The organism is Natronomonas gomsonensis (assembly GCF_024300825.1).
GTDB lineage: Archaea > Halobacteriota > Halobacteria > Halobacteriales > Haloarculaceae > Natronomonas > Natronomonas gomsonensis.
In genome coordinates, this window is sequence record NZ_CP101323.1 from 391,605 (window position 1) to 611,060 (window position 219,456).

Genomic DNA, 219,456 nt, shown 5'->3' on the forward strand with positions numbered 1-219,456 from the left:
TCGCTGAGAGGAAAGACCCAATTCCATCTACTGCAGAACCGAAGGCCTCCCCGATTGTGCTGGTAACCGACCTGGCAACGTTAGAGGCGTTTACCGGGAGATCAGGCATTTCAGGCGGGCTAATCGTTACTGGCAGAGTCTCGTTGTTGAGACCGGGAATCTTGGACAGGGGGCCTTGGCCTGTTTTGTTGGAGATGTTTTCCGGTGCCTGTTCACTGGGGTTCTCAGGTATGGTGTCTTCAGGAGCTTGGTCTACTGGTTGGCCGGCTGCTGAAGTTATCGAGAACAAGAGTAGAAGGATGCTTGTCGCTACGGCGTAATGCTTCCCGCAAGTCATAGATACTGTAATACCAAACACTTCTTATAAAATAACGGGCAGAGAAAATGCTGAGGTCTTCAGTTGGCACAATCCAAGACACACTTCGCGGCTTCTTGCTCCGAATCATGTTCATCACCGCAGATCTCGCAGACGAACTTTTTCGAGACAAGGCCTAAGGCCACAGCTACTTCCTTTCCACTGCCTCCAATCCTCTCATCACTGCTTGTCATGGTTAGGAGAACAGGCCTGTGAACCAGTTCCAGAAACTGGTCAATGGGTTAGCTGGCTCAGGGTCAGTCACAGCGGTTTCGTCTTCTACTTTGACACGGACGGTTGAAGTCACGGTATTCTCTCCGTCAGAGACCTCCACGTCTAATTCCTTTACACCGGTCTCACCGTAGTTCAGGATGATGCTCTTCCCTTCTTTTCCGTTACTCCAGCTGTAGGTTAGATCTGTACTGTCCGGATCTGAAGCCTCGACACTGACTGTGAACGGCTCAGAAGCGTTGACTACGAGAGGAGCGTCTATCGACTCAATCTCCGGAGGCTGATTCGTCTCCTCCTCGTCCGATCCACCACTGCTTTCGTCGCTTCCGTCTTCTTCGTCACTGCCGTCGTCTCCACCTGAGTCACCATCTCCAGTATCAACGTCTCCAACCGTAAACTTGTATTGAGGCGTATCAGTCAATACACCACCGCTACCATCGCTTATGTAGCTTGTAGCAGCGTACCAACCTGTCTCCGACGGAACACTATAAGTTGTTGTCCACGTAAAACCAGATCCCTGTTGAAGCGTGAAATCCCAAGAATTGAACTCTTTAGCTGCCTCAACAAACTCTCCGTTCTCACAGCTTGAGTCCTGACAACGGTAGATCTCAACGATGTTCACAGTCCCATCCATATCGAACGACTCCTTGGCATCTACATCAGATCTAAACTCAATCTGCTCCCCCGGTTCTACACTTTCAGGCCCTGAAACACTGGATAGGTAAGGGATAGAGAAATCCAGAAACGAGAGAAAGCCCTGTTTTTCGCCTTGGCTCATGTTGATATCATTGTTTTGACTGGAAGCTTTGTCGGGGTAGGGGATGAAATCGTCAGTATTATTTAGAGAATTTGCGGAGATGAAAACTGCCGACACCAAGAACAGAAGTGCTGCACCGCCTGCTGCCGTTTTCCAGTTCAGTTTATCGAGCATCGAAAATCAAGGCCTCCTATCCACGAATTGAAATTTACTACTTATAAAACAAGTGCCAGCTATTCCCAGTATTCCAGTAAGGCCTCGTAGCTGTCGTCGAGAAGCTCTACTGCCTTGTCTTTGTGCCAAGGCGCTCGGTACGGTTCCTCGATCTGGAACTGAGGTCCGCCATCTTCGTACGTTACATGGATGCCGAACGGGAGGTCATCATCGCCGTCCTGCAGGTAATCGTCAGAAACGTAGTTTTCGTGGATCCTGTGCTGATCGCGGTCAAGCCAGTGACCCCAGACGATGTTGTCCTGCAGCTGCTCTTCCAGTGTCCTGCCGAAGTCGTCCTCCAGAGAATACTTTTCATCGATTTCTTGGATAGCAGTATCACCTTATTCGAGGACGGTGTCAACGCCGTACTCGCGGAACCGTACAGCGTCCATTACTTCCTCGTACTGTTCACCGCTGTCAACCGCCTCACGGATACCACTCTGGAACACGAAGTGAGGGAAATAATCCACAGTATCCTGCTCAGAGGGTGTATGAGGATCGACGTAGCGAGGAGGATGACGGCGTTCGAACTCCTTCAAGTTCTTCCAGTACTCATGGCTAACTTGCTTCCAGTCAACGCCGCCGTCAGGAAACAGATCTTCGTCATCAACGGCACTACCTCCAGGGATTAGAGAGCTATCCTCCATGCCGAGATCCTCTGCAGCATCCTGAACCAAATCCTCGTAAAAACCGAGCGTGTGCTTCGCAGGATCTTCCTTGTAGAATCCTGTCTCGTCGTTCCAAGGATTCCGCCAGTTCAGGACGTAAGGATGCATCTGCGCCCATTCCTCTGCCTCACTGTACCGTTCCCTCGCTTCTAGGACCTGTTCAAAACCGTCTTCCGAAATCAGTTACCACCCATTTCAAGCCTCGATTCCGTAGGTTTCCATCAGTTCACCCAGCTGTTCTTCCTCGCCTTCCCAGTACTCTTCGGCGTCATCGTAGTTCGTCAGTTCGTAGGCCCTGTCCTCTATCGTGGCACGGGCCATCTCCTCATAATCCGGAAGCTCCCCGTGGAAATCAACAAGGTCAGCAGCTTTCTCTTGGGCAGTGTTGATTACGTGCTGCGGAAGATCATCACGAGCGTTGTGGGTCAACTGGTTTGTGGCAACCTGGAGAGTTTCATAGACGGTCGGGTTGCTCGGATCCTCGACAACCTCGTCATAGGTCTGGGCGATGTCGGCGTGGTCGCCTTCGATATAGAACGGTAGATCCAGCTCGTGTTCAAGGAACTCGAAGGCCATCCACTCACTGTCAAGTTCGATCTCCTTCATTTGTGTGTACCTGTCCTCGACCATTTCGGCGTTTTCAGCAACAGATCGAGCAGCCTGATGGAACATCGTAGGATCCAATTCATCGTGATGGGTCTGCCGGACGCTCATCACGTCAACCGGCAGCGTCAACCCGTTACTGCATACTTCTCTTTCCTCGAAATACTGGGCCTCAGTAGCTTTCCTCCCGTCGTTCCCTGACGTAATTTTCAAACCGATATTGATCGGGTCATCTGATTCCCCAGGGTTGATTTCGAGACCTTCGAACGTTCCTTCGTTAGTATAACGGTGTAATGTCGGGCTGGTCTTGATCTCGCCTTGGAAGTTGAAATCATGTCCCTCTTTTAGGGCTTCTACAGCGTCAGCTGTGTACTCGGTGATGTCTCCGAAGTCGTGGAGAACGAACCTGTTATCGTTAGAGGAGACGATTCCCGTTAGTGTGTCTTCGTCGCCGTCGTTGAACCACAGCGATCTTTTGTACCCTGCCTGCTGCCACTCATCACCGTTTTCATCTTCGAGGAGTGCAAGGACCTTCCCATCCCTCGTTTCTGGGAACTGTTCTCCGATTTCGCGGAGTTCGTCGACGTCGTCGTACTGAAGTCTTTCTCCTACTACGATACTTGGATCACCACGGGAACGGATTGAGGAAACAGTATTTATAAAATAAGGCTATAGACCGTTGCCTCGTTACCGTACCGTTCCTCAGTATCTGACTCAACCACTCCCTTCTCCTCCAACTGGTCAAGGAGATCGTTGGTCTTGCTTGAACCAAACGGACCCTCGCGCCAACATTTCGAGGTAGAGGGCCTCTTATCCTCCCTTTCTGTATAGCTGCGGATGTGCTGAGCCAGTTGCTCTTCCTCCTCCGATAAATTATGGGATGTGTTGTCGTTAGTTGCACTGGAAACAGAGGGGTCCTGTTCTCCTGTCCCACGATCAGCTCCCACAACATCCGAGCCAAAGCCCGGAAGTTGACCTGAATACATGTCATCAACCTCCTGAATTTCCTCATCACTCGGCGTACCCTCCCAGAACCGGGTCAAAACATCCCGGATCTCAACATCCATACGAGGAAGCTCACGGCTCTCCGGGAACACAGCCTCACCTGTATCCAAGGAGCGGATAACTTCCTCATCGTCGAGAAAACGGGAGGCGTACTCGAAATACTCGCCAGCCATGAACACGTTGTACGTGTTCTCCCGGACATGCTTCTGATTGTAGGCGTAGTCCTTCGGTGACTGGCTGATCAAGACAAGATGGACACCGAACTTCCTGCTCTCCCTGACGATATCTTGGATAGCGTTCGCAGCCTTGCCAGAGTTGAAGTTATGGGCCTCATCCAAGAAGACGAACAACGGCTTGTTGGTCGAATCAACATCAGCCAGTTTTCCGAAGAGATCGTTGATGAAGTCCTGCTTCTCAGAATCAGTGAGGCCTCTGAGAGAGACAGCGTTCCGCCCCGTAAACAACTTGGTGAGGTCGTCAGGAACGTCAAGAAGCTGGTCACTGCTTTTCCAGTACTGGTCGAATCCTATACTCCTACCATTGCCGTTTTCCTCGTTGGAAAGGTTCAGGCCTACGTTCTGCAGGTCGGAAGGATTGATAGACAGGACATGGTAGTCCAAGGAGGCTGTGTTCTCAATGAATGTGCGTTTGAGATGTGATTTTCCTGAACCGGTCTCCCCCACTATGTAGAAGTGCTCGTACTCTCCAGGGTCAAGTCCGACGACTACGTCTGTACCGGTGACAGTTCCGATCATCGGCCCATCTTGAGGAACGTCCTGAACCTCTCCGACACGCTCGGTCTCCAACCTTTTCAGGATAGAGTCTACAGCTTTCGCTGGGGTCGCGTTCGACCTTTCAACAACAGACTCCTCGAGTTCCAGGTCTTCTACCGCGTACTCCTCAAACTGCTTCACAGCCTGCTGACGTGCTTCTACCAGGTCGTCATCGACACCGGTGTTTTCGTACCTTTTTTCGAGGTCTTCGATAACAGCAGGGTTCAGCAGCATCCCGTATTCCCCTCGCATCAACACAGATGGCTCCTCTAACTCCTCGACCACAAACCGGAAGTTCTCACCACGGAGCGTCTGCAATACCTTTCGCCGATGATAGTTGAAAGCCTGCTCCAAATGATCCTCTATAACCGAGTTAACTGCATCACCAGATGCGACTTCAGCCTCTGTAGAAAACTGGAACAGGATAGCAGATAGAACACCGTTCTCCTCCCACTCTTGAAGTATATCTTTCCGTCTCTCCAAGTCCTGCGTGACGTGATCAAGCTCGTCGAGAACCCGTTGCCGTTCCTGTTTCTTCCCCTCTAACTTCCTCTTCACCTGTGTCTCCATCGACTCCAGAGAGATCTCGAGAGACTCCTGCAGATCATCGATTTCCTTGTTGAGGCGTTCAACCTTGGTCAACAACTCTTTCGCCTGACCGGCAACCTCCCGTGCCTCATCCTTAACTCGAAGTGTTTCACCGGAAACACGGTCTACATAGTCCACTGAGAGACGGAAATTGGAGAACGTGGACTCCAAGTACTCGTTCAGCTTGTTGATGTTCCTGCTCCAGGATTCCCGGCCTTCCGGATCCTGCTTCAATAACCGGTAGGCCTTCGTCGCACGGACCAAGTACGTATCTTCACCGAGAACAGTTGCTTCGACTAAGCTGGACGAGTCGGTGTCCCAGAGAAAGACTGTGGGCGGCGAGATTTCGGTCTTACCTATTCGTTCCAGCTCCATCCTTACTTAACGGGGAATAACCCGATCTCCTTAATCTTCATCCAACGATCTTTCCTCGGTATCTGTATTTCAGGGTCGTGACCGAGTCCTCAGTGTCATTTACGGTGTAGAATGAGACACGATCCTCTGTGGCTATTCCGTGGATCCTCTGGAACATCGAGGTAGCTTTGAACCAGTTCTCATCGGCAACACTCATTTCTGTAGTGCCGCCAGAAGTGCTGCTTGGATGAGTGTGAACTGCCCCGATGAAACTGTAGTTATGGGCCGCCAGTTCCGGTAGTCTTCCGGTGATCTCCGGTATACAGGTAAAATCGATTCTACTGCCCGAGTTCGTCCAAGGAATAGGGTACTTGGTGTGAACTACTTCCTTCACGACAGCTGTATCGTCTTCTATCTCTCCGAACAGGCAGTACCCCTGCTCCAAATCCGTTTCATAGTGTACTGGTATTTGCCGAAGCTCCTCCCCTTGAACAGCTACAGATTCAGGAGTTCCAAAAGGGTGGAAAAGGAGTAGGTAAAGAGCTATCAAGTCCTGTATCAGTCCAGGTCACCTCCATCATAAGCCGGTTCAAGTACCTCACCTTCCTCTTTCAATGTGGTCGGGAAAATCATCTTGTCCGGGTTCTGCTCTAAGGCCTCATCAATCGCTTCTTCGTGTTCGTTGATGTAGTCCGGTACACCGACAGAGACGTACTTGATGTCCGGATCTTCCAGATCTGTTCCGTCGTAAGCCTCAGCGATGTAGTATCCATCAACTTCTCTACCGTCGACAATTATCCTTGATTCTCACCTCTCTGTAGGTCGTTGTTCCATACGTCGTAGACCGATCCGCAGCCTCCGCACTGAATCGTGACGCACTGCTTCTGAACAGGATACAGATACACCGCTTCTTCAACCGGTTCACCGCACTCATTACATTCCCTCAACCGGTCTACGTCGACGAGCGTTTCCTCCTGTATCTCAGAAAGATCCTGCTCCATCTCCCTGAATGCCTCAGCAAAACTCACTCCAGATCGTCACCTCGCCAGGGAATCCAATATGGCTCGTTGTTGTCGAATTTCTCCACTCGTTCGAGCTCGACGTCTTCCAGGTACTCGTCAACAGCTTCCTCCGCACGATCCACGGTGACTGCTCCGGTACCGGTGCTGTTGAACCGGACATCCATCACGGGACCGTAGCCGCGTTTGTTAACTACTCCTGCACGGCTGCTCCAAGGCCCCTTCAACGTGATTTCCTCGCCGTCGACCGTCGTTATATCGTAGTGGCGGCCACCGTAGCCGTCCTGCTGCCCTCCATCCCAGGCAAAGTAAGAAGCAAAGCCGTCGTCACTCTCAGCGTACCACAGGCCTTCCTCCACAGAACCCTCGTACTCAAGCTCATCTATAGTAGGGATATCATCAGCCCTGAGATGGAGACGCGGATCGTTCGCCACATCCTCTTTCCAGTCAACGTCAGCGTCGTAGATATCGATTCAGGCACCACCCTTCGCCGCCATTTCCTTAGCCGCTTTACTCGGTTTTTCATGTACCCCAGAGATATGCGATATCAGCCCTGAACGAGTGGAAATCCCTTTACCGCACAGGGGGCAAGAAAACTGCTTTTCTCCAGTAATGTCCTCCAAGGCCTTTCTCCGGCACTTTCCTGCCCAACTGCCGAGGCCTGGAGACTCATTTTTTCTAAGCAGGTCAACCAGCTTTTCCTGTTTCACTTTCTTCTTCGGCGTGTTACGGGGTAACTGCACGATTGAATGGCCCTTACAGATGCAGTCCTCCTCGCCTTCTCTAAAGATGTGCCAGGTAGAACCGCTTGAACCAGCGTTCGTCACCAAGAGAAACTTATTCAAAGACCTTCACCTCTTTGAGGCTGGTCTTCCGAGGCATCAAGCTCCTCGTACTCAGTGACTTTCAGCTTCTCCGTATACTGCATCAAGCCCTCAAAGTTGCCGAAGGACAGGAAACCTGTATGCTTCTCTGCATGGCCATGAAGAGCCGGAAGACTCTGGCAGATCTTCCCGCACCCGGTACACCTGAACACGACAAAGTCCTCGCCGTGTCTGACTTCCCGGTGTCTACGAAGGCCTTCAAAGGTCAAGAAAGATTGTTCGCAGTCACTACATTTTCTGGTTCCGTTCTTAATCAATCTGGACAACTTGACGAACCATGCCTGAATATTCACTCCGTGTCCTCACCTCCGTCTTCTTCGAGCTCATCCTGAAGCAGTTGCCTGCCGTGCGTACCAAGTTCAAAGCCAGCCTGCTCCACTAACTTCCGAGCACCCTCAGCCTCCTCCCAAGAATCGAAGTCCATCTCTTTCTTCAGGTCGGCAAGCCAGAGATGGATCTTGTCCTTCCGGGCAAGCTCCACTTCCCTGACCCGGGTAGACTCGTAGTTGATTAAATCAAGTTGTTTCGATTCGAGAGAGACAGCTTCAGGCACGCCGTGAAGTAGGGCAAGATACGCTGCCGATTCAAGGCCTTCAACACTGACTTCCTCGGCTTGGAAGAACTGTTCCGGTATTCTGTCTGTGGCCCAGATCTCGACGGACACCAAGTTTCCGTCCTCGTCGAAATCCAAGTTGACTCCTGTATCCGTATCCACGGTCTCCGCAATTTCAGCATCCTCTACGAAGTCAAGAGCGGCAGTTCCGTTCTCTGGATCATGTACCAGCCTCACTCGCTATCACCTGCCTCCTTGACCTTCTGGAGAATCCGCTTCTTCACATCCCCAACGTCGCCGTCATCAGGATCATAAGGACTCAACTCGTCTCTGACCTTCCGCTCCGTAGCAGGCTTGACGTTCCCGGCTGCATTCTTCTCGACGAATCCTCGCTCTTGTAAATCGTTCATATCGTTGTAGACGTCTCCGTTGACGAATCCGAGAGCTCCGTTGGCCCACTCCTTCTTCGAGGGCAGATTCTTACCCTTCGCTTCTATGAACAACAGTAGCTTCCTCTGTCGCTCGGACAGGTCCTCTACTTCCTCCATCAGGCTATTGACTGCATCTTCCTGGAAGTCTGAAAGCACAAGATCCTCTATATCTGAGACAGATTCGCCGGTCGAACCAGCGTCGAAATCACTGAGCTTGTCCTCGACGATGTTCTCGACGTCGTCCTCGGAGACTCCGCCGTCTACCGTGACTTCGCCTTCAGAGGCGAGGCCCAATTGCTGGAACGCGGAACGCAGAGAGTTCAAACCCTGAAGCCGGGACTCGAATTTCTCTTCCAAGGCCTCGTATTCTTCTTGAAGGTGGTCACGTTCCTCACGGAGCTCCTGAAGCTTGTTTTCCTTCACTTCCAACCGGTTCCTGAGTTCCTCATTTTCTTCCTCCAACTCCTCAGCTCTCTCAGAGATCTCCTGAACGTCCTCACTTGAGGAAGAATCTGTCTCGTTCAGGCCCTTCAATGCCTTTCGCAACTCCTCACGGTTCTCCAAAGAATCCTGCATCTCCTCTTTCTCATCCTGGAGCTGTTCGACCTTTTCTTCAAGTTCTTCAACACGGCTCTTCTCCTCTTCACGTTCCTCTTTCCGTTCCTCGATCGATTCCTGAATTTCATTCAGAACTTCTTGCTTCTCCGCACTGGTCTCAGGGATCTCAAACTCCTCCTCACGAGGATCAGGACTGCTACGCTTCCGGACCTTCGTAGGCCCAACTAATTCGCCACTGGTCAGGTTATCTCCACGGGCCAAGATCTCTCCGACACCGAGCTCGTCAATCAGATCTCTGTCGATATTCAGCTTCTTCGCTACCTTCGCTGCATCTTCATTCGCTAAGCCGTGGACAATCCAGTCCTTACATAGAGAGATGACGCCGTTGTGGAGGAAGGCCCTCCTTTGGTAGGAGACAATGGTGCTGATTCCTTTGTTCCCTCCCTCGGTGCAGGCCTTGATAATCTGGCCTCTGCACATCTTCACGTTGTCATCCAGCTCCGGCTCCGGAGCGTTGTCCTTGGGAGCCATATAATGCGCCTCGTCGATGACGAGAAGTGACTTGGTCCTGCTCCCGGCCTTGTATTTTTCCTGAGCACGGTCGTTCAAGGAGCGGACAGCTTTTCCAGCTGCCAGGTGGACCCTGCTTTCCTCCTGACTGTAGTCCGAATAGGTGGAGACATCGAGAAGGACCTTCATTCCCTTGTCGAGAACCCAGTTCCCGATCTGGTCAAGCTCTTGGAGAGGAACAACAAGATCGACCGCTTCCTCTTCCTTCCCACCGACAACAACGATATCGTCGTCCTCGTGCCTGACCGTAGAGAGAGCGCCGACACGCTCCACAATCAACGTCGGGATACTGACCTCAGCCAAGTCCTCAAGGATAACGGCTAACGAATTAGTCTTTCCAGTGTCACTCGTTCCCTCCACAGAGAGTCTAAAGTCCTGTATTTCGGTAGGATCGAAAGAGACTTCGCCAAGTTCGATTCTGCCATCACTCACTCCATATCACCTTCTTCAAGGACAAGCCTGGATTCAGGGAAGCAGTACCACTTGAGACTCTTATCCATCATACCGTGATAGAGATCTTCAGGGTCGTCGACGTCTTTCCACTCAGGCCACTGTTCATCCAGATAGTCTTTGAAGCCTACGAGAACTGTCTCCTCGTCCTCATCGTATTCTGGATTAGTGTCGAAGACTGTCGTGCCGGATTCAACCTCCCAGTCCTTGATCCGCATATCGGTCTTCCGGACCACGACCGCTTTATCAGGATTTTCGTCTTCTTTATCTACAACGATATCGCCAACTGCGTAATCAGATTCGTCGTCAGTCATAGCATCTATACACCTTGTTCTGCCGGACTGCGGCTCCGGCGTTCCGCTTTCTCCAGGTTTTCTCTGGCCGTCTCGATCTGGTTCTCAGCCTTTTCCAAGGATTCCAGCACTTCCTGAAGATATTCGGTTCCTCCAGCACTGCCGTTGATGAAACTGTTAGCGATTTCTTGGATCTGGAAGGCGCACTCCTCACAGAGGTCTCCGAATTGCTGCATCCGGTCGTCTTCATTGCTAAAGGAGATTCCGTGTGTGTCTCCTGGCCGAATCTCTTCACCACATGAACGGCACTCCTCTCGTTCGTCGGCCTCACTCATTGCTGGCTCTCACCTCCTTCGTCCTCACCACTATCGTGTGACATCGTTTGGAGGATTTGTTCTGCCTCTTTCAGGCCGTCGAAAGTTCCGTACAGGTCGTCTTCCGAGACGTCCTCGCTCTTCGCTAATTCCTCGAGATTCAGTTCGATCTCTCCTTCAACCCAGGCCTGACCAGTTTCGGACAGGTACCAGGTTTGTTCTCCATCCTCCGGTTCACCGTTCTTCAGAACACCGGTCTCACGGAGGTCATACATCGAGGCCAAGGTAACTACTCCATCGGAGGCCTCCTCTTGGTCATACTCGTCCTTCGGAGGAAGCTTTTCAGAAATATCCTCTACCTCACTCACTGAGAACTTTCACCTCCGATTGTCTGCCTAAGTTCTTCCCGCTTATCCGTGTCAGTCAAGGCCCGGAAGTCAACAGGCATGGATCCGCTCCAGTCCTTCCTGAAGTCGAAATCGTGCTCCTTTCCAAGTTTTTCAGCGTTTTCGAGGACTTCTTGGTAGGAGCCAAGATGGAAGAAGACCTTGTCTTCACCTGAATCGGGCGTTGGCAGGCCTTCGTTTTCCCGTATGGTTTCCTCGTCAGGGCCTCGCCTGTATGCCCACTCGTCTTTGTACCTGCCGTCGTCCCTGTGCTTCACGAAGATGTGAACTTCCTGCAGAGGGTTTTCCTTCAGCATCCACTTTTTCAGCCTAGACTTCACATCGTCGTCTTCTATATCGCTGACGTCGATGACCTCTGCTTCGTACTGGTGCTTCATTGTGTCGTGAAGCGCCTGTTCCGACCAGAAACCCTCTTTATTGAAGATTTTCCCTGTGGCGTAGGTCATGAACATCTCCCCGTCTTTCTCAGGAAGGTCGTACAGCTTTGTGGCGTAGACATCCTGAAACTCGGAGTCATTGTGTTTAGGGGCGTCAACCTTGATTTTGAGAAGTTTATTTTCCTCTCGACACTCGTCGATGAGCTCTAAGATTTCATCATACGTCTTGTCTTCTGCTCCTGGTAATTCCATAGCATCTATTCTCCTTGTTCAGCGTGCTCCAGCCGTGGCTCCAAGTGGTAGACCTCTTCTCCGTCGACCACGAGCTGCGCTCTCTCGATTTTACCTTCCAGATCTTGCCTATCCTCGGCGTCGATCTCCGGGATCGTGATCCCGACCTCAACTTCTTCAAATGTCGTCTCTTCCTCGTCCTCACTCACTGCTGGATTTCACCTCTCTCTGCGTCCTTGTAGAGGGCCTCGTCAGGGACTTGGCCCTTGTAGAAGTGAACCCGGATGGCTGTCCGTAGTTTCTTGAGGTCTACATCTCGTTCAGAGAACATCTTCGGTAGTATCTGTTTCTTCAACTTGTAGTACTCCGGACCGGTAAGCCGAGGCTTTTCAGCCATCTCCTGCTCTGAGTAGCTGGCAAGTTTGCTGATGTACTTCTCAAGAATCTCTCGGCCTTCCTCATCCAGATCTTCCTTGGCCTCCACGATCTCCTCTTTGTACAGGAGGCTGTCTCGATCCAGCGTTGCCTCACTCACTGCTGGTCTCACCCTGTCGCTTCTCCTCTACAAACTCGAGGACATCATCACGGTTCTCACCGTCTCTCTCGGCGCTTTCAACGGCGTCAAGGAAGTCCTCTGCACCGCCAAACTCGTCCAGGCGATCATCGGAAAGGGTTCTCTCAACATAGTTCTGAACTTCCTCAACATCAAGGCCTACAAGGTGTTCCTGCATCCTGCTTTTCTCTCCAACTCGAAGGTCGTAGAGAAGTGACCCAAGATTATCCGCGATCGAAGAATCGGAGTTGAGCCGCCAGTGGTCAGTTTCCGACTCTACCTCTGCTTCTTCGATGAGGCCTGTATCTTTGAAAGAGTCCCACCTCCGGTAAAGTGCGTCTCTGGAGACTCCTGCTGCTTCTGCAAGAGAGGACCGGTTGTACGCAATTTTCGGATTTTCCAGTAAGACTTCCGTTATCTCCTTCGTGACTGAGTCAAGGAAGTGCTGCGGATTTACTTCGTATTCCTTTGTCGCCTCTGACATAATAACTGTCTGTGTGAACGACTTTTTTATACCTAATCCCAGCTGGTCCGATGCCTTCAGGTTACCAACCACTATACAACCGCTTATGTCTCAAAACCCTATGGAAGCTCTCATCGGCCAGTTCTCCCGGTTCGCCGTTCAGAAAGACTTGGAGACAGATGACTGGGTGATGGCTGCTACAGAGTTCGGCGTCAACGACACCCTGAGAGATATCGATCGTTTCCACGCCAGCTGGGACCACAGCGACAACGACAAGCAGGCCAATACGACCCAGTTCCTCAGAGAGGTAGCCGAGGAGGACGAGGAGAAAGCAGTCGGGGTCATGAACCGGATTTACACCTTGGCCGACACCAACTCAGATACACTGGAAAAGTACCCGGCTTTGGAGATCTTGGAGAACGAGAATCCTGGTACGGGTGTACTGCACTCTACGTTCCGCTCCGCACAGTTCATCGACATCGACAACATACCCGGAACGTTCTATCCTGACCTTGTCGAGAACATCAACCAGTGCTACAGTATCGGGGTCAACGACGCCACCCTCGTCTTGACACGGAAGCTTCTGGAGAATCTGCTTATCGACATCCTTAGAGAACAGTACGGGAAACAGGAGATAAATCTGTTCTACCTTCCGGAGAACCGGCGGTTCAGAAAGTTCAGCGATCTCATCGACAACTTCGAGAAAAATATTGATGACTTTCAGCATCTGTCCGGAAGCCTTGACAGCGACTTTATCGATGAATTGAACGCTTTCCGGCAGAACGCGAACGCAGAGGCTCACTCTATTGAGACCAATATCACCGAAGAAGAGATGCAGGACTACCGAGAACAGGCAAGACACGCTTCTCGAGTTCTGTTCCGGGTCAAGGAGAATATCTGAATAGTCCAGATTTACACTATCCAGCCTCGCCACTGAGCTACGAGGAACAGAGAAACCCCTATCAGAAAACCAACACCGCTGTTATCCAAGAAGTACGCCCAGAGAACGCCAGAAGCCGCTGATAAAGCCAGTGTGTAAGCCAGATCAGGTGCCACAAATCAAATCCCTCTTTTTCTCTTCTTTGTAGGTTAGAACGGCAGCCAGCCTTTCATCCCGGCAAAACTCAGGAAGAAGGTAGCCCCAAACACTGTCAGCCCTGCCGGCGCAACAGAAGCCGCCCCAAGAGACTCAACGCCTCCGAAAAAGTACTTCGCACCAGCGTAAGACGCCGTAACCAAACCAGATGTAATCGTACTTGAGATCAGCGCTGTCTTCGTAGAAACCATAATCACCATACCGGAAATACTGTTTTTAAAACACAGTCCTGGAAAGGGAAAACAACGTCATCCCACCACACAACTTCAATAGAAGTGCCGGTTACAGCTTTGTTCGTGGTGAGGACCGGCTACAAACGGCTTCGCACCACACTCCTTACACTCGTACTTGTGCGCCAGCTTTGTGGAGTACGCAGTGTAACTCCAGTTGCGCTTACAGCCCAGTTCGTGGTGAGGGCCTTGAGAAAACGGCATCGCACCACAGTGCTTGCACTCCGTTGAATACCCGTATATTCCTGAAGCATCTTTTTCAACATGTTTCTTAACACGGCGAGGACAGTCCCGACGATGGTGAGCGCCGGCTACATAGGGCTGAGCACCGCAGTGCTTACACTCACGCCGATGCGCCAAGGAAGAACTGATTGCCAGTGCTCCCTGATTTTTGGAACAGCTGTTATCGTGGTGAGGCCCTGCTACCGACGGCTTGACTCCACAGCTCTTGCATTTGTACTTGTAAGCACTGGAGGACACCTTGCTCAGAGCTAAGTCTGTGTGCTTAGCGGCTGTGGAAAGGATCTGATCCTTCAACCCATCAGACCAGTTATCGGAGGACGAGTCCTCCTGTACTGGGACAGGATCTTCAGGAGGATATGCTCTTTCGGCGTGTATCTGATGCTCTAATTCACTCAGTTTCTCAACTTTCCCCCATTGACCGTGTAGCTGTGCTTGTTCCTTGGCACGCTTGATTTGACTAAGGGATGGTCTACCCATAGATGACAGCGGAAAGTTACTGTCGCATTCGACATAATAGTTGGGAGCGTGGGGGAAATTAGAAGATATTTAGGGATCTCCCTAAATTAGAAGTATCCACGAACACTACAGGCATGTAGCAGGTCCAACTCATGACTGATACACCGCCCGTCCCCGAAGAGTTCGAAACAGAGGGAGAGCTCAAAGCCTACATCGACCAATTACACGACCAGATCGAGTTCCTTGAAGAAGAATTGGAAGATGCTGAAATGCAGAATCTTGAGGAACAGGTCAACGAAGTCCGGGACAACGTAGAAGAATTAGAGACAATAGAGGACTACCTCGATTACAACGCAGAAAACGATCTCGGACAAATTGACGCGATTATCAACAGATTCCAAGACAGACTCGACGAAGTAGACACCAGCAACAGAGGAGGTATCAGCGACAGCAATCCTGTCGCAGAAACCGTAAGCGACATCACAGGAAACGACTACGGAAAATGACTGAAGCACCCAACGTCCCTGACGAGTTCGACAGCGAGGAAGAACTGAAGGCCTACATCGACCAACTACACGACCATATTGAGTTTCTGGAGGAAGAACTGACGGAGTCTGAGAAGGAGAAGCTGGAACTGAAACAGGAGCTGAACGACATCGAAAACCAGGCCTCACAGATCCAAGCCGGAGGCAAAGGTTTCGCCTCGATTATGGGGCCGTTGGAGTCGATGCGGCAACGCCTGGAAGAGTTCGAAGAAGGATACCTGGACGACGACAGCGACTACGGTCTTCCAGACGATTCCGAAGGAACCGAGGCGCTATCCGAAGCATTGGGCGCGGACATCACTCAGGACCCAGAAGACTTCAAAAAAGAACTCGAAGACAACTGACCGCAACACCAACAGAGAGGAACTTCTTATGGATCCTATGCCAGGACAGACCTGTGGCTGCGGAAAAGAACCAGAAGAACAATCCAACTGCTGTAGCGAATGCGGCACGGAAAAACAGTGGATCAGCCAAGGCCCCCACAGCGAAATATACGCCTGCCCCAACTGCAGTTGAAACAGCATGAATGAGAAGCCTTCCTGGACGCCCAAAGTCTCTGTCGCAGGACTTGGAAAAACCGGCAGGAAAACCATACAGCACATCCAGACAGAATCCTCCGCCCAACTCCTCGAAAACCCCTCACCCTCGGACATACCCGAGGACACCGACTTCCTCTTCCTAACCGCTGAAGTCACCGACTTGGAGATTCATCCACGCCTAAACCAGTTGCTCGAAGAAACGGAAGCGGTCAAAATACTGTTCGCTGAAGGCCTAACCAGTACACCGGAGAACCTGATGGAACAGGTGAACCTTCTCGTCCCCATCAAACTCAAAGCTCTTTCTCGAGGCCTGTTGCCTTCGTTCATCGCAGACATGTTCGAGGCCATGCTTCCCATGACCGTCCAAGACCTGGGGAATGGAGAGATCGCAGCGGTAGCCGGAAACAACAGGATGGGGAAGCTGTATATCGATACGCCGAACAACGAATACAGTGCTGTAGGCCTTACACCAGGAGTCAGATACGAGACCCCTGAACACCTCTTGTTCTTCCACTGCAGCGGAGAAAAGCAACCGCCGGGCAAGGTCCAGAGGAAGATCGACGAATACCAGTTCTCCAACGACCTGCCTGTGCTCTGGGATCAAAGAGTTCATCCCCGGTACATCGGCAAACCCCACGTCAAATACTTGATCACGTTCGACGCCGGCGACGACAACGTACACTGGGACAGAGAAAAACAAGAGAGAAAAGGAGAGACGGACTGGAGCGTGGAAGACAACCGGTTCATCGAAAGGAAAGAAGACGGTTAGATGGACAGTTTGTTCGTGGCCTCACCTTCTGTCATCTTCTCACGGATCTTTCCGATCTTCCCACTGACGTTGCCCTCAGAGATACCCATCTCCTCAGCCGCCTCCGCCGCAGTAAGTTCCTCATGTTCTTCGCTGACCAGGAGATAGGCCTCTGCCTGCCTCTCACTGAGAAACGTCAGCTTTTGCAGGCCTTCCACAGTATCCATCCTGTACATCGTACCGCTACACTTTACACGGTCACAGAACCTGGTATCCCTGTCCGGGTCTTCCTCGTGGATCTCAAGGCCACACTTCTTACAGCGAAACACTGTCACTGCTGGCTCTCACCCTTCTCTTCTTTTTTAGGCAGGTGAGGGAATCTCGCTCCACAGTGCATACAATGCCACACCTTGTCAAAAGCACTGACATCATCAAACTCCTCTGCGTCTTCTCCAGTAGCGTCCATCTGGGCGAAAGCTGTCTCCTCTTCCTCTTCAGGACACCAATTATATCTCAAGGCCTCTCACCTCTGATTTCGTCGCCGGGTGTGTGGTAGAACGGTTCCAACAAGTCGTGGACCTGAGAGAGGTCCTCAGGCTCGACGATGAAACTGCCCCACGCCACCGAGTGACTGCCGAGATCTTCCTCCTGCAACTTCTCGCCGACCAGCTGGTCAGCGTGACTGTGGAACAACCGAGGTACACCGTAGAACCCCTGTGGGAACTGATCGACCTCGAACATCCGAGGCCTCCGAGTCCCGGTAGCATACTCGGCTAAACTATCGTTGTCCCACGCCGATTTCAGTGCGCCGTACAGGGCCTCGTACTCCCTGACCGTCTCACTGTTACTCTGGAGCTCCTCGAAGGAGTCGTACTGGTCGATCTCTTCCTCGAGGCCTGGAAGCCTACGTAGCTCGGAAAGCAGTTCTTCGATCCGTTCAGCGTCCTCAGGATAGTCTTCCCGATCAACTTGGATGTCGAAGATCTTGTACTCCGACCGGCTTCTCCCATCGTAGTAACCGGTGAACTTGGAGACGTCGTAGTGGTCCCGGTCTCTTGGGTACTCTACCTCTGGGGCACCGATCTTTGACGATGTCTCCTGCAGATCTAGATGCGAATCCTCGCCGGGGAGCTCATCGATGACCTGACGATGACCCCCATCCCAATACTTCTCAACAATCAGTTCCTCGTCAAGAACCGGAGAGTCACCCACAATGGTTTGCTGATATCCTCCATCACTCAACTATGGTTCTCACCTCTCAGGTTGATGGTGTTCTCCACGTCAAACCTGTTCTCTAACCTGAAACACTCATTGTGTGTCTCCAGATCATCTTCAGGGAAGAGACGTCGATGGATTTCTTCGCTGTATTTCTCACTACTTGTTCCGTGGAACTCGATTTTGGCTTTCTCGGCGTCTTCTCTTTCGTAGATCTCTATCTTCACAAAATCCTTGTAGCCGTCTTCCTCTCGATCTATCCAGCCATAGATTCCGATGGCTTTGAGGCCGTCTCCGTAGGTCCATTCTGTTCCTCTATCCCACTCTACAAACGGCAAATCAGTCATAACGTCTTTCACTATAGAGTTGAACTGTTCCTCACTCAGGGTCACTTAGAGTTCTCACCTTCCTTGTTTTCGTACTTTTTTCTTGCTTCAGAGCGTGCTTTTTTGATCTTCCGCAGATCGTCAGCGGATAGCATTTCTCCACAGTGAGGGCAGCATTGATTCTGTCTCATCTTCTCTCGTTTCCGAGCCTCTCTACTACAGTTTCTACACTTAGTTACAGTCCTGTGGTCGTCCGATATATCCTTACCACACCAAGTGCATGGATAACCATCGGCCTCTCTCTTCATCAACTGCCAGTCAGGGGTGTAGCCGCACTCCTTACAGCTCCACTCAGGTAATTCAATACCTTCCGTGTTGATACGGTTCTCTGCACCGCATTCAGGACACTCTATATCTGCAAGCTCTGTAGCATACTTCCCAACAACATCATTCACTGAACAGCCACCTCATCCGGACTCTCATCTTCTATAAAGAATCCTTCCTCGATCTCAGGGTCTTCGAGCTTCCCCAAGATCTCTTCCAGGGCGATCACGTCATACCCGTTCTCGCATTTCCTGATCTTGACCTTGTTCGACCCCTTCTCAGCCGCAACGAACCAGGCCTCCATCTCTCTTCCCCGTTTCCTGTAACGGATGACATCACCCTGCTCAAGCTCCACTATGTTCTGATCCGCAGGATCACCGATATACGTAAACAAGGACTCCTGAGAAAATCCGGCGTCACTCATTTTACAGTTACACCTCTGAATTGCTCGTTCTGATCCTTGTTCTCCCATTCGGCTACAACCCTGCCTAACTGATCCTGTGCATAGTGGTTGCCATCATGTCCTTTCTCACGGCTACAGAAAGCAGTTGCCGGGGATCCGCTACCAGCCGTCTCACCCTTCCTATGAGAATCACAATGATTTTTTATCAGAGGGGTAACCTCGACCGTGCCAACAGGACGTTCGTAAACAATCATATCCCCGGTCTCATACAAGACAGGCCCACTGTCCCTATGATCAGGCTCAAAACTCACTGAGATTTCACCTCTTCCGGTTTCTCAATAGTGCCTTTGATCTCTTCTTCAAGCTTTTCTACAGAGTCTTCTCCTTTTGTGCCCAAGAGCTCAAGGACGAACTGGTCGATGGCATCATTCCACCCATCTCCATACTCTGCCCCTCGCTTATCCGCATATCCTTCGTAGCCGATTAAAGCCTCTCCAGTATCTCTAATCTCTTCGGCAACTTCTTCCAGCAATTCTTCATCACTCATTGGAAGCGTTCACCTCGCCCAGGAAATGGAAGATCATCGCCGGCATACCGGCCGAGATAAGCAGGCTTGCGATGAGAGAACCCAGATGCGGCAAATCCATAAACGCCGCAAATGCGAAAAAGAGGAATCCTGTCCCAGCAGATGCCAGAACGGCTACTACACTGCCAAGAGCTTCATAAACAGAGTTTTCATCAATAGCTTTCACTGAGGATTCTCACCTCTGACTTCGATTTCCTCGAACCCGGCGTTCTGAGCCTGGTAGTAGCTGCCGTCGATCTCGATCACATCACCGACCGACATGGAACGCTCCTCGGCTTCGTAGAACTCTTGACTTTCTTGCCTGCTGCCGGCATTCCACTCCTTCCAGAGCTGCCCCAGATTTTCCTCACTGTATCCTTCCAGCTCCGTGACTTCTCTGTACAGCTCGTCAAACTCTTCCTCAGAATACTCCATGGACGGTTTCTCGTCCTCATCGAGAACCTCCATAACGGTGAGTTTGTGGTGAAGCTCTCCAGCAGGCCCCATTCCAGGATGGCCGTCGTAGTCATCATCCTCTCTTAGTTCTTTAGCTTCCTCATCCCAGTTCAAGTAGTAAATCGTCGCATCCCCCACTACTGATTCTCACCTTGGAAACCTATCTCTTCGAGATCAGAGATTTTGTGGCAAGTGTACATCGTGCCAACTACCTTGTCTTTCTCAAAGGCCTCCTTCTTCATCCTCCTCTTTGAACCCGCCATCACTATCTTTCCCTCTCTAACGTGTTCAACCGGTGAACTACGTACTACTGCGAACTCGTCACTGTCGTAGGGTAGTTCGGTTTCAGGATGTTCAGCAGATAGGCTGCCAGCCTCAGTGTTCTGTCCTTTGTCGGCGGTTGGGCCGCCACCCTCCTCAGATTCGGTTTGCGTTGACATCTTTTACTATCTAAACAACAACTATCTCCCAAATCTTTTATACTAATCCCCTGTCAGGGGATGAACTCAATACCTTTTTCTCAAAAACCGTCCGGCGAAACTCAGGAAGTACTGAGACCTTCAGGAAACTCCTCCATCAAAAAGCCGCCCAAGCCTTGATCCGAGACCACTTCAACAGCCAGCTGCGAATCATGCTGCCCGATCTCCACGAGGGCTTTCACCGAGCAACGGACCACATCTTCCACAGAACCAGTTTCAACGTCTTCCCCGGCCAGGACTTGTAGACCATCGTCCAGAACACGTCCCAACAAAACTGCCACATCCTCCGCTACACCAGGGTTCAGTTCCACGGCTTTCCGCAACCCCTGCACCACTCCCAAACGTACAAACCAAGAATCAGAACTCGCTCCCTTTCCGTAGATCTCTAAGGCCTTCTCCCAGTCCTCTTCGCTGCTGACCGCTGTATACGCCAAAGACACGCCCGCACAAACCCGGGCCTCACCGTTCTCCTCCAGTAAGGCGTGTTCCAGGGAGTTCCACGCTGCCTCGCTGACAGCTGAGTCAGTCGCTGCTACCGCCTGCAAACCTAACGCATCATCCAAGCCACCGCCTTCACCGACTAAGCGGTTTCCGAGTTCCTCGACTACTAGATCCAAGGTCATCTTCCACTTTCCAAACGAGTCCCGATCTCGCTCGGAAGGCCTTGCTCCTCAACCATATCTTGCACCTTTCCGATATCATACTCCACACGACGCAACTCGGCACTCCAATCCTCGGTTTCGACTACTGCATAAGCTGCTCTCGGATCACCATCTCTTGGTTGACCAACGCTTCCCGGGTTCAGGATGAGGCGGTCGTCGATCACCGCTTTATGCTGGATATGAGTATGACCGAGGAAACAGGCCTTGTAATCGTCGAGGAAAGCCCTGATCTTCGGAAAGTCACGGGGAACCACGTAGTAGTCGATCTTCTCTGGATGGCTGTGGACCAGGAAGATGTCTTCATTGTAGCTGGTCTTCTCCGGAAGGTTTTGCAGCCACTCACGATAACTGCCCTTCACTTCCTTCTTGGCGTATCGGAGGCCTTCCATCGCCTGCCCGTTATCAGTATACCCTTCCGGATCCACGAACTCCCGGTCATGATTCCCCTGGACAACCACATCACAATGCTGCCACACTTTCCGGAGACACTCCAACGGCCACGGCCCGTAGCCGACTACATCTCCGAGGCAGACTATGTCGTCGACGTCCTCCGGGATATCCCTGAGGACAGCTTCCAAGGCAGGTAGATTGCCGTGGATATCTGAGATCACACCCAACTTCATACAGATACATATTTAGGAGAAGACCTAAAGAACTTGCGAGAAGAAGAGAAAGAGAAGTCAGGGAAGAGCGTTTTCCCATCCTGATCAAAAGAAGTCGAACTTTCCCTCAAGGAAGGCCTCCGCCGATGTGTCGTCCACCCATTCAACCTCTATCTGCTCGTACTGACTTTTCTCAAATACGTGAGGATTCTTCAACTCTTCCTCAGTCAGAACGTCGTTCCGGGCATTCCAAAGATCCTGAAGCGTGCCTTCGTTTGTGGCCTCAACATTGACTTGGATGTCTCTTTCTGAAACTTCATCTTCTGTTTTTGACGTTGCATCAACAACATCGTTGACCACATCTTGTTTCGATAAATGGTAGTTCCTACCTCTAAGCGAGACAGAAGACAGGTTTTCGTAGCCTAAGGTCGCAACAGGACCCTTTCCAGAGTAGTACTCTCCACTACTCTTCCATTTCTCCTTGACTGCTTCCTTGTGATCCCAGACCTCCAGAACGAAGCTCTCACTTCTACCGGTAGCACGAGAAAGCATCGCCTGATGGAAGTCCTCGAATAGCTGGCTCTTCTTAATTTTGACTTCCTTGGTCTGCGAGATCTCTGTCGCGTTTCCTTTCTGGATCGTGCCGTAGCTTTGTAGCCTGTTGTATCCCTGTCCGCTGCCAGAATCTTCTACGGCGTAGTCGGCTCCGGAGAGACGTGCTCCTTTGACCGTGAACAGGTCTCCGCCGACTTTAAATGCGATTCCCTTCCCCGTGTCTTCAAATCTGGATGGACTGTAGGTGTCATAGAACCACTCGCCATTGATCTTCAGGCCTATCGCGTTTGATGTTCCCATCGACCTTGGAGCGTCACGTTTTACGTCCGTAATCTCGCCTGAGACCTGTTGTATCTGTGAGCCTCCTTTCTCGACCTGTTTCTGCGAGGTTGAGTGACTGGTTTGTGAGGACGTGCTGCGGTTTTTGTCCGGTAGTTCGCCTTTCTCGTTCAAGCGCTGGGCCTTACTTTCTACTGCTTCCTCGGTACGCCCAGGAAGCATATTCGAGATTTCTTCCGCCGTGTTGTCCGGCCATTTGTTTTTGAGTTTTTGTGTTTCGCGTTTTGACCATCGATCTCCTTTATGAGCCATTAGTAAAGTATCACCAATACTAAATAACCACCGATGGTCTTTTTTATACTTTGTTGACTCTTATTCGCAGATTTTTGCGAATACAGGCCCTGTATTCTCACTTTTCTGAGAAAATTACCCGACCCTTTATAAATAAATCACAAAACTTTAACAAGAGCATCTGCCACTGCCTCAGGCAAACTGTGGAACTTCTTGTGAGCTACACGGCGCGGCATCTCAATCTGGATCCCTTGGTAGTCCTCCGCGAAATGGTTCATCGACATCGACGTTCCCTTCCCGGTCAGCTTCATCTCCTCGTAATCCGTCCTGACATCGTACTTCGACGGCACAGGACCTCGAATACTGTCCGCTATTCTTTCCCGGATCTCACGATCCGCCATGCCACCGACGCCGACATGATCCGCCTTCTGAATATGGAAACCGATACCGTACCGAAAACTTCTGTCCTCCTCCTTCAGCTGTTTCAGGCCTGGGTACGCATCGTAGCCCTTGACCGGCTTGCTGACGTGCCAACGCTTCGTCGCATCCTTCCCCTCCGGAGAATAGTACCCGTGTAGGCCCCAGAACGTGCTCGGGATTCCCTGACCAAGCAACTGCTTGAACAGGTACATCCCCATCTCATCAGTGTTATACTCGACATCGCCGCCGTGAGGACAGGAGATGAAGACTTCTGCCGCGGTTTGATGCCAGAACGTCTCCGCAATATCACCACGGGGAAAGGCCTCGTCCTTATCCTCGAGCGGGACAGTGGAACGCAGCTGGACCTCGTCGCCTGGTTCCATCCCGACTCTTTCACGGCCTCTCTTACTGGTACGGAAATCTACAGAACTGTCGCTGTGAACTTCTTCTACGACGTAGTACGCATTCAAAGTATCCGATTCAAGCCGGACATGGCCTTTCCGACTCTTCCCCAGCTGGTGCGCCAGTTTCTCAGAGAGACTGCAGCGGTACCGCTTCTCTTTGACCGCGTCCTGATCAGTACGGGCCTTGGAAACAGTTGCACGGACCATGGATACCCTTAGATATCGGGCAGTTTCTGAGCACTCCGCCCGATCTGGGAATCCACCTCGACCACTCCGGAGTCTTCATCCTTGTACTCATCCTGCAGCTCGATCATGCCCTCAACCATCTCCATCATCTTATCCGCCTTCTCCCAGCGATGCTCGTCACGTTCAAACTCGAGCTGGCTGCGCGCCTTCTCGATCTCCCAGTCCTGCTGCTCCCACTCCTTCTCCAAACGTTGTTCATCTAGATCCATCCTCCGCATATCCTCCTCATGATCCAGCTTCCGTTGCATCCGCTTCCGGCCATCCTCCTTCCGGATCTTCTCCTTCTTCGTCTCCTCCTGAATACGGGTCTGCTCTAACTGCCGTTCCTGCTTCATCTCAACCTTCTCCCTCTCCAACCGATTCTTCATCCTCTCTTTTTTCATCTCGAACTCCTTCTGCAGCTCAGCCTCCTCTAACTGCCGAACTTGTTGAACCTGTTCCTGCCACGCTTTGAACTGCATCTCCCAGGCCTGAAGCCTGCGGTTGAACTCGACTTCCTCGTACACGTCCTGGAGACAGTCCCAGCAGTAGGCCTCCTGGTGAGGCCCGTAACCATACCTGTGCTCCTGGCACAGGACTGTATCACAGGCCGCACAACGCCCTGCACAGATTTCACACGTCCTCGTCTTGCACTCCACACACCGGCCGTGAAGCTTGTTAGAAAACTCCTGGCCACCGGTAACAGTCTTACAGGAAGGGCAGATAGGCCTTTTCCGGATCTTTATCTCGAACTGATCTCCATTCTTCATTCCCCGCAGAACTATGTTCGAGGCCTTCCCGTTCCCTGCCTCGACCGGTTGCAGAATATTCATCTCTGCCGAGAGCTTGTCGGTACCGTCATCCAGCTCTTCGATTTCCGGAGGATCAACGGCTACATCTTCGACAGAGGAGACATCGATGTCTAATCCGAGATCGTCGACAGCTGACTCAAGCCGCTTCTGCAATTGGTTTACGGACATAGATATCTACATCCCTCCGCTGTCTCCCATGCCGCCGACGTCTCCATCTGCTACGCCCCCACTATCTCCCATGCCTGCTACATCACCACTGTCCCCTGCGTCTCCAGATCCGCTGTCTCCTGAGGAAGCGTTTGCAGCTTCTGCATAGGCGTCTACGTCCGTCGAAGGCCCGAGGTTGTCTGCTACACTCACCTCGCCGCTGTCACCGGCTTCTCCACTGTCTCCTGAGTCTCCTTCCGCTGCTACATCGCTGTAACTGGTGCTGGTGTTGCCTGGCTGGGCGGCGTCGATCATCGCCTTGGCCTCGACCCTGCTGTCCGCATCAATAATAGACGGGTCGTTCATCACGTCGCTCATGATGAACCGGTTGTTCCCTGCTTTCCGAGCAGTCTGGGAAGGAAGCTCCTGACTGTAGCTGTACTGCCGGGCCTCAGATATCATCTGCTTTCCGTAATCCAAGTGTGTAGATCTTCTCGGATTATCGGCTTGATCCATCAGCTTCTTTTCGTCTTCATCGTCGAGATCGTCGTCGGGTTCGACTTCAGGCCTTTCCTCGATTTCATCTTCTTCCATCTGTCGGTGCTTCCCCCGGAGCTGATCTTCGGGGACTTCGCTGCGGTGGACCAGATCGACCTTGGACTCGCCCCGGATCCTGGTGTAGTAGTAGGAATCGTACTTGTCGTATAGGACATCCCGGTCTTTCAGCAGATCTAGAATCTTCCTCTTGACCTTCCGAGCAGCAGAACCCAGCATGACTGTTTCTTACTTCTAAAGTAGAGTCTCACTCCGTGTTAAAAATTTGCAGTGTAAAGGTTTCGCGTTCCCTATGATTAATCGTGATAGAAATAGGATGAGAAAGCTGGAGGCACTGAGGCTTCTGAACTATGGAAACCACTCACCGACAAAGACGGTGTGATACAAGGCCTCACTCCATGGGCACGCCGTGAGTGAAGTCAGAATCTAAGTGGTGATTCCAACCGCCAATAACCTCCAGACTGTATCATCAACTTTCTTACTTATGTTTAAAAATCTATTCTGGGGGTCGGAACCGAGATTTCAGTATAATCATTCTGAGGTGTACAAGTAGACCCTGGACTGATTTACTGCATCAGCTGCACACTCTCATGACGGGTAGGCCTGTGGACGTCGTCGATCAACCTCCATCGGACATATTGCGTTCTGCGCTGAAGGTACACCCGTGTACTACACCCCTGTACTATTGACGGAACACCCCGTGTACTGGATGAAAACGGTATAGGCCTTAGAACAGGGTTTCACACAGTGTAGAACAGGAAAATCGGGTGGAACAGGGGTAGGCCTTTACGGGGAATACCCCGGTATAGAGAGGTAGGCTGGTATAGAGAACACCGGGGATTCAATCGGTGCTGAAATTCTGGGCGGTATCTGTTTTTCGGGACGGGTATGGAAGTGTGATGAGAGGAAGATAGAAACGGGAGAGAGGATGTGGAGAGAGGGAGAGGTTCCCGGTTTCAGTTCTCTGAATTGTTGAGTGCTTCGAGGTTTTCGTTCAGCCTCTCCAATTCCTCTGTCAGTTTGTCGAGTCGATTACGGTCGTGCTTGTTGAGATTGAGTTGTTCCATAGTGGTTCAAGGCCTCGCTGGTTCGGGGTTTTCTTCCATCCATTCGAAGGCCTTTGTCCGGGCTTTTTCGAGGTCGCTGATTCCGGTGTCTTCGACTAATCCTTCTTCGTGTCCTATAATGAGGAAAAGGTCGAATCCCTCTGTATCTGATTGTCCGGTATGCCTGATTTCGAGGGTTCCTGTTTTCTGGTTTCTCCATGCTTCTACTGCTGTGCCCGGTTCCTCTACGGGTTTCCAGTTTTCTGGTAAGTCCACTTTGTATCAGGCCCTTTCAGTCTACGAATTTCTCTGCTATTTTTTCGGCTTTTTCGTGCATCTGGTCGGTGTGGTCGATGTTGCTTCTCTTGATTACACCTACTCTTCCGAAGTCCCGGCCACAACCGCCGTCATCCTCTTCGCATTTGACGTAGACTTTCCAGATTGAGCTATTTTCTTCTGTGCTTGAGTATACTGCTTTTTCGCCGCAGTTGGGGCATTTTCCATCTTTTATTTTGTGTGCTAACATATTCTAACCAACTATTCTTTAGATATGTTTAAACTTTTTTAAATATTTAGATATATGTAAACTATAGGTGGTTAGGATTACACAACAAGACAATTTACCACAAGAATACGAAAAAGCAGAAAATCAGCTTGAAGAAATATACGAACTGTTCAAGTCAGGAGAGATTGAGGAAAAGGCCTCAAAAGCGTTAATCACTCCTAAAGAAGGAGATGAAAGGCCTCTACACGACTGGAGCTTCAGAAACCGGTTGATGGTTATGATAACCGGTACAAGAGACGCCAGAGGCTACAACCAGTGGCAGGAAGTAGGGCGGCAAGTAAAGGAAGGAGCAGAATCAGTTAGAATCCTCGCACCCAGCACCTACACCAAAACTGTAGAAACAGATTCAGAGATTGAAAGACTCCGTGACAAAGGCTATGCGTCTAAGATAGAGGAAACCGAGGACGGAGTACAGTTCGAGATTATGAACGGTTACAGGGCTGTTCCTGTTTTCCCTGTAGAAGACACGAAGGAGATGGAAGACTTCGATGGAGAACCGTACAGGCCTGAACACCTCGATTACACACCGGACAGCGACGATCTCCCGGAACTGCTTCCGCTCGCTGAAAAACTCGGTGTAGAAGTGGAATACGACGCCGTCAGAACCCGGAAGGCCTACGGCAGTTACGGTAACGACAAAATCCGACTTCACACTGAGGAACAGCAGACGTTTTACCACGAACTTGCCCACAAAGTAGATGAAGAGATTCAAGGCGGCTTGAAGGCCGGACAAGACCGGGAACAAGAGGCCTGTGCGGAACTCGCCGCCGCCGTTCTCACAAGACTGTATGAGGGAGAGGAAGTGGCACAAGAGGCTTACAGCTACGAATATCTCCAGAACTACAGTGAGAAAAACGAAGAGGCCTATGATTTGGCTCTGAAAGTTCTCGGAAGAGTCGAGAAAATCCTGAAGTACGTGATAGAGAAAGCCGGGGAAGAGGAGCAGATTAACTCGGGAACACGGGCGGTCGTCCGGGAAACAGTAGAAGGGTGAAACCGTTGGGAAAGGAACACGAGATAACGGTACACCGAACGAAGGTGCAGAAGGCCACGGTAAGGCCTGATCCTTCCTCTTCCTCTTTCCTCACCGAAACAGGAGAAACTGAAACCGTGGACTACAGCAGTGACAGTGGCGGGAAGCGGTACACCTGTAGTTGCGGGGAAGAGTTCCAAACCGAGGGAGAGGCCTACGACCACCTGAACAGTAATCAAGAAAGATACGTGGTTTTACGGACTGAGGCCTCCGACGCCGACTGTTTAGACTTCAGAGCAAATGACTTCCCGTTCAAGGCCCGGAGTAAGGAACACGCCATCAAGAAGTACATCGACGAACACGTTGAGGACCTGGATCCCGAGGAGATCGAGCAGGCCAGCTGCATGGAGATGCAGCACTACTTCGCCGTCAAGTGGGACGACATCAAGGCCTTCGGACACCCTGAAGAAGTACCGGTACACGGAGTTCTCGGGAAGTAAGGCCTACCAGATTTTTTCTCTTTCTTTTTCTCTGCCTGTCTTACCAGACAATGACTGATATAACACCGTTATACGCAAGGGTTTGTCTGTTAAGGACTGCAGACGCCTCGTATTATGCTACATTTTCCATAGATATTAAAAATATCTTTACATATATTCAAATAAAGAAGCAGGTGAACCACAGAATGACCAAAGACATCAACGAAATCCTATCAGAATTTCCAACACCACGCAACGGCAAAACACAGATAGAAAACCTCGCAGACTACTTCCACGCCAAGAAAACTAGTCACAAACACGAGGCCTCCAAAGAAGTTCAGATCGCCCACCAGACAGGAACACAGTTCGAAGAAACCTACGAAAAACTCACCCAAGAAGAACAGAAACTATTCGACCTCCACCTTATGAGCAAAAGACTTGGACAATCGGAAAACACTACAATCGAGACATTAGCCGCCAGCCACCAATCATTAACGATTAATAATTAAGGAAATTGCTAAGACGTTCATTCTACCTTTCTTGTACTTCCACCAAGTTAGTCCACTCCCAACCCCCGCCAGACAGATCCCGTGCATAACCATCCATCTTCAAATCCTGTAGATCTCCTACATAGTAGCTGAACTCCGGATCAGCAACCAACCAAAAACCAGTCTCAGCACTCTCCTCCTCAAAGAAGATCTCATCCGCATCCCTACCCAATTCTTGACGATAGAATTTTCGCAAAACACTACACACCAGCTCAGTGTCCGGAACAGGACAATACACCTCCGGAAACACATGCTGATTCTCACCCAAAGGATCCCTGACAACAACAAACCGGACATCAAGGCCTACACTCTGATACAGACTTCCCAACAACACAGATTGATCCTGACAGTCACCATCCAAACGATCCATCATCTCCCCAGGAGACGGAACATCAGGGCCTGAAAGAGAATAGCTCGAACCACTTTCCACGAAAAAATGCAGAGCACAGGCCTCAACCATCCAATCGGGGAACTCACTGCCAGCAAAAACACGTCTAAGCTCACTAGGAACGTGAGGAAACGCCTCCGGCTCCAACTCCGAAAAATACGCTACAGAATCAACAACCATAACCCTTCAATCCCTGAACCGGTTCAACATCTCATCTAACTTCTCAACCTCCGGATCACTACTTTCACCGCCCTGATCAGGGAACTTCCCAGTCATCTCACCGTAACTATCCTCAGTAGAGGCAAGGCCTCCACTTCCTTTACTCTCTTTCACCTTCATCAACAAACTCTCAGCCTCCATCTTTGAGACCTTACCTTCCTCCACCATTTGCCCCAAGAGAGACAGCAACTCCTCAGAACTCAACTCACCGTAATCAAATCCCTGCCCTCCGGAACTTCCATCAATTTCACTGCCGCTTTCATAGTAACTGATAGGCCTCCGACGAATATCTGCCATTATTTCTCCGTCAAGAATCTCCTTGCACTTCTCATAAACGAACTTGTACATCCTATCCTCCGAGCGGTGAGACCGAAGTTCTGAACGATCCAAGTACTCATGCCGATCAAGCCACCTAACCCACTGATCCCGGCCGTTGACGTTTATAATATCTCTCTCATACATCGTCTCGAAATCAGCTCTAGAAACACCGTCCTTAGGCCTGAAATTCATATCCACGCCAGTACCGCCAGTATCATCCCTCACCTGCTCTCCCTGGCCTCGACCAGGTCCGACGTCAACATCAATATCATCCAGTGACGGAGGATCAGGGATCTCACGGCCACCACCTCCCAATCCAGCTGGTTCAACGTCCTGATTCACTTGATCATTTCCTTGCCCAAACTTACGATCTAGCTCATCACGAGCAACCTCCTCACGATCCTCAGGACGAGTATAGTCTACACCCTCGTAACTATCTAAGAAACCCTGCGTGAACTCGATCAGCGGATGCTTGTCTCCCATAGCTATCTGAAAGCCTCGTTCCTTACCATGTAACTACCATTCTCCAACACTATAAGACATCAGGAAAGATGGGGCTTCCAAACCCCTGAGTACAGAATCGGTTCGAAACGGTAGGGCAAAACAGCATATACAGGCCTCAACAATCCGTAATGTAGGAGTGCGTTTCGATTTAAACACGGAGGATTTCTAACCGGTAAAAACCACTCATCAACCAGTACAGGAACTCTGAGGCCATACCATCTCAGCGTTCACCCTGCTCTTTGGTGTGGTACTCGTTCTATGACACCCTCGAACTCTAGTAAAGACGATTCAGAGAGAAACATCCCTTGGAAATTTTTTTTTGGGGATGATACACCCCACTGATGACAAAATCTTAGAATTATTCAAGTTTTTAGGAAATGGTGGCAGAAATAGAGTGTTATAGGCCTTAACGGCTTGAAATATAGGAGCAGATTTTCAGGCTGACTCAATTAATTTCCGAAAAATTTGCTACCGGCATGTGATGAATAGAGGGGTAAATCAAAGGTAAAAGAGCTAAAGATGTCGATATTGCTTCTCAGCAGTTTTTTTAAAGACGTCAAGTATGTGTGTGTGACCATTTCCGAAAAAACTACTTTCCCAAAGAAATTTGATATAACACTGTTATATTATATAACGCTGTTATATTCTATATCACTCCTCACCTCATTTAAAAAGGTCCGATATTTTCCAGGTCTCACACCTCTCTTCTCTTGGATATTTAGGAAATGGTCACACACAGGCAAATCTCTCACACACAGTTGAGTACAGATTTGGAGAATTGGATTGTCGAGCTAAGATCCATGAGATCTTTTCCGAACTTACAGAACAAATTGAACCAAAGGAATAAAAAAGGAAATTGTCCAGAAATAAATATGTCTCAAAGCGACAATACAACTAACCTCTTCGATGACTATTCAGAAAATAAGATCTTCGAATCAACACGGCCACTCGGATACGAGTTTTTTCCTTCACTCGAAAACATAGTAGCCAGAGAAGAAGAGATCAAACAGATAAGAAAGAAACTGAAAGGAATACTCAAAACAGGATATGGAGAAAACTTCGTAGTAACAGGGAATACAGGGCTTGGAAAGACAACCTGTGTCAAAGCTGTCCTCAACCAACTTGACGAAAAGATGCAGGAGGAAGACCAAGATCTCACTGTATCTTACATTGAGGCCTGTACCAACGAGCGGCAAGTACTCAGAAAGTTAGCTCACGACATAGAAATCGATTACAGAGGAAGTGATCTCAGCAAGTACTACCACGAACTGAAGAACAAGATAGTCGAAGAGGACGCTTCATACATCCTTGTTCTTGACGATATCGATCACCTGTTCAGCGATAAAAGCCAGAACGACCATGGAAATTCACTTCTCAAGAAACTATATGAAGTAAGAGAATACGCCTTGAACAATAGCGATGGAGGCCTTGTAGTTGGAGGAGTCACCAACAATTCAGACATCTATGATCAGTTTAACCCGAAAAATCGCAGCCGCTATGCCGATGATACTATAGATTTTTCAGAATATGACTCTCACCAGCTTAGGAAGATCCTGGGGAACAGAGCTGAGAAGGCCTTCAAACAGACTGCACTGCAGAACGGTGTTCTCAACAAGATAGCTGCCTACGTGGCGAAAAATAGCGGGGACGCCCGGAAGGCTATCCGCGTACTAAAGAAAGCTGGGCAAATAGCTGAGGAGACTCACGAGCAGGTCAAAATGGATCACGTCGATGAGGCTATTGACGAGGTGGAAACCAATCAGATTCTCAAATCCGTCAAACAGCTTGCTCTCACGAAAAAGTACGTTCTCTACTCGGTGATGGAGGAAAGAAGAAAAAAGCCCAGCTTCAAACAGGTCTACGACAAGTACGAGAAAGTCTGCAGTGAGTGGAATAACGAACCGGTCAGCGAAAGACAGGTCCGGTATGCTATTGATGATCTCGATATGTTTGGGCTTGTAGAAACAGGCTCAAAGAGCGGTAGAGGAGGGAAAAAGTACGCAAAGGCCAGGATCAAGGATGATGTGGAAGATGACATCTTGGGTTATATGGAGGAGGAGGTATTTGATAGCTGAGAAGCACTCCTGCAGAACTTGCAAAGAATTTATAAATAAATGTAAACAATTAGTTTACACAATGACAGAACGTAGTCGGACTATGGTCCGGGTTCAACCCGAGCCTAGAATCAGTACCGTTCCAGAAGCGGTTCAAAACCACAGACAGCAGCGAAAAGCAGACAAAGAGGACGACGAGCTGGGCATAGTGAAGCGGGCCAAGGATTCGGATTTCACGGCAGTCAGTATGCAGAACAGTGCCTCCACAGATTCCTCATCAAAACCGGACTCATCACTGGAGGATTACCTCTGAGGTGCCGGCAGTGAAGAAGGAGCGTTTGAAGGGATTTTTCGTAGCAAAGCTCAACAACTCGCTTTTCCACGATAGAGATAGCTTCGTCCAGAAGACTGAGGATCATCTGGAAGCAGTGAAGGTTGAAGCTGATATCGAGGAGTGTGTTGAGGAGCTTATCGAGGAAGGCTGGATAGAGTACATTGAGGAAGGTGATAATCTGAAGCAGGTTGTTCCTGAGTCAGAGAGAAAACAGAAAACACTGCCTGCAGGTGGATCTCAGCAGTGAGTCAGGGTCTTCTTCCGCGTGCAAGCTTGGAAGCATTGGTCGGAGGTTTTCAGGATCCGGCGGTGGAACAGCCATGAACTTTGTTTTGTGGCTTGCGTTTGATGTGCAGGAAACTCTTCTTATGAGCACGGAGAAATGGGAGATTCAGCCTCACAGCACTGAGAAAATACTGTATCCGCGGGTGGTGCCCTGATTACGGACTATGTCGAACCACGCTATAATCCGGAGTTGAACGAAGGCCTCGGAGGGACGATCGAGTTCGGAGAAGACTACCTATTTCCTCGTGACTTGCCAGCTGGGAAAGTCCGGCAGATCCTGGAGGAAGATCAAGGGGCGGAGGTCTATGGTTCTCAGTTCCCACAATTTGGAGTTGAGACAGGTGATGGAGTCCGTTATGACCTTATCCGGTTAGACGAGAACGAACCTGTTGACGCAATCGGGGTCTACGATGTCGACGATAGTGAGGTCTTGGACTTCTATGAAGTGGATGAGCTCGTCGACGGGGTGGTAGAGTGACCGATATCGGTGATTCTTCTGTTGTGAGAGGTGGACGCGCTGAAATACTGTCTGCGGTGGCGGAGGAAGATCGGCAGTCCGTCTCGAGTGTATTAGATAGAGTTTCGCTCTCCCGGCAGTACGTAAGCAGTACGCTTCAACGCTTAGAAGACGAGGGCCTTGTAGAAAAGGAGAGGTCAGACGATGATAAGCGGGAAAAGCTCTATTCAATCACGAGTGAAGGCCAAGCCTTGATTGATGTACTGGACGGGATCTACGCTGAGGCCTGATCATGCTTTTTTCTCTATGTTATAAAAGCATAATTTCAGTAAACTGTTGATGTGTCTCTTCACGATCGGCTTCTGCAGGAGGCTAAGGATGCGAACATCGATGATGACCCTGAGGTTCAAAAGTATCTGAAATTGGTCAACCTCGCTCCAAATGACCACGTCAAGAAACTGTATGCGAAGAAACTGAAGGCCTTGATAAGGCAACACCGCAGTCATCCTTTCCCCGGTGAGCAGTCACCTGTAGTACCGCGGTCCTCGATTAATGTTGGGAGGGGTTGGAAAGGGGGGTTGGTCTCACTGCCTGTCGACGACCTTACGAAGCACTTTCTGGCAGTCGGTCAATCCGGTTCGGGAAAGACCACATTGTTCTATAACTTGATGTCGGAGCTGGACGATCTGGATATCCCTTTCTGGGCGTTTGACTTGAAGCAGGACTACCGGCACCTGGTGAAGTCAGAGGAGCTTGATGATATCTTGGTGCTGCCGGTGGAGAAACTCAGGTTCAATCCATTAGAGGCTCCGCCAGGTGTCGAACAAGGGGACTGGCTTTCCGCTTTCATGGAAGTGTTTTGTGAGACTCAGGAGTTGCTGGGAGGGTCTGACCGCTTCCTCGATGAGCACCTACACCAGTTTCAGAATAAGAAGGAAGGCCAGCCAACGCTGCTTAACTTGAGGAACTATATTCAGGGTCTTTCTGTTCATCCTCAACGGCAAGGTTTCCAGAACAGGATAAGGACGAGTATCGGACGACTGCTGAGAGATGCACCTCACACTTTCAACGTAGAGCAGGGTTATGAATTGGAAGATCTACTGCAAAGGAACGTCGTCTTCGAGTTCGGGGGTCTGAAGAAGTGGACTCAGAACTTCCTGATGGAGATCCTGATAGCATGGATATACGAGTATAGGAAAGCGCAGAATCATAGGGGAGACGGGTTGCGCCACGTTACGTTCCTGGATGAGGCCAAGACCATATTTTCAGTTTACAAGGAGAAACAGGTGGCTTCTGGACTGCCTGAGAGTGATAAGAAGATAGCGAAGGTACGGGAGTTTCAGGAGTCATTCATCGTGGCAGATCAGGAGGCGAACAAATTGACTGACTCGATCAAGGCAAACACGTATTTCAAGGTACTATTGGCTACAGGTGATGCCAAGGAGTTCAGGTCAATCGCAGAGTCGCTGAAGATGGATGGCCTGCAGAAGCGGTGGGCGAAGAAGCTGGCAGTGGGTGATGCCGTTATTCAGAAAGGGGAGAATGAACCGGTCCCGGTGAAGCTTCCTGATTTTGATTTGGAGAAGGACGTGACTGATGATGACCTGGTTTCCTACATGAGTGAGGAGTGGAGGGATCTGTCTTTCCAGCCTATAGATTCCTCTATTTCAGGTCATGTAGAAGACTCCGAACAAGTGGATAGATCGGAGCAAAATAGCTCTAAGCCTGCCGAAGAACCCGAACTGGACGTTTCTGAGAGAGCGGAGCGCTTAGTGAGAGATATAGTGGAAAACCCGTTCAGATCTGTTACTGAAAGATACGAGGATTTCTCCAGTAGATACCAGGGGGACAAGGCGAAGAAGGAACTACTGGATAAGGAACTGGTTGAGGAGAAAAGTGCGAAGGTGAAGCAGGGCAGGGTCAAGCTGTTCGAGCTCACTGATCGAGGGGAAGACGTCGTCGAGGATCTTGATGTAGAGTTTGAGAGATCTGGCAGAGGTGGCGTGGTCCACAGGTACTGGCAACACCGTGTTTCCGATAGTCTTGAGGAAGAGGGCCTGAACACGGTTATTGAGAAAAGCCATGCTGATGTCTACGTTAACGTTGATGGGGAAGCTGTAGCAGTCGAAGTCGCAATGGGCAGGAACGATAGAGAGGTTGAGCACATCTCTGATCGCCTGGATAAAAAGTTTGACAGAGTGGTGACCCTATGTAGAAACGAATCGATCAAGGGATTCATTGAGAACAGGATCTCTGATATCGACGTATCTACTGAACAAGTAGAGATCCGTCTTCTTCGTCAGTTCTTAAACAGGGATAGCTTGTTGTGACTATTGTTCAACTTTCCCAGTGTTTGAGGCTTGGCTCGGTATCCTGGACTGTTTCCCGTAGATGACGTTGACTGACTGGCTGTAGCTCATCTTGCTCCACGGATTCGATGTGTGCCGTTTGAGCAGCCTCCTCCACTATTTTCTCGAGGTCGGAAGCTGAGAACTCCTCGGTTAATTCGGCTAACCGGTGAGTGTCGACATCTTCTGCAGTGGTCCGGTTTCCTAAATGGATCTGTAGTATTTCTTCGCGGGCATCCGGTTCTGGTGGTGGGACTTCTATCTTCTGGTCGAATCTGCCGCTCCGGCGGATAGCGCCGTCGACGTTGTCCAAAAGGTTGGTTGCCGCGATCACGACGATATCCTCGCCCTGGACTTCCTGAATGCTTTGAATCATTTCGCTGACAGCGTTGCTGTAGGCCTGTCCGTCTCGCTCCAGACTCTGCCGGTTGGAAGCGATAGAGTCGATCTCGTCAATAAAGATGACGCAGGGCTGCATCTGCAGGGCCTCATCGAACAAGTCGGCTACGTTCTTCCCGGTCTCTCCGACGTAGCTGGAGATAAGATCGGAACCTCGGATTTTTGCGTAGCTGTAGCCAAGTTCGCCGGCGAGGGCTTTGGAGATATACGTCTTTCCGGTTCCTGGTGGGCCGTGGAGAAGAATGCCGTTCGTAGGGCTGACTCCAAGCATTTCACGGTACTCAGAGTCCTCGAACTGGTGGATGACGTTGTGCTGAAGCAGTTTTTTCAAGTCTGTCATCCCGCCAACGTCGTCCAGGTCCAGATCTGGAGGCTCCTGGAAAAACTCAGAGCCATCCATCTGACCGTTCATCTCCTTCTTCCCTCGACGCTCTTTCCGACCGTTACCGTTGTTCACTTCATTTTTAGCGATGTCGTCGAACGAGTCACTCATATACTCAAGTTCACTTGCTCGTTCGTCCTCGATCTCCTCGGAGACCTTCTGCAGGTACTTCTTCGCCTTCAAGAGTTTCTTCACTCGTTCTTCTGAGGAATCGGCTTCATGAGCTTCGTCGACGGCCTGCTTGAACTGCTTCGTGTAATGAGACTCACTGGACAAGCTCATGATCCTTGCTTCATCTCCTCGATTTTCTCGTACTCTTCCTCTATCGCCCGGTCAATCTCTTCCTCAGTCTCCAAGCTGCGGTCAGACAGATTGATTCCATTATCCTCTTCTTTGACCTCTGATTTGATGTCAGAGATATCTACTCCAGAGAGTTCCTCGTCTGCTAAATCCATCGCTTGATCCAAGTCATCCATGTTTTCAGAGGCATCAATCAGCTGGTCTTCCCCTTCCTCAATTGCAGATTCGATATCTCTGGTTGAGAGTTCGGACAGGTCAATGTCGAGGCCTTCGATAGCTCCGGACCTGATGTTGTTCTGCAGGTGCTGTAGCTTCAGCTGAGTCAGAGTCAGCTTCTCGCTGCGGAGGTGATCCAGGATTTTCTCCTTTTTTTCTCCGGCGACTTTGTGCTCTTTCGCTTCCACCATGTAATCATTCTTGTCAGACTCTGTGGAAGCTCCCCGCGCCTTGTCGAAGGCTTTCTCCTTTTTCTTTTGATGCCGGGAAACTTCGCGTTCCAGTTGGTCTATGGTTTCTTCCCGGCTTTCGATATCTTGCTCGAACTGTTGGATATCGTGTCCTGATTCGAGGACTTCGCCGTCGCCGTCGAGTTCGAGGCCAGCCACTTCTACTGGTTCATCGGCCTGTTCTTCTTTGTCGCTGGTCAGCCAACTTCGTAGTTTCATGTTTCTGTCTCACCTTTGTTTTCTGAGTCGACGAAGAGCACAGTTAGTCCGGATCCAAGACCTGTTACGGTGACAGCGAAGATCACTGTTAATACGTTTTCCGGCGTCTGAATCCCTGTTCCAAGAGAGATTACGAAGAAACCTGCTGCAGTGCCGATCAGCAGGAATAGAATGCCTCTGTATATGTTTTCTGTTTCTATGCCTTTGAGGCCGCTCATAGTTGTCAGCATTCCTGTTGCCAGGCATGCTGCGTATAGTGGAGTGTTCATGACTGGTTTGTGTCCTACCTCTATCTGGTTGTTAATGGGTCCTCAAATTTATGTGTTTCCCTAAATTAAGAATATCCAGATCAATGGATAGTGCAGAATTATCCCAACGCCTTTTTACGCAGTACCTTGTAGCGTTAGAAGTAATGGAGCCTGATCGTTGGCAGAAAACTGATTTGGAGGCTGTGTCAGCCCTGTTTCAAGGCCTTGCTCATGAGGCTCGGTTGGCTCTTTTACTGGGGATTTATCAGGATAAGTCTTTGAACGATATCGCCGAGTTTCTGGACATCACCCGTGGAGGGATGCAAGATCACTTGGAGAAATTGATAGACTGCGAGTTGCTCTACAGGCCTGAGGATTCTGGGAAGACATATGATCTAACGCCATTCGGAGTGTTCTTTGTCGAGTTTCTACTGAGTAATGAGAACATGTTTTCGGATGCGGTCGGCCAGTTGAGGTCGGAGGAGATGAAGGTGGAGAAAGCTGTGCGAGAGGTCCGAGATAAGGTTGATGAGGCGGATGTCCCTGTGTCGGAGAAAGATTGGGAGAGGAAAATCCATTCTAAGAAGTGGGAACAGGCCTGGGATGATATCGAAGAGATCCTCGAAGATGACACGTAGCCTCTAGATCCCGGTGAGATTTTCGCGGTACTCGATAAATTTCTTCTCGACTTCGCTTCGAAAAGCCATCTTACCCCTGTCTTCGTAATGCCCGACATAGGCCTCCTCGAGATCTTTGATACTACCGATAGGGTCTCCGCCCTCATCCATCCAGATCAGTTCTTCCGGTTCTTCAGTTGGTTCACCGTACAACTCAACTGGCTCGGTCTCCGGCCACAGATCTTTCTTTTGCCAGAACTCCTTGATCTCCTGGTATGAGCGACGGGCAGTCTCTCGAGGCGTCAAGTGTCCGTTGTCGATCCACCCGTCGGGTGTCCAGTATTCCCAGTGCGCCATCCGCAGCGGTAGATTACAATCGTAACCGACGACGTTAGCAGGAGGCCTTCGGTCTACAGTCGGTTGAGTCAGTTTTTCTATGGCGTCATAGGCTTCGTGAGGGTTGCCACCTAAGATATGCACGTCCCAGGCACGGAACTTCGCAGGCCCCAAATCCTCTGCCTGAATCTGACTGTTCCCGTTTGCGTATCCGAGGGTCGTCGTTTCTGGATCAAGGAGATCAAACGTTTCCTCAGATTTTGGAACGACGATAAATCGGCGTCGTGGATAGTCTTCGAGAAGATCCTCGACTACTTTCTGGTATTCTCTGGCCTGTTCTGCGTTGTAGGCGTCTCCGATCACAGCGACTTGCGGCTCCCGTTCCTGAAATTTGTCGAGAAACCGTTCCAGATCCGGGTCTTCGTATTCATTGTCCATGAAGCCTTCAGGAAGATCGACATTGACGTGCTCATCCGACAACTGGTAGGTGCTGTCTTCACGGTTTCCCGGAAGATATCCAAGCTTCATTCCCTCAGTCACTATTGGGTGCCGACCGGTGGTTGCGACGTATTCCAACTGCTGAGATTCTTCGATTTCTTTTCTGTCGACCGATTGAATCCGCTATCTACCCTTGCAAGCTGAAGATATGACAGAACATTTTTGACGTTACTCCTCAGCCAACTTGATCTCGACAGATCCTGTCTCTCGGAGTTCCTCTACTTCCTCTGGGGAAAGCCAGATAGGTGCTCCTACAATCTGTCCAGTTTGGTCTGTCGAAGCTTCGATTTCGTGTTCACCGATTCGTGATTCTCACCTCCGCCGTCAGTTCTAGCGTACAGATTCAAGGGTTTGATGTGCTTCAGATACTCTTCTCGGACCTCGTCACGCGGAATCTTCGTATACAGGTCCATGACCTCTTGGTCGCCGTCTCCACGCAGGTACCGGGTGTAGTGGTCGGGCATTCCGTTGTTCCTCATTAAGCTCGTGAAGATCGTCCTGTAGTAGTGAGGAACGAATTTGTGGTGCCATCGTTTCTCGTCTTCTTCTTCCATGACTTCTGCCTGGACAGCTGCACGGCGAACGGAACGGCGGATTCTCTCCCGATCGATTCGGCCACCTCTGATCGACGTGAAAAGATAATCTGAGTCGTCAGATGAGATCGCCATCAACCGGGTCAGGGCCTGCACAGTCTCTTCATCGATCGGATTGACTGTGTTCGATCCTCCCTTCCGGTCTCTGAAACGGACAAATCCATCCTCCAGCATCAAGTCGTCTTCCTTCAATGAGAGAACTTCATCGGTGCGAGCACCAGTCTTTGCCATCAGTACGGCTGCTGTCTTATCCCGTGGATCCGAGATATTCTGGATAATACTCCTACCCTTCTCCCAGGTTGCCGTATCAGGCCTTTCTCTACGTACACGGCCCAGCTCTTCTAAGACGACGCCAGCAGGATTGCCGGTGATATCATCGAATCTTGGACGTTTCATCGCCCAGTCATAGAAGCTGGAGAGGGACTCGACGTATCTCCTCTTCGTGTTATCCGCTACGTCTCGCTTGTCGATGATCAGGACGTACTGTTCGATATCCCCCACGACCACATCTGAGGGATGAGTGTCCGGGAAGTGTTCGTGGAAGAATTTCGCAGCGGTACGGCTATAGGAGTTCAGAGTCCGTCTACTCGCTCCGGTGGAGTCCTTCCGACGAAGCCACTGATTGATGCAGTCGTGCTTGTTTTTGAAGACTTTATGATCCCAGACATCAGCGTCCAGCAATACTTCGTGTTTCTTTTCGCGTGGCATTTTCAAGCGTCACCTCCGTTGTCCGAGTCGACGAGTTTCCAGCCCCAGCCCCGTTCGTAGTCGACTTCGTCCTGAGCTGCGAGGAAGTACAGCTGGTTCTCTACTGGCTGCCGCAAGGCCTCGTCCAACACGCCGGACTCAACGATACTCCGGAGGATCTCATCCAACTCTTGGTAGTTATCGGTGAGGACGGTTCGCAGAGTAGCCGGTTCGAAGCTGATGACTGCTGAGCTTTCTGACTCCTTTTCTTCTAACCGTTGCTCCAGTTCCGCAACCTCTTCCTTGAGTTCCTGGATCCGTTTCTGGTCGCCGCCAGACCTCATCGCTCCGTGCTCTCTGTAGGCCCGGCCCTCCTGGATCAGTTTGTAGAGGTACTTTGAGCGGGAGAGGTCTGCCTCGTCTGCTTCCTCATCCCACTGTTTGATATCTTCTTCTTTGCATACGACCTGTGCGACGTCGCTGTCTTCTGCGAAGCCGCCGGTCTCTTTCCACTGCTTCTTATTTTCTTCTGACATTGTGTTCGTCGACCTCCGATATGCCAGGAGAAGAGCGGGTTCGCTCCCTCGACCTCGGACATGACACAATTACGTGTCAACTCTTTTATGTCCTAGATAGGACTGATTCTTTATGAGTGCCGAGGCCAGCTTTCTACCCGTGCATCTACGAAGGGACGTGAAGTGGACGACCGTCCGACTCGCTCGCAAACACTCAAATCCCCGACGCACCTAGAGGACACGTGAAAAGTCGCTTCTCGTCTACGACGGTAGCAACCCGCTGTTCCGCGCGGCCGTCGAGGCGGCGACCCGTCGGTCGGACGAACTCGTGGCCGCCCGCTGGGACTCCGAGCCAGTACAGGCGTTCCTCGAAGCGCAGTTCGACGCCCGACCCTTCGCGTTCATCTTCGTCGAGGATGACGACGTCCACGTCGGCGAAGAGACCGTCGGGCGGGTACTCGGTCGGATGGGCTTCGCTGACTCGCTCGTCGACGGGCTGGAACGAACCTACGCTGTCGGGGGCGCTACGTTCGGCCGGTTGGTACACGGACGAACGGTAGCGGACCTCAGCGGAACGTTCCCGCTGTCGGCGGATGCCGAAGCCCATCTCGCGGAACTCCGTCGGGTTCGAGCGATACCGGTTCAGGAGGGCCCTCCCGTGGGGCCCTGATTAGCCTTCTGCAAGCGCTTGCTGGACTGCCACCTCGACCGGCGTCTGTTCGATGGGAACGACCGACTGCAGGTCCCGCTTGGGGTCGACGGTCACGGGGTTTCGCATACTCTCGACTAACGGCCGGGCGATGTCGTACTGGACGTCCGTCGTCAGTCGGAGCCAGTGTGAAGACAGTGCCGGAGACATTATCGGAACCGGCACGATTAGGACACGCTTTCCTTTTTCTTTGGCGGTCAATTTGAGCAGTGACTCGTAGGACCACACTGTCGGCGCGCCGATGTCGTAGATACCGCCTCGAGTCTCTTCGACGTCGAGGACGCCGATTAGGTAGGCGATGGCATCGTCGATGCCAATCGGCTGACACGGCGTCCGCACCCACTTCGGGACCGTCATCACGGGCAGGCGGTCGGTGAGGTCGTCGACGATGCGGAAGCTCGCGCTGCCGGAACCGATGATAATCGCTGCTCGGAGGACGGTCAAATCGAAGCTCCCGGTTTCGAGCACCGACTCGACCTCTCGACGGGAGGCGAGGTGTGGCGAGAGGTTTCGTTCGTCGCCGCTGATGCCGCTCAGGTAAATCACTCTGTCGACGCCGGCTTCCGATGCTAGTTCTCGGAACCGGCGGGCGTAGGTCCGGTCTAACTCCGCGAAATTCTCGGCCGTCAGCGAGTGAATCAAGTAGTAGGCCGCGTCGATTCCCTCACAGAGCCCCTCCAGCGATGCCGGATTACTGAGGTCACCTTGGAATATTTCAACGTCGTCCGGGAACCTCGACTGACTCGCGCTTCTGGAGAAGGCAACGACTTCGTGGCCGGCCGAGCGCAGTGACTCGACGAGCCGCCCGCCGACGAACCCGGTCGCTCCAACGACGAGAACACGCATTGATGTCTATACGTGCCGCGATGACATGGATGTTCGGTTGGTTCACTGGTGCCGGCGCCGCTGGCGGCAGTGCCGAACCGAGTGGCTCCCTGCGGCGTGTCGGGAGCGACCATACATAGAAGACGAGTCGTGAGACCGGTGCCAGTCTCTTAGGTGATTTCTGACGTGAGGTCGTTTAACGACGTGTGGTGGCGTCCTCGCTGTCGTTCGGGGTGCTCAAAGGAGAAGCGAAATCACAGCCAACACCAAGAAGATGATGACGAACCACTTTGCGATGGTCATCGTGACTCCGGCGACCCCGCGTGCACCGAGGACTGCTGCGACGATTGCAATTACGAAAAATATCACCGCCCACTGAAGGAAATCGCCTGACAATTGTAGCGGGACCAAGCTAGCAACCCCGGCCGACAACTGGTGTTTGACCGACGCCGCGATTGTAGTGGTCTCCATATCGGTAGCAGTAGGGATACGTCATTAGTTATGGAGTCTCAAAACCGAGCGGGCGTGAGTAAGTCGAGTCCCAGCAGCGATAGAACGTGACCCCCTCGAGGTAGAACAGTCCAGTCGAATCCGCTAGTGGATTGACGACTGCGAACGGTTCTGACGCTCGGTAACCCGGTGGTCCCCGGGGCCAGTGAACAGTTCTTAGCCCACTCGGTCCGTTCGTCGGGTATGTCACCGGAACCCACTGTCGACCGGGAGATAAGCGCCCGAGACGAGAACGTCCACCGAGGTTGGAGTGCCGCTTTCGACCCCATTGCGTCGGTCGAACCGGGGTCAGTCGTGCGATTCGACTGTCGAGGGGCACCGGACGGGCACTTCGACAGCGAGTCGACGGTCGAAGCCCTCGAAACGATGTCCTTCGAGGGGCATCCGTTGACCGGCCCCGTTCGGGTCGAGGGGGCCGAACCGGGGGACGTACTCGCCGTCGAGTTCCTCGAGTTCCAGCACAAGGGGTTCGGTGTGAGTTACTTCTATCCGGGCGATGCGGGGAAGGGACTGCTTCCGGAGTCCTTCGAGGACCCCGGACTCCACGTGTGGGACCTCGACGGCGAAGTCGGACGGTTCGTCGACGGAATCGAAGTCCCGCTGCATCCGTTTCCGGGCGTCGTCGGCGTCGCGCCGTCGGAACCGGGGACCCACAGCACCGTCCCACCGAGGCGGGTGGGCGGGAACATAGACATCAAACACCTCACCACGGGGTCGACGCTGTACCTCCCGGTCGAGACCGAGGGCGCGCTGCTCAGCATCGGCGACTGCCACGCGGCACAGGGTGATGGGGAGGTGTGCGTGACCGGTATCGAGGCTCCGATGTTCGTCACTGCTCGACTCTCGGTGCGGTCGGATATGAACGTCGACGGTCCACAGTTCGAGACGACGGGACCGTTCACGGCGAATGGGGTGGACGGACCGACGTACGGAACGGCGGGTGTCGCCGACGAACTCATGGAGGCGACCAAACTGGCCGTCCGTCACATGGTCGACCACCTCGAAGCGGTGCGGGGACTCACTCGCGATGAGGCGTATCTCCTCTGTTCGGCCGCGGTCGATTTGAAAATCAACCAGGTCGTGAACCGACCGATGTGGACGGTGTCAGCGTATCTTCCGAAGAGCATCTTCCCGGGCGACGATACGGTATGATGTAGAGACACCACCGGCGAAAATCGAATTCTCGTGCCGCGTAGACGCCGGTCAGAACCGCGCCCACCCATGACAACAGTCCACAGGAAATGTCGGATGCGTTAGAATTGTGGGTTCCACCGAAGTATGCGTTGGTTGTGATGAATCGGACATTATTTCTCAGATATGGCCATTATGGTCCGTTCTGTGTTTGAAAAAGCGTCTACTTTGGATGTACGTTTACTAATATTGGATTATAGCGGACGTATACGGAACCCTTATCAGTGTGCCTCTACTTCGGTTACTTGCAATGGTAAACGGTAAGGTTGATTTCTTCAACGACACGGGCGGCTACGGTTTCATCGCGACTGAGGACTCTGACGACGACGTTTTCTTCCACATGGAGGACGTTGGCGGTGAGGATCTGACAGAAGGGACGGAAATCGAATTCGAGATCGAACAGGCCCCCAAGGGCCCGCGCGCGACGAACGTCGTCCGCGCTTAATTACGGTTACTGCATCGTCGCTACACGGCGACGCCGCGTAACTTCGCTTCTTTCGAGGACTGCTCCGATAGCGACGGCGCTACAGAAGGGGCAGGAACGGGTTTCGACCGATTCCCGACAGCCTCGTTTTAATAATCACCCCCACGAGACGGCAGTATGTTCACTCGATGCTCGAACGGACGCGTTCCCCGGAGGCGACGATGGTAGACGTCGCCTTCTCCGCGGCGCGGGTCCTCCTCGCCCTGTTCCTCGTCGTCCTGAACGGCTTTTTCGTCGCCTCGGAGTTCGCCTTCGTCCGGGTCCGGTCTACGTCGGTCGAACAACTGGCCGAGGAGGGACGCGCTGGGGCCGGCGTCCTACAGGACGTGATGGCGAACCTCGACGACTACCTCGCGGCGACGCAACTCGGCATCACCATCGCCTCGCTCGGCCTCGGTTGGATCGGCGAACCGGCCGTCGCGGCACTTATCGAGCCAATTCTCGAATCCGTACTGCCGGCGAGTCTCATCCACCTCGTGGCGTTCGCAATCGGCTTCAGTTTCATCACGTTCCTCCACGTCGTCTTCGGCGAACTCGCACCGAAGACGATTGCAATCGCTGACGCCGAGCGAGTCTCGTTGTTGCTGGCCCCGCCGATGAAGTTCTCCTATTACCTGTTCAAACCCGGCATCGTCGTGTTCAACGGCACTGCCAACGCCTTCACCCGCCTGCTGGGAGTCCCGCCGGCCTCCGAGAGCAACGAGACGCTCGAAGAGCGCGAAATCCGTCGCGTCTTGATGCGGTCGGGCGAAGAGGGCCACGTCGAGATGGCCGAAGTCGACATGATAGAGCGCGTGTTCGACCTCAACGACACCGTGGTTCGAGAGGTGATGGTGCCGCGACCGGACGTGGTGAGCGTCCCGGCCGACCTGTCGCTGTCCGACCTCCGGTCGACGGTGCTTGACGCCGAGCACACGCGTTACCCCGTCGTCGAGGCCGACGACGCCGACCGTGTGGTCGGATTCGTCGACGTGAAAGACGTGCTCCGCGCTGCCGAGACCGGCTCCGAGTCGGCGACCGCTGGCGACCTTGCACGCGAAATCATCGTCGTTCCGGAGACGATGACGGTCAACGACCTCCTCTTGCAGTTCCGGGACGAACAGCGACAGATGGCTGCCGTCATCGACGAGTGGGGCGCCCTCGAAGGCATCGCGACCGTCGAAGACGTCGTTGAGGCCATCGTCGGTGACCTCCGCGACGAGTTCGATGCCGAGCGCCGCGAACACTCGATACGCAGCGTCGACGACGACACCTACGATGCCGACGGGTCGGTTACGCTGTCGGCCATCAACGACACCCTCGACACCGACTTTGAGACCGAGGGCTTCGAGACGCTCGCCGGATTTGTGTTCGACCGCCTCGGGCGGGCACCCGAAGTCGGCGACAACATCGAGGCTGAGGGGTACGTCATCGAAGTGACGAGCGTCGACGGCGCCCGTATCTCGACGCTCCGAATCAAAAGCGCGCCCGATGACCCGGACACGTCGGCGGAGTAATCGCCCGTCACCGGTCGGAACATCCCGTAATCCAGAAGGTTTACGCCCGAAGCGCGGCCGAACGTACCCGTGCTCGAACTCGCTATCGTCCTGAAGTGGCTCGTTGCGTTCGCGGCCCTGACCGCGGTCGGCGCGCCGCTGGCGGCGGCCGCTTTCCCGCGGCTTCCCCGCCGCGGTGCGGCGCTGGCCCTCCCGGCGGCCGTCGTCCCGCTTGCGCTGTTGGTGTTCTGGCTGGGACAGGTGACCTTCGGTCTCCACACCGTCGTCGTCGGCCTGGGTCTCGTCGTCGCGGCGTCGGCGCTGGCGTATCGCCGCGGCGCTGAACCGGAGTGGCGCGCCGTCGCCGGTGGCTACGCCGTCTTCGCCGTCGGCTTCCTGTTTCTCGTCTCCTTCCGGATGTACAACGCCGGCATCACGCCGGCCGGTGGCGAACAGTTCCTCCACTTCGGATTGGTGAAGGCGCTGTTGCGAGCGGAGACGCTTCCACCCGAGGACTTCTGGTTCGCCGGCGAACCGCTCCGGTACTACTACGGCACCCAGATGCAGGTCGCCAGTTACACGCTGTTGACCGACACCGCACCGCGGTACGGGTTCAACCTCGGTATCGCAGCGTTCTACGGCTTCCTCGTCGTGTCGGCGTACGGTCTCGTCGGCGCGGCGACGGCGCTCCGCGGTCGGTCCTACCGTCTCGGCGGCGCACTCGGCGTGTTCTTCGTCGCCCTCGCGGGCGCGCTGACGACCGCCGTCCGCCTCGGCTTCGGCCTGCTTCCCCGCGAAACCGCCCTCGAGTACGGCCGGCCCGCCTTCGACGCGGTCCGGCACATGCCCTACGAGGAGGCCGTCGTTCGACTGAGCAATCCCTTCGAGTGGGGTTGGTTCTACACCCGATACGTCGTCCCCAACACCCTCCAAGAGTTCCCGCTGTACTCCTTCGTGAAGTCCGACCTCCACGGCCACGCGCTGGCCAACGGCTACATTCTCTTTGCCGCCGCCTTGGCGCTCAGTTACTATCTGACGCCGGCCGAGGAACGCGGCCGACGCCTCGCCGTCGTCTACGGCGGGATGGGACTCGTCGCGGGCGTCTTCGGGTTCATGAACACGTGGTCGCTGCCGACCGTCGTCGGATTGGCGTGGCTCGCACTCGCTGCCGCCGACGCCCACCCGGCGACGCTGCTTCCCGGCGTCGGTGACCGACTGGCCGTCGATGCCGACCCCGAATCCGGCGGTCGACTCGAATGGCTCGGCGCCGAACTGTGGCGTATCGTCCTCGCGGGCGTCCTCGCGGCGGGCGTCGGATTGGTCGGCGTCGCCTTGGCCTCTCCGTTCCTCATCTTCGGCAACGTCCCGACCAACGAGGGCGTCGGCTTCCTGCCGCCGCGAACCGATATCTGGCCCTTCCTCGTCATCTACGGCAACGTGCTGGCGCTGTTCGCCGGCTACCTGCTCTACAGCGGCCGCGAGGCGATTCGTGACGCCTCGCCGGTCGCCGTCGTCGCCGTCTCGCTGTCGGGGCTGGCCGCCGTCGCCGCCTTGCTCTGGCTCGTCGACTTCGCGGTGCTGGCGGTCACCGGCCCGCTGTTGCTCGGTGCGTGGTGGCTCCTCCGAACGGACCGCATCGGCTTCGAGGGACTGTTGCTCGTCGCCGGTGTCGGGCTGATTCTGTCGATGGAAATCGTCTACGCAAAGGTGTGGCCGCCGACCCAGATTCGCTGGAACACGACGCTGAAGGTCGCCGTCCAGGGGTGGACCCTCGCCGCGGCGGGGATGGGCGGTGCGAGCGCGCTCGTCCTCACGGACGCACGCCAGTATCTCGCGGAGCGACTGTCGAGTGAACCCACCGAGACATCGACCGACACTGCCGCTCGCGCGGACGGTGGGGCAGAAGACGTGACCGGTCGGATTCCATCGATGCCGACGCCGACGCGCTCCGCTGTGGTCGCCGGAACGTTGGTCGTCGCCGTCATCCTCTTGAGCAGTCCGTTCGCAGTCCTGACGTTCGCCGGTGAAGTCGGCTCCGACGCGGCCGCCGACCGCGAGGCGACTCTCGACGGACTGGCGACCCACGAACACTGGCACGCCGAAGAGATGGAGGCCATTCACTGGCTCGACGACCGGCAGGGGACGCCGACCATCGTCGAGGCGCCGGGTCGGGCGACGTACCGCTGGAGCAGTCCCGCCTCGACGCTGACTGGCCTGCCCGCGGTCATCGGATGGGACCACCAACAGGGGTATCGCGGCGTCGAGGCATTCGAGCGCCGCGCCGAGGAGGTCGACGCCGTCTACGCCGGGCCGTGGTCCGACGCCGCAGCGACGCTCCGAACCTACGAGGTGCAGTACGTCTACGTCGGCCCCAACGAGCGCGAACAGTACGGCGAGAACCTTCGGGCGTTCGACGAGCGACCGGAGTTATCCGTCGCCTTCGAGAACGAGGCGGTGACGATTTACGAGGTCGACCATTCCGCGCTCTCGGCGTCCGGGGGTGGTTGACGGCGTTCAGCCGGCCGTCTCGTTTCCGGGTGCCGTCTGCTCGATGACGTACCGCTGGCCCACCATCGGGTCCAGCAGGCTGTCGACCGGCGCGCGGTCGTCTCTGAGTATCGGTACGTCGTCGGTCGGTTCGTCGTTCCGATAGCTTCCGATTTCGCTTTCGAGGTCGATGCCGATGTCGCGCTGGCGGTTCCGTTCGCGCAGTTCGGCTTCGGTCACCTGTTCGGGGTTCTTCGTGGCGACGATTTCGATGTTCTGGACGACGCTCGACCCGGCGGTCGGGAAACTGTACACCTGCGGGTACACCTGCTCCATCGTTCGGTACTCGGCGCGGTAGAACTCCGAGGCCGGCCCGCTCGGCGCTGAGATGAGGTTCGCAAACAGGATGCCGTCCTCCGAGAGGCGGTCGTTGGTCAACTGCATGAACTCCACCGTCGTCAACTGGAACGGCACCTTGTCCTTCTTGTAGGCGTCGAGGACGATGAGATCGTAGGTGTGGTTGGTGTTCCGAAGGAACCGACGGCCGTCGCCGTTGTGGATGTTGAGTTGCTCCGACTCCTCGACGCGGAAGTACTGCTTGGCTACGTCGATGACTTCGGGGTCGATTTCCACCACGTCGACGGTGGCGTTGTACTCGGCGGCGAACCGTTTCGGGCCGGTGAACCCACCGCCACCGACGAACAGCACTCTGTCGATGTCGTCGGGGTCCTTCGCGAACAGATACGGCATGTGGAAGTATCGCGTGTACTCGAAGACGTGGCGGTTCGGGTCGTCGAGGTCCATCGCGCTGTGGCGTTGGCCGTCGAGATACAGCGTCCGGGTGTCGCCGAGGTCTGCCACTTCGAGTTCCTGATACGGCGTCTGGGTCTGGTAGACGACCTGTCCACCCGTCGAGACGCCGACGGCACCGCTACCGATGGCGGCGACGAGAAGCACCGTGACGCCGACCGTGGCGAACAGCGGTTCGCGGTTCATCGACGGCAGCGCAATGGACAGCGCCGTCCCGACCAACAGCAGACCAAACAGGAAACTGATAGCCTCGATGCCGAACGAGGGGATGAGGAAAAAGGTCGTACCGAACGCGCCGAGGATACTTCCGACCGTTCCGAGCGCGTACACCCGACCGGAGGCCTCGCCGATTTCTTCCGTGTTCGACAACTCGGCCGCGTAGGGACTGATGAAGCCGAGCAGATACGTCGGCGGACCGAACAGCAGCGTGATGGCCGGCAGCGAGGCGAACCGACTGGGAAGCGGGAACGACGACCCCGCCGCCAACAGCAAGTCGCCCGCGAAAATCAACAGCGCGACGTAGGCGGCCGTCCCGAGCAACAGCCACGTCAGGCGGTCGACGCTGGCGCGTTCGGCGGCGCGCTTGCCGCCGTAGTGATACCCGAGGCTCAGCGCCGCGAGGAACACGCCGATGATGCTCCCCCAGGTGTAGATGCTGCTGCCGAACTGGGGGGCGACCATGCGGCCGGCGAGGATTTCCAGCCCCATACTCGCCACGCCGGAGACGAACACCGCGAGTTCGGGTGCGGTCACCCGACCGAACGACCGACCCGGAAGCGAATCCATATGCTAGCCGTACGGTCTTCCGGGAATAAAGGTTGTCGAGGCGGAAGAGGCGGGCGATTTACTCCCCGTCCAGCAGTGCCTCGTCGCCGTACTCCTCGCGGAGTCGCTGGAGGTACTCCTGACCTTCTTGGACCCGCGGGGTCGGTTCGGCGTAGGCGTCCGCAAAGAGGTCCTCAGGGTCGGCCTCGACATCGGTCCCGCGGTCGATGATGTCGGCAACGGTCTCCTGGACCTCCTCGTCGATGGTGTCGATTCGTTCCTCGTCGAGGGACCCCCGCTCCCTGAGGAACGTCTCCATCCGGGGTATCGGGTCCCACTCCTTCCACTGTTCGACCTCGCTGTCGTCGCGGTAGGCGGTGGGGTCGTCGGCGGTCGTGTGGGCACCGAAGCGGTACTGGACCGCCTCGACGAGCGTCGGCCGCGTCTCGGCGTCGGGGTCTTTCGCCTTCGCGAGCGCCTCCGAGACCACCTCGTAGGTCGCAAGCGGGTCCATCCCGTCGACGACGACGCCGGGAAGTCCGTAGGCGGCCGCCTTCTCGGCGTAGGACTCGCTGGCGGTCTGCTCGTCGGCCGGATGGGAGATGGCCCACCCGTTGTTGTTGCAGATGAACACTGCCGGAACGTCGAAGACGCCGGCGAAGTTCAGCCCTTCGTGGAAGTCGCCTTCGCTGGTCGAACCCTCCCCGAAGTGACAGACGATGGCGTTGTCGTCGCCCTGCAGTTTCGACGCCCACGCCATCCCTGTCGCGTGGGGGATATGGCCCGCGATGGAGATGTTCAGCGGCGCGATGTTGTGGTCGGTTAGTGCGGCGTTTCCCGACTCGTGGCCCATCCAGTAGCGGACGTACTCCGCCAGCGGCCCGCGGTCGACGACGGCGGCGTGTTCCCGATACTGGTACAGTATCCAGTCGGCGTCGTCGACGGCGTACATCGACCCGAATTGTGACCCCTCCTGTCCTGCCAGCGAGGCGTAGGTGCCCACACGGCCCTGCCGCTGGAGGCTTATCATCCGCTCGTCGAAGTGCCGGGCCAGCCGCATGTCGGCGTACAACTCCACCAACTGCTCGTCGGACAGCGGCGGTTCGTAGCCGTCGTCCAGCGGCCGGCCGTCCGAATCGAGTCGGCGGTGTATCTCGTCGTCCGAGCCGAAGGTCATACGCCCCCGTTCCACCGGGAGGGTGATATCGGTTCGCCCTCCGGTGAGATGGCTGTCAGGAGCGGCCGAGTACGGCGGCGGTGACGCAACGCTTTTTCCGCCCGGCGCTCTCGGAACGCGTATGACCGACTACATCGTCGAGGAAGAACAGCAACTGTCGCCCGTCGTCGTGGCCTCCTCGGCTGTTCTCGTGGCCGCGTTCGTTCTCGGACTGCTGTATCAACTCGCGCTGTTCGTCCTCTGAATCGCTGCGAGCGTTTCATTCCCGGAACGCGAACGCCTCGTTCGGAAGGCCGGGCCTCGTCGCTGTCGAGGCACCCAGCGCATCGCCGAACAGTTCCCACATCAGGACTGAGCGGTTCCCGGTCGAGGAGGGATTTTTTTGACATCCGACCCCGACCACCATCCATGTCCGATGCCCTCCAACGGACGATTCGGCGCTGTACCGCAGTGTTGGCCATTCCGCTGTCGCTGTACCCTATCGTGTTCGTCGCCCGACTGGAGACCGATGGCTACCCGTACACGAACCTGACCCTCGAAGTAGCCGACGAAATCGCTCTCGTCGTACTGGTGGGTGCCGTCGTCTATCTCGCCGTGAGCGTCCTCCTGCAGTTCGTCCTGGCCGACCCAACTCCCAGCGGGCAGGCCGACGGTACCGAGGCGAACTGATTCTCCGGGCGGTCGGCCGTGTCGGGTTCGCGACCCGAGACGCTCACAGCGTTCCCGACAGCACCAGCAGGTTCCACGCCGTGACGAGTCCGCCGACGACCGCCAGCGCCAGCGGGACGGCCGTTCGGCCGGGCGTCCGCAACACGCGCCACGCTAGGTAAAACAGCGTGAACACGACTGCCTTGAGGCCCAACAGCGCGACCGGGCCGTAGGCGTGGATGAACGCCCCGGCGATGGGGCCGGCTTCGGCGGCCCCGCCAGCGGAAAGGCCCCAGAACGTCGTCGCGGTGTCACCGACGCCGTACAGAAGCACCGCCGCGACCCACAGCGGTCGCTCGGCGTCGGCGAGCAACTCGAAGGGGCTCCGGGCGGGCGTGTCGGCGCTCACTGGGCGACCTGTCGAGTCAGGGCGTAATAACGGCGGCGGCTGTGAGCGCGACGAGCAGTGTCGCACCGAACAACAGGAGGAAATCGGCGGTCGGCGAGATGTAAGCGGTCGACTCCGACTCGACGCCCTCCGTCTCGACGGCCGTGGCGTGGTCCGTTGCCATACCCACCGTAGCGGTTACGTCCGATTTAAACTCCGCTCGGTATCGAGCGCCGAATCGTCAGTCGAAACCGACTGCAGTGTGTCACCGAAACGCACTGACGGCGCCGATGGAAGCCCTCTTGGGCGCCAGCGAGCAACCGACAGTATGAGCTATACGGTCGGACTCGTCGGCAAGCCCTCGGTCGGCAAGTCCACGTTTTTCAACGCCGCGACGATGAACGACGTGCCGGAGGGTGCGTATCCGTTCACGACTATCGACCCCTCCATCGGCGAAGCGTACGTCCGCGTCCCCTGTGCTGCTCCCGAATTCGAAGAGACCTGTACGCCCGATTCGGGCTTTTGCCGGAAGGGCGAGCGGTTCGTCCCCGTCAAACTCGTCGACGTGGCCGGACTCATCCCCGGCGCCCACGAGGGCGCCGGCCTCGGCAATCAGTTCCTCACCGACCTCAACGAGGCTGACGTGTTGGTCCACGTCGTCGACTTCTCGGGGACGACCGACGCCGAGGGCGAACCCACCGAGGGCCACGACCCCCGCGACGACATCGAGTTCCTCGAAGACGAACTCGACATGTGGTATCTCGACATCCTCGAACGCGGCATCGAGCGCTACGAGGGCGCCTACAACACCGCCGAGACGGACATCGAAGTCGAACTCGCAGAGCAGATGACCGCCTTCCGGACCAACGAAGACGAAATCAAGCGTCTCATCCGCCGGGTTGGCTGTGGCTTCGAACCTGCCGAGTGGGACGGAGACGACCGCGAGACGTTGGCGAGAGAGATTCGGCAGGCAACCAAACCAATCGTCATCGCCGCCAACAAGATGGACACCCCCGAAGCACAGGCCAACTACGAGGAAATCACGTCGGACCCCGACTACGACCACCTCGAAATTGTCCCCGCCAGCGCCCACGCCGAGAAGGCGCTGAAGGCGGCCGACGAAAACGGCGTCGTCGAGTACGTCCCCGGCAGCACCGACTTCGAGATAGTCGGCGACATCTCTGAGGAACAAGCCGCCGGCCTCGACCGCATCGCCGAGTTCGCCGCCGAGTACGACGGCACCGGCGTCCAAGCCGCACTGGAGACCGCGCTGTTCGACACGCTCGGCCTGCTGGCGGTGTTCCCCGGCTCTTCGGGCGGCCTCGGCACTGCGGACGGCAAAATCCTCCCGGACTGCTTCCTGTTGCCGCCGGATGCGACCACCTCGGATTTCGCCTACCACATCCACTCGGACCTCGGCGACGGCCTGCTCCACGGCGTCGACTGCCGTGCCGGCCGACAAATCGGCGGCGACCACGAACTTGACCACCGGGACGTGGTCGAACTCATCACAACGAACTGACCGCTGACGAGGGCCGTTGCTGCGGAAGAGAGGTTCTTATCGGTCGAGTGCGTATGACGAACGTGCCCGAGAAACGCGACCGGAACCTGCGGCGACCCGACCACGCCATCCCGCCACAGACCGACGAGATACGCGCGGAACTGGAGGCGGGCGACCGCGAACTGCTGCACTGTCTGAACTGCGGTCGACAGTTGGTCGCGCTTCGACACGGCGAGCGGTGTCTGTTCTGTGGCTCCGGCGCCACCGTCGTCGAGGAGTGGCGCTGAGATTTTCGCCGTAAGCCTCGATTTGGCCCTTTTATCGTGAGTGTACGCCGAGCGCAAGCGAGGCGTTTCCCCGATGCCGAACGCCGAAGGCGTGAGGCGTCGGTAGCGCGCACGGACTGAGGTGGCCGCAGGCCACCGAAGGAGTACGCGCTATTTTCCCCCAAGTTTTGCCGCGGAGGCGTGTCGCGCGCCGAACGGCGCGCGACCGCCGGAGCGTACAAAAAGTGGGTGGCTAGCGATACAGCGACATGTAAATCATCGCGAAGCCGACGATAAACGGCACCGTCTCGGCGATTTGTAGGTAGAACAACTGCCGGCCGAGGTCACCGCTCACGCCGACCTGTGTCGTGAGGTTCGTCATCGCGACGCCCATGCTGATGAACGCGAACCCGATGAACGCGTACTGGAGTCGGTCCGACCCCCGCTTGGAGTACGCCTGAAAACTGATGAGCGTCAGTCCGAGCGAGAGGCCGAAGAGAACGAGTCGCATCAGAATCAACACGCCCTGCAGGATATCGACCATGTGCGGGGGATTCCTGCCGTCGTATTAAAACCACCCGCCCGGACGGCGGAGTCGACACGAACGCGTTCGTCTCACTCGGCGCCGAGGTCGTCCCACAACTGCGTGAAGCGGTCCGGGAGGTTCTCGCGTCGATAAATGCGGACCTTGTACTCGTCGTCTTCCAGTTGGATGACGGTGCTGTCGAAGTTGCACTCGTAGACGTTGTAGTGGTTGCCGTCCTCGGCGACGGCCGTCTGCTCGATGATGAGTTCGTGGTCCTGTAACAGTTCGAGCCGCCGGTAAATGGTCGGAAGCGACAAATCACACTCTTCGGCGAGTTCCTTCGCCGAACGAGGCTGGCGACTAATCGCTGCCAGTACCGTCCGTGCGTGTTGGTCGCCAATTGTATCGAGGACATCCTCGATGCTACGATCGTCTGCCACAACCCGTTTCAGGAAGGGCAGAATAAAAACGTTTCCGACGGTCGCGCCGTCCCCGAATCCGGGACAGCCCGTTTGAAGTGGGTGGCCCCCGGAGTGGATTTCATGTACGATTCCGTGCTGTTGCCGACTGACGGAAGTGACGGGGCTGCCGAGGCGCTCGAACACGCCATCGGAGTCGCAACCGCCTTCGACGCCGACCTCCACATCATCTCGATAATCGACCGGCGCGTCGTCTTGGCTGCCGACACCGACGAAAAAGAGGCCGTCCGTTCCGAACTCTCCGACGACGCGACCGAGGCCGTTGAGGGTCTCGCGAACCGGGCCGCAGAGGCGGGTATCGAGGCCACGACCGCGACGACCGAGGGCGTCCCTCACCGGGAGATTCTCGCCTACGCAGCCGACAACGACCTCAACCTTCTCGTTCTCGGAACGCACGGTCGAACGGGCCGCGAGAAACGCCTCCATCTGGGCAGTACGACCGAACGCGTCGTCAAGGAGTCCGAACGTCCCGTCACCGTCGTCAACATCGGGTAACGGCCGACTACTCGACGGTGTTTCGCAGCGTCCCGATTCCCTCGTAGTGGATTTCGATTTCGTCACCGCGCTCCAACAGCCCGGGGTTTGCGGGACTGCCGAAGGAAATCACGTCGCCGGGCTTGAACGTAAAGCGCTCCGAGAGGAACGAAATCACTTCTCGCGGCTTGATGAACATGTTCTCGGTGTTGTCCTCCTGTCGGAGTTCGCCGTTGATGTGGGTCGTCATGTCGAGACCGACGGGGTCGACGTCGGCGACGACGGGGCCGAGCGGTCCCGAGGAGTCGAACGCCTTCCGGGCGGTGCGGCGCTCCTGGTCGAGACAGTCGAGGTCGTTGAGGATGGTGTAGCCGCGCACCACGTCGTCGACCTCGCTTTCGTCGACGTTCTTGCACTCGGTGTCGATGACGGCGGCCAACTCGCCGGCGTAGGTCAACTCCTCGGTGAAGGTGGGGTACGGAATCGGCGTCCCGGGGTCGTGCAGCGAGACCGGCGGCTTGATGAAGAAGTCCGGCATCTCCGGCACCTCGTAGTCCATTTGGTCGACCTTCTCGCCGAAGTTGCGACCGACACAGTAGAACACGGATGGTTCACACGGCGCCAGCAAATCGTACTGAGCGGGTTCGTACGTCCCGTCCTCGGTGTGGACGGTGCCGTCGTCGTCGTACTCGCCTTTGAGAACGCCGTCGGGCGTCTCGATGCGTGCCTGTTTCATGTTGGGGCCGGCGGCCGCCCCGGACTTACGTGTTGTTATCGTCACCGAGGGTGTCACGTCGACGATGGGTGTGATGGCCGCCTTTCCCCCTTCGCAAACCCTTGTCTGTCGCCATCCTCTCGTTGTCTACCGTATCTACCTCTTAAAACTCGGCTTGGCTTTCCCATCAGCAGTCGTCATCACAACGGACCGATGTCGTCGACTGAGACGACGACGAGCGTTCGGTCCTCGCCGGACATCGGTGAGGCGCTGACGGTCAGCCAGAAATCCCGGCTCGGAAGCGACGCTTCGCAGTCGACGCCTCGAATCGCGGTTCCGGCGCTGGCGACGACCTCCCAGAGGTACTCACCGTCGGCAATCGGTTCTCCGTCGGCGTTCCGGAAGGTCACCGACGGCTCCGCCGGTGAGAGACCGATTAGCTCCTGTCGCTCCATGCCGAACACCTCGGCGGCCCGGTCGTTCGCCCGCCGGATGTGGCCGTCCCGCTCCATCAACAGCAACGGCGTCGGACTTACCTCAAGGATTCGGTCGGTGAGGTCCCGCTCCCGACGCAGGCGCCGTTCGGTTTCGCGACGCTCGCTTATATCGCGACTGTTGACGATGAACCCATCTATGTCCGGGTCGTCGAGTCGGTTGGCACCTCGGGATTCGATGCACCGCCAGTCGCCGCTTTTGTGTCGGAAGCGGTACTCGACGGTGGGTCGGTAGTCGGGGTTCGACAGCGATTTGGCGAACTCGCGTTCGACGCGCTCGCGGTCCTCGTCGTGGACCCTATCGAAGGCGCTCTCGCCGCGGAGTTCCCGTGGCGCGAACCCCGTCACCTCCTCCATCGAGGGGCTGACGTACTGGAAGGTGCCGGTGTCGTCGAGGACACACACCGTCGCCGGGGAGTGTTCGATGAGGGCTCGAAACCGAGCGCGTTCGGTACGGATGGCTTCGGTGGCCTGCTCTCGTGTCCGTTCGACCTGTTCGGTCGCCCGCCGTGCGTCGACGACGCTCTCGACTCGGTGTGCAAGGCGAGTAAACCGCTCTGATCCGCCCGATTTCGTGATGTAATCGGTGACGCCCAGCGAGATGGCGTCGCTCGCGACGTTCTCGGAGCCTTCGCTTGTAAAGAGGATGAAGGGAATGTCGTCGTTGAGGACGCGGACCTGTCGGAGTAACTCCAGTCCGTCGGTACTGGGCATCTCGTAATCGGAGACGATGCAGTCGAACTCATCGAGGCGGTCTGTCACCGTCTCCGGGTCGGTTATCGGTGTCGCCCGGAGCCGGCCGCTCGTCGATTCGAGGCCCTCCGCGGTGAGGTCGCACAGCTCCGCGTAGTCGTCGACGCACGCGACCGATATCGGCCGCTCGATGGCCGCCTCAGAGGCCGATGTCGAATTTATCGCCATTTGTGAACACGGATTATACACTCATGGTATAAATTCTATGGTCACTATCGCTGGACGAAATGCACCGATGCGGTCACTCGGAGGGGTACGCGACCGACAGCGCCTCCGGGACCACTTCGAGTTCGGCCGCAGTTACCGGCTCCGAGACGGGCGTTCCGTCGAGTTCGACCGGGAGTCCCGCCTCCGAACGGAGCCGTACGGTCTCACCCGTGGCGTATCGAACCGACGGGTCCTCGATTATCCGCCCCGCTCTGGCTCGCCTCGCGAGTCGAACGGCCTCACGAGGCCCGACCGATTCCACAACGAGGGTGTGGAGGAGTCCGTCGCCGCGTCTGGACTCCGGGAGCAGTTCGAAGTCGCTCCCGCGGTAGCGGCCGCCGCCGATGGCGACGATTCGTGCGGCGCCGTGATACATCGGGTCGCCGCCGACCGACAGCGACAGTTCGACGGGGTCGTCGGCCAGCGTCGCCCACCCGGTCGCGAGGAGGTACGCGAGCGGGCCGGGCAGGCGTCGCAATCGCTCGGCGTGGCCGAGTGCGCTCCGGAACAGTCCGGCAGTAAATCCGAGCACGAAATACGTCGGGCCGATTCGAGGTGTCGTGTCGGCTCGACCGACCTCCAGCGGCCGCGTCTCGATTCCGTCGGCCAACCGGGCGGCGACGCTCCGCCAGTCGGAATCGCCGTAGAGATGTCGATACGAGGAGTTCCCCCTGCCGGCCGGAACGACGAACAGCGGCGTTTCGATGTCGGCATCGACGAGCGCCGCGGCTACTTCACGGAGGGTTCCGTCGCCACCGATAGCGACCACGAGGTCGGCCCACCTCGCTTGCTCTATCGCCGCGGTGGGAACGTCGTCTGCACCGGTCGTGATGGCCGCATCGACATCGGCCTCGGGGAACTGCGCGGACAGGTCGGCGAACAACTCCGCCGCGTTCCCGCTGCCGGATTGTGGATTGACGACCGCACCGACGCGTTCGGGTTTCACGGTGACTCCTCCGGAGCGAACGCCCCAAGCGAGACGGACGGGGCGCTGTCGACGGCGAACAGTTCGTCGACGCGTTGGGTCGCATCCGACGGTCCCACACCGGCGGCTTCGAGTCCCGACCGACACTTGTTGCGGGCGACCGCCCGTATCTCTTCGAGCGGCTTGCCGGCGAACCCCGAGGGATGGTCGACGGTCGTCTCGATGGTCCGGCCGTCGGCGGTGGTCACCTCGACCCGGGCACCCATCCGCTTGTCGGCCTCGGAGAGGTCGGTCGGGAGTGGTCGCTTGCGGGCGAACCGCAGCAGCGTCGGGAGATGTCGAAGCGTCGCGCCGACGCCGACGGTTTTCGCCGCGTACCCCACGACGGGGACTCCGACCCGGCGGAGCATCGCCCCCACCGGCACTTCTGACTGCAGCGCAGCCATGGTAAACGACGCGTCGTGGTGGAGGAACACCCGGTCGGCCAACCGCCAGACGTCGGCGTCACCGACCCGTCCGGACAACTGTCGCGGCGTGTGTTCGCCGTCGATGAGCGCCGCCGCGACGTTGAACGGAATCGTAAACGAGAGCGCGGAGGCGGGGCTGTTCGGCCCGTCGAGGTACGGCGAGGCGCGGTCGTCGACCTCCGTTGCGAACAGCGACCCGTACACGTCGACGCGTTCGATGGTGGTTCGGCCGCGGTCGAATCGCCCACGAGCCTCCAATGCAGCCTCGATTGGCGCCGTCACGTACGCACAGCCGGGGACGCCCTTCACCGTCACGGCGCGGGTGTGCCAACGCTCGCCGAACCCCTTCAAGAACTCCGGCAATGGGAGGTCGGCGAAGGAATCGAGGAACCCCGCGTCGGCTTCGGTGAGGTCCGGGCGGCCCGAGAGCCCAGCGCGTGCGGAGTCGACGGCGGCGATACCACTCTTCAGCGGTTCACTCGCACTCCAGACCTTCGCATCGCTCCCGAGGAACGGTGATTCGAGCGGCCACGGCGGTTGTAATAGCGCCGTTCCGAGGGCGTCGCTCAGCGTTTCGGCATCGTCGCCCTCGATGACCGCTCGTCCCACCGCGGCAGCGACCGCGTGGATGTAGGCGGTCTGTTGTCCCCGGAAGGGACCGATTGCCGCCGCGGCGGCCAGCCGTGCGGCCACTTCGTTTGCGGCGACATGTGCGACGAGCAGTCGTTCGCCGCTTTCCCCCGTCGATTCGGCGTACGCAAGCGGGACGAAGACGCTGCTGTGGCCGGTGTGACCGCCGAGGACGGTGTCGTCGAAGTCCAGCGCCATCGACAGCGCCGCGTTGCCGGCCGCCGCACCCTCCGGCGTCAGGTCTGTGCCACCGAGGAACGTCGCGTCGCCGTCAGCGTGGCTTTCGGACGCCGTCGCGATTCGCTCGCCGAGGGGATGAGAGCACGTCCACACCGCCGCACCGACGGTGCTGACCAACTGTGCGCGTGCGGCCCACCGCACCGGACGCGGCACGTCGCGGTACTCCAACTCGGTCGCCCACCGAGCGGCGCGGTCCAGAAACGGGTCGAGTTCCGTTTCCTCCTCGCCGCCGAGCGGCAGGCGGTCGGTGACGGTCATCGTTGGCCAGTCGTCGCCCGTCGGTTTAGGCGTTCGCCCGGCACAGGCCGGTCCCACGGCACGGATTCACCCCTCGACCTCCCGAACCAACTCCGGGCCGTCGTTGGCGGGATTGTTCACGGCCGTCGAGACGGGGTACGACCGGAGGTCGTCCTCGGGGGCGGGGTCCAGCGGGACGGACTCCCCATCGAGCCACGCCCCCTCCTCGTCGGGGCTGAGGACGACGGCCATCCGGTGGTGTAGCGGCTCGACGACGCCGTTCGGCTCCGTCGTCACGACGGTGAACGTCTCGACTGGGTCGGCCTGCCCTGTCGACCCGCTCTCGCCGCCGTCGAACTCCCCGAGACCGGTCTGGAGCGTGTCTGGCGTCCATCGCTCGTAGAGGCCGGCCATCGCAAAGGGGCGGTCGTCCTCGTAGGCGACGCGATAGGGTCGTTTCCCGTCTCCGGTGTCGGCCCACTCGTAGAAGCCGTTGGCGGGAACGAGACAGCGCCGTTGCTCGTAGGCCTCGGCGAAGGCGGGCTTTTCGTCGACGGTCTCCGCACGGGCGTTGATGTGGCCGTCGCTCCGGTCGTCGGCCCAGCGCGGGACGAGCCCCCATTCGAGCCGCTGGATGGCGTCGGGTTGCGCTCCGGTGATGACCGGAAGCCGTTGGCTCGGCGCGGCGTTGTACCGCGGCTCGAATTCGAAGGCGAACGTCGCATCGAAGCGGGCTTCGAGTTCCTCCGGTGGCGTGAACAGGCTGTAACGGCCACACATAGCCGCGACTACGGGCTCCGATTCGAAATAGGTGCCGGCGGTGGACGGATGGCGAACAGGCGGGAATGCGTATCCGGCGGCGGGTCCCACGCTACGGCCTCGACCGACCGCCGGCCTCTCTCAGGTCACGGGCAGTCTGGTCGCGGTATCCGATAAAAAGGGTCGGTCGCTACAGTTTGTCGACCGTCGGCTTCGCCTTCACGACGACGGTATCGGCGACGAGGTCGCCGACGCGCTGCTTGCGGTCGGTGACGAAGATGGCGACGAGGCCGACGACGTAGAAGAACGGCAGTGCGTCGACGATTCGCAGCAGCGTCCGAATGGCCGAGTCGCGGTAGGTAATCGGGTCGCCGTCCTCGGTGACGACGACGATGTCCATCACCATCTTCCCGACGGTCTGTCCGTACTCCGCCTCGAAGTAGATGAAGTAGGCGAAAAACAGGAGCGTCCCGAGGCCGCCGACCAGCACTCCAAGGGTCTCGGAAATCACTGCCAAAACTTCGGAGACGACGCCGACTAAGAGGCCGAACCCGACCGCGTCAATGAGAAACGCGAGGATTCGTTTGACGACGACGTCGTCCTCGGTACCCAAATCGGGAAGCGGCCGTTCGAAGGTTACCATGTCCGTTCGGTGCACGTCGGTTGGGGATAAAGATACAGGAAGCCGACTGGTGGCGTGCGGTTCGTCCGCCCCGGCCGTCGAGTCGACTCCGCCCGCGAATTTAAACGACAAGCCGCCGTAGCGGCCCCGTGGCCGACGACGACGACCCGACGTTCGCCATCCCGACACCTCCCGAGCGTCGCTACCCTCGGGGCGGCGGCGTCGAGTACGAAGGCGAGACGGTGTTTTCGGTGCGGCCGACCGTCGACTTCGACGACGACGCTCTCGCTGCAGTCGTCGAGTCGGTTCTCGACGCCGGCCCGTATCGGTACGGCGACTGGTTCGATTTGCCGATGCCGCTGTATCTCGTCCACGACGACGACACCGGCGACACGTTCCGCGTCGCGGTCCGCGACGGTGCCGTCGAGTTCCACGTTCTCCCGGCGACGGACTCGGCGGGATTGCGCGGGCTGTATCGCCGACTGACCGACGCGACGGACTCGTCGTGGTCAGTCACGCGAAAAGGCGAGTGACCGGACCTTTGGACGGGTTTGTCAGAATCGGATTAAGTGTGGCTTCGAGAGTGCCTGATACAGATGAGCGACGACGGCATACACAGACGAACGTTCGTGAAGGGTATCGGCATCGCAGCCGGGACGGCGGCCTTCGCAGGCACGGCCGCGGCGAACTCGGTCGTCTCGACGGCGGTTCTCGACGAGGAGTTCGACCTCGACGGCGGGCTTCAGGAGGCGCTCGTCGTCTTCGATTCGACCGACGACGCCGAACGGCTCGACACGCTCGATCTCGAAGAGGGCTACCGCCTGTTCGAACACCTCGGCATCGCGTGGACGCACCTCCGGCCGGCCCAAATCGAGACCGTCGCCGGTTGGGACTCGGTTCGGCGGGTCAAGCGCACCGAACAACTGGAGTGGCACAACGACGACACCTCCCGGCAGTCGATGGCTGTCGAAGCCGTCCACGAGGACCTCGGCTACACCGGCGAGGACGCCCACGTCGTCGTCATCGACTCGGGGCTCAACGCTAGCCACCCCGGAATCGGCTCCGACCGCGTGGAGGCGAACTTTCGGTACGTCGACGAACCGACCGGGCCGCGGGACCCCCTGTGGGTCGACGCCGGCCCCGGCGACACCGACACCGTCGGCCACGGCCAACACTGTGCGGGCATCGTCGCCGGCAACGGCGAGGGCGGCGTCAACGGCACCTACGAGGGGATGGCACCCGACGCGACCATCACCAGCTACGCTGTCGTTCAGGGGGTCTACCTCCCGTACGTGGTCGCGGCGTGGGACCACCTCCTCGGCCGCATCCGAACCGAACCGGAGTTCGACCCCGACGTGGTGTCGAACTCCTACGGCGTCTCCCGGAACAACGTCTACAACCCGAACGACCCCGTCAACGTCGCCACGTGGGAGGCGTTCAACGAGGGCGTCCTCCCCGTGTTCTCCTACGGCAACGACGGGCCGGACCTCGGGTCGGGCAACCGCTTTGCGAAGGCACCGCACGTCCTCGGCGTCGGCGCCGCCGAGAAGACCATTTCACCCGAGGACAACGTCAACAACCGCTCGATTACGAACTTCTCCTCGCGTGGTCGTGAGGTCGACGACGAGACGTTCTACAACCGCGAACAGTTGCTCCAGAACCTCCGGGAATTCCACGCCATCCAGCGCGGCACCCACGCGACAGTCGACAGCGGCACGTTCACCGGAACCGTCGGCCCCGCAGTCAACAGCAGTCCGGGCGCGGCCGCCGTCGACGAGGACACCGGTTCCGCCTACGAGCGGCTCGAAACCTTCGGGAACGTCGACCTCGTCGATTTGACGCTGACGCTGGACCCCGAAGGCCAGTGGGTCCGGATGCGCGTCTACGAGGAACAGAACGGCAACTGGGTCGAAATCGCACAGTCCCGAGAGGAACCGTTGAAGCAACACGACACGCTCACCGTCGATGTCGACGGCGGGAACACCTACCTCGTCGAACTCGAACCCGAAGACGCCGTCGCGGCCGACTACACCATCGAGTACGAACAGTACGAGAAGGCCGACGGCGACCTCTCCGAGACTCGGCCGCTGACCCTGTTCCGCCCCGGCATCAGCGCCCACGGGAACCTCGTGTTGAGCACGCAGGACAAAGCCGACGTGCTCGGTCCGCTCGGCGAGACGGGCGACGCCGAACCGTTCTACGGCCGCCTCTCGGGTACGTCGATGTCCTGTCCCGGCGCGGCGGGCATCGCCATGCTGGTCCAGGAGGCCTACCGTGCCGAAAGCGGCGGCGAGGAACTCTCCCCCATCGACCTCATCCGCGTTTTGGAACACAGCGCGGCCGACTTCAACCCCGAATACACCGTCACGAACACGGGCGCCGGGTTCGTCGACGCCGAGGCAGCCATCGAAACGGCCGAGGCGCTGGCCGGGGGTCTCACAGTCGCCGACCTCGACACCGGACTCGACGCGCTCGTCGAGGATGTCGAATCGGTCGAACCGCCCGAGCAGTTCGGTTTGACGGCCAGTGGTAGTCGCGAGGAAGACGCGACGGTGCTTACGGGCGGACAGGCCACTCGCGTCACGGTGACGCTCCGGGACTTCGACACCGACGCGGCCGATTCCGTCCGTGTGGTCGACCAGTTCCCCCCGGAGTGGAACTTCCTCGAATACGGCGGGACCTACGAATCTGTCGACAACGACGCCGGAACGGTCGACTTCGGCACCGTCTCCGCATCCGACCTCGACGACGGTCCGGTGAAGTTCACCTACTTCATCGAGGCACCAGAGGGCGTTCAGGCCAGCGGGCCGTACACCTTCGGCGCCGCCGAGGCCACTGTCGAAACGTGGGCCGTCCCCGAGGAGAACCGTGGCTCCGAGTCGACAACGTTCGGCGGGACAACGGACGTGGTGGTCATCGGCCAGTCGACGTAAGGCCCGCGGCCGTCGCTCGTCGTTTTCGTCTGTTGGCAAAAGCGGGGACAGGGATGCCTCCGTTCCGGGTGTCGAAGTGGTCGCTCCCACTCACACCCACTGGTATCCAGTATCAACCGACGTATCAGTGTTTACCCAAATTCGACCCGAATCGCAGTTCTCACCCACAACCGACTTATCGACCCGAACCGACGCACCGATATGAGCGTCTCTCGCGTCGTCGAGTTGGAGGGCCACATCATCGACTCGGGGATGATGCAGGCCGCGTTCGGTATCGTCATGGACCACGGTGGCTCCTTCGACGTCGAGGAGTTCGACATCGGCCGCCACAAGGATAAGGAGTCCTACGCCCGCATGCTCGTCACCGCCGACACCGAGGAGGACCTCCAGCGCATCGTCCACGAACTCCACCAGAACGGGGCGAACCTCGCCGACCCCAACGACGCGAAACTGGAACCGGCTCCCGAAGACCAGGTCGTCCCGCACGGCTTCTACTCGACGACGAACCACCCCACCCAGATTCGCTACGAGGGCGAGTGGGTCGACGTCGAACACATCGAGATGGACTGTGCGGTAATCGTAGAGGAAACCGACTCGGGCGTTCGCGCGTACACGAAGGTTCTCAATGCCATCGAGGAGGGCGACCGAGTGGTCACCGGCGAGACCGGGATTCGAGTCCAACCGCCGGAACGGCCCCGGAGTCAGGAGGGCGCCTTCGGGTTCATGCAGGGCGGCATCTCCAGTGAACGCCCCTCCGAATCGACCATTGAGCAGATAGCCGAGGCCATCGAGGAGACGAAAGCCGAGGGCGGCGACGTGTTGGTCGTCGCCGGCCCCGCGCTCATCCACTCCGGCGCACGCGAGGACCTCGCCTCGCTCGTCGAAGAAGGGTACATCGACTACCTCTCTATCGGCAACGGCTTCGCCGTCCACGACATCGAGCGTGACCTCTACGGCACGTCACTCGGCGTCAACACCGAGACGCTGGACCACGCTCGACACGGTCACAAACACCACATCTACGCCATCAGCGAGGTCATCCGCGCCGGCGGCATCGAGGAAGCCGTCGAGGAGGGCCTCCTCGAATCCGGCGTCATGTATCAGTGTGTCCAAAACGACGTTCCCTACGTCATCGCGGGGTCGATTCGGGACGATGGCCCGTTGCCCGACACCATCACCGACGCCATCGAGGCACAGAACGCCATCCGCGAGCAGGCCCACGAGGCAGATATGGTGTTGATGCTGTCGACGCTGCTTCACTCCGTGGCCGTCGGCAACTGTCTACCGTCGACGACGCGGGTCGTCTGTGTCGATATCAACCCGGCGACGGTGACACAACTGCTCGACCGCGGGTCCGCACAGGCGGTCGGCATGGTCACCGACATCGGGACGTTCGTACCCATCCTCGCGGAGAATCTGCTTGAGGAAGGAGCCGTCGAGTTGGACGACTGATTTACGCGCCCGGGACGCCTTCCCGGTAGGTTATCAGCGCCGCTTTCGCGTCCGCGACGGCGTCGGCCGTCTCGCCGGTCGTCTCGTCGGTGAGTTCGTCCAGCGTCCGGTCCATCCGCGCGAGGGCACCGTGGTCGAGTTGCCGGCCGGCATCGAGTGCCTTCGATACCTTCTCGACGATTCGGTCGAGTCGCTGTTCGGCGTCGCCGTCGGCGAGGTCCCGTGCGGCTTCGAGCGTGTCGAGGGCCGACTGGAGTTCGTCCGCGCTCATGTGTCGAGGGGGATTGCGACGACCGGCACGTCCGAGGTCAGCAACACGTCCTGTGCGGTGGAACCGAAGACGATTTTCCCGGTTCTGCTCCGCTGTCGGATGCCGATGAGTACCTCGTCGACGTTGTACTGGTCGACGAACTTCTGGATGTCAGTCGAGGGGTCGTTCCCACGGACGAGTTGGTGGGTTTCGGCGTTCGGAATCGACTCCGTGAGTTCCTCGGCGGCCTCCTTTCCGTCGAGGACGTCCCGGTCGGACGTGCTGTCGCCGCCTTTCAGGGAGTTGACGACGTACACCGTGTCGTCGTCGGTGACCCGGCCCTTCAGGTACCGTCGCAGTCGTTTGCTGGTCGTCTCGTTGTCGGTCGCTGCCAAGAACGTCGTCATGTGCACCCACGACGACCGGTACCCTATTAAAACCGTCCGCTGATTCGAATATACATATTCGTGCACATATTTTTGACATCTCGAACCGGAATATGCAGTTTACTGCAGCCGAACCGGGGCTATCATTAGCCATGCGCCGAAAGACGGTGTACGCTCAGTTTCCCATGACAGCCAACGGTAGCCCCTACGCGCCCCACACGCCGGCCGAGACCGAGGCGATGCTCTCGGCGGTCGGCGTCGACCGCGAGGAGGCACTCTTCGACATTCCCGACGACGTTCGGTTCGACGGCGAGTTCGGTATCGACGCCCGCAGCGAGCGGGCGACACGCGAACTCGTCGAAGACACGCTCGCGAAAAACGACGACCTCGTCGAGTTCCTCGGTCGCGGCCACTACGACCACTACGTCCCCTCGATGGTTGACCACCTCTCGGCGCGCTCGGAGTTCCTGACGAGTTACACCCAGTATCAACCCGAAGTCGCACAGGGGTTCCTCCAAGCGCTGTTCGAGTACCAGTCGATGCTCGTGGAGTTGACCGGTCTGTCGGTCGCCAACTGCTCGATGTACGACGCGGCGACGGCACTCGGCGAGGCCGCGACGCTCGCGGTCCGCGTCCGTGAAACCTCCGGGGACCGCATCGTCGTCCCCGAGACGCTATCTGCGGGCCGCCGCGGTACGCTGGAGAACTACATCGCGGGTCACGACATCACCATCGACACCTATCCGATGGACGACGGCAACGTCGACCGCGAGGTGCTGGCCGAGTCCGTCGACGAGGAGACGCTTCTCGTCTACGCCGAGAACCCGACCGTTCGCGGCACTATCGAGGAAGGCCTCGGTGCGGTCGGCGAACTGGCCGACGACAACGACGCGCTGTTCGTTCTCGGCTCGGACCCGGTCGCACTCGCCTTACTGCAGGAACCGGCCAGCGTCGGCGCGGACGTGGTCGTCGGCGACGCCGCGACGCTCGGCCTCCCCTCGGCCTACGGGATGGGACTCGGTATCTTCGCCTGCCGAGAGGAATTCCTTCGGCAGGTCCCCGGCCGCCTCGTCGGCGCCAGCGAGGACACGACGGGCCACCGCGCCTACACGCTCACTCTCCAGACCCGCGAACAGCACATCCGCAGGGAGCGGGCCACCTCGAATATCTGTACGAATCAGGCGTGGGTCGCCCTCCGGACGGCGATGCACGTCGCGTGGCTCGGCCCCGACGGCCTACTCGACCTCGCGGAGGACTGTGTAACCCTCGCCCGAGACCTCGCCGACCGGCTCAACGACATCCGGGGGGTGAAAGCCCCGGTCCACGACCGCCACCATTTCCGGGAGTTCGTCGTTCGAACGGACCAACCGGCCTCTGCAGTCGCCGCGGACCTCGAATCCGCGGGCTACGCCGTTCACGTCGTGGGCGAACACGAACTGCAGGTCTGCGTGACCGAAACCAACGGGAGAAAAATCGACGGCTTCGTCGCCGCCTTCGAGGAGGCCGCACGATGACCGGCGAGTCGCCGCTCGGCTACAACCAGGCTCGGTGGACCGACGACGAGGACACCTACGAACCGCTGCTCTCCGAGAAGAACACCGAATCGGTCGCCGTCGACTCGGCGCTGCCCGACGACCTCACGCGGGACTCTCTGGAACTGCCGAACCTCTCGGAGCCCGAACTCGCCCGCCACTACACGCGGCTCTCGGAGATGAACTACGGCGTCGAGTCCGGGCCGTTCCCGCTTGGCTCCTGTACGATGAAGTACAACCCGAAGTTCACCGAGGACGTGGCCGCAGTCGCCGACGCGTCGGTCCACCCCGACCGCTCCGAGCAGAGCACGCAGGGAACGCTCGAACTCCAGTACGAACTCCAGCAGTACCTCGGAAAAATCGGTGGGATGGACGCGGTAACGCTACAGCCCCCCGCCGGCGCCGCCGGCGAGTTCGCCGGCATTCTCATCGCGAACGCGTATCACGAATCCCGAGACGACGACCGCAGCGAGGTCCTCATCCCCGATTCGGCTCACGGGACGAACTTCGCGTCGGCGGCGATGGCGGGCTACGACGTGGTGACGCTCCCCTCCGGCGAGGACGGCCGCGTCGACCTCGACGCCCTTGCGGCCGCTCTTTCGGAGGACACCGCCGCGTTGATGCTCACCAACCCGAACACGCTCGGCCTCTTCGAACGGGACATCACCGAAATCAGCGAGATGGTCCACGATGTCGGTGGCCTGTTGTACTACGACGGTGCGAACCTCAACGCCCTGCTCGGCCACGGCCGACCGGGCGACATGGGCTTCGACATCATGCACTACAACGTCCACAAGACGTTCGCGACGCCACACGGCGGCGGCGGCCCCGGAGCGGGACCGGTCGGCGTCGTCGAAGAGTTGGCCGAGTTCCTCCCCGACCCGCACGTCCGCGAATCAGATGACGGGTACGAACTGTACGCTCCCGAGAACTCCATCGGGAAGGTCCACGGCTATCAGGGCAACTGGCTGGTCGCGGTGAAAGCCTACGCCTACATCGCCCGCCTCGGCGACGAGGGACTGGCCGACGCCTCCGCGAAGGCCGTCCTCAACGCCAACTACCTCGCCGAGATGGTCGACTACGAGGTGCCGTTCGGGCCGTTTCATCACGAGTTCGTCGCCTCGGCCGGCGAGCAGGACGCCGCCGACGTGGCGAAACGGATGCTCGACTACGGCGTCCACCCGCCGACGACGAAGTGGCCCGAAATCGTCGGCGAGGCGCTGATGACCGAACCGACCGAAATCGAGAACAAACGGACGCTGGACCAACTCGCCGCAGCGTTCAACGCCGCCCGGGCCGACGACATCGAGACGCTGGAGGCTGCCCCCGAACGGACCGCGGCCCGCCGAATCGACCAGGTGTCGGCCGCGCGGGACCCCCGACTGTCGTGGCAGGCGCTGGACGAAGCGTAACTCATCCGTTTTTTCTCACGCGAAACCGCCGTCCACAGTCGCGACTCTGCGCGAATGAGCCGATTTGCTATCGCAGTATGTCGTTTATGGGTTGGCAGTCATCTGCGCTCAATCCGCCGTTTCGAGGGATTCGGTCCGGTTTCGGAGGTATTTGATGCGTGCTTCGGTAGCGGGGTGTGTTCGGAACGGCCCCGTCGTGATATCAGACGCTGCCGGCGGCAAGATGTCCATGACTGCGACCGAGTGCTCCCACTCGCGGAGGTCGGTTTCCGGGCGCGTTCTGGCGTCGTCGAGCCGACGGAGTGCGCTCGCGAGAGCCGCGGGGTCGCCAGTTAACTCGGCAGCGCCGGCGTCGGCACTCCACTCGCGTCCGCGCGAGAGGATAGCCGTCCCGAGTTGTCCGTACCGCTTCAACAGAAGGAAAACGCCGTTCCAGATGCGGTCCCCGAAGTCGTGGGGTTCATCCTCCATCCACTCGTCGGCCGCGAGTACTGGTCCGAGTGCGGCGCCCATCACCCGACTGTCCCCGTTGGCCAAGTGGCTGATTTCGTGGGCTAAAACTGCCTCAAGTTCGTCTCCAGTAAGCGTCTCCAGCAGTCCCGTCGACACCAAGACGATTGCGTCGTCGGCGTGTCCCACTGTCACGGATTCCGGACGGTCCGTTTCGGTGACGTGGACTGCTGGCTTGGGAACGTCGGCCTGCTGTGCGAGGCGACTGACGGTCGTGGCCACATCGGAGTGGCTCTCTTCGATAGGGCGGCTGTCTTCGGCGAGTGCTTCCCGGAGTCCTCGAACCCGGGCTCGAACGTCCGCGACCGTCACCCACAGCGCGAGAACGACGCCGAGTCCGAACACGACGACGAGACCGACGGCCGTCGACAGGGCGGCCCGTAGCGCTGCGCTCCCCTCGATAAGCGCCAGGTAGAGACACCCGAGCAATCCGACGGTAACGGTCAAGGAGATGGGGGTTGTCGGCGGAATCAGATACTCAGTGTCGGTGTAGTTCCGAACGTAGGACCACCCACGAACACCACCGACTATGGCGGCTATCGCAGCCGACGCGACGGCCCATGCCGGCACGGGGATTGCCGTCGACAGCCGCGGCAGGTCGGCGAGTGCGTCGACGCCTTCGTACACCCACCCGAAAATCGTGAATCCGAGCATCCCACCGAAAATCGAGAGTATAACGGCGAGAACGAGCGATATCGACAGGAGGATACCGAGCGAGACGGCCATTCGGCCGAGAAGCGAGAGGCGCAACCGGAGTTTCATACTATCCAACGCACACACCGAACCGACAAATACTCCGTGCCGAATCTACGCCGAGGCGGAGGTGTCGATGCCGTTGATTGTGACGAAGCCGTAGTCACACTCCGGGCAGTGCCACTTCTTTTTCGTACCGAGGTGGATGCGCATGCTCGCAGCCTTGTAGAACTCCTGGCTCGTCTCACAGACCGGACAGTCGTCTTCCAGCGAGAGGCTCATACATCGGCGTACTCGGGGCGGACAGTTGTAGTTTACTGGTTGGCGGCTCGCATCTGATTGCGGTATTTTCAGTAATAAACCGTATGTGGGGATATCGAACTATGTCGCGTGTGTTCGGGTCGATCCTGAACGAACGGCGGATATTGGCCGAAGTCGCGGCTAACATGAACACGCCTGTCATGGCCACCACAACGCACAAGGGAGACCTTTACCATTGTTAGAGAGACTCATGAGCACACCAGTCATCGTCGACGCCGTCCGAACGCCGTTCGGAAAGCGCGACGGCTCGTTCAGCGACACCCACCCACAGGACCTCGCGGCGGAACCACTACACGCCCTTCGGGAGCGAAACGACTTCGACCCCGAAACCATCGAGGACGTCATCTACGGCTGTGTGACGCCGGTCGACGAGCAGGGGCTCAACATCGCCCGACTGGCGCCGATGGTAGCCGGTTGGGGCGACGGCGTTCCCGGCGTCCAACTGAACCGGATGTGTGGCTCCGGCCAGCAGGCCATCAACTTCGCCGCTGGCCAAATCGCTGCGGGTCACCACGACGTCATCATCGCCGGTGGCGTCGAACACATGACGCGCGTGCCGATGGGGTCGGACGGCAACAGCGTCACGGACACGTACTTCGAGTACTTCGACGAACTCACCACACAGGGTGAGGGTGCCGAGCGCATCGCCGAGAACTACGGCTTCTCCCGGGAGTATCTCGACGAACTCGCCGCCGAGTCCCAATCGCGGTGGGGCGAGGCCGCCAAGGCCGGCCACTACGACGACCAGGTCGTCCCCGTCGAGACGGAACTGGACGACGACTCGGTTACGGTCAAGGAAGACGAACACCCCCGTCCCGGTACGACCGCCGAGAAACTCGCGAACCTCCCGCCGTCGTTCCGCAGCGCCGAGAACGGCTTCCACCACGCCGGCAACTCTTCGGGCATCGTCGATGGCGCGGGCGGGTTGCTCATCGCCAGCGAGGAAGCCGCCGAGGAACACGGCTGGGACCCGATGGCTCGCATCGTCGACAGCCACGTCGTCGGCGTCGACCCCATCACGATGCTCACCGGCCCGATTCCGGCGACTCAGGAGATTCTCGAGCAGAACGACATGAGCATCGACGACATCGACCGCTTCGAAGTCAACGAGGCCTTCGCGGCCGTCGTCGCCGCGTGGCTCGAAGAGACCGGCGCCGACTGGGAGAAGACGAACGTCTGGGGCGGCGCCATCGCCCACGGCCATCCGCTGGGTGCGACCGGGTCCGCGCTCGTCGGCAAACTCCCCTACCAACTCGAGGAGTGCGACGGCCAGTACGGTCTCTCGACGATGTGTATCGGCTTCGGACAGGGCATCGCGACCATCATCGAACGGCTGTAACTCGGAACCGACCCGCATTTTATTGCTGTCGTCTACGTAGTGAGTCCGATGACCACCGTCACAGCCGACGAGAACGACCTTCGGGAGCGCATCATGGCCTTTCTTCGAAAGAACTTCCCGCAGATAGAGATGCACGGCGGCAGCGCAGCGATTCAGCAACTCGACATGGAGGCCGGTAGCGTCACTATCCGTCTCGGCGGCGCGTGTTCGGGGTGTGGCGTCTCGCCGATGACGACGCAGGCGCTGAAGACGCGACTCGTCCAGGAGATACCCGAGATAACCCGGGTCGAGACCGAGACCGGCGACGGTGACGCCGGAACCCCCCGGGGATTCGACGCCGACGACGTGCCGTTCTGAGGGAGGCTTTTATCGCCGGCCATCGAGGGTCGAGTATGCAGGAAACGAGACGACAGGTCCTCGATGCCGTCGGAGACGGTCCGGTCGGCGGGCCGGAACTGGCCGAACGGCTCGAAATATCGCGGGCAGCAGTGTGGAAACACGTCGAAGCGCTCCGCGAGGAGGGGTTCGGAATCGAGAGCAGAGAGGACGGCTACGTTCTCACGTCGGTTCCGGAGTTCGGCGGTGCGGCCGTCGAGTTCGGTCTCGAGGCACCGTTCGACGTTGAGTACCACGACGCCGTCGGGAGTACGAACGACCGCGCCCGGGAGTTGGCGGCCGAGGGTGCGGCCGACATCGCCGTCCTCGCGGACGAACAGACCGGTGCCCGCGGCCGCCTCGAACGAGCGTGGTCGGCGCCGTCGGGCGGTATCTGGCTCAGCATCGTCTGCCGTCCCGACCTCACGCCGGCGCAGGTACCGGTGTACACGTTGGCGGCGGCCGTCGCCACGGCCGAAGCACTCCGCGATGTCGGCGTCGACGCCGGTATCAAGTGGCCCAACGACATCCTCGTCGGCCCCGACGAGAAGAAAATCGTCGGCATTCTCACCGAGATGGAGGGCGAGGCCGACCGCGTCTCGTGGGTCATCTCAGGCATCGGCATCAACGCCAACGTCGACGTAAGCGAGGTTCCCGAAACGGCGACGACGATTCGAAACGAGGTCGGCGACGTGGACCGCGCCGAGTTGACTCGGACGATACTGGAACGGTTCGACGAACTACGGCGGGACCCGGAGGCAATCCTGCCGGCATGGCGTGAACACTCCATCACGCTCGGCCAGCGGGTCCGAGTCGAGACGGCCACCGGAGAGGTGGTCGGGGAGGCCATCGACGTCGAGTTCCCGGGAACGCTCGTCGTCGACACCGAAGCGGGTGAGAAACGCGTGTCGGCGGGCGACTGTGAACACCTCCGGCCAGTCTGAACTCCCCGTTCCGGCGAGGTGATCCGACGCTACCTGAGGACTTCCGAGACGGCGGGGTCGGCCGCGAATGGGCGTTCGTCGGTGGTCTCTTCGGGCAGGGGTTCCTCGATATCACCGACACGGACGGTCAACACCGGCACCTCAGAGCCGCGGACGACCCGTTCGGCGACGCTGCCGAGTAGGAGTCGGTTGAGTCCGCCCCGTCCGTGGGTACCCATGACGACGAGGTCGCACCGGTTATCACGGGCGTATTTGACGATTTCTTTGCTCGGTGGTCCCTCGGCCATCGCGGTGGCGGTTTCGGCTTCCCGGAGACGTTTCTCGGCGTTGCGAAGCGCGGCCTCCCCCTCTTCGCGGAGCATCGAGGTGACGCTCTCCCAGGAAGTCTCCATCGGGAGGCTCGCGAACCCGGCGGTGTCGACGACGTAGAGGAAGTGAACCTCGGCATCGTGGGCCTCCGACAGTTCCGACGCGTGGTCGATTACTCGGTCCATGCCGCCCGACCCGTCAGTCGGAACGAGAATTCGATTGTACATTGTCACCACACCACACGAACAATGGCGGCACCCGCACAAACCCTTTTCGACCGTTCACGGACGACTCTGAATCGCTTACGCGCTGTCTCGGGGCGTGACGACGTTCTTCACGTCGTCGACGCCGGCGCGACGAACCACCGCCCGAACCGGGTCGCGGGCGCCGGTGAGGTTGTCCGAGTCACCGTCGAGAACGAACAGTCGGGCCTCCCGGCCGGGTTCGATGACGCCGCAGTTCAGCCCCGCGATGTCGGCGCCGGCGGCCGTCGCCATCCGCAGCACTTCGGGCGCGGTCACGTCACACAGTTTCGCGGTGAACTCCATCTCTCGGAACATCGACGGACTGTTGAGCATCACGTTGTCGGTGCCGAGTGCGACCGACGTACGTTCCAGGAGGTCCGAGACTGGTGGCACGCCCACGTCGGTGACGAGGTTCGACCGCGGACAGACGACGACCGGCGTCTCGCTATCTTCCAGCCGTTCGAGGTGCATCTCCCCGGCGTACACCATGTGGACGACGAAGTCGGGGTCGAGGTCCAAAGCGGGATTGATGTCGTGGGGGTCTCGCTCGCCGGCGTGGATGCCGAAGGGTTTCTCCGCGTGCAGGGTAGCGTTGCGCTCCGCGGAGAAATCCGCATCGCGGGCGCCGCTGGCACCGTAGCCGTCGGCTACCTCCAACACCTCGATTTCCTCGCGGCCGAAGACGAACGGTTCGATGTCGAGGCGTGCCGTCGCATCGAGCAGCGCGTGAACGCCGTCGACGCCGCCCTCTCGGAACTCGAGAAACGCCGTCGTTCCGCTCGATTCCATGAACGACAGCGAGCGACGCATCGCCTCAACCAACTCCTCCCGTGTTGCGTCCTCAAGCAGTCGGTGCTTGAGGCCGTCCGGCGGCGCGACGAGGTCGTCCAACGAGAGGCCGCGACCGGCCTCTTTGGCGATGGAGTCGCCGATGTGCGTGTGCGCGTTGACGAACGCCGGACAGATGATGTCCGTCGAGGCCGTCTCGACCTCCTCGATGGCCGTTATTTCGCCGTCCTCGACGACGACGCGGCCCTCGACCGGTTCGTAGTCGGCTCCGGCGAGTATCGTCCCCGACAGTTCCATGTCTCCCTCTGTGGCGGCCTCCGATAAAAACAGGCCCGTTATCCGATTACTTCTTTTCCCGGCGGGAATCGACGTCTGGGCACCGTTAGAACTCGTCTAGGGTCGTGTTGATGCTCTTCCGTACGTCGACGACCAAGGCGTCGAGGTCGAGTCCGAGGACCTCCTCGGTGGCCTGCCCGACGCGGTCGGTCGCTTCCTCGGGCGCATAGACGCCGAGACGCCACTGCTCGTGTTGGGCGCGGCGGAGCGCACTCACCAGCGTCGACTGCGTTCCGAGTTGTCGCACCTCGCCGCTGACGACGACGCGACTCGTCGATTCGCGCATCCCCGGTCGAGGGGGAACGTCGAGCACGACCCAGTCGGGGTCGACGTTCGCGTGGTCGGCGATGTCCCGCTCGAGGGCCACGATTTCCTCGTGGTCGGCGTCGACGATGTCGTCGGGAACGTCCCGCAACTCAGCCCACACCGCCCGTTTGTACAGGTCCCGGTCGTCGAGTCGTCGTGCGAACTCGGCTGATTCCGAACAGTCCCGGAGGGCGACGGTGAGGTCGCGGTCGTCCATCCGACGGACCGTCTCGGCGTCGGCGGCGCCCGACGACAGAAGCGCCTCGGTGGCCCGCCGCAGCATCGCCTTCGAGATTCGCGCGACGTGGTGGTTGTACACGACGGGATTCATCAGCGCACGGGCGAGCAGCAGCGATTCAGCGGTCTGGACGTTGCCGTCGGCGAGTACGAGTTCGCCGTCGACGAACCGCAACTCCCGGACCAGTCGCCCCGTGTCGATGGTGCCGTAGGGAACGCCGGTGTGGTGGGCATCCCGGATGAGGTAGTCCATCCGGTCGACGTCGAGTTCTCCGGAGACCAACTGGCCGAACTCGCCGTCGCCGGCGACGAGCGCGGCGACCCTCGTGGGGTCTATGTCGTGAAGCGCAAGGGTGCGAGCGACTTCGCCGCCCGTCAGGAGGTCTTCGACCTCGTCGTGGAACTTCCCGGTGTGGCGGGCGACGAGTCCCTCGATGTTGTGGCTGAAGGGGCTGTGGCCGATGTCGTGGAGGATGGCGGCGGCACGAACTCGCTCGGCCCGTTTGCCTTCGATACCGAGATGGTCGAGCGCGCGCGTGGCGAGGTGATAGACGCCGAGTGAGTGTTCGAAGCGGGTGTGGTTGGCGCTCGGGTAGACGAGTTCGACGGTGCCGAGTTGTTTGATGCGCCGGAGGCGCTGGACGGCTGGGGTGTCGAGGAGGTCCTCGGCAACCCCCTCGACGGCGATGTGGTCGTGGACGCTGTCCTTTATGGTCGCCATTACGCCCGCGTTCGGCGGCATCAGTTAAAAACCGTCGTGCGGCGTTCGGGTCCGTCGGTGGCCGTCGAACGGCGAAATTGGGTGAGAATTCGGAAAATCCTCTTGAAACGGTACGGGGTAGTTCCGATACCACCAGTGCGTGCGGGAATCACCGGAGAACGGGCGTTCGAGTGAACGGCGCTGGATTCCGACAATGAGCAACACGAACACGCGAACGGACATCGAGCGGGGAACCGAAGCAGTCGAATCACCGACCGAACGCCGCACGGCCGATTCACGGGAACGCACGGAGGCCTGTCCGGAGTGTGACGGTCGGCTCGAATCGGCGGCCGATACGGGCGAAACTGTTTGTAGCGAGTGTGGGCTGGTCGTCGAGGAGGACGAAATCGACCGCGGGCCGGAGTGGCGCGCCTTCGACTCTGCCGAGCGCGACCGGAAGTCCCGCGTCGGCGCGCCGACGACGAAGATGATGCACGACGAGGGGCTGTCGACGAACATCGGTTGGCAGGACAAAGACGCCTACGGCAACTCCCTGTCGAGTCGTCAGCGCCAGAAGATGCAACGCCTGCGGACGTGGAACGAGCGGTTCCGCACGCGGGATTCGAAGGAACGCAATCTCAAGCAGGCGCTCGGTGAAATCGACCGCATGGCCTCGGCGCTGGGCCTCCCCGAAAACGTCCGCGAAACTGCCAGCGTCATCTACCGACGGGCACTTGACGAGGACTTGCTTCCCGGCCGCTCTATCGAAGGCGTCGCCGCCTCGGCGCTGTACGCCGCCGCCCGACAGGCCAAGACGCCTCGCAGTCTCGACGAAATCGAGCGCGTCTCACGCGTCGGTCGCAGCGAAATCTCCCGCACTTACCGGTACGTCGTCCGCGAGTTGAAACTGGAAATCCAGCCCGCAGACCCCAAGAGTTACATCCCGCGGTTCGGCAGCGAACTCGGCGTCGACGAGGCAGTCGAACGCCGCGCTCGGGACCTACTCGACAGTGCCGCGGCCGCCGGCATCGTCTCGGGAAAGTCGCCGGTCGGCCTCGCTGCCGCCGCCGTGTACGCCGCGGCCTTGCTCTGCAATCAGAAGGTCACACAAAACGAGGTCAGCGAGGTTAGCGACATCTCCGAGGTCACCATTCGCAACCGGTACAAACAGATTCTGCGGGCCGCCGACGTGACCGTCGGCTAACGGTCAGATACAAACCCGTCGGCACGCAAGCCGACGTATGGTTACGTTCCTCGCGGGCGGGACGGGAACGCCGAAACTCCTTGACGGCGGTGACGGCGTCTTCGACCCCGCCGAGACGCCCGTCGTCGCCAACACCGGCGACGACGTGGAGTTGGGCGGCCTGCTGGTCTGTCCCGACGTGGACACGACGCTGTTCGCCGAGAGCGGCCGTCTCGACCGCGAGACGTGGTGGGGTATCGAAGACGACACGACGGAAACCCACGATGAGCTACAGGCCCTCGCCGACGCGGCCGGCCTCGATTCGGGGCCGCGATACCTCCCTGATTCCGCACAGACGGCCGGTCGGGACATCGCACGCTGGCGGCGCTTCTCCGGCGTCGATGAGTTCATGGAGTTGGGTGACCGCGACCGCGCACTCCACATCACTCGGACGGGACTGCTCGACGAAGGCCGGACGCTGACCGAGGCGACGCGGACGCTTGCCGAGGCCCTCGACGTCGAACGCCCCGTTTTCCCGATGAGCGACGACCCCGTCGCCACCATCGTCCACACCGACGAAGGACCGATGCACTTCCAGGAGTTCTGGGTTCACCGACGCGCCGAACCCGCAGTCGAGTCCGTCGAGTTCCGCGGCGCCGAGACGGCGAGCGCCACGTCGGCAGTCCGTGATGCACTCGACGCCCCGGTCGTCGTCGGTCCCTCGAACCCGGTGACGAGCATCGGCCCGATGCTCGCAATCGATGGGATTCGCGAGGCGCTCGAATCGACACCGGTCGTCGCCGTCTCCCCGTTCGTCGAAGACGAGGTGTTCTCCGGGCCCGCCGGCAAACTGATGGCGGCGACCGGCTCGGACCCCTCCACCGCCGGCGTCGCCGAGGCCTACCCCTTCGTCGACGCCTTCGTTCTCGACGCCGACGACGGAACCGGCCTCGACCGCCCGGTCGTCCGGACCGACACGACGCTCGACGACCCTGCCGACGGCGAACGCGTGTGCCGCGCCGTCCGTGAGGCCATCGAACGCGTCGGAGGGATTGTCTGATGTTCAGGCCCCGTCTCGCCGCCGCGTCGCTGTCCGGCCAATCCGACGCCGCGTGGGCGAAGCAGGCTGCGCCCCACGTCGGCTGTGTCTTCCTCGGCGGCGTCGCCCTCGATGAGGCGACGCGCAGCGCCGCCCGAGACCTCCGCGACCGCGACCGCGAGGAGTTCCTGCCGGCGGACCCGATTGCGTTCGTCGACGACCAACTCACCGCGCTCGATGCTGTCGGCGTGCTGCCGGGATTCAACGTCCGCAGCGCGACGCTGGACCCCATCGCCGAGGCGGCGGCAGTCTGTGCCGACCACGACGCGCTCCTCGAAATCAACGCCCACTGCCGGCAGACGGAGATGTGTGCCGCCGGCGCGGGCGAATCGCTGCTCCGAAACGGGAGCCAACTCTGCGAGCAGGTCAGCGTGGCAGCCGACGCCGGCGCGACCGTGAGCGTGAAGGTCAGAACTGAGGTTTCGGGTGTCGAACTGCCGGCCCTTTCGGCGCGACTCGTTGACGCGGGCGCGGACGTAATCCACGTCGATGCGATGGATAGCGAGTCGGTCGTCGGCGATGTCGTCGAGGCGGCCCCGGTGGCGTTCGTCGTGGCGAACAACGGCGTTCGGGACCGCGAGACGGTTTTCGAGTACCTCGAATACGGCGCGGATGCGGTGTCGGTCGGTCGCCCCTCGACGGACCCGGCAGTCCTCCGACGGGTCCGGGAGGCAGTCGAGGCGTACTTCCCCGACACACGGTCGGGAGCGGAGGTGTCGCCGGATGCGTGACGCGGCCGAGAACGGTCAACTCGCGTTGTTGTTGGAGGTCTCGGGAACGCCGAAACCGGGCAACGTCGACCGCCACCGCGACTACGACGACCTGCGGTTCGAGCAGTTCCTCGCGGGCGCCGTCGGCTCGTTTCGCGGCCTCCGGATGGCCGCCGACGGCGCGGCACTTGGCCGGTCCTTCGAGCGCGCCGTCGCGGGGATGGCCGAACAATCCGGCGGCAACACCCAGTTCGGTGCGCTCCTGATGTTGACGCCGCTCGTTCGGGCGGCCGCGACCGACCGACTCTCCCCGGTGGGGACTGCCGATATCGTCGAAGCGACCACCATCGACGACGCCTGCGATTTCTACCGGGCGTTCGACCACGTCGACGTGGCGGTCGACGACCTCCCCGAGGATGCCGACGCGCTCGACGTACGCCGCGGGAGCGACGCCACGGAGACACTCCGGGAACGCGAAACGACGCTGTACGACGTGATGGAACTCTCGGCTGGCGTCGACGGCGTCGCCGCGGAGTGGACGAACGGATTCGAGCGCAGTTTCGAGGCCGCGCAGTGGCTGCTGGACGACGATGGCCCCATCTACCGACGCGCCTCGCGGGCCTTCATCCGACTGCTCGCCGAGGAACCTGACACCTTCGTCGTCACACGAAACGGCGAAGCCGCCGCCGAAGAGGCGACCGAGCGGGCGAAGGCCGTCCTCGATGGCAGCGAAGACGGCGAAGAACTGGCCGAGGAGTTCCGGGACCGCGACATCAACCCCGGTACGACGGCCGACCTCACCGCTGCCGCGCTGTTCGTCGCGCTGGAGCGAGGCATGGAGGTGTGAGCGATGGGCGAAAACGGAGACGCCGCCGAGTGGCCGGTCGAGTTACGCGGCGTCACCGAATCGGTCGTGACGACGCTCGGGCCGAACGGCCGCTGGAACGTCGCCGCGCTCGGGCTGTTCGAACCGACCGATAGAAACGGTGTCACCGCCCGGACGTGGGGCCGAACGCGGACGTGGCGGAACTTCACCGAACGCGAAGGCGGGTACGTGCAGTTCACCCGCGACCCGGTCGATTTCGTCGACGCGGCGTGTTCGATTCGCGAGGAAGACGACCCGGTTCTCGACAGCGCCGACGCGTGGGTTCGGGTCGAGGTCGACGCCGTCGAGGAAGGAGTCGAGGGCGACACCCAATGGGTCGAGTGGGCGCTTTCCCCCGTCGAATCGGAAATCGAGCGGCGCGTCGTTCCCACGACGAACCGCGGCTACTACGCCGTCGTCGAGGCGACGGTCGCCGCCTCACGGTTGGACGTGCCGAGTTACGACGACGAGACGCTTCGGGAGCGGTTGGCGTACTTCGCCGATGTCGTCGAGCGATGCGGTGGCGAGCGAGAGCGGGCGGCGTTCGACCGCCTGCGAGCACACACCGACATCTCTGTGTGACGCCGATACACACGTGGTTCGGCCCCGCACGGTCTGGCGGCCCTTTCGAACCTTTTTTGAATCACAGTACAGTAGAGGACTCTACCAATGGCCATCAAGCCCGCCTACGTCAAGAAGACCGCAACGCTGCTCATGGAACGATACCCGAAAGCCTTCGGTGCCGACTTCGAGCACAACAAGGAACTGGTAGAGGAGCTGACCAACATCGAATCGAAGGGCGTCCGGAACCGAGTCGCCGGGTACGTCACCCGCAAGCAGCGCGCGACGCCGGCGTAGAACGGGCTTTCGTTTCTCTCACTTTCGAACGGACAGCGGCGGTACCGGCAGGAATCGCCGGACAGTTCCTGCGTCTTTCACAACCGTTTTTGGTGGGGTCGTCATACGTCCACCAATGTCTACCCGTGTAGGTGTCCTCGGCGCGACCGGCGCCGTCGGACAGCGACTCATCCAACTGCTTGCACCACACCCGGAGTTCGAAATCGCCGCACTCACCGCCTCGGAGGATTCGGCCGGTCGAACCTACCGCGACGCCGCCAAGTGGCGCGTCGGAACGCCGATTCCCGAATCCGTCGCCGACATCACCGTCGTCGAAACAGAGCCCGACGCGGTTCCCAACGACGTCGATCTGCTGTTCTCCTCGCTACCCTCCAGCGTCGGCGCGGCGGTCGAACCCGCCTTCGTCGAGGAGGGCTACGTCGTCTCCTCGAACTCCTCGAACGGCCGAATGGACGAGGACATCCCGCTGACCATCCCCGAGGTCAACGCCGACCATCTCAGCCTCATCGAAGTCCAGCGCGACGAGCGCGGCTGGGACGGCGCCCTCGTCAAGAACCCCAACTGCTCGACGATTACGTTCGTGCCGACGCTCGCCGCCCTCGACGAGTTCGGCGTCGAGCGCGTCCACGTCGCCACGCTGCAGGCCGTCTCCGGCGCCGGCTACTCCGGCGTCACCTCGATGGAAATCATTGACAATGCCCTGCCGCACATCGGCGGCGAGGCCGAGAAGATGGAGACCGAATCCCGCAAACTGCTCGGGGACTTCGACGGCGCCGAACTCCGGATGCACGACGCCGAGGTGTCGGCGTCCTGCAACCGCATCCCGACGCTCGACGGCCACCTCGAGAACGTCTGGGCCGACCTCTCCGAGGCCCCGACCGTCGAGGAAATCGCCGAGGCGATGACCGACTACCCGAGCGCCGACCTCCACTCCTCGCCCGAACAGCTCATCGAGGTGTTCGAAGACCCCGAACGACCCCAGCCCCGAATGGACCGCATGCTCGGCGACGGCATGTCCGTCGCCGCCGGCGGCATCGAGTCGACGCCACGCGGTGTTCAGTACAACTGTCTCGCCCACAACACCATCCGCGGTGCGGCCGGTGCGTCGGTCCTCAACGGCGAACTGCTGCTCGAAGAGGGCTACCTATAGACTCCCTCGAGTTTATATACAAAGACGGTACCACGGGCCGTATGCGCTGACGAACGGCCGTGGTCCGCCGTGGCGGGAGCGTGGCACGCGGGCTACGGACTGGAGTGTGCCGCCTGTTCGCCCAACCGAAACCGACGTATAGCGGCGCGTCCACGGGCCGGTATGCGCGAACACCTCCTCGGTCGGACGCCACGACTTACCGGCTACTTCTGTGGCATCGCGGTCGGGTTGGCGCTGCTCGTCGCGGGGCTGGAGGCGGCCCGAACCGTCTTCGGAAGCGAGTTCTCCGCGACGGTTTTTACAGTGTACGCCGCCGTCGGCGTCCTCGGCGGGCTCTTGCTTTCGTTCGTCGCCGGCTACCTCAACGGGAGCGTCCTCGCCAGTTGGACCGCGGGGACGGTCCCGCTCGCCGGCCGCGTCGGCCCCGTCCTCGTCGAAGGGTCGCTCCGCGAGGTCGGACTCTCGGCACTCGGGGCCGTCGGCGGAGGCGTTCTGCTCGGTAGCGTCGGCTTCGCCGTCGCCGTCGAAAAGCATCGCCGCGACGCGAAGACGGCCGACCTCCCCGACCCGCCCTCGCGGGCCGACTTACTCGGCCTCCTCGTCGTCTCCGCCGTCGTCGGGCTGTCGATGCTCGGCGTCGCGGCCGTCCTCTAAGCGGTCGACATCGTCGATGTTATGGCTCCCCGGCGCGCCGCTATCGTATGGTCATCCTGCACACCTGTCTGAACGTTTCGGATGTCGAGCAGTCCATCGAGTGGTACACCGAGAACCTCGACTTCGAGGAATCGTGGGGCTTCGAGACGCCCGACGGCGAGACCGTCAACCGCTACGTCGCCGACGACAACGGCGTCGAACTCCAGCTCTCCGATACCGAGGGACAAACTCCCAGCGAAGAGGGCGAGATCTGGGACCATCTCGCGGTGAAAGTCGACGACGTGGATGCGGCCTTCGAGGAGATTGACGACAACGGCGTCATCAAAGAGCCGGGCGACCAGCCCGCCGCTGGCGCCCGGACGGCGTTCGTCCGCGACCCTGACGGCCACGCCATCGAACTCATCGAACCGCTGGAAGATTAGGATGTTCGTGCCGGGAGCACGAACACAGGTTTGTCGACTTTGTTGAGGACCGTCCGTGTCGTCGACCCGATAGTCGAGATGCCGCCGCTTCTCGCCGGCCCGACGATGATTTCGTCGATGTCGTTGTCGCGGACGAAGTTGACGATTTCTTGTCCCGGGATGCCCTTCTGTCGGAACGTCCGAACCTCGGCCAGTTCGGTCAACTCCACCTGTGCCACGTCGAGTGCGGCCTCGCGGTCGTCGGCCTCCTCGGGCACGTCGACGGTGAGAACGTATACTTCGTCGTTGGATTCCAACTTCTCCGTGAGGTACTCGCAGGCAGCCTCCGTCGTCGGTGCGGACGCCGTCGCAACGAGGTACCGTGTCATCGTCGGAGACGTTAGACGACCCGTCGCTAATGGTTTTCGGCTGTGCCGACCTGATTGCGGAGCGGCCGGTCGTCGGCCAAGCGCCGCACGTTGTCCGCGACGATGTCGGCCAGTCGGTCGTAGTACTTCGGCGTCGCCCCGGCGGTGTGTGGCGTTATCAACACGTCGTCGAAGTTCCACAGGGGATGGTCGTCGGGGAGCGGCTCAGGGTCGGTGACGTCGAGTGCGGCGCCGCCGATACGGCCGCGACGGACCGAACGGACGAGGGCGTCGGTGTCTATGACCGCCCCGCGGGCGACGTTGACCAGCACCGACTCCGGCGACAGCGTGGTCAACTCGGCTGACCCGATTAGCCCCCGTGTCGACTCCGTAAGCGGACAGCACAACACGAGGTAATCGGTTCGGGCCAGCGCCTCGTGGAGGTTGTCGGGGCCGAACACCTCGTCGGTCGGACCACCGTTTTCGGGCGTTTGCCGGACGCCGAGGGTTGTCACGCCGAAGGAATCGAGGCGCTCGGCGACCGCGGCGCCGATAGCGCCCAGTCCGACGATGGTCACGGTCGCCCCGGCTAGTTCACCCGGGTCGAGGGCCTGCCACGTGTCGCTGCGTGCGGCCTCGTGGAGGCGTCGCGAGAAGGTGAGTATCGCCCCGAGGACGTGTTCGGCGGCGTTCGGCGCGTGGACACCGGTGGCGTTCGTCACCGTGATGCCGGCGTCGCCGAAGGCGTCCATCGGGAGGTGACCGTAGCCCGCGTAGGTGCAGGCGAACAGCCGCAGGTTCGACGCATCGTCGATTGCTTCGGCGTCGATTCGCGGCCCGGTCACCACGTCGGCCGACGCGAGCAGTCGGCGCTCTTCGGCCGGCGTTGCAGCGAACCGAACCCGGTGGTCGTCGAGTCGCTCCCGGAGTCGTTCGGCGTAGGACGCCGCCGACAGTCGGTGGACTCCTTCCCGGAGGACGAGTATCTCCATGCTGGCTTGTTCGTCGGCACACCTAATCAACGCCGGCGTCTCAGATGGACAGCGGAACGACGACGACCGGAACGTCGGCACCTTCGATGATTCGCCGTGCGGTGCTGCCCAACTCCGGGCCGGATTCGGGGTCACCGGCGTGGGGTCCGATGACGATGACGTCGACGGCAGCGTTGTTCGCCGCCGAGAGGATGCCCGAAGCGGGGTCGCCGTCGGTCAGGAACTGCTCGGTGGCGACCTCCGCGCGTCCGGCCAACCGAGCGGTCACGACGTTGAGGGCGTCTTCGGCGTCGCGCCCGTCGGTTCCGGGCACCGAGACGACGCTGACGAAGTCGTCGTCTTCGAGTCGGGGGTCGAGGTAATCACAGGCGGCCGCCGTCGTGTGTACGGAATCGGTTGCGACCAGATAGCGCATACGACGGCTTCGACGGCGGTGCCCTCGAAGCTTCGGGTCGGCGCGAATCGCGTCGCTTACCAACTACCCAATCCTCGCTCCCGACATGACGAGTCGTCGGCAGTGGGCGGCGCTGAGCCTCGCCACCTTCGCGCGGTTTGCGGGCGCCATCCTCATGGGAACGGCCCTGGCGGTGGTCGTCGAGGCACGCGCCTCCGCCTTCGCCGCCGGCGTCGTCGGCACGGCCTACTACGCCGGGCTGATGCTGTTTTCGCCGTTCTGGGGTGCCCTCGCCGACATCACCGGAAAGCGCCGACTCGTTCTCCTCGTCACCGGTATCGGTGGCGTCCTCGCCGTTCTCCCGTTGGTCGTCGCCGACACCGTCGCGGTCGCGGTCGGCTCACGAGGCGTCTACGCCGCCTTCCTCGCCGGCTTCGCGCCGGTTGCACTCGCCATCGCTAGCCACCACGGCGGCACGACGGGGCGGGGCCGCTCTATCGGCATCTTCAACAGCGCCCGCTCCGGCGGGTTCGCGCTCGGCTACGTCGTCTCCGGTGCCCTGTTGGAGTACGTCACGCCCGTCGACATCTACTGGGCCATCGCCGCGGTGACGTTCCTCTCGACGGTCGCGGTACTCGCCGTTTCGGACCCGACACCGACGCCGGAGCGGCAACCGACCGCGAAAGAAGTCGTCGCCGAGACGCGCCGCCGACTGTTCCCCGCACCGGACGAACGGGGCCACCTCACGACGAACGGGCTGTTGTGGCTCTACGCGGCGGTGGCGCTCCGAAACCTCGCCGTCCTCGGAATCATGGCAATCGTCGCGCCGTATCTCATCACCGTCGTCGGCGTCACGCAGGTCCTGATGGGCGTGTTACTCGCGTTCAATCACGGCTCGCAAGTGCTGTTCATGTATGCCCTCGGCGTCGTCGCCGACAATGTCGGCCGGAAACCGCTGGTCGTCGTCGGGATGGGCGGCAGTTCGGTCTTCGCGCTGATGGCCGCCGGGCTGACGGCCGTCCCGGCCGGTGTTCTCCGCCTCGCCTTCGGCGTCGCCACCTTCGTCGTCTTGGGCGCGTCGTTTTCGGCGATGACCATCGGCGGACTGGCGTTCATCAGCGACGTGGCGCCGGCGACCCGCGAATCGGAGCTGATGGGGATACGGGAGACAGCGAAGGGACTCGGCGGCGTCTTCGGTCCCGCACTCGTCGGTGGCGTCGCGACGCTGTACAGCTACGAGTTGGCGTTCGTCGCGGCGAGTCTCGTCGGCTTCCTCGCGACCGCGCTCGTGGCCTGGGGGCTGGTCGAAACCTACGATGCCGAGCGTCGGGCGGTCGTCGTCGTCGATGACTGAGACGCCTTACTCCCCGGTGAAATCCGGTTCCTCGTCGCTGTTGAAGGCGGCGTGGCCACGCGAGAAGTCCTCGCTGTCGGTCAGTCCGGCGATGGTGTCGCCCTCCTCGGCGAGCTGTTCGTTCAGCGAGTTGTCGAAGCTCTTCCGGAGCAGTCCCTTCGTCGCCGCGTAGCTCTTCGTCGGCCCGGCGGCGAGCCGTTCGGCCTCCTCGGTGAGGCGCGCTTCGAACTCGTCGTCGCCGACGACTTCCGTCGCGAGACCGATGTCGACGGCCTCCTCGGCGCCGATTGGCTCGTCCCGGAACGCGATTTCCTGTGCGGTTCGCATCCCGACGAGTCGCGGCAACAGGTACGTCGACCCGCCGTCACCCGAAAGCGCGATTCGGGGGTAGGCGAACTCCAGTCGCGCGGATTCGGCGATGAGCACGATGTCACCACAGATGGCCGGGCCGAGGCCGCCGCCGGCGGTGACGCCGTTGATTCCGGTGACGACCGGCTTCGGCGCCCGAATCAGTTGGGCGACGAACTCGTGAAGCAGGTTCGTCAGTCGTCGCAGGGTGGGTTCGTCGGTCTCGTCGCCCGACAGCATCGTGAGGTCTGCACCGGTGTTGAAGACGGGGCCGTTGCCGGTGAGTGTGATACACCGCACCGAATCGTCGCTGACGAGGTCGTGGGCCGCCGCCGCGAGTTCCTCGCCCATCGTCTCGTTCAGGGAGTTGTGTGCGTCCGGGCGGTCGAAGGCGACGCGACCGACCGACCCGTCGCGAGTCACCTCGATTGTGTCGTACTGTGACATACAACTGTCGACGGCGCGGTCCCTCTTAATTCTCGGTACCGTCGAAGCGTCGGTCGACGCTCTCAGCGTGGGCCTCCAGCCCCTCCGCGCGGGCGAGCGTCGTCACCGTCTCGCGGATGTCCGCGAGCGCGCCGTCGTCGAGTTTCTGGACTGTCGTCGAGCGGAGGAAGTGGTCCACGGAGAGGCCACCGGCGACTTTCGCCAGCCCGCCGGTCGGGAGGACGTGGTTCGGGCCGGAGGCGTAGTCGCCGGCGGCGACCGGCGAGGCGGCGCCCAGAAAGACGCTGCCGGCGGAGTCGATGCGGTCCAATATCGCCTCGTCGTCGGTGGTCTGAATCGAGAGGTGTTCTGCGGCGTACTCCTCGGCGAATAGCACGGCCTCGGGCATCGACCGGGCCAAGAGAACGCCCGAGGCGTCGTTGTCCAGCGCCGCCTCGATGACCTCCCGGCGCTCCCGGTCTGCGGCCTGTTCCGTGCAGGCCTCGGCGACTGCCTCGGCGGTCGCCTCGTCGTCGGTCACACAGACCACCGAGGCGTTCTCGTCGTGTTCGGCCTGTGCGACCATGTCCGCGGCGACGAGTTCGGGGTCGGCGGTGTCGTCGGCGACGACCAACACCTCGGAGGGACCGGCGAGGAAGTCGATTTCTACGTCGCCGCGCACCTCGGCTTTCGCTGCAGTCACCCACCTGTTGCCCGGCCCGACGATTTTCTCGACGGCTGACACCGTCTCGGTGCCGTAGGCAAGCGCCGCGATGGCCTGTGCGCCACCGGCCTGATACACCGCATCGGCGTCGGCGACGTGTATCGCCGCAAGCGTCGCGGGGTTCAACTCCTCGGCCGGCGGCGTCGCGACCGCGACGTGGTCGACCCCTGCGACCGTCGCCGGAATGACGCCCATCAGGACACTGGAGGGGTACGCCGCCGTGCCCCCCGGCGCGTACACACCGACGCGCTCTATGGGTCGGTAGCGTCGGCCCAACTCACGGCCCTCGAAGTCCTCCCGCCAGTCGTCGGGGACCTGTCGCTCGTGGAAGGCGCGGATGTTCTCGGCGGCCGCTTCGATTGCTTCACGGACCGCGTCGTCGACTTCCTCGTAGGCGCGTTCGGCCTCGTCGGTAATGTCGATGTTCCCGATTTCGACGCCGTCGAACTCGCTTGCGTACGACCGCAGCGCAACGTCGCCCTCCGTCCGAACCCGGTCGACGATATCCCGGGCCGCCTCGCGGGCGTCGGCGACGCCGGCGTCCCGCTCGAACAGCGCCGCACGCTCCGCCGGCGAGAGGTCGGCGACCTTCCTGACGTTCATACCTTCCGTTCGGCGGTCGGGCCGGAAAGCGGTTTCCATCGTCACAGTTGGTGTACGCCAACGACGGCCTCATTCGTCCGCGGTTCCTAGTTCAAGTATGGCCGAAACAGCGACGGAAACCGTCCGGGTCTGGCTCGTCGAGCGAACGTACGGGGACGACGAACTGAATCTCGTCATCCTCACGTATGCGACCCCCGAGGGCGAGCGATACCTGCGGAAAGAGCGCGCGTTGACGAGTTTCACCGGCGCGAAACGCGAGACGACCGCCGCCATCGACGCCGACCCCGCGAACCTCGGGGAGACGCCCCCGGAGGACCGCGAGTACTTCGCCGACGCGGCGAGTCGAACTGCCGAGAAGTACGACCCCGAAGAGACGCTGTAACGTCGTCCATTCGGACGAAAAACACTATCCCTCCCGGTCGCCAAGACTCGGACGATGCTGAGCGCCGTCATGGAGGATTACATCAAGGCGATATACACCATCGGCAACGACACTGACGAGCGCGTCAGCACGTCGGAACTCGCCGACTACCTCGACGTCACGTCGCCGACCGTCTCCAGTATGGTGAAGAAACTGGAGGAGCGCGGGCTCGTCGACCGCGAGGAGTACCGCGGCGTCACGCTCACCGAGGAGGGCGAGGTCGTTGCCCTCGAAATCCTCCGTCACCACCGGCTTCTGGAGTCCTTCCTGACGGAACACCTCGACTACGACTGGGCCGACGTCCACGAGGAGGCCGACCGCCTCGAACACCACGTCTCCGACGAGTTGACCGAACGAATCGCCGAGGCGCTGGACAATCCCGGCGTCGACCCCCACGGCGACCCGATACCCGACGCCGACCTCCGGTTGCCCGAAGTCGACGAGCAGACGCGGCGTCTCTCCTCGTCGACGGAGGGCGACCACGTCGTCGTCCGGCGTATCCGCCATCAGGGCGACGAGGAGTTGCGCTATCTCTCCGATGCCGGTATCGAACCCGGCGTCGAACTCGAAATCGTCGAAATCGCACCGTTCGGACTCGTCACGGTGCGGACACCCGAGGGCCGACAGAGCCTCCCCGAGGAAATCGCCCGACTCATCGAAACGGTGTCAGTCACCGAGGCCGAGGCCTGACGGTCAGGCCGACGCGGTCTTTCGGGCCCGGTACTCGCGGAGTCCCCACACCAAGCCGATGGCGGCGACGACGACACAGCCACCGAGGAAGAAGGCCAAAAGCGGGTCGACGGCGGTGACGCTGGACGCGGCTGTGTCGGCCGCCGACTGTGATTCGGCCATCATACCCACGTCGTCGCTACGTGGCTGTGGGACCGGTTCGGGGCGAAGCCATTCCGACACCGCCGCGAACACCAGCGTCGAGAGACTGACGACGAAGAACAGTCCGAACAGTCGCTGGAGGGTGTCTCTGAGCCGCGAACTGTCGTTGTCACGGCCCGCAAAGAGGACGACGGCTTCGCTCGCCGGCCCGTAGACGGTCATCTCGTTGCCTTTCTCGGAGTAGCCCATCCCCGCCGGTTCGATGAGGCCGGCCTCCTCAAGTCGGTCGAGGTGGTAGTGGACGTTTTGCAGCGACGTGCCGACGCTTTCGCGGACTTCAGTCGGCGTTCGTGGCTCGTCGTAAATCGTGGCCAGCACCTCCCGGGCGGTCTCCGACCCCAGCGCGTCGAACGCCGCGTCGGCGCCTTCGCCGTCGATGTCGAGCACCTTCGGTTCGTCGGGCGACGGTGACACCTCCAATCGACTCGGCAACAGACTCATTGGCGGGTCGTACTCGAGATGCGGAAATACCCCTTCCGGTAACTCAAACCGCCATTTCACTCTTCGAGCGGGCGGATTCCCGACACCGCAAGCACCGACCGAAGCGTCAGAAAGACGATAAGGGCGCCGCCGGCGAGCATGGTCGGCGCCGACAACAGCCGTGCGGTGTCGTCGGCGAGGACGAGTCGCGATGTCCCCATGAGAATGAAACTCGCGATGACCAACCCGAAGGCGAGAAGCGAGAGTCGGACGAACGTGTTCTGTCGCATTAGCAGTCGCTACCGACTCGGACGTGCGCAAATAAAAAGGGTGTTGTCGGCGTTTACAGGTGACCTTCTTCTTCGAGGCCTTCCATGATGTCGTCGACGAGGTCCTCAACGTCCTCGTACGGGAAGTCCTGGCTGCCACCGCCTTTCGTGTTGAGCTCCATGGCGGTCATGGAGAAGTCGCCGGATTCGAACGTCGTGCCGGGGCCCTGCGGCAGGGCTGGCACGAGGTCCATCGGGCTGTTGACGGGGTAGTCGGCACCTTCGAACGCGTCGATGAACTGCTGACGGAGGTCGTCTTTGTCGACCATTGCGTACGCTCATCAAACGCACATCCAATTGAATGTTGTGCTACGCATCGCCGTGTGCTTATATACCACCCCTTTTGAGGGTCGAAACCGAACCCCGTTCGGACGACGCCGGCGCGTGTTTTATCCGTACACGACGCTTCCGGATGACCGATGTCAGACCGCGAGGGGAGAACGGAGTCGGTGACGCGGGAGGAACTCGAAGACGTCCTCTCGCGACTGTTCCGCAGCGGCCGGACCAACGCCCTGCTGTCGTGGCTGCTCGTGGCCGTCCTCGTGGTCGTATTCGTCGAGAGCCTCCTCGAATTCGACTGGTTGTGGATAGCGTTCGTCGCGGCGACGGGTGCAGTTGTGCTCGTGCCACCGGTCGCCCATCGGGAGTTCCAGGTGATGCTTCCGTGGGAACTGCTCGTCCTCGCACTGTTGCCGATTCTGGTGCGCGGATTCGTCGGCGGCGAACTCGGGACGTTCTCGTTTTATCTCGCCATCGCAGCCCTCGCGCTCATCATCGCCGTGGAGATACACATGTTCACCGCCCTCCGAATGACACACTGGTTTGCCATCACGTTCGTCGTCATGACGACGATGGCCGCCGAGGCGTCGTGGACGGTGCTGCGGTGGAACGCCGACCGACACCTCGGTACCGAGTTTCTGGGCGGCGCCAGCCTCGGTCAGGACGCCGCCAACGCCGCGTTGATGACAGAATGGGCCTACGTCACGCTGGCCGGCTTCGCCGCCGGCGTCCTCTTCGATGCGTACTTCCGACGCCGCGGCCGCCGACTCAGACAGCGCATCCGGACGGTGATTCGCGGATGAGTTTCCTCCCCCGGCCATCGCACCGAAACCAGCGCCGACTCACCCGCGGCATGCAACTCCTGTTGGTCGGTATCGTCGCTTTCGGGCTTCTGTTCGGCCAGCCCAAGGCGATAACCAACGGCACCATCGCACTCGTCATCACCTTCGTCCCGGCGCTGCTCAGGCGGAACTACGACCTGCCGTTGGACCCGTGGCTCGCGCTCTGGATTACGCTGGCCGTCTTCCTGCACACGCTGGGGTCGGCTGGCCTCTACAGTCAACTCGACTGGTGGGACAGCATCACCCACGCGATGTCGGCATCGCTCGTCGCCGGCGTCGGCTACACGTTCGCCCGCGCTGTCGACCTCCACAACGACGACATCTACATTCCACGGCGTTTCTTCTTCGTCTACTTGCTCGTCGTCGTGTTGGCCTTCGGCGTCGTCTGGGAACTCTTCGAGTTCGGCCTCGACGTGGCGGCGACCGCGACCGGACTCGACATGCCGGTGTCCCAGCACGGACTCGACGACACCGTCCGGGACCTGATGTTCAACTCCCTCGGTGCAATTCTCGTGGCCGTCTTCGGACAGGCGCACCTCTCCGGCGTCGCGGAACTCCTTCGTGAACGGGTACTTCTCGGACCGTGATGCGGCGCCGCCCGGAGCGTTGATACCCGTGGAAAGCGACTGACTACCATGCCTCGGCGACGCCTGACGGCGTACCGCGACCGGGTCAGAGCGGAGTTAGAGCGTGCGTTCTCCGAGGAGCTTCCACCCCACGACGTGGCGACGAGCTTTTCGGTCGGCGTGTTCGTCTCCGCACTTCCGAACCTCGGCGTCGCCTTGCTGTTGTTCGTCGCACTCGCCTACGCGTTCGAACGGGTCAGCAAACTCGCACTGTTCGCCTCCGTCGTCGTGATGAATCCGCCGGTGAAGTGGGCCATCTACGCCGCGAGTTTCTGGCTCGGCTCACAAATCCTTGGACCGGTTGAGGGTGCCTCAATCTCGGCGTTGTCGCTTTCTCTTGGGCCGGACGTGCTGGTACGACTCCTCGTCGGGAACGTCATCATCGCGGTCGTCGTCGCCGTCGTCGGCTACGGCCTCGCGCTTCGGCTCACTCGGGAACTCCGACGCCGGGATATCGATGTTGTCGACCACATCGTCGAGCCGTTCTCAGAGTGAGCGTTACGGGAACGGATGGTGGTCTCGGTCCGGTCGGGGCTGGAATCCGAGGGACTCGGGCACCGATTCGGCGCGTTCGCCGAAGTAGGGGTCGTTCGTGAAAAGCGGCTGAGCCTCGGGAACGACCACGCGGACGGCCTCGAACCCGAGCGTCGCCACGTCCCGCGGGGTCACCCGGGCACCGTAGGCGTCGAGTCCCGACTCGGTGACGCGTTCGATTAACGCATCGAGTTCGGCTTCCCCGTCGGGTACCGTCTCCGGGCCGACGCTCGCCGCCGGTATCGTCGTCTCCGGGTCGACGAACTCCCGTGCCGTCGCCGGGAAATCGGCGTAGTGGCCGATTGCTCCCGATTCCTCGGCGGCACGGTCGGGGCCCATCCGACGCAGTTCGAGCCAGTTCTGGATGGCTTCCTCTAGGGCGTCCCGCGCGGCCGCTTCCGGGTTGAAGTCGGCGGACATCCCCGCCGCGAACCGCGGCCACTCTCCCTCGCGGTGGACGCAACTCGCGACGACCGGCACGTCCACGTCCTGTGTCAACAACAGCGCCGTCGCGGTCAGTTCCTCACTCCGTGCGCGTGCGGCGAGGGTCTCGAACCCCTCGTCGTCGACCGCCAACCCGAGTGGCTCGAACGTCGAGTACCACGACAGCATCGCGGCGTCCCGCTCTATCACTTCGTACAGTCCGGACAACAGCGCCTCGACGCTGCCGTTGCCCAACCCGAGGCCGGTCGTAATCGCGGGGCGAATCCGACGCTCCGGTGGCGGGAACACGACTAACTCCGCCGGCAGTTCGACGGCGTCGCCGGTTTCGAGATTCCTCGCCGGATGCCACCGCTGGACCGAGTCGGTGTCGGCGGCGTCGTCAGGTGCGACGAACCGAGTGCAGTCGATTGGGTTCGTCGGGTCGCGCTCGAACGCCGATTCCCGATACACGGCGGCGCTGTAGCGCTCTAAGGCCTCGCCGAGCGCCTTCATGAACGCCGGGTCCCAGTCCAATCCGACGCCAGCGGCGTGTTCGGGCACGTCGGCGTCGGAAAACGGCGTCCCGTTGAGCGTCGACAGGTAATACGGAACCGGGAACGACTCGATTTCGCCGACGCTCGCGATTGGGCCGACGCGTTCGTCGAAGGCCACCTCAGCCATCGTGAGCGCCTCCTCCAGCGGCCGTGAGTCGTGATTCCGGCGGAGGCGTCGGTCTTCGGAGCCGGCACAGTCACAGTACGGTAGCGGCAGAACGCGACGTTGGCTGTGTGGTATCTCGATGACGCCCCCGATGACAGCCGACTGCCCGCCGGCGACGAGCGTCGTCAACTCCCGTCCCGCGAGCGCGCCCGCAAACCGTGCCGTTCCGGCGTCGTAGGCCCCGTCGTCGATGTCTGGGTCGGCCGCAGCGACGCGTCCTCGGAGACAGTCGTGACACGCCGTTCCGGGAGCGAACCCCGAGACGGCGGCGTCGACGCCCTCGACGGTCTGACCGCCGACGCCGCCCAGTTCGACGGCGAGAAGCGCGGTGTCCGTCCGTCGGGCTGCTGCCGTTGCAGCGGCGAAGCCATCGTCGCCGACCGAACCGATGGCCGCGGCGACATCGGCCGCACCGAGGCTGTCGGCATCGACGGCGACGGCGTCGGTATCCGTGTCCGAAAGTGCCGAGCGAATCGCTTCGACAGCCGGTCCCCCACCGAGTAAGCCGACCTTCGTCACGCCGACGACACCGCCGTTCGGGAGCCGACTGCGGACGGCCGTTCGCGATTGAGTTCCATGACCGCCTCTACCGGTCGGCGGTCGATAAACGTGGGGGGCAACGGAGGGAAAAAGGCGGACCGTTGGGCGCTTCAGGCGGCGAGCATCGACTGCGCGACGCTGGCGAGTTGGCCGGTGTCGGCTTCCCGCAGACGGTCGTCGCCCAGTTTCAGACGGAGGCGCGGACGGCCCACGTCGATGGGCACTTTCTCGGTATCGATGAGTCCCATCTCTTCCATCCGGGTTTTCGTCCGCGAGAAGGTTGCTTTCGAGGCGATGCCGACGTCCTCGCCCCACTTCGAGATGTCGTAGAGGAGGTCCTCGTTCTTCGCCGCGACGAGCAGCGAGATGGTCACCTCGTCGAGGCCATCGCCGCCACCTCGGGCCGTCTCCAGCGACTGGAGGACGCCGTCGAAGTCGTCGGCGGTCGGTTCGCCGAGTTCGGTTGTCAGCGTCTCGCGAACCCGAGAGATGGCGGGCGTTCGGAGGTTAAACGGCTCGGCGCTCTCCCAGTCGGTCGTGAACTGCTCGTAGGCGCTCTCGATGAACGCTTCGTCGTCGGTCGCCAAGCCGGCGACTCGGTCGCCAGCGTTGACGATGGCGACGACGGAGGAGTCGGTGACGAGAAGCGTGTTGGTCCCACCCTCGTGGGTTCGAACACTGAGTTGTTCGGCCTCGATGTGGTCGGCCGCGCGACTCGCGACGATGAAGTCGTCCATCACCGATTTCAGCTCGCTCTCCGCCGCGAGCAACCGTACCGTCGGTGCCTCCTCGTCGAGTACCTCGACGAGTTCCTCGATGACGTTTGCGGAGGGGTTGACGACGAACAGTTCTTCGTCGGCGGCGCTGAGCGCCTCGTTGAGAACGTCGGCAACGGTCCGCTCGACAAGGTTTGATTGCATTATCGTATGTAAAAGTATGACTTCGAACGTATTTAATATTAGCGGGATTATCGCTGGAAAACTCTTCGCAAAGACATAAATAGCCGTACCTATACGGACTTCGTTATTTATGCAATAGCCCGACGCGCATTTAACCGTGTTGTCTCGCCGCCCCCAATCGCTCGACCAGTTCGGCCGTCCACACGAGATCATCGTCGTATCGCACCGGCCCCGAGTGTCGCGACAGCAGTTCGCGGAGGTCCTCGCAGTCGAGGGTCGCAGTCGCCGCCGTTCCCGTAAGTCGCTCCTCGCCGTCGAACGGTTCGACGTACCGCCTGCCGGCCGAATCCGGTGCAGTCACGTCGTATCTGACGGTGAACCCCTCATCGTCGGTCTGTACGTCGAGGGTCATCGGTTGTCCCGTCGGGTGGCGGAGTCGGTGGGTGCCGTCACCGACGACGACGTAATCACGCCCGACGATGATTTCGCGCCGCGCCATCGATAGCGCCCGGTCGAAGGAGTAACCGGCGGCGAGCACCCCAGCGAACGTCGTCCCGAGTCGCACCGCCTGTTCGTCAAGCACCGCCGTCAGCGTCGTTGCCCCGACGGTTGCGCCCTGTCTGACGAGGTCGTACCCTTCGTAGTAGGAGCCACAGGCGTTGAGGAAGAACGCCGCTGCCCCGCATTCATCAAGGTCGGCCGCGGCAAGCGTGCCGTCCGAACACACCAGTCCGTCGGTTTCGACGTGGCCGATGAAGTGGACGAGGTCGGTCGGTTCTTCGAACACCGACGCCAATTCCCGACTGCGGAGCCCTTCGTGGACTCGAACCGACACGTCGTGGCCCGCGAGCAGACGTCGATACACCGCAGCCACTTCCCGTTCCGACGCCATGTCCGCGTCGTTGCACACCACGTCGACCGTCAGCCCCGCCGTCGGCGGCCGCCGTTCGAACGGTGCTCCGAGGAGGGTGTAGGCGTCGACGGGCGTTCCGTCGGCGAGCCACGCGTGGAAACGACTTTCCGAGAGCGCCGGGTCGACGGCCTCGACGTTCGGGGACTCACCGCGGTAGAACTCGTCGAGACTCCGCTTCAACAGCGCCTTCGGGTCGAGCGACGACGACTCCGCGAGGTGGACGAGACTCAATCGGTCGAGCACGTACGGAAGATACCGGCCGTTTTCGACGGCGTCGTCGACGTACGTCGACAGCGGCCACTGCGGCAGCGTCGGCGAGGGCGCTTCGAGTGCGGCCTGTAACCGCGCCGTCGGCGGTTCCGACCGTAACGTCTCCGCGTCGTAGCCGTCCACGGACATCGCCCCCGACTCACCGGGGACCGAACGCAGTCTGCTATCGAGCGTACAGAGCCGTCGGAGCCACTCCGCGACGGTGTCGGCGAACGCGGGCAGCGATTCAAAGGTCCGCCACAGTTCGGAACTTTCGATGCGTGGCGGCCCGTCGGCCACGTTCAACTCGGCTCCGAGGTAGTACGTCAGCGGTGCCGCGACAAGGACGGCCCTCGTCGCCGGCGGGACGGTTACCACCGTCGGCGGCGAGCGGTCACGAAGCCCCGCCGGTATCGACTGCTCGCCGAAGGTCACGCGGGGCGTCCGGGGCCGAAAGCCCGGATGCGAACGGGCCGGGCCAGTCGTTCGATGCGTCCCGCCGGCGGCCGTGACTGCGGTCGCCAGTCCCGCCGGCGTCTTCGGCACGGTCACCGTGGGACGCGGTGCCGGAGTCTCCCGGAACCCGATGGCGACCGCCGTTCGCTTCGGAAATTCGACCTCGAAGCCGCCGCTGGCCTCCGTTACGGTCGCCGGACCGTCGAAGGCGAGGTGGCATTCCAGCGGCGCGGCCACTCGGAGGTGGTGTCGGTCGGCCGGAAGCGCGCCGGGTTCGAGCGGTCGGCCGTCCGACGAGGCGACGATGGCGGCCGCTTCCGCGGGCAAATCGAGCTTGGTGGTGGTGCCGACGACGATGGCGTCGATGGCGGCGGAAAGCGACGGCGGGGCGCCGCCGAGTCGCCATTGCTCGACGCCGATTCGCACCGACTCGTCGTCGCCGAATCCGCAGACATAGTCCTCAGCCGCGGCCCACTCGACCATCTATCGTCCTGTTGGTTCCCTGTTGTATAATACTACTCCCAGCATCGAACGGTCGTTCCGAACCGGCGATGGGTGAGCCTTCGGAGGCGTCGACACCGGACGTGCTTGCCAAGAACGGGTAGCTTCTTGTTCCGGCGTTCCCGACCTGCTGGTATGAGCTACGAGCAGGTTCGGGAGTCCGACCCCGCGGTCGCCGACGCCCTCGACGGCGAACGCGACAGACAGGAGCACACCTTGGCGATGATTGCCTCCGAGAACCACGTCTCGAAGGCGGTTCTCGAAGCCCAGAGTTCGGAGCTGACGAACAAGTACGCCGAGGGCTACCCCGGCGAGCGTTACTACGCCGGCTGTGAGTACGCCGACACCGTCGAGGAACTCGCAATCGAGCGCGCCCAAGAGTTGTGGGGCGCCGAACACGTCAACGTCCAGCCTCACTCGGGCACGCAGGCGAACATGGGCGTCTACCTCGCCATGCTCGACCCCGGCGACAAAATCCTCTCGCTGGAACTCGAACACGGCGGCCACCTCAGCCACGGCCACCCCGCCAACTTCACCGGCAAGACCTACGAGGTCGAACAGTACGAGGTCGACGCCGAGACGGGCTACATCGACTACGAGGCACTCGATTCGCTGGCCGAGGAGTTCGACCCCGACATCATCGTCTCGGGCTACTCCGCCTACCCCCGCGAAGTCGACTTCCAGCGCGTGCAGGACACTGCCGACTCCGTCGACGCCTATCACCTCGCGGACATCGCCCACATCACCGGCCTCGTTGCCGCGGGCGTCCACGAATCGCCCGTCGGCGTCGCCGACTTCGTCACCGGGTCGACCCACAAGACCATCCGCGCCGGTCGCGGCGGCATCATCATGTGCGACCAGGAGTACGCCGACGACATCGACGCGGCTGTCTTCCCCGGCGCACAGGGAGGCCCCCTCATGCACAACATCGCCGGCAAGGCCGTCGGATTCAACGAAGCCCTCCAGCCCGAATTCGAGCAGTACGCCCAGCAGGTCGTCGACAACGCCAAGGCACTCGGCCAGCGCCTCCAGGAACACGGCTTCAAACTCGTCTCCGAGGGCACCGACACCCACCTCGTCCTCGTGGACCTGCGTGAGTCCCACCCCGACACCCCCGGCGGCGTCGCAGAGGAGGCTCTCGAGGAAGTCGGCATCGTCCTCAACAAGAACACCGTCCCCGGCGAGACGCGAAGCGCGTTCAACCCCTCGGGCATCCGCGCAGGCACGCCCGCGCTCACCACGCGTGGCTTCGACGAGGAAGCCTGCGAGCAGGTCGCCGACATCATCGCCCGCATCGTCGACGCGCCGAACGACGAGGACGTGAAGGCCGAGGCGGCCGAGGAGGTCCAAGACCTCTGTGAAGCGTTCCCCCTGTATCAGTAGCGCCGCTCAGCGGTGGACACGCCGCGTCAGCGCAAAGACGAACAGCGCGATGAAGAACGCGCCAACGAACCCCTCGCTGGCGGTTACGGCCCGAAGCCAAAACGACGTAGCGGCCGGCGGCGGCCCGACGACGAACGTGATGAAACTCTGGGCGCTGAACACGAAGTATTCGACCGGTGAGGGGTTCGGAACGTCGAACGACGGGCGAATGAGCTGCCAGTAAACGAGGCCGTAGAATCCGATGACACCGACCGACGAGACGATGACTCGCCAGGGTCGTTCGCCGTAGCCGGTCGCGACCGACAGCACCGCGTTTCGGAGCCACTCCGTCGTTTTCAGGGCACGCGCCGGTCCCGACAGGTCGCCGTCCAACGCGAGTTTGGCGTGATTCCGACGGCGATTGCGCATCTGTCGCTCGAAGAACCGCCCCGCAGCGGTGCTGTTGCCGCTTTCGTCGGCGCCGTTTTTCGCCTTCCGATATGTGGATTCGAGCGCCCCGGGGTCGTGTGAACCGGGCGCGTCCGGGTCGGCTGCTGCGGCGTCTACGGGGCCCTCGTAATCGGCCGCGGCCTCCAAAGCGGACACGACGCCGGCGTCCGTGACATCGACGTCCAAGACCTCCCGTGCGTGGCCGGCGTCGACGGTTCGGGGCGGGTCGCCATCGAGTCGTTCGTACAGCGTACCGAGCGCCGCCAACAGTCCAGTCGTCTGTGAGACCCGTTCGGCGCCGCCTTCGAGTTCGTGGAGCACGTACTGGGCGGCCTCCAGCCCCAGCGTCGCCTGTCCGAAATCGAATCCCTCGAACTCGGTTCCGTGGATATGGAGTCGGCTGACGAGGGGTCCGGACGCTTCGAGTGAGAGGTCCCCGACCGTCGCCTCGGCCAAATCGTAGACGACGCGACCGGCGTCGGTGAGCCATCCCCCCTCGACGACGGCGTCCCGGAGTGACAGACAACCCTCACACCCGGTGGCCGGACGGGCACGAAGGGACTGGACGGACGCGTCGGCGAGCGACAGCGCTCGGAATGCCGTTCCCTCAAGCCCCAGCGTTTCGAACGCGGCGCCCTCGAACGTCGCGACGCCGAGGTCGGCGTCGGCGAACCGACACCGGTCGATTTCCACGTCCGGGAAGTGCGCCGTCCGGAACGTCGCATCGGTGAAGTCGGCGTGCCAGCCGGTGGTCCCTTCGAAGGTCGCGATACCGAGGTCCGCTCCGTCGAAGTGGTACTCGGTCCCCCGGACCCACTCGAAGTCGACCGACTCGAATTGGGTGTCGTCGAAGTAACCACCGCGGAGAATCGCCCCGAAGAACGTCGCCGTTCGGAACGTCGCACCGATAGTTCCGAACTCCTCGGTCTCGACGTACTGGAAGTCCGCCGACTCGAACGTTGCGTCGGGGAAGTCGGCGAACTCCATGGTCGCATACCGGAACGTCGCCGCCTCGACGGTCGCATCGTCGAACTCCAAGTGTTCGATTCTGGCGCGGTCGAAGGAGACCGACCCGAAGGTTGCTCGGGCGGCCGAGAGCCGCTGGACAGTCGATTCATCGCCGGTCAGGCTGTCGACTTCCGCGCCGTCGAGACGGAATGGCTGTTCGAGCGACGCTCGGCGACAGTCCAGCGACTCGACGACCGCTCCCCGGAGGTCGACAGGGTAGTTGTCACCACCGTCGACGACCTCGTTCGAGAGGTCGAGGCGCTCGATGGTGGCTCCGAGGAACTGTTTGTGGCGCTTTTGAGCCGCCGGGTCATCGGCCGTCTCCGCGCGCTGGAGAGCGTCGAAGAACACCGCCCGAGCGTCGATATCTTCAGAGGCAGGCAGGTGAAACGGACATCGGTCGTGACCCTCGGCGGCCGGATGGGGACACTCCCAGACGGACCCGTCGTCGGTGTGTTCGGTCGTCCGGTAGTCGCAGGTCTCGCCCTCATCGCCCGGCGTCGACATACTCCGGGCGACGACAGCCTGACAGTTAATTGTGCGTCATTGCGACGCTGTTCGTGTATCGCGTGTGCATCCGGAGTTCGGTTTTATTCCGCTGCCGGGCCAACGGCCGACCAATGAGCGACACGTTCGTCGTCGTCGGCGGAGACGCAGCAGGCATGTCGGCCGCGAGCAAGGCGAAACGGGACGACCCCGACATCGATGTCGTCGTCTTCGAGAAGGGTGAGTGGGTCTCCTACGGGGCCTGCGGGCTGCCCTACTACATCAAAGGTGAAATTCAGCGCCTCGAAGACCTCGTCTCCATCACGCCCGAAGAGTTCCGTGAGGAACGCGATATCGACCTCCGGACGGGCCACGAAGTGGTCGCCATCGACGCCGACGACCGGACCGTAACGGCCCGAAGCGACGACGGCGAGGTCACGGTGGGCTACGACCACCTCCTCGTCGCGACCGGCGCGGAAGCGGTCGTCCCCTCCATCGACGGCCGCGAGCAGGAGGGCGTGTACACTCTCGGGTCGATGACGGATGGCAAGGAACTCCGTGATTTCGTCGCCCGCTCGCGGGAATCGAGTCCACTCGAACAGCCGGACCGCGGGCCGGCGTGTCAGTTCCTCGAATCGTGTACCGGGCCGGTCGCCGTCGTCGGCGGCGGCTACATCGGCGTCGAGATGGCCGAGGCGCTCGCCGAAAACGACTTCGAGGTTCATCTCTTCCAGCGTGGCGACCGCGTGCTCAAGGGGTTCAGCGAGGAGACGAGCGCCTACGTCGCCGACCACCTCCGAGAGCAGAACGTCGCGCTGTATCTGAACAGCGAAGTACAGGCATTCGAGGGCGACGGCGTCGTCGAGGGCGTCGTCACGGACGACGAGCACGTCCCCGTCGAGATGGCGCTGCTCGGAACCGGCGTCCGACCCCGGACCGACCTCGCCAAGGACGCCGGCATCGAGTTGGGGTCGACGGGCGCCATCGCGACCGACGCCTACCGGGAGACGAACTTCCCCGACGTGTACGCCGCCGGTGACTGTGCGGAGGCCGAACACGTCGTCACCGGCGAACCGGCGTACGTCCCGTTGGCACTGACCGCGAACCGCCACGGCCGCGCCATCGGGGAGACGGTCGCAGGGGACCCCTCCGTCGGCGGCGGCATCGCGGGGACGGCCGCGGTCAAGGCCTTCGACGTCGAGGCTGCACGGACAGGTATCCTCGACGACGAGGAGGCACGGGACGCTGGCTTCGACCCCACGACGGTCACCATTGACGCAAAATCTCGGGCCGGCTACTACCCTGAGGGCGGGACGGTGAAAGTCACGCTTACCGCCGACAGCGAGTCGGGGCGGGTCCTCGGTGCCAGTCTCGCCAGCGAGTACGGCGAGGGCGCGGTCCACCGGAGCCACGCCGTCGTCGGCGCCGTCACCGAGGGCGTCACCGTCGAGGAACTGGCGAACTACGACCTCGCGTACGCACCGCCGTTCAACACGACGTGGGACCCGGTGTTGACCGCGGCGAAGGTGCTCGGTGGGAAACTGTGACCGTCGGGCGCCGTCGCACGTTGGCGAGTGGGCTCGGATTGCTCGTCGCGGGACTCGCGGGCTGTACCAGCGATACCGGCGACGAGGGCGATACCGGCGACGAAAATGAAGACAGCGAGGGGTCCGACGAGGGCGGCCTCGACCTCCGTGAGGCGAACGTCACTGGCGTCGAAGCCGAACGCGTCGACGGCGGGTATCGGTTCTCCGTGACGCTGTATCACGACGACGACGGCGAGGAGGGGTACGCGAACTGGTGGCAACTCGAGACGCTCGACGGCGACCGTCTCGGCCGTCGAGACCTCGCCCACTCCCACGGGACCCGGAAGTTCACCCGCTCTTCGACCGTCGAGATACCCGAAGACGTCGACTGCGTGGTCGTCTGCGGCCACGACCAGACGCACGGATACGGCGGGCGAGCGGTGCTGTTCGCCCTCGGCTCGGGGGCGACACGCGGCGTCGAGCAGGGGAGCGAACCGATGACGTTCGACGAAAGTGACTGCCCCTGATACTCACGTTCGTGTACACTCGCACCGCTATACGGCGACAAACAAGCACGAACCCGAATCATTGATACGTTCGGCGCGCCGGATTCTCGACAATGACAGAGGTCATCGACGGCAACGCCGTCGCCAGCGAGATTCGCGAGTCGCTGTCCGAGAGCATCGACGCCCTCGCCGAAGCGGGCGTGACGCCGGGACTGGCGACTGTTCTGATGAGCGACGACCCCGCAAGCGAGACGTACGTCTCGATGAAACAGCGCGACTGCGAGGAGGTCGGCATCGACGGCATTCACGTCGAAATCGACAGCGACGCGCCCGCCGAGGAACTGTACGACACCATCGATGAACTCAACGCCGATTCGTCGGTCCACGGCATCCTCGTCCAGATGCCGCTGCCCGACCACGTCGACGAGCGGCGTGTCCTCCGGAGTATCGACCCGGTGAAGGACGTCGACGGCTTCCACCCCGAGAACGTCGGCCGACTCGTCGCCGGCAACGACCGCTATCGGCCCTGTACGCCCCACGGCGTCCAGAAGTTGTTCGAAGCCTACGACATCGAAACTGAAGGCGCCGACGCGGTCATCGTCGGCCGTTCGAACATCGTCGGCAAGCCGCTGGCGAACCTCCTGCTCCAGAAAGCCCCCGACGGCAACGCGACGGTGACGGTGTGTCACTCCCGAACCGAAGACCTCGAAGCAAAGACTCGGAACGCCGATATCGTCGTCGCCGCCGCCGGGTTGCCGGAGTTCATCGACGGCGAGATGATTTCGGAGGGGGCGACCGTCATCGACGTGGGTATCAACCGCGTCGACGCCGACACCGAGAAGGGGTACGAACTCGTCGGCGACGTGGACTACGAGAGCGCGAAGGCCAAAGCCGGCGCTATCACGCCCGTTCCGGGCGGCGTCGGACCGATGACGCGTGCGATGTTGCTGTACAACACCGTCAAGGCCGCCGGACTGCAGGAGGACCTCGCCGTCGAGTTGCCCTGACTGTCTCGGCCATGTCGCTCACGCTGGAGGACCTCGCCGCCCGCTACGACGACCCCTACCGGAAAGCCGAGCGTATCGAAATCGACGCCGACCGGTTCGACCGAGCGATGGAGCGCGACGACGACGGCGCGTGGGGCGTCGGCGCGCTCGTCGTCGATTCCGGGCGCGTGCTGTTCGTCCGCGAGGGCGACACGTGGCTCCTGCCCGGCGGCCGCCTCGAAGCGGACGAACCGCCCGAGGTCGGCGCGATGCGCGAGGTCGAAGAGGAAACCGGCGTCACCATCGAAATCACCGGCCTCGCCGCCATCGCAGAACAGACGTTCGTCCGGACAGGCGATGGGGCGAGTTACGAGTTCTACTTCGCGACGTTCCTCGGGACACCCCTGATGACGGGCATCGATTCGAATCCGGGACGCCCATCGGAGGGCATCGACGAGGCAGCATGGCTCGAAGAGGTACCGAAGAACACGTTCGATCGTTCCCTCGTCTCTCGACTCGTCGACACGTACGTTTAAATACGAACACGGGACCAGCACCCCCGTGCTCGACTCGTACGCCCCGGAGCGTCCAGCGGGAGCGCGGCACAGCGCTTCGGGGATCGACGTGCCGCCTGTTCACCAATCGCTGTGAGTCCCATCGCCCGGGACGAATTCGCCTCACCACGCTCCCCTCGTCGTCAGCCGCCGAACGTCGAGGGGTCGTACGCTCGGAACGCCGCGGGGTCGTCCACCCCACTTTCGGTCCCCTCACCCGACTCGTCTCCGCTCGCTCCCGCGCCAAGTACGGCTTTCCGTTCGTCGACGGATTCGCCGAGCGCCTGGAGGGCGTCTTCGCAGGCGGGAATCGTCTCGGTAGTGGCAACGCCAGCGTCGTCGCCGCCCGTCACCGTCGCGACGATTAGTTCCTCGGTCGCGGCCCTACCGGCCCCAGTTCCGATGCCAGCGACGCTGGCGTCGACGCGGTCGATGCCCGTCTCGACGGCGACCAACGAGTTCGCCGTTGCACAGCCGAGGTCGTCGCGGAAACTGACGCCTGCTCGTGTGAGGTCGGCGCTCGCGTTGGCGAGCGTCCGCAGGAAGCCCGCGACGAACGGCGGTGTCCGAGCGCCGACGGTGTCCGCGAGGACGATGGTGCCGTCGAACCGTCCGAACGCGCCGGCAACCGACGGTACGTCGGCACGGAACGCGTCCTGCAAATGGAGGTGACCGTCCGCACCGCCCTCACGAGCTTGGCGTATCGCCATTTCGGCGCGGTCGAACGCCTCCTCTCGCGACATCCCGAGTGTGGCTTCGAGTCGCACGTCGGAAACGGGAATCGACACCTCGACGATGTCCGCGCCGGTTTCGAGCGCCGTCTCCACCTCGTCGGTCCGGGCGCGACAGGTCGCCACCACGTCGGCCTCGAAGTTCGACGCGAGGCGGCTGATCGTCTCTCCCTCAACGCCCGCCACGGAGGGGTTTCCGGCCCGTACCAGTGGCACGCCGAGTCGGTCGAGCGCCTGCCCCGCTTCGACCAACTGGTCGGCCGTGTACGTTCGGTCGGAGTACCGTGCGGCCGCTCGAAGCGTTGTATCACAGAGTCTCATTCGCTCGAGCCCCCCTGACGTCCATCGATGAGCCAATTCATATCTCGGATTGTGGACGGACCGGACTAAACACTCGGGGGTGGTTCAGGCCAGTTCGTCCAGTCGGGATTCGGCGGCGGCGAGCGCGCTTTCCTCGCCCGAAGTCAGATATCGGCCAATGTCGCGGGTCGATTCCACGAGCGCCTCGACCGCTCGCGGGGACACGTCGCCGTCGAGTGCGCGGATGCGTTTGGTGTGGTCGCCGAGGCGTTCGAGGACGTCGCCGACGACTGGGTCGGGGTGTTCCTCGAGATAACGACGGAGGTCCGAGCGATACTCTTTGACGGCGTTGGCGTACGCCAACCCACGCATCGCCCGGAGGGAATCCGGGACCTCCTCGACTGCCGGACGTTCGCCCTCGTCGGCACGCAGCAGACTCGTGAAGTACAGTTCCTCGTCGTCGATGCTGTCCATTCGTCGTGTGAGCTCTCCGGCGACGTGGCGAAGCTCCATCGCGGCGAGATAGGTGTCGTCGAGCGGTTGAAGCGACCCTGATTGGATGAATCCGTAGCCGCCGGTGAACTCCCGGCATCGTTCGACGGCACGCTCTGCGAGTCGGCGGGTGGGCTGTTCGTCGATAGCGTTTCGGACCGGCGACAGGTCGAGCGTCGTCGCCGTCGCGGTGTGCAACGATCGTTCGTCGTCGGTCCCGACGCTGTGGAGGCTGCCACAGCTCGGACACGCAATCGCCCCGGTGTCGTAGTAGGACCACCGCGTCCCGCACTCTTTGCATTCCCGTCGGCCGCGGACCTTCATATGCTTCCTTGGGCCGTCGCCGGCAAAACACCCTCGGACCGTCACGCCGAGGGTTCGTCGAACCCCTCGAAGCGCTCGTCGACGCGGCCGGCGGCGACCGCGAGGACGAGCTCGATGCGTGCGGCCCACGGCGTTCCGTGAGCGAATCGGACGTGGTCGTAGTTCGCCAGCGTCGCCGCACCGCCGGGGGTACCGTACACCGGCTCCGTGGGGCCGGCGTAACACCGCGAGGCGATGACGACCGGACAGTCGGCGTCTGCGATGGTCTCGCCGAGCGCCCCTGTGGTGTTTCCAAGGCCCGTACCGGCGACGACGATGGCGTCACCGCGGGATTCGGCGTCGGTGAACGCGTCTCTGCCGACGCCGGAGGCCGAAACGACGATGGGTACCGTGGGGTGGGATTCGGGGTCGGGAACGGGAAGTAGTGTGTCGGCTGCCGGTGGGTCGCGGTGCCAGTGGACTCGGCGCCGGGTGAACCGAGCGATGGGTCCCGCCTCGGGGGACTGAAACGTATCGAGAGAACTCGTGTGGGACTTCTGGACCGTCGCGGCTGCGTGCAGTTCCTCGTCGAAGGCGACGAACGCGCCGGCGTCGAGTCGGTCGTGGGCGGCGGCTCTGACCGCGGTTCGGAGGTTCGTGGGGCCGTCACTGCCGAGTTCGTCGGGCCGTCGCTGCGCGCCCGTCACGACGACTGGCCCGTCCGTCGTGAGGTCGAGGTAGTGGGCGGTCTCCGCGAGCGTGTCGGTGCCGTGGGTGACGACGACGCCGTCGACATCGTCGGTAACCGCTCGGACGCGCTCTGCGACGCGGGCACAGACCGCGGGCGACATGTCGAATCCAGGGTTGCTGGCGACGCTCTCGACGGTAATGTCGGCGAAGGATTCGAGGTCGGGGACGGCCTCGACGAGGTCGTCGCCGGAGAGCGACGGGGCGGCGCCGGCCTCGTCGCCGTCTTCGGTCGAGGCAATCGTGCCGCCGGTGGCGATGACGTGGACGCGCATACGCCACCTGCTGTCGGCGTCGGGTTGGGCGTTGTGGTCGCCGGGTGACGAACTTTCATTTGACTCCCGCGACAGTGTCCGGTATGCGCGACGAAGAGGAAATCCGAGAGCAGTACGAATTCCTGAAAAACGAACTCGACGACGAGGATATGAATCACGAGGGTGTCCGGCAGATGTTCACGTACTACAAGCGGGCGCTGGGATGGGTCCTCGAAGAGGAGTACATCTAGTCCGGTAGACCTCACCGGTGCCGGTACATTTATGATGCGGTGACTACTTGATTCAGGTGACGCTTCGCTTGGAGGGCCGAAGCGTCAGCGGGGACCAATTCAGGGCGGCAAGCCCCAAGCCGGTCCTTTTCATCCGGCTCGGGGCTTTCCACTCGCTAACTAACACACGAAGAGAGTTCTGTGTCCGGTGTTAGGCTATTTCCAGACCAGCGTCGTCGTTGCCGTTACTGCCGTCGTCGTTTTCGTCCCACTCCAGTTCGAACTCCACGCTGAGTTCGGAGGAGGCCCCTTCCTGTTCCCGTTCAGCTTTCACCTCAAAGGTCGGGCGGGCTGGGACTTCGAGGCTGATGCTTTCGGTGCCCGACGAGAGAGTCACCTGGTCACCGGCCTCGAGTTTGTCGGCCACTGCACGAAGGTGGTCTGCGATTTCGGCTCGGGACTGTCGTTGTTCGGTTTTGAACAGGACTTCTTCCATGGGCCCCGTACGCGGTCGGTGGAAATAAACGGATAGGTGGTCGGTGTGGCGGTCGAAGCCGGCGTTACTCCATCTGACGGAGGGCGATTATCGCGGCAGTCAACGCGACGATGCCGATTGCACAGCCGACTGCGGTCCCGGTCAGTAACGCGCCCGCGGTCTCGGGGTACCGTTCGACGACAGGGAGGAACAGTCGCACGTCGAGTGCGAGGACCAACACTGCGCCAACGATATCGAAGACGAGGTCGAGGACGGTGTCTCGGCGGCCGTAGTGGACGAGGACCGGCTCGATGTCGTAGCGCTCACCCAACTCGCGTGCGACCAACTCGAGGAGTTCCCACGCGATGCCGGCCGCGAGCGTCAGGCCGACAGTCACCCCGGCGACGGCGAGTACCCACTCCGGCGTGCCCGGCCGGAGTTGGGTGGCAACGAGACTCGCCGGATAGAACACCGCGGCGAGCACGCCGGCAGAGAGCGTATGCGTCAGGTGGTCCCACCAGTCCACGGACTCATAGAGTCCGAGCATGCCGAGGGAATGGAGGAAACTGGCTGCTGCGGCCCAGAGCGTGAGGTCCCAGACAAGCGAGGGGGTCCCCACGCCGAGCGGTAACAGGACAGCCGAGGGAACGGCGACGATGCCGAGGGCGGCTACGGCGTTCACGACGATGGCACCACTTTCGCGTCGAAGTCCTTCCACCAGCGCGGCGACGATGCCGGCGACGAGTAGTGCTACCACGAGTGCTTCGAGCGTGAACATCGAATCGGCGTACGTTGTTGAGGACGCGACAGGGTAATGGCTTTTCTCCAAGTGTGGCTCCGACGACCAGTCCGAACAGTGTTCACGTTCCGATAGTTCACCGAAACGTATCACCTATCCAAGCAAGGTTGACTCGACTGAACGACACATAGCGGTCGTCTCGGGTTGGTTCGCGGGATTGAATAGAACGACACTCCGACATATTTAACCTAATTGGACAGTAACACCAAAATAGAACTTACCGATGCACGACTTGACAGGGTTCCAGCGAGACTTGCTGTACGTCATCGCGGGTCGCGACGACCCCCACGGCCTCGCAATCAAGGAAGAACTGGAGGACTACTACGAGAAGGAAATCCACCACGGTCGGCTGTACCCCAACCTCGATACGCTCGTCGACAAGGGACTCGTCGAAAAGGGCCAGCGGGACCGCCGAACCAACTTCTATACGCTCACCCGCCGCGGCCGCCGGGAGATAGAGGCACGCCGCGAGTGGGAGGACCAGTACGTCGACCTCACATAAACGACCGGTAAATAACGGTTATCGTTGTAAAGCAAAGGCAGAGTTCCTGCAAACGTCGTTAGGAAAAGTTGGCCTTTTATAGTTTCAGTCGAACGTAGCGGTATGGACTTCGAACTGTCCGAGGAACAGGAACAACTGAAAAGCGAGGTTCAGCGCTTCGCCGAAAACGAGATTCTCCCGGTTGCCAAGGAGTACGACCGCGAGGAGAAGTACCCCCACGAGGTCGTCGACAAGGCCGCCGAGATGGGTCTGCTCGCCCCGCAGATTCCCTTCGAGTACGGTGGCGCCGGCTACGACGTCCTCGACACCGCCATCATCGTCGAGGAACTGTTCGCGGCCGACCCAGGTATCGGCCTGTGTCTGTCCTCGACCGGCTTCGGTGGCGAGGCCATCATCGAGTTCGGCACCGAAGAGCAGAAAGAGGAGTACCTCGAACCCATCGCCTCCGGCGACGCTATCATGGGTGCGGCGATTTCGGAGCCTGACACGGGGTCTGACGTGTCGTCGGTGTCGACGCGGGCGGAGAAGGACGGCGACGAGTGGGTTATCAACGGCAACAAGATGTGGATTACCAACGGCAGCGTTGGTGACTTCTTCGTCGTGTTGTGTAAAACGGACCCGGATGCCGACGGCCGCTACAACGGCTTCTCCCAGATTATCGTCGAATCCGACCGCGACGGCTTCGAAGCCGACAAAATCACGGGCAAGATGGGCATCCGCGCCTCCGACACCGCCGAACTCATCCTCGATAACGTGCGTGTCCCCGAGGAAAACCTCGTCGGTACCGAGGGCATGGGCTTCCTCCAGCAGATGCAGTTCTTCGACGAGACCCGAACCGGCGTCGCCGCACAGGGCGTCGGCATCGCAAAGGGTGCGGCGCGTCGCGCTCTCGAATACGCCCAAGAGCGCGAACAGTTCGGCCGTCCCATCGGCGACTTCCAGGCCATCCAGCACAAACTCGCCGACATGCACACCGAGGCCGAAGCCGCCCGCAATCTCACCTACAAATCGGCGTGGTCCGTCGACAACGCCGACGGCCAACTGACGAAGCTCGCCTCGATGGCCAAGGAGTTCGCCTCCCGAACCGCCGTCAAGAACGCAAACGAGTGCGTCCAGATTCACGGCGGCTCCGGGTTCGTCGACGACTTCGACGCCGAGCGCTTCTACCGCGACGCCAAAATCACCCAAATCTACGAGGGAACCACCGAAATCCAAAAGATGGTTATCGCCCGCGAACTGCAGGGTAAGGGCTTCTAGGAACACCCACTTTTTACTCCCTCGGGTGTCCTCGCGCGCCTCCGGCGCGCTGCGGGCACCACTCGGTCGCAAAAACTTGGGGAAAAACGACGCGGACGCTCCCTTCGGTCGCGTCCGGAGAACCGCGCTCGCTTCGCTCGCGCGGATGCTTGGCGTTGGTTTCTCTCTTTGGTCGAAACGCACACTTTACCCGGTAGCCACCGCTACGGCGTGTCATGAGTAGCCTCGTGGCCGACGACCTCACGCGCGCAGCGACGTTCTTCACCTTGGCGCTTCTCGTCACCGCGGTCGGAGGGTACCTGTTGGGTGAACTTCGCCTCGGCGTCGAGTTGGGACTCGGACTCGGCGTCGTCTTCGGGGTCCTCGCGTACTTCTTTCTCGTCCCGACCGACGACGGAACAGGCAACGAACCGTGACGACTGCCTCGGTAGCGAGCTATAAGCCACCGGAGGCCGAACGGTCCGATATGAAGATTTACACCGGTCGCGGCGACGAGGGAATGACCGACCTGCGAGACATGTCCCGCGTCTCGAAAACCAGTGCGCGAATAGAGGCTTACGGCACCGTCGACGAGGTAAACAGCGTCATCGGACGGATTCGCCCCTCGGGGTACGACGACATCGACGAGAAACTGAGCGCGGTTCAAAACCACCTTCACATCATTCAGGCCGACTTCGCCAATCCCGACCGCGAGGACGCCGACGCCCCGCATCTCGAGGAGCATCACGTCCAGAAGCTCGAAGACTGGATGGACGCCTTCGACGACGAACTCGACCCGCTGCAGAGTTTCATCCTCCCCGGCGGCAGCGACGCCGGGTCGAAACTCCACCACGCACGGGCCGTCTGTCGACGCGCCGAGCGCCGGGCGGTGTCGTTGGCCTCCGACGAACCCGTAAACGGCGCCGCGGTCGCGTATCTCAACCGCCTCTCCGATGCGCTGTTCGTGTGGGCCCGCGTCGTCAACAAACGCGACGGGGTCCCCGAGGAAGCACCGGAGTACTAGGGCTTAAGCCCCATCCGCTCACGGAAGGCAGTATGCAACAGGTAGACGTCGCCGTCATCGGTGGCGGTCCGGCCGGGTCCTCGGCCGGGTATGCGGCCGCCAGCGAAGGCGCCGACGCCGTCGTCATCGAGAAGGGCGTCCCCCGAGCGGACCGCGAGGAACTCGGACCGGATTCGACGGATGCTGCCGGAATCCTCGACTACTGGGTCGACCTGATGGACCTCGACGAGCCGATTCCGGACCACGTCAAACATCAGGAACTCAACGCCGCGGAGTTCATCGGCCCCTCGGAGACGCTGGAGTTGACCGAAACGGGGATGGACGCCACGTACCCGAACTTCGGGTTCACCGTCCACCGCGCGAGGTTCGACGACTGGCTTCGATCGCGTGCCGAAGACGCCGGCGCCGAGTACCGCGTCGGAACCGGCGTCGCGTCGGTCGGTTCCGAACTCACGGGGACACCCTCACACACGCTGACGCTGCGTGACGGCACCGGAATCGAGACGGAGTATCTGATTCTCGCCGACGGCCCCCAGCGGACGATTACCGGAACGGTGCTGCAAAACTGGCTCGCCGACGCCCACATGGAGAACCTCGAATCCCGCCGGGCCAACCACATCGCCTATCAGGAGTACCGCCGACTCCCCGAGGAACTGTTCGAACGCGACCGAATCAAGTTCTGGTGGGGGTACATGCCCGGCCACACCGCCTACCCGTGGGTGTTCCCGAACGACGACCCCGTCGCGCGTGTCGGGCTGACGATGCCCATTGGGATGGACCTCGACGACGTGGAGAATCGCGAGGCCTACCGACTGCTCCACGACGAGGACGAACGTGTTCCACAGGGCAACACCTACATCGAGCGACTCATCGAGGAGGTGTACCCCGGCTACGACCTCGCGGATTTCCCGCTCGTCGAGGACCGCGGGAAGTCCGGCGGCACCGAGACCTATCCCATCTCCTCGACGCGTCCCATCGAATCCCCGACGGCGGCCAACGTCGCCGTCGTCGGCGGAGCGATGGGTGCCACCTCGGCGTTCCACGAGGGCGGCGACCACGTCGCCATTCGGACCGGCCAAATTGCCGGGCGCCTCGCTGCCCTCGGTGCGTTGCGGGCGTACAACGCCGAGTGGCACCGTGCCATCGGCAGCGAAATCCGCCGAAACTGCGTGTTCGCCGACATGGTTCGCGGCTACGAACCCGACGACTGGGACACCATCTTCGGGTTGGTCAGCGACGTCCAGGGCGATGACGGCTTTACGCCCTACGAGGCGGTGTACGCTGGCCTGACTGGTGCGAAACTGTTCGGCGAATACAAATGGCGGAAGTTCCGCTTCCGTAACGGCGGCTACGCACAGGTCCGGGAGGACGACTACACGGTCTGAAAGCCGAAAGAGGATTACCGCTCGACGGTGTAGGTGAGTTGCGCACCTTTAGTCCCCGACTGAGCGGCCCTTTGGGCAGCGATGACGGACCGGAGAACCCGGGTGTGCGACACACTCGATTCGTCGAGACGGCGTCAGCCGTCTCGCCATCCGGGGACACGTAGTGTCCCCCGCCCGACACGAGGGTTTCCCGACCGACCGCGGCACGCCGCCTGGGATGAGGTCGGACGTTAGTGTTTCGGGCGTACATCTCACGATACCGAACAGCGGGGGCGCTGGAGAACCGAGAAGCCCGGCTTACTCATCCGAATCGAACAGCCGCGCCAAAACGCGCGTTCGGCGACCGTTCTCTCGCGGATTCAATCTTCGGGCACGGCCTGGGTCGATTGAGTTGTCGCCGGTGCCGGTGGTTCGTGCGTTCCGAAGTCGGGGTGTGTCTCTTCCATCCAGACATACACGACGGCTCCGGAGATGAACATCAGGGCCGCAGTCATGTAGAACGCGGCTTCGGCGTTCACGAACTCCATCGAGAGGCCGATGAGGATAGCCCCGACCGCATAGCCGGAGTCGCGCCACATGCGGTAGACGCCCATCCCGGCCGACCGCCAACTCGGATGGGCTGCATCGCTCGGGACCGTCATCAGGTTCGGATACAGCAACGCCATCCCGAGCCCCGAGACGGCGGCCAGGACGGCCCACAGGAGGTACCCCTCGACGAGTACCATCCCAAGCACGCCGCCGCCGGCCAGGAACATCCCGGCGATAACCGGTGGGCGCCGGCCGATTCGGTCCGCGAGTCCGCCCGTGGCTATCTGGAGGAAGTACATCGCGCTGTGGACGCCGACGACGACGCCGACGGCCGCGATGCCCAATCCCTCGCCCACCAGATACAGGGGAACGGCAATCCAGAACAGCGTGTCCACGAAGTTCTCGATGTGGCCGGCCTGTGCAGCAGCGAATAGCGTCCTATCGCCGTAGGTCGCTCGCTTCACCACGTCTTTGAACGGGAGGTTCGCGTCGTGGTGGTCGTCGTCACCTTCGGCCTGTGCGTACTGGACCGTCTCCTTGATAAGGAAGATGGAAATCAGGAACGCCAGCACGACGACGACGGCGAGGAAGTAGAACGGCTCCGGCCGGAGGCTCCACTGGCTCGCGATGAGGCCCGTAACCCAGGCACCGACGGCGACGCCGGTGTATCCGAACGACTCGTCGATGCCGACTGCGAGACCGCGCTGGTCGGGGCCTGCAAGGTCGATTTTCGCGTTGATTGCCATACTCCAGGTCAGCGCCTGATTGATACCCAGCAGGATGTTCCCGACGGTAATCCAGCCCCAACTGGGGGCGAAGATGAGGATAACCGGCAGGGGGAGTGCCGTCGCCCACCCGGCGACGAGTACGGGCTTGCGGCCGTAGGACTCACCCCACTTTCCGGCATACAGATTGAGAATCGATTTTACGATTCCGAACGAGACGACGAACGACCCGATGACGAGGAACGACTCGACGCCGAGTACGTCCTCCCCCAAGACAGGGACGACGGTGCGTTCGGACCCGATGGTCAACCCGGTCGCGAACACCAACAGGACGTGCAGCGAGAACTGCCCGAGGTGTTCGCGGATTCCCTGTTTGAGTTCGGTTGTCGTACTCATCGATTACTCGGCGGCGCAGTTGTTCGGCCCCAGTTCCAGTTCGGCCAGTTCGTTTTCGGGGACCGATTCCTGTCCCACGTTCGTCCGCTTGACGCGCTCGAAGTTCGGGGGATGGTCCGGGATGTCCGAGGCGAGTTCCCTGACGAACTCCTCGCGGTCGCGGCCGAGGTCCTCGTTTCGGTCTCTGACTTCCGCGAGAGTCGCGGTCACCGGCGGTTCGGGAGAACCGGGGTCGTGTGCCGGTAAGACGAGTGCGTCATCCGGCCGGTCGAGTAACCGCTGGAGGCTCTCGTAGAGCGTCGCCGCGTTGCCCTCTACGTCGGAGTCCTCGATGCCGGCTTCGACGCCGAGTTCGACGCGGCCGACGCTGTCGTGGAACAGCGTATCGCCCGTGAGCAGCGCCGCACCCTCGACGTCGAAGGAGACGCTTCCCTCGCTGTGTCCCGGCGTGTGGATGACTTCGACGTCGAGGTGGCCGACGGTAACGCGTTGGCCGTCTTCGAGTGGCGTCGCGTCGAGAGCGAGAGCGTCCTCCGAGTGGAGGTAGTAGGGCACGCCGTGTCGGTCGGCGAGTTCCGACGCGCCGGAGACGTGGTCGGCGTGGGCGTGCGTATCGAAGACGCCGACGAGGTCCGCGTCGTACGCTTCGAGAATCCCGTCGTACTCCTCGAAGTAGTGTGAGGGGTCGAAGACGGCGGCCTCACCGTCCGAAATGAGGACGTGGGAGAGACAGCCCTTCCCGGCCCGTGCAACTTGAACGAGCGTGCCGTCGATATCGGCCGGGACGGTCGCGTGTCGGTGGACGCGGCTCCAGCCGTTCATCCCGTCGGTGAGCGTCTTCGCGTCGTACCCCATCTCCTCGAGAACTTGGGTTGCGGTGTCGGCGACGATGCCCGCACCGCAGACGGTCACCACCTCCTTGCCCTCCGGGAGGTCTTCGAGGACATCCGCTGCAGCGTCGGGGTCGTCGGTCAATTCGTCGTACACGTCGACGTTGACGCTGTCCGGCACGTGCCACTCCTCGTACTCCGCTTCGTGGCGAATGTCGAGGACGAGCAAGTCGTCGTCATCTGCCTGTAACCGTTCTCCGAGTTCTTCGGGGGAAATCTCCGCCATCAGTGTTCTGTCTTATGAGGGGTATCTGAATATAGTGACTGCCGGACATGACCGGCACCGATAATATCCTCCAACTCTAACGTGTCGACATGAGTCTGTACGAGGCCTCCTTTCGGGTCAAACACGAATGTCCGTATCGAGAGATATCGGAGCGCTACCCGGACCTCACGATTCGCGAGTGGTACCTGAATGACTGCCAGGTCATCGAAATCACGGCCCCGGGTTCGCCGACCGAGGACCTCCTTGAGGAAATCGACGAACTGGGGACGGTGCTCCACGAATCGGTCGACGAATCCGGGCTCCACGTCGTCACCCAGTCCTGTCTCTGTTCGCTGGAGGACTCCATCATCGAGCGGTTCGAGGCGTACAACTGCCTGTATCAGCCGCCGACGATTCACCGCCAGGGATGGGAGCACTACACGGTCATCGCGTTCGACGAGAGCGACGCTCGAAACCTCGTTCAGGACCTAGAGTCCGACCGGGACATCGAAGTCCTCTCGAAGACCGCGATTACCGAACAGCGGATTCCTCACAGTATGCTCGCACCGGTCGGCCAGTTGTTCGAGGGGGTCACCGAACGACAGATGGCGGCACTTCGGTTGGCACTCGAAAGCGGCTACTACGAACAGCCTCGAAAGACGTCGCTCCGGGAGTTGGCGGACCGAACCAGCGTCGCCCGTTCGACGTACGAGGAACACCTCCGGAAGGCGGAGAACAAACTGCTCACGAACGCGGGGCAGTTCCTGCGATTGGTCACCGCGACCTCGACGGGGGACCCGTTAGACGTAGAGGGGCGCAGACGGAACGAACAGCCCGCCGACTGACTGACCGGTGGAATCGGCCGTAACGGTCATCCCCGAAGGGGGCGAACGTGAGCCACGAATGACCGACTCTGCCCCGTCGCTCGACAGGCGAACGGTACTGGAAGCGCTAGCCGGCGCCGGGGCGATGTCGATAGCCGGCTGTTCGGCCCTCGAACCCGAACCCGACGACCCGACGACTACGATAGACGACGAGACGGCCCGACAGTTGGCCGCCCAGTACGCGCCGACCCTGTACTTCGACACCTACGAGAAGTGGTTCCCGACGGACCCTCGTTCCTACGAGGTCGAACGCGATGGAAAAACCGTCGTCGACGGCTTCGAATCCCTCGACGGCTACACCCGGCAGTTCAAGGGATCCGAGACGCCACCGAATCCGACGGTGTTCTTCAACGTCGTCCAGTATGAGGACTCCCCGCTTGCGGTCGTCCAGTACTGGCAGTACGGCGCCTTCGACCAGTTCACGACGAACTTCCACTGGCACGACTGGGAGGTGTTGCATGTCTTCGTCGACACGGAGACCGACACCCCGCAACTGTACGTCGCCAGTTCTCACTCCCGGTCGGTGCCGAACAACGAGTTTCTCGACCCCGCCCGGGAGATGGTCCCTCGGGTGCTCTCGGAGTTGGGGTCACACTCCAGTGCGCTGTCGGTCAACGACGTTCCCGACCGATTCCAGCGGTTTCCCATCGGCGACACCTTCGCCGATATCACAAACAGCGCAATCGAGAGCATCAAAGATTTAGAGGAGATACCGGTCGCCTACGGTTTGCCCCGCGACGAGGGGTCGGCGCTGCCGTATCTCGTCCCGGAACTCGACGGTGAGCCGATTTACGAACACGAGCGGCTCCCGTCGGTCGAACGGTCGGATTTAATCGACGAGTCGCTGACGATTCGGTCGCTGGACGCGCTGACTTCGCCCCCCGACGAACTACCGGAACGCGGGACGGGATTGATTTTCGAACACGTCGACAGGGAGACAGGCGATGCCGATGTCGAGTACGAACTCGTCCCGTCGAGGGAACTCGAACACATCGAGGCGTTCACCGGGCCGCAGTTGAGTTTCGAGTTCGACGTTCCGCAGTTCGCCGAGGACGCCGTCGCCGGCCATATCACAACGACGGGTCTGCCGTGGGAACAGCCCCGATATGACAACCCTGCGACCGACATCACTGAACCAAACCACAGGGGGGCACTGGCCGACCGCTACGACGCCATCGGCGAGGCGGCGCCGATTCACACCGTCGTCGCGCAGGTCACCGAAGCCGTCTCCGACGAGGAAGCGCCGGACGGCGAGGGAGTGACGACCGAGCAGTCCTCGACTGAGGCGTTCGCGTTGGTCGAAAGCGACCCCGTGGCCGTTCCGACCTTCGGCGGATACGTCGTGGCACAGGGCGTCTCGGCCGGCGACCATCGCCTGACGCTCAACGGCGCGGGCCTTACTCCCCACAGCGAGGCGGTGTCGGTGAGCGAGGAGGACGGCGCGACAGTGGCCGGCGTCGATGGCGAGATTCCGCTCGTCGCCCGCGAGAACGCGACGAAACTCGAAATCGATGCCGAGGGAACCGACTCCGACCTCACAGGCGTCGCCGTCGAGGACGACTTCGGCGGGCGGTTGTACGACGCTCCAGTTTCGGGCCGCGACGCGGTGTACGTTCACCGTGGCGGCGCCTACACGACGGAGGTCCGCGACAGCGACGACGCCATCGGGGCGTTCCGCGTCAATCCCGGTTCGGAGTCGTCGGTCCGAATCGACCGCCCGCGAACCGGGAAGGCGTCGCTCGCGATGTTCCTCGCGACCATCTCCGAGGAGACTTCCGAGGAACTGTCGGGACTCACGGATGACGACGATGTCGATATCGGTGGCGGGTCGGCCAACGCCATCGGCGGGCTGTCACGAGCGCTGTCGGCTGTCGGCGGGGCCGCACGCAAGGCCGCCGAACAGGCCGACGCGGGGAACCGAAACGCCGCCGACCGGAACCTCGAGAGCGTCATTTCGCTGCTCGAACAGGTCGAGACCCGGTTGGAGGACGCACGTGGGTCGCTCCCCGACGACATCGCACGCGCTGTCGAACTGCGACTGGCGCAGGCCCGCCGTCGCTCCGAGCAGGCGAAAGCAGAAGAGAAACTCTGAACGCGACCGGGCTACATGTACATCCGGTCTTCCGGACGCATCTCCTCGCGTTGGGACTCCAGTCGGGCGGCGAGTTCCTCGTACTGCTTCGACAGCGTCTCGGCGAACCCGATTGAGGGGATTGGTATCGATGTCGGAGCCGTCCACCGAGTCCACTCAGGGCGGAACGCTTTTTCGGGCGCCCGGTGACTGCCGGATATGGACGTGACGACGGTGGTGTTGCAGACCGGTGGAGTGACTCCAACCCCGACGCCGACGATTCAGACGTCCGAGGGGCCGCTTCCCCGTCCACCGTGGCTTCCCGAGGCGATCCCGTCTTTCGCCTTTCGGTTGTTCATCGCAGTCGCGATTCTCGTCGTCGCCTACTACCTCTCGAAACTCGTCCGACAGGCGCTCGGACGGCGTATCGCACGGCGGTTCAAACGGCCGTCGGTCACCCGGACGGTGCTCAGGGGGGTGCAGGTCGGAATCATGCTGTTGGCACTGTTTACGTCCCTGGGAATCTTCGGCCTTGGATTCGGGAACCTCGCACTCTCCGTCGGTGTGTTCTCCGCAGTCGTCGGTGTCATCCTCGCGCCCATCATCGGAAACCTCCTCAGCGGCATCTTCATTCTGAACGAACAGCCCTACGAAATCGGCGACATGATAGAGTTGGCGGACACCGACACCAAGGGGTTCGTCGAGGACATCACGCTGTCGTACACGAAGATGTTCACGCTCGACAACACGTTCATCGTGTTGCCGAACGGGGCGATGCGGGACCGCGACGTGGTGAACTACTCCGCCGAGGACACTCGAATTCGGATGACGCTGGACGTTGGCGTCACCTACGAAAGCGACATCCCGACGGCCAGACAGCAGATGGAGGCCGCCGCTCGGTCTGTCGAGGGCGTCATCAAGGGTGGGCCAGACATCCGCGTCGGGAGCGCGCGCTATCCGGCGTCGCCGACCTGTTACATCCGGGAGTTCGGCGACAGCGAGGTCGCATTGCGACTCCGCTACTGGGCCAAGGAGCCATACAAGCAAACGGCGGTTCGCTCGAAGGTCCTGACGAACGTCTGGACGCGCTTCGAGGAACACGACATCGAAATCCCCTACCCGCACTCCCATCTGGTGTTCGACGACACCAGCGGCGAGATGCAGGTCGCGACCCGCGAGATGGAGAGCGAGGCCCCGTCCAGCCCAGGGGGGGCGACGCGTCGGGAGGCCGACGTGGAGGCACAGGACGCCGTCGTGGACCGCGAAAACGAGTCGGACGAGGACGCTACAGACTCGCAGTGATGACCTGACAGTCGAGTTCCCGACGGAGGAACGACTCGATGTCCGGGTCGTCGACCAATCGGCGGAGCATTCGCCGCCAGCGGCTGGCCTGCTTGCGGCCGATGACGACGTAGTCGGCGCCCTCGGCTGCCACTTCGTCGAGGATGGTGTCTTCGACCATGAACCCCGACCGGACGACGTATCGCGCGCGGTCGATGCGGCCACACTCGCGTTCGGCTGCCGCTTTGAGTTCGGTTCGGGTGACTCGCTTGTCGTTCTGATAGAGGTTCACGTGGAGGACGGTGAGTTCGGCGTCGTGTTCGTCGGCGACTTCGATGGCGCGCCGAAGGGTCGCCAGCGAGTGCTCCGAGAGCGGATAGCGGACCGGGACGACGACCAGCGTCATTACCGGGGAAAGCGGACCGCGGTGCCTCAACCTTCCGGTTGTGCGCGAGGCTCAGAGGCCAGTCCGAACGATTCGCCCCTCCAGTTGCGGGGCCACGCCGACCTCGCGGGCGTATTCAGCGAGGATGTCGTACTGGATGTCGAGTGTTGCGATTCGTTTGGCGTCGGTCAGCGTCGGGAACTCGGCGTCGGTGTGCAGGAGGAACTCCGTCGTCGCAAGCGCGTATCGCGCGGCGTGGTCGATAGCCTCGCCGCCGACCTGTGCCTCGATGAGTTCGTCGTCGTTGTAGTCGTAGACGAGCCGTGCACCGGAGACGTGGGCGTGCCACCAGTCGGACTCACCGAACCCGGGGGTGTCGGCGGCTTCTCGGAACGTGTCCAGCAGTTCCGACCCGGAGCACTCGAGGACGGCCACCGGCTCCTCGAAGGGAACGAGGCTCACGAGGTCGGCGACGGTCACCTCGTCGGCCAGCGCCGGTCCGGTTCGGATGCCGCCGCTGTTCTGGAGGCCGACGACGGTCTCGGAGTCGTCGAGTTCCCGTTCGGCGGCCCAGCGGTAGGCGTCGGCGACGAAGTTGCCCACGCGGCTCTCGCCACGAAACGCCTCCCGCTCGGTTCGCCGAATCGGCTCGTCGACGCACGCGACGACGGTGTCGAGCCCTGCCTCGTCGAGTCGTTGGCGGTAACGGGCCGTGAGTTCCTCGTCGAGTGGTGCGTCGGCGACGACGTGACGGGTCACTTCGAGTGTCGGCAGCTCGACTTCGAGGAGGACTTCGCCGCCGGTTCCGGGCCGTGTCAACAGCGTTCCGGCGACGCGCTCGACGCGTTCGCTGTGGACGTGGCCGCCCAAGATGACGTCGACCTCGCAGGCGGCGGCGAGGCGCTCGTCGCCGCGGCCGAGATGCGAGCAGACGACGACGTACTCTGCACCGTCTGCTCGCAGTTCTCGGGTCGCCTCCCGGGTCGCGACGACGGGGTCGGTGAACGTCAGTTGGGTCGCTTCGGGATTGGCCGAGGGCGTCGTCGGGTCCGTGACTCCGAGGAAGCCAACGCGGACGCCGTCGACCTCTCGAATGGTGGCGGCTTCGACGCCGGCGAAGCGCTCACTGTCGTCGTAAACGTTCGCGCTGAGCCACTGCTGGGGGGACCGCTCGACGAGTTCGGCCGCCCGGTCGGCGCCGAAGTCGAAGTCGTGATTGCCGAACGTCGACACCGCCGGCGAGACGGCCTCGAAGAACTCGAGGGCGATTTCCCCGCGTGTCACGAGTGGGAGGACTCCAGGTGCGATGTTGTCACCGGTCCCACAGACGAGGGTGTCGTCGTCGCGGAGTGCGTCGACGAGGCCGGCGAGTCGGCCGACGACCTCGGGGTCGTCGTGGGCGTTCTCGATGTCGGAGTAATGGAGGAGTCGCACTACGCCAATCGAGGAGTCCGACGCGCAAAACCGTATCGAGACCGTGACGGTTTTGCCGCCCCGCGGCCCACCGTCTGTATGGACGAGCGCACTGGACCTGACGGAGAGACGCTGTACGTTTCCCGCGAGGTCGTCCGCGGCAACAAGGGGCCGTTCCGGGTGGTGTACGCCGACCCGGAGGGTGAGCGTCGCTGGGGCTTTTTCTGCACCAACTGTGAGACGTTCGACAACGCCGTCGACGCGATGGGACGCATCCAGTGCAACCAGTGTGCCAACTTCCACAAGGCCGAGGAGTGGGACGCCGCCCACGAGTAATCCAACGAATACGTTTTCGACGATACGGGCTACGTCTGACGGTTGTCTGATTCAGGGTATCTTATAGGTCACCGAACGGGTACGTGCTAATCTTTATCTCTCGGCGCGCGCAATCTGCGTACGAATGGGTGCTGTTAGCACATCTCTCGTCGAGGAGGCACGAACCATCTTCTCCGACCTCGGGTACGAGGTTACGGAGGACGGAGACGAACTCCGCGCCGAACGCAAGTGGCGAACCGTCCACGTCACGACCGATGACCCAGATGACGCGGCCACGCATGGCCGACTTCGATGTTTCGTCGCCCGCGGTGACCAAGCGAACACCGTCCGCGAACGGTTACTTTCCACAGAGCCCGATTACGATTGGGCAGTAATGCGCGTCGACGACGAGGAGTATCAGGTGCTCCACCCGAGCGGTGACGTCCTACCGGCGCCCTAGGGTCGACACCGCCGCTTCGACGCCTGCTCCGGGTTCGACGCCGACACCGGCCGACGCCAGCGTCTCGCCCAGTGCACCGAGCGTTTCGAGGACGGGACCGCGATGGGCACCGTAACCCATACAGCCGACGCGAATCGCCTCGTCGGCGAACGCGCCGAGTCCCGTCGCGATTTCGACGTCGTAGTCGTCCCGCATCGTCGCGACGACTTCCCCCGGTTCCAGTCCCGACGGGAGTCGGGCGGTCGTGAGACTCGGCAGTCGCACGTCCGACTCGACGACCGGTTCCAGCCCCAGCGCCCACAGCCCTTCCTGTAGCGCCTCGGCGTACTCCTCGTGTCGTTGCCAGCGATTTTCGACGCCCTCCTCGTCGACGAGTCGGAGCGCCTCCCGGAGGGCATAGACGTTGTTCACTGGAGCCGTGTGGTGGTAGGCGCGTTCCTCGCCCCAGTAGTCGTCGAGCAGCGAGAGGTCGAGATACCACGACCGAACCGACTCCTCTCGGTCGAGGATTTTCGCCATCGCCCTGTCGTTGACCGACAGTGGACTCGCTCCCGGCGGACAGGAGAGACACTTCTGGGAGGCCGCGTAGGCGGCGTCGATGCCCCACTCGTCCATCCGGAACTCCACGCCACCAATGGAGGTGACACAATCGGCGACGACCACGGCGCCGTGGTCGTGGGCCGCATCCGTAATGGCGGACATCTCGGGCTGTCGAACGCCCGTCGAGGTTTCGGCGTGGACGACACCGACAACGGCGGGGTCGTGTTCGGCACAGGCGTCTCGAACGTCGGCGGGGTCCAGCGGCTTCCCCCACGGGGTCTCCACTTGGACGGCGGTGCCGCCGGCGCGTCGGACCATCTCGGCCATGCGGTCACCGAAGTAGCCGTTTCCGGGGACGACCGCCGTCTCGCCCGGCTCGACGAGGTTACCGATGGCGGCTTCCATCGACGCCGACCCGGTTCCGCTGACCGGAATAGTCCACTCGTTGTCCGTTCGAAGCGTCGCCCGCAACAGCCGCTGTGTGTCGTCCATCACGTCGATGAATGCGGGGTCGAGGTGGCCGACGGGCGGCGTCCCGAAGGCGTCCAACACGCGGGGGTGAGTCTCGCTGGGACCCGGACCCATCAACAGGCGGTCCGGGAGCCGCAACTCTGCAACCGGGGGTTCCATACACGAACGTGGACAGCCACAGCACAAAAGGAGTACGGAAGTGCCCAGTAACGGTACGTGTACCGACACGTCAAGGTAGTTTTACTAACCCCCCGTGTGAAGGTAACATGCGATGGTATTCAAGAAAATAACGCTCATCGGGACGAGCGACGAGAGTTTCGACGCGGCGGTCGACGACGCGGTCGACCGGGCCGAAGACACCCTCGACAACGTCAAGTGGGTCGAAATCGGGGAGTTAGGCGTCGAAGTCGCCTCGGTCGAAGGCCGCGAGTATCAGGCCGAAGTCGAAGTCGCGTTCGAACTCGCGTAACCATCGCGGCCTTGCACGCGCAAGGAGGGAAGGAGCATCGTCGTGCCGGACGGCACGACGGCTTTTCGTCGACTGACCGACCAGTCTCAGGTCCGGAACGATTCGCCACAACCGCATTCGCTCTCCGCGTTGGGGTTCTCGACGTGGAAGCCGGCGCCCTGTAGCCCGCCCTCGAAGTCCAGGACCGACCCCTCGACGTAGTTTTGGCTGGCCGAGTCCACGAACACGCGCAGGCCGTGGTGGGTCGTCACCGCGTCCTCGTCTTCCGGTTCGAGGTCGAAGCGCAGTCCGTAGGAGAGTCCCGCACAGCCACCCTGTTTGACGAACAGCCGGAGGCCGGCCTCGTCGGTGTCCAAGCCCTCGTCGCGAATCAAATCGAGGGCCTGTTCGGCCGCTTCCTCGGTTACCTGTACCGGTTCGCCCGTCTCCGCTCCCTCGCCTGCGTCGGCGGTCTGGCTCATGAAACTTGCTACCACGCCGACGGCAATAATCCTGACGCCGTTGTCACGACTCGCCCGGTGGCTGCTCTCTTGGGACGAACGTGCCCACTACAGGATGCAAAAAATAGTAATAAATTAGATATATTCGGATGAGACTCCACGACTGAAGAACAGTGATTCGGTGTATCACAAGTGCCACAACGGCTATATCTGCTGGCGGAGTAGTTACTCATGTAACATGAACAAGCACTTCCAAGACACAAGATACTACCTGAAGCGCGCGGGCGAGACGACGAAAGCGGGCGTCGTCGAGGAACTGAAGCCAGTCGAGACGAGGGTTCGAGGGTTTACGGTTCGGGAGTCCGAACCCAAACCCCGGCGGGTCGACGTTGTTCGGGCCGAAATCGTGGGGTTCGGTGAGCGTGCCGAGGATAGAACGCGTACCGCGATTCGGACCGGTCGCAAGAAACTCGGAACCCGTCGCCGCGAGCGCACGGCTGCTTGAAAAGGGTTAAGTTCGGGGCGGGGATATTTTCGGCTGCAGGGTCGGTGGTCTAGTTGGTTATGACACCTCCTTCACACGGAGGAAGCCGGCGGTTCGAATCCGCCCCGACCCATCCGTTTACTTCCTGCTTTTGAAGGAGTACCGAAAGCCGGTCCTGTCGTCCTTTTTGAGGGTCGCCGTACAAGTGTCGTCTATGACCGACGAGACCCAGACTAACGAGGCGCTCGAACAGTGGAAAGCGGAGATGCAGGCTGAACACGAACCGCCATCGAGAACCCGGACCCGGACGAGGACCACCGAATCGAGGGCGTCGCGCAGGTGAGTTATCGCGTCTCCTTCAGGTACGACGAGAGCGCTGGGGAACTCGAACGGACGGAGACCGAACAGGTCGATGAATTGGCCGACCCGGAACTGCTCTCCTGTTCCTGTGGCGTGCGGGGGATGACGCGGGCGGAGGCGCGCACCCACGTCGCGGCGGCTCGAACTCAGGAGTAGAGACGAGATTGCTGTACGGGCGGGCGTTCTCTCGGGCCACACCGGTCCAATAATTCTATAATGTGCCTGCGAGTACGCCCGTTCCGTGACGCGAAAGTCGCCCGACGAGGGCACGCGGAATCGGCGGTCGTTCCTCCGTTCGACGGGGACACTCGCCGTGGCAACCGCGATTGGGGGATGTTCCAGTGGCCAGTTAACCGGCGGCGACGAACGGCACCAGCCGGTTCGGACGTTCGCTGAGGGGTTCAGAAACAACGATGTCGACACCATCAGGAGTTCGCTTCACCCCGAGTCGCCGCTTCGAGAGTCGCTGAGCGAACAGCAGGTCAGTGGAACGAGCATCGACATCGTCACCATCGAAACGAGTTCCTCAGAGGACGATACGGCGACCGTCCATGCACAGTTGGAGTTCAGTGGCGGTTCGGGGCGTCAGGACGGGCAGGTCTGGTACACCTTCGAGGTTCGACGCGACGGCGATGGGTGGGGCATCTGGCAACTCCAGCGGGGTCGAAGGACCCCGACCCCGACACGAACACGGACAGAAACGGAGTCCCCGACGGAGTCCGAAGACACCGACACGGAGGACGAACCCGAAACGGAAACGGAGCCCCCCGGTGACACCGTGTTCTACGACGGGTTCGAGGAGGACCTCGAGCAGTGGAACGTCGTCGAGTCGGCGTGGCGTCGGACGAGTACGTCCGCGGCGTCCGGGGCCAACAGCGTGGGCATAGATGCCCGCGGTGGGGTCGGGACGATTGCGACCGCCGACTTCGATTCGGCGCGACGGATTGGTGAGTTCAGTTACTACTGGTATGAATCGTCCGCGAGTTGGGGTGGCGGTATCCGGCTGTTGAACGACGCCGGCGATGTCGAAATCGGGACGACCTCGGACAATCCACAGTGGATCGTCGACGATGGCGAGGGTGTCACGCAGGTCCATCCCGGGACGGAGTACAAACGGTGGGTTCGAGTCTCGCTGCGGTTCGATTGGACGAGCGAGACAGTCAAAGTCGAATTCGAGGACACCGAGTCGGGGACCTCGTATGCGGAAACGCACGCACTCAAACAGGGCGAGAACGTCAAACGAATTCAGATACGGGGATTCACCAGCGAACGGGGCTGGAAGACCGGCGAGTGCCACATGCTCTGGGACGAGGTGCTCGCTCGTGAGTAGCGACCCACAGGTGTCGGCTCCGGGATAGCAGACGGACCCCCACCTTCGGGCGTTTTCTCGCGGCGATAACACGAACCTCGATTTATATGCATAGGGCTGTTAGGAGTAGGTAGCGATGAGTACTACGCGCGGTCGTCGCGGTTCGGACGACGTGTCGGTTGTCCCACCGGGGAACGTTCTCCTTCGGGCGCCGACGTTGAGCGACGCGAAGCAGAGCATCTGTCCATCGCTCCACGCTGACGACGACGTGAACCTGTGTGTTGTCTCGCTTTCTGGAACGCCAGACCGAATCCTCGATACGTGGGGCCGCTACGGTGGCCTGCCATCGAAGGTCGGTATCGTGACCGCCGACGAAACGCGCAGTGCTGCGGCCGCGGACACGCCGTCGGCGATGGTTGGGCCGGACGGGACGACGGTGTCGACGACGACAGTCTCCGAACCCGGTGACCTCACCGGTATCGGAATCAAGGTTGGACAGTGTCTCTCGGCGTGGCGCGACGACGACGCGACGACCGTGGTGTGTTTCGACTCGCTCACGACGCTGCTGCAGTACGCCGACCTCCAGCGGGTGTTCCGCTTCCTGCACATGCTCACTCGGCAAATCGAGAACACGGGTGCGCTCGGGTACTTCCACATCGACCCCGCCGCCCACGACGACCGAGCGGTTTCGACGGTTGAGAACCTCTTTTCGGACCAATTCGAGTACGACACCGAAACGGACAGCTGGGACGAACGCTAACGGGGCGTTAGACGCATTCTAACCGGGTTTCGAGGGTGCATCGTCAGCGACGGCCGGAGTTCCAGTGGCTCGTCGTCGACGCGTTCGAGTTCGAATTCGCTCGCGACGGCCGCGAGGATGAGTTTCGACTCCAGAAGCGAGAACTGTTTTCCGATACAGATTCGCGGGCCGCCGCCGAACGGGAAGAACGCGAACCGCGGGCGCTCCCGAGCGCGTTCGGGGAGCCAGCGGTCGGGGTCGAACGTCTCGGGGTCGTCGTAGTACCGCGGCGAGCGGTGGACGACCCACTGCGGGAGCATACACAGCGCCCCCTCCGGGAGGTCGTAGCCGGCGAGACGGACGGGTTCGGTCGACTCCCGAAACAGGGTGTACACCGGCGGATACAGCCGCATCGCTTCGTTTAGCACTCGGTCTGTGTACTCGAGGTTTCGCACGTCCGCGAACGTCGGGTCGTCGCCGACATCGTCGAGTTCCTCGTACAGCGTCCGGCGAACCTCGGGATTCCGGTCGAGGAGGAAGAACGTGTAGGTGAGGGTCAGCGCCGTCGTGTCGTGGCCGGCCAGAAGCATCGTAACGAGTTCGTCCCGGAGCTGTCGGTCGGTTTGCTCGCCGCGTTCCTGTGCACGGAGCAGGACACCGAGTAAGTCGTCGCCGTCGGTACCGGCCGCCCGGCGCTCGGCGACGATGTCGTCGAGGATGTCCTCGAGCGTGCCGATTGCGTCGTGGAAATCCCGGTTTTCGGCGGTCGGAAGCCAGTTCGGCAGCAGGAACCGGCGGGCGTCGGGTTCGAACCGCGCGCCGAGCGGTTCGAGGGCGGCCTGTATCGTCGCGGTCGTCTCGTCGTCCAGCGTCGCCTCGAACATTGCCTCGGCGATGATTTTCACCGTAAGTTCGGCCATCTCCTCCCGGATGTCGACCACGTTGCCGGCGGCCCACCCTTCGACGAGCGTCCGGGCGTGGTCGGTCATCATCGACGTGAGGTCGTCGAACCGGCTAGGGTCGAACGCCTCCGTCGCGAGGTTCCGCTGGTGTCGCCACGCCTCGCCGTCGCTGAGAAGCAAGCCGTTGCCGAGCAGTTCCTCGACGGCGTCGTCGCCGAAGGCCGGCTTTCGGAAACTCTCGGCCTCGCTCACCAGCACGCGTTCGATGGTGTCCGGCCCGGTGAGCATGTACGTCGGTTGTCCGGCGAGTTCGAAGGCGGCGATATCGCCGTAGGCGCGACCGACCGCGTCCATGAAAACGAACGGGTCGCGGGCGTACCGGTGAGTACTTCCGAGGAGGGGTACGCCGTTCGGTCCGGGCGGCTGGTCGTCCATCGACATACCTAACGTAGGGTCTCGCGGGGCAATAAGACCGGGGTGGCGGCGGGGACGGCCGCTTGTGTTCCGGCGGCTCCGTATAAGTCACCGGGTATATTCTGCGGAGAATTTATACGTATCTTCTCGTATCATTTCACCAAGGACAGAGCGCTCTGTATCGCATGACCGAAAACAACGAAACTCCGGACGACGACCGAAACGAGGCCGAGGTCGGCGATTTCCAGTTTGGAGTTCCCGATGGTGGGTCCGAGGAATCCGACGACAAACCACCGACACGTACCGACGGTGCGGGGAACACCAACAGTCGCTTCGACTTCGACTCGTGGCTCGGTGACGTGATTCCGGATACGGGTGATGAATCGACGGCTTCCGCCGCCAAGACGACCACGTCGGCGGAAGCCGAGGCGACCGTCAGTCCGGCCGACTTCGCCGGCTTCGAGTTCGCCGAGTGGCTCGAAGAGACCGAAGCCAAGGCGACGACGGCGACGGCTACGGAAGCCGAGACAGGGACCGAAGAAGCGGCCGAACTGGGCCCCGTCTACGACGGATTCGACTTCAGTCGCTGGATTACCGACGACGACGAGGCCGGGCCGAAAGAGCCGCCTGACATGCCTCGCGTGGTCGGTTCGACGCCCGAGCGGGCCGTTTCAGCGCGCTCGCGACTGCTCGGTGTGCTGCCGTTCGTCGGTTCACCGGAGCCGGTCGACACGTATCCCGGTGGATTCGACTTCAGCGGCTGGCTCGGCGAGGGCGAGAGCGACTTCGAACCGGTCGCCGCGACGCCGGAGCCGACGCCCGAACCCGAACCGGCTGCCGCCGGTGCGACCGTCGGCGGGGAACCGTCGTATCCGACGCCTGGAAGCGGTGGCATCACCGACACGCCGCCAATCAAGGTCGCGGCGTTCGCGCTGTTCGCTGCGAGTATCGTCGCCGTCGCACTGACGCTCGCCGGCGCCGTGCCGGCGCTCGGCCCGGCACAGGGGTTCAGCTCGCCGCCCGCTGACAATGGAGGCGACGCACAGGTCGTCGCCACCCCGACGCCGACGCCGGAGCCAACACCAGAGCCAACGCCGGAACCGACTCCCGAACCGACCCCTGAACCGACGGCGACCCCGACACCCGAGCAGAACGGCACGCTCGACCCCATCACCGACCCCATCCTCGGTGGCGGTGACAGTAGCAGCACGAGCAGCAACGACGGCTTGCTCGGCGGTCTACTCTAAGACGACGATACCGGTTTTTCGCAGTAACTGATTCCCGAACCGCTCGATTCGCTTTACTGGTCCAGACCGAGGTCCACGTCGAAACTGTTGCCGGCGCGCGGGACGCCCTTGACCGTCACCGTCTCACCGGTCATGAACGCCGCGGCGTCGCTGGCGAGGAACTGGACGACGTCCGCGATATCTTCGGTGTGACCGATGCGTCGGTCGACCGTCGCTCGTGGTGGCATCTGGTCTTCCTGAATGCCGAGCGTCTCGGCGACGCCCGGTGTCTGAATGAGTCCTGGTGCGACGCAGTTGACGCGGATGCCGTGTGGCGCCCACTCGACGGAGAGCGTCTCCGTCAGCCGAATGATGGCGGCTTTCGAGGCGCTGTAGTGGCTCTCGTGGGGCGCGGCGTGTTGGCCGTTGACGCTGGAGAGGTTGATGATACAACCGCCGTCACCCTCGCGCATGTACTCGCCTGCGGCCTGGGTGCAGTGGAAGGTGCCGTGGAGATTGAGGTCGACGATGGCCTTCCAGCCGTTCTCGGAGATGTCCTCGAAGGGGGCGACGAACTCGCCGCCGGCGTTGTTGACGAGCAGGTCGACGCCGCCGAACTCCTCGACGGTGGCCTCGACGAACGCCTCGACTTCGTCGGGTTCGCGAACGTTGCACTCGACGGCGAGGGCGGTGCCGCCCTCCGCTCGAATCCCCTCGGCGACGGGGTCGACGCGGTCCTGTGACCGCGAGCAGATGGCGACGTTGGCGCCGTCGGCGGCGAGTCGCTCCGCGATGGTTCGGCCGATGCCCTGTGAGGCACCGGTGACGATGGCGTTACAGCCGTCGACGCTGAACTGGTCTGTCGGCATATCCGGTCCCTCGGAGGCCGCCGGTATCACGGTATCGGTGGCGGGTCTCGTCAGGTCCATCCGAGATGTCGCTTGCGTCGCGAGAGATAGTTATCAAGAAATGTCGGCAGTGAGGACCGCTCTCCCGTTACAGGAAGCCTTCGATGTGGTTGACGACTTCCTCGGGCGTGTCGCCGACGGGGACGCCGGCGTCGTTGAGCGCATCGATTTTCGATTCGGCAGTGCCAGTGCCGCCGCCACCGGAGACGATGGCGCCGGCGTGGCCCATTCGCTTGCCCGGCGGGGCGGTACGGCCGGCGATGAAGCCGGCGACCGGCGTGTCCATGTACTCGCCGATGTAGCTTGCGGCCTCCTCCTCGTCTTCGCCGCCGATTTCGCCACACATCGCGATGGCCTTCGTATCGGGGTCGTTTTCGAACATCTCCAGCGCGTCGACGAAGTCGGTGCCGATGATGGGGTCGCCGCCGATGCCGACGGCGGTGGTCTGGCCGATGCCTCGCTTCGTGAGGTTGTCGACGACCTGGTAAGTCAGCGTCCCCGACCGGGAGACCAATCCGACGTTACCGCTCTCGAAGATGTTGCCCGGCAGGATGCCGAGTTTCGCCTGTCCAGGCGTGATGACGCCGGGACAGTTCGGACCGACGAGTTGTGTGTCGGTCTCTCGGAGTTTTCGGTACACCTTCGACATGTCCTGTTGGGGGATGCCCTCGGTGATGGCGACCACGAGGTCGAGCGGCGCGTCGAGCGCCTCGAACAGCGCGTCGGCGGCAAAGGCCGGCGGGACGAAGACGACCGAGGTGTCCGCGTTCTCCTCGCGAGCGGCGCGGTCGACGGTGTCGTAGACGGGAATCCCGTCGACCTCTTGACCGCCCTTACCGGGGACGGCGCCGGCGACGACGTTCGTTCCGTATTCGACCATCTGGCGGGTGTGGAACTTCCCCTCGCCGCCAGTGATGCCCTGTACCACGACGCGGCTGTCGTTGTCGACTAAGATGCTCATTGTGCTTCCTCCTCGGCGTATTCGACGGCGCGCTGGACGGCTTCCTCCAGCGTCACCTCGACGGTCACGAGGTCGGTGTTCAGGATGTCCATGCCTTCCTCGGCGTTCGTGCCGGCGAGTCGGACGACGACCTTCTTGGGAATCTCGTCGAAACTCTCCAGAGCCTCGTTGATACCCTTCGCAACCTCGTCGCCCCGTGTGATGCCGCCGAAGATGTTGAACACGACGGAATCGACGTTCTCGTCGGAGAACACCATATCGAGGGCGTTCGTCACGCGTTCGGCCTTCGCGCCGCCGCCGATGTCGAGGAAGTTGGCGGGCTGGCCGCCGTAGTAGTCGACGAGGTCGAGCGTCGTCATCACGAGACCGGCACCGTTGCCGATGATGCCGACGTTACCCGACAGTCGGACGTAGTCGAAGCCGTACTCGTTGGCCTTCGCTTCGAGGTCGTCCTCTGCAGCCTCATCCTCCATTTCGGCGAGGTCGGGGTGACGGAACAGCGCGTCGTCGTCGATGTTCATCACGGCGTCGGCGGCGACGACGTCGCCGTCGGCCGTAATCATCAGGGGGTTGACCTCGATTTCGGTCGCGTCGGAGTCGTCCCACAACTGGAACAGCGTCCGGAGGACGCTCGCTACGTCGCCGGCGACCTCGCGGTCGACGCCGGCCTCGTAGACGGCCTTCCGTGACTCGTAGGGCTGCATCCCGAAGGCGGGGTCGATGTGTTCCCGCTCGATGGCCTCGGGGTCCTCGGCGGCGACCTCCTCGATGTTGACGCCCCCGCGGGTCGAGACCATCGCGACGGGTTCGCCCTCGTTTCGGTCCATCGTCACGCCGACGTACAGCTCGTTGACGAAGTCGACGGCTCCCTCGACGAGGACGCGGTCGACGTGGAGGCCCTTGAGGTCCATCCCGATGATGTTCTCGGCGGCCTCGCGGGCTTCTTCGGCGTTGTCGACCAACTCGATACCTCCGGCCTTCCCACGACCACCGACCTGTACCTGCGCCTTGATGGCGACGGGATAACCGATGTCCTCGGCCGCATCGACCGCCTCGTCGACGGTCGACGCGAGCTTCGAGTCCGGCACCGGAACCCCGGCGTCGGCGAAGACACCCTTCGCTTGGTACTCGTGAAGTTTCATCCACATCGAACGGCGAGTGGCAGCCGCTTAAATCGTGCCATTTGGTGGCTTGTCGGCTCGAAAAATAGCGCTCGAAACTCGACACGCGTCCACGGACGGGGCGAAATCATCCCCGAGAGTGCGCTAAACCATCAACTCGTTGTGTGGGGGGAAATCGTACGGCGGGAGTGAATCGTCCGCCACTGGAGTCCCGCCGCACGGGCGCCGACTCCGTAGTGGGGATGGGGGAACTCGGACGGGCGGCGCCCACGAGACACTACCGGCTTTGACCCGTAAAGTTATTTAGCGATTATTCTCCACCGAGATGGCGTCAGCGGGGGTAACGTCTCGTTCAGGGGCGTCCATCGCCGGTGCCGACTCGGTGCGTTCCGTGAGGCGGCGGCGGGAGTGCCACCACCCGAAATGGGAGAACCGACCTAGTGGGGTAAACCACGGTCGGAGTCGTGCCGACGACCACTGTGGGGTGACCGCGGCGTCCGATGGTACTGTCTTCTTAAGAATAGGGATTTAGCCGGCTAGTCTAGGCCATTTATTAGTATGGTGTAGAAGTGGGCCCTCGGCGTCCGGTTTCCTCGGAATGGACGGCGTCGGACGACGGGCCCGCGAATTCGCGGGTGGTGGGGGGTTGTGCCCCGTCGGCCGATGTAAAACGTGCCGCCCGCCTTGGTATACGATACCAGATGACTTATTGTTTCTGACCGTTCGCGTCGGTCCGGTTGGAGCGAACACCGGTAGTATGGTGCGGTTGGATCGGTTAGCCTGCCCGTTCGATAGCGACGAGGTCGGCGACGGGTGGGACCTCGGCGTCGGCCTCCGTGATGATGTCGAGTCGGCGCGTGAGTTTATTCCGGGCGTAGGCGACGAGCGCGCCGTGGTCGACCGGCCCTTCGATGTCCGTGAAAATCCCGGCGACGTGTGGCATCAGTTCCGTCAGCACCTCCCGGACGACGGCTTCGTCGACGTCTTCCTCTTGGATGAGGTTCCGTATTTGGTGCATCCCGAAGCCGACGTGTCGGCCCTCGTCGGAGCGAATCCGTGCGATGCCCTCGACGAGGCCGTCGAGGTCCGGCAGTTCCGACCGGGGGCGTGTGACGACGTCGTCGTCACCGCTGGAACTGAACGCCGACTGCAAACTGTAGTAGGCGGTTTGGGCGAGGACGCTCTCCGCGACGACGTGGTAGTGGCTGTAGGCGCGGGCGCGCGCCTCCGGGGAGTTGTCGCCCAACAGCGCGGTCATCGCCTCCTCGACGGCGTCGAACAGCGCGACGTAGTCGTCGTTGAGATACCGCTCGTCGGTCGGGTCGGTCACTTCGAAGCCGAGTTCCTCGGCGACGGGCGTCAACACTTCCTCCCAGTAGCGGTCGAAAAATCGGGTGTGTTTGGCTTCTTCGTACAGTTGCGTCGTGAGAAACAGTTGTTCGTCGGTGCCTTCGAGCTCGAGACCGAGCGGCATGAGGTCCTCGGTGACGGCCTCCTCGCCGCCACCGAAGCGTGCGACGGCGAGTCTGAGCATGTCGAACTCCTCGCCGGTGAACGACTCCTCGTAGTCGAGCAACTCCTGTCTATCTCCCCCGATGTCGACCTCGTCGGGGTCCCAGTGACGATAGACGGCGTTTCTGAAGTAGCCGCCAGCGAAGGAATCCATATCGGCGCGGGTACCGCGGTCGGTTTCGGTCAGTCGTGCCATGGCCTTGTGACACGCTAACAGATGTTTGTCTCTCCCCCGGTTATCTGGGGAGTGTTTTTTACGGTCGGACTCGACAGGGATTGTATGCGGACCGCCACGATTCGGCTGGCGGCGCCCGGCAGCGGCCTCCACCCGGCCGACAACGGCGTGGCCGACCATCCCGACATCGAGCGGGTGGCCATCGACCAGATTGCGGTGTTGGATGACGGCACCGGCGTGGCGCTGTGTCGGCTCCGAGGCGATGTCGAGGAACTCCGCGCTATCCTCTCGGAGTCGGCGGGTATCTCGGCGTTCCACGCGAGCGTTACCGACGAGACCATCCACGTGTTCGTCCACTTCGAGCAGACCGCGGCCGCGGCGGCGCTGTTGGCGCTTCGGCGCTCACACGAACTGGTCGTTCGAACCCCGATACGGTGGCTCTCGGACGGCCGTCTAGAGATATCCGCCGTCGGCGACGACGCGACGCTGCAGGACTCCCTGGACGGACTCCCCGAGGACCTTCACGTCGAGTTGGTCGAAATCGGCGAGTACGCCCCCGAGACCAACCACCCGGAGTCGCTGCTCACCGACAAACAACTGGAAGTACTCGACGCCGCCCTCGGGGTGGGCTACTACGAGGAACCGCGCCGTGGCACACAGGCCGATGTCGCCGACGCCGTCGGACTGGCTCCCGCGACGGTCGGCGAACATCTCCGTCGGATCGAGGGGAAGGTGTTGCGAGCACTTCGGGAGTAAGTCTCCGTCGAACCGTTGTATATAAATCTCCGCCAGCAGGTGGAAGTGGTCGCCCGAGTTTCCGCCACGCGATTTTATGCGGTACGCGCCCCTACAGGCGGTATGGCAGTGAAATACGATTTCGACGGAGCGGTCGTGTTAGTGACCGGGGCCAGCGGCGCTCTCGGCAGCGCCGTCGCCGAAGCCTTCGACGCGGCCGGCGCGACGGTGTGTGCTGCGGACATCGTCGCGCCGAGCGACGACGACGCGCTGGTCGATTCCTCGGCCGTCGAGTTCTACGAAACCGACGCGACCGACGAAGACAGCGTTCGAGACACCGTTTCGTCAGTCGTCGATGACTACGGACGCCTCGATGTACTGTGTAACATCGCGGGCACGTGGCGCGGCGGCGACCCAATAGAGGACACCGACGTTTCGGAGTTCGAGATGCTGTTCGACGTGAACCTCAAGTCGATGTTTCTCGCCTCGAAGCACGCGATTCCACACCTCAGAGAGACCGGTGGCGCCATCGTCTCGGTGTCGGCGCGGTCGTCGCTGGAGGGCGGTGAGGGAGACGGTCCGTATCGCGCCTCGAAGGCCGGCGTTCGACTCCTGACCGAAACCGTTGCCGAGGAGAACCTCGGGGAAGTTCGGGCCAACGCCATCATGCCGAGCGTCATCGACACCCCGATGAACCGTGAGATGATGCCCGACGCCGACCACGGTTCGTGGGTCAATCCGGGCGACATCGCGGACGTCGTGATGTTCCTCTGTTCGGACGAGGCGACGGTGACGAGCGGTGCGGCAGTGCCGGTGTACGGCGAAGCGTGACGTAAGCGTGTGGTGTGGGAACGCGCCTACCTTCGAATAGCGCCATTTTTGCGTCCCCACCTCTGGGATTCGACCGATGACAGACAGAGAAACGTGGGCAACACGAATCGGATTCATCCTCGCGTCCATCGGGTCGGCGGTCGGTTTGGGGAACATCTGGCGGTTCCCGTACCAGACCGCCGAGTTCGGCGGCGCAGCATTTCTGTTAGTGTACTTACTCGCGGTCGTCGTCATCGGGTTACCGGCGATACTCGCGGAGTTCGTCGTCGGACGCCGTGCCGATATCAGCGCCATCAGCGCCTTCGACGCACTCGACCACCCCGGCTGGCGTGTGGTCGGCGCTCTGGGCGTCTTCGGGGGTTTCTGGACGCTGTCGTACTACAGCGTCGTCGGCGGGTGGGTGTTCCGCTACATCGGCGCCAGCGTCACCGGCAGCTACCTCGGGGCGCCGGGTGAGTACTTCGGGGCGGTTTCCGCCGGACCGGAGGCGCTCGCCTTCCACGCGGCGTTCATGCTCGTCACCGTCGGCATCGTCGCCTTCGGCATCCGCGGCGGCATCGAGAAGGCGACGAAAGTGATGGTTCCGAGCATCGTCGTCTTACTCGTCGGGCTGGCGGTGTACGCCTTTACGCTCCCGGGGTCGGGCGCCGGCTATCAGTACTTCCTCTCGCCCGATTTCGATGCGCTCTTCGAGAACTACCAGACGGTCGTTCCTGCGGCGGTTGGTCAGGCACTGTTCTCGCTGTCGCTCGGATTTGCGGTGATGATAACGTATGCTTCCTACATCGCCGACGACGAGAACCTCTTCGTCGACGGCGGCGCAATCGCACTGACGAACACGCTTATTGGTGTCACGGCCGGACTCGTCGTCTTCCCGCTGTTGGCCGTCCAAGGAGGAGGCTACGGTGAGGCCGGTGCTGGCGCGATTTTCGTCTCGATTCCGACCGCGCTCTCGGACGTGCCGTTCGGGTCGGCGGTCGGCTTCGTCTTCTTCCTCATCGTGGCCGTCGCGGCGCTGTCGTCGGCCATCTCGCTTCTGGAGGTCGTCGTCTCGCATCTCGTCGACACCTACGGGTTCGAACGCCGTCGGACGACGGCGCTGCTGGGTGGCATCGTCTTCGCACTCGGCGTCCCCTCGGCGCTGGACACCGCGTGGCTGGAGTGGTTCGACGCCATCGGCGTGAACCTGCTGTTGCCGACGGCCGTGCTGTTGGTCGTCGTCTTCGTCGGGTGGGTGCTCGCCGACGACGCCGTCGACGAGATTCAAAAGGGCGCCGACGGGTTCGACACGCTCGGAACGGTGTGGCTGTGGTCGGTCCGCTCTATCGTGTTTTTGGCCGTCCTCGGGACGGTCGCGTTGAGCCTCTTCGAGTTGACCGGTGCGCCGCTGTAGCGACTCGTGAACGCATTCGGGTCGCCGCTGTCCCGATAGCGGAAACCCTTTTTCGTGGCTCCACGTTTTCCCGCCAACTGGGTTGACAATGGACGACAAGATCGAGGAACTACGCGAGCTGAAACGGGACGCCGAGAAGGGCGGTGGCGAGGAGCGCATCGCCAAACAACACGAAAAGGGGAAGCTTACCGCTCGCGAGCGAATCGAGTACTTCCTCGACGACGGCACCTTCGAGGAGTTCGACCAGCTGAAAACCCACCGCTGTACGAACTTCGACATGGAGGAAAACCAGCCCTACGGCGACGGCGTCGTCACCGGCTACGGCGAAGTCGACGGCCGACAGGTGTTCGTCTTCGCACACGACTTCACCATGTTCGGGGGCTCGCTCGGCGAGGCCTTCGCCGAGAAAGTGTGTAAGGTGATGGACCGTGCCGTCGAAACCGGCGCGCCCATCATCGGCCTGAACGACTCCGCCGGTGCCCGAATTCAGGAGGGTATCGACTCACTGGCTGGGTACGCCGACATCTTCCACCGCAATCAGAAGGCAAGCGGCGTCGTCCCCCAGATTTCGGCCATCATGGGGCCGTGTGCCGGCGGCGCGGTGTACTCGCCCGCGATTACGGACTTCATCTTCATGGTCGAGGAGACCAGCCACATGTTCATCACCGGTCCCGACGTCATCGAGACGGTCACCGGCGAGGAGGTCGGCTTCGAGGAGTTGGGCGGGGCGTCTACGCACACCAAGGAATCCGGTGTCGCACACTTCTCGTCGGCCGCCGAGAAGGAAGCACTCGACGACATCCGATACCTGCTGTCGTATCTCCCCTCGAACAACGTCGAGGACCCGCCGCGGGTCGAACCGTGGGACGACCCCGAGCGCCGCGACGAAGAATTGGCCAACGTGGTGCCTGCCGAACCGCAGAAACCCTACGACATCGTCGACGTCATCGACCGCGTCGTCGACGAAGATTCCTTCTTCGAAGTCGCGGAGGGGTACGCCCGCAACCTCGTCACCGGGTTCGGCCGCCTCGACGGCCGCTCGGTCGGCGTCGTCGCCAATCAACCGCGCGTGAACGCCGGCACGCTGGACATCGACGCCTCGCTGAAAGGCGGCCGATTCGTCCGGTTCTGTGATGCGTTCAACATTCCCATCGTCACGTTCGTCGACGTGCCCGGCTTCATGCCCGGCACCGACCAGGAACACGGCGGCATCATCAAACACGGCGCGAAGTTGCTGTACGCCTTCAGCGAGGCGACGGTGCCGCTTTTGACCGTCATCACCCGGAAGGCCTACGGCGGCGCCTACGACGTGATGGCCTCCAAGCACCTCGAAGCCGACGTGAACTACGCCTGGCCCACTGCCGAAATTGCGGTGATGGGTCCGAAGGGTGCAGTCAACATCCTCTACGACGACGAACTGGCGGCCGCCGACGATGTCGAGGCCCGTCGCCAGCAACTCATCGACGAGTACCGCGACCAGTTCGCCAACCCATACACGGCGGCCGAGCGCGGATTCGTCGACGACGTGTTGGAGCCGAAGGAGACGCGGCCGCGACTCATCCGCGACCTCGAGATGCTCGAATCCAAACGCAAGGACACGCCGGACCGCAAACACGGCAACATCCCGCTGTGAGCATGCGTCTGAACGTTCCCGACGACGCCAACGAGGACGAGGCCGCCGCCATCGCCGCCGTCATCCGCGCTCACGTCAACGCGGCCGAAGACGGCGACGACGAGGAAACGACCGACTGGAACGACCGGCGGTGGCGATTCAGCGGCCGCGTCGATTCCTTGCAGGGCCGTCGAATCCGCACGCCGGCGGGGGCTCCCGACGACGCCTGGAGCGCCGCCGGCCGCACCGAACGGATGCCGTTCCGCTGACTGTTCGTACGCTGACAGACCTTCGACACACCGACACAGGGGCCGCGTAAACCACCGTAGTCGATGCGGTGTACGCAAATAAACGATAAATTAGTGTGGTGTTGAAAATCGTGAAAACCGATAGAATGACAAGTTCTCCGTCGGTGGACCAGTATACGATGTTCGATAAGGTACTCGTCGCCAATCGGGGTGAAATCGCGGTGCGCGTGATGCGCGCCTGCGACGACCTCGGTGTCGACACCGTCGCCGTCTACAGCGACGCCGACAAACACAGCGGCCACGTCCGCTACGCCGACGAAGCGTACAACATCGGCCCCGCGCGTGCGGCCGACTCGTATCTCGACCACGAGGGCGTCATCGAGGCCGCCGAGAAGGCCGACGCCGACGCCATCCACCCCGGATACGGGTTCCTCGCGGAGAACGCCGAATTCGCCGGGAAGGTAGAAAACACCGAGGGAATCACGTGGGTCGGCCCGTCCTCGAAGTCGATGGAGCAGGCCGGCGAGAAGACGAAGGCCCGGAAGGTGATGGACGCTGCCGACGTGCCCATCGTCCCCGGGACGACCGACCCCGTCGACACCGTCGAGGAGGTCCACGAGTTCGGCGAGGAGAACGGCTACCCAATCGCCATCAAGGCCGAAGGCGGCGGTGGTGGCCGCGGGATGAAAATCGTCCGCGACCCCGACGAGGCCGAGGAGCAACTCGAAACCGCCAAGCGAGAGGGTGAGGCGTACTTCGACAACGACTCAGTCTATCTCGAGCGGTACCTCGAGGAACCTCGACACATCGAGGTACAGATTCTCGCCGACGAACACGGCAACGTCCGCCATCTCGGCGAGCGTGACTGTTCGCTCCAGCGCCGCCACCAGAAGGTCATCGAGGAGGGCCCCTCGCCGGCACTCTCGGATGAACTCCGAGAGAAAATCGGCGAGGCCGCCCGCCGCGGCGCCGACGAGGCCGACTACTACAACGCCGGTACCTTCGAGTTCCTCGTCGAGGAAGAGGACCGCGAGGACGGCGAACTGCTCGGTCCGGACGCGAACTTCTACTTCCTCGAAGTCAACACTCGGATTCAGGTCGAACACTGTGTCACCGAGGAGTTGACGGGCATCGACATCGTCAAGTGGCAACTGCGGGTCGCCGCTGGCGAGGAGCTGACCTTCGAACAGGACGACGTGGAACTCGAAGGCCACGCCATCGAGTACCGCATCAACGCCGAGAACGCCGCCGACGACTTCGCGCCCGCCTCGGGCGGGGAACTCGAAGTGTACGACCCGCCGGGCGGTATCGGCGTTCGACTCGACGACGCGGCCCGACAGGGCGACGACCTCGTCACCGACTACGACTCGATGATAGCGAAACTCATCGTCCACGGCGAGGACCGCGAGGAGTGTTTCGCCCGCTCTGCGCGGGCACTCGCCGAGTACGACATCGAGGGTATCCCGACCATCATCCCGTTCCACCGGCTCATGTTGGACGACGACGAGTTCACCGCGGGCACCCACACGACGAAGTACCTCGACCACCACCTCGACCGCGACCGCCTCGACGAGGCCCAAGAGAAGTGGGGCACCGGTGACACCGAAAGCGAGACCGACGAGGAGGTCGTCGAGCGTGAGTTCACCGTCGAGGTCAACGGCAAGCGCTTCCAGGTGAACCTCGAAGAGCGCGCCGAGATGGCCGCGGCCCGTCCCGCACCGGGCGCCGCTGGCGGAGGCGGCGGAGGCGGTGGCGGAGGCGGTGGCGGCGGTAGCGCCCCCGCAGTCTCCGCGGAAGGCGAGGTCGTCAACGCCGAGATGCAGGGAACCATTCTCGAAGTGAACGTCGCGGAGGGCGACACCGTCGAATCCGGTGACGTCATCTGCGTGCTTGAGGCGATGAAGATGGAAAACGACGTCATCGCCGAACTCGGCGGCACGGTCACGGAGGTCGCCATCGAGGAGGGACAGTCGGTTAATCAGGGCGACCCGCTGGTCGTTCTCGACTGAGGCAGCAGTTCTCCGTTCTTTTTCGCCCCGAGTTTTCCGGGAGTCCATTCTGTTATTTAAATTTTCTGCCGGACTCGGACGGTGTATGATAACACATCACTTAGATGGCGGACCGAGTTGATGTGCGTATGTCGAGTACCGACGAAGCGAGGCATGGAATCGGCATCTGTGAGAACTGCGATTCCATCCAACCGGTGGAAGTCAGACCTGGTGGGAGCGTCCACGCTGTCGGGAACCCCAACTGCCAGTGTGGCAGCAACGACTTTAGACTCCTCGAGTAGTTCGCTGTTCGCGGTTGATACTCACCTTTGTCTACCGAGTTCTTCAGCGATGGTTCGAGCCTTTAGAACGACGAAGCCGGCCGTAATGAGGACAAATCCACCGATCATCGGCAGCGACACCGTCTCGTCGAGCAGGACGACGCCCCCTGCCGTCGCGAACACCGGGACGACGTAGGAGACGAGGTTGATTTCCAGCGGACCGAAGCGAGCGAGCAACGTGAAGTAGATGACGTAGGCGATGGCACTGGCGAAGACGCCGAGGTAGACGACGGCGCCGATTGCGACGAGCGACGGCGTCACGTCCGCGACACGCTCACCGACGGCGAGGCTTCCACCGTGGAGCATGAGGCCGCCGACGACCATCGCCCACGCGGTCATTCCGGCGGTGCCGAGCGTCGGACGCCGAGCCCGCAGGAGGACGCTCCCCCACGCGACGCTTCCGGCCGCGGCGACGACGAACGCCATCCCGACGAGTTCGCCAGTGAGGAGGTTCGTGGGGTCCGGTCGGGCGATGACGGCGACACCGAGGAGGCCGACGACCACGCCGGCAATTCGTCGGATGCCGATTGGTTCCTCCGGGCGGAACGCCGCGGCGAACCCCGTCGTCAAGATGGGGATGAGACCGTACAGAATCGAGGCGATACCGCTGGGTATCGAAAGCTGGCCGACGAACAGCAGGCTGTTGCCAGCGATGAGAAACGCCCCGGCGACGAGGATGGCGAGGCCGTCCTCCCGTGTCCGCGGTCGCCACTCGATGCCACGGATGACGAGGAAGGCCAAAAGGAGCACCCCGCCAACATCGTATCGGACCGCAGCGAACAAAAGCGGCGGCAGCGACGACAGGCCGGCACGAATCGCCGGGAAGGACAGACCCCACAGTCCCGCTAGCGCGACGAAGAGTCCGAGGCTTCGCGCCCGCGTCATCGTTCGCTTCCGGCGACGAGCAAGTACAGCAGGAGCATAACCATCGGAACGACCAAGACCACGAACGACCCGGCCAACAGCGCGGCGCTCGCAGGACTCACCGTGACCGTGGTCACGCCGAACGGAACCGTCCGTGGCAGGGCGGGCGCCGAGAGGACGACGCCGACCAACGCCCCGACGAGGAGCGCGAACCCGGTTCCGACCGAATCTCGTATCTGCATGCGTTGTCGCTGCATCGGTCGCCGCGGTCAAGAAACCGCCCCATCGACGCCACCACGGATAATGAGTCACTATCCGAACAACGCCGACGTAAGCAGGACGGTCGTCCCGGACCCCAACGCAATGACCGACAGGACGGCTGTGCCGGCGTAGCCCACGCTGAGTCGCCACCGTCCGATTCGGCCGAGAGCCGCGACGGCGACGACGCCGACCAGTGCGTGTGCCGCGAGGAGTTGCCAGCCCGACGGCGAGACCCTGACCGTCCCGACGGCGAGGGACAGTCCCGAGGTCACGAGCGCTTCACGGCCGGTTCCGAGCGTCTCCGTGGCGATGGCCGAGGCGACGCCATCGAAGACGACGGCTGTGACCGCGTACAGCCCCGCGAACCGAAGCTGGGCGACTGCGTCGGTGTAGACCAACGACAGCACGAAGTAGGGTCCGACGGCGACGACGGGGGCGACGACGACGGCCAACGCAATCCATGCGAGACGCACCGGCGTCACGTCGGATGCGGTGAACAACAGCGAACCGACGACGACCACCGCTGTGCCGGTTCCCGACGCCGCGAGATAGCGCTCGCTGTGTGGTCGCTTCCGAAGTTGCGCGATTCCGGTGAAGGCAAGCCAGATTCCCAGCGCGACGACGAGAAGGCTCACCAACAGCGTCGGTACCGTGACGTACGGCACTCCGTCGTAGACGCCGACTTCTGCGGCGACGACGACACCGCCGGCAGCGACGGTCCACGGTCCCGTCGCGGGGACCGTCGCCTCCGAGATGGGGAGGCTCTTCACCCAGCCGGCGACACCCACGGCGAGGGCTCCCACCGCGACGGCGGCGACCAACTGGACCGTCGGTTCAACCATACCGTTGGAGGAACCCGGTGGCGAAAAGCCCTTTCGACCGCTTGGAGACCGGGTCGAATCGCTATCTGATGCGAGCCATTATACCGTATGGGCTCGGAAACACGTCTCGATGGGACGCTCTTTGGATGCAGTTCCGGTCGGTATCCTGCTGGCACTCGGTGGCGTCGTCGCCATCGGCGTGGCTGGACAGCGAGCCACGGCCGCCGAGACTATCGACCCGATTTTCGTGCTCGCGCTCGCACCGATGTTTCTCGCCGGCGGCGTGCTGTTGACGCTGGGCTACCGCGTCACCACGCTCTCCGGCGACGCGGGTCGCATCCTCCTGTGGACCGTCGTCGGCGGTATCGCGGTCGGTGGGGCGGCAGATGCCGTGTTGCTTCGAACCCGGGCGTTCGGCGCCCCGCTGGACCCGCTTTTGGTCGTCGCTGCCGTCGCCTCGGTCGGCACCGCGGGCGCCGCCGCCGCCGCGTTCGTCGACACCAGGCGCAGAAACACCGTCGAAGACCTCTCCGAACGGGTAACGGTCGCCGAAGAGACGCTCGACACCGCACACGGATTCGCCGTCGCCCGACTGGACCCCGAAGGGTACATCGAGGAGTGGAGCGACGGTGCCACCGAGATATTCGGATACGCCAATGCCGATATCGTCGGCGCTCGGCTCGATGCGCTGTACCCCGAAGACGATGACAAGGAGGCCAAACAGCACCTCCAGCGGGCGCTCCGAACCGACGGCGTCGACCTCGACGGCGCGTTCCTGCGCGCCGACGGAACGACGTTCTACGGGTCGGGCACCCTCTCGGCGGTGGAAGGCGAGGAGTCGCTGCTCGGCTACGTCCTCGTTCTCGCCGACCGCAGCGAGGAGCGCGAACACATCGAAGGACTCGAACGGCGAACCAAGCAACTGGAGGCGTTCGCGTCGGTCGTCAGCCACGACCTCCGGAACCCGCTGAACGTCGCCATCGGCAATATCGGAATGGCAAAGAGCCGCGAAGACGACGCCGACCAACTCGAAACCGCCGAGGAGTCACTCGAACGGATGGAACGGCTCATCGAGGAAGTGTTGACGCTGGCCCGACAGGGCAAGGACGTCGACGAGTTCGAGCGCGTCGAACTCGAAGAGGTCGTCCAACTCGCGTGGGGAAGCCTCGACGAGATGTGGGCAGAGGTCGAGTACGACGATCTGCCGGCCGTGACCGCCGACAGCGAACGCCTCCGGCGACTGTTCGAGAACCTCTTCCGAAACGCCATCGAACACGGCGGTGACGACGCCACGATTCACGTCGGGATGCTCGGCGACGATGAGGGATTCTACGTCGAAGACGATGGCCCCGGAATCCCCGAACACAAACGCGACGAGATTTTCGAGGCCGGCTACACGACCGGCGACGACGGCACCGGACTCGGCCTCGCTATCGTCCAGAGCATCGCCGAGGCCCATGGCTGGGAAATCTCCGCAACCGAGGGTGCCAACGGCGGCGCCAGATTCGAAATCCGGGGCGTCCAGACGCTCGCCGACGTGACCGCTCAACGGGCCCCGTTTTCAGGAGAGCGTCGTTCCGAGATACGTCACCGCGAGGAGGACCGACGCTACGACCACGGCCGTGAGCACGAACAACCCAGCCTTCGCCGCCAGATGCATACGCGACGATTGGTTCCGGAGTCCGTTAAGGGTCTCTCGCGTTTTCACGGCCTGAGAACGGCCGAGGAGCAACCGACCCGACTACTCCAACAATCCGAGGTCGTCGGCGACGTAGTCGGCCAGTTGGTCGAACACGTCGGGGTCGACCTCCGCGACGGCGTCGCCGCCGTGTAGCTGTTCGTTGTGGCGTGCGACCGCGTCTTCGACCTCCGAGAACGGTATCTTCGTCCGCGTCCCGCAGTCCGAACAGACGATGGGTATCTCCGGTTCGTCGTCGTCCGCTGTCATACCGTCGATTCCGTCGGCCGCGTTCAAAACCGGTCCGGTTCCGCCCTGACCGAGCAGATACGTTTAAGGACCCGTCAATACGTGGCAAGGGAATTAGGCTGCCCGGGTCCTAATGAACGATGGGCGCCGACACTACGGATAACCATTACCACCGTCGTGCTGCCGTCGGCGTCCGACCGCTCCGGGTTCGCCCGGAGACGGTCCGCCTCCGTTCGCGGTCCTCGCTCCGTTACTTCCCGAGCTGTGGCTTTCCGATGTCGCTTCGTCCCGTCAAAAGAGCCAGGGGAGGGATTTGAACCCTCGAACTCCCGATTACAAGTCGGGTGCTTGAACCACCCAAGCTCCCCTGGCGCATTCGCGTCTTATTCGTCGCCCGTAGTGAGAGTGTCGCTTTCGGTCGGCTTTTCGAACTCGATTCGGTGGGGGTGGTATCCGTGCCGTCGGTAGAACCGACGGGCGGCGTCGTTTTTCGCCATCGACTGCAGCGCGACGGCGTCGACGCCCATCTCCGAAAGCGCCGCCTCCGCGCGGGCGAGCAGTGCGGTCCCGATTCCCTCCCCGCGGTTGCCCTCGGTGACGTAGATGTTGTGAACGACGCCGCGGTGGACGTCCTGTTCGTAGTGTTCGGTTTCCCGCCCGAACGTGACGAATCCGACGATGGCGCCCTCTCGTCGAGCCACCAGAACCGTATCCGTGACGACGTGCTGGAGCATCGCTTCGCGGACTCGGTTGCGGTTCTCCGCCGGAAGGAGATTCGAACCGTGTGCCCGCTGGTCCGTCGCGAGGTCGACCCAGATATCGGCCAGTCGGGCGGCGTCGTCGCTTTCGGCACCACCGACGGTCACGTCCGACGGACACGCCCCGGTCACGACTGGTCGTTCAACACGTCGACGCCGATGAGCGACCCGCCAGTGAGCATGTTGAGTGCGGCGCCGCCGCCGGTCGAGACGTGGTCGAACCCATCGACGCCGAGTCGCCGCAGCGCAGCGGCCGTGTCGCCACCGCCGACGATACTCATCTCCGAGCGTGTGGATGCGGTGTACAGTTCTCGGGTGCCCACCTCGAAGCGTTCGTCCTCGTAGACGCCCGCGGGGCCGTTGAGAATGGCTGTCCCAGAGTCTTCGAGGATGTCAGCGTAGGCCGCCAGCGTTCGAGCACCGATGTCCATCGCGGGGTTCTCGGCAGGGAGGTCCTCGAGGTCGAGTTCGACGCGCTCGCCGTTGCGTTCGATTGCCACGTCCCGTGGCATGTAGATGCGGTGGCTGAAGTCGTCGAGCAGGTCGCCAGCGCCCTTGACGGCTTCGTGGCTCCGCTCGTTGACGACGGCCGCCGAGGCCGCCCCGAGAGAGACGCCGTCGGCGAGTAAGAAGGCGTTGCCGACGATGCCGGCGGTGAGCACCGCATCGGCGAGGCCCCGTTCGAGCACCGACCGAGCGACTTCGATGGAGTCGTCCACCTTCGCGCCGCCGAGGACGTACACGCGCGGTTCCGGGCTCTCGGAGATGTTGCCGAGCACGTCCAGTTCGCGTTCCATGACGCGGCCGGCATAAGAGGGGAGTACTTTCGGAAAGCCGACGATAGAGGGTTGCCGACGGTGAGAGGCCGCGAAGGCGTCGTTGACGTAGGCGTCGAGTGCGGGGACGAGTTTCTCGACGAGATACGTCTCGGCGGCTTCGGCGGGGTCGAAAGACATGTACTCCTCGGAGTAAAAACGGGTGTTCTCAAGGAGGACGGCCTCGCCGTCATCGAGGTCGGCGACGCGATCGCGTGCGGCCGCGGTGAACGTGGCGTCGCAGTAGCCGACCGGCACTTCGAGGAGGTCGTCCAACCGCTCGGCATGGGTCGAGAGGTCCGAGAAGTCCTCGCCGCCGGGTCGACCCTGGTGGGCGAGCAAGGCGACGCGCGCACCACGGCGACACAGCTCCTCGATGGTGTCGACGTGGGCGCGAATTCGGGCGTCGTCGGCGAGTCCACCCTCGTCGAGCGGACTGTTGATGTCGACGCGAACCCCGAGCGCCTTCCCCTCGGCGTCGAGGTCGTCGAGCGTCCGTATCATACCTCCCCGTGCCCACGGCGCCCGCATAGGCGTTTTGTTCTCCCCCAACCCCACTCGCTGCCGGCGTCGTCTGTTGCCGTCGAGTACCGTCGACTGCCGTCCATCTCCGAGGGTTCATTACAACCGCGTTGGTCGGTACCGCCGGTTTATTTAGTGCTCCGATTCCGAAGGTACTGCGTGAAACAGAGTCATGGACGTAGCTGAGACATACTCGGGTGGTAGACGGCTCCTCATCGAACGACCGGCAGTGGCCCTACTCGGGGTCGCACTCCTGTATCTGTTCGTCGACCTCGTGTTACGGCTTGCGAACGTCCCGGTCGAACTGATGGGCGTAGAGGTTATCGGCGGAACGCTCGCCGTCTCTACGTTCGGTCGATTCCTTCTCGACGGGTTAATCGTCGGCCTCGTCGTCGGTCTCGCCGGCGTCGGACTCTCGATGACCTACAGCATTCTCAACTTCGCGAACTTCGCACACGGCGACTACGTCACCACCGGCGCGTTCAGCGGCTGGATTGCGGCGTACCTCGTCGGCGCGTTCACGTTGGGTGTCGAGGAACCCATCGGCCGACTCCTAATGATTCAGGCGCCATCGCTCGTCTCGGCGTTCAGTTCGCCACTGGCAATCGTCGTCGGCATCATCCTCGCGGGACTCGGGGCCGTAGCCACCGCCCTGTTCCTCGACCGTATCGTGTACCGACCGATGCGTGACAAGGGTGGCATCCCGCTCCTCATCGCGTCCATTGGGGTCGCGCTGGCACTTCGCTACGCCATCGTGTTCATCTTCGGGACCGGCTCGCGGGGCGTGACCGCTACCGGCTCGATTCCACAGGTGTCGATTCCGACTGGTGATGGGACGATTCCGCTGAACCTCCACGAAGGGACGCTCATCGTCGCAGCCATCGTGTTGATGTTCGGCATTCACTTCCTGCTCCAGCGGACGAAACTCGGCAAAGCGATGCGTGCGATGGCCGACAACAAGGACCTCGCACAGGTCACCGGTATTCCCACCGAACGAGTCATCCGCGCGACGTGGATTATCGGCGGCGCACTCGCCGGCATCGCGGGCTTCCTCATCGTCCTCGAACGCGGAACGCTCAGTTTCAACATCGGTTGGCGGCTCCTCCTTCTCATCTTCGCTGGCGTCATCTTGGGCGGTATCGGGAGTGTCTACGGTGCGATGGCCGGCGGCATCATCATCGGCATCGCCTCCCGCATCTCGCTCGTGTGGATTCCCTCCGACTTCGCTCGTGTGGCGGCGTTCTCCGTGATGATTCTCGTGTTGCTGTACCGACCCGAAGGTCTCTTCGGCGGGGTGAAAACAGCATGAGCGTCGCACAACGTGCGTGGGGAGCCGTTCCCGACTCCGTCAAAGAAAGCGACACCCAACTCATCGCCGGCGTCTTGGTTTTTACTTACCTACTCTACGTCCTCGCCCAAACGTTCCTCGCGGTCACGAACAACGCGGCGATACTGCCAGCGGTCGCAAACAGCCTCCAGAACATCACCTTCCTCATCGCGGTGTACGCCATCATGGCCCTGGCGTTGAACCTCCATTGGGGATACACCGGCCTGTTCAACATCGGTATCGCCGGATTCATGGCCGTCGGCGTCTACTCGATGTCGATTCTGGCGGCCCCGACGACCGGTTCGCCGCCCGGCCTCGGACTCCCGATTCCGGTCGCAATCGTCGGCGCCGTCGCCATCACCGCCATCGTCGGCGGACTCGCGGCGCTTCCGGCGCTGCAACTCGATGCGGATTACCTCGCAATCGTCACCGTCGGCTTCTCCGAAATCATCCGCCTCGTGCTCAACGCGAGTTACTTCGCCGGAACGGTGCAGGACCCCGAAGCGAGCGGCTACAACGTCGTCGATATTTTCGGCATCCAGTTCGGCACGGGTGGTGGACAGGGCATCAACACGCCGACGTCCTCGCCCGCTGATTTCCTCTATTCGACCACGTCGCTGGGTGACCTGCTGTACGGTCCGAGCGGAGACCCCAACGCGTTGGGGTCGACCGTCTACGCTGCCGCCGAGTCGGTCGGCGTCAACTCCAGCGTCGTCGACGGCGCCACGTACTCGTTTTTCCTGCTGGTCGTCGTCGTGACGCTGTACTACGTGTTGTTGGTCCGTATCGGCAACTCGCCGTTCGGGCGCGTCCTGAAGGCGATTCGGGAGGACGAACTCGTCGCCCAATCGCTCGGCAAGGACACCCGCTGGTTCAAAGTCAAGGTGTTCATGGTCGGCTGTGCGCTGATGGGTCTCGGCGGCATCCTCTGGCAGGGTTCGTTCGGCTTCGTCAACCCCAACACGTTCCGCCCGATAGTGACCTTCTACATCTTCACGGCGCTCATCGTCGGCGGCGCCGGTTCCAACACCGGCAGCGTCATCGGCGGGGCTGTCTTCGCCGCGTTCCTCTTCGAGGGGCCCCGGCAACTCGCCCGAATCGTCGAGGCGCTCGTCACGTCGGCCTTCGGGTCGCTCCCGTCGCCGACCACGTTCTACGCCGCCGTGGTGTCGTTGAACCCGCTGGCGTGGCTCGGCTACACCATCGACAACGTCTCGACGCTGAAGTTCGTCTTCCTCGGGGCGGTGTTGGTGTATCTGATGCAGAACCGCTCGGATGGCCTCTTGGGCCACCGGAAAGAAATCGCCTCGAGTGTCGACCTCAGCGACCGCACGACGCGGAATCGGGAGTCGGCAGCGGCCGACGGAGGTGAGTCGGATGAGTGACGCCACCGACACACCGGCCCCGCAGGGTAAAGACCCCGACGAACTACCCGAGGTCGAAGACAGCGACATCGAGCGGGCGGCCCAAGAGACGCCGCGGGGACTCCCACTTCGGGTTCAGGGACTCGAAAAGCGATTCGGCGGCATCACCGCCGTCGACGGCGTTTCCTTCGAAGTCGAGGAGGGGTCGCTGACCGGACTCATCGGCCCCAACGGCGCCGGCAAATCGACGACGTTCAACTGCATCACGGGCGTCCACGACGCCGACGGGGGCGCGGTGCTGTTCCAAGGCGAGGATATCACCGGCCTGAAGCCGTACGAAATCGCCAACCGTGGTCTCGTTCGGACGTTCCAGATTGCCCGAGAACTCGAAGAGATGACCGTCCTCGAAAATCTGATGCTCGCCCCTCGCGGTCAACGTGGCGAGAAACTGGTGAACGCGGTCACGCCCGGTCTCCGCGACGACGTGGTCGCCCAGGAAACCGACCTCCGAGAGGAAGTCTGGGAAACCCTGGAGTTCTTCGAAATCGACCACCTCGCCGAGGAGTACGCGGGCAACCTCTCGGGCGGCCAGCGGAAACTGCTCGAACTCGCGCGTGCGCTGATGGTCGACCCTGAGATGCTGCTGTTGGACGAACCGTTCGCCGGCGTCAACCCCTCGCTGGAGGAGAAACTACTCGACAGAGTACACGACTTACGCGAGCAGGGATACACGTTCCTGCTCGTCGAACACGACATGGACCTCATCATGGAGAACTGCGAACGCGTCATCGTCATGCATCAGGGCAAACTCCTCGCGGAGGGCGAACCCGAGGACATCAAGAACAACGAACAGGTCATCGAGGCATACTTGGGTGAGGACGTATGAGTTCGGGCACCGGCGACCAACGCGACGTAACCGACGCGGATGTCAACGCGACGAACTTCACCACGTCCGAGGACAGCCTCCTGGAGGTTGGCGACCTCGATGCCGGCTACGGTGACCTCAAAATCCTCGAGGAGGTCGACATGAACGTCGAGGACGGCGAATACGTCACCATCGTCGGCCCCAACGGTGCCGGGAAGTCGACGGTGATGAAGTCGATATTCGGGCTCACGAACGTCATGGGCGGTACCGTCGAGTTCGACGGCAGCGACATCACCGGTCGGATGCCGGAGGACATCATCCACCTCGGATTGGGATACGTTCCCCAGTCCGACAATATCTTCTCGTCGCTGTCGGTGCTGGAGAACCTCGAAATGGGGGCGTACATCCTCGACGAGGTGCCGCAGGAGCGCCTCGACGAGGTGTTTGAGCGGTTTCCCATCCTCGAAGAGCGCAAGGGACAGAAGGCCGGCACGATGTCGGGCGGCCAACAGCAGATGCTCGCGATGGGGCGAGCGCTCATGTTGGACCCCGATTTGCTCATGCTCGACGAGCCCTCGGCGGGGTTGGCGCCCGACCTCGTCGACGACATGTTCGACCGTATCGACCGCATCAACGAGGCGGGAACGGCCGTCCTAATGGTCGAACAGAACGCCAAGGAGGCGCTACGTCGCTGTGACCGCGGCTACGTGCTCGTTCAAGGGCAGAACCGGTTCATGGACACGGGTGAGGCACTCCTGAACGACCAGCAGGTCCGACAGGAGTTCCTGGGCGGATAGTACGCTCTCGCGACGTTGTCGCTCGAAAAAAGTCGGTTTTTGTGTTCCGGGATTACCCGCCGAAGTTGACGCTGTCGACTTCGGTGAAGTCGCGGTCCTCGACCTCGTAAATACCGTATGAGACGGCAGTCATGTCGCCGTTATCGTCGAAGTCGACCGACGATGAGGCGCCTTGGTAGTTAATCTCGTCACCGGCGTCGGCGGCCTCGATGGCCTCCGCGAGTTCGCCGGGACCGAACTCCTCGCCTTCGGGGTTGGCGGCGGCTCGCATGTTGTCGCGAATCGCCTCCCCGCTGTTTTCACCCGCGTAGACGTTGGCAAGCAGACAGACAGCCGTCGCGTCGTAGGCGTGGGCGTTGAAGACGCCGGGGGCGCGATCGTATTCGTCCTCGTAGAGCTGGTCGAAGTCCTCCCGCCCGGGACCGCTGGACTTCGGTGCCGTCCCCGTGACGTTGCCCATGTCGTTGTCGACGTTGTCCGGGAGTTCGTTGTCGATGAGACCGTCGGTGACGACGATGTCCTCGCCGGAGTCGAAGTCGCTGTAGTAGTCTCGGAACAGCTGGTTGCCGGATTCGGGGTAGCCGATGACGACGAGCATTCCGGGGCTGTCGTTGAGCGCCGACTCCAACTGCGAGGAGTAGGAACTCTGCTGTTGTTCGAAGGAAACCTGCTGCTTCACTTCCCCGTCGTACTCCTCTTCGAAGGTGGCAGTGAACGACTCCGACAGCGCCTGGCCGTAGTCGTTGTTGACGTACATCGTCGCGGCGTCGCTTTGGCCGAGTTCCTCGGAACCGACTTGGGCAATGACCTGTCCCTGCAGGGCGTCGGAGGGGCAGGTTCGGAAGATGTAGTCGTCGTCGTCGAGGTTCGTGACGGCCGGTGCCGTCGAGGATGGCGAGACGCCGACCGTCGAGTTCGGAATGAGCGACTGCTTGGTTACCTGGATGTTCACACCGGAAGACGCCGGTCCCGTGACGGCCGGATAACCGGCGTCGACGAGCGCGTCAGCACCGGAGATACCCGCCTGTGGGTTCGTCTCCGTGTCCTCCTCTTGGATGTCGATAGTGTAGTTGGTCGCCCCTTCGAGTTCGGCGGCCGGAAGAATGGCTCCGTCGCGAATCGGCTGACCGAGGTTACTGAGGTCACCGGTCAGCGGCAGGAGGACGCCCTGCTTGAGCGCTCGGCCACCGTTTCCGTTGCCGTTCCCATTGCCGTTACCGCCACCGTTGCCTCCGAGACAGCCAGCGAGGGTAATGGTGGCACCCGCTGCACCAACACCCTTCAACACGTCACGCCGTTGTACGTTGCGTTGCATACCGGGTTCTTATATAAACTGATACGTTATAAAGATGCGCCCCTCTACCGTGGTTCTGTCGTCCAATGTGCGGAGTACTATCGGCGATACAGCCGTGATTAGTGGCCGAACTCCACGTCGGTGTTCTCCTCGCGACACGTCTCAAGGGCGTGTTTGGCGGCCATGCCGGCCGACTGGGCGGTTCTGGCGGTACCGACGCCGACCTTCAGGTCGACCCCGACGGTCTCGTGGACGTGTTCGATGGCGTCGGCGTATCCCTCGCGGTCGACGGCATCGCAGACGGCGATGATGTTGTCGCCACCGACGAAGAACGAAAGCGAGTCGTGTGCTTTCCGCATGTAGCGCATCAGCTCTGCGTACCCCTGTTCGATGTTGATGAAGGAGTCGAACTCGTTGAGGCGGTCGGTGTACTTCCCGGTTGCGTCGTTGACGTCGAAGTGAGCGATTTGGACGTCGTCGTCGGTCCGGTCGTCGTCAGCGAGCGTGTCGCCGCGGAGCACCTCTCTCCGACCGCGGTCCTGTGCGCTGCCGGCGTCCTGCAGTTGGTCCGTCGCGACCCCGAGGGCCTCCGCCGGCGCAGCGTCGACGGCGGTACTCAGGCTAATCGACACCGGATAGCGGTTTCCGACGGATTCCTGAATCAGGGCGTGGTCGTCGGCATCGAGGCCGTTCGTCACCGCGACCATGTTGTCGAAGCGGGTGAAGAAGACGTAGCCTTCGCGGTTGCCGAACAACTGCGAGAGGTCGGCGTACAGTCGCGACTGCAGCGTCTGGAGGTCGACTTCGCGCCGCGGCTCCGGCGTGACAGTCCACGGTCCGTAGTTGTCTATCTGGATGAGCGTTACCTGCGTGTTCGTCACGCCCGAGGGTTCTCGACGCGCCGGTATTTGCCTTACCATCCACGACGGCAGTGCTAGCGTCGTGGCATGCCTCGGAGAAAACGGGGGCGTCGCCGACGTTAGACGCCCTTCGAGAGCTCGACTTCCCACATGCCGGCCGAACGCATCGCGCGACCGACGGCCTTGTGGAACGCGACGATGTCCTCGAACTCGTCTTCCTCGACGTGTTCGAAGATGTCCTCGACGCTGACGACGCGTTCGTGGTTCAGTCGAACCGGCTCGTTGCCGTGTTCCTCGACGAAGTCGGCTTTCGAGAGGGGGAAGTCTCCCTCTTCGTCCAGTTTCTTCGCGAGTATCGCCTGCCCGTACTTGCGCATCCCCTCGGAGCCTTCCTCGCCGTCGGGGTCGTGGGGCCAGTCCATACGGGCCACTCGGCGACCCGTCCCAAAAGCGTTTCCGCTCTGCGTTTCCCGATGCCGGGGTCGTTTGGATGGTTTTGTCAGAAGCTTAAATCCCAAACACGGTCCCGAATCCGATAGAGCGGAGACCCCATGAAATACCTCAAACTCGATATCTCACCCACGGAACGAGCGATTCACCCCATCGATGAGTTCGTGGCCGGCCACGACGCCGTCTCTCGGGAGTCGCTTTTACACGTCGATTCCCGCGCCGACGGGACGACCGTACTGCTGTACCGCGTCGTCGGGGACGGCGACGCCTTCGGGGACGCACTCGACGACCAACCGTCGGTCCACGACCACGAGGTCGTCGACATCGTCGGAGAGGGGTATCACGCGTTTATTCAGGCCGACTCGACGACCCGTGGCAACGCCCTGCTCGACATCGCCCACGAGTACGCGCTCATCATCGACACGCCGCTGGAGTTCACCGGGGACGAATTGCGTGCGACGCTCGTTGGAACACACGAAAACCTCCGTGGGGCACTCGGTTCGATACCCGATTCGCTCGAATTCTCGGTCGGCGACGCCGGCACGTACGTTCCGGGCTCGGAAGACCTGCTGTCGCCGTTGACCGACCGCCAACTCGAAGTGTTCGAGACGGCCATCGAGGAGGGGTACTACGACGTTCCGCGCAGGGCCACCCACAAGGACATCGCCGACAACCTCGGCTGTGCGCCGTCGACGGTTGACGAACACCTCCGGAAGGCCGAATCGCGGGTCGTCGCCGGCCTCGTCCAGTAATCTCTTCGTTCGCTTTCTCGCCGGGTAAAAACGTCCTCGGCGGTTACAGTTCGACGCCGCTGGGAATCAGACTCTGCCCGCGCAGGAGTTCGCCATCGGCGTCGTAGACGAGTAGGGTCGACTTGTCGTAGGTGGCGAGGTGTTCGTCTTCGGTTTCGAGGACGATTCGGTAGCGGCTCTCGGAGTCGCTCCGCTGGCCGAACTCGCGGGCGGCCTCGACGAAGGAGAACACGTCGCCGGCCGTGGCGTTGAGTTCGAAGACGTACTCGCCGGTGACGCGGTCGGCGATGGCGACGACGCCGTTGGCTTCCTCGGAGTCCAGCGGCTCTTTGAGCCGGAAGGCGACGTCGATTTCGTCGCTTTCGAGTACGCTGTCGCCCTTGGTCAACCTCGATTCGAGCTGACCGGTCGGTCCCTCGTAGGTAATCGTGACGACCGGCCGCTGTGGGTCGTCCGCGTCCATCCCGTCGACGGTCAGAGTGAAGTAGTCACGCCGCATCCCTTTGCTACTACGACGTAGGGTCGCCGTAGTGATGAACGTAACGCCAGCGTCAGACGTTCGGTGCACATTTTCGGAGAGTGAGGCAGTGGTTGACGACTGCCATGCGGTATCTTTTATTTGCCCCCGCGTGGGTGAGGTGGTATGTGGGTCCGCTCGGAGTACGCCGGTGAACTCGCGGTACTGTCCGCGTGGCTGTGTGCGCTGCTGCCGTGGAGCGTCTCGTATGCGAGTCAGGGCGGTCTACGACTGTACCGCATCCACTTCCTCTATCTGTTCTTCCAGTTCATCCCCGGCGTCGACTTCGGCCAGTACGACACACCGTATCTACTCGTCCATCGCGCGCCGGGCTTTCCGGATAACGCGAGCGTCGCCTTCGGTTACCAGTTGTGGATACTCGCCGCCACCGTCTTCACCGTCGCCTTGGCGCTGAGCGCCGTCTACTACGTCTACGACGAACGACTCGAAGCCGAGTCGCCGGTCGACCCCGTTCGTCTGATGGGGGCGTTGCTGATTCTCTCCGCGGTGCCGTTGACGGCGTCGACGTATCTCCTTTTGACCGGGTTCGCCGGCATTACGGTTCCCATCGGAATCCTGTTCATGTACCTGCTGGGTGGGTTGTTGCTCGTCGTCGAACGGACCTGATGTCCGACGTTTCGTGTCCCATCGATTCCGGGACACACCGCGAGTTGCAGCGTGGTTTTATGCCGACCCGGCGACAACGGAGTCATAACTGTCGTTAGGAGGGTACTAAACCAATGTCAGGCAATCAAGCCGGTGGTCCGCTCGACGCCATCCGCAACAGTCTCCGTCGGACGGCGGAGACGTTCAGCGGCTCCCGGATTCCAGCGACGCAGTACCAACCGGGCCGGCACGACGAAGTCGTCGGTGACCGCCAGTTCGACGACCGCGAAATCGAGCGGTACTGGCTGAACGCGCCGTTTGCCTACGCAGTCGTGACCTACAGCGATACCGACGACAAACACCTCTATCGCGTCATCGAACCGGAACTCGACCGGTTCGAGGCCGAACTCCTCTCGACGCTGTACGACGACGTTCGAACGCCGCTGTTGTATCACTCCCGAGACGGTACCCCGGAGGAGGTGTTGGCCGAGGAACTCCGGACCCGCCTCGAAAAGTACGGCATAGAAATCGACGTTGCCGGATTCTATCGGCTCTACTACTACTTACACCGGCGGTTTCAGGGATTCGGTCGTCTCGACCCGCTGATGCACGACCCCTCCATCGAGGACATCTCCTGTGACGGCTACGACATCCCGCTGTACGCCTACCACGACGAGTATCAGGACATCGAGACGAACATCTCCTTCGCCGAGGAGGAACTCGACAACTACGTCGTCCGCATGGCCCAGCAGGCCGGCCGACACATCTCCGTGGGGAACCCCGTCGTCGAGACGACCCTTCAGGACGGGTCGCGAGCGGAGTTGGCACTCGGGAAGGAAGTGACGCCACGCGGGTCGGCGTTCACCATCCGGAAATACAGCGAGGAACCGTTCACGCCCATCGACCTCCTGGAGTTCGGCACGTACTCGCTTCACCAGATGGCGTATCTGTGGATGGCCATCGAACACAACAAGAACATCATCTTCGCCGGCGGGACGGCATCGGGGAAAACCACCTCGATGAACGCCATCTCGATGTTCGTTCCGCCCCGTTCGAAACTCATCACCATCGAGGACACGCGGGAACTCGCGCTGTATCACGACAACTGGCTGTCGTCAGTCACCCGCGAACGCCTCGATGAAGCCTCGAACGTGACGATGTACGACCTGCTCCGAAGTGCCCTCCGGCACCGACCGGAGTACATCATCGTCGGCGAGGTTCGTGGCGAAGAGGCGATTACGCTGTTTCAGGCGATGAACACCGGCCACACGACGCTGTCGACGATGCACGCGGACTCGGTGCAGACGGTCATCAACCGGCTGGAGAACGAACCCATCAACGTTCCGCGGCCGATGGTTCAGTCGCTGGACGTTTTGTGTGTCCAGACGCTCGCACGCTTCGGCGGCGAGCGAGTTCGCCGGGTGGACGCCATCGCTGAAATCGAGGGCATCGACCAGCGGACGGGTGAACTCGACTACACCGGAGCCTACGAGTGGAACTCCTCTAACGACTCCTTCCAGGAGGGGAACAAGCAGTTGCTCGACGAGATACGCGAGGAGCGAGGCTGGTCCCAGTCCGAACTGCTCCGGGAGATGCAGCGCCGCCGGACGTTCCTGAAGTACCTCTGGGAGCAGGGGGTAAACCAGTATCAGGAGTTCACGGCGATGGTGAACCGCTACTACGCGACCCCAGAGGAAGTCATCGACCGAATCGAGACGAACCAACTGGACGCCAACGCCGTCGAGACGCCGAGTCAATAGATGCTGGAGTTCCTCCCGCTGCTCGGTGCGCTCGCAATCGTGGGGTTGTTTCTCGCGGCGGCGTACAGTGAGGGCCTCTCGGCGCTGTTGTCACGAACCAGTTTCAGGCTGTTCGACGGCAAGAGCATCGAACCGAGTGTCAAACGCGAGCGGTTGCTCCGCAGCGCAGCCATCGGAACGCCCTACCGGGAGTACACCGCCAAGACGTACCTGTATATCTTCGGCTCGGCGATGGCCGGCGGTGTTCTCGGCGTGTACGTCGGCGTCGGCCTGTTGGCGGTGCTTCGGGAGGTGGGGCTTTCGACGACGATTACCGTACCTTCGTTGGGTCTCTTCGACGGCATCGCTGACGTGCCGTTTCTCTCGCAGCTCCCGGGGGCGACGTTCGGAATCGAGGTGTTCGACGGCTTCGTGTTCGCCGTATTGTTGGCGACGAGCAGCCTCGTTGGGTTACTCGCTGCGGGCGGTGCCTACGCCGTCCGCTGGCGGCTTCCGTCGCTCCGGGCGGATGCGCGGCGCCGGCAGATAGACGCCGGGATGCCACGGATGGTCGCGTTCATCTACGCCCTCACCCGCGGCGGGATGGCGTTTCCGGACGTGATGCGGGCGCTGTCGCGAAACGAGAGCGTCTTCGGTGAAGGGGCCGCCGAAGTTGGCGTCGCCGTCCGCAACATCGACTTATTCAACGTCGACCTCGTGACGGCAATCGGAGACCTCTCCCAGCGGACGCCCTCCGAGCAGTTCGAGCAGTTCGCGGAGAACCTCTCGAGTGTCCTCCAGAGCGGCCGGAACATCTCGGAGTTCCTCAGAGAGCAGTACGAGCGCTACCGTGAAGAGGCCGAAGAACAGCAGGAAGAAATCCTCGATTTGCTCGCAACGACCGCGGAGGTGTACGTCACCACCGTCGTCGCCGGGATGCTGTTTTTGGTCACCATCCTCCTCATCATCGGGCTGACCGCGGGCGATACGCTGTTTCTCATGCGCGCAATCGCGTACGTCGTCCTTCCGGCGGGGAATCTCCTGTTTCTCGCGTATCTCATCGAGGTGTTACAACCGCTACAGACGACCGGGAGCAGCAGCCGAATCCTCCAAGCCGAGTCGAACGTGACGACGGAACACGTCGGCATCGAATCCGATGGTGGCTACAACTATCCGAACTCCGAACGCAACCACGAGCGACTGCGCGCCTACGACCGCCTCCGAGCGGTTCGGGAGACGCTTACCGCTCCGCTGCAGTCGGTCATACAGCGACCGACGCTCGTCTTCGTCGTCACGGTTCCAATCGCGGTGCTGGTGACGGCGTATCGGGCGCCGTCGGTGGTCGTCGACGGCACCATCGAATTCGGACTGTTGGACGATTTGCTGGTACAAGCGGGCATCTTCCTCATGGGGACGTTCGCGGTTGTCTACGAAATCAAGCAACGGCGGCTTCGGCGCCTCGAAGACGCCGTCCCCGACCTGCTGGAACGGTTGGCGAGTCTCAACGAGGCGGGTATCGCCGTCGTCTCCTCGTTCGACCGGGTTCGGCGCAGCGACATCGGCGCCCTCGACGAGGAGGTCGACCGCATCTGGCGGGACATCCAGTGGGGAGCGACCGTCGCACAGGCGCTGGACCGCTTCGAGACGCGCGTTCGGACACCCTCCGTCACCCGGGTCGTCACGCTCATCACGAACGCGATGCGGGCGTCGAACGAAATCGGGCCGGTGCTCCGCATCGCCGCCGAACAGGCTCGGGCGGACAAGCGACTCCGCCGCCAACGGCGACAGGAGATGTTCACCTACCTCGTCGTCATCTACGTCTCCTTTATCGTCTTCCTCATCGTCATCGTCGCCTTGGATTTCGTCCTCATCCCGAACCTCCCGGATACGGGGGCCGTCGAGGGTGACCTCGCACAGAACGCTCCGAGCGTCCTTGGAGGGTTTCAGGGTGGTGACGAGGACGCCTACCGGTTGGTGTTCTTCCACACCGCGTTGATACAGTCGACGCTCTCCGGACTGGTCGGCGGCATGATGGGCGGTGGGTCGGTGAAAGACGGCGTCAAGCACTCGACGATTATGCTCACCGTGACGTACCTCGTGTTGACGCTTCTGGGCTGAGTCGCTCACGCCGGCTGGCGGGGGGCAAAGCGCCGTCTACCGTCGCGCTCTTGTGTGCGCTCGTCGAACGCGCGGTATGGACGACGACCGGGCGGCGGTTCGGGCGACGTACGAACGAATCGCCGACCACTTCGCGGCGACCCGTGAGTACCCCTGGCCGGAGGTCGAATCGTTCTGTGAGGGACGCCACGCTCACCGAGCAGTCGACATCGGCTGTGGGAACGGTCGTCACACGGCGCTTTTGGCCGACCACGCCGAGAGGGTGGTGGGCGTCGACGTGAGTCGACGGCTGCTCGACCTCGCACGGGAGCGCGCGCCGGAGGGGTCGTTTCTCACAGGTGACGCTTCAGCACTCCCCCTGACCGACGACTGCGCCGAGTTGGCGGTGTACGTTGCGACGCTGCATCACCTTCCGTCCCGGAAATTACGCCGGGAGAGCCTCGACGAGATGGCGCGCGTCCTCACACCCGACGGCGAGGCGCTCGTGAGCGCGTGGAGCACCGCCCACGACGCCTTCGATGCCTCCGCCGACGCCACGGAGGGGTTCGATACGGATGTCGATTGGACGCTCCCGGGTGGGGAGACCGTCCCGCGGTTCTATCACATCTACGCGCCCGAGGAGTTCGACGCCGACATTGCGGCAAGCGGTCTCGAAGTCGTCGACTCACGAATATCGAGCGGGAACTGCTACGCCGTCGTCACACCAGCATGACCGGAACCGTCGAATTTTCGAGGACGACCTCCGGGGCACTGCCGAGAAGCGCGCGGTCGAGGGCACCCCGTTCCTCGTGTCGTCCAATCACGACGAACTCGTAGTCGCCTTCGGAGAGGGCCTCGACGATGCGCTCGCCGACGGCCTTCGAAGCACCGGCACCGTCGGCGCCGTCCTCGATGAGGATTCGAGGTTCGGCGTCGCCGTCGTACGCTTCGAGTACCCCGTTTACCTCCTCAAGGAGGTACCAGTTCTCCTCCGAACGGTCGTCGGTGACGTGGACGACATCCACCCCCGGCGTCCATTCGATTGGCGATGTCGACAGCGGTCCGAAGCGCTTCGAGGCCCCGTTCGGTCCCGTCGACGGGGACGGTGATGATCATACAGGCAACAGGTTTGCCGCCCACAAACCGTTATGGGTCGGTGAGAACGGAAAACTCCTTAGGGGGTGGCGGATATAGGTCCGAATGTGCCCCGTGGTGGGGCCAGAGTGAGCGCCGGTGGTCTAGTGGTAGGACCTGAGCCTTCCAAGCTCATGGCCCGGGTTCAAATCCCGGCCGGCGCATATCGGGGCCGAACGTAGTGAGGCCTCAAGAGCATGAACGGGGTGCAAAGCGACCCGTGAATGTACTCCCTGCGGTCGTGCGCCGCCCGTAGTTCGAAAAACGCTCGCGTTTTCTCACTCCCGGCCGGCGCATAGCGAGGCCGAACGTAGTGAGGCCTCGGAACGGTGAACGGGGAGTGAAGCGACCCATCAATATATTTCCTGTACTCGAAGCGGGTCGTCACTCTGTCATCGAGAACCACGCTAGCACGCCTGTGTCGGCGGGTTCACGGCGGACTTATGTGTCCGAAACGTTTCGGTACCACTGTTGATGTTCGACCGAATTCTCTTTCCAACGGACGGCACCGACCACTCCCGAAACGTACTGGAGTACGCACTCGATATCGCCGAGACGCGGGATGCGACGCTTCACGTGCTGTCCGTCGTTGACGACCGCGCGTTTCTGACTCTCGACGACGACCGTATCGAGACCGTCCGGAATGAGTTGGAAGACGAGGCACGGGCCGCAGTCGATGATGCCGTCACCACGGCGGACGGGCGTGGAATCGAAACGGGGTCGGATATCGATGTCGGCAACCCCTCTTCGGCCATCCTCGATTACATCGATGAGACCGATATCGACCTCGTAGTGATGGGGACCAGCGGCGGTAGCTACGAGCGAAACATCGTCGGTAGCGTTTCCCAGCGGGTCGTCGAACAGTCGCCCGTTCCCGTGATGACCGTCGGCCTCGACGCCTGATTTTCGCGGTATCGACTCCCGGAAGCCGCCGAACCGTGACCGACCTCTAATGAAAAATTTCGGTAGATTCACTGTTCGTTTCGTGCATCATTAATAAGGCCGTTCGCCTTTAGGCCTGAGTTAACACACGTCTCTGTCGCACCTCGACGACACTACCCATGAGATACTGAGACGTGGTCTCAAGGACCATCCACATAAGTAGCGCCGTACAAACCCGGTATAACACTAATGATGATACACAAAAACGGAAAACGTAGGTTCGAGCCAAATGGGGGACGAAAACGACGGTTCGCCGACCGACACACCGGCGACAGACGGAGGAACCGTGAGCAGTGATAGTGAAGCCTCGGACGGCGAGGCCGAGGAATTCGAGTGGAACGACGAGACGACAGAACGACCTGAGGAGTCGGATTCCGATGACGGGGGAGCCGACGTTACGGATGAAGCAGCCGAGGAGTCGGCGGCCGCGTCGGACACCGAGGAGGACTCCCCGGCGGTCGCCGAGGCCCGCAGTCCGCGCGAGGAAGACAGACAAATCGTCTCCGACCACCCGATAAAGGGCGAGATTCTTCGGGAGGTACACGAGTACTTCGAGACGACCGACATCGACGAATCGTTCGCCGAGCGCCCGGGCATCGAGTTCATCAAGGGCCAGTTCTTCGACTTCTCGTATCTCGACAACCACGAGGAAATCGAGCGGTTGTGGGTCAACAAGCCCTACGCGTACGTCTCGATTCTTCGACGTGACGACGAAGAACGGCTCCGATACCACGTCCACGAGCCAGAACTGACGGAGTTCGAGGAGTACGTCCGTGAGGACCTCGTGAAGATTCTCCGCAACAGCCTGATGTATCAGGACCTGGAGGCCGACGACGACCGCGAGGCCATCTTCGAGGAGAAGGCCAAGGAAATCATCTCCGACCACGCGGCCGCGACCATCGATGACGGCTCGCTTCTGAAGCTCAAATACTACCTCCTGCGGGACTTCGTTCACTTGGGCCGTATCGACCCGCTGATGCGGGACCCCAACATCGAGGACATCTCCTGTGACGGCATCGACATTCCCGTCTACGTCTACCACGCCGAACACCGCGACATGCCGACGAACATCACCTTCGGCAAACAGCGACTCTCCTCGTTCGCCTTGCGGCTTGCCCAGCGAGCGGGCGAGCAGGTGTCGGTCTCCGAACCGTTGATGGACGGGACGCTTCCTGACGGCTCCCGCGTGCAGTTGACCTTCGGGTCGGACGTGGCGACCCGGGGGTCGAACTTCACTATCCGGAAGTTCGCCAACATCCCCTTCACGCCCGTCGACCTCGTCGAACGCGGGACGTTCTCCGTCGAGCAGATGGCGTACTTCTGGCTCGCCATCGAGAACAACCGCTCGCTCATCTTCTCGGGCGGCACCGGGTCGGGGAAGACCACCTCGATGAACGCCGTCTCGATGTTCGTCCCCGAGGACGCGAAAGTCGTCTCCATCGAGGACACCCGCGAAATCACGCTCCCGCACGACAACTGGGTTCAGAGCCTCACGCGGGAGTCCATCACCTCGGAGGGACGTGGCGAGGTGTCGATGTACGAGTTGCTGCAGGCCGCACTCCGACAGCGTCCCGAGTACCTGCTGGTCGGTGAGATTCGAACCGAGCAGAACGTCGCGTTCACGTTCTTCCAGGCCATCGGGACGGGCCACACCGCCTACACGACGATTCACGCCGAAAGCGTCGAGGGCGTGTTGAACCGACTCGAAAACAAGCCGCTGAACGTGCCGGCACAGATGGTGTTGGAGTTGGACATCATCTCCGTTCAGAAACAGACGTTCAAGGACGGCGACCGGGTCCGGCGGAACGATGGCGTCACCGAAATCCTTCCCGGCAGCGACGCCGAGGAGTCCATCCGTGCCATCGACATCTTCGCACGCGATGCCGATTCCGACACCATTCAGCGAGTGAACAACTCCCAGGTGCTCCAGGAAATCGCCGACGACCGGGGCTGGAGCGGCCGCGAGTTGGCCGAGGAACTTCGACAGCGACGTGAGTTCCTCCAATACCTCGTCGACAACGACATCTCCGGCTACAACGAGGTGACGAGCGCGATTCACATGTTCGGGAGCAACAAGGAGAAACTGCTGAAGATGGTCAATGAGGGCACCTTAGAGCCCGGCGACCTCGAAGACACAGAATGAGTCAGGGAAACATTGACGACGCGACGCCGATTCCGGACTACGAACTCGAACAGTACTTCCCGGAACGACACGACCTCTCGGAGGCCGACAAGGAGCGACTCCGCGACCAACACGGCTACCTTCGGACGTGGTTTCTCACCCACCCGGAGCGGTTCCGTGACCTTCAGCGGTGGCTCAACCAGGCGCGGATGGGGTACACCTACGACATCTACCTCACCCGCATCACGGGCTACACCTTCATCGCGGCCGCCATCGGACTGTTCCTCGGCGCACTGCTCGGCGTCCAGTTGGCGTTCCTCGGTGGGTTCTCTCAACTCGGCGTCACCGAGACAGTGTTTCAGGCCCTCCTCGGCATCGCAGTCGTCGTCTTCTCCGTCGTGCTGTTCGCCGGCGGCGCGTTCGCGACGGGGTATTACTACCTCGCATGCGGACGAGCACGCGCGAACGAAGCATCAACATCCTGCTCCCGCACGCCATCGTCTATATGTACGCGCTCAGTTACGGTGGGATGAACACCTTCGAGGTCGTCAAGGAACTCGCCGAAGCCGACGAGGTGTACGGCGAGGTGTCCAACGAGTTCGACATGGTCGTCCGCGACGTGGAACTGTTCGGCAACGACCTCTTTACGGCGCTGCGCGACGCCCGCAACCTCACGCCGTCAGAGAATCTCGAACAGTTCCTCGACGACATGATTTCCGTGCTGGACTCGGGCAGTGAGTTCTCGGTGTTCCTCGAAGACGAAGCCGAGACGTACATGGACGAGGCTCGCGACGAACAGGACAGTTTCCTCGGAACGCTGTCGATTCTCTCCGAGATTTTCGTCGTCGCCTTCGTCGCCGCGCCGCTGTTCCTCATCGTCACCCTGCTCGTCATCAGTTTGCTCGGCGGACAGGCGCTGCTGCAGACGTACTTCCTCGTCTACGTCGGCCTTCCGCTCGGAATGCTCGGCTTCCTCGCGGCCGTCGACATCCTCTCGAAACCCTACGCCGAACACACCGACGAACTCGAAATCGAAGACGTCGAGTTCGACCGCGAGTGGAGTTCCCGCGTCACCGAGGACCCCCAATACGAGACCTACGAACAGAAGAAACAACGCGACGAACGCCTCGAGATGCTGTACAACCCCATCGACCAGATTCGGGACCGAAACCCCCTGCTGTCGCTCATCGTGACGGTTCCGATTGCACTGTTGGCAATCGGGTTCGCCTTCATCTCCGGTGCCGTCCCGGCGTCCATCGAGGGCATCCTCGAAGTGCCGATTCGGGCGACAATCGGCCTGTTCGTCGTGCCGTTTCTCATCGCGTCGGTGCCGCTGACGCTGTTCTACGAGAGCCAGCGCCGCCGCGAGAAGAAAATCGCAGAGCGGTTCCCCGACACGCTGAACATCCTCTCGAGTGCGAACCAGATGGGTATCCGACTCGTCGACGCGTTGAACCTCGTCTCGCGGTGGTCCGAGGGCGCCCTCTCCGATGAACTCCGGAAGGTGCGCAACGACATCCGCTGGAACGGCGACATCGAGCGCGCACTCTTGGAGTTCGCCAACCGCCTGAAGGTTCCGCAGGTCACCCGGACGATGAAGCTCATCGCGAAGGGCAACCACTCCTCCAGTGACCTCTCGACGATTATCTCCATCGCCGCAGAGGACACCCGCAACCGCTATCAAATCGAACGGAAGCGCCGCAGCGAGATGGGCGCCTACACGGCTATCGTCATCATCGGCTTCCTCGTGTACCTCGCGGTCATCGTCATGCTCGATACGAGCTATCTGACACCGATTAGCCAACTGGCCGACACTGCGCCGCCGGCGAGCGCAAACACCGGTGGTGCGGCCAGCACGCCGCTGTCGGTCGGCGACGTGCCGGTCGACATCTATCGGACGGTGTTCTTCCACTCGGCGCTGATTCAGGGCATCGGCAGCGGGCTACTCGCCGGAAAACTCGCGGAGAACAACGTCCTCGCCGGGCTGAAGTTCAGCATCATTCTGGCGGTGCTCACCCTCGGCGTGTTCATCCTCATCTGAACCCATGAATTTCATCACAGACAACAGAGGCGTATCGGAGGTCGTCGGCGCGATACTGGTGTTCGGCGTCTTAATCGCACTACTCGCGATTCTACAAACGCAGGCAATTCCGGCAGCAAACCAACAAGTAGAATTCGACCACAATCAGGAGGTACAGGGGGACTTGATTAAGTTCCATCAAACCGTCGATGAGGTCGCGACGACCGGCGAAAAGCAGTCGGTAGGAATCAAGACCGGGACTGGGTACCCCTCGCGGCTGTTGTTCTACAGTCCACCGTCAGCGACGGGTCAGTTGTCGACGACCGAGAACAGAACCGTAACGATAACCAACGCGAGTGCAACCGAACCGGAGGTCAACGACTACATGAACGGGAGCAATACGCTCTTGCTCCCGAGTCGGAACCTTCGATACTCGGTCAATTACAATTACCTCGACGACGCACCGACGACCCGATACGAGTACGGAATCCTGTACAACAATTTCAGTGATGCGACGATAATCGAGAACCCCGGCTCAGTCATTGACGATACGGATATCAACCTCAATTTCATGGCCGGCAATTACTCGGATTCCGGTGGGTTGACCCAGTCGGTAGACGTGAGAGCGGTCAGCTCACCGGCCCGACCGGTGACTATCGAAGGGGAGAACGATGACAACATCACGCTCGAACTTCCAACCCAGTTGTCGCTCTCGAAGTGGGAGCAAATAGTTGGCAGCCAGAGTACCGTTCTGAACGTCAGCAAGCCGACGAACGACACCGTTCGAATCGACCTCGATGGAAGCGAGCGCTACACGCTTCGGATGTCTCGGCTGGGTCTAGAGCCGGGTGTGGAGAAGCCGGAGCCACACTACATCGTGCCGGCGGAGGACGGCGTCACTACCGTTGGTGCCGGACAGAACGCGACCGTGAAATACGAAGTTCGAGACAAGTACAACAATCCAGTTAGCGGCGTTGACGTGACTATCGAACCACCCACTGGGTCAAGTGTGACGAAAACAACTGATGGCAGGGGTCGCGTTTCACTTGGTGTTACTCCGGATAGTCGAGTTTCGGTGACTGCAGAAGTCGATTCAAGCGTATGTTCTGCTGGTCCTCGTTGTCAGGCAAATTACCTTGTGCAGGTCTCGAGTTTGAATCCAAATCCATCAGCTGGAGTCAGATTGACGGATGCGACCAATTCGGAGTTTGACGCACCCCTCCTTGATTTCACTCTTGCAGGTGATCAGTTAGCCTTCACTCTTGAGAGTGATGAAAATACCAGCATTCAACGGTTCCGTATCAACCACTATCACAAAGATCCAAACGCCCATAGTCCGGTCGACCTGTCAGACGGAGATGGCGGTAATGCGGAAGTCACGGGTATCGTCATCGGTGGCGATTACGTTGGCAGCGGTGATGGGGTTGATAATCTAAATAAAATCGTCAAAGATGAACAGAACTCCTTCGTACTAACATTTGATGAAGCTGTCACATCAGACCACTATGCCGTTCTAACAATTGTGTACGAGAATAATGAACGATCACTCTACTTCGTTTCGGCATCCTCATAGCCGCGATAATACTCTTTGAGCAGACAGACGCCAAACTATACGTGCCCCCCACCAAAAGACGAGATATCTAATGACCGAGGGAGATGGAAAGCCGACGGTCCTCGTGGTCGAGGACGAACGGGCGCTCATCGAACTGTACGTTCGGTGGCTGGAGGACGACTACGAGGTTCTGACGGCGGAGGGCGGTGAGGCGGCGCTCGAACAACTCGACGATTCGGTCGACGTGGTGCTTTTGGACCGGTTGATGCCGGGGATGAGCGGCGACGAAGTGCTTGCCGAACTGCGGGAGCGGACCACCGACTGTAAGGTGGCGATGGTGACGGCCGTCGAACCCGACTTCGACGTGATTACGATGGGCTTCGACGACTATCTCACGAAGCCCGTCGAGCGCGAGGAACTGTTGGAGACCGTCCAGCGGCTGCTTTCGCGCTCGGAGTTCGCGGACCTCGAACAGGAACTGTACGCGCTGTCGGCCAAGCAGGCGGCGCTTCGGTCGTCGAAACCCGACGAGGAACTCGCCGAGAGCGAGGAGTTCGCGGACCTCGAAAATCGGTTGATGGAGTTGCGTTCGGAAATCGATTCGGCGCTGCCGGGTATGGAGAGCGACGAGTTCGTGGCGATGGTTCGGGACATCGAGGGCGAGTCAGACGACGGAGGGGGTGACGACAGGTGAGCTATCGCGTCGACGGGTTCGGCGAACCCGCGACGTTCGACGACGGGACGAGCGTGCTGGTGTCCGGGCCGTCACCGGAGACCAACGAGCGGCTATTCGATGCCGTCACGCCCGCTTCCGGCGAACGTGCAATCGTCATCACGACGAACACGGACGCCGAAACCGTCGTCGAGGAGTTGCTCGACCGCGGCGCATCCCGCGAACAACTCGGCGTCATCGAGTGTACCAACCACGACAGCGCCGTCGAGGGCGTGCCGGTCAAGCAACTGAACTCCCCCGGCGACTTGACGGGAATCAGCCTCGAGTTCGCGAAACTGCTTGACGATGACGACACGAAGCCGGTTCGTGTCGGTTTCGCGACGGTGTCGACGGCACTGATGTATGCGGAACTGCGAACGATGTTCCGGTTCCTGCACGTGTTCACCGCACGCATTCGCTCCGGCGACATGTTGGGCGTGTTCTCGATGGACCCCACGATGCACGACGACAAGGCGCACAACACGATTCGTGCAGTCTTCGACTGTGAAGTGTCGGTCGACAACGAGGAACCTGCGCTACGCGGGAGCGGATTCACGCAGTAGCGTCGCCCGTCAGGCGGTCGCCGGCCGCGAGAAACTGAGGCCGATGAACGTCGCAGTCGAGAGGAGGATACAGCCGGCCGCGACGCCGAAGGCGGCGAATACGCCGAAGGCGTCCCAGACGACACCCATCGTCAGTGGACCGACGACCTGCCCGATTTTCCACGACACCGACCGGAGCGACATGCTTCCCGCCGTCGCATCGACGGCCTCGCCTTCCTCGATAAACAGCGACATGCTCGCCGGGAGTCGGATGCTGTCGGCGACGCCACAGAGTGCGAACGCTCCGAAGAGGACGGCGAACGCCGGCGGGAAGGTAAGCGAGCGGCCGACCAAACTGACTGCGAGCGAGGGAACGAGGCCGTCGGCGAACTCCGCGAGTGGAATCGCGAGCGTACCGGCCGTGTACAGCAGCGCCCCCGTGACGATGAAACGGCTCTTGCCGCCGACACGGTCAGTCAACTCACCGACGTATCCCTGTGTGAGCGCTTTGGTGAGTTTGCCGCCCGCGAGGACGATACCGACGACGAGTGCGTTCATCCCGAACCCCGTTCGGGCGTAGATAGGGAGGAACAACAGTACGCCCATCTTTCCGAATCCGGTTCCGAGCCGAAACGCCGTCAGCGCCTGAAGCGTTCGTCGGCCGAGGAGGTCCCGGAACGTCTCCCGGCCGCTGCGGTCGTCGGTTGAGCGGCCGCCGGGGTTGGTTCGCAGGACGACGGCGACGGCGAGGAACGCCCCGAGCGTGATTGCGGAGAGAACGGCGTACGTTTCGGTGAAACCGTAGACGGCGAGCAATGCGCCGCCGACGATGTCGCCGGCGAGACTGGAGAACGCACCGACCTGATTGTACGTGCCGAACCAGAGACCGCGCTCGCCGTTGGGAGCGATGTCGCCGACGACCGTCGAGCCGGTAATCCACAGCAGACTCGCTCCGACCCCCTGTATCATCCGAACGAGGATGACGTGTGAGACGGTTTCGACGAGCGCGAATCCGACGAAAACGGCGAGATTGACGAGGAATCCGACGAGCAACACTCGTTTTGCGTTGTGCGTGTCGATGTATCGGCCGAGCGGGAGGACGATAAGCAGTTGCGTGAGCGCGAAGACGGTGCCGAACAGCCCCTCGACGGTACTCGTCGTCCCGAACTGGTCGGCGTACAGCGCCAACGCGATAGCGATAGTCGAGTACGCCTGTGCGCGGGCGAACGCCGTCCCCGAAAGCGAGAGGAACTCCGGGTCACGGAAGGCACGGAGGGTACTCGACACGTCTCGGGGTAGCAAATCGGAGCCCAAAAGCGAGGTGATTCTCGACGACGGAGGTCGGTCTCCGACGCCAACCGACCGCTACAGTTCGATTCGTTCGACGAGTTCGCCGTCGTCGCTGTGAGTGTTGAGCGCGACGATGCGAACGTACTCCTCGATTCGGGAGTCGTGGAGTTTGTGCTTCAGGAGTTCGTCGACCTGGTACACCCCGGCAGCATCGGTCATCTCGATTTCGACCATGACGGGCATGTCATCACCGGGCTGCAGCGACACTTTCCGAATCGCCCGACTGGAGATTGTGTTGATGCCTCGTCCGCCCTTCTCGTAGGGAATGCGGGAGCGCCCTCGCTCCATGTCAAGGGCGTCGGCGACGCGGACGACGCCGGCTTCGGTCGTCAGCGGCGTCTCCTCGGTGTGGTGACAGAGGATGGCGTGCAGCACTTCGCCTTTCATCCGGACGCGCTCGGCGGCGTCGTAGAAATCGAACTCCGCCAGGAGTCGGTCAAGGATGTCCGCGGCCAGTGGAATCGAGTAGTAGGGGTGGTCGTCGCGGTGGACGACGTGGCCAATGTCGTGTAGCGTCGCGGCCAGTGCGATGATGACCGCCTCGTCGGCCTCTTCGAGACCTTGCTGTTCGGCGCCGTTGAACCCGACATCGCCGGATTTCAGGAGTTCGTACAGACACAGCGCCCGATTGCGGACTATTTCGATGTGTTTGGTGCCGTGGTCGTTGTACCCCTTGCGGTCGACGGGGTTGACGTTCTGGGCTTCGAGGTACGTGATGACTTCTGTGTCGCTCTGGACGGCTTCGAGCACCGTGTTGAGGCGCTCGTCGGGGAAGTCGTGGTCCGCATCGGGGTCGTACACGCGACCGGTTTCCCCTCTGTCGGCCGTGTCGGAGTCGCTCATACCGCGACAACGGTCGGTGCCGAGAAAAAACGTCCGGCGTGTCAGGCGTCGGCCGCAGCGGACTCGACGGCGTCGTAATCCGGTTCGACGCCGGGGTCGTCGGAGACCCACGCGTAGGTGACGGTGCCGTCTTCGTCGACGACGAACACCGCACGCTTTGCGACGCCTTCGACGCCGAGGGCATCGAAGTCCATCGACACGTCGTAGGCGTCGATGACTTCCTTGGCGATGTCGCTGACCAACGGGAAGTTCAGGTTGTTCTGTGTGCCGAACTCCTCGAGTGCGAACGGTGAGTCGACGCTGACCCCGTACAGCGCCGCGTCGGCGTCGGTGAGGCCGTCGAAGCGGTCGCGGAACGTCGCCATCTCGCTGGCACAGACGCTGGTGAACGCACCGGGGAAGAACGCCAACACGACGGGACCGTCCTCGGTGGCGTCGGCCAGCGAGAACTCCTCGATGTCGCCGCTCGGTGTCGTCATCGGTGCGCTGAACGTGGGGGCGTCGTCGCCTACGTCTACCATGTGTGGCCCCTTGTGACCCTCCCGTTTGAATCTCCGGCTTCCGGCGACCGGGCGACGAGTGGCGAAAAGCCTACAAGTGGGCACGCGAAGCAACAGGTATGACGACGCCATTGTTCATCGGTGGGTTGGGTCCGCCCGAACTGCTGTTAATCGCCGGCATCCTGATTCTCCTGTTCGGAGCGAGCAAACTTCCGGAACTCGCACGGTCGATGGGGTCGGCGACGGGCGAGTTCAAGAAGGGCCGCCAAGAGGTCGAAGAAGAACTCGAAGAGATACAGGACGACGACGAGGAAGTCTCCGCGGAGTCCGACGCCGAAACGTCCGGTGACGCCGAGCGCTCGAACGCCTGAACGCGGCTTTTCGCCGACTCGATTCCGATTTTTGAGGAAAAAGCCTATAATCAACACTGGGCTAGCCTCAGGTAGCAATGATGGACCTACTTCCAATGCAGTTCGGGCTTCCCGGTGGGCCCGAGGTGCTGATAATCCTGCTCATCGCCGTGTTACTGTTCGGCGCGAACAAAATCCCCAAACTCGCCCGCTCAACCGGTGAAGCGATGGGCGAGTTCCAGAAAGGCCGCCAAGAGGTCGAAGAGGAACTGAAAGACATGCGCGACGGCGCGACGGGGCAGTCGACGAGCAGTTCGTCGACGGAACCGGCGACGGAACCGACGACAGAGACCGAAAGCGACGAGACGACCGACGCCGCGGAAGATGAAGACGACGAGGACTTCGAAATCGCGGAGGCGGAATCGGACGACGGGACCGAGACGAACTGACGAACCGCTCGGACAGCAATCGTTTTCAGCCTCCCGTACCCATTTTCGGCAGGGCGTGTGGCCAAGCGGACTACGGCGAGAGGTTCCTAACTTCTAGAGCGCGGGTTCGAATCCCGTCACGCCCGTTCTGCGAGGAGCGGACGCGACGAGCGAACGGGCACGGAGTTCGAACCCTGAAAGACGCAGCGCCGAGCGTAGCGAGGCGACCGTCTTTCTCCGGTTCGAATCCCGTCACGCCCGTCTCGCTCACTTTGTTCGCTCGACGCGCGTGACGTAGTTCGAAAACGCTTCGCGTTTTCTCACTCCCGTCACGCCCTCCATTGAATTCGGCAGGCCACTCGAAACAGCGTTGGCCCAAATCGGCGCTACCGAGACGTTTACTCTCGCCGCTGTGCTACGGGGATATATGAGCAGACCGACGCTCGACGATATCGCGGCACTCTCCGGTTCGCGTGTCGAACTCACGGTCCCGAAGCCCCGCGAGGACCAACGGCTCGTCGGAATTGTCGTGGCCGAGGATGGGGAACTGCGACTGCGCCTCGACGACCGAGAAAGCGAGAACCACGCGACGATTCGACTGAAAAAACGGGAACGCGACGGCGTCGTGCGGGCGTTCCGCGGACCGGACGGCGACCTGCTGGTCGGTCGAGTAAAACGCGTCGTCGAACTGTAAGAAGCGGGACTTACGCGGCCGGCGTCGCGGTGTCGGGTTCCTCGCCCGTCCGGACGGCGTATGTCGATTTCCGTGCGTCCATGAGGTACACCGACTCGTCGACGATGTCGGCGTCCTCCAGTTTCCGGAGGGCGTGTCGGACCGTCCGCTGTGGCAGCAGCGACTCCTCGGCGAGTTGCGATTGGGTCATCGGACCTTCGTATTCGAGCGTCTTGTAGACGAGTTTCGCGCTCGGCGGGAGGTCCTTGACAACGGATTCGGCATCAGACATACTGCTATCGACGGGTGGATACCGCTTAATCCCGGGTCGGTTTGGTAGCCGCCGCGCACACCCGTTAGTGTCCGGGATGGCGACCGACAGCAAGTGCGGCAGGTACGTCGGGGAACAGCGAATCGAGGTTCGGTTCGGATTCCAGCAGTTCGAACGCACGGCCGGTCCGTGCGACGACGCCCGCATCGAGGAGATGTTCGAGGTGGGCGAAGGCTTCTCCCGGTCCGTGGAGGATGTGGATGAACGACAGCGACCCGAACAGTTCGGCGCTGACCTCCCACGGCGTCGCGGGCCCGTCGTCCAATACGCCCACGACGCGCTCGGTTCGGTCGCGGTGGTGGGAGATGATGTCGGCGGCTCGTCCCGGCGGGTCGATTATTGGGCCGCGGTGGCCCGGCCACGCCCGGGTGTACTGGCGTGAAATAATGTCGACGAGCGCGTCGAGGTACTGTTCGAGGGCACCGTCGACGCGAATGTCGGCGCCACCGACGTTTGGGGTGTAGTACGGCAACAGCGCGTCGCCGCTGAACAACTCCTCGCCATCGCGGCCCTCGAAGGCAAAGCCCGCCAGTCCGGCGGCGTGCCCCGGCATATGAACCGCCTCGAGTTCGACGCTCCCGAGGTCGAAGGTGTCGCCGTCCTCGAAGGTGGTCACCTCGGGAGCCTCGCCGTCCATGCCCGCACTGCCGTCGAGGAACGCCAGCAGTTCCTCCTGTTTCTCCTCGGGCATTCCCCACTCGTCGATGGCGTTCCGGAGTCGGTCCTCCTGTGCGGCCATCGCCTCGGGGTCTTGGGCGACGAGCGGCGCGTCGGCCTCGTGGACGTTGACCGGACAGCCGCTTTCGGCCTGTATCTCGCCGGCCAATCCGGTGTGGTCGGCGTGGTGATGCGTGAGTAGGATTCGCTCGATGTCGGCGAACGCGAGGTCGTATTCGGCCAACCCCTCTTGGAGTTGCCTCCGCGTGTCGTCGGATGCGACGCCGGTGTCGACGAGCGTCGTCGTCGCGCCGTCTTCGAGCCCGAGAACGTAGCAGTTGTTGTTCCCCTCGAAGGCGTGGTTGCCGAGCGCGACGAGTCCGAGTTCGAAATCGAGGGCGGGGTCCGTCATTGTGCGACCTCCGCGAGTCGAGTCGTCGCCGCTCCACCCGAGACGCCCGGCGACAACACGAGCGTGTCGCCGTCGGAGAGTACCACGTCGTCGCGGTCTTCGAGAAGTGGCTGGTCGTTTCGCGCGACCGTGATGTGAGTGCGCAACGCGCCGTTCTCGCGGAACAGCAGTGACTGTAGGCCGTCGTAGTCGTCGGCGACGGCTCGAAGGGCTTCGACGACGGTGGTCCCGTCGGGAACGGTTCGAATCACCGACTTCTCTCCGACGGCGTCGCGAAGCGTCGCGTAGAACTCGAACTCGAGTTGCATGCCAGACCGTGGTCGCCTGTCCGGCAAAAGCTTTCCCTCGGCAGCAATGTCGGTCAGGTACTTCGACCCCCGTCGATTACACGCCCGTCCCGGTCGGCGCGTCGCCTTCGAACCGCGGTTCGGAATCGAGCCCCAGTTCTTCTAAGGCCGCCTGCATGTGCTCGTCGTCGACGAACCCCGACCCGTCCTCGACGCGCTTCTCGTGGGCGAGTGCGAGCACCTCGCCACGGCGCTCGGGCGGAAAGTCGTACTTTTCGACGACCAACTCGATGACGAGACCTGTCGGGTCCTGGGTGTACAGCGAGTGGAAGGCCCCGCGGTCGAACTCGTTGAAGCCGTAGTCGGCCGCACGGAGGGCATTTTTGGTATCGTCGAACTCCTCGGGCGCGATGGAAAAAGCGAGGTGGTGGACGTTGCCGGCACCGCGGTACGGTCGCGGCGAGCGGTTCTCGCCGACGAAGAAGGTGAGAATCCGTCCGTCACCGGTGTCGAAAAACAGATGCGTCAACTCCGGGGCGTCGAGATTTGGCTGTTCGAGCACCAGCGGCATCCCCAGCAGGTCCCGATAGAAGGCGAGCGTGCTCGCGGCGTCGCCGCCCATCACGGTCATGTGGTCGGTGCCGATGGTGTGGACCGGGCTGTCGGGCTTTTCTGCGGTAACGTCGTGTTCGGGGGTATGCTCCATATCTTCGATAGGCGGTCGAGCCTCAAATAGACCCCTCTACCCTCGATGATACCGGGTGACGCAAACGTCACCCGAATCCTTTTGGGCGCGCCGTGGGAGTTGCTTCCGTGACTCTCACCACCACTCCCGAGGAGCGATTCGAAGACGTTCCGGACTACGACTATCCCCACGAGAAGGTCCCCGTCACCGACGATGGCGCCGAGATGGCCTACGTCGATGTCGAGGGCGATGGAGACGAGACGTTCCTGCTCATGCACGGCGAACCGACGTGGGGTTTCCTCTACCGGAAGATGATTTCCACGCTCTCCGAGCACGGTCGCGTCATCGTCCCCGACATGCTCGGTCTCGGCCGCTCGGACAAGTACACCGACCCCGACGCCTACAGTTTCGACCTCCACTACGACGCCTTCGAGACGCTGCTGTTCGAGGAGTTGGACCTCTCCGAAATTACCCTCGTCTGTCAGGACTGGGGCGGCATTCTGGGGCTCGCGCTCGCGGGCCACAATCCCGAACGGTTCGCCCGCCTCGTAGCGATGAACACCGGCGTCCCCGACGGCACACAGGAGATGTCCGACGCGTGGCACCAGTTCGCCGACTTCGTCGAGAACGTCGAGGAACTCCCCATCGGGATGTTAATCCAAAACGCCACGGCCGAGGAATTGTCCGAAGAGGTCATCGCCGCCTACGAGGCGCCGTTTCCGACCGAGGAGTCGAAAGCCTGTGCCCGCGTACTGCCCTTCCTTATCCCGCACTCACCGGACGATGAGGGCGCCGACACGATGCAGGCCGCCAAACAGCGGTTGAGCGAGTGGGAGAAGCCGGCGTTCGTCCTCTTTTCGGACTCCGACCCCATCACGCGCAACGCTCGTGACCCGCTTCGGGAGTTGATTCCCACCGCGAGCGAACAGCCGGATACGTGGATAGAGGGTGCGATGCACTTCCTCCAAGAGGACAAAGGCGAGGAAATCGCCGACGAGATAGCCGCCTTCGTCGAGCGAAGTTAACCGACGGTCGTCGCGACGCCTTTCGTCTGTCGGTAATCGCTGTCCAGCAGCGCCTCGAGTCGGTCGACGAGCGCTTCTCTGTCCCCCGACTCCCACTCGGTGGGTTCGCGGACGGGGACGACGAGAAAGCCGCGGCCCCGCACGTCGCTCGCGTGGAGTCGAGCGGCGTCGTGTGGGAGCTTTCGCGCCTGCGTCGTGAACTCCGTCAGGACGTACGACAGCGCCTCGTCGCCGACAGGGAGGAGAATATGCGCGTTCACTGCACGGATTTCGGCGTCGGCGTATCGTTCGAGGTCCGCGGGGTCGCCGGGGGAGAGCCACAGGTACGAGAGATAGCAGTTCGACAGTTCGGGGGCGTCGCTGTACGGTTCCGCGGCGAAGCCGACGGCGTGGAGAACGCCCTGTAACCGCCGGCCGGCGAGCGTTCCAGTAAACGGAACGCCCGTCTCCGTGCCGCCGTGAGTCTCGCCGTCGAGGCCCACGACGTGAAAGTCGGCGTTGGCGTCGCCGTAGCCGTACACGGCGGGTTCACCCGGAGCAGTCATCCCGAAGGGGTTCGACACCCGGTCAGTCACGCGCTTCACACCGTGGGCTAGGCGAGCGGTGAATAAAAGAACGCGGTCGCGGCTTACTCTTCGACGACTTCGATGGCGCCCTTCATGCCCTGCGTCTCGTGGGGCTGACAGACGTAGAGTTGGATGCCGGTGTTGTCGAATGACTGATTGAAGGTGTGGCCCTCCTCACCGACGATTTCGCTCTGGAAGTCGGATTCGGAGTCCTCGACGGAGGCGACGTTGTGAGAGCCGCCCTCGCCGGTCCACTCCCAGACGACCGTCGTACTTGAACTAATGCGAACCGCGGCGGGGTCGAACGCCAATCCACCGTCGCCGGCGCCGACCATGATGGTCACTTCGTCCTCGCCGGTCATGTCGACGATAGAGCCATCGTATAGGTTGGCTCCCGAGAGGAAGTCGTCGATTTCTTGTGGGACCTCGGCACCGTCGCCGTCGCCATTGCCGTTCCCGTTGCCGTTTCCGTTGCCGTTGCCGTTTCCATTTCCGCCGCCGTTGCCAGTACAGCCCGCCAGTGTACCGGCCGCGACTGCGGCGCCGGTAGCCTGCACGAATCGTCGTCGGCTCACATCTCTCATAACGAATTACAGTTAGGTCCGTGGCAAGATAAAAGGCACACGAGGCGTGTCAACACCTATTGTGTAATCAGTTCACAAGATACTGATGAATGGAACGGCGACGGAAATCGACAGGTCCTCCGACGTCTCCCGAGTGGAGACGCGCTCGGGTGACCCTTGAGAGCGCCGAGCGCACGGGCCTTCCTCGCGCGGCGAACGCTTTTGACCCGCGCCGACGAACCCCCGACTGAAATGAGTCTTGACGACGCGGCCGAGGAGCTCGCCTCCACCCTCGGCGTAGACAAAGCGGAGGTCAAAGAGGACTTGGAGAAACTCGTCTCGTATTCGGTGCCGATGGACGAGGCCAAACAGAGCCTCCGTCGGAAGTACGGCGATTCCGGCGGCGGTGGCGGCGGTGGCGGCGAACCACCAGCGACCGACATCGCTGACATCGAACCCGACATGGGCAACGTCAGCGTTACCGCGCGCGTGCTGACGGTCGGCAAGCGCTCCATCCGGTATCAAGGCGACGACCAGGTCATCTTCGAGGGCGAGTTGGCCGACGAGACGGGGAAAATCTCCTACACCGCGTGGACGGATTTCTCGCTGTCGCCCGGCGACACCATCACCGCCGGCAACGCGGGCGTCCGCGAGTGGGAAGGCGACCCCGAACTCAACCTCGGGGAGTCGACGACGGTGACACTCGAAGAGGACTCCCTCGAGGTCCCCTACGAGGTCGGCGGCGAGCGCGACCTCATCGACCTCCAACCCGGAGACCGTGGCCGGACGGTCGAGGTGCAGGTCCTCGAAGTCGAAGAGAAGACCATCGACGGCCGCGACGGGGAAACCGACATCCTCAGCGGCGTCGTGGGTGACGAAACCGCCAGACTGCCGTTCACCGACTGGGACCCACACGCCGACATCGAAGCCGGGGCGTCGGTCCGCATCGAGGACGCATACATCCGCGAGTTCCGCGGTGTCCCCTCGGTCAACGTCACGGAGTTCTCGACGGTCGACCCGACCGCAGACGTCGATGTCAGCGACTCAGCGACGGAGATGGGCGTTCGGGAGGCCGTCGAGGCCGGCGGCGTCTTCGACGTGGAGTTGGTCGGCAACGTCATCGAGGTCCGGGATGGCTCTGGTCTCATTCAGCGCTGTCCCGAGTGTGGCCGGGTCGTCCAGAACGGCCAATGTCGCAGCCATGGCGAGGTCGACGCGGAAGACGACATGCGGGTGAAAGCCATCCTCGACGACGGAACCGACACGGTGACGGTCGTCCTCGGTCGGGAGTTGACCGAGGAGGTGTACGGCGGCACGCTTGAGGAAGCGTTGAACCATGCTCGCGACGCGATGGACCGCGAGGTCGTCGCGGAGGAGATAGCCGCGGGCGTCGTCGGACGGGAGTACCGCGTCCGCGGGGCGCTGTCGGTCGACGAGTACGGCGCGAACCTCGATGCGACCGAGTTCGAGGAAAGCGGTGACGACCCTGCCGCACGTGCCGAGGCCCTGCTCGCGGAGGTGGGCCGATGAGTTCCAGCGACGACGGTCCCGGTCGCCGGGAAGTCGCCTACCGACTGTTCGCGGCGGAGTTCGACGACTCGGAGTTCGATTACAGTGAATCCGACGAGGAACGGGCACCGAACTACGTCGTCACGCCGACCGGCGCCCGGGTCAATCGGCTCTTTGCAGTCGGCGTCCTCACCGAAGTCGAGGACGTCAACCCCGAGATGGTCCGCGGCCGGGTCGTCGGCCCGACCGGCGCCTTCGTCACCTACGCCGGTCAGTATCAACCCGACGCGCTCACGTTCCTCGAACGCGCCGACCCGCCGACGTTCCTCGCGCTTTCGGGAAAGGCTCGCACGTTCGAACCGGACGACGGTGACCGTATATACACCTCGGTCCGCCCGGAGTCGGTCAGCGAAGTCGACGCCGAGACCCGCGACCGCTGGGTCGTCACGACCGCCGAGCGGACGCTCGAACGCATCGGCATCATGGCCTCGGCCATCGAGGCCGGCCTCGCCGGCGAGCAGTTGCGCGCCGCACTGTTGAAAGCGGGCGTCGACGAACGCCTCGCCGACGGCGTCGCACTCGCCTTGGATTACTACGGCACCACACCGGCGTACCTCGACGCTCTCCGTGAGACGGCTCTCGATGCGCTTCGCGTCGTCGCCGGCGAGAAAGACGAAGTGGGCCGACTCGACGTGGCTCCCGACGAGGGGATGGGCGATGCCAGTGCGCTCGCGACGCTCGACCTCTCGGGGGCACCGTCGCCGGAGACGGCCGCCGCCGCGGCCGGCGTCGGTGAGTCTGACCCGACATCCGAGGCCGACGACGCCGACGATGCTGAAGCCACGGGCCAGTCAGCCGAGACGGCAGAGGCCGAATCAGAGAGTACTGACACGGAGTCGACGCCCGAGGCCGAACCGACGCTCTCTGACACCGACACGAGAACCGAATCGGAGTCGGACTCGGAGGCGGTCGCCGCTCCCGACGAATCTGACGGCGCAGAAGCGCGTGACGAAGCAGAGGAACTCCAACCGGATGCCGAACCGGCCGAGACGACTGCCGACTCGGAACCGGCCGATGAAATCGCCGCCGAGACGGAACCCACGGAGTCGACCACCGAACCGGCCGACGACGACGTTCGTGAGGAGGTCGAAGAGGAGTTGGACGACTTCGACCCGGGCGAGTTCGAACTCGACGAGGAGGAGCGCCGCGAGGTCGAAGAGGAGTACGGAACCGAGTTCTCGACGGCCGGGGAGGTCGAGGAAGCGGGCATCGAGACGCCGGGTCCCGACGAGTCGTCCGAGGTAGCCGAGAGCGACGGCGCCGAACCGGAGCCGGAACCGGAACCGGAAGCGACTGAAGACGAAGAAGATGCGGCGGGAGCCGACGACGTCGACCTCGAAGACGCCGTCATGGAGACGATGGAAGCGCTGGACGACGGCGACGGCGCCGACCGCGAGGAACTCGTCGCGACGCTCGTCGAAGAGCACGGCGTCGCCGCCGACGCAGTCGAGGAGGCCATCCAAGACGCGCTGATGAGCGGTCGGTGTTACGAGCCCTCCGACGGCGTCCTGAAGTCCATCTGAATGCTCGAACCGGTGTCGGGCCGGCCGGCGGCGGTCGCCGACTGTGGCGTCGAACGAGCCCTCGTCGTCGCGGATTACCACGCCGGTCTGGAGGTCGGACTCAGACGAGACGGTGTCGAGATTCGAAGCCACGCGGCCGAGCGCCGCGAGTCGTTACTCCGACTGCTGGCCGAGTCCGACGTGGACCGACTGGTGTTGTTGGGCGACGCCGGCGACGCCATCGGCGAACCGAGCGGCGCCGAACGGGAGGAGTTGTCGGCGCTGTTCGAGGCTGTCACCGAGCGGGTACCGGTAACGCTGACGAAGGGGAACCACGACGGGGCCATCGAGTCGGTCGTGGAGGGAATCGACGGCGTCGATGTCGTCGACGGTCCCGGGGTCAGAATCGGTGACGTCGGATTCTGCCACGGCCACACCTGGCCCGACGAGGAGGTGGTCGCGGCGCCGACGCTGTGCACCGCCCACGAACACCCGATGGTCCGACTGGAAGACGACGTGGGCGGGTCGCGTCGAGAGCGAGTGTGGCTCCGTGGCCGCCTCGATGAGGCGGGCTTTCCCGACTACGACCGCGTCGGCGAGCGCATCGTCGTCTGTCCGGCGTTCAACGACCTCTCCGGCGGGACGCTGGTCAACGAGAGCGACGACTTTCTCTCGCCGTTTCTGCCCGAGGGGCTGGCCGAAGGTGAGGCGTACCTGCTCGACGGAACGCGACTCGGCGACTATCGGTCGGTGTAACCGGAGACAGGAGACATCGGAGAACGGGACTCGGGGACTCCCGTTCTCCGTAATCGTTCGTGGTCGATACAGCGAGAAAGCACCATCGCGGGGCATACCCGGTCGTTTATGTCTTCGGCATCCGCGAGCGCGGCGCTTAATCCGCTCGCGCTCCAACGACCAGCAATGAGTGAGGGCCGTGTCGCCGGGATGGACGCGTTCTCGCGGCTTCACACCGACGTGCGTGAGGCGCTGTCGGAGCGTGGGTTCTCGACGCCGACGGCGCCACAGCGGAAGGCGATTCCGCCGCTGGCGGCGGGGGAGCATGCCCTGGTCGTCGCGCCGACGGGGTCGGGGAAGACGGAGACGGCGATGCTGCCCGTGCTGTCGGCCATCCAGGACCGCGACCATCGCCACGGGATACAGGCGCTCTACGTCACGCCGCTGCGGGCGCTGAACCGCGACATGCGCCAGCGCCTCGAGTGGTGGGGCGAGACCCTCGACATCACAATCGACGTGCGTCACGGCGACACGACGGACTACCAGCGCAGCAAGCAAGCGGAGAACCCACCGGACGTGCTCGTGACGACGCCGGAGACGCTGCAGGCGATGTTCACCGGCGAGAAACTGCGACGGGCGCTGGAGGACGTCGAACACGTTATCATCGATGAAGTACACGAGCTCGCCGCCTCGAAACGGGGCGCACAACTGACCATCGGCCTCGAACACCTCCGGGAGCACGCGGGGCCGTTCCAGCGCATCGGTCTCTCGGCGACCGTCGGCGACCCCGAGGAGGTCGGTCGGTTCCTGACCGGCGACCGTGGCTGTCGAGTCGTCGAGGTCGAAGCCGGGTCCAACATCGACGTACAGGTACGGGAGCCGGAGGTCAAACCCGAAGACGAAAGCGCCGCTGGCGAGTTGCTGACCGACGCGACGGTCGCCAGCCACGTCCGGGCCATCGACGAACTCGTCGCCGAAAACGACTCGACGCTGATTTTCGTCAACACGCGACAGACCGCGGAGGGACTCGGGTCGCGACTGAAGGCCTACGGCACCGACGTGGGCATCCACCACGGGTCGCTGTCGAAAGAGGCACGAATCGATGTCGAAGACCGGTTCAAAGCCGGCGAAATCGACGCGCTGTTGTGTACCTCCTCGATGGAGTTGGGCATCGACGTGGGGCGAATCGACCACGTCGTTCAGTATTCGAGTCCCAGGGAAGTGCGGCGACTGCTCCAACGGGTCGGACGGGCGGGGCATCGCCGCGAGGCGACTTCCTCGGGGACGGTACTGACGACGCACCCCGACGATACCTTCGAGGCGCTGGCCATCGTCGACCGCGCGGAACGCGGCGAGGTGGAGGCGGCGGGTATCCACCACGCCAGCCTCGATACCGTCGCCAACCAGATTCCTGGTCTATTGATGGGATTCGGCGAGATGTCGGCGGCGCGGGCCTACGACATCGTCACCCGGGCGTACCCGTTCCGGAATCTCACGGAAGCGGATTTCAAAGCGGTCGTTCGGGAACTGTCGGAGAACCGGGTGTTGTGGCTCGAGGAGAGCGAGGACCGACTGGAGAAATCGGGAGGAACCTGGCAGTACTTCTATGCGAACCTCTCGATGATTCCCGACGAGGCCAACTACACGGTGAAAGACATGGCTTCGGGCCGCACGGTCGGGACGCTCGCCGAGCGGTTCGTCGTCACCTTCGCCCAACCGGGTGAGACGTTCATCCAGCGCGGGGAGATGTGGCGAATTACGGAAATCGACGACGAAGAAGAGGAGGTGCTGGTCACACCAATCGAGGACCCGACCGGCGAGGTGCCGTCGTGGGTCGGCCAGGAGATTCCGGTCCCGTACGACGTGGCCCAACACGTCGGTCGGACGCGGGCCGAAGCAAGGGAGCGGTTCGACGACGGCGCCAGTCGGGAACTCGTCGCTCGCGGCCTCACCGACCGTTTCCCGACGGACGAGTACACCGCCAGTCGGGCGCTCGACCCGGTCGAACGACACGATGTAGCGTTTCCTTGCGATAACCGCATCGTCGTCGAGGCGTACGGCCGGGAAGTCGTCGTCAACGCGGCGTTCGGCCACACGATAAACGAGACGCTCGGCCGCCTGCTGTCGGCGCTCATCGGCCAGCGAACCGGGTCCTCGGTTGCGATGGAGGCCGACCCCTATCGCATCGAGTTGGAGGTGCCGGGCGGGACGACGATGGGCGACGTCGTCGAGATACTGGAGACGACCGACCCCGACCACGTCGGGACGCTCGTGGAGTTGAGCCTGAAGAACAGCGACGCGCTGAAGTTCACGCTCGCACAGGTCGCCGCGAAGTTCGGGTCGCTGAAGCGCTGGAAGGGCAAGGGCTCCAGTCAGAACCGCTTCGGCAAGGACCGCCTGCTGAAGGCCCTGGAGGACACGCCGATTTACGACGAGGCGGTCCGGGTCGTCCTCCACGAGCAGTTGAACGCCGACGGGGCCGCCGACGCGTTGCGGCGGCTCCAGACCGGTGAATTCACCCTCGAAACGGTCGGCGAACGGACGCCAATCGGTCGCGGTGGCCGCTCCTCTGGCCGGGAGTTGCTGTCCCCGGAGAACGCCGACGCCTCCGTCATCGAGACGGTCAAGGAACGCATCCAGAGCGACCGGGTGCTGTTGGCGTGTCTGCACTGCAAGGAGTGGGACCGCCGTCAACAGGTGCGCCGCGTCGACGAGCAACCGGAGTGTCCGAACTGTGGGTCGACCCGGGTCGCGGCGTTGAACCCGTGGGCCGACGAGGTGCTGGAGGCAGTCCGAAGCCAAGAGAAGGACGACGAACAGCAGAAACAGACCGAACGCGCCTACAAGGCCGCCAGTTTGGTCCAGAGCCACGGCAAGAAGGCCGTGATTGCGCTGGCCGCACGCGGCGTCGGCCCGCGAAACGCCGCCTACATCATCAACAACCACCGCGAGGACGAGACGGATTTCTACCGGGACATCCTCGAACGGGAGCGACAGTACGCGAAGACGAAGTCCTTCTGGGACTGAGCGGCGTCGGTCGGGACGGCAGTCTCAGCCACCGCGTTCGGCACGGCGAATCGACCCCAAGGCCGCCTCGACGTGGTCGCTTCGAATCTCGATTTCCTCGGCCCGTTCGGTCGCTTCCTCGGGTCCGAGGTCGGTCGCCAATTCCCGAATCGCTCGCATCGAGGCCTCACGGAGCAGTGCCTCCAGTTGCGCGCCGGAGAATCCTTCCGTGTCGGCGGCGAGGTCGTCGAGGTCGACATCGTCGACGAGCGGCTTCCCGCGGGCGTGGACGGCCAGAATCTCGCGACGGGCGGCCTCGTCGGGGTCCGGAACTTCGACGTGGGTCTCGAGTCGCCCGGGCCGCAACAGCGCGGGGTCGAGTGATTCTCGGCGGTTCGTCGCCGCGATGACGACGACGTTGGGGTTGTCGGTGAGACCGTCCAACTCCGTCAGCAGTTGGGAGACGACCCGCTCGGCGGCCTCGCTGGAATCGCCCCGGACCCCGGCGACGGCGTCGATTTCGTCGAAGAAGATTATCGACGGAGCGGCCTGTCGGGCGCGGTCGAACACCTCCCGGACGGCCTTCTCGCTTTCGCCGACGTACTTGTCGATGAGTTCGGGCCCGGCGACGCTGACGAAGTTCACGTCGCTCTCGCCGGCGAGCGCGCGGGCGAGAAGCGTCTTGCCGGTGCCAGGCGGGCCGTAGAGAAGGACGCCCGAAGGAGGGTCGGTGTTGGTCGCCTCGAACAGCGCGCCGTAGGACAGCGGCCATTCGACAGCCTCGGTGAGTATCTGTTTGGCATCCGTGAGGCCGCCCACGTCCTCGAAGGTGGCGTGTGGCGTCTCGGCGACGTACTCCCGCATCGCGGAGGGGTCGACGGCGGCCAGCGCTGCCTCGAAGTCCGAGGCGGTGACGCAGAGTTCCTCGCGCTCCTCGCGGTCCCGGAGTGCACGCATCGCGGCCTCGGTGACGAGCGAGTGGATGTCGGCACCGACGAAGCCGTGAGTGCGGGAGGCCAGATAATCGAGGTCGACGTCGTCGGCGAGCGGCATCCCCCGGGCGTGGACGTCGAGTATCTCCCGGCGGCCGGTCTCGTCGGGGGCTCCGATTTGGATTTCGCGGTCGAAGCGGCCGCCCCGGCGCAACGCGGGGTCGATTACGTCGACGCGGTTGGTCGCACCGATGACGATGACCTGCCCGCGGGAATCGAGGCCGTCCATCAGCGTCAGCAGTTGGGCGACGACGCGGTTTTCCATGTCGGCGTCCTCGTCGCGGGTCCCGGCGATGGAGTCGATTTCGTCGATGAAGACGACTGCGGGGGCGTTCTCGACGGCGCGTTCGAACGTCTCCCGGAGTTTTTCCTCGCTTTCGCCCTTGTACTTCGAGACGATTTCGGGGCCGTCGATGACCTCGAAGTGGGCGTCGACCTCGTTTGCGACGGCCTTGGCGATGAGGGTCTTGCCGGTGCCGGGCGGACCGTACAACAGCACACCCGACGGCGGGTCGATTCCGAGTTTTCGGAACAACCCCGGCTCCGAGAGGGGGAGTTCTATCATCTCCCGAACCTGCTCTAACTCGCTGTCGAGACCGCCGATGTCCTCGTAGGTGGCCTCGGAGGTCGGTTCGGGCGTCGGCGCGAGTTCGCCGTCGGTTCCACCGGCGTCGTCGGAAGTGGGCGTTCGGTCCACGTCGGCGCCTCTATCGGGGACCTCCCGAACGCGGACGTTTGTCCGGTCGGTGACGCGAACGGTGCCGTCGGGTGTCGTCTCGACGACGGTCGCGCGGACGCCGGGTCGTTCGAGACGGACCTGCTCGCCGGCCTGAACGGGACGGTCGCGGAGGTCCGTGGCGACGGCATCGAGCAGTTCATCGTCGACAGACACGGGAAGTTCGACGACGACTCGATTGGCTTCGGCGACGGAAACCGGCCGGACGGTCACCGTCTCGCCGATGTTCACGCCGGCGTTCGCTCGGGTGTCGGCGTCGATGCGAACGACCCCGTCGCCGCCGCTCGCGGGCCACACTTTCGAGACGGTCGGGCGGTCGCCGTCGATGACGACGGTGTCGCCGCTGAGGACGCCGAGCGCCCGCCGGGCCGATTCGGGAAGTCGGGCGACGCCCCGCCCCGCGTCTCGCTTCTCGGCCCCCTTCACAGTCAGCGACACCCGCCGGTCCATACCCGACCGTGAGGCCGCCGGCGGCTTTACCGTTCCGCCGGCACCCGCTCGGAGAAACGACTATACGTTACCACGGCACAATATCGAGTATGGTCGCGACCACACAACGGGACGGGTCGACGTGGTACGAGTGTGAGAAGTGCGGTTTGCTGTTCGACGACCAATCCGACGCGAAGCAACACGAGGCCAACTGCGACGCCGAGGAACCCTCCTACATTCAGTAGTTAGTCGTCGGCGCCTTTGGGCTGCGTTTCGGTGCCGGAGATGGCATCGCTCACCGTGCCGGCCGTCCGTCGAAGGAGATACTGGAACTCCTCTCTTCGATAGACGAACAGGCCAACCCCGAGGACGATGTACACGGCGCTAAACCCGAGGAGGAGTTCGTAGTCGGTCACCGGAACTTCGACGTAGCCGCGTATCAGTGAGAACTCCAAGAGCACCTGCGAACTGAACAGGAACAGAAGCGCAAGCGCCTCCCGAACCGAGAGTTCGAAGTTGATGAGCAAGGCGATAGCGAAGAACGACTGGGCGGCCGTCAGCCAGATTTCGCCGGCCTGCTTCTGGTCGAACATCAGGGGGCCGTACTGCCCGAGGCCGAGGGAGTAGACGACGACGAGCGTCCCGATGAGCAGCGTCCACTGATTGAGTTTCGATGAGATGAGCGCGTTAAACCCCGCCGTCGAACGAGCCTTGTTCACGAGGTAGGCGACGACGATGAGTTCCGGAGATTCGGAGGCCAGCGGCGCAATCCACTGAATCATGAAAAACGAGGGGACGCCGATTTCGGTGCCGAGTTCTTCGAGGCCGTGGGCGAACGGCTCGACGGCCGTGAATATCATCAACCCCGAGTAGGCGAACAGCGCGACGACGGTCGCGACGCGTTTCGGTTTCGGATACGACTGGAGGTACTGGGGGACGCCGACGTGTTCCTCCTCGGGGTCGACGTCTCCTCGGAGAATGACGGCAATGTAGGTGACGTACAGTCCGACGAGGACGGCCATATCGAGGATGTCGATGCCGCCGTTAACCGGGACGAGAAACGCCCACACCGTGGCAGCGAGCAGGAACACCACGTCGAGGCTGAGGTCGCGGTCGAGTTGGACGGTGTCGGCCAGAAACCCCGGCCGCGACTCGATTGCGGGGTCCGCCGTCGACCCGCTCCGGTAGACGCTGAACAGGACGATGCCGGCCCACCCGATACCGATGAGGATGCGGTTCGCGCCGGTCATGTTCGCGACGGCGAGGTTGCCGGCTTCGATGCCGCGTGGCGTGCCCGCGAACTGCCCGGCGTTCCAGGCGTACAGCGCGTCGACGGCGTACTCCGGGGCCACGGCGAGAACTGCCAACACGGCGATGGCGAAGGCCCGCGGAACGTCCTTCTCGGCGGTTTCGGCGCCCCACGCCAACAGGAAGGCTGCACCGAGTACCGACAGCCCACTGATGCCGACTATCGCGAGCGTCGGGAGGTTCAGCAGGACGGTCGGAGGGCTGTACTGAACGCCCACCAACGAGGCGACTTTCGGCAGGACCGTCGTGAGTATCCAGATGACGAGCCACGGGACGGTCAGGGAGACGGCCGCCGCAATCGCACCGAGAGATTGTCGTTTCATGGTTTGTGAGTGATGCCGACCCACTCACGGCCGGGCGAGGATTGGACGCCTGCAGCGAGAGCCGAGTCGGTCCGGAGTCGTTCATCCCCACGCGAGGCTGACTTATAATGCACAAGATTTCATCCGACACGCCGTTCCGTCAGGTTCGGAACTCGTCGAGGACGGTCTGTCCATCCGGCAGGCCGTCGTCCTGTGGCTCTGCGCCGAGGAGTCGCGGGAGCGCGATGTCGCCGAACGTCAGCCCCAACACGAGCAGTATCGGCGCGAAGAACAGGCCGTAGAAGCCAAAGACGACCGGTCCGAGGATGTACGCGAGCATCAGCAGGCCGACGTGGGTTTTTTCGCCGCTCAAAAACGGCCGGAGAACGAGGTCGGGGATGGTGTCGACGACGACGAGGGCGACGACGAGGAAGGCGACAGTGTAGATGAGCAACGAGGTGTCGCCTCCGAGCACGGCCGGCAGCGCCGTCGCCGCGGCCAGTGGGATGTAGATGATTTTCATGCCGACGACGGGGATGAGACTCGCGATGCCAGTCAGAGCACCGGCGAGGGCGGGGTAGGGAACCTCGACGGCGGCCGGAACGACGGCGTTGTACGCGAGATAGGAGGCGATGGCGATAATCGAGATGGCGATGACGTTGAGCAGGTTCCCGAAGAGGACGGCTTCCAACTCCGCGTCCGCGTCCTCAAGGAACTCACGGACGATTGCGTCGTCGTCGAAGCGCAACAACCACGCGTGAATCTTCGAGCCGTCGATGAGCAGGTAGTAGGTGACGATGACGACGATGAGGAGGTTGAGGAAGAACCCGGAGATGGCGCTGGTCAGGAAGGAGGCGTTGTCGGAGAGAAAGCCGATGATGGCGTCGAATCGGCCGTTCTGGTACGCTTCGTACAGCCCGCTCGGTGAGAGTTCCGGTGGGTCCTCCAACCCCTGCAGCCACGAGACGTTACTCGCCGTCGTCTCGATGAGTGGAGACTGGTCCATGAATGTCTGGAGTTCGGTCACGAGCAACACGACGGTGTAACTGGTGAGCAGTATGAGCGGCAACGCTAGCACCGAGATTGCGGTGACGGCACGGACCCGCTTCGGGAGTCGAAGCCGAGCGAGTCGCTTGTAGAAGCCGCGCGTCGAGTAGTACAGGAAGACGGCTATGGTCAGTGCGGCGATGAACCGGTAGGCGACGTAGGCGATGACTGCGGCCACGGCAACACCGAAGAGGGCGACCACTGCGCGCTTCTCGTCCATAATTCGGCAGTTTCCCCCAACTAATATAAATTCGGCGACGGTGTAGCGTTTCGATTCAGGGCCGCAGCGTTAGCTGACATGTTCGAGAAACGCCGCGACGGTTCTCACGTACATCTCCGCCGGGCGGCCGGCGGCCATCTCGAGAGGAAATCGCTGGACACAGCGGTCGAACTCCCCGTCGGCGAAGGTGAGGTTCGTTTCCCCGATGGCGACGACTTTCGCGGCTTCGAGGCTGCCCGCTTCAGGGTTCCAGTCGACGAAAAACGACCCAGTCGTTCGCTCCTCGCCGAAGTGAGTCCGAACGGGTTCGAACGACTTGCGGTAGCGCTCCGGCACCGTCCCCTCGACGGTCGGGAGTGGGTCCAGAACCTCGTAACCGTTCGCTCGGAGCGTCTCGGTGTAGGTGTCCCGCAACGGCGGCGCCCCCGGTACGTCGACGTACACCGGAGTCCCCGCCCGAAACACCAGCAATTCCTCGTGGAACTCCTCGAAGGCCGTTCGCGTGGGGGTGGCGTCGACGCGGCCGTCGGCACCGGTCCACCGAAGCGGGTCCGCCGGCGCGTCGGCATCCCTGAAGATGAGCACGAGGTCGTCGCCGACCATCGGAATCACGCCCGCCCCCAACAGCAGTCGCCCCTCGTATATCTCGCGGTCACCCGCGGTGTGACGCTCGATGGGTTCGTCGACGAGCGCGTCGACGGTCGGCAACGCCGTCCCGAACCGCTCGTTCACCCCGTCGCTCAGGGCGACGAGACAGTTCTCGGGGTCGACGTGTACGTCCCACTCGCCGGCCGCCGTGTCGTGGACGATTCGCTCCGCGTAGTAGAAGACACGGTCGTCGTACGCCGGCGGGATGTGGTCATTCATCGCCATCTTCGAAGCGGACCTCCACGTCTATCTGTCGGCAGTCGAGCGTCGATTCTCCGCCCTCGACGACGGGCGTTTCGGTGTCGGTCTGCCAGTCGAACGTGACCGACTTTGTGGGGTCGTTCAGCCACGAGGGGTCGGCGTACAGACGCCCCACGTCGTCGACGTTGTCCCGATACCGGACCCGATACAGCACGTCGTCGTCGTAGGGGGCCTCCGGGAAGGAGTCCAGCCAGAACAGAAACGCCATCTTGCTCTCGAGGGCGCCCATTCCGTAGACGACGTGGACGATTCGGTCGTCGTCGATGTGGTGCCGCAACACGAGGAACACCTTGCCGTCCTCGTCGCGGGAGCCGCGAAAATCGTCGTCGCCGCGCAGTACCGAGGAGACGAAGTACTCCGAGACGAACTGGAGGTCGTCCTCGTCGGTGAAGGCGTTCTCGATGAGGTCGACGTTCTCGAAGCCGGCCCCGTCGGGCGAACGGAGGTACTGGATGAACTTCACGAGCGCCTCTTGGTGTTCTGCGCCACCCAAAAGCAGGTAGTGCGTCTCGTCTTCGTCCCAGGTCCGGTCGAAGTAAAACGGGAACTCGTCGTTCGTTTCGAGGTTGTAATCGGCGAAGAACGGGTGTGGAACGCTGACGAATCGCTTCACCGGAAGTCTGACGCCGCGTTTCGCGCCGGCGTGGTCCAACCCTCGGTCGTTGCCCTCGCCGACCGAGCGACCGTAGCGCTTGCCGACGCCCGGGACACGTTCGAGCAGTCGCCGTCGGTGGACGTCCTGCCGAAGGTAATCGACGCCCTGTAGGCGCATCTCGATGGGTTCGTCGTTGCCGTCGTCTTCCGTCTCGGCGGTGGTCGGCGTCGGTATCGCACGTTCCAGCAGTTCCGTCCCCGCCTCGGCGGCGATTTCTCGGTTGTCCTCGTCGGCTTCGACGGCGTTCTCGACGCGATAGGAACGGTCGCGGCCGACGACGCTCCAGAGGAACTCGCTGACGTAGAACAGTCCGTAGCCGGCCAGCGAGTTGCCGAGTCGGTCGACCGTCTTCGCCTCGTCGTCGAACAGCGTCGACTTCTCCGTGCTCTGGAGGAGGCCGTACTCCGAAAAGCCGGCGGAGTTGCCGAAGAACCGTCGCCGGAACCCGACGTAGTCGGTGAATGCCGTCACGACGATGTAACCGGAGAGCCCATAGAGGGCGCCCAACTCCAGGGTCGACCACGGCACCGAAGGGAGGGCCGGAACGACGCCGATGGTCGCCGGGAATCGAGTGACGACGAGCAGCAGAACGGCCGCCCCGAGGACGTACCGCCGCGGGTAGGCGAGTCGCCAGTCGAACCATTCCAACTCCAGTCGCGTCGTCCGGTCCGGCAGCGAATCGAAGGTGACGTACACGCTGTCGACGAACACGTTCCGGTAGTACGGTACGTCGGTGAAGACGCCGCTGACGGTCGCATCGAGGTCGGCGTTCGCCAACATCACGAGCGGGTCGCGGTCCGACAAATGGGAGGTAAACGGGTGCCAGTAGTTGTGATTCGACCACGTGTCGATATCCAACAGGACGCCGAGGTGTCGGACCTGATAGAGGCCGGCCAACGCCTTCTCGCGTATGTTCGCGACCTCCTTACGCACCAAGGCGACGACGCGGGGCGCAATCCAGGCGGTCACCGCGAGCACGGAGACGACTTCGAGGCTTCGAGACCGGGCGAACGCGTTTATTTCCGGAAGCCGAAACGACGCGAGGTCACCGAGTAATCCAAGAACCAAATCGAGGTAACCGCCAGCGGAGAAAGCGACGTACCAGACCGTTCCGGCGATGAAGACCACCAACACGACGCTCCACAGAATCGGGCCGAGCAACGAGAGTTTCTGTAAATCCCAGTCCGTGCTGATGTGTTTTCGCGTCTCGAAGCGGTCACGCTTGTCGAGTCCACGGCCGGTTCCGACGACGATCCGTCGAGAGACCCCGCCGTCCTCGTCGGGTTCGTCGGATTCCTCGGAGTCTCCCCCCATACGACAACTGAGTCCCGGCGGGGGCGAAAAAACGTTTCGTCCCCCCGCCACCCCGGTCGCCTCGCGGCCACGGCCGCGAGCGCCACGATACGGCCGCAGAGATAAAACATGGGCAATGTCCGGCGACAGTGCTATTTTCGTTTGCTAGCGGATATTTCGTAGGCGAGGGCAGGAAATCCGATATGGCAGGTCCCTGTCTTCGCCACCGTTTCGAACCCGTAGAGCGGTCGTGGTATGTCCGAACGGAGTGGACGGTACGGTCAGGCCTCCGTATCGCCAGGGCGGATGTTCGTGATTGTAACGGTCCAGACAGCCTCGCAGTCGGGACACTCAGTAGAGGTACTCTTCGAGGTCCCACCCCGCGTAAACTCGGAGACTCGGCAGCCACAGACGCACTCAAAGTCGACTTCCATGCTGACAAACTCTTCTGAACTGTAAAATAATTTTATCTCTGGCTAATATCTCCGACGAATCCGTCAGGCGATGAACGTGGGCCGAACGCCGCTTCGAACCACGCGCTCGGTCACGCTTCCGATGGTGTCCGTTTGGGTGTGTGATTGCCCTTGGTAGCCGAGCACTATCATGTCGGCGTCGATGTCGTCGGCGTAGCTGATGATTTCCTCGTGTGGCCTCCCGTGACAGGACCGCCGGACGAACTCGATGTCGAGGTCACGGGCCTGCTGTTCGAGCGCTTCGAGGGCCTCCCGGCCCACGTCCTCGATTTCGTCGGTCACCAACTCGTCGCTGCTCAGCGCCGGCTCGTCGTAGCGAGTCGTGTCAACGACGAAGATACCGTGGAGCGTGGCGTCGTGTCGCTCCGCCTGCTTGAGTGCGTGGACTATCGCGCAGTTCGCTGATTCACTTCCGTCGGTTCCGACGAGGATTCTCTCGTACATACTATCGCTTCGGTCTGGGTGGGCAAGTCCACCTCCCCGATTCTCAGCGGATAAGAATCAGCCCGGCGTAGTGAGTCGGACGTTCGTTTACTGTTGGACGAAGACGACTTCGTTATCCTCGACGGTGACCGTGTATCCGCTGTACTCGAACGTGACGCTTGTGGCGGCGTCTCCGGTGAAGAGGGCGTCCAATGCGTCGGTGTCGATAGCGCCGTACAACGGCGGTAGGTCCGTCACATCCGAATCCTCGATGTCGGAAACTGCGTTTACGACCGCTTCACTGGGGAGTCGGTCTTCGAGTGAAATCACGTTCCCCTCGGTAAAACCGTTCGTACAGTCCGTTGTAGGGTTTCATGATTGGAGGGAGTAGAAGCCTCGCGACTTCGAATAACTGTCGGGCAGTCGCTCCGAGAGTCGCTGGACGCGTACATCGAGGTGAATAACTCTTTTGTGAGGAGTTCCTGAGGTCTGGGACCGAACCACCGCTCAACGAGGGACCATCGTGACGACTTCCTCGGTGTTCTCGCGGTGTATCATCCGCAGTGAAATCCCGCCGTGGGTGTCGAGGGAGACGAGAACGTCCTCGACCGCTCGATAGAATTCACTCGCGTGTTTTCCGGACCGCCGGATTCGAGTCCGTTCTTCGAGCAGTCCGGAGTCGGTGAGCAGATCGAGTTTCCGATAGGTCGTCGACAGCGGGAGGTCACAGGTCTCGGAGACCTCGTTTGCGGACAGCACCTCGTCGCTCGTCGCATCGAGAATCGTACGACAGCCGCGGTCGTCGAGCGCATCGAGCAGCCGCTGTTTCGCCGGTTCGGCGTCGACTGCACGAATCCACTGGGACGACCGGTCGGTGCCGTCGCTCGGAAACGATTTCGATGACTGGCTCATACGTCATTCTGTCACCGGCCGGCGGCAGGAACCCACACCCACAGTATCCGGGCACGTTTATTACCCCCCGCGCCGGTCGCGTTCGACCGTCACAGTACGTCGACGAGGATTTTCGACTCCGCTGCGGTGAGGTGTTCTCTGAACGTCGAGGGATTGATACCGAGGTCGGCCGCGATTTCGGTGGCGTTAGCCCGACACGGGCGCTCGAAGTAGCCCCGTTCGTAAGCCGTCTCCACCACTTCGAGTTGGCGCGCCGTGAGTTTGCTGCGGTTTACGGAGACGGTGTCCCGTGGCTGGTCGTCGGTCGGGGACCGAACGAACCGTTTGATGTCCACCTCGGGGAATCGCTCGCGGAGTTCGCCGATCGCCGCCTGCAGTTGGTCGTAGTCTGCTGCGTGGAACACCACCGTAAGCGTCCCCCTCGTCGGGACTCATCGTGTTCGGTGTAGAACGTGACCGGATAAAGCACGCTCCGCATTTCCAGCGTAGTGAGAACCCCATCTCGAGCTACCATCCTCACAATTCTATACCAATGTTTCCCGCTTATGTCCATAAGCGAGATTTATTGTGTGGCGGAGGAAGTATCGTCGTTCAGCCGCGTATCGGTCCGATACAGGTGTTCTGTTCACGAGACGAAAGGTACAACCAGCCCACTCCCGTTGAGGTGGATATGGACCAGTCCGACGACACATCGGGGTCCGGGCGTGGCCGGCGGAGCAAGGTCGCCCGGCTCATCGAGGAGTACGACCTCCAGGGTCTCGGCGCGGAACTCGAACAGCGCTGGACCGCCGACGAGGACCGGAGCAGCCTCCGGGAGTTGGCCGCACAGTTCAATCAGGAACTCCTCCGAGAGGCCCTCGAAGCGGCGAACGTCCAACACCTCGATGGGGAACTGGAAAACACCTACCGGCTGTTGACGGACGACGACGTGAGCAGTGCGGAATCAACGCGAATTCAACGGCGGCTCGAACGCGACGGCGTCGACGTCGACGCCCTACAACAGGACTTCGTCACGTATCAGGCGATTCGGACGTATCTCAAGGAGTACCGGGGCGCCGAGTACACGCCCGCCGAGACCGACCCACTGGAGCGGGAGGCGACGAACGTCCAGAAACTGCGCGGACGGATGGTTTCGGTCACCGAGGGAAAACTCGAACAGCTCCGTGACGGTGGCCACCTCACGCTCGGTGAGTTCCGGACGCTGGCGGAGATTCAGGTCATCTGTGAGGACTGCAACACCCAGTTCGACGTTCTCGAACTGTTCGACCGCGGTGGCTGTAACTGCGCTTCGGAGTGACTGTCGTCGTCCCGTTCGATTTCTGACGGGTCCCAAACCTTGATATGTGATTCAATCGATTGCACGGGTATATGAGTACGAAGCAGACCGAAACGGGTAGCCGAATTTCGGTCCGTAACATCGGAGGAATCGACGAGGCCGAAGTCGACTTCGAGCCGGGGGTGACGGTGCTGGCGGGCCGCAACGCCACCAACAGGACATCGTTGCTGCAGGCCATCATGGCCGCACTCGGAAGCGACAACGTCTCGATGAAAGGCGACGCCGAGGAGGCCCACGTGGAGTTGACCATCGGTGAGGAAACGTACACGCGGACGCTTCAGCGCCGGAACGAAGCGGTACAGACCAGCGGCGACCCCTACCTCGATGACCCCACGGTCGCAGACCTCTTTGCGTTTCTCTTGGAGTCCAACGAAGCCCGCCGGGCCGTCGTGACCGATGCGGACCTCCGTGACCTCATCATGCGACCCGTCGACACCGACGAGATTCAGGCCGAAATCGATCGACTCGTCGAGGAGCGGCGGAACCTCTCCGAGGAAATCGACGAACTGGACTCGCTCAAGGACCGACTGCCGTCGCTGGAAGAAAAGCGCACCCGTCTCCGAAACCAAATCGAGGAGACGACGTCGGAACTCGAAGCGCTCGAAGAGCAAATCGAATCCAAGGACGCCGACGTCGAACAGAGCCGCGAGGAACAGGCCGAACTCGAGGCGAAACTGGAGGAACTGCGCGAGACGCGTTCGGACCTCGAAGATGTCCGGTACGAACTGGAGACCGAAGAGGATAGCCTCCAGTCGCTTCGGGCCGAAAAACAGGACGTCGAGTCGGAGTACGAGGAACTCCCGGAGACGCCGGCGGGTGACTTAGAGGAAATCGAGAGCCGAATCGACACGCTTCGGACCCGGAAACAGAGTCTGGAGTCCGAATTGAACGAACTCCAGAGCGTCATCGGGTTCAATCAGGAGATGCTCGAGGAGTCCGGCGACGAGGTATCGGATGCCCTCCGTGACGGCGACCGCGATGGCGAGGGCGTAACCGACGAACTCCTCCCCGACGACAGCGTGACGTGTTGGACCTGCGGGAGCGAAGTCGACGCCGCTCAAATCGAGTCGACCATCGAAAAACTGCGAAGTCTAAGTCAGGAGACGGTCAGCGAAATCAACGACATCGACGACGAGCTCGAGGAGTTGAAGGGGAAGCGCCGGGACCGAAAGGACCAACAGCGCCGGCGTGAACGCCTCGACCGCCGCAAACGGGAACTCGAAGACGAAATCGAGGAGACGGAGGTCCGCATCGAACGGCTCTCCGAGCGCCGGGAAGACCTCCGCGAGGAAATCGAGACCGTCGAAGGGGAAATCGAAGAACTCGAAGACGACTCCTACGAGGAGGTCCTCGACCTCCACAAGGAGGCCAATCAGCTCGAATACGACCTCGGAACCCTCGAAACCGACCTCGAACGCGTCGAGGACAACATCGAGACCATCGAAGAGCGGCTTGAGGGGGAGGCCGAACTCGAAGCCCGAAAAGACGAGGTTTCGGAGGAGATTCAGGAGTTGCGAACGAAAATCGAACGCATCGAACAGCAGGCAATCGAGGCGTTCAACGAACACATGGAGACAGTTCTGGACCGTCTCGAGTACGACAACCTCGCCCGTATCTGGCTGGAGCGAACGGAGAAGCGAGTGCGGGAGGGGCGTCGGAAGGTCACCAAGAGCGTCTTCGATTTACACATCATTCGACAGACCGAGTCCGGGACGACCTACGAGGACACCGTCGACCACCTCTCGGAGAGCGAACGCGAAGTGACGGGACTCATCTTCGCACTCGCCGGCTATCTGGCCCACGAAGTGTACGAGACCGTTCCGTTCATGGTTCTCGACTCCTTGGAGGCCATCGACGCGAACCGAATCGCGACGCTCGTCGAGTACGTCGCGGGGTACAGCGAGTATCTCGTCGTCGCGTTGCTGCCCGAAGACGCAGCGAACGTCGAGGCGGACCGTCGCATCGAGTCGTTCTGAGGAACCGCCGCTCCCTCCTCCGGTATTCGGCCGTTCTGACTCCGTCAAGGGCGACTCGAAATAACATAGTTAAATTTGTTATTGGATAGTTCGGGACATGCGATTGTTAGGCTAAACCCCTTATTCGGTATTGACTCACTCACGGAGAGACTACTTTTACAAATTCTATCGCTTATGTACACAAGCGTTTTAGTTAGTGAGGTACTTGAGAAGTTAACTTTTGAATAGAATGTATCTCTTGATTCAGCCCATCAGTCGTTCGAAATCTACGACATTGTTTTCAGCCCGGTGGATTCAAGATATCTCCAAGCGAAAACGCTTAATCACATACGCTCGAACCGTTGGGACGATGAGATACAGGACGCTGCTGGAGCAGAAAGTCGACGAGTGGGAAGACGGCTACGGCGTCGTCCAAATCGTCACTCCGGAGTCCAGCGACGAGAACCAACTCCGGTTCTGTTACTACAAGGACGGGGAGTTCGTGAACAGGCCCCTGACGGTAGCGCCGTCGTCGGACGTCGCAGACCGGACGGCCGAGGTCGTCGAGACGATGGCGAGTCTCGCACGAACGTTCACTCCCGACGAGATAGAGGCGCTGGTCGAGGAGTTGGGCGAAGAGAAAATCCTCGAACTCTCCGTCCTCATCGAGGAGTTGGGCAAAAGCCGCCTGAAGGAAATCCTCGACGAAGCGAACTGATTTCAGACCCACGGAACGTGCGAGTTTACTACGCCCGGTTCGAGGAATCGCCATGCACGAACCGACCGACCGGGTCCGGCGAGCAGAGCGTTCACAGATTCGCGTCATGTACGACCTCGCGGCCCGGACGGAGGGCGACATCGTCCGCCTGGAGGTCGGCGAACCGGACTTCGACACGCCGGCACACGTCGTCGAGGCGGCCGCGACCGCGGCCCGCGAGGGAGCCACTCACTACACCTCCAACGCCGGTCTCCCGGAGTGCCGACGGGCGATATGCGACGCGATGGCGACAGACTACGGCGTCGAACACGACCCCGAGGAGGTCGTCGTCACCGTCGGCGGAATGGAGGCCCTCCACCTGGCGACGCTGGCCACCGTCGGGCCGGACGAGGAGTTACTGTACCCGGGGCCGGCGTGGCCCAACTACGTGACGCAGGCGTTTCTCGCCGACGGCGAACCGGTGGAGGTGTCGATGGCGCCCGAAACCGGCTTCGACCTCGACGCCGACCGACTCATCGACCGAATGGGACCGACGACGGCGGCAGTCGTTCTCACGACACCCTCGAACCCGACGGGACGGGTCTACGACCCGGAGGCGATTCGGGCGGTCGTCGAGGCGGCCGCCGACCACGGCGTCTACGTCATCGCTGACGAGGTGTACACCGGGTTGACCTACGACCGCGAACCGCGCGGCGTCGCAGCGCTCTGCGGCCATCCCGACCACGTCCTCACGGTCGGGTCCTGTTCGAAGACCTACGCGATGACCGGCTGGCGTCTCGGATGGCTCGCGGGCAATAGGGACGTCGTCGACGAGATACTGAAGATACGGGAGTCGACGACGGCCTGTGCGTCGAGCGTCTCACAGCACGCGGCCATCGCGGCGCTCACCGGCCCACAGGACCCCTTCGAGGAGATGTACAACGCGTTCCGTCGTCGCCGCGACTACGTCGTCGACCGCATCGAGGCTATCGACGGCCTGTCGGCACCCAGACCGGAAGGAGCCTTCTACGCGTTTCTCGACCCCGAAGTCGAGGGCGACTCCCTCACGTTCGCGAAGTATCTTCTCGAGGAACACGGCGTCGTTCTGGCGCCCGGAAGCGGCTTCGGAACGGCCGGCGAGGGGCGACTTCGACTCTCCTTTGCCAACTCGATGGACCGTCTCGAAGCCGGACTGGACCGAATCGAAGCCGGCACCGCGTCGTACTGAGTGCGCCTCGATGGGGCAACCGAGGCATCTATGTCGAGTCGGGTCGAACCGCCGGCAGATGTCCGAATCCGGAGGCCGCCAGAATGGGCGTGGTCGAGTCGGAAGGCGTCGGTTTCTCGGAGGCGCCGGTGCCGCCGCGGTCGCCGCCCTCGCCGGTTGTACGAGCCTACCGGGACTCGGCTACGACCGTGAGCAGTCGTCGTTCGAACCCGAGATTCTCCCCTACGACCAGACGTACCCACCCAGAGACGACGTGACGATGTTCCGCCGCGGAACCCGACGGTTGGGGTATTACCCCGACGCGGTCGTCCCCCAGTCGGTCGACGTCGAGTGGTCGATACCGATGAACGAAATCGGCCACACGGCCGCGAAATCAAGTCCCCGACCGACGCCGGTCGGCGATCGCCTCATCATCCCCGACGACACCGGCAAACTGCACGGCGTGACACCCGACGGCGAACGCCAGTGGACCACCGAGACGGGGGCTTCGACCAGCCTCGGCTTCCACGGTACGCCGACCATCGTCGGGGACACTGGCTACATCGGCGGCTACGATGGGTCGATGTACGCCTTCGATGTCCGGAGCGGCGAGATAGTGTGGAAAACCTCAAACTGGCGGCTTCACGGTGCCATCGCCATCGGCTCCAGCCCCGCCTACTGGGACGGCGTCCTCTACGTCGTCGCCGAGTACAACTACCCCTGGCAGGAGCCCTCGGGTACGATGTGGGCGCTCGACGCCGAGTCGGGGCGACCGTTGTGGCACGACGACAGGCTCTGGGGGATGCCACACCCCTCGACCGCTATCGACCCCGCCACCGAGCGAATGCTCACCGGCTCTAACGACGGCGTCTGCTACTGCTGGGAGTTCCCCTCCCTCGAACCAGTCTGGGAGTTCGAAACCGACGCCGAAATCAAGGGCACCATCCCGACCTACGAGGGCGGCGCATTCGTCGGGTCCTGGGACGGCTACTTCTATCGGCTTGACCTCGAAGACGGCAGCGAAGAGTGGTCCTTCGAGACGGGTGCCGTCACCATGTCGAACCCAGGCATCGACCCCGATTCGGGCGTCGTCTATGTCGGTAGCGACGACCGACACGTCCACGCGCTGGACACCGAGACGGGCGAGGAGCTGTGGTCGACGTACGTCGGTGGACACGTCATCGGGTCGCTCACCGTCACCGCCGACGCCGTCCTCGTCGGTTCCTACGACACCAATCTGTACGCCCTCGAAAAGGACACCGGCGACGTTCGCTGGCGCGTCGGGAACATCGGCCACGTGACCAGCGAAGCGGTGCCACACGATGGCCGTATCTACTACGCCGAACGGGCGGACATCTCCGGCTACTGGAACGACGACGCCGAAGCCGTCGTCGAAACGCCGGGACACGCCTACTGTCTCCAGCCCACATCTTGACCCTCTACCTTAGCACATCCCTTCCCTCTCTTTAGAAATAATATTCAGTTGAGACCGGAACGGGGAACAACGCCTCTACAAGTGGCCGATAGCCTGATTTCTTTCTTAAAACGTGGGAAAATGAAGTGAGTCGGCGAGAAAACTCTGCCTCCTGTCCGTAGAGTTGGTGACGTTACAAACGGTTAGTCCTCTTCTTCAGTTTCGTCATCTTCCTCGGATTCATCGTCATCCTCATCGTCCTCTTCTTCCTCGGACTCGTCGGTTTCGTCGTCCTCGCTCTCATCGTCATCCGCCTCGTCCTCTCCTCCATCGACATCGTACTCGTATTTCTCTTCGACGAGGGTTAGCGAGTCATCCGCAACGACGTACTCCAGTTCGCCCTCCGCGTGGTCGGACTCGTACTCGACTTCGAGCTCCTCGAGAGACTCGTCGTCTTCACTGAGCGCTGACTGATTGACTGTCGCGGTCCCCTCCGCGTCGGTTGTGACAGTTACCTCTTCTTCTCCTTCGACGGTGACCGAGGCGTCCTCTACGGGCGTGCCGTCGTCAGTCACAGTCACCGTGACGGTTTCGTTATCGAGCGTTGCATCCATCTCCAAGTCGGATACGGACGCCGCCGACGCGCCGCTATCCGTTTGGGCCAGACCCGTTACTGCGGCACCGCTTCCAGCAACGAGCAATACTGCCAGCACCGCCACCATCGTTTTTGAGACTGACATTGCATTCGACGCGACGGCTGTGAGAGGTATAAGTCAGGGAAACCGTTGGACGGCGTTCTACCGATTTTATCACCGTTCAAACGGTTTAATCGGCCCGGAGAACGCCTCCTCAAGCATCTATTCCGGCTTGCAGTCGTTCTGACGGTTTCCTTATCGACCCACGATTTTCGCAGATAGGTTCGATTTGATAGTCTCACTGCAGCATACACATATCAGTACGCGGTCAGTTTCTTTAAGGTGAGTATGGGGACGGAGGGATTTGAACCCCCGATCTACTGATATCTCCGGTGTAGCGCCTCGGTCCTCCAGAGGGTCGTCAACGCGGAGCGATGATCAGTCGTCCGCTCGGTATATCAGTCTGGAGTCTCGTCACCGGGCGCGTGGCCTCTGGAGTCAGCCGCCATGCCTGGCTTGGCCACGTCCCCTCGATTCCCCGTACTTCCCTTCTTCCTAAAGGGGTTTCGATTCGGCGCATCGACTTTGGCTGTGCCGTCCGAAGTGAGTGTATGACCGAGCACGTTCCAGTGACCGTCATCGACGGGGAGTACGAGACGACCATCGAGGTGCCGCGGGGGACGGTGCTTCGAGACGCCCTTTCCAAGCGGGGCTTTGAGGTGTATGGCTCGGTGTCACGGATTGCGAACTGCGGCGGCCGGGGACTGTGTGGCACCTGCGGTGTCCGAATCGAGGCCGCCCCCGAGCCATCGCAGTGGCACGACGCGGCCGCCGAGCGCTGGGGGTATCCGCGACTGTCCTGTCAGATTCGGGTAGAAGAACCCCTCCGAGTCGAACTACTCGAAAAAGTCCTCTGGGGACAGGTACTCCCGGATTAGCGGTCGGTTTCGCTCCAACCACAATCCTGACATTTATATCCGGTGACGAACTCGGTGACGCTCGGCATGTAGCCCACCGAGATGACATCGCCACCGCAGTCGGGACAGTCTCGGTCGGTGTCCTCGATGCCTTCGGCGTCCATCACACGCTCGCCTTCGATGAGTTCGGCGAGTTTTCCGGGAGTTACCATTCGACCCTCGACGACGCGGTTGTCGGCCATACAGGAGGAGTGTCGCCGAGGCCCCTAAGGCTTTACAGCCACGGGGCGCGGTCGCCCTCGGGACTTCCGGGAGCGGTGGATTCCTCGTCGTCGACGCGTTCGACGGCGTCCTCGACGTCTTCCTCGAAGGGGTCGTCGGGTTCACCGCCATCGGTTGCGGCCGCGGCATCCGCGTCATCGGCCGGTGCATCCATCGCGCCTTCAGGGTTGAAGGCGAAGAGGCCGGTGACCGCGAGGACGATGAGCGCCAGCGGTTCTTCGCCCGTGATGGGGCCGACTTCGAGGATGGTCAGCGGGAGGACACCCAACGCGACCGCGCTCCCGAAGCGGAAGCGGTCGATGTCCACGTTCCCGCGGAGCCATGGCCCGAGGCCGGCGACGGCCAGCGCGAAGGCGACGCCGACGACGGCGGCACCGGTGCCGTAGACGACGAACATCGGGTCGGCGACGAAGCCGAACTCGAAGGCGGTCGGTCGGAAACTCGCCACGAGACCGAGGCCGATGATGACGCTGGGTCGGGGGAGATATTCACCGACGGTGGCGCTTGCGGTCTTCGCCGCGATGGCGAGGATGACGAGTGCGGCGAAACGCTCGAAGATGACCATATCGAGCACGGATGCGATGGTCGGGGCGATAGTCGCCTGCACCGCTGCGAGCGGGACGACGATTGCGCCGACGAGCAGGACGTTCTTCACGCGGTCGCGTCGGGAGCCCTCCATCTCGGCGAGGACGACGGCGAGCGTCGCGCTACCGCCGAAGATGAGCAGCCCGACCTCGACCATACCGAGGAGGTCCGAAACCGCGCCGGCGACGATGAGCGCCGTGAAGATGCCGTCGATGAGCGGCAGCGCCATGACCGTCGCAAGCAGGCGCGTGCCTTCACCGACCTGTCGCTCAAGGCGTAACGCAATCGGGTGGCGTGATGCGCTCATTCGTCAGGCGGGGCGACCCTCACCATGGGACGAACGGCGGTGGATGTCGCGATACCCTCTGACGTGTCCGGAGCGGCTGCCGTTCCGGATGGGTGCGACTTTCTCCGCTTTATTTGTCCACATCGCAAATGTAAAGAAAATGCCGGTGGCGAGGCTGGATTGCCCGGCGATGCGCTGTGCGATGGGACTGGCGGAGTCCATACATCATGCAAGAGTTGACTGAATCATAAGTGTTGTGTGAGTCATGTCCGCATACACCTGAAGAGTAGGTACCGACCGGTTTGATTCTGGGACGAATCGCCCGACATTCACACACGATTCGGACGAACATCCACCGGCGACCGTCGATGCACACATTCGGACATCGGTGTCGACAAAGCCACCGGGTGGTCCGTCCGTGTGTGTCGGTGCCGGGCGGTACGCTCTCGCAACGCTTTTGGGCGGGGGATTCCGACGGTTTACATGGCGAGCGACGAACCCTTCTCGGAGAAACTCCGCGTACCTGAGGCATTGACGTTCGACGACGTGCTGCTCCGGCCCAAGGAGAGCCGTGTCGAACCGGATGACGCCGATATGGCGACCCGCGTGTCGACGAACGTTACGCTGAACATTCCCGTCCTCTCGGCGGCGATGGACACCGTCACCGAAGCCGAACTGGCAATCGAGATGGCCCGCGAGGGCGGCCTTGGCGTCCTTCACCGGAACATGACCGTCGAGGAGACCGCAGAACACGTCGAGACAGTCAAACGAGCAGACGAACTCATCATCCGTGAAGTGGTCACGGCCTCGCCCGAACAGACCGTCCGGGAGGTCGACCGCATGATGGGGGACGAGGGCGTCTCCGGCGCGCCGGTCGTCGACGACGACGGCGTCGTCCTCGGTATCATTTCGGGGACGGACATCCGGCCGTACCTCGAAGTCGGTGACCGCGACGAAGTCCGTGAGGCGATGACCGACGAGGTCATCACCGCCGGCGAGGACGTCACCGCTCGCGAAGCACTCGAACTCATGTACGAACACAAAATCGAGCGCGTCCCCATCGTCGACGAGGAAGAGCGTCTGACGGGACTCGTGACGATGCAGGGCATCCTCGCACGCCGGGAGTACGACAACGCCGCCCGGGCCTCCGACGGGTCGCTCGTCGTCGGCGTCGCCGTCGGCCCCTTCGAGACTGACCGCGCGTTGGCGGCCGACGAGGCCGGTGCCGACATCGTATTCATCGACTGTGCACACGCGCACAACCTCGACGTCATCGACTCCGCCCGCGAAATCAAAGCCGAGGTCGACGCCGACGTGGTGGTCGGCAACGTCGGCACGCGCGAGGCCGCCGAGGCAATCGTCGACTTCGCCGACGGCGTCAAGGTCGGCATCGGTCCCGGCTCCATCTGTACGACCCGCGTCGTCTCCGGTTCCGGCATGCCCCAGATTACGGCCGTCGCCGAAGTCGCTGACGTTGCAACCCAACACGACGTGCCCGTCATCGCCGATGGCGGGATTCGGTACTCCGGTGACGCCATCAAGGCCATCGCCGCCGGTGCCGATGCCGTGATGCTCGGGTCGTACTTCGCCGGGACCGACGAGGCACCCGGTCGCGTCATCACGATGAACGGCAAGCGCTACAAGCAGTACCGTGGCATGGGGTCGGTCGGCGCGATGAAATCCGGCGGCGGGGACCGCTATCTCAAAGACGACCCCGAAGACGAGGAGTACGTCCCGGAGGGCGTCGAAGCCGCGACTCCGTACAAGGGCTCGCTCGAATCAGAACTCCACCAACTCGTCGGCGGGATGCAGTCCGGGATGGGCTACGTCGGCGCGGAGACGATTCCGGAGTTCAAAGAGCGTAGCGAGTTCGTCCGCGTCTCCTCGGCCGGCCAGACCGAGAGCCACGCCCACGACGTGGTTATCACCGACGAAGCACCGAACTACAGTCCCGATAACTGATACTGTCGGACGAACCCGTTCGAACAGTCCATCGACCGTGTCCAATTCTTTCGGCTGCTACAGACCGAGTTACACGAAACAGTGTGGAACCGCCTCTAACAGTGTGACCCGCCCACTGCCCGACGCACCGTCTGCCCTACTGCCGTACTGCGTTCATACACCGCCGGCTACAGTACCCCAGCCGTGCGGTTTCGGCCGAATCGTGTGCATCGAACTGCTCTCCGCATCGACTACAAACGTAGGTGTTCATGCTCATGGTGTGCCCCGAGTCACATCCTTGGTAGTGTGACCAATGTTACCAAGGGAAGATTGGGATAAAAAACGAGATCCTGATATATCAGGCAACACCTTAATACACAGTCATATCCGGTTCAGCGTCTGACGCTTGAATGACGCTTCTGAATGGCAGTCCATCACACACATTTAGTAGGCCGCCGAAACCGGGCGCATGAAAGAACACATACGGGAGAACTTCGACGTCAGTACGGTCTCCTACGCCGAATACGAGGCCCGAACGGGTCGGTTCGGGGAGTTAGCATTGCGGCTGTACGACCGGATGGCCGACCACGGGTCGGGGCGTATCGACTCCATCCTCGACGCCGGCGCCGGGTCGGGTATCAGCGCCCGTGCCTTCGAACAGCGAGGGGCGACCCCCGTCGCCTTGGATTTGAGTCGACAGATGCTTCGGGAGTGTTCGGTTTCCGACCGCGTACAGGGTGATTTCGACAATCTGCCGTTCCGTTCGGATACCTTCGACGCCGTCGCGTTCACCGCATCGCTGTTTTTGGCGCCGAACCCCGAACGGGCCGTCGCCGAAACGCGGCGCGTGCTCCGAGCGGGCGGCACCGTCGGTGCGGTCGCCCCGCTGGGTTGGCGGACGACCGCGGGCGAGGACGTCTTCGCGGAACTCGACCGCGACTCCCGCTCGCCGGCCGATGCCGGCGAGGTCGAGGCCGCACTCGCCAGCGAATTCGACCTCGAAACGGGAACGTGGACCTTCGAAGCGACCGGTGAGACGCTTCGGCTCTTCCACGCCATCCCCGCAATCGCTGCCCGACTGTATCCTCGACTCGACGCCGAAGCCCGAGTCGAACGCGCCCAGCAGTTACTCGCGGATGTCGAGGGACCGCTCGAAGAACGGTGGCGCTGGTTCGTCGGGCGCTGACGGATGGCGTTGCTCCGTGGATTGCTCCGCGTAGAAGCGGGCCGAGGGGGATTTGAACCGGAGCAAGACGTGCTCGCTCCCTTCGGTCGCTGTGCGCGACTTGCAGGGTTCGAATCGCTGACCCCGTTCGTTCCTCACGAGGAGACGAGCAGGCCTCGCTGTCGCTCGGCACTGTTCGGCGTATTGTTCGAAACAGAAGCGGGCCGAGGGGGATTTGAACCCCCGACCGTCTGGTTAAGAGCCAGACGCTCTCCCTGGCTGAGCTATCGGCCCTGCGACTCCACGTAACCGCGGTTGATTCAAATAGGTTGCGTTCCCACGCCTCAGCGGGACGCCGTCACACGGTTCGGACGGTACGGACAAATTAAGTACGTCCCGGCCTTCGGAGCGGCTATCATGAGCAGCGCCATCTCGATGGCTTCGATGTCGACGTATGCGATTCTCGGCTGCGGAAGCGTCGGCCACGCCGTCGCGGAGGAACTCGTCGCGGAGGGAAAGGACGTACTGATTCTCGACCGCGACGAGGGGCGCGTGGAGGCGCTCAGAGACCAAGACCTCGACGCCCGCACCGCCGACATCGCCGAGGAGGCGGCGGCTCAAGCCGTCTCCGACCGCGACGTCATCCTCATTCTCTCGCCCGACGTCGAGGCCAACAAGGTGGCAGTCGAAACCATCCGCGAGCGCGCCGAGGACAAGTTCATCATCGTCCGCGCCTCCGACCCCGTCACCGCCGACGAACTCACCGAGGCCGGCGCAGACGTGGTCATCAACCCCTCGGCGGTCATCGCGGATTCGGCGCTTCGCGCACTCGAACAGGGCGAGTTGGAGTTCAAGGCCACGCAACTGGCCGATGTCATCGACTCCGGTGAGTCGCTGGCCATCCTCGCCCACCGCTCGCCCGGTCCGGACTCCATCGCCTCGGCCGTCGCGCTGCAGGCTATCGCGAACGCCCGCGACGTATCCGCCGACATCCTCTATGAGGGCGAAATCGGCCACCAGGAGAACCGCGCGTTCGTCAACCTCCTGGGTATCGAGTTGACGCCGCTGTCGGACGCCGACCTCGACAGTTACGACAACCTCGCGCTCGTCGACTGTGCGAAGGCCGCCGACCCCGTCGTCGACGGCACCGTCGACATCTTCATCGACCACTTCGAACCCGAAGTCGAATACGACGCGGAGTTCACCGACATCCGGCCGAACGTCTCCTCGACATCGACGATTCTGACGAAGTACATCCAGGAGTTCGACATCACGCCGCCGGAGGAGGTGGCCACCGCACTGCTGTACGGTATTCGGGCAGAGACCCTCGATTTCAAACGGGATACGACGCCGGCGGACCTCACCGCGGCGGCGTACCTCTATCCGTTCGCCAACCACGACACCCTCGAACAGGTCGAGTCACCGTCGATGAGTCCGGAGACGTTGGACGTACTCGCCGAGGCGATTCGGAACCGCGAGGTCAAGGGGAGTCATCTCGTCTCCAACGCCGGATTCATCCGGGACCGCGATGCGCTGTCCCAAGCCGCCCAACACCTGCTCAACCTTGAGGGTATCACGACTTCGGCGGTGTTCGCCATCGCCGACGACACGATTTACCTCGCCGCTCGGTCGAAGGACATCCGGATGAACATCGGCAACGTGTTGCAGGACGCCTTCGGGGAAATCGGCGAGGTGGTCGGCCACTCGACGGACGCCTCCGCGGAAATCCCGCTCGGTATCTTCACCGGACTGGAGATAACCGGCGACAACCGCGAGACACTGCTGTCGCTCACCGAGGAAGCGGTTCGGACGAAACTGTTCGAAGCGATGGGCGTCGAAGGCGGAAGTAGCGGGGGAGAAGGGGCGAACGGGAGTTAAGCCGGCGCCTCTTCCTCTTCGGGTTCTCGGAGCCGTTCGACGACATCGTTGACGAGTACGATATCACCGACCGCTCGGACCCACCGATACGGGATGATGACCCCCTTCGAGCCACTGACACGCGTATCGAAGAGGTCGCGGTTGACCTCACCGAGGGCCAGTCCGGTGACGACTTCGCTGTCGAGGTCGAGGCGGATGTCCTCGACCTCGCCGACGAAGACGCCCTTGTTCGAGTAGACTTCTCGGCCGACGAGCGACGTGATTTCTTGGGGGACGGACTCCATCTCCATAGCGGCCGGTCGTGACGACACCTATTAACTGCTTTGCAGACGACCACCATCGTGTTTAGTTAAGTGAATTCCACCAGACGGCGAAGGCTTGCAGCCATGTTTCTGCCGTCGTCGGCTGCACGTGGCTAAAGCTATTACTAAACGAAGAAGTTCGTCGTTTTATCTCTCTAAAGATACGTTCGACAGCATTCCGATTTCCATGCCGGATCGTCTGAAATCGGAGCCCTGCTCGGCGGAGTGCTGCCGCTAAATGTTTGGCGTAATCGACGAGAAACACGGCGTCAGAGACGTCGTGTTTCTCACGAAGTTCCTGCAGAAATCGCTGTGTCAATGCAGTTGTAGTGGTCGTAAACAGCCGTACGTGCAGGAATTTGTTTGTCTCTGGATCGACAGCGGCGTACAGCCAAAACTGCTGACCGTTGATTTGGATCACCGTTTCGTCAAGCGCAACGTGATCCGGACTGGTATCGTCGGCTGGCTGTAGATCGGCTTTCTGCACCCAATCGTGAACGGCTTTTCGTGACCGTTCGACACCGAACTTCTCAAGTTCTCGAATGGTATTCGAAAGTGATAGACCAGCCAGATGGAGTCGAATACCGAGCTTCATCAGCTCGCTCGGTGTCCGCTCTCGCTCCACAAAATCTAACTCGATCCAGTCGCTACAACCGCTGAGGCGTGTGATTTCTGCCATAGACACTCAGAAAATCACCACGCCTCACTCTTCATCCTTAACTAAACACGACCACGACCACCGGTCGTGTGCATCGGACACACCCCCGAAGAGGTTAAAACCACGATTCCACTACTACGCCTATGAGCGATTCCGAAGACATCGAAGACATTCGAGCGAAGAAACGCGAGGAACTGACGGCCAAAGCCGGCTCGCCCAGCGAACCGGTCCACGTAAACGGCGCCGGCCACCTCGAGGAACTCCTCGAAGAGAACCACGTCGCGTTGGTCGATTTCTACGCCGATTGGTGTGGTCCCTGCAAGATGCTCGAACCGACCGTCGAGGAACTCGCCGCCGAGACGAACGCGGCTGTCCTGAAAGTCGACGTCGACGCCCACCAGAACATCGCCCAGCAGTATCAGGTCCAGGGCGTTCCCACGCTGTATCTGTTCGTCGACGGCGAACCCGCAGACCGAATGGTCGGCGTCCAAGAGAAGGCATCGCTGGCGAACAAAATCGAACAGCACGCCTGAACGGACGCGACGCGTTCCACGATCACCTCGTCAACACTGTTACTTCGATAGGTTTACGAAACACCCCTCCGTGGTGCGTTCACACGCCGACCGCGCTTCTCGCCCAGCGGCTGCTCTCGAAAACTTACAACACCCAGTAGATTTATTATACTGTCAACCGCTGTCGCTAGCGTGGTTTACGAAACAGGTAACCAAACGGTCGACGACGCGGTCCGGCGAGTTCTCGATGGTGAGACCTTAGACCGGACCGACGGGCTGGCGCTTATCGCCCAACCGGCCGAGGCGTTGGCCGCCGGCGCCGACCTCGTCCGTCGGGAGTTCTCCGATGGGACGGTCGACGCCTGCAGCATCGTCAACGCGAAGGCGGGCGACTGCGCCGAAGACTGCGGCTTCTGTGCCCAATCAGCCCACTTCGACACCGGCATCGACACCTACGGCTTTCTCGGGCCGGAGAAGGTGCTCGAAGCCGCGAAACGCGCCGAGGCCGACGGTGCCCAGCGCTTCGGCATCGTCGTCGCCGAGAAGGGCGTCTCGAAGGAACACCGCCCGGATGAGTGGAACGAAATCATCGAAGCGATTCGGTTGGTTCGCGACGAAACCGACGTGGAGGTCGACGCCTCACTCGGATTACTCACCGAAGATGAAGCCGAAATCCTCTCCGAGGAAGGCCTCAATCACTACAATCACAACATCGAGACCTCTCGACGGTACTTCCCGGAGGTCGTCGGTACCCACGACTTCGAGGACCGACTGAAGACGCTCCGGCGGGCGAAAGCCGCCGGGATGGAATTGTGTGCCGGTGTCATCCTCGGGATGGGCGAATCCCCCACGGACCGCGTGGACGCCGCCATCGAACTGCAGGATATCGGCGTCTCCTCGCTGCCAGTGAACATCCTCAACCCCGTCGCCGGCACGCCAATGGGCGATGCCGACCACGCCGCCATCTCGAAGTCGGAGGTCATCAAGACCATCGCGGTGTACCGACTGCTCCATCCCCACTCCCGGGTCCGACTGACGGGTGGTCGTGAAGTCAACCTCGCACCCGACGAACAGCACTTGCCATTCGAGGCCGGCGCCGACGGAATGCTGACCGGCGATTACCTCACGACCGAGGGACAGGACCCCGGCGACGACATCGAAATCGTCGAGCGGGCAGGTCTGGAGCCGAATCGCGCGGTCAACGACTTCGACCCCGAGGAAGTGAAAGCCAAGCACCGAGACCCCGCCACCGACACGGCCGTCGGGACGGCGACGAGCAACGCAACGAGCGAACTGGACGACTAATACGACACTACGACAATGGAAGATATCAACTTCGCAGTACTGGGAACCGGTGGCATCGGCCGACGAGCACTCGAATACTCGACGCGGAAAGACGGACTCACGCCCGTCGCGGCGTGTGACCGCCACGGCGTCGCCGTCGACCACGACGGCCTCGACGTGGAGGAACTGCTGGCGGCGACGGAGGGGAATATTGCGAGCGAGGCGCGACGCGCCTCGACCGAGAGCGGTGAGCAAGGCGAACCGCGAACTGACGGCGGAGCGGTTGCAGTCAAACAGTCCGGCGAACGGAAAGGCGTCGCCGCCTCCGTGCAGGCTGACTCCACGGAAACGCCAATCGACGACATCATTGCCGAGTCGGAGGCCATCGATGCGGTTCTCATCGCGCTGCCGAACCTCGAACACGATTTCATCCCCCGCGTCGCCGACCGTTTCGCCGAGGCCGACTACGAGGGCGTCCTCGTCGACGTGCTGAAACGCTCCCGCGTCATCGACATGCTCGACGAACGAACCGAGGCCTTCGAAGAATCCGGCATCACCTTCGTCTGCGGTGCGGGTGCGACGCCCGGATTCCTCACGGGCGCTGCGGCCCTCGCCGCCCAGTCGTTCGTCGAAGTCGAGGACGTCGAAATCTGGTGGGGCGTCGGTCTCAAATCGGGCTACGAGGACAACCGCGGCACCGTTCGCGAAGACATCGCCCACCTCGATGGCTACGACATCGAGACCGCACGCGACCTCTCCGACGCGGAAATCGAGGCCATCATCGAGGACCACGACGGCCGAATCGAGTTCGAGGACATGGAACACGCCGACGACGTGCTGCTCGAACGGGCCGGCATCTGTGACGCCGAAGACGTGACCGTCGGCGGCATCCTGGACGTCCGCTCCGACGAGAAGCCGACGACGACAACCGTCAGCGTCACCGGCAGGACCTTCGACGGCGAGGTCGGCACCAACACCTTCCAACTCGACGACGCCACGAGCATGGAGGCCAACGTCAACGGCCCGGCGCTCGGCTACCTGAAGGCGGGCGTCCGACGGAACCGCGCCGGCGAGTACGGCGTCTTCGGTCCCGCCGACCTGATGCCGGGCTTTTGAATCGAATCGCATGAGTCTCCAGCACTCCCACGGCTTCGACCTCCAAGCGCGACTCCGGGACCGTGAGCAGTCGGGCCTCCGGCGTGACCTCACGCCCGTCGAGTCGGTCGCCGCCCGAACCCCCGTCGCCGAAGACCCCGGTGGCGACCCGCCGGTCTTCGGCGAACAGCGACTCGTCTTCGCCGCCAACAACTACCTCGGACTCGCGGGCGACGAACGGGTCGCTGCGGCCGCCGCCGAGGCGGCCCGCGAAGTCGGCACCGGCGCCGGGGCCTCCCGACTCGTCGTCGGTGACACCCCGACCCACCGCTCGCTGGAGCGCCGACTCGCAGACGAGAAGGGAACCGAGCGGGCGCTGGCGTTCTCCTCGGGGTACGCCGCCAACGTCGGGACGCTCACCGCCTTAGACCCCGACGTCATTTTCTCGGACGAACTCAACCACGCCAGCATCGTCGACGGCGCACGCCTCTCGAAGGCCGACGTGGTGGTGTACGACCACTGCGACGCCGAGGCGCTGGCCGAGGCCATGGACGCCCGAGCGGAGGCCGGGCCAACGGAGTCGTGGCTCGTCGTCACCGACTCGGTGTTTTCGATGGACGGCGACGTGGCACCGTTGGAAGCGATCTGTGACGCCGCCGACGCCTACGGCGCGTGGGTGATGGTCGACGAGGCCCACGCCACGGGCGTCTACGACGGTGGCATCGTCGGCGAGGGAGGCCTCGGAGACCGCATCGACGTGCAGTTGGGGACGCTCTCGAAGGCGCTGGGCGCACAGGGTGGGTTCGTCGCCGGCGACGAACCGCTCGTCGAACACCTCCTCAACGCCGCACGGTCCTTTGTATTCTCGACGGGGCTGGCCCCGCCCGCGGCGGCGGCCGCCGAACGGGCGCTGGAACTCGCCCCCAAGCGTCGCAACGCACTGTGGGAGAACGTCGAACGGCTCCGTTCGGGATTGGTGGAACTCGGCTACGACGTGTGGGGCGACACCCACGTCCTGCCGGTGGTCGTCGGCGACCGTGACACCGCCGTCGCGCTCGATGAACGTCTGCAGGAAGCGGGCATCGTCGCGCCGGCGATTCGCCCCCCGACGGTTCCTGCCGGAGAGAGTCGGATTCGACTCGCACCGCAGTCGACCCACACGGACGCCGATATCGACCGCTGTCTCGCTGCCTTCGAGGCTGCAGGTGAGGAGGTCGGTTTCCTGTGAGCCTCGCCGTCGTCGGGACGGACACGGGCGTCGGCAAGACGGTGGTGACCGCAACACTCGTCGCGGCGCTTCGGAACGCCGACACTGACGCCCGTGCTATCAAACCCGCCCAGACCGGATTTCCCGAGGACGACGACGCCGCGTTCGTCCAGCACGTCTGTGGGACTGACGACGCCGCGGTGCGACTCCGAACCTACGGTGAACCGCTGGCACCTGCCGTCGCCGCACGCCGGGCGGACGACCCCATCGCCTACGATGCCCTCGTGGCCGATACCCGCGAGGCGCTCGCCGACAGCAACGCGGCCGTCGTCGAGGGGGCGGGCGGACTCCGGGTGCCGCTGTCGAACGACCCACCGCGAGAGATTCTCGACCTCGTCGCCGACCTCGACGTGCCGGCGTTGGTCGTCGCTCGCTCGGTCCTTGGGACGCTCAACCACACGGCGCTGACCGTCGAGGCGCTTCGACGCCGGGACGTGTCCGTCGCCGGCATCGCACTCAACCGATACGAGGGTGCCACCGTCGCAGAACGGACGAACCCGACGGAACTCGAACGGATGTGTGACTGTCCGGTCTGGACGCTCCCGGAACTGGAGGACACGACACCGAAGCAAATCAGCGGCCTCACGGACCACCTGCCCGCACACAGACTGATGGGGGAGTGACCCCCCGTGTGACACTACGGAGCCGTTCGGCTCCAGTGTGCCATACCGTAGCAACCGGCTTAACTCTGTGGTCGGCCGTCGTGTGCGCCCTCAGCGGTCACAGACGACGAAGTATCGTGCGCCGTCGCCTTCGATGATGTCGGTGACCGACCACGCCGTCACATCGATAGCATCTCCGGCGGCCGCGGGCGTGAGACAGAGCAAATCCAGCCACGGCCCCACGAGGTCGCGGTACTCGGTTCGCATCCGTCGGCGCGCGACGCCGGCTTCGCGGTCGAAGTCGAGCAGTTCCTCCCGTCCGGCGACGTGGTCGTCGGCGACAGCGAAGGGGTCTTTGAAATCACCGACGACGCGACCACCTTCGGTTGTGGCGTCTTCGAGCGCCGAAAGCGTCTCCTGTAACGCCGTGACGGTTCCGCCGACGCCGAACTGCGTCCCGGCGAGAAAGACGCAGTCGGCGACGACCGGCAGCGACCGGAGGTCAGCGCGGGCGACTCGTTCGACGCCCCGGTCACGGGCAACCCGGAGTGCGCCCCCACTCACGTCCGTTGCCACCACGTTGGTCCCCTTCCGCTGGAGGGCAAGCGCGTGTGAACCGGCGCCACAGCCGGCGTCGACGACGGTACCGCCGGTCTCGCGAACTCGCTTTAGAGCCGCTTCGCTTTCCGGCGGAAAGGAGTCGCCAAAGTACCACTCGGGATGGCCCTCGCGGGTCGCGCCGGTGTGGCTCCGGTAGCGGCCGCTGCCGTCGTAGTCGTCGCGGTGGAAGTCAAGAACCATCCGACCGAAGGCATCCGTCTCGTCCATACGGTGATGCACCGACTCGGGCGTATTGTGCGTTATTGTGACATGGTGACGGGCGACACGTCCTAGGCTCCGAGCATCGCGTCGATGTCCGCGTAGTCGCGTAGGAGCTCACCCATCCGCTCGACGGTGTGTGTGTCGCGGGTTCGTCCCGAGCGAATGATGTTCTCGGCGCGGTCGAGTGTCGTCTTGGTGTCGGCACCCACGAGTAGGACCGGCACGTCGGCGGCTTCGGCACGGCCGAGGACGGCCTCGGGCGGCCGGAACCCACCGGTCAACAGCAGACACTCGACGCCCGATGCCTCCAGTGCGGCAGTTACCACGTCGGTCCGGTCGCCGCCGGTGATGAGCGCGGCGTCGCGGACTCGGCGGAGTTGCCCGAGCGCCTCGCCGGCGGTCATCGCACCGACGACGAATCGTTCGAGGAGGCCGTCGGTCGGCGCCTCGCTGGTCAGCACGTCGGCACCGAGTTCCGTGGCCAGTTCCGCGACCGTGACGCCCGCGAGGTCGCGGTCACGCGGGACGGTGCCGAACACCCGAACCCCCCGCCCTTCGAGGAATGGAACAACGTCGCTTGCGAGGCTGTCGAACGCCGCGTCGGGAACCGCGTTGAACAGAACGCCGCCGAGGCGGTCGCCGAGGAACTCGGCGGCGGCCAACACCTCGTCGATGTCGCTCGGTTGGGCGTAGGGAACGACGAGGACGACCGTCGCATCGAGCAATTCGGCGATGTCGCGGTCGGTTAATCCGACGATACCCCCAGTCGTCAGCGACCCGCCCCCTTCGAGTATCATCCGGTCGGTGTCTTCGGCCATCCCCTCGAACTCCTCGGTAATTCGTTCACGGAGGGCCTCGGGGTCCTCGCGACCGCGAATCGCCTCTTGGATGAACGTCGAGGAGTAGACGACCGGCTCCATCTCGTGGGTCTGGCTGTCGAGGTCCAACACCTCGCGGGCCAAAAGCGGGTCCTCGTCGAGCGTCTTGCCGACCGACGATTGCAGTCGCGTCCCTTTGGGTTTCATGTAGCCGACGCGCTCGCCGCGCTCTCGGGCGGCTCTGGCCAACGACAGTGCGACGGCGGTCTTGCCTGTGCTCTCTTTGGTCGAGGTGACGAGTAGGGTCATAATCTTTCTGGGTCGACGGTGAGTCTGATGTCGATGGCGACGACGCCGTCGGGCGTCGCCACCAGCGGGTTGATGTCCAGTTCGACGATGGCGGGGAAGTCGGTGACGAGTTGAGAGAGTCGCTGGATGGTCTCGACGACGGCGTCTTCGTCGACCGGCGTCCGGCCGCGTGCGCCCCGCAACAGCGGTGCCGCGTCGATGTCGTCTATCATGCTCGCGGCCTCGGATTTCGAAACCGGCGCGACGCGGAGCGTGGTGTCCTCGAACACCTCGACGAAGACGCCGCCGAGGCCGAACAGCACGAGCGGTCCGAACTGCGGGTCACGGTTCAGTCCGAGGATGGTCTCGACGCCGTCGTCGAAGTCGACCATCTCCTGTATCTGTACGCCGAGGATTCGGGCGTCGGGTTGGTAGTTCCGAGCGCGCGTGATTAGCGTCTCGTAGATGTCCGCTACGTCTGCGTCCGTGACGCCGACTTCGACGCCGCCCACGTCGGTCTTGTGAAGGATGTCCGGCGAGACGATTTTCATCACCACGTCGCCGCCGATTGATTCGGCCACTCGTTGGGCCTCAACCGGCGAGTCGACGATGTCGCTTTCGGGGGTCGGAATCCCGTAGGCGTCGAGCAGTCCCATCGCCTCGATGCCGAGTCGGTTGTCGCGTGCACCCTCGACGCGTTCCAGAATCTCGCGAGCGCGGTCGCGGTCGACGTCGAACGTCGTCGGCTCTTCGTACTCGCGCCGTCGAACCGCCCGGTAGTCGTACAACGCTTCGAGGCTTCGGACGCCCCGAGCGGGGTCGAAGTACGTCGGCATGCCGGCCGCCGCGAGCGTCTCCGCCGCTTCCTCGGCCGAGGAGCCACCCATCAGACAGACTGCGACCGGTTGCTCTCGCGTCTCGCCGAGTGCGGTCAGCCGCTCGGCCAACGACTCGAAGGAAAGCGTCGCGGTCGGACAGGCGATGACGACCGCCGCGCCGATGGCAGGGTCATCGAGGACGACCTCCAGGGCCCGCTCGAATCGTTCGACCGGTGCGTCGCCGATGATGTCGACCGGATTGTGCGCACTCGCCGACTGTGGAAGGACGTCGGCCAGCGCCGCACGAGTCTCCCCGCCGAGTGAGGCGAGGTTGAGGTCGGCATCGCCAATCGCGTCGGTCGCCATCACGCCCGGCCCGCCGGCGTTGGTCACGACGGCGACGCCGTCCGCATTCGGGAGGGGTTGGCCGGCCAACATCGCACCGAAGTCGAACAACTCCTCGGCGGACTCGACGCGGAGGACGCCCGCCCCGTCCAGTCCGGCCTCGTAGGCGGCTTCGCTGCCGGCGATGGCGCCGGTGTGGGAGGCCGCGGCGTGGGCGCCGGCCTCAGTTCGGCCCGACTTCACGACGACGACGGGCGTCTCGGCGGTCACGTCGCGTGCGGTTCGGACGAACGCTTCGCCGTCCTCGATGCTTTCGAGATACCCCAACACCACGTCGGTCCCGGGGTCCGCCCCCCACGCCTCGACGAAGTCCGTCTCGTCGAGGACGGCCTTGTTGCCGAGGGAGACGATGTCGTTGAACCCGATGTCGCGGTCGGCGGCCCAATCGAGGACGGCCGTGACGAACGCGCCGGATTGGCTCATAAACGAGATGGAGCCCGACTCGGCGTTTCGTGGGCCGAACGTGGCGTTCAGCCCCGACGGCGTCGAGATGATGCCCAGCGAATTCGGGCCGACGAGGTTCAACCCATAGCGGTTCGCGAGGTCGACGAGCGCCTCCTCGCGTGCGGTGCCTTCCCCGCCGGATTCGCCGAACCCGGCGGTAATCACGACGACGTTTTCGATGCCTGCCTCGCCTGCCGACTCGATGACATCGAGGGCCGCGGCGGCCGGCACCACGACGACCGCGAGGTCGGCGCCGGTTTCGGCCACGTCGTCGTAACAGGGTCGGTCGAACAGCCGGTCGTCTGTCGGGTTGACCGGAACGACCGACCCTTCGAAATCCGCCACGAGGTTCTCCATCACGGCTCGCCCGACCGACCCCTTACGGTCGGTCGCTCCGACGACGGCGACCCGCTCCGGGGCGAACAGTCCCGAAAGTTCGCTCATCGGCAGTCGATTCTCGACGACGGCGTAAATAGCTGTACTTCGTGGTGAGATGTTTGCTGTCAGTGCGTCGACAGCGCCCGGAAATCGCCGGTTGCGGCGGCGACCGACAGCGCGTAGATTCCGATGGCGACGACGACGATGGTGCCGCCCGGCGGGGCGTTCAACGGGAAGGCCACCGAGAGGCCGAGCAAAACCGAGAGTTCGCCGAACAGCACGCCGAGGTACATCGATTCACGGAAGTCGGCGGCGATTTGGGTGGCCGCCGCGACCGGGATGACCAGAAGCGCCGCGACGAGGATGATGCCGAGTACCTGCATCGCCCCGACGACGACGAACGACGTGAGGACGACTAACAGCGTGTTGTGGAGGCCAACGTCGAGTTGGGCGACGCGGGCGGCCTGCTCGTCGAAGGTGATGAACAGCAGTTGCTTGTGTCGGGCCGCGATGACGGCGACGACGACTGCCGACAGCGCGCCCATC

General features: G+C 61.7%; 248 protein-coding genes, 6 tRNA genes and 1 pseudogene (2 of these 255 running past the window's edge). 121 read left to right on the forward strand and 134 right to left on the reverse strand.

Going from position 1 to position 219,456, the window contains the following annotated elements; genetic code table 11:
* Both NMP98_RS02150 and NMP98_RS02155 read right to left on the reverse strand, forming a co-directional pair.
* Positions 1-337 carry the 5' portion of a hypothetical protein gene (locus NMP98_RS02150; RefSeq protein WP_254859922.1) on the reverse strand. 68 nt of this gene lie to the left of the window's left edge, so only the first 337 of its 405 coding nucleotides appear in the window; the start codon lies at positions 335-337; its stop codon lies off the left edge, out of view.
* Positions 338-551: 214 nt separating this feature from the next.
* Positions 552-1,517 (reverse strand): cadherin repeat domain-containing protein, encoded by a 966-nt coding sequence (locus NMP98_RS02155; protein WP_254859923.1) that lies wholly within the window; start codon positions 1,515-1,517, stop codon positions 552-554.
* A 185-nt stretch (positions 1,518-1,702) separates the two neighbouring features.
* Here NMP98_RS02155 and NMP98_RS02160 point away from each other — a divergent pair, with 185 nt between their 5' ends.
* A complete protein-coding gene (locus NMP98_RS02160; protein ID WP_254859924.1) occupies positions 1,703-2,188 on the forward strand; it encodes a hypothetical protein in 486 nt (161 codons plus the stop codon).
* 231 nt (positions 2,189-2,419) lie between these two features.
* Here NMP98_RS02160 and NMP98_RS19530 read toward each other — a convergent pair whose 3' ends face one another.
* The 16 genes from NMP98_RS19530 to NMP98_RS02240 form a co-directional block, all read right to left on the reverse strand.
* Positions 2,420-3,487, reverse strand: a complete 1,068-nt coding sequence (locus tag NMP98_RS19530) for a DUF932 domain-containing protein (RefSeq protein ID WP_367997259.1) — start codon at positions 3,485-3,487, stop codon at positions 2,420-2,422.
* Positions 3,484-5,568 (reverse strand): helicase HerA domain-containing protein, encoded by a 2,085-nt coding sequence (locus NMP98_RS02170; RefSeq protein WP_254859926.1) that lies wholly within the window; start codon positions 5,566-5,568, stop codon positions 3,484-3,486. The genes NMP98_RS19530 and NMP98_RS02170 overlap by 4 nt, the downstream gene beginning before the upstream one ends.
* Before the next feature lie 37 nt (positions 5,569-5,605).
* Positions 5,606-6,097, reverse strand: a complete 492-nt coding sequence (locus tag NMP98_RS02175; RefSeq protein ID WP_254859927.1) for a hypothetical protein — start codon at positions 6,095-6,097, stop codon at positions 5,606-5,608.
* Positions 6,098-6,341: 244 nt separating this feature from the next.
* Positions 6,342-6,575, reverse strand: coding sequence for a hypothetical protein (locus NMP98_RS02180; protein ID WP_254859928.1), 234 nt, complete (start codon positions 6,573-6,575; stop codon positions 6,342-6,344).
* Positions 6,572-7,000: a hypothetical protein gene (locus tag NMP98_RS02185; RefSeq protein WP_254859929.1), complete on the reverse strand. Its 429-nt coding sequence runs from the start codon at positions 6,998-7,000 to the stop codon at positions 6,572-6,574. Before NMP98_RS02185 ends, NMP98_RS02180 begins: the two co-directional genes overlap by 4 nt.
* A 39-nt stretch (positions 7,001-7,039) precedes the next feature.
* Positions 7,040-7,411: a hypothetical protein gene (locus NMP98_RS02190; protein WP_254859930.1), complete on the reverse strand. Its 372-nt coding sequence runs from the start codon at positions 7,409-7,411 to the stop codon at positions 7,040-7,042.
* Complete coding sequence (locus tag NMP98_RS02195; protein ID WP_254859931.1) at positions 7,408-7,743, reverse strand: hypothetical protein; 336 nt, start codon at positions 7,741-7,743, stop codon at positions 7,408-7,410. The genes NMP98_RS02190 and NMP98_RS02195 overlap by 4 nt, the downstream gene beginning before the upstream one ends.
* Positions 7,740-8,240 carry a DUF2283 domain-containing protein gene (locus NMP98_RS02200; RefSeq protein ID WP_254859932.1) on the reverse strand — a complete coding sequence of 167 codons (501 nt, stop codon included), beginning with the start codon at positions 8,238-8,240 and terminating at the stop codon, positions 7,740-7,742. Before NMP98_RS02200 ends, NMP98_RS02195 begins: the two co-directional genes overlap by 4 nt.
* Positions 8,237-9,994 carry an ATP-binding protein gene (locus NMP98_RS02205; protein ID WP_254859933.1) on the reverse strand — a complete coding sequence of 586 codons (1,758 nt, stop codon included), beginning with the start codon at positions 9,992-9,994 and terminating at the stop codon, positions 8,237-8,239. Before NMP98_RS02205 ends, NMP98_RS02200 begins: the two co-directional genes overlap by 4 nt.
* Positions 9,991-10,326 (reverse strand): hypothetical protein, encoded by a 336-nt coding sequence (locus NMP98_RS02210; RefSeq protein ID WP_254859934.1) that lies wholly within the window; start codon positions 10,324-10,326, stop codon positions 9,991-9,993. The genes NMP98_RS02205 and NMP98_RS02210 overlap by 4 nt, the downstream gene beginning before the upstream one ends.
* Before the next feature lie 5 nt (positions 10,327-10,331).
* Positions 10,332-10,640: a hypothetical protein gene (locus NMP98_RS02215; protein ID WP_254859935.1), complete on the reverse strand. Its 309-nt coding sequence runs from the start codon at positions 10,638-10,640 to the stop codon at positions 10,332-10,334.
* The gene (locus NMP98_RS02220; RefSeq protein ID WP_254859936.1) at positions 10,637-10,987 is read right to left on the reverse strand and encodes a hypothetical protein; all 351 of its coding nucleotides are present in this window, start codon (positions 10,985-10,987) and stop codon (positions 10,637-10,639) included. The genes NMP98_RS02215 and NMP98_RS02220 overlap by 4 nt, the downstream gene beginning before the upstream one ends.
* Complete coding sequence (locus NMP98_RS02225; RefSeq protein WP_254859937.1) at positions 10,984-11,655, reverse strand: hypothetical protein; 672 nt, start codon at positions 11,653-11,655, stop codon at positions 10,984-10,986. Before NMP98_RS02225 ends, NMP98_RS02220 begins: the two co-directional genes overlap by 4 nt.
* A gap of 5 nt (positions 11,656-11,660) precedes the next feature.
* Positions 11,661-11,843, reverse strand: a complete 183-nt coding sequence (locus NMP98_RS02230; RefSeq protein WP_254859938.1) for a hypothetical protein — start codon at positions 11,841-11,843, stop codon at positions 11,661-11,663.
* Positions 11,840-12,169: a hypothetical protein gene (locus tag NMP98_RS02235; protein WP_254859939.1), complete on the reverse strand. Its 330-nt coding sequence runs from the start codon at positions 12,167-12,169 to the stop codon at positions 11,840-11,842. The genes NMP98_RS02230 and NMP98_RS02235 overlap by 4 nt, the downstream gene beginning before the upstream one ends.
* Positions 12,162-12,671, reverse strand: coding sequence for a hypothetical protein (locus NMP98_RS02240; RefSeq protein ID WP_254859940.1), 510 nt, complete (start codon positions 12,669-12,671; stop codon positions 12,162-12,164). The genes NMP98_RS02235 and NMP98_RS02240 overlap by 8 nt, the downstream gene beginning before the upstream one ends.
* A gap of 100 nt (positions 12,672-12,771) precedes the next feature.
* Between NMP98_RS02240 and NMP98_RS02245 the strand changes: the two genes are divergently transcribed.
* The 4 genes from NMP98_RS02245 (at position 12,772) to NMP98_RS02260 (ending at position 16,528) form a co-directional block, all read left to right on the forward strand.
* Entirely contained in the window at positions 12,772-13,551 is a 780-nt protein-coding gene (locus NMP98_RS02245) for a hypothetical protein (RefSeq protein ID WP_254859941.1), read from the forward strand.
* 1,276 nt (positions 13,552-14,827) lie between these two features.
* Complete coding sequence (locus tag NMP98_RS02250) at positions 14,828-15,181, forward strand: hypothetical protein (RefSeq protein ID WP_254859942.1); 354 nt, start codon at positions 14,828-14,830, stop codon at positions 15,179-15,181.
* Complete coding sequence (locus NMP98_RS02255; RefSeq protein WP_254859943.1) at positions 15,178-15,564, forward strand: hypothetical protein; 387 nt, start codon at positions 15,178-15,180, stop codon at positions 15,562-15,564. The genes NMP98_RS02250 and NMP98_RS02255 overlap by 4 nt, the downstream gene beginning before the upstream one ends.
* A gap of 178 nt (positions 15,565-15,742) precedes the next feature.
* Complete coding sequence (locus NMP98_RS02260; RefSeq protein ID WP_254859944.1) at positions 15,743-16,528, forward strand: hypothetical protein; 786 nt, start codon at positions 15,743-15,745, stop codon at positions 16,526-16,528.
* On the opposite strand, the gene NMP98_RS02265 is transcribed toward NMP98_RS02260, so the two are convergent.
* The 17 genes from NMP98_RS02265 to NMP98_RS02345 all read right to left on the reverse strand — a co-directional run bounded on the left by NMP98_RS02265 (position 16,525) and on the right by NMP98_RS02345 (position 26,799).
* Complete coding sequence (locus tag NMP98_RS02265; protein WP_254859945.1) at positions 16,525-16,842, reverse strand: sigma factor-like helix-turn-helix DNA-binding protein; 318 nt, start codon at positions 16,840-16,842, stop codon at positions 16,525-16,527. The two genes, NMP98_RS02260 and NMP98_RS02265, sit on opposite strands and share 4 nt — an antisense overlap.
* Positions 16,843-17,020: 178 nt before the next feature.
* Entirely contained in the window at positions 17,021-17,749 is a 729-nt protein-coding gene (locus NMP98_RS02270; RefSeq protein ID WP_254859946.1) for a hypothetical protein, read from the reverse strand.
* The gene (locus NMP98_RS02275) at positions 17,746-18,114 is read right to left on the reverse strand and encodes a hypothetical protein (protein ID WP_254859947.1); all 369 of its coding nucleotides are present in this window, start codon (positions 18,112-18,114) and stop codon (positions 17,746-17,748) included. The genes NMP98_RS02270 and NMP98_RS02275 overlap by 4 nt, the downstream gene beginning before the upstream one ends.
* Positions 18,111-18,503 (reverse strand): hypothetical protein, encoded by a 393-nt coding sequence (locus NMP98_RS02280; protein WP_254859948.1) that lies wholly within the window; start codon positions 18,501-18,503, stop codon positions 18,111-18,113. The genes NMP98_RS02275 and NMP98_RS02280 overlap by 4 nt, the downstream gene beginning before the upstream one ends.
* Positions 18,500-18,796, reverse strand: coding sequence for a hypothetical protein (locus tag NMP98_RS02285; protein WP_254859949.1), 297 nt, complete (start codon positions 18,794-18,796; stop codon positions 18,500-18,502). Before NMP98_RS02285 ends, NMP98_RS02280 begins: the two co-directional genes overlap by 4 nt.
* Positions 18,797-19,082: 286 nt before the next feature.
* A complete protein-coding gene (locus tag NMP98_RS02290; RefSeq protein ID WP_254859950.1) occupies positions 19,083-19,322 on the reverse strand; it encodes a hypothetical protein in 240 nt (79 codons plus the stop codon).
* Positions 19,315-19,527 (reverse strand): hypothetical protein, encoded by a 213-nt coding sequence (locus NMP98_RS02295; protein ID WP_254859951.1) that lies wholly within the window; start codon positions 19,525-19,527, stop codon positions 19,315-19,317. Before NMP98_RS02295 ends, NMP98_RS02290 begins: the two co-directional genes overlap by 8 nt.
* Complete coding sequence (locus tag NMP98_RS02300; RefSeq protein WP_254859952.1) at positions 19,524-19,934, reverse strand: hypothetical protein; 411 nt, start codon at positions 19,932-19,934, stop codon at positions 19,524-19,526. The genes NMP98_RS02295 and NMP98_RS02300 overlap by 4 nt, the downstream gene beginning before the upstream one ends.
* Positions 19,934-20,236: a hypothetical protein gene (locus NMP98_RS02305; RefSeq protein WP_254859953.1), complete on the reverse strand. Its 303-nt coding sequence runs from the start codon at positions 20,234-20,236 to the stop codon at positions 19,934-19,936. Before NMP98_RS02305 ends, NMP98_RS02300 begins: the two co-directional genes overlap by 1 nt.
* A 101-nt stretch (positions 20,237-20,337) precedes the next feature.
* Positions 20,338-20,898, reverse strand: a complete 561-nt coding sequence (locus NMP98_RS02310; RefSeq protein WP_254859954.1) for a hypothetical protein — start codon at positions 20,896-20,898, stop codon at positions 20,338-20,340.
* Entirely contained in the window at positions 20,895-21,560 is a 666-nt protein-coding gene (locus NMP98_RS02315) for a metallophosphoesterase family protein (RefSeq protein WP_254859955.1), read from the reverse strand. The genes NMP98_RS02310 and NMP98_RS02315 overlap by 4 nt, the downstream gene beginning before the upstream one ends.
* An 84-nt stretch (positions 21,561-21,644) precedes the next feature.
* On the reverse strand, positions 21,645-22,685 hold the full coding sequence (locus NMP98_RS02320; RefSeq protein ID WP_254859956.1) for an SANT/Myb-like DNA-binding domain-containing protein: 1,041 nt from the start codon (positions 22,683-22,685) through the stop codon (positions 21,645-21,647).
* Positions 22,686-22,822: 137 nt separating this feature from the next.
* On the reverse strand, positions 22,823-23,695 hold the full coding sequence (locus NMP98_RS02325; RefSeq protein WP_254859957.1) for a hypothetical protein: 873 nt from the start codon (positions 23,693-23,695) through the stop codon (positions 22,823-22,825).
* Positions 23,696-23,703: 8 nt separating this feature from the next.
* The gene (locus NMP98_RS02330; RefSeq protein WP_254859958.1) at positions 23,704-24,693 is read right to left on the reverse strand and encodes a hypothetical protein; all 990 of its coding nucleotides are present in this window, start codon (positions 24,691-24,693) and stop codon (positions 23,704-23,706) included.
* 6 nt (positions 24,694-24,699) lie between these two features.
* Positions 24,700-25,446 (reverse strand): hypothetical protein, encoded by a 747-nt coding sequence (locus NMP98_RS02335; protein WP_254859959.1) that lies wholly within the window; start codon positions 25,444-25,446, stop codon positions 24,700-24,702.
* Between the two features lie 854 nt (positions 25,447-26,300).
* A complete protein-coding gene (locus tag NMP98_RS02340) occupies positions 26,301-26,549 on the reverse strand; it encodes a hypothetical protein (RefSeq protein WP_254859960.1) in 249 nt (82 codons plus the stop codon).
* Positions 26,550-26,565: 16 nt separating this feature from the next.
* Positions 26,566-26,799 (reverse strand): hypothetical protein, encoded by a 234-nt coding sequence (locus tag NMP98_RS02345; protein WP_254859961.1) that lies wholly within the window; start codon positions 26,797-26,799, stop codon positions 26,566-26,568.
* Positions 26,800-26,866: 67 nt separating this feature from the next.
* Between NMP98_RS02345 and NMP98_RS02350 the strand changes: the two genes are divergently transcribed.
* From NMP98_RS02350 to NMP98_RS02360, 3 genes are read left to right on the forward strand one after another with little or no spacing between them, the layout of a single operon-like run.
* Positions 26,867-27,832 carry an ArdC-like ssDNA-binding domain-containing protein gene (locus NMP98_RS02350; RefSeq protein WP_254859962.1) on the forward strand — a complete coding sequence of 322 codons (966 nt, stop codon included), beginning with the start codon at positions 26,867-26,869 and terminating at the stop codon, positions 27,830-27,832.
* A gap of 5 nt (positions 27,833-27,837) precedes the next feature.
* Positions 27,838-28,311, forward strand: coding sequence for a hypothetical protein (locus NMP98_RS02355; RefSeq protein ID WP_254859963.1), 474 nt, complete (start codon positions 27,838-27,840; stop codon positions 28,309-28,311).
* A 50-nt stretch (positions 28,312-28,361) separates the two neighbouring features.
* Positions 28,362-28,799 (forward strand): hypothetical protein, encoded by a 438-nt coding sequence (locus NMP98_RS02360; protein WP_254859964.1) that lies wholly within the window; start codon positions 28,362-28,364, stop codon positions 28,797-28,799.
* 22 nt (positions 28,800-28,821) lie between these two features.
* Here NMP98_RS02360 and NMP98_RS02365 read toward each other — a convergent pair whose 3' ends face one another.
* Complete coding sequence (locus tag NMP98_RS02365; protein WP_254859965.1) at positions 28,822-29,298, reverse strand: transglutaminase-like domain-containing protein; 477 nt, start codon at positions 29,296-29,298, stop codon at positions 28,822-28,824.
* Positions 29,299-29,412: 114 nt separating this feature from the next.
* A complete protein-coding gene (locus tag NMP98_RS02370; protein WP_254859966.1) occupies positions 29,413-30,246 on the reverse strand; it encodes a hypothetical protein in 834 nt (277 codons plus the stop codon).
* A gap of 893 nt (positions 30,247-31,139) precedes the next feature.
* Between NMP98_RS02370 and NMP98_RS02375 the strand changes: the two genes are divergently transcribed.
* The 6 genes from NMP98_RS02375 to NMP98_RS02400 all read left to right on the forward strand — a co-directional run bounded on the left by NMP98_RS02375 (position 31,140) and on the right by NMP98_RS02400 (position 35,727).
* Positions 31,140-32,342, forward strand: a complete 1,203-nt coding sequence (locus NMP98_RS02375; RefSeq protein WP_254859967.1) for a Cdc6/Cdc18 family protein — start codon at positions 31,140-31,142, stop codon at positions 32,340-32,342.
* 82 nt (positions 32,343-32,424) lie between these two features.
* Positions 32,425-32,634 (forward strand): hypothetical protein, encoded by a 210-nt coding sequence (locus NMP98_RS02380; RefSeq protein WP_254859968.1) that lies wholly within the window; start codon positions 32,425-32,427, stop codon positions 32,632-32,634.
* A gap of 10 nt (positions 32,635-32,644) precedes the next feature.
* Positions 32,645-32,902, forward strand: coding sequence for a hypothetical protein (locus NMP98_RS02385; protein ID WP_254859969.1), 258 nt, complete (start codon positions 32,645-32,647; stop codon positions 32,900-32,902).
* 228 nt (positions 32,903-33,130) lie between these two features.
* Positions 33,131-33,418 carry a hypothetical protein gene (locus NMP98_RS02390; protein WP_254859970.1) on the forward strand — a complete coding sequence of 96 codons (288 nt, stop codon included), beginning with the start codon at positions 33,131-33,133 and terminating at the stop codon, positions 33,416-33,418.
* Positions 33,415-33,687: a MarR family winged helix-turn-helix transcriptional regulator gene (locus NMP98_RS02395; protein WP_254859971.1), complete on the forward strand. Its 273-nt coding sequence runs from the start codon at positions 33,415-33,417 to the stop codon at positions 33,685-33,687. Before NMP98_RS02390 ends, NMP98_RS02395 begins: the two co-directional genes overlap by 4 nt.
* Positions 33,688-33,738: 51 nt before the next feature.
* On the forward strand, positions 33,739-35,727 hold the full coding sequence (locus NMP98_RS02400) for an ATP-binding protein (protein WP_254859972.1): 1,989 nt from the start codon (positions 33,739-33,741) through the stop codon (positions 35,725-35,727).
* 7 nt (positions 35,728-35,734) lie between these two features.
* Here NMP98_RS02400 and NMP98_RS02405 read toward each other — a convergent pair whose 3' ends face one another.
* Genes NMP98_RS02405 through NMP98_RS02415 form a run of 3 tightly spaced genes read right to left on the reverse strand, consistent with a single transcriptional unit; the run spans position 35,735 to position 37,760 of the window.
* Positions 35,735-36,808: an ATP-binding protein gene (locus NMP98_RS02405; RefSeq protein WP_254859973.1), complete on the reverse strand. Its 1,074-nt coding sequence runs from the start codon at positions 36,806-36,808 to the stop codon at positions 35,735-35,737.
* Complete coding sequence (locus tag NMP98_RS02410; RefSeq protein ID WP_254859974.1) at positions 36,805-37,491, reverse strand: hypothetical protein; 687 nt, start codon at positions 37,489-37,491, stop codon at positions 36,805-36,807. Before NMP98_RS02410 ends, NMP98_RS02405 begins: the two co-directional genes overlap by 4 nt.
* On the reverse strand, positions 37,488-37,760 hold the full coding sequence (locus tag NMP98_RS02415; protein ID WP_254859975.1) for a hypothetical protein: 273 nt from the start codon (positions 37,758-37,760) through the stop codon (positions 37,488-37,490). Before NMP98_RS02415 ends, NMP98_RS02410 begins: the two co-directional genes overlap by 4 nt.
* Positions 37,761-37,843: 83 nt before the next feature.
* On the opposite strand from NMP98_RS02415, the gene NMP98_RS02420 reads away from it, so the two are divergent.
* Positions 37,844-38,377 carry a winged helix-turn-helix domain-containing protein gene (locus NMP98_RS02420; RefSeq protein ID WP_254859976.1) on the forward strand — a complete coding sequence of 178 codons (534 nt, stop codon included), beginning with the start codon at positions 37,844-37,846 and terminating at the stop codon, positions 38,375-38,377.
* 3 nt (positions 38,378-38,380) lie between these two features.
* Here the strand turns inward: NMP98_RS02420 and NMP98_RS02425 are convergent, their stop codons facing one another.
* The 3 genes from NMP98_RS02425 to NMP98_RS02435 all read right to left on the reverse strand — a co-directional run bounded on the left by NMP98_RS02425 (position 38,381) and on the right by NMP98_RS02435 (position 41,006).
* Positions 38,381-39,232 (reverse strand): DUF6610 family protein, encoded by an 852-nt coding sequence (locus NMP98_RS02425; RefSeq protein WP_254859977.1) that lies wholly within the window; start codon positions 39,230-39,232, stop codon positions 38,381-38,383.
* A 209-nt stretch (positions 39,233-39,441) separates the two neighbouring features.
* The gene (locus tag NMP98_RS02430; RefSeq protein WP_254859978.1) at positions 39,442-40,491 is read right to left on the reverse strand and encodes a tyrosine-type recombinase/integrase; all 1,050 of its coding nucleotides are present in this window, start codon (positions 40,489-40,491) and stop codon (positions 39,442-39,444) included.
* 2 nt (positions 40,492-40,493) lie between these two features.
* Complete coding sequence (locus NMP98_RS02435; RefSeq protein ID WP_254859979.1) at positions 40,494-41,006, reverse strand: hypothetical protein; 513 nt, start codon at positions 41,004-41,006, stop codon at positions 40,494-40,496.
* A 307-nt stretch (positions 41,007-41,313) separates the two neighbouring features.
* Between NMP98_RS02435 and NMP98_RS02440 the strand changes: the two genes are divergently transcribed.
* Complete coding sequence (locus NMP98_RS02440) at positions 41,314-41,655, forward strand: hypothetical protein (RefSeq protein ID WP_254859980.1); 342 nt, start codon at positions 41,314-41,316, stop codon at positions 41,653-41,655.
* Here the strand turns inward: NMP98_RS02440 and NMP98_RS02445 are convergent, their stop codons facing one another.
* Together NMP98_RS02445 and NMP98_RS02450 are read right to left on the reverse strand one after the other, a co-directional pair.
* Positions 41,656-42,540, reverse strand: a complete 885-nt coding sequence (locus NMP98_RS02445; RefSeq protein WP_254859981.1) for an NAD(P)H-binding protein — start codon at positions 42,538-42,540, stop codon at positions 41,656-41,658.
* A gap of 216 nt (positions 42,541-42,756) precedes the next feature.
* Positions 42,757-42,990 carry a DUF1328 domain-containing protein gene (locus tag NMP98_RS02450; RefSeq protein ID WP_254859982.1) on the reverse strand — a complete coding sequence of 78 codons (234 nt, stop codon included), beginning with the start codon at positions 42,988-42,990 and terminating at the stop codon, positions 42,757-42,759.
* Between the two features lie 222 nt (positions 42,991-43,212).
* On the opposite strand from NMP98_RS02450, the gene NMP98_RS02455 reads away from it, so the two are divergent.
* The 4 genes from NMP98_RS02455 to NMP98_RS02470 all read left to right on the forward strand — a co-directional run bounded on the left by NMP98_RS02455 (position 43,213) and on the right by NMP98_RS02470 (position 48,687).
* Positions 43,213-44,181 (forward strand): acetamidase/formamidase family protein, encoded by a 969-nt coding sequence (locus NMP98_RS02455; RefSeq protein WP_254859983.1) that lies wholly within the window; start codon positions 43,213-43,215, stop codon positions 44,179-44,181.
* A 289-nt stretch (positions 44,182-44,470) separates the two neighbouring features.
* Positions 44,471-44,665 (forward strand): cold-shock protein, encoded by a 195-nt coding sequence (locus tag NMP98_RS02460; RefSeq protein WP_156708026.1) that lies wholly within the window; start codon positions 44,471-44,473, stop codon positions 44,663-44,665.
* Between the two features lie 200 nt (positions 44,666-44,865).
* Complete coding sequence (locus NMP98_RS02465) at positions 44,866-46,200, forward strand: hemolysin family protein (protein ID WP_254859984.1); 1,335 nt, start codon at positions 44,866-44,868, stop codon at positions 46,198-46,200.
* Between the two features lie 69 nt (positions 46,201-46,269).
* Entirely contained in the window at positions 46,270-48,687 is a 2,418-nt protein-coding gene (locus NMP98_RS02470; protein ID WP_254859985.1) for a DUF2298 domain-containing protein, read from the forward strand.
* 6 nt (positions 48,688-48,693) lie between these two features.
* Here NMP98_RS02470 and NMP98_RS02475 read toward each other — a convergent pair whose 3' ends face one another.
* Together NMP98_RS02475 and NMP98_RS02480 are read right to left on the reverse strand one after the other, a co-directional pair.
* Complete coding sequence (locus NMP98_RS02475) at positions 48,694-50,262, reverse strand: spermidine synthase (protein ID WP_254859986.1); 1,569 nt, start codon at positions 50,260-50,262, stop codon at positions 48,694-48,696.
* Between the two features lie 58 nt (positions 50,263-50,320).
* Positions 50,321-51,418, reverse strand: coding sequence for a thiamine pyrophosphate-dependent dehydrogenase E1 component subunit alpha (locus NMP98_RS02480; RefSeq protein WP_254859987.1), 1,098 nt, complete (start codon positions 51,416-51,418; stop codon positions 50,321-50,323).
* Between the two features lie 121 nt (positions 51,419-51,539).
* Here NMP98_RS02480 and NMP98_RS19405 point away from each other — a divergent pair, with 121 nt between their 5' ends.
* Both NMP98_RS19405 and NMP98_RS02485 read left to right on the forward strand, forming a co-directional pair.
* Entirely contained in the window at positions 51,540-51,662 is a 123-nt protein-coding gene (locus NMP98_RS19405) for a hypothetical protein (RefSeq protein ID WP_268105338.1), read from the forward strand.
* Positions 51,663-51,826: 164 nt separating this feature from the next.
* Positions 51,827-52,087, forward strand: coding sequence for a hypothetical protein (locus NMP98_RS02485; RefSeq protein WP_254859988.1), 261 nt, complete (start codon positions 51,827-51,829; stop codon positions 52,085-52,087).
* Positions 52,088-52,130: 43 nt separating this feature from the next.
* Here NMP98_RS02485 and NMP98_RS02490 read toward each other — a convergent pair whose 3' ends face one another.
* Positions 52,131-52,475: a DUF5658 family protein gene (locus NMP98_RS02490; protein ID WP_254859989.1), complete on the reverse strand. Its 345-nt coding sequence runs from the start codon at positions 52,473-52,475 to the stop codon at positions 52,131-52,133.
* Positions 52,476-52,491: 16 nt separating this feature from the next.
* Complete coding sequence (locus tag NMP98_RS02495; protein WP_156708017.1) at positions 52,492-52,638, reverse strand: hypothetical protein; 147 nt, start codon at positions 52,636-52,638, stop codon at positions 52,492-52,494.
* A 144-nt stretch (positions 52,639-52,782) separates the two neighbouring features.
* Here NMP98_RS02495 and NMP98_RS02500 point away from each other — a divergent pair, with 144 nt between their 5' ends.
* Together NMP98_RS02500 and NMP98_RS02505 are read left to right on the forward strand one after the other, a co-directional pair.
* A complete protein-coding gene (locus NMP98_RS02500; protein WP_254859990.1) occupies positions 52,783-53,976 on the forward strand; it encodes a redox-regulated ATPase YchF in 1,194 nt (397 codons plus the stop codon).
* A 53-nt stretch (positions 53,977-54,029) separates the two neighbouring features.
* Positions 54,030-54,242 (forward strand): SGF11 family protein, encoded by a 213-nt coding sequence (locus NMP98_RS02505; protein WP_254859991.1) that lies wholly within the window; start codon positions 54,030-54,032, stop codon positions 54,240-54,242.
* A 232-nt stretch (positions 54,243-54,474) separates the two neighbouring features.
* Here NMP98_RS02505 and NMP98_RS02510 read toward each other — a convergent pair whose 3' ends face one another.
* Complete coding sequence (locus NMP98_RS02510; protein WP_254859992.1) at positions 54,475-54,765, reverse strand: DUF7521 family protein; 291 nt, start codon at positions 54,763-54,765, stop codon at positions 54,475-54,477.
* 71 nt (positions 54,766-54,836) lie between these two features.
* Entirely contained in the window at positions 54,837-55,187 is a 351-nt protein-coding gene (locus tag NMP98_RS02515) for a winged helix-turn-helix domain-containing protein (RefSeq protein WP_254859993.1), read from the reverse strand.
* 102 nt (positions 55,188-55,289) lie between these two features.
* On the opposite strand from NMP98_RS02515, the gene NMP98_RS02520 reads away from it, so the two are divergent.
* Positions 55,290-55,721, forward strand: coding sequence for a universal stress protein (locus NMP98_RS02520; RefSeq protein ID WP_254859994.1), 432 nt, complete (start codon positions 55,290-55,292; stop codon positions 55,719-55,721).
* A gap of 7 nt (positions 55,722-55,728) precedes the next feature.
* Here NMP98_RS02520 and NMP98_RS02525 read toward each other — a convergent pair whose 3' ends face one another.
* From NMP98_RS02525 to NMP98_RS02550, 6 genes are all read right to left on the reverse strand, one after another.
* Positions 55,729-56,436: a fumarylacetoacetate hydrolase family protein gene (locus NMP98_RS02525; protein ID WP_254859995.1), complete on the reverse strand. Its 708-nt coding sequence runs from the start codon at positions 56,434-56,436 to the stop codon at positions 55,729-55,731.
* Between the two features lie 179 nt (positions 56,437-56,615).
* The gene (locus NMP98_RS02530; protein WP_254859996.1) at positions 56,616-57,830 is read right to left on the reverse strand and encodes a PAS domain-containing response regulator; all 1,215 of its coding nucleotides are present in this window, start codon (positions 57,828-57,830) and stop codon (positions 56,616-56,618) included.
* A gap of 73 nt (positions 57,831-57,903) precedes the next feature.
* A complete protein-coding gene (locus tag NMP98_RS02535; RefSeq protein WP_254859997.1) occupies positions 57,904-58,815 on the reverse strand; it encodes a diacylglycerol/lipid kinase family protein in 912 nt (303 codons plus the stop codon).
* Entirely contained in the window at positions 58,812-60,389 is a 1,578-nt protein-coding gene (locus NMP98_RS02540) for an MmgE/PrpD family protein (protein ID WP_254859998.1), read from the reverse strand. The genes NMP98_RS02535 and NMP98_RS02540 overlap by 4 nt, the downstream gene beginning before the upstream one ends.
* Positions 60,390-60,455: 66 nt before the next feature.
* Positions 60,456-61,148: an SOS response-associated peptidase gene (locus NMP98_RS02545; RefSeq protein ID WP_254859999.1), complete on the reverse strand. Its 693-nt coding sequence runs from the start codon at positions 61,146-61,148 to the stop codon at positions 60,456-60,458.
* A 169-nt stretch (positions 61,149-61,317) separates the two neighbouring features.
* On the reverse strand, positions 61,318-61,770 hold the full coding sequence (locus NMP98_RS02550; protein ID WP_254860000.1) for an RDD family protein: 453 nt from the start codon (positions 61,768-61,770) through the stop codon (positions 61,318-61,320).
* 128 nt (positions 61,771-61,898) lie between these two features.
* Here NMP98_RS02550 and NMP98_RS02555 point away from each other — a divergent pair, with 128 nt between their 5' ends.
* From NMP98_RS02555 to NMP98_RS02565, 3 genes are all read left to right on the forward strand, one after another.
* Positions 61,899-62,282 (forward strand): hypothetical protein, encoded by a 384-nt coding sequence (locus NMP98_RS02555; protein ID WP_254860001.1) that lies wholly within the window; start codon positions 61,899-61,901, stop codon positions 62,280-62,282.
* Positions 62,283-62,345: 63 nt separating this feature from the next.
* Positions 62,346-64,682 (forward strand): S8 family serine peptidase, encoded by a 2,337-nt coding sequence (locus NMP98_RS02560; RefSeq protein WP_254860002.1) that lies wholly within the window; start codon positions 62,346-62,348, stop codon positions 64,680-64,682.
* A 201-nt stretch (positions 64,683-64,883) separates the two neighbouring features.
* Complete coding sequence (locus NMP98_RS02565; RefSeq protein WP_254860003.1) at positions 64,884-66,134, forward strand: ornithine cyclodeaminase, nickel-pincer nucleotide-dependent; 1,251 nt, start codon at positions 64,884-64,886, stop codon at positions 66,132-66,134.
* A 1-nt stretch (position 66,135) separates the two neighbouring features.
* On the opposite strand, the gene NMP98_RS02570 is transcribed toward NMP98_RS02565, so the two are convergent.
* Entirely contained in the window at positions 66,136-66,405 is a 270-nt protein-coding gene (locus tag NMP98_RS02570) for a DUF7553 family protein (protein ID WP_254860004.1), read from the reverse strand.
* Positions 66,402-66,791, reverse strand: coding sequence for a universal stress protein (locus NMP98_RS02575; protein WP_254860005.1), 390 nt, complete (start codon positions 66,789-66,791; stop codon positions 66,402-66,404). The genes NMP98_RS02570 and NMP98_RS02575 overlap by 4 nt, the downstream gene beginning before the upstream one ends.
* Before the next feature lie 164 nt (positions 66,792-66,955).
* Between NMP98_RS02575 and gcvPA the strand changes: the two genes are divergently transcribed.
* Both gcvPA and gcvPB read left to right on the forward strand, forming a co-directional pair.
* A complete protein-coding gene (gcvPA, locus tag NMP98_RS02580; protein ID WP_254860006.1) occupies positions 66,956-68,284 on the forward strand; it encodes an aminomethyl-transferring glycine dehydrogenase subunit GcvPA in 1,329 nt (442 codons plus the stop codon).
* A complete protein-coding gene (gcvPB, locus tag NMP98_RS02585) occupies positions 68,281-69,714 on the forward strand; it encodes an aminomethyl-transferring glycine dehydrogenase subunit GcvPB (protein ID WP_254860007.1) in 1,434 nt (477 codons plus the stop codon). Before gcvPA ends, gcvPB begins: the two co-directional genes overlap by 4 nt.
* A 108-nt stretch (positions 69,715-69,822) precedes the next feature.
* On the opposite strand, the gene NMP98_RS02590 is transcribed toward gcvPB, so the two are convergent.
* Both NMP98_RS02590 and NMP98_RS02595 read right to left on the reverse strand, forming a co-directional pair.
* Entirely contained in the window at positions 69,823-70,986 is a 1,164-nt protein-coding gene (locus NMP98_RS02590) for a M48 family metallopeptidase (protein ID WP_254860008.1), read from the reverse strand.
* A 45-nt stretch (positions 70,987-71,031) separates the two neighbouring features.
* Complete coding sequence (locus tag NMP98_RS02595) at positions 71,032-71,199, reverse strand: DUF7838 family putative zinc beta-ribbon protein (RefSeq protein ID WP_254860009.1); 168 nt, start codon at positions 71,197-71,199, stop codon at positions 71,032-71,034.
* Between the two features lie 229 nt (positions 71,200-71,428).
* Here NMP98_RS02595 and NMP98_RS02600 point away from each other — a divergent pair, with 229 nt between their 5' ends.
* The 3 genes from NMP98_RS02600 to NMP98_RS02610 are packed head-to-tail and all read left to right on the forward strand — an operon-like array spanning position 71,429 to position 73,896.
* Positions 71,429-72,577: a thiolase family protein gene (locus NMP98_RS02600; protein WP_254860010.1), complete on the forward strand. Its 1,149-nt coding sequence runs from the start codon at positions 71,429-71,431 to the stop codon at positions 72,575-72,577.
* Between the two features lie 48 nt (positions 72,578-72,625).
* Complete coding sequence (locus tag NMP98_RS02605; RefSeq protein WP_254860011.1) at positions 72,626-72,934, forward strand: NifU family protein; 309 nt, start codon at positions 72,626-72,628, stop codon at positions 72,932-72,934.
* 35 nt (positions 72,935-72,969) lie between these two features.
* The gene (locus tag NMP98_RS02610) at positions 72,970-73,896 is read left to right on the forward strand and encodes a biotin--[acetyl-CoA-carboxylase] ligase (protein WP_254860012.1); all 927 of its coding nucleotides are present in this window, start codon (positions 72,970-72,972) and stop codon (positions 73,894-73,896) included.
* A 29-nt stretch (positions 73,897-73,925) separates the two neighbouring features.
* Here the strand turns inward: NMP98_RS02610 and NMP98_RS02615 are convergent, their stop codons facing one another.
* From NMP98_RS02615 to NMP98_RS02625, 3 genes are all read right to left on the reverse strand, one after another.
* The gene (locus NMP98_RS02615; protein WP_254860013.1) at positions 73,926-74,432 is read right to left on the reverse strand and encodes a universal stress protein; all 507 of its coding nucleotides are present in this window, start codon (positions 74,430-74,432) and stop codon (positions 73,926-73,928) included.
* A 75-nt stretch (positions 74,433-74,507) separates the two neighbouring features.
* Positions 74,508-75,536: an amidohydrolase family protein gene (locus tag NMP98_RS02620; RefSeq protein WP_254860014.1), complete on the reverse strand. Its 1,029-nt coding sequence runs from the start codon at positions 75,534-75,536 to the stop codon at positions 74,508-74,510.
* 85 nt (positions 75,537-75,621) lie between these two features.
* Entirely contained in the window at positions 75,622-76,839 is a 1,218-nt protein-coding gene (locus tag NMP98_RS02625; protein WP_254860015.1) for an HD domain-containing protein, read from the reverse strand.
* A 193-nt stretch (positions 76,840-77,032) separates the two neighbouring features.
* Here NMP98_RS02625 and NMP98_RS02630 point away from each other — a divergent pair, with 193 nt between their 5' ends.
* The 9 genes from NMP98_RS02630 to NMP98_RS02670 all read left to right on the forward strand — a co-directional run bounded on the left by NMP98_RS02630 (position 77,033) and on the right by NMP98_RS02670 (position 83,759).
* Complete coding sequence (locus NMP98_RS02630) at positions 77,033-78,022, forward strand: transcription initiation factor IIB (RefSeq protein WP_254860016.1); 990 nt, start codon at positions 77,033-77,035, stop codon at positions 78,020-78,022.
* Between the two features lie 37 nt (positions 78,023-78,059).
* Positions 78,060-79,061 (forward strand): 2-phospho-L-lactate transferase, encoded by a 1,002-nt coding sequence (gene cofD, locus NMP98_RS02635; protein WP_254860017.1) that lies wholly within the window; start codon positions 78,060-78,062, stop codon positions 79,059-79,061.
* Entirely contained in the window at positions 79,061-79,831 is a 771-nt protein-coding gene (locus NMP98_RS02640) for a tRNA-dihydrouridine synthase (protein ID WP_254860018.1), read from the forward strand. Before cofD ends, NMP98_RS02640 begins: the two co-directional genes overlap by 1 nt.
* Positions 79,824-80,657, forward strand: a complete 834-nt coding sequence (locus tag NMP98_RS02645; protein ID WP_254860019.1) for a triphosphoribosyl-dephospho-CoA synthase — start codon at positions 79,824-79,826, stop codon at positions 80,655-80,657. Before NMP98_RS02640 ends, NMP98_RS02645 begins: the two co-directional genes overlap by 8 nt.
* 3 nt (positions 80,658-80,660) lie before the next feature.
* Entirely contained in the window at positions 80,661-81,257 is a 597-nt protein-coding gene (locus NMP98_RS02650) for a DUF447 domain-containing protein (RefSeq protein ID WP_254860020.1), read from the forward strand.
* Between the two features lie 87 nt (positions 81,258-81,344).
* Positions 81,345-81,533 carry a 30S ribosomal protein S17e gene (locus tag NMP98_RS02655; protein WP_156710463.1) on the forward strand — a complete coding sequence of 63 codons (189 nt, stop codon included), beginning with the start codon at positions 81,345-81,347 and terminating at the stop codon, positions 81,531-81,533.
* A 115-nt stretch (positions 81,534-81,648) separates the two neighbouring features.
* Positions 81,649-82,683, forward strand: a complete 1,035-nt coding sequence (asd, locus tag NMP98_RS02660) for an aspartate-semialdehyde dehydrogenase (RefSeq protein WP_254860021.1) — start codon at positions 81,649-81,651, stop codon at positions 82,681-82,683.
* A gap of 162 nt (positions 82,684-82,845) precedes the next feature.
* Positions 82,846-83,337, forward strand: coding sequence for a hypothetical protein (locus NMP98_RS02665; protein ID WP_254860022.1), 492 nt, complete (start codon positions 82,846-82,848; stop codon positions 83,335-83,337).
* Between the two features lie 47 nt (positions 83,338-83,384).
* Entirely contained in the window at positions 83,385-83,759 is a 375-nt protein-coding gene (locus tag NMP98_RS02670; protein WP_254860023.1) for a VOC family protein, read from the forward strand.
* Here the strand turns inward: NMP98_RS02670 and NMP98_RS02675 are convergent.
* From NMP98_RS02675 to NMP98_RS02685, 3 genes are read right to left on the reverse strand one after another with little or no spacing between them, the layout of a single operon-like run.
* Entirely contained in the window at positions 83,756-84,127 is a 372-nt protein-coding gene (locus tag NMP98_RS02675) for a universal stress protein (protein ID WP_254860024.1), read from the reverse strand. The two genes, NMP98_RS02670 and NMP98_RS02675, sit on opposite strands and share 4 nt — an antisense overlap.
* Positions 84,128-84,153: 26 nt before the next feature.
* Positions 84,154-85,098 (reverse strand): D-2-hydroxyacid dehydrogenase, encoded by a 945-nt coding sequence (locus NMP98_RS02680; protein ID WP_254860025.1) that lies wholly within the window; start codon positions 85,096-85,098, stop codon positions 84,154-84,156.
* Between the two features lie 40 nt (positions 85,099-85,138).
* The gene (locus tag NMP98_RS02685) at positions 85,139-85,513 is read right to left on the reverse strand and encodes a universal stress protein (RefSeq protein WP_254860026.1); all 375 of its coding nucleotides are present in this window, start codon (positions 85,511-85,513) and stop codon (positions 85,139-85,141) included.
* An 85-nt stretch (positions 85,514-85,598) separates the two neighbouring features.
* Here NMP98_RS02685 and NMP98_RS02690 point away from each other — a divergent pair, with 85 nt between their 5' ends.
* Positions 85,599-86,846: an MFS transporter gene (locus tag NMP98_RS02690; RefSeq protein WP_254860027.1), complete on the forward strand. Its 1,248-nt coding sequence runs from the start codon at positions 85,599-85,601 to the stop codon at positions 86,844-86,846.
* Positions 86,847-86,852: 6 nt separating this feature from the next.
* Here NMP98_RS02690 and NMP98_RS02695 read toward each other — a convergent pair whose 3' ends face one another.
* Together NMP98_RS02695 and hisD are read right to left on the reverse strand one after the other, a co-directional pair.
* On the reverse strand, positions 86,853-87,641 hold the full coding sequence (locus NMP98_RS02695) for an enoyl-CoA hydratase/isomerase family protein (RefSeq protein WP_254860028.1): 789 nt from the start codon (positions 87,639-87,641) through the stop codon (positions 86,853-86,855).
* Between the two features lie 25 nt (positions 87,642-87,666).
* Positions 87,667-88,947 (reverse strand): histidinol dehydrogenase, encoded by a 1,281-nt coding sequence (hisD, locus tag NMP98_RS02700; protein WP_254860029.1) that lies wholly within the window; start codon positions 88,945-88,947, stop codon positions 87,667-87,669.
* A gap of 97 nt (positions 88,948-89,044) precedes the next feature.
* Here hisD and NMP98_RS02705 point away from each other — a divergent pair, with 97 nt between their 5' ends.
* Together NMP98_RS02705 and NMP98_RS02710 are read left to right on the forward strand one after the other, a co-directional pair.
* The gene (locus NMP98_RS02705; protein WP_254860030.1) at positions 89,045-89,329 is read left to right on the forward strand and encodes a DUF7967 family protein; all 285 of its coding nucleotides are present in this window, start codon (positions 89,045-89,047) and stop codon (positions 89,327-89,329) included.
* A 54-nt stretch (positions 89,330-89,383) separates the two neighbouring features.
* Positions 89,384-90,058: a metal-dependent transcriptional regulator gene (locus NMP98_RS02710; RefSeq protein ID WP_254860031.1), complete on the forward strand. Its 675-nt coding sequence runs from the start codon at positions 89,384-89,386 to the stop codon at positions 90,056-90,058.
* A gap of 3 nt (positions 90,059-90,061) precedes the next feature.
* Here the strand turns inward: NMP98_RS02710 and NMP98_RS02715 are convergent, their stop codons facing one another.
* From NMP98_RS02715 to NMP98_RS02725, 3 genes are read right to left on the reverse strand one after another with little or no spacing between them, the layout of a single operon-like run.
* A complete protein-coding gene (locus NMP98_RS02715) occupies positions 90,062-90,700 on the reverse strand; it encodes an ArsR/SmtB family transcription factor (RefSeq protein WP_254860032.1) in 639 nt (212 codons plus the stop codon).
* A 56-nt stretch (positions 90,701-90,756) separates the two neighbouring features.
* Positions 90,757-90,969, reverse strand: a complete 213-nt coding sequence (locus NMP98_RS02720; protein ID WP_156710440.1) for a hypothetical protein — start codon at positions 90,967-90,969, stop codon at positions 90,757-90,759.
* Between the two features lie 53 nt (positions 90,970-91,022).
* Entirely contained in the window at positions 91,023-91,277 is a 255-nt protein-coding gene (locus NMP98_RS02725) for an MTH865 family protein (RefSeq protein ID WP_254860033.1), read from the reverse strand.
* Positions 91,278-91,427: 150 nt separating this feature from the next.
* On the opposite strand from NMP98_RS02725, the gene NMP98_RS02730 reads away from it, so the two are divergent.
* Genes NMP98_RS02730 through NMP98_RS02740 form a run of 3 tightly spaced genes read left to right on the forward strand, consistent with a single transcriptional unit; the run spans position 91,428 to position 93,250 of the window.
* On the forward strand, positions 91,428-92,090 hold the full coding sequence (locus NMP98_RS02730) for a hypothetical protein (RefSeq protein WP_254860034.1): 663 nt from the start codon (positions 91,428-91,430) through the stop codon (positions 92,088-92,090).
* Positions 92,087-92,716 carry a DUF2238 domain-containing protein gene (locus NMP98_RS02735; RefSeq protein WP_254860035.1) on the forward strand — a complete coding sequence of 210 codons (630 nt, stop codon included), beginning with the start codon at positions 92,087-92,089 and terminating at the stop codon, positions 92,714-92,716. Before NMP98_RS02730 ends, NMP98_RS02735 begins: the two co-directional genes overlap by 4 nt.
* A gap of 48 nt (positions 92,717-92,764) precedes the next feature.
* Complete coding sequence (locus NMP98_RS02740) at positions 92,765-93,250, forward strand: DUF2062 domain-containing protein (protein ID WP_254860036.1); 486 nt, start codon at positions 92,765-92,767, stop codon at positions 93,248-93,250.
* 3 nt (positions 93,251-93,253) lie between these two features.
* Here NMP98_RS02740 and NMP98_RS02745 read toward each other — a convergent pair whose 3' ends face one another.
* The 3 genes from NMP98_RS02745 to NMP98_RS02755 all read right to left on the reverse strand — a co-directional run bounded on the left by NMP98_RS02745 (position 93,254) and on the right by NMP98_RS02755 (position 97,972).
* Positions 93,254-94,951, reverse strand: a complete 1,698-nt coding sequence (locus tag NMP98_RS02745) for a YcaO-like family protein (RefSeq protein WP_254860037.1) — start codon at positions 94,949-94,951, stop codon at positions 93,254-93,256.
* Positions 94,952-95,082: 131 nt separating this feature from the next.
* A complete protein-coding gene (tbsP, locus tag NMP98_RS02750; protein ID WP_254860038.1) occupies positions 95,083-95,892 on the reverse strand; it encodes a transcriptional regulator TbsP in 810 nt (269 codons plus the stop codon).
* A gap of 130 nt (positions 95,893-96,022) precedes the next feature.
* Positions 96,023-97,972, reverse strand: coding sequence for a CHAT domain-containing protein (locus NMP98_RS02755; protein ID WP_254860039.1), 1,950 nt, complete (start codon positions 97,970-97,972; stop codon positions 96,023-96,025).
* Positions 97,973-98,125: 153 nt separating this feature from the next.
* Here NMP98_RS02755 and glyA point away from each other — a divergent pair, with 153 nt between their 5' ends.
* The gene (gene glyA, locus NMP98_RS02760; RefSeq protein ID WP_254860040.1) at positions 98,126-99,373 is read left to right on the forward strand and encodes a serine hydroxymethyltransferase; all 1,248 of its coding nucleotides are present in this window, start codon (positions 98,126-98,128) and stop codon (positions 99,371-99,373) included.
* A gap of 6 nt (positions 99,374-99,379) precedes the next feature.
* Here the strand turns inward: glyA and NMP98_RS02765 are convergent, their stop codons facing one another.
* Positions 99,380-101,317, reverse strand: coding sequence for a pentapeptide repeat-containing protein (locus NMP98_RS02765; protein WP_254860041.1), 1,938 nt, complete (start codon positions 101,315-101,317; stop codon positions 99,380-99,382).
* A gap of 113 nt (positions 101,318-101,430) precedes the next feature.
* On the opposite strand from NMP98_RS02765, the gene NMP98_RS02770 reads away from it, so the two are divergent.
* The 4 genes from NMP98_RS02770 to NMP98_RS02785 all read left to right on the forward strand — a co-directional run bounded on the left by NMP98_RS02770 (position 101,431) and on the right by NMP98_RS02785 (position 104,850).
* Positions 101,431-102,843: an FAD-dependent oxidoreductase gene (locus tag NMP98_RS02770; RefSeq protein WP_254860042.1), complete on the forward strand. Its 1,413-nt coding sequence runs from the start codon at positions 101,431-101,433 to the stop codon at positions 102,841-102,843.
* Positions 102,840-103,349, forward strand: a complete 510-nt coding sequence (locus NMP98_RS02775) for a hypothetical protein (RefSeq protein ID WP_254860043.1) — start codon at positions 102,840-102,842, stop codon at positions 103,347-103,349. The genes NMP98_RS02770 and NMP98_RS02775 overlap by 4 nt, the downstream gene beginning before the upstream one ends.
* Before the next feature lie 92 nt (positions 103,350-103,441).
* A complete protein-coding gene (gene folD / locus NMP98_RS02780; protein WP_254860044.1) occupies positions 103,442-104,335 on the forward strand; it encodes a bifunctional methylenetetrahydrofolate dehydrogenase/methenyltetrahydrofolate cyclohydrolase FolD in 894 nt (297 codons plus the stop codon).
* Between the two features lie 11 nt (positions 104,336-104,346).
* Positions 104,347-104,850: an NUDIX hydrolase gene (locus NMP98_RS02785; RefSeq protein ID WP_254860045.1), complete on the forward strand. Its 504-nt coding sequence runs from the start codon at positions 104,347-104,349 to the stop codon at positions 104,848-104,850.
* A 161-nt stretch (positions 104,851-105,011) separates the two neighbouring features.
* Here NMP98_RS02785 and NMP98_RS02790 read toward each other — a convergent pair whose 3' ends face one another.
* From NMP98_RS02790 to NMP98_RS02800, 3 genes are all read right to left on the reverse strand, one after another.
* Positions 105,012-105,920, reverse strand: a complete 909-nt coding sequence (locus tag NMP98_RS02790; protein ID WP_254860046.1) for a hydroxymethylglutaryl-CoA lyase-like TIM-barrel protein — start codon at positions 105,918-105,920, stop codon at positions 105,012-105,014.
* 84 nt (positions 105,921-106,004) lie between these two features.
* Positions 106,005-106,715 (reverse strand): DUF7117 family protein, encoded by a 711-nt coding sequence (locus NMP98_RS02795; protein ID WP_254860047.1) that lies wholly within the window; start codon positions 106,713-106,715, stop codon positions 106,005-106,007.
* A 41-nt stretch (positions 106,716-106,756) separates the two neighbouring features.
* Positions 106,757-107,716, reverse strand: a complete 960-nt coding sequence (locus NMP98_RS02800; RefSeq protein WP_254860048.1) for an asparaginase — start codon at positions 107,714-107,716, stop codon at positions 106,757-106,759.
* An 83-nt stretch (positions 107,717-107,799) separates the two neighbouring features.
* Between NMP98_RS02800 and NMP98_RS02805 the strand changes: the two genes are divergently transcribed.
* Positions 107,800-107,946 carry a DUF8555 family protein gene (locus NMP98_RS02805; RefSeq protein WP_178917488.1) on the forward strand — a complete coding sequence of 49 codons (147 nt, stop codon included), beginning with the start codon at positions 107,800-107,802 and terminating at the stop codon, positions 107,944-107,946.
* Positions 107,947-108,136: 190 nt separating this feature from the next.
* Here the strand turns inward: NMP98_RS02805 and NMP98_RS02810 are convergent, their stop codons facing one another.
* Both NMP98_RS02810 and NMP98_RS02815 read right to left on the reverse strand, forming a co-directional pair.
* Complete coding sequence (locus tag NMP98_RS02810; protein ID WP_254860049.1) at positions 108,137-108,421, reverse strand: amphi-Trp domain-containing protein; 285 nt, start codon at positions 108,419-108,421, stop codon at positions 108,137-108,139.
* A gap of 64 nt (positions 108,422-108,485) precedes the next feature.
* The gene (locus NMP98_RS02815) at positions 108,486-109,178 is read right to left on the reverse strand and encodes a DUF2238 domain-containing protein (RefSeq protein ID WP_254860050.1); all 693 of its coding nucleotides are present in this window, start codon (positions 109,176-109,178) and stop codon (positions 108,486-108,488) included.
* 244 nt (positions 109,179-109,422) lie between these two features.
* Here NMP98_RS02815 and NMP98_RS02820 point away from each other — a divergent pair, with 244 nt between their 5' ends.
* The 5 genes from NMP98_RS02820 to NMP98_RS02840 all read left to right on the forward strand — a co-directional run bounded on the left by NMP98_RS02820 (position 109,423) and on the right by NMP98_RS02840 (position 113,346).
* Positions 109,423-109,701, forward strand: a complete 279-nt coding sequence (locus tag NMP98_RS02820) for a PadR family transcriptional regulator (protein WP_254860051.1) — start codon at positions 109,423-109,425, stop codon at positions 109,699-109,701.
* A 102-nt stretch (positions 109,702-109,803) separates the two neighbouring features.
* Positions 109,804-110,958, forward strand: a complete 1,155-nt coding sequence (locus tag NMP98_RS02825) for an acyl-CoA dehydrogenase family protein (RefSeq protein ID WP_254860052.1) — start codon at positions 109,804-109,806, stop codon at positions 110,956-110,958.
* A 215-nt stretch (positions 110,959-111,173) separates the two neighbouring features.
* Entirely contained in the window at positions 111,174-111,374 is a 201-nt protein-coding gene (locus tag NMP98_RS02830; protein WP_254860053.1) for a hypothetical protein, read from the forward strand.
* Positions 111,375-111,424: 50 nt separating this feature from the next.
* Positions 111,425-111,961, forward strand: coding sequence for a cob(I)yrinic acid a,c-diamide adenosyltransferase (locus NMP98_RS02835; RefSeq protein WP_254860054.1), 537 nt, complete (start codon positions 111,425-111,427; stop codon positions 111,959-111,961).
* A 32-nt stretch (positions 111,962-111,993) separates the two neighbouring features.
* Positions 111,994-113,346 carry an NAD(P)/FAD-dependent oxidoreductase gene (locus NMP98_RS02840; protein WP_254860055.1) on the forward strand — a complete coding sequence of 451 codons (1,353 nt, stop codon included), beginning with the start codon at positions 111,994-111,996 and terminating at the stop codon, positions 113,344-113,346.
* Positions 113,347-113,705: 359 nt separating this feature from the next.
* Here NMP98_RS02840 and NMP98_RS02845 read toward each other — a convergent pair whose 3' ends face one another.
* Both NMP98_RS02845 and NMP98_RS02850 read right to left on the reverse strand, forming a co-directional pair.
* Positions 113,706-114,995: an MFS transporter gene (locus NMP98_RS02845; protein WP_254860056.1), complete on the reverse strand. Its 1,290-nt coding sequence runs from the start codon at positions 114,993-114,995 to the stop codon at positions 113,706-113,708.
* A gap of 3 nt (positions 114,996-114,998) precedes the next feature.
* Positions 114,999-116,111 carry an MBL fold metallo-hydrolase gene (locus tag NMP98_RS02850; protein WP_254860057.1) on the reverse strand — a complete coding sequence of 371 codons (1,113 nt, stop codon included), beginning with the start codon at positions 116,109-116,111 and terminating at the stop codon, positions 114,999-115,001.
* A gap of 89 nt (positions 116,112-116,200) precedes the next feature.
* Between NMP98_RS02850 and NMP98_RS02855 the strand changes: the two genes are divergently transcribed.
* From NMP98_RS02855 to NMP98_RS02865, 3 genes are all read left to right on the forward strand, one after another.
* Positions 116,201-116,935 carry a helix-turn-helix domain-containing protein gene (locus tag NMP98_RS02855; RefSeq protein ID WP_254860058.1) on the forward strand — a complete coding sequence of 245 codons (735 nt, stop codon included), beginning with the start codon at positions 116,201-116,203 and terminating at the stop codon, positions 116,933-116,935.
* 58 nt (positions 116,936-116,993) lie between these two features.
* Entirely contained in the window at positions 116,994-119,066 is a 2,073-nt protein-coding gene (locus tag NMP98_RS02860) for a hypothetical protein (protein ID WP_254860059.1), read from the forward strand.
* A gap of 198 nt (positions 119,067-119,264) precedes the next feature.
* Positions 119,265-120,347, forward strand: coding sequence for a mechanosensitive ion channel family protein (locus tag NMP98_RS02865; protein ID WP_254860060.1), 1,083 nt, complete (start codon positions 119,265-119,267; stop codon positions 120,345-120,347).
* On the opposite strand, the gene NMP98_RS02870 is transcribed toward NMP98_RS02865, so the two are convergent.
* Together NMP98_RS02870 and NMP98_RS02875 are read right to left on the reverse strand one after the other, a co-directional pair.
* Complete coding sequence (locus NMP98_RS02870) at positions 120,331-120,732, reverse strand: universal stress protein (protein WP_254860061.1); 402 nt, start codon at positions 120,730-120,732, stop codon at positions 120,331-120,333. The two genes, NMP98_RS02865 and NMP98_RS02870, sit on opposite strands and share 17 nt — an antisense overlap.
* A gap of 51 nt (positions 120,733-120,783) precedes the next feature.
* Positions 120,784-122,145, reverse strand: coding sequence for a bifunctional metallophosphatase/5'-nucleotidase (locus NMP98_RS02875; RefSeq protein WP_411911616.1), 1,362 nt, complete (start codon positions 122,143-122,145; stop codon positions 120,784-120,786).
* A gap of 78 nt (positions 122,146-122,223) precedes the next feature.
* Between NMP98_RS02875 and NMP98_RS02880 the strand changes: the two genes are divergently transcribed.
* Positions 122,224-122,460, forward strand: coding sequence for a DUF5816 domain-containing protein (locus NMP98_RS02880; RefSeq protein WP_156709219.1), 237 nt, complete (start codon positions 122,224-122,226; stop codon positions 122,458-122,460).
* A 124-nt stretch (positions 122,461-122,584) separates the two neighbouring features.
* Positions 122,585-122,899: a DUF7116 family protein gene (locus NMP98_RS02885; RefSeq protein ID WP_254860062.1), complete on the forward strand. Its 315-nt coding sequence runs from the start codon at positions 122,585-122,587 to the stop codon at positions 122,897-122,899.
* Here NMP98_RS02885 and NMP98_RS02890 read toward each other — a convergent pair.
* Complete coding sequence (locus NMP98_RS02890; protein WP_254860063.1) at positions 122,885-124,069, reverse strand: pyridoxal-phosphate-dependent aminotransferase family protein; 1,185 nt, start codon at positions 124,067-124,069, stop codon at positions 122,885-122,887. The genes NMP98_RS02885 and NMP98_RS02890 overlap by 15 nt on opposite strands.
* A gap of 112 nt (positions 124,070-124,181) precedes the next feature.
* Here NMP98_RS02890 and NMP98_RS02895 point away from each other — a divergent pair, with 112 nt between their 5' ends.
* Entirely contained in the window at positions 124,182-124,379 is a 198-nt protein-coding gene (locus tag NMP98_RS02895) for a dodecin (protein WP_254860064.1), read from the forward strand.
* 86 nt (positions 124,380-124,465) lie between these two features.
* Here NMP98_RS02895 and NMP98_RS02900 read toward each other — a convergent pair whose 3' ends face one another.
* Entirely contained in the window at positions 124,466-124,840 is a 375-nt protein-coding gene (locus NMP98_RS02900) for a HesB/IscA family protein (protein ID WP_156709223.1), read from the reverse strand.
* Positions 124,841-125,057: 217 nt separating this feature from the next.
* On the opposite strand from NMP98_RS02900, the gene NMP98_RS02905 reads away from it, so the two are divergent.
* The 6 genes from NMP98_RS02905 to NMP98_RS02925 all read left to right on the forward strand — a co-directional run bounded on the left by NMP98_RS02905 (position 125,058) and on the right by NMP98_RS02925 (position 127,732).
* On the forward strand, positions 125,058-125,324 hold the full coding sequence (locus NMP98_RS02905; RefSeq protein ID WP_254860065.1) for a DUF7553 family protein: 267 nt from the start codon (positions 125,058-125,060) through the stop codon (positions 125,322-125,324).
* 38 nt (positions 125,325-125,362) lie between these two features.
* Positions 125,363-125,436, forward strand: a tRNA-Val gene (locus tag NMP98_RS02910).
* An 81-nt stretch (positions 125,437-125,517) separates the two neighbouring features.
* A complete protein-coding gene (locus NMP98_RS19410) occupies positions 125,518-125,646 on the forward strand; it encodes a hypothetical protein (protein WP_268105331.1) in 129 nt (42 codons plus the stop codon).
* Positions 125,643-125,819, forward strand: a complete 177-nt coding sequence (locus tag NMP98_RS02915; RefSeq protein WP_254860066.1) for a hypothetical protein — start codon at positions 125,643-125,645, stop codon at positions 125,817-125,819. The genes NMP98_RS19410 and NMP98_RS02915 overlap by 4 nt, the downstream gene beginning before the upstream one ends.
* A gap of 85 nt (positions 125,820-125,904) precedes the next feature.
* Positions 125,905-126,993, forward strand: a complete 1,089-nt coding sequence (locus tag NMP98_RS02920; protein WP_254860067.1) for a twin-arginine translocation signal domain-containing protein — start codon at positions 125,905-125,907, stop codon at positions 126,991-126,993.
* 115 nt (positions 126,994-127,108) lie between these two features.
* Complete coding sequence (locus NMP98_RS02925; protein WP_254860068.1) at positions 127,109-127,732, forward strand: DUF7504 family protein; 624 nt, start codon at positions 127,109-127,111, stop codon at positions 127,730-127,732.
* Here NMP98_RS02925 and NMP98_RS02930 read toward each other — a convergent pair.
* On the reverse strand, positions 127,729-129,048 hold the full coding sequence (locus tag NMP98_RS02930) for a cytochrome P450 (RefSeq protein WP_254861288.1): 1,320 nt from the start codon (positions 129,046-129,048) through the stop codon (positions 127,729-127,731). The two genes, NMP98_RS02925 and NMP98_RS02930, sit on opposite strands and share 4 nt — an antisense overlap.
* Before the next feature lie 164 nt (positions 129,049-129,212).
* Here NMP98_RS02930 and NMP98_RS02935 point away from each other — a divergent pair, with 164 nt between their 5' ends.
* The gene (locus tag NMP98_RS02935; protein ID WP_254860069.1) at positions 129,213-130,274 is read left to right on the forward strand and encodes a hypothetical protein; all 1,062 of its coding nucleotides are present in this window, start codon (positions 129,213-129,215) and stop codon (positions 130,272-130,274) included.
* Between the two features lie 53 nt (positions 130,275-130,327).
* On the opposite strand, the gene NMP98_RS02940 is transcribed toward NMP98_RS02935, so the two are convergent.
* The 4 genes from NMP98_RS02940 to NMP98_RS02955 form a co-directional block, all read right to left on the reverse strand.
* Positions 130,328-131,122: an SDR family NAD(P)-dependent oxidoreductase gene (locus tag NMP98_RS02940; protein WP_254860070.1), complete on the reverse strand. Its 795-nt coding sequence runs from the start codon at positions 131,120-131,122 to the stop codon at positions 130,328-130,330.
* A gap of 127 nt (positions 131,123-131,249) precedes the next feature.
* The gene (gene sucD, locus NMP98_RS02945; protein ID WP_254860071.1) at positions 131,250-132,122 is read right to left on the reverse strand and encodes a succinate--CoA ligase subunit alpha; all 873 of its coding nucleotides are present in this window, start codon (positions 132,120-132,122) and stop codon (positions 131,250-131,252) included.
* Entirely contained in the window at positions 132,119-133,264 is a 1,146-nt protein-coding gene (gene sucC / locus NMP98_RS02950) for an ADP-forming succinate--CoA ligase subunit beta (protein ID WP_254860072.1), read from the reverse strand. Before sucC ends, sucD begins: the two co-directional genes overlap by 4 nt.
* A 754-nt stretch (positions 133,265-134,018) precedes the next feature.
* Complete coding sequence (locus NMP98_RS02955) at positions 134,019-134,951, reverse strand: ferritin family protein (protein ID WP_254860073.1); 933 nt, start codon at positions 134,949-134,951, stop codon at positions 134,019-134,021.
* Between the two features lie 84 nt (positions 134,952-135,035).
* Here NMP98_RS02955 and NMP98_RS02960 point away from each other — a divergent pair, with 84 nt between their 5' ends.
* The 7 genes from NMP98_RS02960 to NMP98_RS02990 all read left to right on the forward strand — a co-directional run bounded on the left by NMP98_RS02960 (position 135,036) and on the right by NMP98_RS02990 (position 142,039).
* Positions 135,036-135,686, forward strand: coding sequence for a helix-turn-helix domain-containing protein (locus NMP98_RS02960; RefSeq protein ID WP_254860074.1), 651 nt, complete (start codon positions 135,036-135,038; stop codon positions 135,684-135,686).
* Between the two features lie 102 nt (positions 135,687-135,788).
* Positions 135,789-136,496 (forward strand): SDR family oxidoreductase, encoded by a 708-nt coding sequence (locus NMP98_RS02965; protein ID WP_254860075.1) that lies wholly within the window; start codon positions 135,789-135,791, stop codon positions 136,494-136,496.
* A gap of 76 nt (positions 136,497-136,572) precedes the next feature.
* Complete coding sequence (locus NMP98_RS02970; protein ID WP_254860076.1) at positions 136,573-137,889, forward strand: sodium-dependent transporter; 1,317 nt, start codon at positions 136,573-136,575, stop codon at positions 137,887-137,889.
* 88 nt (positions 137,890-137,977) lie between these two features.
* On the forward strand, positions 137,978-139,522 hold the full coding sequence (locus tag NMP98_RS02975; protein ID WP_411911615.1) for an acyl-CoA carboxylase subunit beta: 1,545 nt from the start codon (positions 137,978-137,980) through the stop codon (positions 139,520-139,522).
* A gap of 2 nt (positions 139,523-139,524) precedes the next feature.
* A complete protein-coding gene (locus tag NMP98_RS02980; RefSeq protein WP_254861289.1) occupies positions 139,525-139,770 on the forward strand; it encodes a DUF8022 family protein in 246 nt (81 codons plus the stop codon).
* 158 nt (positions 139,771-139,928) lie between these two features.
* Positions 139,929-141,758 carry an acetyl/propionyl/methylcrotonyl-CoA carboxylase subunit alpha gene (locus NMP98_RS02985; protein WP_254860078.1) on the forward strand — a complete coding sequence of 610 codons (1,830 nt, stop codon included), beginning with the start codon at positions 139,929-139,931 and terminating at the stop codon, positions 141,756-141,758.
* Positions 141,759-141,886: 128 nt separating this feature from the next.
* Positions 141,887-142,039 (forward strand): hypothetical protein, encoded by a 153-nt coding sequence (locus tag NMP98_RS02990; RefSeq protein WP_254860079.1) that lies wholly within the window; start codon positions 141,887-141,889, stop codon positions 142,037-142,039.
* A gap of 21 nt (positions 142,040-142,060) precedes the next feature.
* Here NMP98_RS02990 and NMP98_RS02995 read toward each other — a convergent pair whose 3' ends face one another.
* The 3 genes from NMP98_RS02995 to NMP98_RS03005 are packed head-to-tail and all read right to left on the reverse strand — an operon-like array spanning position 142,061 to position 144,045.
* Positions 142,061-142,963, reverse strand: coding sequence for a DMT family transporter (locus NMP98_RS02995; protein ID WP_254860080.1), 903 nt, complete (start codon positions 142,961-142,963; stop codon positions 142,061-142,063).
* Positions 142,960-143,199: a hypothetical protein gene (locus tag NMP98_RS03000; RefSeq protein ID WP_254860081.1), complete on the reverse strand. Its 240-nt coding sequence runs from the start codon at positions 143,197-143,199 to the stop codon at positions 142,960-142,962. Before NMP98_RS03000 ends, NMP98_RS02995 begins: the two co-directional genes overlap by 4 nt.
* A gap of 54 nt (positions 143,200-143,253) precedes the next feature.
* Complete coding sequence (locus tag NMP98_RS03005; RefSeq protein ID WP_254860082.1) at positions 143,254-144,045, reverse strand: hypothetical protein; 792 nt, start codon at positions 144,043-144,045, stop codon at positions 143,254-143,256.
* Positions 144,046-144,154: 109 nt separating this feature from the next.
* On the opposite strand from NMP98_RS03005, the gene NMP98_RS03010 reads away from it, so the two are divergent.
* Positions 144,155-145,858: a two-component system sensor histidine kinase NtrB gene (locus NMP98_RS03010; protein ID WP_254860083.1), complete on the forward strand. Its 1,704-nt coding sequence runs from the start codon at positions 144,155-144,157 to the stop codon at positions 145,856-145,858.
* On the opposite strand, the gene NMP98_RS03015 is transcribed toward NMP98_RS03010, so the two are convergent.
* The 4 genes from NMP98_RS03015 to NMP98_RS03030 form a co-directional block, all read right to left on the reverse strand.
* Complete coding sequence (locus tag NMP98_RS03015) at positions 145,766-145,972, reverse strand: DUF8149 family protein (RefSeq protein WP_254860084.1); 207 nt, start codon at positions 145,970-145,972, stop codon at positions 145,766-145,768. The two genes, NMP98_RS03010 and NMP98_RS03015, sit on opposite strands and share 93 nt — an antisense overlap.
* 277 nt (positions 145,973-146,249) lie before the next feature.
* A tRNA-Thr gene (locus tag NMP98_RS03020) sits at positions 146,250-146,323 on the reverse strand.
* Between the two features lie 11 nt (positions 146,324-146,334).
* Positions 146,335-146,841 (reverse strand): GNAT family N-acetyltransferase, encoded by a 507-nt coding sequence (locus NMP98_RS03025; protein WP_411911631.1) that lies wholly within the window; start codon positions 146,839-146,841, stop codon positions 146,335-146,337.
* Positions 146,838-148,028: a phosphoglycerate kinase gene (locus tag NMP98_RS03030; RefSeq protein ID WP_254860085.1), complete on the reverse strand. Its 1,191-nt coding sequence runs from the start codon at positions 148,026-148,028 to the stop codon at positions 146,838-146,840. The genes NMP98_RS03025 and NMP98_RS03030 overlap by 4 nt, the downstream gene beginning before the upstream one ends.
* Positions 148,029-148,218: 190 nt before the next feature.
* On the opposite strand from NMP98_RS03030, the gene NMP98_RS03035 reads away from it, so the two are divergent.
* The 4 genes from NMP98_RS03035 to NMP98_RS03050 are packed head-to-tail and all read left to right on the forward strand — an operon-like array spanning position 148,219 to position 152,399.
* On the forward strand, positions 148,219-149,355 hold the full coding sequence (locus NMP98_RS03035) for a branched-chain amino acid ABC transporter permease (RefSeq protein ID WP_254860086.1): 1,137 nt from the start codon (positions 148,219-148,221) through the stop codon (positions 149,353-149,355).
* A complete protein-coding gene (locus tag NMP98_RS03040; protein WP_254860087.1) occupies positions 149,352-150,758 on the forward strand; it encodes a branched-chain amino acid ABC transporter permease in 1,407 nt (468 codons plus the stop codon). The genes NMP98_RS03035 and NMP98_RS03040 overlap by 4 nt, the downstream gene beginning before the upstream one ends.
* Complete coding sequence (locus NMP98_RS03045; protein WP_254860088.1) at positions 150,751-151,623, forward strand: ABC transporter ATP-binding protein; 873 nt, start codon at positions 150,751-150,753, stop codon at positions 151,621-151,623. The genes NMP98_RS03040 and NMP98_RS03045 overlap by 8 nt, the downstream gene beginning before the upstream one ends.
* Positions 151,620-152,399: an ABC transporter ATP-binding protein gene (locus NMP98_RS03050; RefSeq protein WP_254860089.1), complete on the forward strand. Its 780-nt coding sequence runs from the start codon at positions 151,620-151,622 to the stop codon at positions 152,397-152,399. Before NMP98_RS03045 ends, NMP98_RS03050 begins: the two co-directional genes overlap by 4 nt.
* Before the next feature lie 52 nt (positions 152,400-152,451).
* Here the strand turns inward: NMP98_RS03050 and NMP98_RS03055 are convergent, their stop codons facing one another.
* The 3 genes from NMP98_RS03055 to NMP98_RS03065 all read right to left on the reverse strand — a co-directional run bounded on the left by NMP98_RS03055 (position 152,452) and on the right by NMP98_RS03065 (position 154,975).
* Complete coding sequence (locus tag NMP98_RS03055) at positions 152,452-153,714, reverse strand: ABC transporter substrate-binding protein (RefSeq protein ID WP_254860090.1); 1,263 nt, start codon at positions 153,712-153,714, stop codon at positions 152,452-152,454.
* Between the two features lie 98 nt (positions 153,715-153,812).
* Positions 153,813-154,574, reverse strand: coding sequence for a GTP cyclohydrolase III (locus NMP98_RS03060; RefSeq protein WP_254860091.1), 762 nt, complete (start codon positions 154,572-154,574; stop codon positions 153,813-153,815).
* 98 nt (positions 154,575-154,672) lie between these two features.
* Positions 154,673-154,975: a DUF5785 family protein gene (locus tag NMP98_RS03065; protein WP_254860092.1), complete on the reverse strand. Its 303-nt coding sequence runs from the start codon at positions 154,973-154,975 to the stop codon at positions 154,673-154,675.
* A gap of 129 nt (positions 154,976-155,104) precedes the next feature.
* Between NMP98_RS03065 and NMP98_RS03070 the strand changes: the two genes are divergently transcribed.
* A complete protein-coding gene (locus tag NMP98_RS03070; protein ID WP_254860093.1) occupies positions 155,105-155,755 on the forward strand; it encodes a helix-turn-helix domain-containing protein in 651 nt (216 codons plus the stop codon).
* A 43-nt stretch (positions 155,756-155,798) separates the two neighbouring features.
* Here NMP98_RS03070 and NMP98_RS03075 read toward each other — a convergent pair whose 3' ends face one another.
* Complete coding sequence (locus NMP98_RS03075) at positions 155,799-156,254, reverse strand: DUF5793 family protein (protein WP_254860094.1); 456 nt, start codon at positions 156,252-156,254, stop codon at positions 155,799-155,801.
* Between the two features lie 144 nt (positions 156,255-156,398).
* Between NMP98_RS03075 and NMP98_RS03080 the strand changes: the two genes are divergently transcribed.
* The 4 genes from NMP98_RS03080 (at position 156,399) to NMP98_RS03095 (ending at position 161,447) form a co-directional block, all read left to right on the forward strand.
* Complete coding sequence (locus NMP98_RS03080) at positions 156,399-156,899, forward strand: DUF7549 family protein (protein ID WP_254860095.1); 501 nt, start codon at positions 156,399-156,401, stop codon at positions 156,897-156,899.
* Between the two features lie 113 nt (positions 156,900-157,012).
* On the forward strand, positions 157,013-158,638 hold the full coding sequence (locus tag NMP98_RS03085) for a type II/IV secretion system ATPase subunit (protein WP_254860096.1): 1,626 nt from the start codon (positions 157,013-157,015) through the stop codon (positions 158,636-158,638).
* Positions 158,639-160,735 carry a type II secretion system F family protein gene (locus NMP98_RS03090; protein ID WP_254860097.1) on the forward strand — a complete coding sequence of 699 codons (2,097 nt, stop codon included), beginning with the start codon at positions 158,639-158,641 and terminating at the stop codon, positions 160,733-160,735. It begins immediately after the preceding gene.
* A 76-nt stretch (positions 160,736-160,811) separates the two neighbouring features.
* A complete protein-coding gene (locus tag NMP98_RS03095) occupies positions 160,812-161,447 on the forward strand; it encodes a class I SAM-dependent methyltransferase (RefSeq protein WP_254860098.1) in 636 nt (211 codons plus the stop codon).
* Here NMP98_RS03095 and NMP98_RS03100 read toward each other — a convergent pair.
* The gene (locus tag NMP98_RS03100; RefSeq protein WP_254860099.1) at positions 161,434-161,739 is read right to left on the reverse strand and encodes a universal stress protein; all 306 of its coding nucleotides are present in this window, start codon (positions 161,737-161,739) and stop codon (positions 161,434-161,436) included. The genes NMP98_RS03095 and NMP98_RS03100 overlap by 14 nt on opposite strands.
* A 202-nt stretch (positions 161,740-161,941) precedes the next feature.
* On the opposite strand from NMP98_RS03100, the gene NMP98_RS03105 reads away from it, so the two are divergent.
* The 8 genes from NMP98_RS03105 (at position 161,942) to NMP98_RS03140 (ending at position 169,759) form a co-directional block, all read left to right on the forward strand.
* Positions 161,942-162,012, forward strand: a tRNA-Gly gene (locus NMP98_RS03105).
* Between the two features lie 310 nt (positions 162,013-162,322).
* Positions 162,323-162,751 carry a universal stress protein gene (locus tag NMP98_RS03110; protein WP_254860100.1) on the forward strand — a complete coding sequence of 143 codons (429 nt, stop codon included), beginning with the start codon at positions 162,323-162,325 and terminating at the stop codon, positions 162,749-162,751.
* 325 nt (positions 162,752-163,076) lie between these two features.
* On the forward strand, positions 163,077-164,933 hold the full coding sequence (locus NMP98_RS03115; protein WP_254860101.1) for an ATPase, T2SS/T4P/T4SS family: 1,857 nt from the start codon (positions 163,077-163,079) through the stop codon (positions 164,931-164,933).
* A complete protein-coding gene (locus tag NMP98_RS03120) occupies positions 164,930-165,445 on the forward strand; it encodes a hypothetical protein (RefSeq protein ID WP_254860102.1) in 516 nt (171 codons plus the stop codon). The genes NMP98_RS03115 and NMP98_RS03120 overlap by 4 nt, the downstream gene beginning before the upstream one ends.
* Positions 165,358-166,953 carry a type II secretion system F family protein gene (locus NMP98_RS03125; RefSeq protein ID WP_254860103.1) on the forward strand — a complete coding sequence of 532 codons (1,596 nt, stop codon included), beginning with the start codon at positions 165,358-165,360 and terminating at the stop codon, positions 166,951-166,953. The genes NMP98_RS03120 and NMP98_RS03125 overlap by 88 nt, the downstream gene beginning before the upstream one ends.
* 4 nt (positions 166,954-166,957) lie before the next feature.
* Positions 166,958-168,505: an Ig-like domain-containing protein gene (locus NMP98_RS03130; RefSeq protein WP_254860104.1), complete on the forward strand. Its 1,548-nt coding sequence runs from the start codon at positions 166,958-166,960 to the stop codon at positions 168,503-168,505.
* A gap of 70 nt (positions 168,506-168,575) precedes the next feature.
* Positions 168,576-169,178: a response regulator gene (locus NMP98_RS03135; protein WP_254860105.1), complete on the forward strand. Its 603-nt coding sequence runs from the start codon at positions 168,576-168,578 to the stop codon at positions 169,176-169,178.
* Positions 169,175-169,759 (forward strand): DUF7504 family protein, encoded by a 585-nt coding sequence (locus tag NMP98_RS03140; RefSeq protein ID WP_254860106.1) that lies wholly within the window; start codon positions 169,175-169,177, stop codon positions 169,757-169,759. The genes NMP98_RS03135 and NMP98_RS03140 overlap by 4 nt, the downstream gene beginning before the upstream one ends.
* A 9-nt stretch (positions 169,760-169,768) precedes the next feature.
* Here the strand turns inward: NMP98_RS03140 and NMP98_RS03145 are convergent, their stop codons facing one another.
* The 3 genes from NMP98_RS03145 to NMP98_RS03155 all read right to left on the reverse strand — a co-directional run bounded on the left by NMP98_RS03145 (position 169,769) and on the right by NMP98_RS03155 (position 172,452).
* Positions 169,769-171,025 (reverse strand): MFS transporter, encoded by a 1,257-nt coding sequence (locus NMP98_RS03145; RefSeq protein ID WP_254860107.1) that lies wholly within the window; start codon positions 171,023-171,025, stop codon positions 169,769-169,771.
* 78 nt (positions 171,026-171,103) lie between these two features.
* Complete coding sequence (locus tag NMP98_RS03150) at positions 171,104-171,931, reverse strand: HD domain-containing protein (RefSeq protein ID WP_254860108.1); 828 nt, start codon at positions 171,929-171,931, stop codon at positions 171,104-171,106.
* A gap of 41 nt (positions 171,932-171,972) precedes the next feature.
* Positions 171,973-172,452 (reverse strand): redoxin domain-containing protein, encoded by a 480-nt coding sequence (locus tag NMP98_RS03155; RefSeq protein WP_254860109.1) that lies wholly within the window; start codon positions 172,450-172,452, stop codon positions 171,973-171,975.
* 98 nt (positions 172,453-172,550) lie between these two features.
* Here NMP98_RS03155 and tatA (NMP98_RS03160) point away from each other — a divergent pair, with 98 nt between their 5' ends.
* The 4 genes from tatA (NMP98_RS03160) to NMP98_RS03175 all read left to right on the forward strand — a co-directional run bounded on the left by tatA (NMP98_RS03160) (position 172,551) and on the right by NMP98_RS03175 (position 173,903).
* A complete protein-coding gene (gene tatA, locus NMP98_RS03160) occupies positions 172,551-172,802 on the forward strand; it encodes a twin-arginine translocase TatA/TatE family subunit (RefSeq protein ID WP_254860110.1) in 252 nt (83 codons plus the stop codon).
* Positions 172,803-172,879: 77 nt separating this feature from the next.
* Positions 172,880-173,230, forward strand: coding sequence for a twin-arginine translocase TatA/TatE family subunit (gene tatA, locus NMP98_RS03165; protein WP_254860111.1), 351 nt, complete (start codon positions 172,880-172,882; stop codon positions 173,228-173,230).
* A gap of 51 nt (positions 173,231-173,281) precedes the next feature.
* A tRNA-Arg gene (locus NMP98_RS03170) sits at positions 173,282-173,355 on the forward strand.
* 281 nt (positions 173,356-173,636) lie between these two features.
* Entirely contained in the window at positions 173,637-173,903 is a 267-nt protein-coding gene (locus tag NMP98_RS03175) for a hypothetical protein (RefSeq protein ID WP_254860112.1), read from the forward strand.
* A 10-nt stretch (positions 173,904-173,913) separates the two neighbouring features.
* On the opposite strand, the gene NMP98_RS03180 is transcribed toward NMP98_RS03175, so the two are convergent.
* The 4 genes from NMP98_RS03180 to NMP98_RS03195 form a co-directional block, all read right to left on the reverse strand.
* The gene (locus NMP98_RS03180; RefSeq protein ID WP_254860113.1) at positions 173,914-174,174 is read right to left on the reverse strand and encodes a helix-turn-helix transcriptional regulator; all 261 of its coding nucleotides are present in this window, start codon (positions 174,172-174,174) and stop codon (positions 173,914-173,916) included.
* A 64-nt stretch (positions 174,175-174,238) separates the two neighbouring features.
* Complete coding sequence (locus tag NMP98_RS03185) at positions 174,239-175,282, reverse strand: MBL fold metallo-hydrolase (RefSeq protein WP_254860114.1); 1,044 nt, start codon at positions 175,280-175,282, stop codon at positions 174,239-174,241.
* The gene (locus tag NMP98_RS03190) at positions 175,279-175,590 is read right to left on the reverse strand and encodes a ubiquitin-like small modifier protein 1 (RefSeq protein ID WP_254860115.1); all 312 of its coding nucleotides are present in this window, start codon (positions 175,588-175,590) and stop codon (positions 175,279-175,281) included. Before NMP98_RS03190 ends, NMP98_RS03185 begins: the two co-directional genes overlap by 4 nt.
* A 76-nt stretch (positions 175,591-175,666) precedes the next feature.
* A complete protein-coding gene (locus tag NMP98_RS03195; protein WP_254860116.1) occupies positions 175,667-176,275 on the reverse strand; it encodes a VOC family protein in 609 nt (202 codons plus the stop codon).
* 107 nt (positions 176,276-176,382) lie between these two features.
* On the opposite strand from NMP98_RS03195, the gene NMP98_RS03200 reads away from it, so the two are divergent.
* Positions 176,383-177,279: a haloalkane dehalogenase gene (locus NMP98_RS03200; protein WP_254860117.1), complete on the forward strand. Its 897-nt coding sequence runs from the start codon at positions 176,383-176,385 to the stop codon at positions 177,277-177,279.
* On the opposite strand, the gene NMP98_RS03205 is transcribed toward NMP98_RS03200, so the two are convergent.
* Both NMP98_RS03205 and NMP98_RS03210 read right to left on the reverse strand, forming a co-directional pair.
* Entirely contained in the window at positions 177,276-177,863 is a 588-nt protein-coding gene (locus NMP98_RS03205) for a uracil-DNA glycosylase family protein (protein WP_254860118.1), read from the reverse strand. The genes NMP98_RS03200 and NMP98_RS03205 overlap by 4 nt on opposite strands.
* A gap of 44 nt (positions 177,864-177,907) precedes the next feature.
* Positions 177,908-178,429 carry a halocyanin domain-containing protein gene (locus NMP98_RS03210; protein ID WP_268105581.1) on the reverse strand — a complete coding sequence of 174 codons (522 nt, stop codon included), beginning with the start codon at positions 178,427-178,429 and terminating at the stop codon, positions 177,908-177,910.
* 231 nt (positions 178,430-178,660) lie between these two features.
* On the opposite strand from NMP98_RS03210, the gene NMP98_RS03215 reads away from it, so the two are divergent.
* From NMP98_RS03215 to NMP98_RS03230, 4 genes are all read left to right on the forward strand, one after another.
* Positions 178,661-179,938: a Single-stranded DNA binding protein gene (locus NMP98_RS03215; RefSeq protein WP_254860120.1), complete on the forward strand. Its 1,278-nt coding sequence runs from the start codon at positions 178,661-178,663 to the stop codon at positions 179,936-179,938.
* Positions 179,935-181,500: an RPA family protein gene (locus tag NMP98_RS03220; protein ID WP_254860121.1), complete on the forward strand. Its 1,566-nt coding sequence runs from the start codon at positions 179,935-179,937 to the stop codon at positions 181,498-181,500. Before NMP98_RS03215 ends, NMP98_RS03220 begins: the two co-directional genes overlap by 4 nt.
* Positions 181,501-182,235, forward strand: a complete 735-nt coding sequence (locus tag NMP98_RS03225; protein ID WP_254860122.1) for a metallophosphoesterase — start codon at positions 181,501-181,503, stop codon at positions 182,233-182,235. It begins immediately after the preceding gene.
* A 165-nt stretch (positions 182,236-182,400) separates the two neighbouring features.
* Complete coding sequence (locus NMP98_RS03230; protein ID WP_254860123.1) at positions 182,401-185,241, forward strand: DEAD/DEAH box helicase; 2,841 nt, start codon at positions 182,401-182,403, stop codon at positions 185,239-185,241.
* Positions 185,242-185,265: 24 nt separating this feature from the next.
* On the opposite strand, the gene NMP98_RS03235 is transcribed toward NMP98_RS03230, so the two are convergent.
* A complete protein-coding gene (locus tag NMP98_RS03235) occupies positions 185,266-187,398 on the reverse strand; it encodes an AAA family ATPase (protein WP_254860124.1) in 2,133 nt (710 codons plus the stop codon).
* Between the two features lie 89 nt (positions 187,399-187,487).
* Here NMP98_RS03235 and NMP98_RS19415 point away from each other — a divergent pair, with 89 nt between their 5' ends.
* Positions 187,488-187,622 (forward strand): DUF7128 family protein, encoded by a 135-nt coding sequence (locus NMP98_RS19415; protein WP_268105580.1) that lies wholly within the window; start codon positions 187,488-187,490, stop codon positions 187,620-187,622.
* Here the strand turns inward: NMP98_RS19415 and NMP98_RS03240 are convergent, their stop codons facing one another.
* The 8 genes and pseudogenes from NMP98_RS03240 to NMP98_RS03275 all read right to left on the reverse strand — a co-directional run.
* Positions 187,623-189,008, reverse strand: coding sequence for a calcium:cation antiporter family protein (locus NMP98_RS03240; protein WP_254860125.1), 1,386 nt, complete (start codon positions 189,006-189,008; stop codon positions 187,623-187,625).
* Between the two features lie 139 nt (positions 189,009-189,147).
* Complete coding sequence (locus NMP98_RS03245; RefSeq protein WP_254860126.1) at positions 189,148-190,254, reverse strand: AI-2E family transporter; 1,107 nt, start codon at positions 190,252-190,254, stop codon at positions 189,148-189,150.
* A 69-nt stretch (positions 190,255-190,323) separates the two neighbouring features.
* The gene (locus NMP98_RS03250) at positions 190,324-191,127 is read right to left on the reverse strand and encodes a hypothetical protein (RefSeq protein ID WP_254860127.1); all 804 of its coding nucleotides are present in this window, start codon (positions 191,125-191,127) and stop codon (positions 190,324-190,326) included.
* A complete protein-coding gene (locus NMP98_RS03255) occupies positions 191,114-193,132 on the reverse strand; it encodes a hypothetical protein (RefSeq protein WP_254860128.1) in 2,019 nt (672 codons plus the stop codon). The genes NMP98_RS03250 and NMP98_RS03255 overlap by 14 nt, the downstream gene beginning before the upstream one ends.
* A 476-nt stretch (positions 193,133-193,608) precedes the next feature.
* Positions 193,609-194,028 carry a universal stress protein gene (locus NMP98_RS03260; RefSeq protein ID WP_254860129.1) on the reverse strand — a complete coding sequence of 140 codons (420 nt, stop codon included), beginning with the start codon at positions 194,026-194,028 and terminating at the stop codon, positions 193,609-193,611.
* A gap of 87 nt (positions 194,029-194,115) precedes the next feature.
* Positions 194,116-194,337, reverse strand: a complete 222-nt coding sequence (ddfA, locus tag NMP98_RS03265; protein WP_254860130.1) for a DdfA family disk-determining factor — start codon at positions 194,335-194,337, stop codon at positions 194,116-194,118.
* Between the two features lie 177 nt (positions 194,338-194,514).
* Entirely contained in the window at positions 194,515-194,919 is a 405-nt protein-coding gene (locus tag NMP98_RS03270; protein ID WP_254860131.1) for a winged helix-turn-helix domain-containing protein, read from the reverse strand.
* An 89-nt stretch (positions 194,920-195,008) separates the two neighbouring features.
* A pseudogene (locus NMP98_RS03275) lies at positions 195,009-195,341 on the reverse strand (helix-turn-helix domain-containing protein); the annotation flags it as partial.
* A gap of 248 nt (positions 195,342-195,589) precedes the next feature.
* Between NMP98_RS03275 and rdfA the strand changes: the two are divergent.
* The 5 genes from rdfA to NMP98_RS03300 all read left to right on the forward strand — a co-directional run bounded on the left by rdfA (position 195,590) and on the right by NMP98_RS03300 (position 201,549).
* Positions 195,590-196,216: a rod-determining factor RdfA gene (gene rdfA, locus NMP98_RS03280; RefSeq protein WP_254860133.1), complete on the forward strand. Its 627-nt coding sequence runs from the start codon at positions 195,590-195,592 to the stop codon at positions 196,214-196,216.
* Positions 196,217-196,287: 71 nt separating this feature from the next.
* The gene (locus NMP98_RS03285) at positions 196,288-198,231 is read left to right on the forward strand and encodes an archaea-specific SMC-related protein (RefSeq protein ID WP_254860134.1); all 1,944 of its coding nucleotides are present in this window, start codon (positions 196,288-196,290) and stop codon (positions 198,229-198,231) included.
* Positions 198,232-198,580: 349 nt separating this feature from the next.
* Complete coding sequence (locus tag NMP98_RS03290) at positions 198,581-198,928, forward strand: DUF8109 family protein (RefSeq protein ID WP_254860135.1); 348 nt, start codon at positions 198,581-198,583, stop codon at positions 198,926-198,928.
* 52 nt (positions 198,929-198,980) lie between these two features.
* The gene (locus NMP98_RS03295; protein ID WP_254860136.1) at positions 198,981-200,135 is read left to right on the forward strand and encodes a pyridoxal phosphate-dependent aminotransferase; all 1,155 of its coding nucleotides are present in this window, start codon (positions 198,981-198,983) and stop codon (positions 200,133-200,135) included.
* 58 nt (positions 200,136-200,193) lie between these two features.
* Entirely contained in the window at positions 200,194-201,549 is a 1,356-nt protein-coding gene (locus NMP98_RS03300; RefSeq protein ID WP_254860137.1) for an outer membrane protein assembly factor BamB family protein, read from the forward strand.
* Between the two features lie 182 nt (positions 201,550-201,731).
* Here the strand turns inward: NMP98_RS03300 and NMP98_RS03305 are convergent, their stop codons facing one another.
* Positions 201,732-202,268 carry a hypothetical protein gene (locus NMP98_RS03305; RefSeq protein ID WP_254860138.1) on the reverse strand — a complete coding sequence of 179 codons (537 nt, stop codon included), beginning with the start codon at positions 202,266-202,268 and terminating at the stop codon, positions 201,732-201,734.
* Positions 202,269-202,512: 244 nt separating this feature from the next.
* Positions 202,513-202,693: transfer RNA gene (locus tag NMP98_RS03310), tRNA-Trp, on the reverse strand.
* Between the two features lie 81 nt (positions 202,694-202,774).
* On the opposite strand from NMP98_RS03310, the gene NMP98_RS03315 reads away from it, so the two are divergent.
* Positions 202,775-203,101 carry a 2Fe-2S iron-sulfur cluster-binding protein gene (locus NMP98_RS03315; protein ID WP_254860139.1) on the forward strand — a complete coding sequence of 109 codons (327 nt, stop codon included), beginning with the start codon at positions 202,775-202,777 and terminating at the stop codon, positions 203,099-203,101.
* On the opposite strand, the gene NMP98_RS03320 is transcribed toward NMP98_RS03315, so the two are convergent.
* Genes NMP98_RS03320 through NMP98_RS03330 form a run of 3 tightly spaced genes read right to left on the reverse strand, consistent with a single transcriptional unit; the run spans position 203,098 to position 204,455 of the window.
* Positions 203,098-203,322 carry a DUF5795 family protein gene (locus tag NMP98_RS03320; protein WP_254860140.1) on the reverse strand — a complete coding sequence of 75 codons (225 nt, stop codon included), beginning with the start codon at positions 203,320-203,322 and terminating at the stop codon, positions 203,098-203,100. The genes NMP98_RS03315 and NMP98_RS03320 overlap by 4 nt on opposite strands.
* 32 nt (positions 203,323-203,354) lie before the next feature.
* Positions 203,355-204,254 carry a DUF5794 domain-containing protein gene (locus NMP98_RS03325; protein WP_254860141.1) on the reverse strand — a complete coding sequence of 300 codons (900 nt, stop codon included), beginning with the start codon at positions 204,252-204,254 and terminating at the stop codon, positions 203,355-203,357.
* Between the two features lie 3 nt (positions 204,255-204,257).
* Positions 204,258-204,455 carry a DUF8099 family protein gene (locus NMP98_RS03330; protein WP_254860142.1) on the reverse strand — a complete coding sequence of 66 codons (198 nt, stop codon included), beginning with the start codon at positions 204,453-204,455 and terminating at the stop codon, positions 204,258-204,260.
* A 261-nt stretch (positions 204,456-204,716) separates the two neighbouring features.
* On the opposite strand from NMP98_RS03330, the gene guaB reads away from it, so the two are divergent.
* Positions 204,717-206,195, forward strand: a complete 1,479-nt coding sequence (guaB, locus tag NMP98_RS03335; RefSeq protein ID WP_254860143.1) for an IMP dehydrogenase — start codon at positions 204,717-204,719, stop codon at positions 206,193-206,195.
* A 448-nt stretch (positions 206,196-206,643) separates the two neighbouring features.
* Positions 206,644-207,360 carry a class I SAM-dependent methyltransferase gene (locus NMP98_RS03340; RefSeq protein WP_254860144.1) on the forward strand — a complete coding sequence of 239 codons (717 nt, stop codon included), beginning with the start codon at positions 206,644-206,646 and terminating at the stop codon, positions 207,358-207,360.
* Positions 207,361-207,559: 199 nt separating this feature from the next.
* Here NMP98_RS03340 and NMP98_RS03345 read toward each other — a convergent pair.
* A tRNA-Lys gene (locus tag NMP98_RS03345) sits at positions 207,560-207,633 on the reverse strand.
* 123 nt (positions 207,634-207,756) lie between these two features.
* Here NMP98_RS03345 and NMP98_RS03350 point away from each other — a divergent pair.
* The gene (locus tag NMP98_RS03350) at positions 207,757-209,217 is read left to right on the forward strand and encodes a DHH family phosphoesterase (protein ID WP_254860145.1); all 1,461 of its coding nucleotides are present in this window, start codon (positions 207,757-207,759) and stop codon (positions 209,215-209,217) included.
* Here the strand turns inward: NMP98_RS03350 and NMP98_RS03355 are convergent.
* Both NMP98_RS03355 and NMP98_RS03360 read right to left on the reverse strand, forming a co-directional pair.
* Positions 209,214-209,501, reverse strand: a complete 288-nt coding sequence (locus NMP98_RS03355) for a PRC-barrel domain-containing protein (protein ID WP_156710423.1) — start codon at positions 209,499-209,501, stop codon at positions 209,214-209,216. The genes NMP98_RS03350 and NMP98_RS03355 overlap by 4 nt on opposite strands.
* A 61-nt stretch (positions 209,502-209,562) precedes the next feature.
* Positions 209,563-210,198 (reverse strand): IS6 family transposase, encoded by a 636-nt coding sequence (locus tag NMP98_RS03360; RefSeq protein ID WP_254857797.1) that lies wholly within the window; start codon positions 210,196-210,198, stop codon positions 209,563-209,565.
* 122 nt (positions 210,199-210,320) lie between these two features.
* Here NMP98_RS03360 and trxA point away from each other — a divergent pair, with 122 nt between their 5' ends.
* The 5 genes from trxA to bioD all read left to right on the forward strand — a co-directional run bounded on the left by trxA (position 210,321) and on the right by bioD (position 214,958).
* Positions 210,321-210,710, forward strand: a complete 390-nt coding sequence (trxA, locus tag NMP98_RS03365) for a thioredoxin (protein ID WP_254860146.1) — start codon at positions 210,321-210,323, stop codon at positions 210,708-210,710.
* 171 nt (positions 210,711-210,881) lie between these two features.
* Positions 210,882-211,994 carry a biotin synthase BioB gene (gene bioB, locus NMP98_RS03370; protein ID WP_254860147.1) on the forward strand — a complete coding sequence of 371 codons (1,113 nt, stop codon included), beginning with the start codon at positions 210,882-210,884 and terminating at the stop codon, positions 211,992-211,994.
* A 15-nt stretch (positions 211,995-212,009) separates the two neighbouring features.
* Positions 212,010-213,089: a (S)-8-amino-7-oxononanoate synthase BioU gene (gene bioU, locus NMP98_RS03375; protein ID WP_254860148.1), complete on the forward strand. Its 1,080-nt coding sequence runs from the start codon at positions 212,010-212,012 to the stop codon at positions 213,087-213,089.
* A 10-nt stretch (positions 213,090-213,099) separates the two neighbouring features.
* Positions 213,100-214,296: an aminotransferase class I/II-fold pyridoxal phosphate-dependent enzyme gene (locus NMP98_RS03380; RefSeq protein WP_254860149.1), complete on the forward strand. Its 1,197-nt coding sequence runs from the start codon at positions 213,100-213,102 to the stop codon at positions 214,294-214,296.
* Positions 214,293-214,958, forward strand: coding sequence for a dethiobiotin synthase (bioD, locus tag NMP98_RS03385; RefSeq protein ID WP_254860150.1), 666 nt, complete (start codon positions 214,293-214,295; stop codon positions 214,956-214,958). Before NMP98_RS03380 ends, bioD begins: the two co-directional genes overlap by 4 nt.
* A gap of 90 nt (positions 214,959-215,048) precedes the next feature.
* Here bioD and NMP98_RS03390 read toward each other — a convergent pair whose 3' ends face one another.
* From NMP98_RS03390 to NMP98_RS03405, 4 genes are all read right to left on the reverse strand, one after another.
* A complete protein-coding gene (locus NMP98_RS03390; RefSeq protein WP_254860151.1) occupies positions 215,049-215,765 on the reverse strand; it encodes a class I SAM-dependent methyltransferase in 717 nt (238 codons plus the stop codon).
* A 62-nt stretch (positions 215,766-215,827) separates the two neighbouring features.
* Positions 215,828-216,886 (reverse strand): phosphotransacetylase family protein, encoded by a 1,059-nt coding sequence (locus tag NMP98_RS03395; RefSeq protein ID WP_254860152.1) that lies wholly within the window; start codon positions 216,884-216,886, stop codon positions 215,828-215,830.
* Positions 216,883-218,976 (reverse strand): acetate--CoA ligase family protein, encoded by a 2,094-nt coding sequence (locus NMP98_RS03400; RefSeq protein ID WP_254860153.1) that lies wholly within the window; start codon positions 218,974-218,976, stop codon positions 216,883-216,885. The genes NMP98_RS03395 and NMP98_RS03400 overlap by 4 nt, the downstream gene beginning before the upstream one ends.
* 59 nt (positions 218,977-219,035) lie before the next feature.
* Positions 219,036-219,456 carry the final stretch of a metal ABC transporter permease gene (locus NMP98_RS03405; protein WP_254860154.1) on the reverse strand. Its footprint extends 617 nt past the window's final position, so 421 of the gene's 1,038 nt are visible here — the last part of the coding sequence; its start codon lies beyond the right edge, outside the window; it ends in the stop codon at positions 219,036-219,038.

Excerpts from the sequence above, each read along its gene's own strand:
- NMP98_RS02155 (WP_254859923.1), bottom strand. The coding sequence starts at position 1,517 with ATGCTCGATAAACTGAACTGGAAAACGGCAGCAGGCGGTGCAGCACTT.
- NMP98_RS02160 (WP_254859924.1), top strand. The coding sequence starts at position 1,703 with ATGGATGCCGAACGGGAGGTCATCATCGCCGTCCTGCAGGTAATCGTC.
- NMP98_RS02170 (WP_254859926.1), bottom strand. The coding sequence starts at position 5,568 with ATGGAGCTGGAACGAATAGGTAAGACCGAAATCTCGCCGCCCACAGTC.
- NMP98_RS02210 (WP_254859934.1), bottom strand. The coding sequence starts at position 10,326 with ATGACTGACGACGAATCTGATTACGCAGTTGGCGATATCGTTGTAGAT.
- NMP98_RS02215 (WP_254859935.1), bottom strand. The coding sequence starts at position 10,640 with ATGAGTGAGGCCGACGAACGAGAGGAGTGCCGTTCATGTGGTGAAGAG.
- NMP98_RS02225 (WP_254859937.1), bottom strand. The coding sequence starts at position 11,655 with ATGGAATTACCAGGAGCAGAAGACAAGACGTATGATGAAATCTTAGAG.
- NMP98_RS02240 (WP_254859940.1), bottom strand. The coding sequence starts at position 12,671 with ATGTCAGAGGCGACAAAGGAATACGAAGTAAATCCGCAGCACTTCCTT.
- NMP98_RS02245 (WP_254859941.1), top strand. The coding sequence starts at position 12,772 with ATGGAAGCTCTCATCGGCCAGTTCTCCCGGTTCGCCGTTCAGAAAGAC.
- NMP98_RS02250 (WP_254859942.1), top strand. The coding sequence starts at position 14,828 with ATGACTGATACACCGCCCGTCCCCGAAGAGTTCGAAACAGAGGGAGAG.
- NMP98_RS02255 (WP_254859943.1), top strand. The coding sequence starts at position 15,178 with ATGACTGAAGCACCCAACGTCCCTGACGAGTTCGACAGCGAGGAAGAA.
- NMP98_RS02260 (WP_254859944.1), top strand. The coding sequence starts at position 15,743 with ATGAATGAGAAGCCTTCCTGGACGCCCAAAGTCTCTGTCGCAGGACTT.
- NMP98_RS02285 (WP_254859949.1), bottom strand. The coding sequence starts at position 18,796 with ATGAGTGACGCCGGATTTTCTCAGGAGTCCTTGTTTACGTATATCGGT.
- NMP98_RS02290 (WP_254859950.1), bottom strand. The coding sequence starts at position 19,322 with ATGAGTGATGAAGAATTGCTGGAAGAAGTTGCCGAAGAGATTAGAGAT.
- NMP98_RS02305 (WP_254859953.1), bottom strand. The coding sequence starts at position 20,236 with ATGTCAACGCAAACCGAATCTGAGGAGGGTGGCGGCCCAACCGCCGAC.
- NMP98_RS02310 (WP_254859954.1), bottom strand. The coding sequence starts at position 20,898 with ATGACCTTGGATCTAGTAGTCGAGGAACTCGGAAACCGCTTAGTCGGT.
- NMP98_RS02315 (WP_254859955.1), bottom strand. The coding sequence starts at position 21,560 with ATGAAGTTGGGTGTGATCTCAGATATCCACGGCAATCTACCTGCCTTG.
- NMP98_RS02320 (WP_254859956.1), bottom strand. The coding sequence starts at position 22,685 with ATGGCTCATAAAGGAGATCGATGGTCAAAACGCGAAACACAAAAACTC.
- NMP98_RS02325 (WP_254859957.1), bottom strand. The coding sequence starts at position 23,695 with ATGGTCCGTGCAACTGTTTCCAAGGCCCGTACTGATCAGGACGCGGTC.
- NMP98_RS02330 (WP_254859958.1), bottom strand. The coding sequence starts at position 24,693 with ATGTCCGTAAACCAATTGCAGAAGCGGCTTGAGTCAGCTGTCGACGAT.
- NMP98_RS02335 (WP_254859959.1), bottom strand. The coding sequence starts at position 25,446 with ATGCTGGGTTCTGCTGCTCGGAAGGTCAAGAGGAAGATTCTAGATCTG.
- NMP98_RS02345 (WP_254859961.1), bottom strand. The coding sequence starts at position 26,799 with ATGTTAGCACACAAAATAAAAGATGGAAAATGCCCCAACTGCGGCGAA.
- NMP98_RS02360 (WP_254859964.1), top strand. The coding sequence starts at position 28,362 with ATGACTGATATAACACCGTTATACGCAAGGGTTTGTCTGTTAAGGACT.
- NMP98_RS02365 (WP_254859965.1), bottom strand. The coding sequence starts at position 29,298 with ATGGTTGAGGCCTGTGCTCTGCATTTTTTCGTGGAAAGTGGTTCGAGC.
- NMP98_RS02370 (WP_254859966.1), bottom strand. The coding sequence starts at position 30,246 with ATGGGAGACAAGCATCCGCTGATCGAGTTCACGCAGGGTTTCTTAGAT.
- NMP98_RS02375 (WP_254859967.1), top strand. The coding sequence starts at position 31,140 with ATGTCTCAAAGCGACAATACAACTAACCTCTTCGATGACTATTCAGAA.
- NMP98_RS02380 (WP_254859968.1), top strand. The coding sequence starts at position 32,425 with ATGGTCCGGGTTCAACCCGAGCCTAGAATCAGTACCGTTCCAGAAGCG.
- NMP98_RS02405 (WP_254859973.1), bottom strand. The coding sequence starts at position 36,808 with ATGAGCTTGTCCAGTGAGTCTCATTACACGAAGCAGTTCAAGCAGGCC.
- NMP98_RS02410 (WP_254859974.1), bottom strand. The coding sequence starts at position 37,491 with ATGAAACTACGAAGTTGGCTGACCAGCGACAAAGAAGAACAGGCCGAT.
- NMP98_RS02415 (WP_254859975.1), bottom strand. The coding sequence starts at position 37,760 with ATGAACACTCCACTATACGCAGCATGCCTGGCAACAGGAATGCTGACA.
- NMP98_RS02420 (WP_254859976.1), top strand. The coding sequence starts at position 37,844 with ATGGATAGTGCAGAATTATCCCAACGCCTTTTTACGCAGTACCTTGTA.
- NMP98_RS02430 (WP_254859978.1), bottom strand. The coding sequence starts at position 40,491 with ATGCCACGCGAAAAGAAACACGAAGTATTGCTGGACGCTGATGTCTGG.
- NMP98_RS02435 (WP_254859979.1), bottom strand. The coding sequence starts at position 41,006 with ATGTCAGAAGAAAATAAGAAGCAGTGGAAAGAGACCGGCGGCTTCGCA.
- NMP98_RS02445 (WP_254859981.1), bottom strand. The coding sequence starts at position 42,540 with ATGCGTGTTCTCGTCGTTGGAGCGACCGGGTTCGTCGGCGGGCGGCTC.
- NMP98_RS02450 (WP_254859982.1), bottom strand. The coding sequence starts at position 42,990 with ATGGAGACCACTACAATCGCGGCGTCGGTCAAACACCAGTTGTCGGCC.
- NMP98_RS02455 (WP_254859983.1), top strand. The coding sequence starts at position 43,213 with ATGTCACCGGAACCCACTGTCGACCGGGAGATAAGCGCCCGAGACGAG.
- NMP98_RS02460 (WP_156708026.1), top strand. The coding sequence starts at position 44,471 with ATGGTAAACGGTAAGGTTGATTTCTTCAACGACACGGGCGGCTACGGT.
- NMP98_RS02465 (WP_254859984.1), top strand. The coding sequence starts at position 44,866 with ATGGTAGACGTCGCCTTCTCCGCGGCGCGGGTCCTCCTCGCCCTGTTC.
- NMP98_RS02475 (WP_254859986.1), bottom strand. The coding sequence starts at position 50,262 with ATGGATTCGCTTCCGGGTCGGTCGTTCGGTCGGGTGACCGCACCCGAA.
- NMP98_RS02480 (WP_254859987.1), bottom strand. The coding sequence starts at position 51,418 with ATGACCTTCGGCTCGGACGACGAGATACACCGCCGACTCGATTCGGAC.
- NMP98_RS19405 (WP_268105338.1), top strand. The coding sequence starts at position 51,540 with ATGACCGACTACATCGTCGAGGAAGAACAGCAACTGTCGCCCGTCGTC.
- NMP98_RS02485 (WP_254859988.1), top strand. The coding sequence starts at position 51,827 with ATGTCCGATGCCCTCCAACGGACGATTCGGCGCTGTACCGCAGTGTTG.
- NMP98_RS02495 (WP_156708017.1), bottom strand. The coding sequence starts at position 52,638 with ATGGCAACGGACCACGCCACGGCCGTCGAGACGGAGGGCGTCGAGTCG.
- NMP98_RS02500 (WP_254859990.1), top strand. The coding sequence starts at position 52,783 with ATGAGCTATACGGTCGGACTCGTCGGCAAGCCCTCGGTCGGCAAGTCC.
- NMP98_RS02505 (WP_254859991.1), top strand. The coding sequence starts at position 54,030 with ATGACGAACGTGCCCGAGAAACGCGACCGGAACCTGCGGCGACCCGAC.
- NMP98_RS02510 (WP_254859992.1), bottom strand. The coding sequence starts at position 54,765 with ATGGTCGATATCCTGCAGGGCGTGTTGATTCTGATGCGACTCGTTCTC.
- NMP98_RS02520 (WP_254859994.1), top strand. The coding sequence starts at position 55,290 with ATGTACGATTCCGTGCTGTTGCCGACTGACGGAAGTGACGGGGCTGCC.
- NMP98_RS02525 (WP_254859995.1), bottom strand. The coding sequence starts at position 56,436 with ATGAAACAGGCACGCATCGAGACGCCCGACGGCGTTCTCAAAGGCGAG.
- NMP98_RS02530 (WP_254859996.1), bottom strand. The coding sequence starts at position 57,830 with ATGGCGATAAATTCGACATCGGCCTCTGAGGCGGCCATCGAGCGGCCG.
- NMP98_RS02540 (WP_254859998.1), bottom strand. The coding sequence starts at position 60,389 with ATGACCGTCACCGACCGCCTGCCGCTCGGCGGCGAGGAGGAAACGGAA.
- NMP98_RS02545 (WP_254859999.1), bottom strand. The coding sequence starts at position 61,148 with ATGTGTGGCCGTTACAGCCTGTTCACGCCACCGGAGGAACTCGAAGCC.
- NMP98_RS02550 (WP_254860000.1), bottom strand. The coding sequence starts at position 61,770 with ATGGTAACCTTCGAACGGCCGCTTCCCGATTTGGGTACCGAGGACGAC.
- NMP98_RS02560 (WP_254860002.1), top strand. The coding sequence starts at position 62,346 with ATGAGCGACGACGGCATACACAGACGAACGTTCGTGAAGGGTATCGGC.
- NMP98_RS02565 (WP_254860003.1), top strand. The coding sequence starts at position 64,884 with ATGAGCGTCTCTCGCGTCGTCGAGTTGGAGGGCCACATCATCGACTCG.
- NMP98_RS02570 (WP_254860004.1), bottom strand. The coding sequence starts at position 66,405 with ATGAGCGCGGACGAACTCCAGTCGGCCCTCGACACGCTCGAAGCCGCA.
- NMP98_RS02575 (WP_254860005.1), bottom strand. The coding sequence starts at position 66,791 with ATGACGACGTTCTTGGCAGCGACCGACAACGAGACGACCAGCAAACGA.
- gcvPA (WP_254860006.1), top strand. The coding sequence starts at position 66,956 with ATGACAGCCAACGGTAGCCCCTACGCGCCCCACACGCCGGCCGAGACC.
- gcvPB (WP_254860007.1), top strand. The coding sequence starts at position 68,281 with ATGACCGGCGAGTCGCCGCTCGGCTACAACCAGGCTCGGTGGACCGAC.
- NMP98_RS02590 (WP_254860008.1), bottom strand. The coding sequence starts at position 70,986 with ATGAAACTCCGGTTGCGCCTCTCGCTTCTCGGCCGAATGGCCGTCTCG.
- NMP98_RS02595 (WP_254860009.1), bottom strand. The coding sequence starts at position 71,199 with ATGAGCCTCTCGCTGGAAGACGACTGTCCGGTCTGTGAGACGAGCCAG.
- NMP98_RS02600 (WP_254860010.1), top strand. The coding sequence starts at position 71,429 with ATGAGCACACCAGTCATCGTCGACGCCGTCCGAACGCCGTTCGGAAAG.
- NMP98_RS02605 (WP_254860011.1), top strand. The coding sequence starts at position 72,626 with ATGACCACCGTCACAGCCGACGAGAACGACCTTCGGGAGCGCATCATG.
- NMP98_RS02610 (WP_254860012.1), top strand. The coding sequence starts at position 72,970 with ATGCAGGAAACGAGACGACAGGTCCTCGATGCCGTCGGAGACGGTCCG.
- NMP98_RS02615 (WP_254860013.1), bottom strand. The coding sequence starts at position 74,432 with ATGTACAATCGAATTCTCGTTCCGACTGACGGGTCGGGCGGCATGGAC.
- NMP98_RS02620 (WP_254860014.1), bottom strand. The coding sequence starts at position 75,536 with ATGGAACTGTCGGGGACGATACTCGCCGGAGCCGACTACGAACCGGTC.
- NMP98_RS02625 (WP_254860015.1), bottom strand. The coding sequence starts at position 76,839 with ATGGCGACCATAAAGGACAGCGTCCACGACCACATCGCCGTCGAGGGG.
- NMP98_RS02630 (WP_254860016.1), top strand. The coding sequence starts at position 77,033 with ATGAGCAACACGAACACGCGAACGGACATCGAGCGGGGAACCGAAGCA.
- cofD (WP_254860017.1), top strand. The coding sequence starts at position 78,060 with ATGGTTACGTTCCTCGCGGGCGGGACGGGAACGCCGAAACTCCTTGAC.
- NMP98_RS02640 (WP_254860018.1), top strand. The coding sequence starts at position 79,061 with ATGTTCAGGCCCCGTCTCGCCGCCGCGTCGCTGTCCGGCCAATCCGAC.
- NMP98_RS02645 (WP_254860019.1), top strand. The coding sequence starts at position 79,824 with ATGCGTGACGCGGCCGAGAACGGTCAACTCGCGTTGTTGTTGGAGGTC.
- NMP98_RS02650 (WP_254860020.1), top strand. The coding sequence starts at position 80,661 with ATGGGCGAAAACGGAGACGCCGCCGAGTGGCCGGTCGAGTTACGCGGC.
- NMP98_RS02655 (WP_156710463.1), top strand. The coding sequence starts at position 81,345 with ATGGCCATCAAGCCCGCCTACGTCAAGAAGACCGCAACGCTGCTCATG.
- asd (WP_254860021.1), top strand. The coding sequence starts at position 81,649 with ATGTCTACCCGTGTAGGTGTCCTCGGCGCGACCGGCGCCGTCGGACAG.
- NMP98_RS02665 (WP_254860022.1), top strand. The coding sequence starts at position 82,846 with ATGCGCGAACACCTCCTCGGTCGGACGCCACGACTTACCGGCTACTTC.
- NMP98_RS02670 (WP_254860023.1), top strand. The coding sequence starts at position 83,385 with ATGGTCATCCTGCACACCTGTCTGAACGTTTCGGATGTCGAGCAGTCC.
- NMP98_RS02675 (WP_254860024.1), bottom strand. The coding sequence starts at position 84,127 with ATGACACGGTACCTCGTTGCGACGGCGTCCGCACCGACGACGGAGGCT.
- NMP98_RS02680 (WP_254860025.1), bottom strand. The coding sequence starts at position 85,098 with ATGGAGATACTCGTCCTCCGGGAAGGAGTCCACCGACTGTCGGCGGCG.
- NMP98_RS02685 (WP_254860026.1), bottom strand. The coding sequence starts at position 85,513 with ATGCGCTATCTGGTCGCAACCGATTCCGTACACACGACGGCGGCCGCC.
- NMP98_RS02690 (WP_254860027.1), top strand. The coding sequence starts at position 85,599 with ATGACGAGTCGTCGGCAGTGGGCGGCGCTGAGCCTCGCCACCTTCGCG.
- NMP98_RS02695 (WP_254860028.1), bottom strand. The coding sequence starts at position 87,641 with ATGTCACAGTACGACACAATCGAGGTGACTCGCGACGGGTCGGTCGGT.
- hisD (WP_254860029.1), bottom strand. The coding sequence starts at position 88,947 with ATGAACGTCAGGAAGGTCGCCGACCTCTCGCCGGCGGAGCGTGCGGCG.
- NMP98_RS02705 (WP_254860030.1), top strand. The coding sequence starts at position 89,045 with ATGGCCGAAACAGCGACGGAAACCGTCCGGGTCTGGCTCGTCGAGCGA.
- NMP98_RS02710 (WP_254860031.1), top strand. The coding sequence starts at position 89,384 with ATGCTGAGCGCCGTCATGGAGGATTACATCAAGGCGATATACACCATC.
- NMP98_RS02715 (WP_254860032.1), bottom strand. The coding sequence starts at position 90,700 with ATGAGTCTGTTGCCGAGTCGATTGGAGGTGTCACCGTCGCCCGACGAA.
- NMP98_RS02720 (WP_156710440.1), bottom strand. The coding sequence starts at position 90,969 with ATGCGACAGAACACGTTCGTCCGACTCTCGCTTCTCGCCTTCGGGTTG.
- NMP98_RS02725 (WP_254860033.1), bottom strand. The coding sequence starts at position 91,277 with ATGGTCGACAAAGACGACCTCCGTCAGCAGTTCATCGACGCGTTCGAA.
- NMP98_RS02730 (WP_254860034.1), top strand. The coding sequence starts at position 91,428 with ATGTCAGACCGCGAGGGGAGAACGGAGTCGGTGACGCGGGAGGAACTC.
- NMP98_RS02735 (WP_254860035.1), top strand. The coding sequence starts at position 92,087 with ATGAGTTTCCTCCCCCGGCCATCGCACCGAAACCAGCGCCGACTCACC.
- NMP98_RS02740 (WP_254860036.1), top strand. The coding sequence starts at position 92,765 with ATGCCTCGGCGACGCCTGACGGCGTACCGCGACCGGGTCAGAGCGGAG.
- tbsP (WP_254860038.1), bottom strand. The coding sequence starts at position 95,892 with ATGCAATCAAACCTTGTCGAGCGGACCGTTGCCGACGTTCTCAACGAG.
- NMP98_RS02755 (WP_254860039.1), bottom strand. The coding sequence starts at position 97,972 with ATGGTCGAGTGGGCCGCGGCTGAGGACTATGTCTGCGGATTCGGCGAC.
- glyA (WP_254860040.1), top strand. The coding sequence starts at position 98,126 with ATGAGCTACGAGCAGGTTCGGGAGTCCGACCCCGCGGTCGCCGACGCC.
- NMP98_RS02765 (WP_254860041.1), bottom strand. The coding sequence starts at position 101,317 with ATGTCGACGCCGGGCGATGAGGGCGAGACCTGCGACTACCGGACGACC.
- NMP98_RS02770 (WP_254860042.1), top strand. The coding sequence starts at position 101,431 with ATGAGCGACACGTTCGTCGTCGTCGGCGGAGACGCAGCAGGCATGTCG.
- folD (WP_254860044.1), top strand. The coding sequence starts at position 103,442 with ATGACAGAGGTCATCGACGGCAACGCCGTCGCCAGCGAGATTCGCGAG.
- NMP98_RS02785 (WP_254860045.1), top strand. The coding sequence starts at position 104,347 with ATGTCGCTCACGCTGGAGGACCTCGCCGCCCGCTACGACGACCCCTAC.
- NMP98_RS02790 (WP_254860046.1), bottom strand. The coding sequence starts at position 105,920 with ATGAGACTCTGTGATACAACGCTTCGAGCGGCCGCACGGTACTCCGAC.
- NMP98_RS02795 (WP_254860047.1), bottom strand. The coding sequence starts at position 106,715 with ATGAAGGTCCGCGGCCGACGGGAATGCAAAGAGTGCGGGACGCGGTGG.
- NMP98_RS02800 (WP_254860048.1), bottom strand. The coding sequence starts at position 107,716 with ATGCGCGTCCACGTCATCGCCACCGGCGGCACGATTGCCTCGACCGAA.
- NMP98_RS02805 (WP_178917488.1), top strand. The coding sequence starts at position 107,800 with ATGCGCGACGAAGAGGAAATCCGAGAGCAGTACGAATTCCTGAAAAAC.
- NMP98_RS02810 (WP_254860049.1), bottom strand. The coding sequence starts at position 108,421 with ATGGAAGAAGTCCTGTTCAAAACCGAACAACGACAGTCCCGAGCCGAA.
- NMP98_RS02815 (WP_254860050.1), bottom strand. The coding sequence starts at position 109,178 with ATGTTCACGCTCGAAGCACTCGTGGTAGCACTACTCGTCGCCGGCATC.
- NMP98_RS02820 (WP_254860051.1), top strand. The coding sequence starts at position 109,423 with ATGCACGACTTGACAGGGTTCCAGCGAGACTTGCTGTACGTCATCGCG.
- NMP98_RS02825 (WP_254860052.1), top strand. The coding sequence starts at position 109,804 with ATGGACTTCGAACTGTCCGAGGAACAGGAACAACTGAAAAGCGAGGTT.
- NMP98_RS02830 (WP_254860053.1), top strand. The coding sequence starts at position 111,174 with ATGAGTAGCCTCGTGGCCGACGACCTCACGCGCGCAGCGACGTTCTTC.
- NMP98_RS02835 (WP_254860054.1), top strand. The coding sequence starts at position 111,425 with ATGAAGATTTACACCGGTCGCGGCGACGAGGGAATGACCGACCTGCGA.
- NMP98_RS02840 (WP_254860055.1), top strand. The coding sequence starts at position 111,994 with ATGCAACAGGTAGACGTCGCCGTCATCGGTGGCGGTCCGGCCGGGTCC.
- NMP98_RS02845 (WP_254860056.1), bottom strand. The coding sequence starts at position 114,995 with ATGAGTACGACAACCGAACTCAAACAGGGAATCCGCGAACACCTCGGG.
- NMP98_RS02850 (WP_254860057.1), bottom strand. The coding sequence starts at position 116,111 with ATGGCGGAGATTTCCCCCGAAGAACTCGGAGAACGGTTACAGGCAGAT.
- NMP98_RS02855 (WP_254860058.1), top strand. The coding sequence starts at position 116,201 with ATGAGTCTGTACGAGGCCTCCTTTCGGGTCAAACACGAATGTCCGTAT.
- NMP98_RS02860 (WP_254860059.1), top strand. The coding sequence starts at position 116,994 with ATGACCGACTCTGCCCCGTCGCTCGACAGGCGAACGGTACTGGAAGCG.
- NMP98_RS02865 (WP_254860060.1), top strand. The coding sequence starts at position 119,265 with ATGGACGTGACGACGGTGGTGTTGCAGACCGGTGGAGTGACTCCAACC.
- NMP98_RS02870 (WP_254860061.1), bottom strand. The coding sequence starts at position 120,732 with ATGACGCTGGTCGTCGTCCCGGTCCGCTATCCGCTCTCGGAGCACTCG.
- NMP98_RS02880 (WP_156709219.1), top strand. The coding sequence starts at position 122,224 with ATGGACGAGCGCACTGGACCTGACGGAGAGACGCTGTACGTTTCCCGC.
- NMP98_RS02885 (WP_254860062.1), top strand. The coding sequence starts at position 122,585 with ATGGGTGCTGTTAGCACATCTCTCGTCGAGGAGGCACGAACCATCTTC.
- NMP98_RS02890 (WP_254860063.1), bottom strand. The coding sequence starts at position 124,069 with ATGGAACCCCCGGTTGCAGAGTTGCGGCTCCCGGACCGCCTGTTGATG.
- NMP98_RS02895 (WP_254860064.1), top strand. The coding sequence starts at position 124,182 with ATGGTATTCAAGAAAATAACGCTCATCGGGACGAGCGACGAGAGTTTC.
- NMP98_RS02900 (WP_156709223.1), bottom strand. The coding sequence starts at position 124,840 with ATGAGCCAGACCGCCGACGCAGGCGAGGGAGCGGAGACGGGCGAACCG.
- NMP98_RS02905 (WP_254860065.1), top strand. The coding sequence starts at position 125,058 with ATGAACAAGCACTTCCAAGACACAAGATACTACCTGAAGCGCGCGGGC.
- NMP98_RS19410 (WP_268105331.1), top strand. The coding sequence starts at position 125,518 with ATGACCGACGAGACCCAGACTAACGAGGCGCTCGAACAGTGGAAAGCG.
- NMP98_RS02925 (WP_254860068.1), top strand. The coding sequence starts at position 127,109 with ATGAGTACTACGCGCGGTCGTCGCGGTTCGGACGACGTGTCGGTTGTC.
- NMP98_RS02930 (WP_254861288.1), bottom strand. The coding sequence starts at position 129,048 with ATGGACGACCAGCCGCCCGGACCGAACGGCGTACCCCTCCTCGGAAGT.
- NMP98_RS02935 (WP_254860069.1), top strand. The coding sequence starts at position 129,213 with ATGACCGAAAACAACGAAACTCCGGACGACGACCGAAACGAGGCCGAG.
- NMP98_RS02940 (WP_254860070.1), bottom strand. The coding sequence starts at position 131,122 with ATGCCGACAGACCAGTTCAGCGTCGACGGCTGTAACGCCATCGTCACC.
- sucD (WP_254860071.1), bottom strand. The coding sequence starts at position 132,122 with ATGAGCATCTTAGTCGACAACGACAGCCGCGTCGTGGTACAGGGCATC.
- sucC (WP_254860072.1), bottom strand. The coding sequence starts at position 133,264 with ATGAAACTTCACGAGTACCAAGCGAAGGGTGTCTTCGCCGACGCCGGG.
- NMP98_RS02955 (WP_254860073.1), bottom strand. The coding sequence starts at position 134,951 with ATGGCACGACTGACCGAAACCGACCGCGGTACCCGCGCCGATATGGAT.
- NMP98_RS02960 (WP_254860074.1), top strand. The coding sequence starts at position 135,036 with ATGCGGACCGCCACGATTCGGCTGGCGGCGCCCGGCAGCGGCCTCCAC.
- NMP98_RS02965 (WP_254860075.1), top strand. The coding sequence starts at position 135,789 with ATGGCAGTGAAATACGATTTCGACGGAGCGGTCGTGTTAGTGACCGGG.
- NMP98_RS02970 (WP_254860076.1), top strand. The coding sequence starts at position 136,573 with ATGACAGACAGAGAAACGTGGGCAACACGAATCGGATTCATCCTCGCG.
- NMP98_RS02975 (WP_411911615.1), top strand. The coding sequence starts at position 137,978 with ATGGACGACAAGATCGAGGAACTACGCGAGCTGAAACGGGACGCCGAG.
- NMP98_RS02980 (WP_254861289.1), top strand. The coding sequence starts at position 139,525 with ATGCGTCTGAACGTTCCCGACGACGCCAACGAGGACGAGGCCGCCGCC.
- NMP98_RS02985 (WP_254860078.1), top strand. The coding sequence starts at position 139,929 with ATGTTCGATAAGGTACTCGTCGCCAATCGGGGTGAAATCGCGGTGCGC.
- NMP98_RS02990 (WP_254860079.1), top strand. The coding sequence starts at position 141,887 with ATGTCGAGTACCGACGAAGCGAGGCATGGAATCGGCATCTGTGAGAAC.
- NMP98_RS02995 (WP_254860080.1), bottom strand. The coding sequence starts at position 142,963 with ATGACGCGGGCGCGAAGCCTCGGACTCTTCGTCGCGCTAGCGGGACTG.
- NMP98_RS03000 (WP_254860081.1), bottom strand. The coding sequence starts at position 143,199 with ATGCAGCGACAACGCATGCAGATACGAGATTCGGTCGGAACCGGGTTC.
- NMP98_RS03005 (WP_254860082.1), bottom strand. The coding sequence starts at position 144,045 with ATGGTTGAACCGACGGTCCAGTTGGTCGCCGCCGTCGCGGTGGGAGCC.
- NMP98_RS03010 (WP_254860083.1), top strand. The coding sequence starts at position 144,155 with ATGGGACGCTCTTTGGATGCAGTTCCGGTCGGTATCCTGCTGGCACTC.
- NMP98_RS03015 (WP_254860084.1), bottom strand. The coding sequence starts at position 145,972 with ATGACAGCGGACGACGACGAACCGGAGATACCCATCGTCTGTTCGGAC.
- NMP98_RS03030 (WP_254860085.1), bottom strand. The coding sequence starts at position 148,028 with ATGATACGGACGCTCGACGACCTCGACGCCGAGGGGAAGGCGCTCGGG.
- NMP98_RS03035 (WP_254860086.1), top strand. The coding sequence starts at position 148,219 with ATGGACGTAGCTGAGACATACTCGGGTGGTAGACGGCTCCTCATCGAA.
- NMP98_RS03040 (WP_254860087.1), top strand. The coding sequence starts at position 149,352 with ATGAGCGTCGCACAACGTGCGTGGGGAGCCGTTCCCGACTCCGTCAAA.
- NMP98_RS03045 (WP_254860088.1), top strand. The coding sequence starts at position 150,751 with ATGAGTGACGCCACCGACACACCGGCCCCGCAGGGTAAAGACCCCGAC.
- NMP98_RS03050 (WP_254860089.1), top strand. The coding sequence starts at position 151,620 with ATGAGTTCGGGCACCGGCGACCAACGCGACGTAACCGACGCGGATGTC.
- NMP98_RS03055 (WP_254860090.1), bottom strand. The coding sequence starts at position 153,714 with ATGCAACGCAACGTACAACGGCGTGACGTGTTGAAGGGTGTTGGTGCA.
- NMP98_RS03065 (WP_254860092.1), bottom strand. The coding sequence starts at position 154,975 with ATGGACTGGCCCCACGACCCCGACGGCGAGGAAGGCTCCGAGGGGATG.
- NMP98_RS03070 (WP_254860093.1), top strand. The coding sequence starts at position 155,105 with ATGAAATACCTCAAACTCGATATCTCACCCACGGAACGAGCGATTCAC.
- NMP98_RS03075 (WP_254860094.1), bottom strand. The coding sequence starts at position 156,254 with ATGCGGCGTGACTACTTCACTCTGACCGTCGACGGGATGGACGCGGAC.
- NMP98_RS03080 (WP_254860095.1), top strand. The coding sequence starts at position 156,399 with ATGTGGGTCCGCTCGGAGTACGCCGGTGAACTCGCGGTACTGTCCGCG.
- NMP98_RS03085 (WP_254860096.1), top strand. The coding sequence starts at position 157,013 with ATGTCAGGCAATCAAGCCGGTGGTCCGCTCGACGCCATCCGCAACAGT.
- NMP98_RS03090 (WP_254860097.1), top strand. The coding sequence starts at position 158,639 with ATGCTGGAGTTCCTCCCGCTGCTCGGTGCGCTCGCAATCGTGGGGTTG.
- NMP98_RS03095 (WP_254860098.1), top strand. The coding sequence starts at position 160,812 with ATGGACGACGACCGGGCGGCGGTTCGGGCGACGTACGAACGAATCGCC.
- NMP98_RS03110 (WP_254860100.1), top strand. The coding sequence starts at position 162,323 with ATGTTCGACCGAATTCTCTTTCCAACGGACGGCACCGACCACTCCCGA.
- NMP98_RS03120 (WP_254860102.1), top strand. The coding sequence starts at position 164,930 with ATGAGTCAGGGAAACATTGACGACGCGACGCCGATTCCGGACTACGAA.
- NMP98_RS03125 (WP_254860103.1), top strand. The coding sequence starts at position 165,358 with ATGCGGACGAGCACGCGCGAACGAAGCATCAACATCCTGCTCCCGCAC.
- NMP98_RS03130 (WP_254860104.1), top strand. The coding sequence starts at position 166,958 with ATGAATTTCATCACAGACAACAGAGGCGTATCGGAGGTCGTCGGCGCG.
- NMP98_RS03135 (WP_254860105.1), top strand. The coding sequence starts at position 168,576 with ATGACCGAGGGAGATGGAAAGCCGACGGTCCTCGTGGTCGAGGACGAA.
- NMP98_RS03150 (WP_254860108.1), bottom strand. The coding sequence starts at position 171,931 with ATGAGCGACTCCGACACGGCCGACAGAGGGGAAACCGGTCGCGTGTAC.
- NMP98_RS03155 (WP_254860109.1), bottom strand. The coding sequence starts at position 172,452 with ATGGTAGACGTAGGCGACGACGCCCCCACGTTCAGCGCACCGATGACG.
- tatA (WP_254860110.1), top strand. The coding sequence starts at position 172,551 with ATGACGACGCCATTGTTCATCGGTGGGTTGGGTCCGCCCGAACTGCTG.
- tatA (WP_254860111.1), top strand. The coding sequence starts at position 172,880 with ATGATGGACCTACTTCCAATGCAGTTCGGGCTTCCCGGTGGGCCCGAG.
- NMP98_RS03175 (WP_254860112.1), top strand. The coding sequence starts at position 173,637 with ATGAGCAGACCGACGCTCGACGATATCGCGGCACTCTCCGGTTCGCGT.
- NMP98_RS03180 (WP_254860113.1), bottom strand. The coding sequence starts at position 174,174 with ATGTCTGATGCCGAATCCGTTGTCAAGGACCTCCCGCCGAGCGCGAAA.
- NMP98_RS03185 (WP_254860114.1), bottom strand. The coding sequence starts at position 175,282 with ATGACGGACCCCGCCCTCGATTTCGAACTCGGACTCGTCGCGCTCGGC.
- NMP98_RS03190 (WP_254860115.1), bottom strand. The coding sequence starts at position 175,590 with ATGCAACTCGAGTTCGAGTTCTACGCGACGCTTCGCGACGCCGTCGGA.
- NMP98_RS03195 (WP_254860116.1), bottom strand. The coding sequence starts at position 176,275 with ATGGAGCATACCCCCGAACACGACGTTACCGCAGAAAAGCCCGACAGC.
- NMP98_RS03210 (WP_268105581.1), bottom strand. The coding sequence starts at position 178,429 with ATGAGAGATGTGAGCCGACGACGATTCGTGCAGGCTACCGGCGCCGCA.
- NMP98_RS03215 (WP_254860120.1), top strand. The coding sequence starts at position 178,661 with ATGAGTCTTGACGACGCGGCCGAGGAGCTCGCCTCCACCCTCGGCGTA.
- NMP98_RS03220 (WP_254860121.1), top strand. The coding sequence starts at position 179,935 with ATGAGTTCCAGCGACGACGGTCCCGGTCGCCGGGAAGTCGCCTACCGA.
- NMP98_RS03225 (WP_254860122.1), top strand. The coding sequence starts at position 181,501 with ATGCTCGAACCGGTGTCGGGCCGGCCGGCGGCGGTCGCCGACTGTGGC.
- NMP98_RS03230 (WP_254860123.1), top strand. The coding sequence starts at position 182,401 with ATGAGTGAGGGCCGTGTCGCCGGGATGGACGCGTTCTCGCGGCTTCAC.
- NMP98_RS03235 (WP_254860124.1), bottom strand. The coding sequence starts at position 187,398 with ATGGACCGGCGGGTGTCGCTGACTGTGAAGGGGGCCGAGAAGCGAGAC.
- NMP98_RS19415 (WP_268105580.1), top strand. The coding sequence starts at position 187,488 with ATGGTCGCGACCACACAACGGGACGGGTCGACGTGGTACGAGTGTGAG.
- NMP98_RS03240 (WP_254860125.1), bottom strand. The coding sequence starts at position 189,008 with ATGAAACGACAATCTCTCGGTGCGATTGCGGCGGCCGTCTCCCTGACC.
- NMP98_RS03245 (WP_254860126.1), bottom strand. The coding sequence starts at position 190,254 with ATGGACGAGAAGCGCGCAGTGGTCGCCCTCTTCGGTGTTGCCGTGGCC.
- NMP98_RS03250 (WP_254860127.1), bottom strand. The coding sequence starts at position 191,127 with ATGGCGATGAATGACCACATCCCGCCGGCGTACGACGACCGTGTCTTC.
- NMP98_RS03255 (WP_254860128.1), bottom strand. The coding sequence starts at position 193,132 with ATGGGGGGAGACTCCGAGGAATCCGACGAACCCGACGAGGACGGCGGG.
- NMP98_RS03260 (WP_254860129.1), bottom strand. The coding sequence starts at position 194,028 with ATGTACGAGAGAATCCTCGTCGGAACCGACGGAAGTGAATCAGCGAAC.
- NMP98_RS03270 (WP_254860131.1), bottom strand. The coding sequence starts at position 194,919 with ATGAGCCAGTCATCGAAATCGTTTCCGAGCGACGGCACCGACCGGTCG.
- rdfA (WP_254860133.1), top strand. The coding sequence starts at position 195,590 with ATGGACCAGTCCGACGACACATCGGGGTCCGGGCGTGGCCGGCGGAGC.
- NMP98_RS03285 (WP_254860134.1), top strand. The coding sequence starts at position 196,288 with ATGAGTACGAAGCAGACCGAAACGGGTAGCCGAATTTCGGTCCGTAAC.
- NMP98_RS03290 (WP_254860135.1), top strand. The coding sequence starts at position 198,581 with ATGAGATACAGGACGCTGCTGGAGCAGAAAGTCGACGAGTGGGAAGAC.
- NMP98_RS03295 (WP_254860136.1), top strand. The coding sequence starts at position 198,981 with ATGCACGAACCGACCGACCGGGTCCGGCGAGCAGAGCGTTCACAGATT.
- NMP98_RS03300 (WP_254860137.1), top strand. The coding sequence starts at position 200,194 with ATGTCCGAATCCGGAGGCCGCCAGAATGGGCGTGGTCGAGTCGGAAGG.
- NMP98_RS03305 (WP_254860138.1), bottom strand. The coding sequence starts at position 202,268 with ATGTCAGTCTCAAAAACGATGGTGGCGGTGCTGGCAGTATTGCTCGTT.
- NMP98_RS03315 (WP_254860139.1), top strand. The coding sequence starts at position 202,775 with ATGACCGAGCACGTTCCAGTGACCGTCATCGACGGGGAGTACGAGACG.
- NMP98_RS03320 (WP_254860140.1), bottom strand. The coding sequence starts at position 203,322 with ATGGCCGACAACCGCGTCGTCGAGGGTCGAATGGTAACTCCCGGAAAA.
- NMP98_RS03325 (WP_254860141.1), bottom strand. The coding sequence starts at position 204,254 with ATGAGCGCATCACGCCACCCGATTGCGTTACGCCTTGAGCGACAGGTC.
- NMP98_RS03330 (WP_254860142.1), bottom strand. The coding sequence starts at position 204,455 with ATGGACTCCGCCAGTCCCATCGCACAGCGCATCGCCGGGCAATCCAGC.
- guaB (WP_254860143.1), top strand. The coding sequence starts at position 204,717 with ATGGCGAGCGACGAACCCTTCTCGGAGAAACTCCGCGTACCTGAGGCA.
- NMP98_RS03340 (WP_254860144.1), top strand. The coding sequence starts at position 206,644 with ATGAAAGAACACATACGGGAGAACTTCGACGTCAGTACGGTCTCCTAC.
- NMP98_RS03350 (WP_254860145.1), top strand. The coding sequence starts at position 207,757 with ATGAGCAGCGCCATCTCGATGGCTTCGATGTCGACGTATGCGATTCTC.
- NMP98_RS03355 (WP_156710423.1), bottom strand. The coding sequence starts at position 209,501 with ATGGAGTCCGTCCCCCAAGAAATCACGTCGCTCGTCGGCCGAGAAGTC.
- NMP98_RS03360 (WP_254857797.1), bottom strand. The coding sequence starts at position 210,198 with ATGGCAGAAATCACACGCCTCAGCGGTTGTAGCGACTGGATCGAGTTA.
- trxA (WP_254860146.1), top strand. The coding sequence starts at position 210,321 with ATGAGCGATTCCGAAGACATCGAAGACATTCGAGCGAAGAAACGCGAG.
- bioU (WP_254860148.1), top strand. The coding sequence starts at position 212,010 with ATGGAAGATATCAACTTCGCAGTACTGGGAACCGGTGGCATCGGCCGA.
- NMP98_RS03380 (WP_254860149.1), top strand. The coding sequence starts at position 213,100 with ATGAGTCTCCAGCACTCCCACGGCTTCGACCTCCAAGCGCGACTCCGG.
- NMP98_RS03390 (WP_254860151.1), bottom strand. The coding sequence starts at position 215,765 with ATGGACGAGACGGATGCCTTCGGTCGGATGGTTCTTGACTTCCACCGC.
- NMP98_RS03395 (WP_254860152.1), bottom strand. The coding sequence starts at position 216,886 with ATGACCCTACTCGTCACCTCGACCAAAGAGAGCACAGGCAAGACCGCC.
- NMP98_RS03400 (WP_254860153.1), bottom strand. The coding sequence starts at position 218,976 with ATGAGCGAACTTTCGGGACTGTTCGCCCCGGAGCGGGTCGCCGTCGTC.